Annotated in this window: 208 protein-coding genes, 5 tRNA genes and 1 riboswitch (2 of these 214 only partly in view); of the genes, 119 read left to right on the top strand and 94 right to left on the bottom strand. The window is 66.0% G+C overall.

Annotated features, from left to right (window positions below; genetic code table 11):
• The 5 genes from HV793_RS20600 to HV793_RS20580 all read left to right on the top strand — a co-directional run.
• A protein-coding gene (locus tag HV793_RS20600) for a DUF4118 domain-containing protein (RefSeq protein WP_175213865.1) crosses the window boundary here: on the top strand, positions 1–32 show its final stretch. 2,755 nt of this gene lie to the left of the window's left edge; the window shows 32 of its 2,787 coding nt (coding positions 2,756–2,787); its start codon lies off the left edge, out of view; it ends in the stop codon at positions 30–32.
• Positions 33–44: 12 nt separating this feature from the next.
• Positions 45–737, top strand: a complete 693-nt coding sequence (gene kdpE, locus HV793_RS20595) for a two-component system response regulator KdpE (RefSeq protein WP_175213864.1) — start codon at positions 45–47, stop codon at positions 735–737.
• 117 nt (positions 738–854) lie between these two features.
• Positions 855–1,631 carry a TorF family putative porin gene (locus tag HV793_RS20590; protein WP_175213863.1) on the top strand — a complete coding sequence of 259 codons (777 nt, stop codon included), beginning with the start codon at positions 855–857 and terminating at the stop codon, positions 1,629–1,631.
• A gap of 177 nt (positions 1,632–1,808) precedes the next feature.
• Positions 1,809–2,099 (top strand): hypothetical protein, encoded by a 291-nt coding sequence (locus tag HV793_RS20585; RefSeq protein WP_054450069.1) that lies wholly within the window; start codon positions 1,809–1,811, stop codon positions 2,097–2,099.
• 3 nt (positions 2,100–2,102) lie between these two features.
• Complete coding sequence (locus HV793_RS20580) at positions 2,103–3,002, top strand: 4-hydroxy-tetrahydrodipicolinate synthase family protein (protein ID WP_119450769.1); 900 nt, start codon at positions 2,103–2,105, stop codon at positions 3,000–3,002.
• Here HV793_RS20580 and HV793_RS20575 read toward each other — a convergent pair.
• From HV793_RS20575 to icd, 3 genes are all read right to left on the bottom strand, one after another.
• Positions 2,980–4,521 (bottom strand): methyl-accepting chemotaxis protein, encoded by a 1,542-nt coding sequence (locus tag HV793_RS20575; RefSeq protein ID WP_175213862.1) that lies wholly within the window; start codon positions 4,519–4,521, stop codon positions 2,980–2,982. The two genes, HV793_RS20580 and HV793_RS20575, sit on opposite strands and share 23 nt — an antisense overlap.
• A 219-nt stretch (positions 4,522–4,740) precedes the next feature.
• Positions 4,741–6,000, bottom strand: coding sequence for an O-antigen ligase family protein (locus HV793_RS20570; RefSeq protein ID WP_125472147.1), 1,260 nt, complete (start codon positions 5,998–6,000; stop codon positions 4,741–4,743).
• 123 nt (positions 6,001–6,123) lie between these two features.
• Complete coding sequence (gene icd / locus HV793_RS20565; protein ID WP_125472148.1) at positions 6,124–7,380, bottom strand: NADP-dependent isocitrate dehydrogenase; 1,257 nt, start codon at positions 7,378–7,380, stop codon at positions 6,124–6,126.
• A 203-nt stretch (positions 7,381–7,583) separates the two neighbouring features.
• Here icd and HV793_RS20560 point away from each other — a divergent pair, with 203 nt between their 5' ends.
• Positions 7,584–8,009, top strand: coding sequence for a DUF1841 family protein (locus HV793_RS20560; RefSeq protein ID WP_054450061.1), 426 nt, complete (start codon positions 7,584–7,586; stop codon positions 8,007–8,009).
• 284 nt (positions 8,010–8,293) lie between these two features.
• Here the strand turns inward: HV793_RS20560 and HV793_RS20555 are convergent, their stop codons facing one another.
• Together HV793_RS20555 and HV793_RS20550 are read right to left on the bottom strand one after the other, a co-directional pair.
• Positions 8,294–8,656: a c-type cytochrome gene (locus HV793_RS20555; protein ID WP_054450058.1), complete on the bottom strand. Its 363-nt coding sequence runs from the start codon at positions 8,654–8,656 to the stop codon at positions 8,294–8,296.
• 12 nt (positions 8,657–8,668) lie between these two features.
• Complete coding sequence (locus HV793_RS20550) at positions 8,669–9,022, bottom strand: c-type cytochrome (RefSeq protein ID WP_013391872.1); 354 nt, start codon at positions 9,020–9,022, stop codon at positions 8,669–8,671.
• A gap of 176 nt (positions 9,023–9,198) precedes the next feature.
• Between HV793_RS20550 and HV793_RS20545 the strand changes: the two genes are divergently transcribed.
• Complete coding sequence (locus HV793_RS20545) at positions 9,199–10,080, top strand: AAA family ATPase (protein ID WP_042796600.1); 882 nt, start codon at positions 9,199–9,201, stop codon at positions 10,078–10,080.
• A 42-nt stretch (positions 10,081–10,122) separates the two neighbouring features.
• Positions 10,123–11,295 (top strand): vWA domain-containing protein, encoded by a 1,173-nt coding sequence (locus tag HV793_RS20540; RefSeq protein WP_054450056.1) that lies wholly within the window; start codon positions 10,123–10,125, stop codon positions 11,293–11,295.
• A gap of 9 nt (positions 11,296–11,304) precedes the next feature.
• On the opposite strand, the gene HV793_RS20535 is transcribed toward HV793_RS20540, so the two are convergent.
• From HV793_RS20535 to HV793_RS20525, 3 genes are all read right to left on the bottom strand, one after another.
• Complete coding sequence (locus HV793_RS20535) at positions 11,305–11,862, bottom strand: GNAT family N-acetyltransferase (RefSeq protein WP_119450767.1); 558 nt, start codon at positions 11,860–11,862, stop codon at positions 11,305–11,307.
• A 115-nt stretch (positions 11,863–11,977) separates the two neighbouring features.
• The gene (locus tag HV793_RS20530; protein WP_054450052.1) at positions 11,978–12,355 is read right to left on the bottom strand and encodes a hypothetical protein; all 378 of its coding nucleotides are present in this window, start codon (positions 12,353–12,355) and stop codon (positions 11,978–11,980) included.
• 251 nt (positions 12,356–12,606) lie between these two features.
• Entirely contained in the window at positions 12,607–13,206 is a 600-nt protein-coding gene (locus HV793_RS20525; RefSeq protein WP_125472152.1) for a GNAT family N-acetyltransferase, read from the bottom strand.
• Positions 13,207–13,327: 121 nt separating this feature from the next.
• Between HV793_RS20525 and HV793_RS20520 the strand changes: the two genes are divergently transcribed.
• The gene (locus HV793_RS20520; protein WP_175214061.1) at positions 13,328–16,084 is read left to right on the top strand and encodes a M16 family metallopeptidase; all 2,757 of its coding nucleotides are present in this window, start codon (positions 13,328–13,330) and stop codon (positions 16,082–16,084) included.
• Positions 16,085–16,367: 283 nt separating this feature from the next.
• Entirely contained in the window at positions 16,368–16,757 is a 390-nt protein-coding gene (locus HV793_RS20515) for a DUF4148 domain-containing protein (protein ID WP_119450764.1), read from the top strand.
• 301 nt (positions 16,758–17,058) lie between these two features.
• Here HV793_RS20515 and dnaJ read toward each other — a convergent pair whose 3' ends face one another.
• The 7 genes from dnaJ to hrcA all read right to left on the bottom strand — a co-directional run bounded on the left by dnaJ (position 17,059) and on the right by hrcA (position 23,897).
• Positions 17,059–18,186: a molecular chaperone DnaJ gene (gene dnaJ / locus HV793_RS20510; protein WP_059373782.1), complete on the bottom strand. Its 1,128-nt coding sequence runs from the start codon at positions 18,184–18,186 to the stop codon at positions 17,059–17,061.
• A 109-nt stretch (positions 18,187–18,295) separates the two neighbouring features.
• Positions 18,296–20,221 carry a molecular chaperone DnaK gene (dnaK, locus tag HV793_RS20505; protein WP_054450039.1) on the bottom strand — a complete coding sequence of 642 codons (1,926 nt, stop codon included), beginning with the start codon at positions 20,219–20,221 and terminating at the stop codon, positions 18,296–18,298.
• 80 nt (positions 20,222–20,301) lie between these two features.
• Positions 20,302–20,706 (bottom strand): thioredoxin family protein, encoded by a 405-nt coding sequence (locus HV793_RS20500; RefSeq protein ID WP_054450037.1) that lies wholly within the window; start codon positions 20,704–20,706, stop codon positions 20,302–20,304.
• A 14-nt stretch (positions 20,707–20,720) separates the two neighbouring features.
• The gene (gene grpE, locus HV793_RS20495; RefSeq protein WP_054450035.1) at positions 20,721–21,278 is read right to left on the bottom strand and encodes a nucleotide exchange factor GrpE; all 558 of its coding nucleotides are present in this window, start codon (positions 21,276–21,278) and stop codon (positions 20,721–20,723) included.
• A 230-nt stretch (positions 21,279–21,508) separates the two neighbouring features.
• On the bottom strand, positions 21,509–21,742 hold the full coding sequence (locus HV793_RS20490; RefSeq protein ID WP_013391860.1) for a hypothetical protein: 234 nt from the start codon (positions 21,740–21,742) through the stop codon (positions 21,509–21,511).
• A complete protein-coding gene (hemH, locus tag HV793_RS20485) occupies positions 21,732–22,847 on the bottom strand; it encodes a ferrochelatase (RefSeq protein WP_175214060.1) in 1,116 nt (371 codons plus the stop codon). Before hemH ends, HV793_RS20490 begins: the two co-directional genes overlap by 11 nt.
• Before the next feature lie 45 nt (positions 22,848–22,892).
• Positions 22,893–23,897: a heat-inducible transcriptional repressor HrcA gene (hrcA, locus tag HV793_RS20480; protein WP_054450033.1), complete on the bottom strand. Its 1,005-nt coding sequence runs from the start codon at positions 23,895–23,897 to the stop codon at positions 22,893–22,895.
• 141 nt (positions 23,898–24,038) lie between these two features.
• Here hrcA and HV793_RS20475 point away from each other — a divergent pair, with 141 nt between their 5' ends.
• The gene (locus HV793_RS20475) at positions 24,039–24,938 is read left to right on the top strand and encodes an NAD kinase (protein WP_054450031.1); all 900 of its coding nucleotides are present in this window, start codon (positions 24,039–24,041) and stop codon (positions 24,936–24,938) included.
• A gap of 13 nt (positions 24,939–24,951) precedes the next feature.
• Complete coding sequence (recN, locus tag HV793_RS20470; RefSeq protein WP_119450762.1) at positions 24,952–26,607, top strand: DNA repair protein RecN; 1,656 nt, start codon at positions 24,952–24,954, stop codon at positions 26,605–26,607.
• 141 nt (positions 26,608–26,748) lie between these two features.
• Here the strand turns inward: recN and fur are convergent, their stop codons facing one another.
• Positions 26,749–27,168: a ferric iron uptake transcriptional regulator gene (gene fur / locus HV793_RS20465; RefSeq protein WP_043543731.1), complete on the bottom strand. Its 420-nt coding sequence runs from the start codon at positions 27,166–27,168 to the stop codon at positions 26,749–26,751.
• A gap of 152 nt (positions 27,169–27,320) precedes the next feature.
• Between fur and HV793_RS20460 the strand changes: the two genes are divergently transcribed.
• The gene (locus HV793_RS20460; RefSeq protein WP_054450027.1) at positions 27,321–27,857 is read left to right on the top strand and encodes an outer membrane protein assembly factor BamE; all 537 of its coding nucleotides are present in this window, start codon (positions 27,321–27,323) and stop codon (positions 27,855–27,857) included.
• A gap of 15 nt (positions 27,858–27,872) precedes the next feature.
• A complete protein-coding gene (gene dapB / locus HV793_RS20455) occupies positions 27,873–28,664 on the top strand; it encodes a 4-hydroxy-tetrahydrodipicolinate reductase (RefSeq protein ID WP_054450025.1) in 792 nt (263 codons plus the stop codon).
• Between the two features lie 61 nt (positions 28,665–28,725).
• Here the strand turns inward: dapB and murB are convergent, their stop codons facing one another.
• The gene (gene murB / locus HV793_RS20450; RefSeq protein ID WP_119452063.1) at positions 28,726–29,772 is read right to left on the bottom strand and encodes a UDP-N-acetylmuramate dehydrogenase; all 1,047 of its coding nucleotides are present in this window, start codon (positions 29,770–29,772) and stop codon (positions 28,726–28,728) included.
• Positions 29,773–30,001: 229 nt separating this feature from the next.
• Between murB and HV793_RS20445 the strand changes: the two genes are divergently transcribed.
• The 6 genes from HV793_RS20445 to HV793_RS20420 all read left to right on the top strand — a co-directional run bounded on the left by HV793_RS20445 (position 30,002) and on the right by HV793_RS20420 (position 35,084).
• Positions 30,002–30,077: transfer RNA gene (locus tag HV793_RS20445), tRNA-Gly, on the top strand.
• A 270-nt stretch (positions 30,078–30,347) separates the two neighbouring features.
• Positions 30,348–30,421, top strand: a tRNA-Cys gene (locus HV793_RS20440).
• A 78-nt stretch (positions 30,422–30,499) separates the two neighbouring features.
• Positions 30,500–30,733 (top strand): hypothetical protein, encoded by a 234-nt coding sequence (locus HV793_RS20435; protein ID WP_054450019.1) that lies wholly within the window; start codon positions 30,500–30,502, stop codon positions 30,731–30,733.
• A gap of 84 nt (positions 30,734–30,817) precedes the next feature.
• Entirely contained in the window at positions 30,818–32,275 is a 1,458-nt protein-coding gene (locus tag HV793_RS20430) for a catalase (protein WP_175213861.1), read from the top strand.
• A gap of 113 nt (positions 32,276–32,388) precedes the next feature.
• Complete coding sequence (locus tag HV793_RS20425; protein WP_175213860.1) at positions 32,389–34,020, top strand: thiamine pyrophosphate-binding protein; 1,632 nt, start codon at positions 32,389–32,391, stop codon at positions 34,018–34,020.
• 62 nt (positions 34,021–34,082) lie between these two features.
• Positions 34,083–35,084 carry a Bug family tripartite tricarboxylate transporter substrate binding protein gene (locus HV793_RS20420; protein WP_175159445.1) on the top strand — a complete coding sequence of 334 codons (1,002 nt, stop codon included), beginning with the start codon at positions 34,083–34,085 and terminating at the stop codon, positions 35,082–35,084.
• Here the strand turns inward: HV793_RS20420 and HV793_RS20415 are convergent.
• Positions 35,081–36,046: a LysR family transcriptional regulator gene (locus HV793_RS20415; protein ID WP_119452072.1), complete on the bottom strand. Its 966-nt coding sequence runs from the start codon at positions 36,044–36,046 to the stop codon at positions 35,081–35,083. The two genes, HV793_RS20420 and HV793_RS20415, sit on opposite strands and share 4 nt — an antisense overlap.
• 119 nt (positions 36,047–36,165) lie before the next feature.
• Between HV793_RS20415 and HV793_RS20410 the strand changes: the two genes are divergently transcribed.
• Positions 36,166–37,695: a CoA-acylating methylmalonate-semialdehyde dehydrogenase gene (locus HV793_RS20410; protein WP_119452066.1), complete on the top strand. Its 1,530-nt coding sequence runs from the start codon at positions 36,166–36,168 to the stop codon at positions 37,693–37,695.
• A 12-nt stretch (positions 37,696–37,707) separates the two neighbouring features.
• Here HV793_RS20410 and HV793_RS20405 read toward each other — a convergent pair whose 3' ends face one another.
• The 10 genes from HV793_RS20405 to HV793_RS20360 all read right to left on the bottom strand — a co-directional run bounded on the left by HV793_RS20405 (position 37,708) and on the right by HV793_RS20360 (position 46,225).
• Positions 37,708–38,463 (bottom strand): sulfite exporter TauE/SafE family protein, encoded by a 756-nt coding sequence (locus HV793_RS20405; protein ID WP_313387485.1) that lies wholly within the window; start codon positions 38,461–38,463, stop codon positions 37,708–37,710.
• Positions 38,464–38,469: 6 nt separating this feature from the next.
• Positions 38,470–39,471, bottom strand: a complete 1,002-nt coding sequence (locus HV793_RS20400) for a Bug family tripartite tricarboxylate transporter substrate binding protein (protein WP_119452067.1) — start codon at positions 39,469–39,471, stop codon at positions 38,470–38,472.
• A 170-nt stretch (positions 39,472–39,641) separates the two neighbouring features.
• Positions 39,642–40,514: a LysR family transcriptional regulator gene (locus tag HV793_RS20395; protein WP_175213859.1), complete on the bottom strand. Its 873-nt coding sequence runs from the start codon at positions 40,512–40,514 to the stop codon at positions 39,642–39,644.
• A 52-nt stretch (positions 40,515–40,566) separates the two neighbouring features.
• Complete coding sequence (locus HV793_RS20390) at positions 40,567–41,400, bottom strand: amidohydrolase family protein (RefSeq protein WP_175213858.1); 834 nt, start codon at positions 41,398–41,400, stop codon at positions 40,567–40,569.
• A 49-nt stretch (positions 41,401–41,449) separates the two neighbouring features.
• Entirely contained in the window at positions 41,450–42,130 is a 681-nt protein-coding gene (locus HV793_RS20385; RefSeq protein WP_054450001.1) for a fumarate hydratase C-terminal domain-containing protein, read from the bottom strand.
• A complete protein-coding gene (locus tag HV793_RS20380) occupies positions 42,124–43,059 on the bottom strand; it encodes a fumarate hydratase (RefSeq protein ID WP_175213857.1) in 936 nt (311 codons plus the stop codon). The genes HV793_RS20385 and HV793_RS20380 overlap by 7 nt, the downstream gene beginning before the upstream one ends.
• A gap of 12 nt (positions 43,060–43,071) precedes the next feature.
• Positions 43,072–44,811 (bottom strand): L-aspartate oxidase, encoded by a 1,740-nt coding sequence (locus HV793_RS20375; RefSeq protein ID WP_175213856.1) that lies wholly within the window; start codon positions 44,809–44,811, stop codon positions 43,072–43,074.
• Position 44,812: 1 nt separating this feature from the next.
• A complete protein-coding gene (locus HV793_RS20370) occupies positions 44,813–45,157 on the bottom strand; it encodes a succinate dehydrogenase/fumarate reductase transmembrane subunit (protein WP_054449994.1) in 345 nt (114 codons plus the stop codon).
• Positions 45,154–45,489 (bottom strand): succinate dehydrogenase, encoded by a 336-nt coding sequence (locus tag HV793_RS20365; protein WP_054449992.1) that lies wholly within the window; start codon positions 45,487–45,489, stop codon positions 45,154–45,156. The genes HV793_RS20370 and HV793_RS20365 overlap by 4 nt, the downstream gene beginning before the upstream one ends.
• 1 nt (position 45,490) lies before the next feature.
• Entirely contained in the window at positions 45,491–46,225 is a 735-nt protein-coding gene (locus HV793_RS20360; RefSeq protein ID WP_054449990.1) for a succinate dehydrogenase/fumarate reductase iron-sulfur subunit, read from the bottom strand.
• Positions 46,226–46,546: 321 nt separating this feature from the next.
• Between HV793_RS20360 and HV793_RS20355 the strand changes: the two genes are divergently transcribed.
• Positions 46,547–46,622, top strand: a tRNA-Gly gene (locus tag HV793_RS20355).
• A gap of 112 nt (positions 46,623–46,734) precedes the next feature.
• On the top strand, positions 46,735–47,349 hold the full coding sequence (locus HV793_RS20350; protein ID WP_054449988.1) for a hypothetical protein: 615 nt from the start codon (positions 46,735–46,737) through the stop codon (positions 47,347–47,349).
• 172 nt (positions 47,350–47,521) lie between these two features.
• Here the strand turns inward: HV793_RS20350 and HV793_RS20345 are convergent, their stop codons facing one another.
• Entirely contained in the window at positions 47,522–50,476 is a 2,955-nt protein-coding gene (locus HV793_RS20345; RefSeq protein ID WP_175213855.1) for an autotransporter family protein, read from the bottom strand.
• A 458-nt stretch (positions 50,477–50,934) separates the two neighbouring features.
• Between HV793_RS20345 and HV793_RS20340 the strand changes: the two genes are divergently transcribed.
• From HV793_RS20340 to HV793_RS20275, 14 genes are all read left to right on the top strand, one after another.
• The gene (locus HV793_RS20340) at positions 50,935–53,766 is read left to right on the top strand and encodes an ATP-binding protein (protein ID WP_244958683.1); all 2,832 of its coding nucleotides are present in this window, start codon (positions 50,935–50,937) and stop codon (positions 53,764–53,766) included.
• 4 nt (positions 53,767–53,770) lie between these two features.
• Positions 53,771–55,003 (top strand): EAL domain-containing response regulator, encoded by a 1,233-nt coding sequence (locus tag HV793_RS20335; protein WP_175213854.1) that lies wholly within the window; start codon positions 53,771–53,773, stop codon positions 55,001–55,003.
• Positions 55,004–55,032: 29 nt separating this feature from the next.
• Positions 55,033–57,474 carry a hybrid sensor histidine kinase/response regulator gene (locus HV793_RS20330; protein WP_175213853.1) on the top strand — a complete coding sequence of 814 codons (2,442 nt, stop codon included), beginning with the start codon at positions 55,033–55,035 and terminating at the stop codon, positions 57,472–57,474.
• 113 nt (positions 57,475–57,587) lie between these two features.
• A complete protein-coding gene (locus HV793_RS20325; protein WP_175213852.1) occupies positions 57,588–58,409 on the top strand; it encodes a hypothetical protein in 822 nt (273 codons plus the stop codon).
• A gap of 171 nt (positions 58,410–58,580) precedes the next feature.
• Positions 58,581–59,093, top strand: a complete 513-nt coding sequence (locus HV793_RS20320) for a CS1 type fimbrial major subunit (RefSeq protein WP_175213851.1) — start codon at positions 58,581–58,583, stop codon at positions 59,091–59,093.
• Between the two features lie 65 nt (positions 59,094–59,158).
• Positions 59,159–61,420 (top strand): TcfC E-set like domain-containing protein, encoded by a 2,262-nt coding sequence (locus HV793_RS20315; protein WP_175213850.1) that lies wholly within the window; start codon positions 59,159–59,161, stop codon positions 61,418–61,420.
• 27 nt (positions 61,421–61,447) lie between these two features.
• Positions 61,448–62,131 (top strand): pilus assembly protein, encoded by a 684-nt coding sequence (locus HV793_RS20310; RefSeq protein WP_175213849.1) that lies wholly within the window; start codon positions 61,448–61,450, stop codon positions 62,129–62,131.
• Positions 62,128–63,294 carry a hypothetical protein gene (locus tag HV793_RS20305; RefSeq protein WP_175213848.1) on the top strand — a complete coding sequence of 389 codons (1,167 nt, stop codon included), beginning with the start codon at positions 62,128–62,130 and terminating at the stop codon, positions 63,292–63,294. Before HV793_RS20310 ends, HV793_RS20305 begins: the two co-directional genes overlap by 4 nt.
• A gap of 8 nt (positions 63,295–63,302) precedes the next feature.
• Positions 63,303–63,806, top strand: coding sequence for a hypothetical protein (locus tag HV793_RS20300; protein WP_175213847.1), 504 nt, complete (start codon positions 63,303–63,305; stop codon positions 63,804–63,806).
• Positions 63,807–63,825: 19 nt separating this feature from the next.
• Positions 63,826–64,377, top strand: coding sequence for a hypothetical protein (locus HV793_RS20295; protein ID WP_175213846.1), 552 nt, complete (start codon positions 63,826–63,828; stop codon positions 64,375–64,377).
• A 35-nt stretch (positions 64,378–64,412) separates the two neighbouring features.
• A complete protein-coding gene (locus tag HV793_RS20290; protein WP_175213845.1) occupies positions 64,413–65,063 on the top strand; it encodes a hypothetical protein in 651 nt (216 codons plus the stop codon).
• Between the two features lie 134 nt (positions 65,064–65,197).
• Positions 65,198–65,836 (top strand): ProQ/FinO family protein, encoded by a 639-nt coding sequence (locus HV793_RS20285; RefSeq protein WP_175213844.1) that lies wholly within the window; start codon positions 65,198–65,200, stop codon positions 65,834–65,836.
• A 150-nt stretch (positions 65,837–65,986) separates the two neighbouring features.
• A tRNA-Gly gene (locus HV793_RS20280) sits at positions 65,987–66,062 on the top strand.
• 55 nt (positions 66,063–66,117) lie between these two features.
• Positions 66,118–66,191, top strand: a tRNA-Cys gene (locus HV793_RS20275).
• Between the two features lie 100 nt (positions 66,192–66,291).
• Here HV793_RS20275 and HV793_RS20270 read toward each other — a convergent pair.
• Positions 66,292–66,750: a hypothetical protein gene (locus HV793_RS20270; protein ID WP_175213843.1), complete on the bottom strand. Its 459-nt coding sequence runs from the start codon at positions 66,748–66,750 to the stop codon at positions 66,292–66,294.
• Positions 66,747–67,721, bottom strand: coding sequence for a D-2-hydroxyacid dehydrogenase family protein (locus HV793_RS20265; protein ID WP_175213842.1), 975 nt, complete (start codon positions 67,719–67,721; stop codon positions 66,747–66,749). Before HV793_RS20265 ends, HV793_RS20270 begins: the two co-directional genes overlap by 4 nt.
• Before the next feature lie 98 nt (positions 67,722–67,819).
• Between HV793_RS20265 and HV793_RS20260 the strand changes: the two genes are divergently transcribed.
• The 3 genes from HV793_RS20260 to HV793_RS20250 all read left to right on the top strand — a co-directional run bounded on the left by HV793_RS20260 (position 67,820) and on the right by HV793_RS20250 (position 69,761).
• Positions 67,820–68,731, top strand: coding sequence for a LysR family transcriptional regulator (locus HV793_RS20260; protein ID WP_054449977.1), 912 nt, complete (start codon positions 67,820–67,822; stop codon positions 68,729–68,731).
• A 113-nt stretch (positions 68,732–68,844) separates the two neighbouring features.
• A complete protein-coding gene (locus tag HV793_RS20255) occupies positions 68,845–69,168 on the top strand; it encodes a hypothetical protein (protein WP_054451291.1) in 324 nt (107 codons plus the stop codon).
• Between the two features lie 2 nt (positions 69,169–69,170).
• Positions 69,171–69,761 carry a DUF2946 family protein gene (locus HV793_RS20250; RefSeq protein ID WP_054449975.1) on the top strand — a complete coding sequence of 197 codons (591 nt, stop codon included), beginning with the start codon at positions 69,171–69,173 and terminating at the stop codon, positions 69,759–69,761.
• A 9-nt stretch (positions 69,762–69,770) separates the two neighbouring features.
• On the opposite strand, the gene HV793_RS20245 is transcribed toward HV793_RS20250, so the two are convergent.
• Positions 69,771–70,235 carry a nuclear transport factor 2 family protein gene (locus HV793_RS20245; protein ID WP_156337299.1) on the bottom strand — a complete coding sequence of 155 codons (465 nt, stop codon included), beginning with the start codon at positions 70,233–70,235 and terminating at the stop codon, positions 69,771–69,773.
• A 97-nt stretch (positions 70,236–70,332) separates the two neighbouring features.
• Positions 70,333–70,734 carry a DoxX family protein gene (locus HV793_RS20240; protein ID WP_125471643.1) on the bottom strand — a complete coding sequence of 134 codons (402 nt, stop codon included), beginning with the start codon at positions 70,732–70,734 and terminating at the stop codon, positions 70,333–70,335.
• 130 nt (positions 70,735–70,864) lie between these two features.
• Between HV793_RS20240 and HV793_RS20235 the strand changes: the two genes are divergently transcribed.
• The 5 genes from HV793_RS20235 to HV793_RS20215 all read left to right on the top strand — a co-directional run bounded on the left by HV793_RS20235 (position 70,865) and on the right by HV793_RS20215 (position 75,047).
• Complete coding sequence (locus tag HV793_RS20235; protein WP_175213841.1) at positions 70,865–71,797, top strand: LysR family transcriptional regulator; 933 nt, start codon at positions 70,865–70,867, stop codon at positions 71,795–71,797.
• Between the two features lie 10 nt (positions 71,798–71,807).
• Positions 71,808–72,389 carry an NUDIX hydrolase gene (locus HV793_RS20230; RefSeq protein ID WP_175181135.1) on the top strand — a complete coding sequence of 194 codons (582 nt, stop codon included), beginning with the start codon at positions 71,808–71,810 and terminating at the stop codon, positions 72,387–72,389.
• Positions 72,386–73,159 (top strand): leucyl/phenylalanyl-tRNA--protein transferase, encoded by a 774-nt coding sequence (gene aat / locus HV793_RS20225; protein ID WP_175213840.1) that lies wholly within the window; start codon positions 72,386–72,388, stop codon positions 73,157–73,159. Before HV793_RS20230 ends, aat begins: the two co-directional genes overlap by 4 nt.
• Positions 73,160–73,201: 42 nt before the next feature.
• On the top strand, positions 73,202–73,939 hold the full coding sequence (locus HV793_RS20220; RefSeq protein ID WP_054449966.1) for an arginyltransferase: 738 nt from the start codon (positions 73,202–73,204) through the stop codon (positions 73,937–73,939).
• A gap of 67 nt (positions 73,940–74,006) precedes the next feature.
• Complete coding sequence (locus HV793_RS20215; protein ID WP_119449687.1) at positions 74,007–75,047, top strand: quinone-dependent dihydroorotate dehydrogenase; 1,041 nt, start codon at positions 74,007–74,009, stop codon at positions 75,045–75,047.
• Between the two features lie 149 nt (positions 75,048–75,196).
• Here the strand turns inward: HV793_RS20215 and phaP are convergent, their stop codons facing one another.
• Entirely contained in the window at positions 75,197–75,775 is a 579-nt protein-coding gene (gene phaP / locus HV793_RS20210) for a TIGR01841 family phasin (RefSeq protein ID WP_054449962.1), read from the bottom strand.
• A 376-nt stretch (positions 75,776–76,151) separates the two neighbouring features.
• Between phaP and HV793_RS20205 the strand changes: the two genes are divergently transcribed.
• Positions 76,152–77,129 (top strand): tripartite tricarboxylate transporter substrate binding protein BugD, encoded by a 978-nt coding sequence (locus HV793_RS20205; protein ID WP_054449960.1) that lies wholly within the window; start codon positions 76,152–76,154, stop codon positions 77,127–77,129.
• Between the two features lie 80 nt (positions 77,130–77,209).
• On the opposite strand, the gene HV793_RS20200 is transcribed toward HV793_RS20205, so the two are convergent.
• The 3 genes from HV793_RS20200 to HV793_RS20190 all read right to left on the bottom strand — a co-directional run bounded on the left by HV793_RS20200 (position 77,210) and on the right by HV793_RS20190 (position 79,901).
• Positions 77,210–78,073 carry an IclR family transcriptional regulator gene (locus HV793_RS20200; protein ID WP_054449958.1) on the bottom strand — a complete coding sequence of 288 codons (864 nt, stop codon included), beginning with the start codon at positions 78,071–78,073 and terminating at the stop codon, positions 77,210–77,212.
• Between the two features lie 168 nt (positions 78,074–78,241).
• Positions 78,242–79,057 (bottom strand): competence/damage-inducible protein A, encoded by an 816-nt coding sequence (locus HV793_RS20195; protein ID WP_125471645.1) that lies wholly within the window; start codon positions 79,055–79,057, stop codon positions 78,242–78,244.
• A gap of 34 nt (positions 79,058–79,091) precedes the next feature.
• Positions 79,092–79,901 (bottom strand): EI24 domain-containing protein, encoded by an 810-nt coding sequence (locus HV793_RS20190; protein ID WP_054449954.1) that lies wholly within the window; start codon positions 79,899–79,901, stop codon positions 79,092–79,094.
• 63 nt (positions 79,902–79,964) lie between these two features.
• Between HV793_RS20190 and HV793_RS20185 the strand changes: the two genes are divergently transcribed.
• A complete protein-coding gene (locus tag HV793_RS20185) occupies positions 79,965–80,348 on the top strand; it encodes a thioredoxin family protein (RefSeq protein WP_175213839.1) in 384 nt (127 codons plus the stop codon).
• 81 nt (positions 80,349–80,429) lie between these two features.
• Here the strand turns inward: HV793_RS20185 and HV793_RS20180 are convergent, their stop codons facing one another.
• The 3 genes from HV793_RS20180 to HV793_RS20170 form a co-directional block, all read right to left on the bottom strand.
• A complete protein-coding gene (locus tag HV793_RS20180; RefSeq protein WP_156337298.1) occupies positions 80,430–81,905 on the bottom strand; it encodes a DEAD/DEAH box helicase in 1,476 nt (491 codons plus the stop codon).
• A gap of 323 nt (positions 81,906–82,228) precedes the next feature.
• The gene (locus HV793_RS20175) at positions 82,229–82,564 is read right to left on the bottom strand and encodes an AzlD domain-containing protein (RefSeq protein ID WP_054449947.1); all 336 of its coding nucleotides are present in this window, start codon (positions 82,562–82,564) and stop codon (positions 82,229–82,231) included.
• A complete protein-coding gene (locus tag HV793_RS20170; RefSeq protein ID WP_175181131.1) occupies positions 82,561–83,310 on the bottom strand; it encodes an AzlC family ABC transporter permease in 750 nt (249 codons plus the stop codon). The genes HV793_RS20175 and HV793_RS20170 overlap by 4 nt, the downstream gene beginning before the upstream one ends.
• Positions 83,311–83,506: 196 nt before the next feature.
• Between HV793_RS20170 and HV793_RS20165 the strand changes: the two genes are divergently transcribed.
• From HV793_RS20165 to HV793_RS20150, 4 genes are all read left to right on the top strand, one after another.
• Positions 83,507–84,427, top strand: a complete 921-nt coding sequence (locus HV793_RS20165; protein ID WP_054449943.1) for a branched-chain amino acid transaminase — start codon at positions 83,507–83,509, stop codon at positions 84,425–84,427.
• Between the two features lie 77 nt (positions 84,428–84,504).
• Positions 84,505–84,726 (top strand): zinc-finger domain-containing protein, encoded by a 222-nt coding sequence (locus HV793_RS20160; protein ID WP_059371641.1) that lies wholly within the window; start codon positions 84,505–84,507, stop codon positions 84,724–84,726.
• Between the two features lie 37 nt (positions 84,727–84,763).
• Positions 84,764–85,186, top strand: coding sequence for a YybH family protein (locus HV793_RS20155; RefSeq protein WP_054449940.1), 423 nt, complete (start codon positions 84,764–84,766; stop codon positions 85,184–85,186).
• Positions 85,187–85,203: 17 nt separating this feature from the next.
• The gene (locus HV793_RS20150; protein WP_054449938.1) at positions 85,204–86,304 is read left to right on the top strand and encodes a YheT family hydrolase; all 1,101 of its coding nucleotides are present in this window, start codon (positions 85,204–85,206) and stop codon (positions 86,302–86,304) included.
• Between the two features lie 36 nt (positions 86,305–86,340).
• On the opposite strand, the gene HV793_RS20145 is transcribed toward HV793_RS20150, so the two are convergent.
• Positions 86,341–87,867, bottom strand: coding sequence for a M48 family metalloprotease (locus tag HV793_RS20145; protein WP_054449936.1), 1,527 nt, complete (start codon positions 87,865–87,867; stop codon positions 86,341–86,343).
• A gap of 57 nt (positions 87,868–87,924) precedes the next feature.
• Here HV793_RS20145 and galU point away from each other — a divergent pair, with 57 nt between their 5' ends.
• Positions 87,925–88,776 (top strand): UTP--glucose-1-phosphate uridylyltransferase GalU, encoded by an 852-nt coding sequence (gene galU, locus HV793_RS20140; protein WP_119449691.1) that lies wholly within the window; start codon positions 87,925–87,927, stop codon positions 88,774–88,776.
• 28 nt (positions 88,777–88,804) lie between these two features.
• On the opposite strand, the gene HV793_RS20135 is transcribed toward galU, so the two are convergent.
• The gene (locus tag HV793_RS20135) at positions 88,805–90,250 is read right to left on the bottom strand and encodes an amino acid permease (protein ID WP_175213838.1); all 1,446 of its coding nucleotides are present in this window, start codon (positions 90,248–90,250) and stop codon (positions 88,805–88,807) included.
• Between the two features lie 85 nt (positions 90,251–90,335).
• Entirely contained in the window at positions 90,336–91,673 is a 1,338-nt protein-coding gene (locus tag HV793_RS20130; RefSeq protein ID WP_225591415.1) for an NAD(P)/FAD-dependent oxidoreductase, read from the bottom strand.
• 300 nt (positions 91,674–91,973) lie between these two features.
• Between HV793_RS20130 and HV793_RS20125 the strand changes: the two genes are divergently transcribed.
• Positions 91,974–92,822 (top strand): MerR family transcriptional regulator, encoded by an 849-nt coding sequence (locus tag HV793_RS20125; protein WP_125471652.1) that lies wholly within the window; start codon positions 91,974–91,976, stop codon positions 92,820–92,822.
• A gap of 30 nt (positions 92,823–92,852) precedes the next feature.
• On the opposite strand, the gene HV793_RS20120 is transcribed toward HV793_RS20125, so the two are convergent.
• From HV793_RS20120 to HV793_RS20100, 5 genes are all read right to left on the bottom strand, one after another.
• A complete protein-coding gene (locus tag HV793_RS20120) occupies positions 92,853–93,728 on the bottom strand; it encodes a cytochrome c oxidase assembly protein (RefSeq protein WP_156337297.1) in 876 nt (291 codons plus the stop codon).
• Between the two features lie 87 nt (positions 93,729–93,815).
• On the bottom strand, positions 93,816–94,919 hold the full coding sequence (locus HV793_RS20115) for a porin (RefSeq protein WP_175213836.1): 1,104 nt from the start codon (positions 94,917–94,919) through the stop codon (positions 93,816–93,818).
• A 52-nt stretch (positions 94,920–94,971) separates the two neighbouring features.
• Positions 94,972–97,770 carry a magnesium-translocating P-type ATPase gene (gene mgtA / locus HV793_RS20110; protein ID WP_119449694.1) on the bottom strand — a complete coding sequence of 933 codons (2,799 nt, stop codon included), beginning with the start codon at positions 97,768–97,770 and terminating at the stop codon, positions 94,972–94,974.
• 421 nt (positions 97,771–98,191) lie between these two features.
• Complete coding sequence (locus HV793_RS20105; RefSeq protein WP_054449923.1) at positions 98,192–98,545, bottom strand: hypothetical protein; 354 nt, start codon at positions 98,543–98,545, stop codon at positions 98,192–98,194.
• 441 nt (positions 98,546–98,986) lie between these two features.
• Positions 98,987–99,991: a sodium:calcium antiporter gene (locus HV793_RS20100; RefSeq protein ID WP_119449695.1), complete on the bottom strand. Its 1,005-nt coding sequence runs from the start codon at positions 99,989–99,991 to the stop codon at positions 98,987–98,989.
• Positions 99,992–100,043: 52 nt separating this feature from the next.
• A riboswitch (yybP-ykoY riboswitch) is annotated at positions 100,044–100,232 on the bottom strand.
• 128 nt (positions 100,233–100,360) lie between these two features.
• On the opposite strand from HV793_RS20100, the gene HV793_RS20095 reads away from it, so the two are divergent.
• Positions 100,361–101,704 (top strand): aminopeptidase P N-terminal domain-containing protein, encoded by a 1,344-nt coding sequence (locus HV793_RS20095; protein WP_175214057.1) that lies wholly within the window; start codon positions 100,361–100,363, stop codon positions 101,702–101,704.
• 23 nt (positions 101,705–101,727) lie between these two features.
• On the opposite strand, the gene HV793_RS20090 is transcribed toward HV793_RS20095, so the two are convergent.
• On the bottom strand, positions 101,728–102,192 hold the full coding sequence (locus tag HV793_RS20090) for a TM2 domain-containing protein (protein ID WP_054457327.1): 465 nt from the start codon (positions 102,190–102,192) through the stop codon (positions 101,728–101,730).
• Between the two features lie 79 nt (positions 102,193–102,271).
• Here HV793_RS20090 and HV793_RS20085 point away from each other — a divergent pair, with 79 nt between their 5' ends.
• The 6 genes from HV793_RS20085 (at position 102,272) to ruvA (ending at position 107,793) form a co-directional block, all read left to right on the top strand.
• Positions 102,272–103,441 (top strand): UbiH/UbiF/VisC/COQ6 family ubiquinone biosynthesis hydroxylase, encoded by a 1,170-nt coding sequence (locus tag HV793_RS20085; protein ID WP_175213835.1) that lies wholly within the window; start codon positions 102,272–102,274, stop codon positions 103,439–103,441.
• A gap of 113 nt (positions 103,442–103,554) precedes the next feature.
• A complete protein-coding gene (gene dusB / locus HV793_RS20080) occupies positions 103,555–104,580 on the top strand; it encodes a tRNA dihydrouridine synthase DusB (protein WP_054457331.1) in 1,026 nt (341 codons plus the stop codon).
• A gap of 36 nt (positions 104,581–104,616) precedes the next feature.
• Complete coding sequence (locus HV793_RS20075; protein ID WP_006217670.1) at positions 104,617–104,856, top strand: helix-turn-helix domain-containing protein; 240 nt, start codon at positions 104,617–104,619, stop codon at positions 104,854–104,856.
• Between the two features lie 101 nt (positions 104,857–104,957).
• Positions 104,958–106,547 (top strand): bifunctional phosphoribosylaminoimidazolecarboxamide formyltransferase/IMP cyclohydrolase, encoded by a 1,590-nt coding sequence (gene purH / locus HV793_RS20070; RefSeq protein ID WP_054457334.1) that lies wholly within the window; start codon positions 104,958–104,960, stop codon positions 106,545–106,547.
• Positions 106,547–107,095, top strand: a complete 549-nt coding sequence (gene ruvC / locus HV793_RS20065; RefSeq protein ID WP_054457336.1) for a crossover junction endodeoxyribonuclease RuvC — start codon at positions 106,547–106,549, stop codon at positions 107,093–107,095. The genes purH and ruvC overlap by 1 nt, the downstream gene beginning before the upstream one ends.
• A 125-nt stretch (positions 107,096–107,220) precedes the next feature.
• Positions 107,221–107,793, top strand: coding sequence for a Holliday junction branch migration protein RuvA (ruvA, locus tag HV793_RS20060; RefSeq protein WP_013391723.1), 573 nt, complete (start codon positions 107,221–107,223; stop codon positions 107,791–107,793).
• A gap of 7 nt (positions 107,794–107,800) precedes the next feature.
• Here the strand turns inward: ruvA and HV793_RS20055 are convergent, their stop codons facing one another.
• From HV793_RS20055 to HV793_RS20035, 5 genes are all read right to left on the bottom strand, one after another.
• The gene (locus HV793_RS20055; RefSeq protein WP_175181127.1) at positions 107,801–108,709 is read right to left on the bottom strand and encodes a complex I NDUFA9 subunit family protein; all 909 of its coding nucleotides are present in this window, start codon (positions 108,707–108,709) and stop codon (positions 107,801–107,803) included.
• A gap of 102 nt (positions 108,710–108,811) precedes the next feature.
• Complete coding sequence (locus tag HV793_RS20050) at positions 108,812–109,777, bottom strand: threo-3-hydroxy-L-aspartate ammonia-lyase (RefSeq protein ID WP_054457340.1); 966 nt, start codon at positions 109,775–109,777, stop codon at positions 108,812–108,814.
• Between the two features lie 109 nt (positions 109,778–109,886).
• Positions 109,887–110,960 (bottom strand): Holliday junction branch migration DNA helicase RuvB, encoded by a 1,074-nt coding sequence (gene ruvB / locus HV793_RS20045; protein WP_054457342.1) that lies wholly within the window; start codon positions 110,958–110,960, stop codon positions 109,887–109,889.
• Between the two features lie 88 nt (positions 110,961–111,048).
• Entirely contained in the window at positions 111,049–112,611 is a 1,563-nt protein-coding gene (locus tag HV793_RS20040; protein WP_054457343.1) for a sensor histidine kinase, read from the bottom strand.
• Positions 112,611–113,312 (bottom strand): response regulator, encoded by a 702-nt coding sequence (locus HV793_RS20035; protein ID WP_054457345.1) that lies wholly within the window; start codon positions 113,310–113,312, stop codon positions 112,611–112,613. Before HV793_RS20035 ends, HV793_RS20040 begins: the two co-directional genes overlap by 1 nt.
• Positions 113,313–113,565: 253 nt before the next feature.
• Between HV793_RS20035 and HV793_RS20030 the strand changes: the two genes are divergently transcribed.
• Positions 113,566–114,834, top strand: a complete 1,269-nt coding sequence (locus HV793_RS20030; protein ID WP_425321812.1) for a fimbria/pilus outer membrane usher protein — start codon at positions 113,566–113,568, stop codon at positions 114,832–114,834.
• Positions 114,835–114,928: 94 nt separating this feature from the next.
• On the top strand, positions 114,929–116,758 hold the full coding sequence (recQ, locus tag HV793_RS20025; RefSeq protein ID WP_054457350.1) for a DNA helicase RecQ: 1,830 nt from the start codon (positions 114,929–114,931) through the stop codon (positions 116,756–116,758).
• 30 nt (positions 116,759–116,788) lie between these two features.
• On the opposite strand, the gene HV793_RS20020 is transcribed toward recQ, so the two are convergent.
• Together HV793_RS20020 and HV793_RS20015 are read right to left on the bottom strand one after the other, a co-directional pair.
• Positions 116,789–117,841 carry a cytochrome d ubiquinol oxidase subunit II gene (locus tag HV793_RS20020; protein WP_054457351.1) on the bottom strand — a complete coding sequence of 351 codons (1,053 nt, stop codon included), beginning with the start codon at positions 117,839–117,841 and terminating at the stop codon, positions 116,789–116,791.
• The gene (locus HV793_RS20015) at positions 117,838–119,181 is read right to left on the bottom strand and encodes a cytochrome ubiquinol oxidase subunit I (RefSeq protein WP_054457356.1); all 1,344 of its coding nucleotides are present in this window, start codon (positions 119,179–119,181) and stop codon (positions 117,838–117,840) included. Before HV793_RS20015 ends, HV793_RS20020 begins: the two co-directional genes overlap by 4 nt.
• Positions 119,182–119,317: 136 nt before the next feature.
• On the opposite strand from HV793_RS20015, the gene HV793_RS20010 reads away from it, so the two are divergent.
• From HV793_RS20010 to minE, 4 genes are all read left to right on the top strand, one after another.
• Positions 119,318–121,084 carry a glutamine--tRNA ligase/YqeY domain fusion protein gene (locus tag HV793_RS20010; protein WP_054457358.1) on the top strand — a complete coding sequence of 589 codons (1,767 nt, stop codon included), beginning with the start codon at positions 119,318–119,320 and terminating at the stop codon, positions 121,082–121,084.
• Between the two features lie 160 nt (positions 121,085–121,244).
• Positions 121,245–122,111 carry a septum site-determining protein MinC gene (gene minC / locus HV793_RS20005; protein ID WP_054457360.1) on the top strand — a complete coding sequence of 289 codons (867 nt, stop codon included), beginning with the start codon at positions 121,245–121,247 and terminating at the stop codon, positions 122,109–122,111.
• 141 nt (positions 122,112–122,252) lie between these two features.
• Positions 122,253–123,068 (top strand): septum site-determining protein MinD, encoded by an 816-nt coding sequence (gene minD, locus HV793_RS20000; protein WP_041652327.1) that lies wholly within the window; start codon positions 122,253–122,255, stop codon positions 123,066–123,068.
• A gap of 3 nt (positions 123,069–123,071) precedes the next feature.
• The gene (gene minE, locus HV793_RS19995; RefSeq protein WP_006217654.1) at positions 123,072–123,329 is read left to right on the top strand and encodes a cell division topological specificity factor MinE; all 258 of its coding nucleotides are present in this window, start codon (positions 123,072–123,074) and stop codon (positions 123,327–123,329) included.
• 85 nt (positions 123,330–123,414) lie between these two features.
• On the opposite strand, the gene HV793_RS19990 is transcribed toward minE, so the two are convergent.
• From HV793_RS19990 to HV793_RS19975, 4 genes are all read right to left on the bottom strand, one after another.
• Positions 123,415–123,639 carry a YMGG-like glycine zipper-containing protein gene (locus HV793_RS19990; RefSeq protein WP_042796532.1) on the bottom strand — a complete coding sequence of 75 codons (225 nt, stop codon included), beginning with the start codon at positions 123,637–123,639 and terminating at the stop codon, positions 123,415–123,417.
• Positions 123,640–123,830: 191 nt separating this feature from the next.
• Positions 123,831–124,364, bottom strand: a complete 534-nt coding sequence (locus tag HV793_RS19985; protein ID WP_119449698.1) for an isochorismatase family protein — start codon at positions 124,362–124,364, stop codon at positions 123,831–123,833.
• A gap of 124 nt (positions 124,365–124,488) precedes the next feature.
• Positions 124,489–126,162, bottom strand: a complete 1,674-nt coding sequence (gene ettA / locus HV793_RS19980) for an energy-dependent translational throttle protein EttA (protein ID WP_054457363.1) — start codon at positions 126,160–126,162, stop codon at positions 124,489–124,491.
• Between the two features lie 106 nt (positions 126,163–126,268).
• The gene (locus tag HV793_RS19975) at positions 126,269–127,189 is read right to left on the bottom strand and encodes a DMT family transporter (RefSeq protein ID WP_119449699.1); all 921 of its coding nucleotides are present in this window, start codon (positions 127,187–127,189) and stop codon (positions 126,269–126,271) included.
• A gap of 100 nt (positions 127,190–127,289) precedes the next feature.
• Between HV793_RS19975 and HV793_RS19970 the strand changes: the two genes are divergently transcribed.
• Both HV793_RS19970 and HV793_RS19965 read left to right on the top strand, forming a co-directional pair.
• Positions 127,290–128,087, top strand: a complete 798-nt coding sequence (locus HV793_RS19970; RefSeq protein ID WP_175159425.1) for an AraC family transcriptional regulator — start codon at positions 127,290–127,292, stop codon at positions 128,085–128,087.
• 137 nt (positions 128,088–128,224) lie between these two features.
• On the top strand, positions 128,225–128,758 hold the full coding sequence (locus HV793_RS19965; RefSeq protein ID WP_175213833.1) for a hypothetical protein: 534 nt from the start codon (positions 128,225–128,227) through the stop codon (positions 128,756–128,758).
• A 58-nt stretch (positions 128,759–128,816) separates the two neighbouring features.
• Here the strand turns inward: HV793_RS19965 and HV793_RS19960 are convergent, their stop codons facing one another.
• The 7 genes from HV793_RS19960 to HV793_RS19930 form a co-directional block, all read right to left on the bottom strand.
• Entirely contained in the window at positions 128,817–129,812 is a 996-nt protein-coding gene (locus HV793_RS19960) for an ABC transporter ATP-binding protein (protein ID WP_054457369.1), read from the bottom strand.
• Positions 129,809–130,789 carry an ABC transporter ATP-binding protein gene (locus tag HV793_RS19955; RefSeq protein WP_054457372.1) on the bottom strand — a complete coding sequence of 327 codons (981 nt, stop codon included), beginning with the start codon at positions 130,787–130,789 and terminating at the stop codon, positions 129,809–129,811. Before HV793_RS19955 ends, HV793_RS19960 begins: the two co-directional genes overlap by 4 nt.
• Before the next feature lie 7 nt (positions 130,790–130,796).
• A complete protein-coding gene (locus HV793_RS19950; RefSeq protein WP_054457374.1) occupies positions 130,797–131,711 on the bottom strand; it encodes an ABC transporter permease in 915 nt (304 codons plus the stop codon).
• A complete protein-coding gene (locus HV793_RS19945; protein ID WP_175213832.1) occupies positions 131,711–132,700 on the bottom strand; it encodes an ABC transporter permease in 990 nt (329 codons plus the stop codon). Before HV793_RS19945 ends, HV793_RS19950 begins: the two co-directional genes overlap by 1 nt.
• Before the next feature lie 84 nt (positions 132,701–132,784).
• The gene (locus tag HV793_RS19940; protein WP_054457379.1) at positions 132,785–134,356 is read right to left on the bottom strand and encodes an ABC transporter substrate-binding protein; all 1,572 of its coding nucleotides are present in this window, start codon (positions 134,354–134,356) and stop codon (positions 132,785–132,787) included.
• 188 nt (positions 134,357–134,544) lie between these two features.
• The gene (locus HV793_RS19935; protein WP_054457381.1) at positions 134,545–135,042 is read right to left on the bottom strand and encodes a MarR family winged helix-turn-helix transcriptional regulator; all 498 of its coding nucleotides are present in this window, start codon (positions 135,040–135,042) and stop codon (positions 134,545–134,547) included.
• Between the two features lie 201 nt (positions 135,043–135,243).
• Positions 135,244–135,432, bottom strand: a complete 189-nt coding sequence (locus HV793_RS19930; protein ID WP_125472485.1) for a hypothetical protein — start codon at positions 135,430–135,432, stop codon at positions 135,244–135,246.
• Here HV793_RS19930 and HV793_RS19925 point away from each other — a divergent pair.
• The 14 genes from HV793_RS19925 to HV793_RS19860 all read left to right on the top strand — a co-directional run bounded on the left by HV793_RS19925 (position 135,413) and on the right by HV793_RS19860 (position 152,842).
• Positions 135,413–137,635: a ferredoxin family protein gene (locus HV793_RS19925; RefSeq protein ID WP_175213831.1), complete on the top strand. Its 2,223-nt coding sequence runs from the start codon at positions 135,413–135,415 to the stop codon at positions 137,633–137,635. The genes HV793_RS19930 and HV793_RS19925 overlap by 20 nt on opposite strands.
• Before the next feature lie 13 nt (positions 137,636–137,648).
• Positions 137,649–139,193: an indolepyruvate oxidoreductase subunit beta family protein gene (locus HV793_RS19920; RefSeq protein ID WP_175213830.1), complete on the top strand. Its 1,545-nt coding sequence runs from the start codon at positions 137,649–137,651 to the stop codon at positions 139,191–139,193.
• Between the two features lie 26 nt (positions 139,194–139,219).
• Entirely contained in the window at positions 139,220–140,197 is a 978-nt protein-coding gene (locus HV793_RS19915; protein ID WP_175159420.1) for a PDR/VanB family oxidoreductase, read from the top strand.
• Positions 140,198–140,220: 23 nt separating this feature from the next.
• A complete protein-coding gene (locus tag HV793_RS19910; RefSeq protein WP_054457389.1) occupies positions 140,221–141,540 on the top strand; it encodes an aromatic ring-hydroxylating dioxygenase subunit alpha in 1,320 nt (439 codons plus the stop codon).
• Positions 141,537–142,028, top strand: a complete 492-nt coding sequence (locus tag HV793_RS19905; protein ID WP_054457391.1) for an aromatic-ring-hydroxylating dioxygenase subunit beta — start codon at positions 141,537–141,539, stop codon at positions 142,026–142,028. Before HV793_RS19910 ends, HV793_RS19905 begins: the two co-directional genes overlap by 4 nt.
• Before the next feature lie 9 nt (positions 142,029–142,037).
• On the top strand, positions 142,038–143,672 hold the full coding sequence (locus HV793_RS19900; RefSeq protein ID WP_175213829.1) for an AMP-binding protein: 1,635 nt from the start codon (positions 142,038–142,040) through the stop codon (positions 143,670–143,672).
• Positions 143,669–144,835 carry a thiolase family protein gene (locus HV793_RS19895; RefSeq protein ID WP_125472489.1) on the top strand — a complete coding sequence of 389 codons (1,167 nt, stop codon included), beginning with the start codon at positions 143,669–143,671 and terminating at the stop codon, positions 144,833–144,835. The genes HV793_RS19900 and HV793_RS19895 overlap by 4 nt, the downstream gene beginning before the upstream one ends.
• Positions 144,832–146,073: an SDR family NAD(P)-dependent oxidoreductase gene (locus HV793_RS19890; RefSeq protein WP_175213828.1), complete on the top strand. Its 1,242-nt coding sequence runs from the start codon at positions 144,832–144,834 to the stop codon at positions 146,071–146,073. Before HV793_RS19895 ends, HV793_RS19890 begins: the two co-directional genes overlap by 4 nt.
• 43 nt (positions 146,074–146,116) lie before the next feature.
• The gene (locus tag HV793_RS19885; protein ID WP_054457398.1) at positions 146,117–146,902 is read left to right on the top strand and encodes a cyclase family protein; all 786 of its coding nucleotides are present in this window, start codon (positions 146,117–146,119) and stop codon (positions 146,900–146,902) included.
• Positions 146,903–146,952: 50 nt separating this feature from the next.
• Positions 146,953–147,681 carry an SDR family NAD(P)-dependent oxidoreductase gene (locus HV793_RS19880; RefSeq protein WP_059371593.1) on the top strand — a complete coding sequence of 243 codons (729 nt, stop codon included), beginning with the start codon at positions 146,953–146,955 and terminating at the stop codon, positions 147,679–147,681.
• A 190-nt stretch (positions 147,682–147,871) separates the two neighbouring features.
• Positions 147,872–149,023, top strand: coding sequence for an ABC transporter substrate-binding protein (locus tag HV793_RS19875; RefSeq protein ID WP_054457402.1), 1,152 nt, complete (start codon positions 147,872–147,874; stop codon positions 149,021–149,023).
• Between the two features lie 239 nt (positions 149,024–149,262).
• Complete coding sequence (locus HV793_RS19870) at positions 149,263–150,303, top strand: branched-chain amino acid ABC transporter permease (RefSeq protein ID WP_119449705.1); 1,041 nt, start codon at positions 149,263–149,265, stop codon at positions 150,301–150,303.
• A complete protein-coding gene (locus tag HV793_RS19865) occupies positions 150,300–152,093 on the top strand; it encodes a branched-chain amino acid ABC transporter ATP-binding protein/permease (RefSeq protein WP_175213827.1) in 1,794 nt (597 codons plus the stop codon). The genes HV793_RS19870 and HV793_RS19865 overlap by 4 nt, the downstream gene beginning before the upstream one ends.
• The gene (locus HV793_RS19860; protein ID WP_054457408.1) at positions 152,093–152,842 is read left to right on the top strand and encodes an ABC transporter ATP-binding protein; all 750 of its coding nucleotides are present in this window, start codon (positions 152,093–152,095) and stop codon (positions 152,840–152,842) included. The genes HV793_RS19865 and HV793_RS19860 overlap by 1 nt, the downstream gene beginning before the upstream one ends.
• A 44-nt stretch (positions 152,843–152,886) precedes the next feature.
• Here the strand turns inward: HV793_RS19860 and HV793_RS19855 are convergent, their stop codons facing one another.
• On the bottom strand, positions 152,887–153,822 hold the full coding sequence (locus HV793_RS19855) for a glycosyltransferase family 2 protein (protein ID WP_054457409.1): 936 nt from the start codon (positions 153,820–153,822) through the stop codon (positions 152,887–152,889).
• Between the two features lie 224 nt (positions 153,823–154,046).
• Between HV793_RS19855 and HV793_RS19850 the strand changes: the two genes are divergently transcribed.
• The gene (locus HV793_RS19850; protein WP_119449706.1) at positions 154,047–155,015 is read left to right on the top strand and encodes a LysR family transcriptional regulator; all 969 of its coding nucleotides are present in this window, start codon (positions 154,047–154,049) and stop codon (positions 155,013–155,015) included.
• An 89-nt stretch (positions 155,016–155,104) separates the two neighbouring features.
• Here HV793_RS19850 and HV793_RS31250 read toward each other — a convergent pair whose 3' ends face one another.
• From HV793_RS31250 to HV793_RS19835, 4 genes are all read right to left on the bottom strand, one after another.
• The gene (locus HV793_RS31250; protein ID WP_255423380.1) at positions 155,105–155,233 is read right to left on the bottom strand and encodes a hypothetical protein; all 129 of its coding nucleotides are present in this window, start codon (positions 155,231–155,233) and stop codon (positions 155,105–155,107) included.
• Positions 155,234–155,461: 228 nt separating this feature from the next.
• Complete coding sequence (locus tag HV793_RS19845; RefSeq protein WP_175181117.1) at positions 155,462–156,394, bottom strand: sugar kinase; 933 nt, start codon at positions 156,392–156,394, stop codon at positions 155,462–155,464.
• Positions 156,387–157,037, bottom strand: coding sequence for a bifunctional 4-hydroxy-2-oxoglutarate aldolase/2-dehydro-3-deoxy-phosphogluconate aldolase (locus tag HV793_RS19840; protein WP_175181116.1), 651 nt, complete (start codon positions 157,035–157,037; stop codon positions 156,387–156,389). Before HV793_RS19840 ends, HV793_RS19845 begins: the two co-directional genes overlap by 8 nt.
• Positions 157,038–157,059: 22 nt before the next feature.
• A complete protein-coding gene (locus tag HV793_RS19835; RefSeq protein WP_175213826.1) occupies positions 157,060–157,845 on the bottom strand; it encodes an IclR family transcriptional regulator in 786 nt (261 codons plus the stop codon).
• Between the two features lie 242 nt (positions 157,846–158,087).
• Between HV793_RS19835 and uvrA the strand changes: the two genes are divergently transcribed.
• From uvrA to HV793_RS19820, 3 genes are all read left to right on the top strand, one after another.
• Complete coding sequence (gene uvrA / locus HV793_RS19830; RefSeq protein WP_054457418.1) at positions 158,088–163,850, top strand: excinuclease ABC subunit UvrA; 5,763 nt, start codon at positions 158,088–158,090, stop codon at positions 163,848–163,850.
• A gap of 5 nt (positions 163,851–163,855) precedes the next feature.
• Positions 163,856–164,992 carry an aminodeoxychorismate synthase component I gene (locus tag HV793_RS19825; RefSeq protein WP_175213825.1) on the top strand — a complete coding sequence of 379 codons (1,137 nt, stop codon included), beginning with the start codon at positions 163,856–163,858 and terminating at the stop codon, positions 164,990–164,992.
• A 96-nt stretch (positions 164,993–165,088) separates the two neighbouring features.
• Positions 165,089–165,721, top strand: a complete 633-nt coding sequence (locus tag HV793_RS19820) for an aminotransferase class IV family protein (RefSeq protein WP_054457422.1) — start codon at positions 165,089–165,091, stop codon at positions 165,719–165,721.
• Here HV793_RS19820 and HV793_RS19815 read toward each other — a convergent pair.
• On the bottom strand, positions 165,718–166,620 hold the full coding sequence (locus HV793_RS19815; RefSeq protein ID WP_054457424.1) for a LysR family transcriptional regulator: 903 nt from the start codon (positions 166,618–166,620) through the stop codon (positions 165,718–165,720). The two genes, HV793_RS19820 and HV793_RS19815, sit on opposite strands and share 4 nt — an antisense overlap.
• Before the next feature lie 210 nt (positions 166,621–166,830).
• Between HV793_RS19815 and HV793_RS19810 the strand changes: the two genes are divergently transcribed.
• From HV793_RS19810 to HV793_RS19800, 3 genes are read left to right on the top strand one after another with little or no spacing between them, the layout of a single operon-like run.
• Positions 166,831–168,090 carry an aromatic ring-hydroxylating dioxygenase subunit alpha gene (locus HV793_RS19810; protein ID WP_054457613.1) on the top strand — a complete coding sequence of 420 codons (1,260 nt, stop codon included), beginning with the start codon at positions 166,831–166,833 and terminating at the stop codon, positions 168,088–168,090.
• 2 nt (positions 168,091–168,092) lie between these two features.
• The gene (locus tag HV793_RS19805; RefSeq protein ID WP_054457426.1) at positions 168,093–168,566 is read left to right on the top strand and encodes an aromatic-ring-hydroxylating dioxygenase subunit beta; all 474 of its coding nucleotides are present in this window, start codon (positions 168,093–168,095) and stop codon (positions 168,564–168,566) included.
• 17 nt (positions 168,567–168,583) lie between these two features.
• Entirely contained in the window at positions 168,584–168,895 is a 312-nt protein-coding gene (locus HV793_RS19800; protein ID WP_175213824.1) for a non-heme iron oxygenase ferredoxin subunit, read from the top strand.
• A gap of 8 nt (positions 168,896–168,903) precedes the next feature.
• On the opposite strand, the gene HV793_RS19795 is transcribed toward HV793_RS19800, so the two are convergent.
• From HV793_RS19795 to HV793_RS19780, 4 genes are all read right to left on the bottom strand, one after another.
• Positions 168,904–169,734, bottom strand: coding sequence for a tRNA threonylcarbamoyladenosine dehydratase (locus HV793_RS19795; RefSeq protein ID WP_175213823.1), 831 nt, complete (start codon positions 169,732–169,734; stop codon positions 168,904–168,906).
• Between the two features lie 784 nt (positions 169,735–170,518).
• Positions 170,519–171,958, bottom strand: a complete 1,440-nt coding sequence (locus HV793_RS19790; protein WP_175159402.1) for an efflux transporter outer membrane subunit — start codon at positions 171,956–171,958, stop codon at positions 170,519–170,521.
• 5 nt (positions 171,959–171,963) lie between these two features.
• Positions 171,964–173,922 carry a MacB family efflux pump subunit gene (locus tag HV793_RS19785; protein ID WP_054457614.1) on the bottom strand — a complete coding sequence of 653 codons (1,959 nt, stop codon included), beginning with the start codon at positions 173,920–173,922 and terminating at the stop codon, positions 171,964–171,966.
• 1 nt (position 173,923) lies between these two features.
• Entirely contained in the window at positions 173,924–175,111 is a 1,188-nt protein-coding gene (locus HV793_RS19780; RefSeq protein ID WP_175181113.1) for an efflux RND transporter periplasmic adaptor subunit, read from the bottom strand.
• Positions 175,112–175,522: 411 nt separating this feature from the next.
• Here HV793_RS19780 and HV793_RS19775 point away from each other — a divergent pair, with 411 nt between their 5' ends.
• The 6 genes from HV793_RS19775 (at position 175,523) to purU (ending at position 180,734) form a co-directional block, all read left to right on the top strand.
• Complete coding sequence (locus HV793_RS19775; RefSeq protein ID WP_119452129.1) at positions 175,523–176,731, top strand: MFS transporter; 1,209 nt, start codon at positions 175,523–175,525, stop codon at positions 176,729–176,731.
• Between the two features lie 2 nt (positions 176,732–176,733).
• A complete protein-coding gene (locus HV793_RS19770; protein WP_054457436.1) occupies positions 176,734–177,396 on the top strand; it encodes a gamma-glutamylcyclotransferase in 663 nt (220 codons plus the stop codon).
• 105 nt (positions 177,397–177,501) lie between these two features.
• On the top strand, positions 177,502–178,131 hold the full coding sequence (pdxH, locus tag HV793_RS19765) for a pyridoxamine 5'-phosphate oxidase (protein ID WP_054457438.1): 630 nt from the start codon (positions 177,502–177,504) through the stop codon (positions 178,129–178,131).
• A gap of 38 nt (positions 178,132–178,169) precedes the next feature.
• A complete protein-coding gene (locus HV793_RS19760) occupies positions 178,170–178,694 on the top strand; it encodes a flavin reductase family protein (protein ID WP_059371570.1) in 525 nt (174 codons plus the stop codon).
• Positions 178,691–179,800 carry an NAD(P)/FAD-dependent oxidoreductase gene (locus HV793_RS19755; protein ID WP_175213822.1) on the top strand — a complete coding sequence of 370 codons (1,110 nt, stop codon included), beginning with the start codon at positions 178,691–178,693 and terminating at the stop codon, positions 179,798–179,800. Before HV793_RS19760 ends, HV793_RS19755 begins: the two co-directional genes overlap by 4 nt.
• Before the next feature lie 79 nt (positions 179,801–179,879).
• On the top strand, positions 179,880–180,734 hold the full coding sequence (purU, locus tag HV793_RS19750) for a formyltetrahydrofolate deformylase (RefSeq protein ID WP_119452128.1): 855 nt from the start codon (positions 179,880–179,882) through the stop codon (positions 180,732–180,734).
• Between the two features lie 3 nt (positions 180,735–180,737).
• On the opposite strand, the gene HV793_RS19745 is transcribed toward purU, so the two are convergent.
• Positions 180,738–181,685, bottom strand: a complete 948-nt coding sequence (locus HV793_RS19745; RefSeq protein WP_054457446.1) for a LysR family transcriptional regulator — start codon at positions 181,683–181,685, stop codon at positions 180,738–180,740.
• 125 nt (positions 181,686–181,810) lie between these two features.
• Between HV793_RS19745 and HV793_RS19740 the strand changes: the two genes are divergently transcribed.
• The 3 genes from HV793_RS19740 to HV793_RS19730 are packed head-to-tail and all read left to right on the top strand — an operon-like array spanning position 181,811 to position 185,681.
• Positions 181,811–183,511, top strand: a complete 1,701-nt coding sequence (locus tag HV793_RS19740; RefSeq protein ID WP_175159394.1) for an acyl-CoA dehydrogenase family protein — start codon at positions 181,811–181,813, stop codon at positions 183,509–183,511.
• Positions 183,512–183,558: 47 nt separating this feature from the next.
• A complete protein-coding gene (locus HV793_RS19735; protein WP_054457449.1) occupies positions 183,559–184,542 on the top strand; it encodes a Bug family tripartite tricarboxylate transporter substrate binding protein in 984 nt (327 codons plus the stop codon).
• Positions 184,543–184,553: 11 nt separating this feature from the next.
• Positions 184,554–185,681: a CaiB/BaiF CoA transferase family protein gene (locus HV793_RS19730; protein WP_175213821.1), complete on the top strand. Its 1,128-nt coding sequence runs from the start codon at positions 184,554–184,556 to the stop codon at positions 185,679–185,681.
• A 12-nt stretch (positions 185,682–185,693) separates the two neighbouring features.
• Here the strand turns inward: HV793_RS19730 and ggt are convergent, their stop codons facing one another.
• The gene (gene ggt / locus HV793_RS19725) at positions 185,694–187,451 is read right to left on the bottom strand and encodes a gamma-glutamyltransferase (RefSeq protein WP_175213820.1); all 1,758 of its coding nucleotides are present in this window, start codon (positions 187,449–187,451) and stop codon (positions 185,694–185,696) included.
• A gap of 125 nt (positions 187,452–187,576) precedes the next feature.
• Between ggt and HV793_RS19720 the strand changes: the two genes are divergently transcribed.
• Positions 187,577–188,482, top strand: a complete 906-nt coding sequence (locus HV793_RS19720; protein ID WP_054457455.1) for a LysR family transcriptional regulator — start codon at positions 187,577–187,579, stop codon at positions 188,480–188,482.
• An 87-nt stretch (positions 188,483–188,569) separates the two neighbouring features.
• Here the strand turns inward: HV793_RS19720 and HV793_RS19715 are convergent, their stop codons facing one another.
• Complete coding sequence (locus HV793_RS19715) at positions 188,570–189,562, bottom strand: tripartite tricarboxylate transporter substrate binding protein BugE (protein ID WP_054457457.1); 993 nt, start codon at positions 189,560–189,562, stop codon at positions 188,570–188,572.
• Positions 189,563–189,803: 241 nt separating this feature from the next.
• Between HV793_RS19715 and HV793_RS19710 the strand changes: the two genes are divergently transcribed.
• Positions 189,804–190,703 carry an AEC family transporter gene (locus HV793_RS19710; protein ID WP_175213819.1) on the top strand — a complete coding sequence of 300 codons (900 nt, stop codon included), beginning with the start codon at positions 189,804–189,806 and terminating at the stop codon, positions 190,701–190,703.
• Positions 190,704–190,772: 69 nt separating this feature from the next.
• Here the strand turns inward: HV793_RS19710 and fumC are convergent, their stop codons facing one another.
• Positions 190,773–192,167 carry a class II fumarate hydratase gene (fumC, locus tag HV793_RS19705; protein WP_054457461.1) on the bottom strand — a complete coding sequence of 465 codons (1,395 nt, stop codon included), beginning with the start codon at positions 192,165–192,167 and terminating at the stop codon, positions 190,773–190,775.
• Between the two features lie 163 nt (positions 192,168–192,330).
• On the opposite strand from fumC, the gene tsaE reads away from it, so the two are divergent.
• Both tsaE and HV793_RS19695 read left to right on the top strand, forming a co-directional pair.
• Positions 192,331–192,870, top strand: a complete 540-nt coding sequence (gene tsaE, locus HV793_RS19700; protein ID WP_054457463.1) for a tRNA (adenosine(37)-N6)-threonylcarbamoyltransferase complex ATPase subunit type 1 TsaE — start codon at positions 192,331–192,333, stop codon at positions 192,868–192,870.
• A complete protein-coding gene (locus HV793_RS19695; protein ID WP_054457465.1) occupies positions 192,798–194,183 on the top strand; it encodes an N-acetylmuramoyl-L-alanine amidase in 1,386 nt (461 codons plus the stop codon). The genes tsaE and HV793_RS19695 overlap by 73 nt, the downstream gene beginning before the upstream one ends.
• Before the next feature lie 97 nt (positions 194,184–194,280).
• Here HV793_RS19695 and HV793_RS19690 read toward each other — a convergent pair whose 3' ends face one another.
• Complete coding sequence (locus HV793_RS19690) at positions 194,281–194,919, bottom strand: VTT domain-containing protein (RefSeq protein ID WP_082401223.1); 639 nt, start codon at positions 194,917–194,919, stop codon at positions 194,281–194,283.
• Positions 194,920–195,021: 102 nt separating this feature from the next.
• Between HV793_RS19690 and mutL the strand changes: the two genes are divergently transcribed.
• Together mutL and miaA are read left to right on the top strand one after the other, a co-directional pair.
• Complete coding sequence (gene mutL / locus HV793_RS19685; RefSeq protein ID WP_175213818.1) at positions 195,022–196,986, top strand: DNA mismatch repair endonuclease MutL; 1,965 nt, start codon at positions 195,022–195,024, stop codon at positions 196,984–196,986.
• A gap of 2 nt (positions 196,987–196,988) precedes the next feature.
• A complete protein-coding gene (gene miaA / locus HV793_RS19680; protein WP_175213817.1) occupies positions 196,989–197,957 on the top strand; it encodes a tRNA (adenosine(37)-N6)-dimethylallyltransferase MiaA in 969 nt (322 codons plus the stop codon).
• Positions 197,958–198,018: 61 nt separating this feature from the next.
• Here miaA and purM read toward each other — a convergent pair whose 3' ends face one another.
• Positions 198,019–199,068: a phosphoribosylformylglycinamidine cyclo-ligase gene (purM, locus tag HV793_RS19675; RefSeq protein WP_054457472.1), complete on the bottom strand. Its 1,050-nt coding sequence runs from the start codon at positions 199,066–199,068 to the stop codon at positions 198,019–198,021.
• 368 nt (positions 199,069–199,436) lie between these two features.
• On the opposite strand from purM, the gene hda reads away from it, so the two are divergent.
• The 4 genes from hda to HV793_RS19655 are packed head-to-tail and all read left to right on the top strand — an operon-like array spanning position 199,437 to position 202,687.
• Positions 199,437–200,138 carry a DnaA regulatory inactivator Hda gene (gene hda, locus HV793_RS19670; RefSeq protein ID WP_054457473.1) on the top strand — a complete coding sequence of 234 codons (702 nt, stop codon included), beginning with the start codon at positions 199,437–199,439 and terminating at the stop codon, positions 200,136–200,138.
• Positions 200,135–200,833, top strand: a complete 699-nt coding sequence (locus HV793_RS19665) for an HAD family hydrolase (protein ID WP_013391641.1) — start codon at positions 200,135–200,137, stop codon at positions 200,831–200,833. The genes hda and HV793_RS19665 overlap by 4 nt, the downstream gene beginning before the upstream one ends.
• Entirely contained in the window at positions 200,834–202,198 is a 1,365-nt protein-coding gene (gene pcnB / locus HV793_RS19660; RefSeq protein ID WP_054457475.1) for a polynucleotide adenylyltransferase PcnB, read from the top strand. It begins immediately after the preceding gene.
• 3 nt (positions 202,199–202,201) lie between these two features.
• Positions 202,202–202,687, top strand: coding sequence for a 2-amino-4-hydroxy-6-hydroxymethyldihydropteridine diphosphokinase (locus HV793_RS19655; RefSeq protein WP_054457477.1), 486 nt, complete (start codon positions 202,202–202,204; stop codon positions 202,685–202,687).
• 23 nt (positions 202,688–202,710) lie between these two features.
• On the opposite strand, the gene HV793_RS19650 is transcribed toward HV793_RS19655, so the two are convergent.
• From HV793_RS19650 to HV793_RS19635, 4 genes are read right to left on the bottom strand one after another with little or no spacing between them, the layout of a single operon-like run.
• Positions 202,711–203,607 (bottom strand): sugar kinase, encoded by an 897-nt coding sequence (locus HV793_RS19650; RefSeq protein WP_175213816.1) that lies wholly within the window; start codon positions 203,605–203,607, stop codon positions 202,711–202,713.
• A gap of 32 nt (positions 203,608–203,639) precedes the next feature.
• Complete coding sequence (locus tag HV793_RS19645) at positions 203,640–204,473, bottom strand: HpcH/HpaI aldolase/citrate lyase family protein (protein ID WP_175213815.1); 834 nt, start codon at positions 204,471–204,473, stop codon at positions 203,640–203,642.
• Positions 204,470–205,663 carry a CaiB/BaiF CoA transferase family protein gene (locus tag HV793_RS19640; protein ID WP_054457482.1) on the bottom strand — a complete coding sequence of 398 codons (1,194 nt, stop codon included), beginning with the start codon at positions 205,661–205,663 and terminating at the stop codon, positions 204,470–204,472. Before HV793_RS19640 ends, HV793_RS19645 begins: the two co-directional genes overlap by 4 nt.
• On the bottom strand, positions 205,660–206,490 hold the full coding sequence (locus HV793_RS19635) for an HTD2 family dehydratase (RefSeq protein ID WP_054457484.1): 831 nt from the start codon (positions 206,488–206,490) through the stop codon (positions 205,660–205,662). The genes HV793_RS19640 and HV793_RS19635 overlap by 4 nt, the downstream gene beginning before the upstream one ends.
• Positions 206,491–206,640: 150 nt before the next feature.
• On the opposite strand from HV793_RS19635, the gene HV793_RS19630 reads away from it, so the two are divergent.
• Entirely contained in the window at positions 206,641–207,534 is an 894-nt protein-coding gene (locus HV793_RS19630; RefSeq protein WP_125473195.1) for a LysR family transcriptional regulator, read from the top strand.
• 16 nt (positions 207,535–207,550) lie between these two features.
• Here HV793_RS19630 and paaG read toward each other — a convergent pair whose 3' ends face one another.
• The 3 genes from paaG to HV793_RS19615 are packed head-to-tail and all read right to left on the bottom strand — an operon-like array spanning position 207,551 to position 210,707.
• Entirely contained in the window at positions 207,551–208,372 is an 822-nt protein-coding gene (gene paaG / locus HV793_RS19625) for a 2-(1,2-epoxy-1,2-dihydrophenyl)acetyl-CoA isomerase PaaG (RefSeq protein WP_175213814.1), read from the bottom strand.
• The gene (locus tag HV793_RS19620) at positions 208,369–209,481 is read right to left on the bottom strand and encodes an acyl-CoA dehydrogenase family protein (protein WP_175213813.1); all 1,113 of its coding nucleotides are present in this window, start codon (positions 209,479–209,481) and stop codon (positions 208,369–208,371) included. Before HV793_RS19620 ends, paaG begins: the two co-directional genes overlap by 4 nt.
• Before the next feature lie 35 nt (positions 209,482–209,516).
• Positions 209,517–210,707, bottom strand: a complete 1,191-nt coding sequence (locus tag HV793_RS19615; RefSeq protein ID WP_125473198.1) for an acyl-CoA dehydrogenase family protein — start codon at positions 210,705–210,707, stop codon at positions 209,517–209,519.
• A gap of 196 nt (positions 210,708–210,903) precedes the next feature.
• Here HV793_RS19615 and HV793_RS19610 point away from each other — a divergent pair, with 196 nt between their 5' ends.
• From HV793_RS19610 to HV793_RS19590, 5 genes are read left to right on the top strand one after another with little or no spacing between them, the layout of a single operon-like run.
• Positions 210,904–211,308, top strand: a complete 405-nt coding sequence (locus HV793_RS19610; RefSeq protein WP_175213812.1) for a Zn-ribbon domain-containing OB-fold protein — start codon at positions 210,904–210,906, stop codon at positions 211,306–211,308.
• A complete protein-coding gene (locus HV793_RS19605) occupies positions 211,305–212,477 on the top strand; it encodes a thiolase family protein (protein WP_054457495.1) in 1,173 nt (390 codons plus the stop codon). Before HV793_RS19610 ends, HV793_RS19605 begins: the two co-directional genes overlap by 4 nt.
• Before the next feature lie 11 nt (positions 212,478–212,488).
• Positions 212,489–214,009 (top strand): class I adenylate-forming enzyme family protein, encoded by a 1,521-nt coding sequence (locus HV793_RS19600; RefSeq protein WP_175213811.1) that lies wholly within the window; start codon positions 212,489–212,491, stop codon positions 214,007–214,009.
• Positions 214,010–214,065: 56 nt separating this feature from the next.
• Positions 214,066–215,040 (top strand): Bug family tripartite tricarboxylate transporter substrate binding protein, encoded by a 975-nt coding sequence (locus tag HV793_RS19595; RefSeq protein ID WP_175181103.1) that lies wholly within the window; start codon positions 214,066–214,068, stop codon positions 215,038–215,040.
• A gap of 19 nt (positions 215,041–215,059) precedes the next feature.
• Complete coding sequence (locus HV793_RS19590) at positions 215,060–216,022, top strand: NAD(P)H-dependent flavin oxidoreductase (protein WP_175213810.1); 963 nt, start codon at positions 215,060–215,062, stop codon at positions 216,020–216,022.
• Here HV793_RS19590 and HV793_RS19585 read toward each other — a convergent pair.
• Positions 216,019–217,014, bottom strand: a complete 996-nt coding sequence (locus HV793_RS19585; protein WP_054457501.1) for a tripartite tricarboxylate transporter substrate binding protein — start codon at positions 217,012–217,014, stop codon at positions 216,019–216,021. The genes HV793_RS19590 and HV793_RS19585 overlap by 4 nt on opposite strands.
• Positions 217,015–217,142: 128 nt before the next feature.
• Positions 217,143–218,042, bottom strand: a complete 900-nt coding sequence (locus tag HV793_RS19580) for a LysR family transcriptional regulator (RefSeq protein ID WP_054457503.1) — start codon at positions 218,040–218,042, stop codon at positions 217,143–217,145.
• 149 nt (positions 218,043–218,191) lie between these two features.
• Between HV793_RS19580 and HV793_RS19575 the strand changes: the two genes are divergently transcribed.
• The 3 genes from HV793_RS19575 to HV793_RS19565 are packed head-to-tail and all read left to right on the top strand — an operon-like array spanning position 218,192 to position 221,206.
• Complete coding sequence (locus tag HV793_RS19575; RefSeq protein ID WP_054457509.1) at positions 218,192–219,106, top strand: SDR family NAD(P)-dependent oxidoreductase; 915 nt, start codon at positions 218,192–218,194, stop codon at positions 219,104–219,106.
• A 7-nt stretch (positions 219,107–219,113) separates the two neighbouring features.
• Positions 219,114–219,974 (top strand): MaoC family dehydratase, encoded by an 861-nt coding sequence (locus tag HV793_RS19570; protein ID WP_125473203.1) that lies wholly within the window; start codon positions 219,114–219,116, stop codon positions 219,972–219,974.
• A complete protein-coding gene (locus tag HV793_RS19565) occupies positions 219,971–221,206 on the top strand; it encodes a CaiB/BaiF CoA transferase family protein (RefSeq protein ID WP_054457513.1) in 1,236 nt (411 codons plus the stop codon). Before HV793_RS19570 ends, HV793_RS19565 begins: the two co-directional genes overlap by 4 nt.
• Before the next feature lie 452 nt (positions 221,207–221,658).
• Here the strand turns inward: HV793_RS19565 and HV793_RS19560 are convergent, their stop codons facing one another.
• Together HV793_RS19560 and HV793_RS19555 are read right to left on the bottom strand one after the other, a co-directional pair.
• Positions 221,659–223,182, bottom strand: a complete 1,524-nt coding sequence (locus HV793_RS19560; protein WP_054457515.1) for a fumarate hydratase — start codon at positions 223,180–223,182, stop codon at positions 221,659–221,661.
• Positions 223,183–223,341: 159 nt separating this feature from the next.
• Positions 223,342–224,109, bottom strand: a complete 768-nt coding sequence (locus HV793_RS19555) for a crotonase/enoyl-CoA hydratase family protein (protein WP_054457517.1) — start codon at positions 224,107–224,109, stop codon at positions 223,342–223,344.
• Between the two features lie 276 nt (positions 224,110–224,385).
• Here HV793_RS19555 and glyQ point away from each other — a divergent pair, with 276 nt between their 5' ends.
• Entirely contained in the window at positions 224,386–225,297 is a 912-nt protein-coding gene (gene glyQ / locus HV793_RS19550) for a glycine--tRNA ligase subunit alpha (protein WP_025136700.1), read from the top strand.
• Positions 225,298–225,917, top strand: the 5' end (the start) of a protein-coding gene (gene glyS, locus HV793_RS19545) for a glycine--tRNA ligase subunit beta (RefSeq protein ID WP_175163783.1). The gene runs 1,519 nt beyond the window's last position; only the first 620 of its 2,139 coding nucleotides appear in the window; the start codon lies at positions 225,298–225,300; its stop codon lies beyond the right edge, outside the window.

Genomic DNA, 225,917 nt, shown 5'->3' with positions numbered 1-225,917 from the left:
CGCCGCCCCCGATCCAATCCGAAACCCCTTGAACGCCGCAACGCATGTTCGATTACCAGCCTACCGTCCTGATCATTGAAGACGACGCCAACATCCGGCGCTTCGTGCGCCAGGCCCTGGAAAGCGAGGGCTGCGTCGTCCACGAAGCCGAAACCGTCAAGCGCGGCCTGATCGAAGCCGGCACCCGGCAGCCCGACGCGGTGGTGCTGGACCTGGGCCTGCCCGACGAAGACGGCATGGTCCTGATCCGAGAACTGCGCGGCTGGACCGAGGTGCCGGTGCTGGTGCTGTCCGCCCGCAGCGCCGAGACCGACAAGGTCGCCGCGCTGGACGCCGGGGCCGATGACTACCTCACCAAGCCGTTCGGCGTCAGCGAACTGCTGGCGCGCCTGCGCGTGCTGCTGCGGCGGCACGCAAGAGGCGGCGCGGGCAATGCTTCCGAGATCAGCTTCGGCGACGTGCGCGTGGACTTCGCCAAACGCGTGGTGGAGCGCAGCGGCCAGCACGTGCACCTGACTGCGATGGAATACCGCCTGCTGGCGGCGCTGCTGGCGCATCGCGGCAAGGTCATGACGCACCGCGAACTGCTGCGCGAGGTGTGGGGTCCGTCGCACGTGGAAAGCAACCACTACCTGCGCATCTACATGGGCCATCTGCGCCAGAAGCTGGAAGCGGATCCCGCCCAGCCCGTTTACCTGCTCACCGAGATCGGCGTGGGCTACCGCTTCGCCGGCTGAGGCACGCGCCCCGGACGCGCATTGACGCCGCGTTTACGCGCAACCCGCAAGTCTTGTCTCGGCCTTTACGCGCTTGCTCCTATTGTTGCGGTCCCATCCAACAGTAGGAGCAATTCCATGCCCCGCCACACCTTGGCCGCGCTCGCGCTGCTGACCCTGGCCGCCTCGCAAGCCGGCAACGCACTGGCCGCCGACGCGCCCGCCGAAGCGGCGCCTGCCGCGTCCGACCTCACGTTGACGGCCAACGTCACCCTGGCCAGCCAATACCGCTATCGCGGCCTGATGCAAAGCAATAACAAGCCGGCCATCCAGGGCGGATTCGACCTGGCCCACTCCAGCGGCTTTTACCTGGGCAACTGGAACTCCAGCATCAGCTGGCTCGACGACAGCAACAGCGACGTGTCCGCGCCCGTGGAAATGGACTTCTACGGCGGCTACAAGGGCAATCTCGCGCAGGACGTGCCCGTCGACCTGGGCGTCCTGCAGTACTACTACCCTGGCGACTATCCGTCCGGCTACACCAGTCCCGACACCACCGAGCTGTATGCCGGCATCGGCTTTGGACCTCTGATGTTCAAGTACTCCCTCTCCCTGACCAACCTGTTCGGCTTCGCCGACAGCAAGCACAGCCAGTACTTCGACCTGTCCGGCAACTTCGATACGGGCGTCTGGGGCCTGACCGTCAACGCGCACGTCGGCCGGCAACTGGTGCGCAACGTCGACAACGGCAACTACACGGACTGGAAGCTGGGGCTGACGAAGGACTTCGGCCGGGGCCTGTCGGTCTCGCTGGCCTATCTGGACACCAACGCGGACCGCGCCGTCTACACCAATACGCGCGGCCGCGACATGGGCCGCGCAACGGGCTTGCTGTCGCTGACCAAGACGTTCTGAGCGCCCCGGACGTTGACGCGCTTTTTACGCGCTGCGTCCGCTTTTATCGGCAGGATTTACGGCGCGCTTCCTATAGTGGAACCGTCATTAACCAACCGGATCCCCGGAACGCCGCAAGCGACGCCTCCGGTCCCGCTACCCGCCATGATCCCCCGACTTCAAGCCTGCCTCGCCCCCATGTCCGACATCCTGCCCGCGCAGCGTACGCACGCCCGCGTCGAACGAGTCGCGCTGACCATCAGGATAGACACGCTGGACGCACTGAACGTGCGGCTGGCGCTGCATCGCGCATTGGGCGAACGCATCGGCGTCTACGTGCTGTCGGTGGATCACGTCCATGCGCAAAGCGTGCTGCAACTGCAGTGCGAACGCGGGCAGCTGGATGCGCTGATGCACGCGGTGATGTCGGGCCTGCCCCGCGCCGAGTTCGGTCCGGTGCTTCCCGCATACGCGATGACGGGGCAGTAAGCCATGGACACGCCACGCAAGACCGCGTTTGAAGGCATCTGGCTGCCCATGGTCACGCCGATGCGCGGCGGCTATGTGGACCTGGACGCCGCGCAGGCGCTGGCCCGCTATTACCGCAACGCGGGTATCGCCGGCCTGGTGCTGTTTGGCTCCACCGGCGAGGGCAATCTGCTGAGCGTGCCGGAAAAGGTCGACATGATAGAAGCCATATCGAGCGATCCGCACGCGCTGCCGCTGGTGTTCGGCGCGGGCGGCGTGGACACGCGCGGCGTCGCAACCGCCATCCGGCGCCTGGACAAGTACCAGCCGGCCGGCTACCTGGTGCCGCCGCCTTACTACCTGGGCCCTTCGCAGGCCGGCATCCTGTGGCACTACCGCCAGATTGCCTGGGCCACGCAGCGGCCCATCATCCTGTACAACATCCCCAAGCGCACCGGCGTCACCATGACGGTCGAAACCATGGAAGCGCTGGCCGCGCTGCCCAACTTCAGCGCCGTCAAGGAATGCAATCCTGCGGTACTGGCGGCCTTGAACCGGCGCGGCACGCTGACGCCGCTATGCGGGGAGGATATGGCCCTGCTGGACCACTTCCTGGCCGGCGGCCTCGGCGCCATTCCGGCCGCCGCGCATGTCTATCCCGAGCGCTATGTCGAGGTCATGCAGCTGGCCCGCGACGGCCACGCGGAGGCCGCGCGCGAACTCTTCGAGCCCCTGCGCGGCCTGATCCGCCTGCTGTTTACCGAACCCAACCCTGCTCCGATCAAGCGCGCCCTCTCGATGCAGGGCCTGATCACCGATGAGCTGCGCATGCCCATGACCAGCGCCAGCCGAGAGCTTGGACAGCGCCTGCAGCGGGCCATGAACGTGGTGCAGGGCTCGCCTAGGCGGCTGCAGACAGCCTGAAGACGGACACCGCATTCGCCAGCTCGGCCGCCTGGTCGCGCAGCGCGCCAGCCGACGCGGCGAACTCTTCCACCAGCGCGGCGTTCTGCTGCGTCACGCCGTCCAGATGCGTCACGGCCTGATTGATCTGTTCGATGCCCACGCTCTGCTCGGCCGAGGCCGTGGCAATCTCCCCCATCAGCGGCGCGCTGGTGGCGGCGGACTCCAGCACGTTGCCCATCGTCGCGCTGGCCTGCTCGACGCGCTGGCTGCCACGAGCCACCGAATCCGCCGACGCTTCGATCAGCGTCTTGATCTCCTTGGCGGCGGTGGCCGAGCGCTGAGCCAGCGCGCGCACCTCGCCCGCCACCACGGCAAAGCCCCGGCCCTGTTCTCCGGCCCGCGCCGCTTCCACCGCGGCGTTCAGCGCCAGGATGTTGGTCTGGAACGCGATCTCGTCTATCAGCCGGATGATCTCGTCGATGCGCTGCGAGCTATGCGAAATCTCGCGCATGGCGTCGATGGCGTGCTGCGTTTCATCGCTGCCCTGCCTGGCCAGTTGCGCTGCCTGACCGGCCAGCGCGCTGACCTCACGCACATGTTGCGCGCTCTGCTGCGCGGTCGCGGTGATCTGCTCCACGCTGGCGGCGGTCTGCTCCAGCGCGGCGGCCTGCTTCTCGGTGCGGTCCGACAGGTCCATGCTGCCCGCCGCGATCTGCCGCGAGGCCGCGGCAATGGAAGCCGTGGAATGCACGATGCTGCGCACCGCCCCGTCCAGGCGTTGCTGCATCCGCGCCAGGGCGTCGAACAGGCGGCCGATCTCGCCGCGCTGATTGCGCGGCACGCTGCCCGACAAGTCGCCATTGGCCACGCGCTCGCACACCACCACCGCCTGGTCCAGCGGACCGAGGATATGCGTGCGGAAAAAGCGCAGCGCCGCCGCCAATAGCAACACCAGAAGGCCCAGCGTCACACCGCCTTGCCGCCACAAAGTGCCGTAGAACGCCTGATCGACGTCATCCACGTACAGGCCCGTGAACAACAGCCAGCCCCAGTCGGCGTCGTAGGTGGCATAGCTGATCTTGGGCAGCGCCCGATCCGTTCCCGGCCGCGGGAACTTGTAGCGCGTATAGCCGCCGCCCGCCTTGCCTTGGGCATAGAGGTTTTCGAAGATCGGCTGTCCGGCGCTGTCCTTGACGGCCCGGACGTTGGTGCCGACCAGCTTGGGATCGGGATGCACCAGCAGGTCGTAGCCGTCGCCGAAGGCGCCCACATAGCCGTCCTCGCCATAACGCAGTTGCGCCAATCGGCGCGCCACATTGCGCTTGGCCTCGTCCAGGGGCATGCCCTCGCGCACGCTTTGCTTGCCATTGCGCACGATGCCGGACGCCAGATCAAGGACGTGGCGCAGCTCGGTCCTGCGCTCGGCCACCATCTCGGCGCGGCGCTCCCAGGCGTCCCAGGCGCCCAGGGCCAGCACGACGGCGCCGACCGCGAACACAAACCACAACAGTTCCCTGCGCAAACTGGAATTCTTCATAGTCCTCTCATCCTTCTTCACCCAGCCAATGAAACCAATCAAGGCAGAATGTGACGGTTTATGTATGCATTCCGTCAGAATAAGGGACAGCACCAGGGTTTTCACCAAGACTGCACGGGGTGCTTGATCTAACGCAAGGCCCATAAAAAAAACGCAAGGCGCGCTTGCCTTGCGTTTTTTCGTCGTGGCGGCTCATTCCGCCTTTTGTACAGCCCTTTCCTAGGCCGGCGCCCGTGCGGCGCCTGCGGAGCGCGGCGTGGTCAACGCGATCAGCGCCACTACGATCAAGGAATACGTCGGTACGCTGCGCATATTGCGGAACATCATTTCAGTCAGACTGAATGCGCAATAGCCCAGGCAGAACAGCAAGCCCAACTGCGCGCCGACACGTATGACACGGTCATTGCTGGCCAGCCGGCGCAGGAAAATGTAGGCCGGCACCAGATATAGCGCGAGTATGCTCAACAAGCCTAGCAGCCCGTATCCGGACAGGGCGGCGAGCAGGTCGTTGTGGGGTTCGCCGTAGCCTTCGACGACTTCGCGCGACACTACCCCGCGCTTCTCGAGCTCGGCCAGTTCCTTGCGGAAGTTGCTGGGCCCCACGCCCACGACAGGGCTCTTCTTGAACATCTCGATGGATGCCCGCCACAGTTGCAACCGGATGCCGAGCGAAGAGTCCCGGTCGGCTGATGTGGTGAAATCCTGTAGATCCGTCTTGACCGCCTGCATGCGGCTGCTGAAATGCCATAGCCCAGCCGCGCTGACGACCAGAGCCGCGCTGACCGCCAGCGCACAGTAGGCCTTGTGCCGACGGCTCCAGCCTCGCAACCCCAACAGGAACACCAGCGCCAGTATGGGGAGCAGCATCCAGCTGCTGCGAGTTTGGGAAACCCACGTCGCCCACACGCTCAGCCCGAAAGCCAGCACCTTGAGGCCGGTTGCAAAATGCGGCCAGGGCTTGCTCGGCCCCCACCTGATCGACAACAACGACATCATGCCGAACAGCAGAGTCATGTTCGCGAAGGAAACGGCGTTGTAGCGCCCTCCGATCTCGACGACCGCCTCGCGGCCCCACAACTTCATGGTGACGATCAGCATCGCCGATCCCGCCAGCGCGCCGGTTAAGATGCTCCACTGGATTTGCTTGAGCCAATCTTGCGGCGCTCTCAGCAACAGCCAGAGCACAGGCAGCGCCAGCGCGAACCGGAGCAGCTTTTCCAATTCGGAATCGCTCCATACGCCTCGCACGGCGGCCGTGATGAACATGCACAACAGCGGCAGCAGTAGCGCCAGCGCCATGGGCCACAAGGCCCGAAAATCCATCGGTTCGTAGCGTTTGATCGCGTTGGCGGCTAGCGCGGTCAATGCGATCAAACCGGTCAAATAGGCAATGGCGGGCCCGCCCACCGGGCTGGTCAACGCCAGCGCGGGAACCAACACCACCAGCGACGCGGCCAAGAAAACGTACAGTCGGGGCACTACACTCAACCTAGTAAAAACGAAACAAGCGCGACGCGCGCCATGCAGTTTGGTTAATCAGACAAAACCCGCCCGCCATGACGGCGGGCGGGTTTTGTGGACACGCGGGCGGCAAGCCGCCAGTTACATATTATCGATCATCACCTGGCCAAAGCCCGAGCACGACACCTGGGTCGCGCCTTCCAGCAGACGCGCGAAGTCGTACGTGACCTTCTTGGACAGGATGGATTTTTCCATGCTGGAGATGATCAGGTCCGCGGCTTCGGTCCAGCCCATGTGGCGCAGCATCATTTCGGCCGACAGAATTTCGGAACCGGGGTTCACGTAGTCCTTGCCTGCGTACTTCGGCGCAGTGCCGTGGGTAGCTTCGAACATGGCCACCGAATCAGACAGGTTGGCGCCCGGGGCGATGCCGATGCCGCCCACTTGCGCGGCCAGCGCGTCCGAGATGTAGTCGCCGTTCAGGTTCAGGGTGGCGATCACGTCGTATTCGGCCGGGCGCAGCAGGATCTGCTGCAGGAACGCGTCAGCAATCACGTCCTTGACGATGACCTCGCGGCCCGTCTTCGGATTCTTGAACTTGCACCACGGGCCGCCGTCGATCAGCGTCGCGCCGAATTCCTTCTGCAGCAGCGCGTAGCCCCAGTCGCGGAAGCCGCCTTCCGTGAACTTCATGATGTTGCCCTTGTGCACCAGGGTCAGCGACGTACGGTCATTGTCGATGACGTACTGCGCGGCCTTGCGCACCAGGCGCTCGGTGCCTTCGCGCGACACCGGCTTGATGCCGATGGACGAAGTGTTCGGGAAACGGATCTTCTTCACGCCGAGCTTGGTCTGCAGGAACTGGATCAGCTCCTTGGCCTGCTCGCTTTCGGCCATGTATTCGATGCCGGCGTAGATGTCTTCCGAGTTCTCGCGGAAGATCACCATGTTGGTCTTTTCGGGTTCGCGCACCGGCGAGGGCACGCCCTTGAAGTACGCCACCGGGCGCAGGCAGACGTACAGGTCCAGCTGCTGGCGCAGGGCCACGTTCAGCGAACGGATGCCGCCACCCACCGGCGTGGTCAGCGGGCCCTTGATCGACACCACGTAGTCCTTGACGACGTCCAGGGTCTCGTCGGGCAGCCACACGTCGGGGCCGTAGACCTTGGTGGCCTTCTCGCCGGCATAGACTTCCATCCAGTGGATCTTGCGCTTGCCGCCATAGGCCTTCTGCACCGCCGCGTCGACGACCTTGATCATCACCGGGGTGATGTCGGCGCCCGTGCCGTCGCCCTCGATGTAGGGGACGATGGGCTGATCGGGCACATTCAGCGAGAAATCAGCGTTGACCGTGATCTTCTGGCCGCCAGCGGGAACCTTGATATGTTGGTAGGACATGAATGCTCCATTTGCTCCGAGTGGTTTTTCTGCACGCGCCGGCATCGGGAAGCGTCCGTTCCGGCGGGGAAGATCGCCCACGGGAACCGCGCACTGGATGGCCGATAGCAACCAATTCTATATCGCAAAGGGGCCAGCGGGCCTGACGGCCCGCGCGCGGCGGTAAAATAATGCATCACCAGCCCGCTTTTCAGCCCCATCAGATGTTCAATCCCTCACGCGACCAAGTCCGCGAATTCTTCATCGAAACCTGGCGCAAGCATCGCGCCTCCGAAGTGCTGACACCGCTCGAGGCCATCGCGCTGGACTGGATCATCGAACATCCCGAATACCACGGCGACCTGGAAAACCCCGAGGCCATGACGGCCGAATACTCGGTGGAAAAGGGGCGCACCAATCCCTTTCTGCACCTGTCCATGCATCTGGCCATTGCAGAGCAGCTGTCCATCGACCATCCGCCGGGAATCCGGCAGGCCTACCAGCAGCTGGTGTCGCGCGGCGACGCGCACCAGGCCGCGCATGAAATCATGGAATGCCTGGGGCAGGTGGTGTGGGAAGCGCAGCGCCTGGGCACGCCGCTGGACAGCGACACCTATATCGACCTGATCCGCCAGCGCGCCAGCCGCTGAGCACCGCCCCCACGCTGCGCCTTCGGCTTGCTGCCCCCCGAGGGGCTTTTTTTCCTTGGGACGGCCCGGCGGAAAAAGAAATGCCCCCACGCTGCGCCTTCGGCTTGCTGCCCCCCGAGGGGGCTTTTTTTCCTTGGGACGGCCCGGCGGAAAAAGAAAAGCCCCCACGCTGCGCCTTCGGCTTGCTGCCCCCCGAGGGGGCTATTTTTCCTTGGGACGGCCCGGCGGAAAAAGAAAAGCCCTCGACCGAGGGCTTTCTTGTTTACGGAACGGATCCGGACGGCTTACCTGCGCACGCCCAGGTCGCTCGGCTGCGCCGACAGCCATGCCGCCACGTTGGAGATGTCCTGGTCGGACAGCTGCGTCGCGAAAGCGCCCATGATGGGGTTCTTGCGCACGTTGGCCGTGGCCGCGCTGCCGGACGCGCCGCGCTTGTAGGCCTTCAGGGCGTGAACCAGGTAGTCCGCGTGCTGGCCAGCCAGCGTCGGATAGGCCGGATCCACGGCCGTCTTGGCGTCGGCGCCGTGGCAGGAAGCGCAGTTGAATTTGTCGAAGACGGCCTTGCCGGCCGCCAGGTCCTGCGCCTGGGCGGCAACGCCCGTCATGGCCAGGGTCGCGCCCGCAAGGGCAAGCATGTAGCGATTCATGTGTTTGCCCCCTTACTTGAGATTCGAGTAGTACGCGGCCAGATCGGCGATGTCCTGGTCGGACAGGCTGCCGGCAATGGCGTCCATCGTGGGATGGCTGCGCGCGCCTTTCTTGTACTCGTTGAGGGCGGTTTCGATGTACTTGGCGTTCTGCCCAGCGATCATCGGCACGTGGTACAGCTCGGGAAACGTTGCCTTGTAGCCTTCGATGCCGTGGCAACCGATGCACATGGAAACCTTGTCGCGGGCGTTCTGGACATTACCGACCACTGCTGCGTCTGCAGCAACAGACTGGCCGGCGATCGCACAGGATGCCATCGCGGCCAACACGGATACCGTGTACTTCAGAGAGGTTCGCAACTTCATTGGAATGGCTCTTCTTGGTATGGCTAAGGACTAGGGCCTGCTCACACGAAAAGGCCCTCGGCAAACACGTTGCGGGTCGAACCCAAAGCAAAACCGCCTGATTGTACGATAATTGCTCAGGATTAATACCTTTACCATGGTATTGATCACCGTCAAATCTCAGAAGCCATCAGACCATGTCCGCAGCCCAGTCCGCTACTTCCGCCTCGCCAGACCGCTTCGACGGGACCGACAACTATGTCGCCACCGATGACCTGAAACTCGCCGTCAATGCCGCCCTCACCTTGCAGCGTCCGCTGCTGATCAAGGGCGAACCCGGCACCGGCAAGACCATGCTGGCCGAGGAAGTGGCGCGTGCGCTGGGACGGCCGCTGTTGCAGTGGCACATCAAGTCGACCACCAAGGCCCATCAGGGCCTGTATGAATACGACGCGGTGTCGCGCCTGCGCGACTCGCAGCTGGGCGACGAAAAGGTCCGCGACATTCGCAACTACATCGTGCAGGGCACGCTGTGGCAGGCCTTCCAGTCGCCTGAGCCGGTGGTGCTGCTGATCGACGAGATCGACAAGGCCGACATCGAATTCCCCAACGATCTGCTGCGCGAACTGGACCGCATGGAATTCCACGTGTACGAAACGCGCGAAACCATCTCCGCGCGGCACCGTCCGCTGGTCATCATCACGTCCAACAACGAAAAGGACCTGCCCGACGCTTTCCTGCGCCGCTGCTTCTTCCACTACATCCGTTTCCCCGACCGCGAAACCATGCGCGACATCGTGGCCGTGCACTACCCGCACCTGAAGCAGGACGTGCTGCGCGCGGCGCTGGACACCTTCTTCGCACTGCGCGACGCGCCGGGCCTGAAGAAAAAGCCGTCCACCTCCGAACTGCTGGATTGGTTGCGCCTGTTGCTGGCCGAGGGTTCGACCGCCGCCGAGATCGACGCGCACACGGCCACGGCCGTACCGCTGATGGCCGGCGCGCTGCTCAAGAACGAGCAGGACGTGCACCTGCTGGAACGCCTGGCGGCCATGACGCGCGGCGGCCAGCGCCGCTGATCCGCCAGCAACGATCCGCCAGCAACTACCGGCAGCCCGCAAATGCTGATCGACTTCTTCTATCACCTCCGGGCGCATAAGCTGCCCGTCTCGGTCAAGGAATACCTGACCCTGGTGGACGCCCTGCGCCAGGATCTCATGGCGCCCACGCTGGACGAGTTCTACTTCCTGGCGCGCGCCACGCTGGTCAAGGACGAGGCGCTCTACGACCGCTACGACAAGGCTTTCGGCGCCTACTACAAGGGCATCGCGGCCGCCCTGCCCCCAGGCAAGGAAATCCCGCTGGACTGGCTCATCAAGCAGTTCGAAAAAAGCCTGAGCCCGGAAGAAAAAGCCGCAATCGAAAAGCACGGCTGGGACAAGCTGATGGAGCTCTTCAAGGAGCGCCTGGAAGAGCAGAAGGAACGCCACGCCGGCGGCAGCAAATGGATCGGCACCGGCGGCACCTCGCCTTTCGGCAATGGCGGCTACCACCCCGAAGGCATACGCGTGGGCGGCGACTCTGCCGGCAACCGCAGCGCGGTCAAGGTCTGGGACATGCGCCAGTTCAAGGACTACGACGATCAGGTCGAGCTGGGCACGCGCAACTTCAAGGTGGCGCTGCGCCGCCTGCGGCGCTTCGCAAGGCAAGGCGCCGAAATGGAACTGGACCTGGACGACACCATCGCCAGCACCGCGCGCAATGCCGGCCATCTGGACCTGCGCATGGTCCCCGAACGCCACAACACCGTGAAGGTGCTGATGCTGCTGGACGTGGGCGGCAGCATGGACGACCACATCGGACGCGTCGAGGAATTGTTCTCGGCGGCGCGCAGCGAATTCCGCAACCTGGAGGTCTACTACTTCCACAACTGCCCGTACGAAAGCCTGTGGCAAAGCAACCGCCGGCGCCAGAACGAACGCTTCGACACCTGGGACGTGCTGCGCAAGTACAACCCGGATTGGCGCCTGATCATCGTCGGCGACGCCACCATGAGCCCCTACGAAATCCTGCAGCCGGGCGGCTCCGTCGAGCACTACAACAAGGAGCCCGGCGCCGAATGGATGCGCCGCCTGCTGGACGCCTGGCCCAAATCGGTCTGGCTCAATCCCGAGCCCACCGCGTCCTGGCAATACCGCCAGTCCATCGCGCTGATGCGCGACATCATGCAGGGCCGCATGTACCCGGTGACGGTCGCCGGCCTGGAACAGGCCATGCGTGTGCTATCGAAGTAGGACTGCCGGTCACCCGTCGACCGGCTTTTCAGGCGTATCCAGCGTCAGCTGATAGAACGCCAGATCCAGCCAGCGTCCGAACTTGAAGCCTGCCTCGCGGATGGTGCCTGCATGCGTGAAGCCCAGCTTCTCGTGCAGGCGGATGCTGCCCTGATTGCTCGCGTCGATGCCGCCGACCAGCACGTGCACTTGATTGGCGCGCGCCCGCTGGATCAGCTCGCGCATCAGCGCCTCGCCCAAGCCCAGTCCGCGAAAACGTCCGTCCACGTACACGGAATGCTCCACCGAGTACTTGAAGGCCGGCCAGGCGCGGAAGGTGCCGTAGCTGGCGAAGGCCATCAGTTCGCCGTCGGCATTCTCGTACCCAAGCACCGGAAAACCGCCCTGCTGCTTGGTCTGGAACCAGCCCAGCATCGCCTCGCGCGGCCGCGGCTTGTAGTCGTACAGCGCGGTGGAATTGACGATGGCGTCGTTGAATATGGCCAGTATCTGGTCGGCATGGCGCTCATGCGTGCAATCGACCAGGGTTGCGCCATCCGGCGCGCGGGTTTCGGCGTGCGTAGTCATGGCGCAAATTGTAGCGACCCGCAAGGCCTTGCGGCGATTCGGCTTTCGGCCGCTACAGGCAAAAAAAACCGGCGGAGCCGCCGGTTCAATTGGATCTTGCCGCTTCTGGCCACTCTCAGGCGGCGCGGCTCTCAGCAGATCGGGCGGCGGGCGGCTCGCCACGCAAGCCAGGGCAGTTGCGCCATGCAAGCTCATCCGCATCCATGTCCAGGTCGAACAGATCGTTGGCGGCGGGCCAGGGATGGCTGCGCGCCGCCGCGCCTTCCATTTCCAGCACGTGCCCGGCGAAGCCCCGTGGCGAGCCGCCGCACTCCGCGAAATATCGTTGTGTGCTCAAGTCCACCACATAGGTGGTCATGTCATGGGTCAATATGGCCACGAATTGGCCGTCATCACTGGCATAGGCGTACTGAAACTGTCCTTTGATCCCGTCGCCGCTCAATGGGCTGCCGGTCAATTGGGACAAGGCACGCGTGACGATCTCGGTCAGCATGGGTCGTTCCTCCGGTAAGTGCGCCGGCACAATGCCGGCGGCGAAGGCGCGAACGACAAGCACCGGCGCCGGGCAGAAAACGGCGTCTGGCGTTGGACGGGAAACCTGTGGGCGGGCTGTCGCGCATCCCGTCTGCAACTGGGTACTGCGTCTTGAAAAGCTTACACCCGCGGGCCGGGACAGCTCAAATCAGCCCCGTCATTTCGTCATATTGCGCCGCAACATCACAGCCGGACGCCCCTCCTGGACCCTTATGCCGCCGCAACTGGCACGGCTGCTTCACCTGTGTCACCAATTTGCCGCAATCGCCAGTCCTCACGCCCAATGCGGTACAGCACATGTCGACACAGCGGATGCCCCTGTGGAACGGCGGGATGGTCGAAACCTTCCGGATCCTCCCTCATGCCCAAGCGGTCCATCACCGCGCGCGAACGCTGGTTGCCCGTGGCCGTGAAGGCCACGATCTCATCCAGTCCCACCTGCTCGAACCCCGCGCGCAAGGCCGCCTCGGCGGCTTCGCTGGCGTAGCCCTTGCCCCAGTGCCGCTGCGCCAGGCGCCAGCCTATCTCCACGCCTGGCGCGAACGGCAGGGTGGGCGCCAGCGGCTTGATGCCGACAAAACCGATGAAGGGCGCCACGCCTGGCGCCTCCACGGCCCAGAAGCCCCAGCCGTGCTCGTCGATGCCGGCGGCCAGCCGGTCGGCAAGCGCATCGCTTTCCTGTGCATTCAGCGGCAGCAGGTACTCGGCGACGCGGGGGTCCTGGTTCAGCGCCGCGAAAGGTTCACGGTCGGCGGCGCGCCATTGGCGCAGCACCAGGCGTGGCGTTTCGACTTCCAGGGATAGAGACATGACGGACTTCCTTGCTTGCGGTCCCGGGCCGCGCGCCGTGGACAACGCCGCGCCGCGCCCCTGAACCATTGCCAACGTATACACTCCAACGGATTCTGCCATGCCAAAGGAATTGTCTGCCATGCGCCTGTCCCTGTCGAAGCTGCCGCGCCCGCTGAGCGTGCTGCTGTTTTCCTCCTTCCTGGCCTTTCAGGCCGGCGCCGCCAGCCTGCCGGTGGGCGTCTCGGAGGCCGCCTCGATCGAAGGCATCACCGAATACCGCCTGGCCAACGGCCTGAGGGTGCTGCTGGTTCCCGATGAATCCAAGCCGTCCACTACCGTCAACATGACCTACCTGGTCGGCTCGCGCAACGAGAACTACGGCCAGACAGGCATGGCTCACCTGCTGGAGCACATGCTGTTCAAGGGCACCTCGACCACCCGCAACGCCATGGGCGAGTTCTCGCGCCGCGGCTTGCAGGCCAATGGTTCGACCTCCAGCGACCGCACCAACTACTTCGCCAGCTTCGCCGCCAACCCCGACACGCTCAAGTGGTACCTGGGCTGGCAGGCCGACGCCATGGTCAATTCCCTGATCGCCAAGGAAGACCTGGACTCGGAAATGACCGTAGTCCGCAACGAAATGGAAAGCGGCGAAAACAGCCCCTTCCGCATCCTGATGCAGAAGATGCAGGCCGCGGCCTTCCAGTGGCACAGCTACGGCAAGAACACCATCGGCGCCCGTTCCGACGTCGAGAACGTGGACATCGGCCAGTTGCGCGCCTTCTATCACGAGTACTACCAGCCCGATAACGCCGTGCTGATCGTGGCGGGCAAGTTCGACCCGCAGGCGACCCTGGCCGACATCGAGGAAACGCTGGGCAAGCTGCCCAAGCCCGAACGCAAGCTCCCGCCCGAATACACGGTGGAACCAGTGCAGGATGGTGAACGTTCCGTAACCCTGCGCCGCACGGGCGGCACGCCGCTGGTCGCGGCCATGTACCACATTCCTGCCGCCGGCAGCGCCGACTTCGTGCCGCTGGACCTGGCCGCCACCATCCTGGCCGACACGCCCTCCGGCCGTCTCTACCATGCCTTGGTCCCGACCAAGCTGGCCTCGGGCGTGTTCGGCTTCACCATGGAAAACCTGGATCCGGGCCTGGCGATGTTCGCCGCCCAGTTGACGCCGGGCAAGAGCCTGGACGCCGCCATGAAGGCGCTGACCGGCACGCTGGAGACCCTGGACAAGAAGCCCTTCACACAGCAGGAGCTGGACCGCGCCCGCAGCAAATGGCTGACTGCCTGGGAACAGACCTATAGCGATCCCGAACAGGTCGGCGTGGCGCTGTCCGAGGCCATCGCCGCCGGCGACTGGCGCCTGTTCTTCCTGCAGCGCGACCGCGCCCGCAAGGCCACGCTGGCCGAAGTGCAGCGCGCCGCGACCACCTACCTGGTCCAAAGCAACAGCATCGAAGGCCGCTACATCCCCACCGAGAAGCCCGTGCGCGCGCCGCAAGAACAACGGGTGGACCTGACGGCCGTCTTCAAGGACTACAAGGGCGATCCGGACTTCAAGGCCGCATCGGCCTTCGACCCCACGCCCGAGAACATCGACAAGCTGACGCAGCGCAAGAAGCTGGATCTGCCCAACGGCTCCGTGCAGTTGGCGCTGCTGCCCAAGGCCACGCGCGGCAACCGGGTGCAGGCGCAGATGCTGATCCAGTTCGGCAACGAAAAAGACCTGCTCGGCCAACGCGTGAATTCCAGCGCCGTGGCCGACCTGCTGACCCGCGGCACGGCCAAGCTGTCGCGCCAGGACATCCAGGACCGCCTGGACAAGCTGCAGGCCGAACTCGGCTTCAGCGGCGGCGGCACCACGCTCAAGATCGCCATGTCGACCAAGGGCGAAAACCTGCCCGAACTCACCGCGCTGGCATTGGACATCGTCCGCAACGCCAACTTCCCCAAGGAGCAACTGGAGGAATATCAGCGCCAGCTCGAAACCTCGATCCAGAACGCCATGACCGAACCGTCGGCACTGGCCGGACGCGCGCTGGCCCGCCAGGACAATCCGTGGCCCGCCAATGACCTGCGCTACGTGCCGACCTTCGAGGAATCGCTGGCCGGCGTGCGCGCCCTGAACCGCGACGCCCTGGTCAAGTTCCATTCCAAGTTCTACGGCGCCGGCAACATCGAGTACTCGGCGGTGGGCGATTTCGAGCCCGCAGCCGTGGAAAAGGCGCTCAAGACCGGTTTGGCCGGCTGGAAAAAGGCTCCTGGCTACACGCGCGTGCCCAATCCGTACCGCGACATTCCCGCCAAGCAGTTCGACATCGACACGCCCGACAAGGCCAATGCGTTCTACATTTCGCGCATGCCGCTGAAGCTGCAGGACACGGACGCGGACTACGCCGCGCTGTACCTGGCCAACTACCTGTTCGGCGCCTCCGAAACCTCGCGCCTGTGGAACCGCGTACGCGAAACCGACGGCCTCTCGTACAACGTGCGCAGCTCGCTGTCGGTCTCGTCGTTCGAGCCCTCCGCCAGCTGGACCATGTACGCCATCTACGCGCCGCAAAACCGCGAGCGCCTGGAAAAGGCCATCGGCGAAGAACTGGCGCGCGTGCTGAAGGACGGCTTCACGGACAAGGAAATCTCGGACGGCATCACGGCCCTGCTGAACTACCGCAATCTGGCCCGCGCCCAGGACGACGTCCTGGCCAGCACCTGGCTGGATTACATGCAGCGCGGCCGCACCTTCGCCTGGTCGGCCGACATGGACAAGAAGATCTCCGCGCTGACGGCCGATTCGGTCAATGCGGCTTTGCGCAAGTATCTGCGCGCGGACGGTTTCAGCACCGCGGTTGCCGGCGACTTCAAGAAGAAGCCGGCGCCCTGACCAGGCCCGCCTCGCTCAAGCCCCGCTGCGGCGGGGCTTTTTTTGGCTTTCCGGCGCTGGTCAGCTCACCAAAATTCACCAGAACGCCCCCCGACTATGCCAAAAATGGATGAAATCATAAAAGCGAACGTGATTACTCGATTATTTGGAAAGATGTTTTCAAGGAATACGGGTTTATCCCAGGTGGGATAACGAGCACAATTCAGTCATCGGGAACACACAACGAACCACGACGGAGGGCCGCCGGATTCGGTCCCCAACCAAGACGAATTGGAGGTCTACCATGAAAACCCTAACCACCACCCTGCTGCTATCCCTGGCCCTGGTTGGCGTTGGCGCCCAAGCCGCCGGCGTTGAACAAGCCAAGAGCAGCGCCCAGGTCGCCACTGAACTGCAGCAAGCCAAGATCAGCGGCCAGTACACCTTCGGCGAGCTGGACTATCCGCCCGCCCTGCCCCAGACCACCAGCCTGAGCTCGCAGGAAGTGCAAGCCCAGCTGCAACAAGCCAAGGTCAGCGGCCAGTACACCTTCGGTGAACTGGAATACCCGGCGGCTGTATCCGCCCCCGCCAGCGCCAAGACCAGCGCTGAAGTCCAGCAGGAACTGGCGCAAGCCAAGGCCAGCGGCCAATACACGTTCGGCGAACTCGAGTACCCGCCGATCACCCGGTGAGCTGCTTGCTGTGGCCCGGCCGGCCTCGGACGGCATCATGGTTTGAGGCCGGTTTTTATCGGCGACAGCGGCGGTCGAAGTAGCAGTAGAAGTAGAAGTAGCAGTAGCTGTGAAAGTAGCAGTAGAAGCTGAAGTTGAAGTTGCAGTCGATACAGCAGTTGCAGTACTCGCAGTAGCAGTAGCACTGGACCGCGGCGCAAGCCGCGGTCTTTTCATATGCGCGCTGCCCCCGCCCCCACGCCCTCGCCGGGCAAAAAAAAGCCGCGATCATGATCGCGGCTTTTTGCATGCCTCAGCCAATTCAGCTGAAGAATTCCTTCACCCGGTCGGTCCAGGACTTGCTTTGCGGCGAATGGCGGTCGCCGCCATCGTTCAGCGAAGCCTCGAACTGGCGCAGGATGTTCTTCTGGTCGTCGCTCAGGCGCACGGGCGTTTCCACCACTACATGGCAGTACAGATCGCCCGGGTAGCTGCCGCGCACGCCGCGGATGCCCTTGCCGCGCAAGCGGAAGGTCTTGCCCGACTGCGTGCCTTCGGGGATCGAGATTTCGGCCTTGCCGCCCAGCGTCGGTACCTGAAGCTCGCCGCCCAGCGCCGCCGACGTGAACGGAATGGTCAGTTCGCAATGCAGGTCGTCGCCGTCGCGCTGGAAGATCTTGTGCTGCTTGATGTGGATTTCCACATACAGATCGCCCGGAGGACCGCCGTTGATGCCCGGTTCGCCGTTGCCGCTGGAGCGGATGCGCATGCCGTCATCGATGCCGGCCGGAATCTTGACCTGCAGCGTCTTGTTGCGGCGGATGCGGCCCACGCCGTCGCAGGCGGGGCAGGGATCGGTGATTTCCTTGCCGTTGCCGTGGCAGGTCGGGCAGGTCTGCTGCACGCTGAAGAAACCCTGCTGCATGCGCACGGCGCCCGAGCCGCCGCAGGTGCGGCAGGTCTTGGGCGAGGTGCCGGCCTTGGCGCCGGAACCGTGGCAGGTGTCGCAGTTTTCCCAGCTGGGCACGCGGATCTCGGTGTCGAAACCGGCCGCGGCCTGCTCCAGCGTGATTTCCAGCGCGTACTTCAGGTCGGCGCCGCGGTAAACCTGCGGGCCGCCGCCACGGCGGCCACCGCCGCCGCCGCCGAAGATTTCGCCGAAGATGTCGCCGAACGCATCGGCGAAACCGCCGCCCATGCCGCCGCCCATGCCGGCGGAGTTGGGGTCCACGCCCGCGTGGCCGTAGCGGTCGTAGGCGGCGCGCTTCTGATCGTCACCCAGGACCTCGTAGGCTTCCTTGGCTTCCTTGAACTTCTCTTCGGCTTCTTTGCTGTCCGGATTGCGGTCCGGATGGTACTTCATGGCCAGCTTTCGATAGGCCTTCTTGAGGTCGTCGTCCGAGGCGTTCTTCGCGACGCCCAAGACTTCGTAATAGTCACGTTTTGCCATGATCCGTGGGCTCGAAAACGAGCCTTCTTTTCAGTGCTACAGAATGAGTACGCCCGGTAGGCGGATTTCTCCGGCTACCGGGCGGCAGAGGCTGGTCAGCGCCCGGCCATTATTGGTCGCGCTTGACTTCCTTGAAGTCGGCGTCGACGACATTGTCGTCCACCGGCTTCGCGTTGTCGGCCGCTTGCTGCTGGCCGGCGGCTTGCTGCGCCTGCATGTCGGCGTACATCTTTTCGCCCAGCTTCTGCGAAACCGTCGACAGGGCTTCCACCTTGGCGTCGATCGCGGCCTTGTCGCCGTCCTTCAGCGTGTCTTCCAGTTCCTTGATGGCGGCTTCGATGCCTTCCTTTTCGGAAGCCTCGAGCTTGTCGCCATATTCGGTCAGCGACTTGCGGGTGGCATGCACCAGCGCATCGGCCTGGTTGCGCGACTGGGCCAGTTCGGCAACGCGGTGATCTTCCTCGGCATTGGCCTCGGCATCCTTGACCATGCGCTGGATCTCGTCTTCCGACAGACCCGAGTTGGCCTTGATGGTGATCTTGTTTTCCTTGCCGGTGCCCTTGTCCTTGGCGGACACGTGCAGGATGCCGTTGGCGTCGATGTCGAAGGTGACTTCGATCTGCGGCATGCCGCGGGGCGACGGCGGGATCCCTTCGAGGTTGAACTCGCCCAGGGCCTTGTTGCCCGCAGCGATTTCGCGCTCGCCCTGGAACACCTTGATCGTCACGGCCGGCTGGTTGTCGTCAGCGGTCGAGAAGGTCTGCGAGAACCGGGTCGGAATGGTCGTGTTCTTCTGGATCATCTTGGTCATCACGCCGCCCAGGGTTTCGATGCCCAGGGACAGGGGGGTGACGTCCAGCAGCAGCACGTCCTTGCGGTCGCCCGACAGCACGGAACCTTGAATGGCGGCGCCAGCGGCGACGGCTTCATCGGGGTTCACGTCCTTGCGCGGATCCTTGCCGAAGAATTCCTTCACCTTTTCCTGGACCTTGGGCATGCGGGTCATGCCGCCGACCAGGATCACGTCGTCGATGTCGGAAACCTTCACGCCGGCGTCCTTGATGGCCACGCGGCAGGGCTCGATCGTGCGTTCGATCAGTTCTTCGACCAGCGCTTCCAGCTTGGCGCGCGTGATCTTCAGGTTCAAGTGCTTCGGGCCCGAGGCATCCGCCGTGATGTACGGCAGGTTGATTTCGGTCTGTTGCGCCGAGGACAGCTCGATCTTGGCCTTTTCGGCCGCTTCCTTCAGGCGTTGCAGGGCCAGCACGTCCTTGGACAGATCAACGCCTTGTTCCTTCTTGAACTCGGCAATGATGTAGTCGATGATGCGCTGGTCGAAGTCTTCGCCGCCCAGGAAGGTGTCGCCGTTGGTCGACAGCACTTCGAACTGCTTTTCGCCGTCCACATCGGCGATTTCGATGATGGACACGTCGAACGTGCCGCCGCCCAGGTCATAGACGGCGATCTTGCGGTCGCCCTTTTCGGTCTTGTCCAGGCCGAACGCCAGCGCGGCTGCGGTGGGTTCGTTGATGATGCGCTTGACTTCCAGACCGGCGATGCGGCCAGCGTCCTTGGTGGCCTGGCGTTGGCTGTCGTTGAAGTAGGCGGGCACGGTGATGACGGCCTCGGTCACTTCTTCGCCCAGGTAGTCCTCGGCGGTCTTCTTCATCTTGCGCAGCACGTCGGCCGACACTTGGGGAGGCGCCATCTTCTTGCCGCGCACTTCCACCCAGGCGTCGCCGTTGTCGGCCTTGACGATGGCATAGGGCATCAGGTTGATGTCCTTCTGCACCGCCTTCTCTTCGAACTTGCGGCCGATCAGGCGCTTCACCGCATACAGGGTGTTGCGCGGGTTGGTCACGGCCTGGCGCTTGGCCGGCGCGCCGACCAGGGTTTCGCCATCGTCCATGTAGGCGACGATGGAGGGGGTGGTGCGAGCGCCTTCCGCGTTTTCAATGATTTTGACCTGCCCGCCGTCCATGACAGCCACGCAGCTGTTGGTCGTGCCCAGGTCAATGCCAATAATCTTGCTCATGGTCGGTTACCTTGATTGAATCTATGAAAATAGGGAGAAACTTCTTGTCCCCACATAACTGGGGCTGCCCGCAGGGTTTTTCAAGACGCCTGGCCGGAATTTTCTACAGCCGTTTCCTGCAGGCGGCGCATGGCCGCGGTGAACTGCGGCAGGCCGGGCCAGCCGGTGACGCGGCCCAGCCGCTTGCCAGCGCGGTACAGCACAAAAGTGGGGACACCATGCAGCGAGAAGCGCCTTCCCAGCGCTTCGTCCGCGTAGACGTCGGCTTCGAACCAGGTCAGCCCCAGCTCCAGCAGCGCGTCCCGGTGCAGCAAGGCGGTCTGCTTGAAAATATTGCAGTTATAGCAATCCTGTCCCCAGAGGAACACGCAGCGCAGATCCGTCCCCGGCGCCTGCACCACCGCCGCGTCGAATCCCTCGGTGTCGACGTGCCGCATGCCGAACACCTGGAATATCTGGGCGGGGTCGAACCGGGGATCCGTCATGGCGCGCCGCCTGCTCAGCCCTGGCCGGCGGACACCACGACCAGCGCTGGGCGCAAGGTCCGGTCGGCGATGGCGTAGCCCTTTTGCAGCAGCTGGACCACGGTATTGGCGGGCTGCTCGGCGGGGATGGACGAAATGGCCTGGTGCAGGTGCGGGTCGAACTTGTCGCCCTGTGCCGGCGCGATTTCCTTGAGCAGATTGCGCTCGAAGGCGGCCGTCAGCTGCTTGAGGGTCACTTGGACGCCTTCGCTCAGGGTTTCAACGGTTTGCTCAGGCTGGGCCAGCGCTGCTTCCAGGCTGTCCTTGACCGGGACCAGGCTTTCCGCGAACGACTCGATGCCGAACTTGCGCGCCTTGGACACGTCTTCCTGTGCACGGCGGCGCACGTTCTCGGCTTCGGCCCGGATGCGCAAAAGCTGGTCCTGCTGCTCATTGACGGTAGCCTGGGCGGCGTCCAGCTGGGCGCGCAACTCGTTCAGCTCGGCCTGCACGGCGTCCTCGGCGGCGGAGGCCGCATCGGCGTTCTGGCCGACTTCGGGCGTCTGATCTACAGGCTCGTTGGGTGCCGTCATGGGGAATCCTCCAAAAAGTATGGCTTTCGCAGACATGAATGGGGGCCAATACCCCTATTTCAAGCCCGGGAAAGCAAATATTCCCTGACGGCGCCAGCCAGCAGAGGCAGGCGGAATGTAATCAGAAATCCGCCCAATTTCTGCCAAATGCCGTCAAATCTCAGACTGCAAGCATAGATTCAGCGCTTTTCGACGCCATCCGGCAAATGGCGGACGCCCTCTGCGCCAGGCTATTTCTTGTGCGGCTGTGCGGGCGCCACCGGGTCGCTGGCGGGAAAACTGTCCTTCAGGGCGCGGTCCACGGCGCGGTCCTCGTCCGGCTCGGGGCTGATCGCGATGGGGTCGCTGGCGGGGAAGGTCTCGGCAAGCGCCTCGTCCAGTTCGTGTTCCACCTGATCTTCGTCCACCGGGGTACTGACCTGCCCCTTTTTGACGATCTTTCCAGTCTTGGGATCATGGTGCATGCGCCTTCTCCTTCAAGTCCGTGATTTGCGTGGGCCACCCCTGCAAGTGGCGTGCCACCAGGTCGGCCAGCCCTGCGATCCAGGCCGGATCGTCGTTGATCGCCGGGATGTAGCGGAAACGCTTGCCGCCGGCCCCGATAAAGGCGTCGCGGCACTCCAGGCTGATCTCTTCCAGGGTTTCCAGACAGTCTGCCACAAAACCCGGGCACACCACATCGACCTCGGTAACCCCGGCGGCGGCCAGCGCCTTCAGGGTCGGTTCGGTATAGGGCTCCAGCCAGCGGGCCGTACCGAAACGGCTCTGGAAGGTCACCTCGGCCTGTTCGCGCGGCAGCGACAGGCGTTGGCCCAGCAGGCGCGCCGTTTCCATGCAGTCGCGGTAGTACGGGTCGCCCAGTTCGATCGAATAGCGCGGCAGGCCGTGAAAGCTCATGACCAGCTTCTGCGGTTTGCCGTGCTCTTGCCAATAGCGTTCGATGCGACCGGCCAGCGCGTCCAGATAGGCCGGCTCTTCGTGGAAACGCTTGATGAAGCGCAGCTCGGGCTGGTCGCGCAGGCGGCCGGCATGGCGGGTGACCGCATCCACCACCGTGGCGGTGGTGCTGGCGGCGTACTGCGGATAGAGCGGGACGGTCAGTATGCGTTCGCAGCCCTGCCGGCGCAGCCGGGAAATGGCGTCCGGGATCGAGGGGTTGCCGTAACGCATGCCCAGCTCCACCACGGCGTCGATTCCGGCCTCGGCCAGGGCCGCGCGCACACCATCGGCCTGTCGCTGGCTGTACACCATCAGGGGCGAGCCTTCCTTCATCCAGACGCCGGCGTAGCGCGGCTCCAGCTTCTTGGGCCGCATCGTCAGCACCAGGCAATGCAGGATGGGCTTCCACAGATAGCGCGGGATCTCGATCACGCGCGGGTCGGACAGGAACTCGCCCAGGTATTTGCGTATGTCTTGCTTACCCGGGGTGTCCGGGGTGCCCAGGTTCACCAGCAGCACGCCGACCTTGGCCGGCCCGCGAGGCGCGGGGTCTTCGTTGAAGGGGTCCTCCTGCTCGGGTTCCGGCAGATAGCGCTCAGGCCACAGGTACTTGAACAGGCGAAGAAACACAAACACTCCCCTTCCTCCGCAAGGAGGACGTAGCTTCGGATGGACCTACTGGTTGTGGCTGAGGGCGTTGGACAGCAAGCGCGCCGTGATATCCACGATGGGAATGACGCGTTCGTAGGCCATGCGCGTGGGACCGATCACGCCCAGCGTGCCCACGACCTTGCCGTCCACGCCGTAAGGCGCGGTGATGACCGAGACCTCTTCCATCGGCACCAGCTGCGAATCGCCGCCGATGTAGATCTGCACGCCCTGGGCGCGGGTGGACACGTCCAGGAGCTGCAGCAGGTCGGTCTTTTTCTCGAACAGCGAGAACATCTTGCGCAGGCGGTCCATGTCGGAGGCGATGTCGGTCACGTCCAGCAACTTGCGCTCGCCGGAAATGACCATGGCATCGCCGTCCTCGGCGGCTTCCGCGCTGGCTTCGACCGCGGCCTGCATCAGGCGCGAGATGTCCTCGCGCAATTGCGCCAGTTCGGTCGACAGGGTTTGCCGCACGACATTGAAGGACTTGCCGGCGAAATGCATGTTGAAGAAATTGCCGGCTTCCAGCAGTTCCGCTTCGGCATAGTCGCGCTGAACGAAAAGGATGCGATTTTGAACATCGCCGTCGGGCGTGACGATGATGAGCAGCACGCGCTTATCGGACAGGCGGATGAATTCGATCTGGCGGAACACCTGGGCGCGCTTGGGCGTGAGCACCACTCCCGCGAACTGGGTCAGGTTGGACAGCAGGGCCGCGGCGGCATTGACGGCGCGCGTGGGTTCGGCGGCCGCCAGCATCTCGCCCATGTTGTGCGGTTCGAGCTGGTAGGACTGCACCGCCAGCAGCGAATCGACGAACATGCGGTAGCCCCGCGGCGTGGGCACGCGGCCGGCGGAGGTGTGCGGGCTGTGGATCAGTCCCAGTTCTTCGAGATCCGCCATCACATTGCGGATCGTGGCCGGGGACAAGTCGAATACTTTCGATAGCGTCCGCGAGCCGACTGGCTGCCCATCGGCGATATAGCGTTCGATCAACGCTTTCAGTAGTGCGCGTGCGCGGTCATCCATAACAAGTATTTTAGGGAATCTTTTTCAATTGAGGCGATTTTTGTCCCGCAAGCACATATGCGGCCCCATATAATCGGCTAAACCGCCCATTCCGGGCAGGTTTCGGCTTCTGGTCCGGCCTTTTTTGATACGCAAGCAGCCATGCATTTTCCTACCGTAGCCCTGATCGGCAGATACCAGGACACCGGCCTGGACACACCGCTGAGAGCACTCGCCCACGCGCTGACGCAAGCGGGCCGGCAGGTGCTCATCGATGCGGACACGGCGCGCAACACCGGGCTGACCGAATACCCCGTCGCCACGCTCGAGGAAATCGGCAAGACCGCGTCGCTGGCCGTCGTCATGGGCGGCGACGGCACCGTGCTGGGCGCCAGCCGCCACCTTGCTCCCTATGGCATGCCGCTGGTCGGCATCAACCACGGACGCCTGGGCTTCATCACCGACATCGCGTTGCAGGACGCGCATGGCGCGCTGGCGCGCGTGCTCGAAGGCAGCTTCCAGATCGAGGAACGCATGCTGCTGGAAGGCAGCGTGTGGCGCGGCGATCAGAAAATGTATTCCGCGTCGGCCCTGAACGACGTGGTGCTGAACCGCGCGGGACGCGGCGGCATGATCGAAGTGCGGGTGGAGCTGGACGGCGCCTTCATGTACACGCAGCGCGCCGACGGCCTGATCATCGCCACGCCCACGGGCTCCACCGCGTATGCGCTGTCGGCCAACGGTCCCATCCTGCATCCGGGCATGAACGCCATGGTGCTGGTGCCGGTGGCGCCGCAAACCCTGTCCAACCGCCCCATCGTCATTCCCGACTCCGGCGTGCTGAACATGACGCTCACGGCCATGGGCCGCGTGGAAGTCGGCGCCAGCGTGCATTTCGACATGCAGACCTGGTCCGACCTGCAGCCGGGCGACCGCATCGTCGTGCAGCGCGCGCCCTATACCATCCGCTTCGTGCATCCCGAAGGCTACAGTTTCTTCTCCACCCTGCGCCGCAAGCTGCACTGGAACCTGATGCCCGAAGCCTCCGACAACGTAGAGTAGTAAGCGCCCCGACATGCTGCGCACCCTGCATATCCGCGACTTCGTCATCGTCGAACAGACCGAGATCCATTTCGGCCCCGGCTTTACCGTCTTTTCCGGTGAGACCGGCGCAGGCAAATCCATACTGGTGGACGCGCTGGCGCTCACGCTGGGCGAACGCGGCGACGCCAGCATGCTGCGCGAGGGCGCGCCGCGCGCCGACATCACCGCGGTCTTCGATACCCCCAAGGGCCTGATCGCCTGGCTGCAAGAGCGCGAGATCGACGCCGACACGGAACTGTCCCTGCGCCGCGTCATCGACGCCCAGGGCCGCAGCCGCGCCTACATCAATGGCACGCCGGCCACCGTGGCGCAATTGCGCGAACTGGGCGACAGCCTGGTCGACATCCACGGCCAGCATGCGCACCAGAGCCTGATGCGCGCCGACGCCCAGCGCGACCTGCTGGATGCCCACGGCGGCCATGGCGAACTGCGCAACTCGGTCGGCCAGGCCTGGAAGCAATGGCGCGCGTTGGCGCGCCAGCTGGAATCCGCCGAAAAGGACGCCGCAAGCCTGGCTACCGAACGCGACCGCCTGCAATGGCAGGTCGACGAACTCGATCAGCTGAATCTCGGTCCCGACGAATGGGATGCGCTGCAGTCCGAGCACACCCGCCTGTCGCATTCGCAATCCCTGCTGGATGGCGCCAACCAGATCCTCGAAGGGCTGGACGGCGAAGGCGATTCCGCGCACCACCGGCTCACCGCGGCCAACCACCGCATCCAGCAGATGCTGCGCCACGATCCCGGCTTGCAGGGCGTCTACGATGAACTGGAATCGGCCCGCATCGCGATCAGCGAGGCCGTATCGGACCTGAACAACTACGTCAGCCGAGTCGATCTCGATCCTCAGCGGCTCGTAGCGGTCGAGGCGCGCCTGGGCCTGGTATTCGAAACCGCTCGCAAATTCCGCGTCGAGCCCGACGCGCTTTGCGAGCTGCGCGACACGCTGCATGCGCAGCTCAAGGCGCTGCAAGCCGCGGGCGACATCGATGCCCTGCGCGCCCAGACGCAAGCTGCGCAGGCGCAGTACGACGCCACGGCCGCCAAGCTGACGACGGCGCGCCGCAAGGTCGCCAAGGACCTGGGCAAGCAGGTCACGCAAGCCATGCAGACGCTGGCCATGCAGGGCGGCAAGTTCGAACCCACGCTGGCCGAATCGGCGCCGTCCGCGCACGGCAACGAGCAGGTTGAATTCCTGGTGGCCGGCCATGCCGGCACCACGCCGCGGCCGCTGGCCAAGGTGGCTTCGGGCGGCGAACTGTCGCGGATTTCGCTGGCGCTGTCGGTCATCGCCAGTCGCGCTGCGCGCGTGCCGACGCTGATCTTCGATGAAGTCGACAGCGGGGTGGGCGGCGCGGTGGCCGAGGCCGTCGGCAAGCTGCTGCGCGAGCTCGGCGAACGCCATCAGGTGCTGTGCGTGACCCACCTGCCCCAGGTCGCGGCCTGCGCCAACAACCAATTCCTGGTCAGCAAGGCGGAATCGCGCGGCGCCACCCGCTCCAGCATCGAGGAACTGGACGCTTCCTCCCGCGTGGAGGAAATCGCGCGCATGCTGGGCGGCATCAAGCTCACGGCGACCACCCGCGAACACGCCCGCGAAATGCTGGAAGGTTTCGGGCAGAACTGAAGCGCTGGCCCGCCGCTTTACGGCGGGACGCCGGCAAAAACAGGGCCGATTCGCGCCATAAAAAATCCCCTTCACATTGAAGGGGATTTGGATCTCACGGACCCGCTGCGAGCGTAGCCGCGGGCCGTAGGCAGGGCCGGATCAGCGGCCCTTCATGCAGCTGCCGCAGATGCCATACAACACCATGGCGTGGCTTTCCAGCGCGAAGGAGTTGTCCTTGGCAATCTTTTGCTGACGCTTTTCGATTTCGGGGTCCGAAAACTCGACCACCTTGCCGCAATTCGTGCAGATCAGGTGATCGTGGTGATCGCCGTCGTTGAGCTCGAACACCGCCTTGCCGCTGTCGAACTGGCTGCGGGCAAGGATGCCGGCCTGTTCGAACTGGGTCAGGACGCGATAGACGGTGGCCAGCCCGATTTCGACGTTTTCGCCGATCAGGGCGCGATAGACGTCTTCGGCGCTCAGGTGCCGTTGATCCGATTTCCGGAAAATATCAAGAATTTTCAGGCGGGGAAACGTCGCCTTCAAACCCATGTTCTTCAGTTCGCTTTGGTCGCTCATGGTGTAATCGCTCTCCGTCCGCGTTGGCATGGGCAGGATAGGTTCACCGCGAGCCGGCTCACCGAAATCATGCCGCCACGCGGAACTATCCTTATGAAACCTTTATGATAACGGTTTTGTCTGCTTCCAAATAATAGGGGCGCGTAGTGTCCATGATTGCACGAATTCCCTCCCGCTCGCTGAAGACCGGCCTGGCGGTGGCCGCTCTGGCCGTCGCCCTGGCTGGATGCTCGGGGGACAAGTGGGGCTTCCCCTACAAGGCCGGCGTCCAGCAAGGAAACTGGATCACCCAGGAGCAGGTCGCCCTGCTGCAGCCCGGCATGACGCGCGAGCAGGTGCGCTTCGCCCTCGGCAGCCCCACGCTGACCAGCGTGCTGCACGCCAACCGCTGGGACTACCCCTACTACTACAAGCCTGGCTACGGCGACGCCCAGGAACGCAAATTCACCGTCTGGTTCGAAAACGACCGCCTGACCCGCTGGGAAGGCGACAAGCAGCCAGAACTGCAGCCTTACCAGATCAATACGCCCAACGCCGTCGCCGACGAAAAGGCAGACAAGCGCCTCATCGAAGAAGAAACCCGCCAGAAGGAAGAGGAAGACCAGCGCAAGCGCGACTCCGCCGCCCCGGTCAGCCCCCTCAACCAGTACCCTGGCCAGCCCGGCAACGCCCCAGAGCCGCTCAAGTAACACCAAGGACTATCTATGCGTATCGCAATTGCCGGCGCCAGCGGCCGTATGGGCCAGATGCTGATCGAAGCCGTGCTGAACGCCTCCGGCCTGCAGCTCGCCGTGGCGCTGGACCGCCAGGGCTCGGCCGCGCTGGGCCAGGACGCCGGCGCACCGCTGGGCAAGCAGACGGGCGTGGCCATCACCGATGACCTCGACGCCCTGGCCCAGGCCGACTGCCTGATCGACTTCACCCGCCCCGAAGGCACGCTTGAACACTTGCAGGCCTGCGTCAAGCACGGCGTGAACGCCGTCATCGGCACCACCGGTTTCGACGACAACGGCCGCGCCGCGATCGAAGTCGCCGCCCAGAAGATCGGCATCGTCTTCGCGCCCAACATGAGCGTGGGCGTGAACGCCACGCTCAAGCTGCTGGACATGGCCGCTCGCATCCTGAACTCCGGCTACGACGTCGAAGTCTTCGAAGCGCACCACCGCAACAAGGTCGACGCGCCTTCGGGCACCGCGCTGAAAATGGGCGAAACCATTGCTTCGGCCTGGAACGTGGCCCTGCCGGACGTCGCCACCTGGAGCCGCCACGGCGATACCGGCGTGCGCAAGCCGGGCACCATCGGCTTCTCGGTGCTGCGCGGCGGCGACATTGTCGGCGACCACACCGTGTCCTTCTGCGGCACCGGCGAACGCATCGAAATCACGCACCGCTCGGCCAGCCGCGCCACCTACGCGGAAGGCGCCCTGCGCGCCGCCCGCTTCCTGGAAGGCAAGCACAACGGCCTGTACGACATGCAATCGGTGCTGGGCCTCTGAAGCCCTACCCTGCAAAAAAGGACCCTACGGGGTCCTTTTTTCTTGCCCGGCCCAAACGGCCTCACACCACCACGGGTTCCGGTTCGAGCCGCACGCCGTAGCGCTCGGACACCGCGGCCTGGATGGCATGCGCCAAGCCCATGATGTCGGCCGCCGTGGCCCCGCCGCGATTGACCAGTACCAGAGCCTGGCGCTCATGCACGCCCGCGGCCCCCAGCGAGCGGCCCTTCCAGCCGCATTGGTCTATCAGCCAGCCGGCCGCCAGCTTGTAGCCGCCGTCGGGCTGGACGTAGGACACCAGACCGGGAAAACGGTCCAGCAGCCTGTCCCGCACTTGCGCCGACACGATAGGGTTCTTGAAAAAACTGCCTGCGTTGCCCGTCACCGCCGGATCGGGCAGCTTGGCGCGGCGGATCTCGCACACCGCGTCGAAGATATCGCGGGCGCTCGGCTGTCCCGCCGCCAGCCGCGCGTGGCGCTGCAAATCAGGGTAGCCCAGCACAGGCCGCCAGGGCCGGGGCAAGGCGAAACGCACACTCACGATGACCCAGCGTCCGGGCTCGTCGTGCTTGAACACGCTGTCGCGGTAGGAAAAGCGGCAATCGGCCGCGCTCATTTCGACCAGGCGCCCTGCGCGCACGTCCCAGGCGGTCAGGCTGTGGAAACGCTCCTGCAGTTCAACGCCGTAAGCGCCGATGTTCTGCACCGGTGCCGCGCCCACCGTACCCGGGATCAGCGCCAGGTTTTCCAGCCCGTCCCAGCCCTGGTTCACGCAGGTTTCGACAAAGCCGTGCCAGGTCTCGCCGCCCGCCGCCTCGATCAGCCAGGCATCCGGACGAGCTTCCAGCAAGCGCACGCCCTTGAACGCGACGCGAGCCACCAATCCCTGCACCTGGCTCGGCAATACCAGATTGCTGCCTCCCCCCAGCACCAGCAGGGAAGACGTCTCGTGCGCCAGCTGCGACAACGCCGGCAACTGCGCCGCATCTTCCAGGGTCACAAAGGCCCCGGCCCGCGACGCCAGGCCCAACGTATTCAGCCGGGTGAGATCCTGGCTGACGGGCGACAAGGCTGGGGACGGAAGAACTTTGGCGGGAGAATTTGACATGGATGCTGCGGATTGCTATAGTTTCTGTCTTCGCTCATATTACTTGATTGAGTGCTTGCCCTGAATTTCAGGCTTTGTTCGCAAACTGCTTGCAGTGAACAGACCCAAATAAGTCCAGGCCAAGACAAGCTCAAAAAAATCATGTAAAATGCGCGCCTTCTGATCGATAACCAAGTTGATCAGAGTGAATAAGAAAACAGGTTCTGGCTGTTTCAAGTGCAGAACCCATGCGGGAGTAGCTCAGTTGGTAGAGCGCAACCTTGCCAAGGTTGAGGTCGCGAGTTCGAGACTCGTCTCCCGCTCCAAATTCTGATTTCCAGATTCTTTCTGGAAATCCTTGAGAAAGGGCCTTCGGGCCCTTTTTTCATTTCTGCTCGCAACGCGGGCATCTCCCCACGCTGCCTGCGGCCATATTGCGCCGCCCTCTCCGTCCCCCACTGTCACACGCCCTATGACATACGCGGCCTTGGCCTGCGTCATTCATGCTGGACGCCAGGACAATTTTCGTGGATTCGAGGAAGCCCGCGCCCTGCCCGGCTTCCGTACCATTCATTACGTCCTAGGACAAACAAAACGGCGCGGTGGCAGAGTGGTCATGCGGCAGATTGCAAATCTCCTGAGGTTGGTTCGATTCCAGCCCGCGCCTCCAAGACCAGCCTGGCATGTCGGCCCATGAGGCACGGGTGCCGGGACGCAGCCGCCCTGGCGGCACGCCAAGGAGATCGCCTTGATTCAAGTCACCCTGTTCCACGACGGCTGCAATCTCTGCCTGGGCATAGACCGCAGCATGGCCGCGGCCTTCGCGACGCCTCAGCATCGCTACGAATCATTCGATCTCGCGCGGCAGCCCGGGTCCGCCGCCCAGGCCCGGGCGCTTGGCATCACCCGCCTGCCGTCCCTCGTCATCGATGGTCGTGTGCTGCGCCTGGAAGACCATTCCCCCATCGAGCACTACGTCTGAGATTGGCGCGGCCGGATCCGAGCCCGTTGCGATGCTCCCGCTCTTGAAGGCCGCTGCCCCGTTGAACCACGCAAGGAGCCCATCATGAGCAAACTCACCACCGCGTTCGGCGCCCCCGTGCCCGACGACGACAACACGATGACCGCCGGCCGGCGCGGGCCGGCGCTGTTGCAGGACGTCTGGTTCCTGGAAAAGATGGCGCACTTCGACCGCGAAGTGATCCCCGAGCGGCGCATGCACGCCAAGGGAGCCGGCGCCTTCGGCACGTTCACCGTCACCCATGACATCACGCGCTACACCAAGGCCAGGATCTTCAGCCAGGTAGGCAAGCAGACCGAAATGTTCGCCCGCTTCTCGACCGTGGCGGGCGAGCGCGGCGCGGCCGACGCGGAACGCGACATCCGCGGATTCGCGCTCAAGTTCTATACCGAGGAGGGCAACTGGGACCTGGTCGGCAACAACACGCCGGTCTTCTTCGTGCGCGATCCGCTGAAATTCTCCGACCTGAACCGGGCCGTCAAACGCGATCCTCGCACCGGCATGCGCAGCCCGCAGAACAACTGGGACTACTGGACGCTGCTGCCCGAGACCCTGCACCAGGTGACGCTCATCATGGGCGACCGCGGCATTCCGAAGAGCTATCGCCACATGCATGGCTTCGGCAGCCATACCTATAGCTTCATCAACGCCGCCCGCGAGCGCTTCTGGGTCAAGTTCACCTTCAAGACCCAGCAGGGCATCCGGAACCTGACGGACGCCGAGGCCGGTCAGGTCATCGCGGCGGACCGCGAAAGCAATCAGCGTGACCTGTACGAAGCGATCGAACGCGGCGAGTTTCCGCGCTGGACCCTGTATGTACAGATCATGCCCGACGCCGAAGCCCATACCTATCATCTCAACCCCTTCGACCTGACCAAGATCTGGCCGCACAAGGACTATCCGCTGATCGAAGTCGGCGTCCTGGAGCTCAATCGAAACCCCGAGAATTTCTTCGCCGAGGTCGAACAAGCCGCGTTCAGTCCCGCGGCAATCGTTCCCGGCATTGGCTTCTCTCCAGACAAGATGCTGCAGGGCCGCCTGTTCTCGTATGGCGACACGCAGCGCTATCGGCTGGGCGTGAACTACCCGCAGATCCCGGTGAACGCGCCTCGCTGCCCATTTCACAGTTATCACCGCGACGGAGCGATGCGCGTGGATGGCAACGGCGGCAGCACGCCCGCGTACACGCCCAACAGCCATGGCGTCCTGCAGGCGCAGCCGGACTATTCCGAACCGCCGCTGGAGATCAGCGGCGCTGCGGCCCGCTGGGATCACAGGGAAGATACCGACTACTACTCCCAGCCCGGCAACCTGTTCCGGTTGATGGCGGCGGACGAAAAACAGAGACTGTTCCAGAACACCGCGCGCGCGATCCGCGGCGCCTCCAGGGAAGTCATCGAACGCCATATCGCCAACTGCACGCGGGCAGACCCGGCCTATGGGCAAGGCGTGCGCGACGCGATCGCGCAGACGGAACAAGACCGCCCGCGGGCCGCCCCCTAGGTTCAAAAAACATCAACCAACCCGCCACGGATAGCCGATACACTGAACTCTCCCATAGCCGGTAAAAAACAGGCGCGCGGCGCACAGCCGACGCAGCCCCAGCGGAGAGACAGGTGCTTGGATCCCAGTTGATTATCCGTACGCTGCATCGCCTGGGCGTCAAGACCATCTTCAGCCTGTCCGGCAATCAGATCATGCCGCTCTACGATGCCTGTATCGACGCAGGCATCCGCATCATCCATGTGCGGCATGAGGCGGCCGCCGTCTTCATGGCGGACGCCTGGTCCCAGATCACCGGCGAGCTTGGCGTCGCGATGCTGACCGCCGCGCCCGGCATCACCAATGGCCTGGCGCCGCTTTACTCGGCGTCGCAGGCGGAAAGCCCCGTGCTCCTCATCTCCGGCGACTCCTCGGTAGGAGAAGACGGCATGGGCGCGTTCCAGGAACTGGACCAGGTTTCCATCACCCGTTCCTTGACCAAGCTATCGCTGCGTCCGCGGACCGGGCAGGAGCTTTATCCCGCGCTCGACCGCGCGGTCGCGCAAGCGCTTGCCCCACGGCGCGGACCGGTTCATCTGGCCCTGCCCTTCGACCTGATGACCGCGGAGACGGGCTTGGCAGAACTGCCCGCCACTACACCGAAGCGCGAGCCCGCTGCAGTGGACGCAGCCGGCCTGGAACAGCTCGCCGCGCTGCTTGACTCGGCACAGCGCCCCCTGTTGCTGGCAGGCCCCACCGGAGCGCGTCCGCACATGCGCGCGGTTCGCGAGAAGCTGGAAGCAACGCTAGGCGTGCACCTCATCCCCATGGAAAGCCCGCGCGGCCTGAAGGACCCTTCCCTGGGCTCCCTGGCCGAAATCATTCCGCAGGCGGACCTCATCGTGCTGGCCGGCAAGTGCCTGGACTTCACGCTGGGCTTCGGCGGCACGGGCGCGCTGGGCAAGACGGCCCGGGTCGTGGCGATAGACCCCGACCCCGCGATGCTGGAACGCGCGGCCCGCCTGCTGGGCGACCGCCTGGCTCTGGCCCTGCAGGGCGATCCCTACACCGTGCTGCCGGCATTGCCAGCGGCGCCAGCCCCGGCCGCGCGCGCCTCGTGGCGCGCGCGCGTGGACGAAGCGCTGCGCAACCGGAACACTCTGGGCGCCGCGGCTTGCGCCGATGGAGCATTGGGGCCGCGCGCGCTATGTGAAGCGGTCCAAGCGTTTCTCACGTCCGCCCCCAATCCCATCCTGGTCTGCGACGGCGGCGAATTCGGCCAGTGGGCGCAGGCATACTGCCAGGCGCCGGTGCGCATCATCAACGGCATGTCGGGCGCGATCGGCGCAGGCATCTGCTACGCCATCGCCGCCAAGATCGCACAACCAGGGGCCACCGTGGCCGTGCTCATGGGCGACGGCACGGCGGGCTTTCACCTGATGGAGCTGGACACGGCCGTGCGCGAGCGCGCCGCGATCGTCGCCGTGATCGGCAACGACCTGCGCTGGAACGCGGAACACTTGATCCAGATGCGCACCTACGGTCCGCAAAGGCTGATCGGATGCGAACTCGCTCCGACCGCGCGCTACCACGAAGTCGCCGCGGCGCTTGGCGGAGCCGGCTACGCCGCCCGGGACCGCGACAGCCTCGCCACCGCGCTGCGCGCGGCGGCGGAGAGCGGGCTGCCCGCATGTATCAACGTATCCCTGGCGGGCGAACCCGCTCCGGTTTTCAGCGCATCAACGCAGTCCGCGACCGGTCATTGACCTCGAAGCATCGAGCCCAGCTGCAGTCCGGTTTCGTCCCTTAGCACGACAGGAGACTTCTCATGATGAGACCTACCGGCCTCTGGCCGGGCGCGTTCGCTCGCGCCGCGATTTGCATGCTGGCCGCGCTTCCGGGCCTGGCAACCGCCCAAGCCTATCCCGCCAAACCCGTCCAGCTCATCGTGCCGTTCAGCGCGGGCGGCGACGCCGACATGGCGGCCCGCAACTTGTCCGCCGCCGCGCAAGGCCTGCTTGGCCAGCCGCTGGTCGTCGTCAACAAGGCCGGGGCGAACGGCGCGATCGGCTCGGCCGCCGTGAAGAACGCCGCTCCCGACGGCTACACCCTGCTCGTCGGCCGGATAGGCTCCCAGGTCCTGCTACCCGCGCTACAACCCAAGACCACGCCCTATACCGCCCGGGACTTCACGTACATCGGACTGCTGGAGCTGAACCCCGTGGTCTGTGTGGTGCATCCGGACAGCCCTTACAAGACAATCGGCGATCTGGCACAGGCTTTGAAGGCCCATCCCGGCAAGCTCAACTACAGCCATTCCGGTCCGGCCACGGTGCAGAATCTTGCGCCGCAGCTGCTGCTCAGCAGTCTCGGCCTGAAATCCGAGGCCGTGGTCAACGTCCCCTACAAGGGCGGCAACGAAGTCGCGCTGGCGGTGCTCAGCAAGGATGCGGACTTCGCCTGCAATAACCTGAGTTCGATGACGGGCATACTTGCCAGCGGCAAGCTGCGCGCCCTGCTGACGACCACGCCCGACCGCCTGGCGCAGTTCCCCGACATCCCGACCGCGCGCGAGCTGGGGCTGCCTCAACTCGAAGCTGTCGTAGGCTGGAGCGGACTGTTCGGGCCGCCGGGCATGAGTCCCGAAGCGGTGGCCAAATGGGCCGACGTGCTCAAGCAGATCGCACAGGATCCGAAGTGGATCGCCGGCAACGCCAACTTCGGCGGCATCCCCCACGTCCTGTCCCCCGCGGAAACGGAAAAATACGTCAGCCAGGGAGCCGCGATCTATGCCGACCTTGTGGCCAAGGCCGGGTTGCAAGTCAATTAACCCGCCTCATTGCCCGCTCCAGGCGGTCCGCCAAGTCCGGCGGACGCCGGGATCGCCTCGCGCAGGTAACCGACGAATGAGGATACGGTCAGCGGCACGCGCGGCGTGTAGGGCCTGACTGCGTACAGCCGTTCTGCATATTCGCCCACCACGCGCCACCCGCGCAGGACCTCGACCAACTCTCCGCTGCGCAGGGCCTGGTTGGCGCTGAAATCCGGCACCAGCGCGATCCCCAGGGATCCGGCAGCCACCTCCCGCAGCACTTCGCTGTTGTTCGCGGTGAAGCTGCCGCGCACCGGAACCGCCACGCGCTTGTCTCCGTCACGCGACTCGAACGACCAGGTAGCGCTGCCGCTGCGCCGCAGGTAGTGCAGGCAATTGTGGGCGGCCAGATCCATCGGCGTCTTCGGCGTGCCGTGCTGCGCCAGGTACTCCGGGGCCGCAACCAGCACGGAGCGCGTCTCGCAGATGACCGACGCGACGTGCGTGTCCGGCACGCCGGCCACATGCCGGATAGCCAGGTCGAAGCCTTCGGTAGCCAGGGACGCCAGATGGTCGCTGAGTTCCAGCTGGATCCGCACGTCGGGAAAATTCTTCAGGAATCCGGGTATCAGCGGCGCAATGACCTGACGTCCCAGGGCTACGGGTGCGGTCACGGACAGCACGCCGCGCGGCCCCTCGGACAGGTCCCGCACGGCCGAGAAGCCCTCTTCGATGCGCAGAAAGGCCGCCGCGGTCTGGTCGACCAGGCTCTGCCCCGCCTCGGTCAGGCCGACGCTGCGGGTGGTGCGGCGCACGAGGGGGACGCCAGCCGCCTGCTCCAGTTCCACGATGCGCTGGCTCACCGACGCCTTGCTGATCTGCAGGCGGCGCGCGGCCGCCGTATAGCTGCCGGTATCGGCCAGCACCCCAAGGCAATGGATATGCGACCACAGATCTTCCAGACGCCTGGTTTTCGTCATGCCTTGCTCCATTGTTCGAAACATCAAACACTGATTCCAGCCCTGCGGTCTCGACGTCCGGGCGGCAATGCGCGACATTGCCAGCTCCAGAACACCATGCATGAGCCCAGGAGCCAGCCATGACCGCAAGCAATGCCAGCGCCCAATCCCGCGATGCCGGACACTATATCGGCGGCAGCCTCGTCGACGGGACAGGCAGCCGCCAGCCCGTCTACAACCCGGCCACGGGCGCCGTCGCCAAGCAGGTGGCGCTGGCCACGCCCGACGAGGTGAACCGCGCCGTGGCCAGCGCCCGGGCGGCATTTCCGCAATGGGCGGACACCCCTCCCATCCGCCGCGCCCGCGTGCTGTTCAGGTTTCTTGAACTGATGAACAAGCATCGCGACGAACTTGCCCACCTGATCACCGCCGAGCATGGCAAGGTTTTCAGCGATGCGCAAGGCGAAGTCACTCGCGGCATCGACATCGTCGAGTTCGCCTGCGGCGTTCCCCAGTTGCTGAAGGGCGCCCACACCGAGCAGGTTTCCACCGGCATCGACAACTGGACGCTGCGCCAACCGCTGGGCGTGGTGGCGGGCATCACGCCGTTCAACTTTCCGGTGATGGTACCCATGTGGATGTTCCCGGTGGCGATCGCGGCGGGCAACACCTTCGTGCTCAAGCCCAGCCCCACCGACCCCAGCGCATCGCTGCGCATCGCCGAACTGCTGCGCGAAGCGGGGCTGCCCGACGGCGTGTTCAACGTGGTGCAGGGCGACAAGGTGGCGGTTGATGCGCTGCTGGAACACCCGGACGTGAAAGCCATCAGCTTCGTCGGATCCACGCCCATCGCCAACTACATCTACGAGACCGGCGCACGCCATGGCAAGCGCGTGCAGGCCCTGGGCGGCGCCAAGAACCACATGGTCGTGATGCCGGACGCCGACATCGACCAGGCGGTCGACGCCCTGATCGGCGCCGGCTACGGCTCGGCCGGCGAGCGCTGCATGGCGATCAGCGTGGCGGTGCTGGTGGGCGACGTGGCCGACCGGCTGCTGCCCAGACTGATCGAGCGCACCAGGACGCTGAAGGTGCTGGACGGCGAGAACCCCGCGGCCGAGATGGGCCCCATCGTGACCCGCGCCGCGCATGAGCGCATCAGCGGCTATATCGATCTGGGCGTGCAGGAAGGCGCGCAACTGCTGGTGGACGGCCGCGGCTTCCAGGGTTCTCAGGCAGGCGCAGGCTGCGGCGACGGTTTCTGGATGGGCGGCACGCTGTTCGACCACGTCACGCCGGACATGCGCATCTACAAGGAAGAGATCTTCGGCCCGGTGCTGGGCTGCGTGCGCGTGAAGGATCTGAAAGAAGCCGTGGATCTCATCAATGCCCACGAATTCGGCAACGGCGTGGCCTGCTTCACCCGCGACGGCAACGTCGCGCGCGAGTTCGGCCGCCGCATCGAGGTTGGCATGGTGGGCATCAACGTACCCATCCCCGTGCCCATGGCCTGGCATGGATTCGGCGGCTGGAAGCGCAGCCTGTTCGGCGACATGCACGCTTATGGCGAAGAAGGCGTGCGCTTCTACACGCGGCAGAAGTCGATCATGCAGCGCTGGCCCGAAAGCATTGGCAAGGGCGCCGAGTTCGCCATGCCGACGGCCAAGTAACGGCAGCCTGTCTCACGCAGGCGAGACCCATCCGCGATAGATGGCGCCTGCGCCCGCTATCGCGAGCAGAACGAAGATGGCCCGCTTCAGCAGTTCCGGGGACACCCGAACCCTGAGGCGGGATCCGCCGTACAGGCCGATGAGGGCCACGGGCAGCAGCACGGCGGCCGCGAGCAGGATTTCCGGCTGCGCATACAGTCCGGCGGCGCCGAAGGCCGCCGCCCGGATGAGGCCGCTGGCCAGGATGACCACCGAGATCGTGGCGCGGAATTGGTCCAGCGCATCCAGCCGGCGCGACAGATAGATGGTGTAGATCGGCCCGCCGGTCCCGAACAGCGCACTGAAGATGCCGCCGAACACGCCGAACGGCAAGGCCCAGAAAGTATTCAGCGGCGCCGACGGCTTGGCCCCGCGCGCGCCCCGCAGGCCCTTGATGCACACCGCCAGCACGAAGCTGCCCAGCAGGATCAAAGGCCAGCGAGCGCCGGCGTTGTGCAGCAACGTCACCCCCAGCCCTATCCCCAGCAGCAGCCAGGGAAACAGGCGCTTGAGTTCGACCAGGGAAACGCGCCGCCAGTTGCTGCCGCCCACCAGCGCGGTGCAGGCCAGGTCGAACAGCACCACCAGCGGAACCGCGAACTGCAAGGGCATGAACTGGACCAGCAGCGGCACGGCCACCATGGCCGCGCCGAATCCCGTCATCCCGAAGACGACATAGGCGGCAAGGACGACGGGTGCGGCAAAGGCGAGCGTATCGGGCGGCATCATGCGGATTCAGCTTGCGGTGATCTTCTTCTTTTCCACCAGCGCCTTCCACTTGGCGGACTCCCTGGCAATCTCCTCCCTGAGCGCGGCGGCAGGCACGATGGTCGCCGACATCCCCTGGTCAGCCAGATAGCGCTGCATGTTGGGCTGCGCCACCGCCGTCCTGGCATCGGCCAGCAGCCGGTCGACCGAAGCCTGGGGCGTGCCCGCCGGCGCCAGCAGGGCGAACCACCCCGTGAACTCGAACCCCGGCACTCCATCCTCGGCCGTGGTCGGCACGTCCGGCAGCAACGCGGAACGTTCCTTGCCCGTCACCGACAGCGCCCGCAGGCGTCCTCCCTTGAGCAACGGCACGATGGCATTGATATTGCCCACGGCGACTTCGATCACGCCCGCCATGAGGTCGGTGTAGGCCGGCCCCTCGCCCTTGTACGGGACGTGCATGAGTTCGATCCCGGCCGCATCGCTGAAAGCTTCGCCCGCCATGTGCGTCTGGCTGCCCACGCCCGCGGACGAGAAGCTGAGTTTGCCAGGCCTGGCGCGGGCGTACTCGATCAGCTCGCGCGTGTTCTTGACCGGCAGGTTGGCATTGACGGTGATGACCATGGGGCCGTTTGCCACCTTGCCGATGGGACTGAAATCCGTCAGCGAATAAGGCAGCTTGCTGTAGATGAACTGGTTGACCGTGAACATGCTGCCCGACGCAAGCAACAGCGTATAGCCGTCCGCCGGCGCGCTGGCGACAGCCTGCGCGCCCACGCTGCCGCCAGCGCCCGCGCGATTCTCGACGATTACGCTCTGCTTCAGGCCCTTGCCCAATTCGGCCGCCAACGCGCGGCCCAGCAGGTCGGTGGCCCCGCCCGCCGAAAACGGGACGATCATGCGTATGACCTTGTCCGCCGGCCAGTCGGCTCGCGCCGGAAGGGCGATAAACGGCGTAAGCGCGAGGCCACAGCCCAGCGTCTTGACGATGCGGCGGCGCGCAATATTGGGTTGAGTTTGGTTCTTCATGGCTTTGTCTCCTTCAGTTCGCGGGACGGCGTAGCGGGTCGGCGTTCGGCCGGCTGACGATTCGCCAGGCAGCAACTGACCCTCGGGCCGATGGCTCGATTTTTCGGGACGTTGCGGTGTTTTTCTGCGGACTACTAGGCTGCTGAACTACAGAACTACCGGACTAAGAACTACTGGCCGGCACAGACTGACTTCAATGCGTCGAGCAACAACTGCGTAAGATGGGCCCGCGGGTTCTCCTTCGGCGCCAGGATGCCCAGGCGACGAGTGACCGTGGGCGAGCCGAACGGAATGACGCGGATGCCCGGGGGAAACTCGTTCCTGCCGCGGCAGGCCGGTACCACCGATGCACCCAGGCCATTGGCCACCATGGCGATCACGCCTTCCAGGTTGTCGATCTCCATGGTCGAACGCACGGTGATGCGCCTGCGCACCATCTCTTCCTGCACCAGATGCCCCACGCGCGCCGAACGATTGAAACGGACATAGGGATTCTGCTCCAGGATCTCCTGATCGCTGGCGCCCTTGACCGAGCGGTGGGCGATGACGACCAGTTGTTCCTCGACGAACGGCAGGAAATCCAGGCCCGAGCGCGGCGCATCGGGCTCGGTCACGATCGCCACGTCCACCTGGCGGTGATAGATGGCGCGCTCCAGGTCGTGCGTGAGTCCCGTGGTGACATGGACCTCCAGGCCGTGGCCCTGCTTCTGCAGGTGCCGCAGCGCCAGCGGCAGCACGCCCGACACACAGGTATGGACGCTGCCGAGCCTGAGCAATCCCGACGAAGTACCCTTCTTCAAGGCGGCGCTCATGCTTTCCCAATGCGCGATCAGGTCGCGCGCCCGGTGCACCAGCGCCAACCCCGTGTCCGTGAGGATGGGCGGACGCCGGCTGCGGTCGAAGATCGTGATGCCCAGCTCGTCCTCGAGCGCGCGAACCTGCATGCTCACCGCCGACAGCGACAGGCCGATGGTATTGCCGGCCTCGGCGAAACTGCCGTGGTCTGCAATCGCGATCAGCGTGTAGAGCGTGCGGATATCCATGCAAGAAGGTTCCTGGTGTTGACGGCATTGCGGAAAGGAGGAGTATGCCGCGTCAGATGCCAAGCAGCCGCCGCGCGTTCCCTCCCATGACTTTCCCAAGATTATCTTCCCGGATCGGCAAGGTCTCGAACCACTCTTTGTACCCTTGCACCGGGCAGAACGGGAACGAGCTGGCGTAAAGCATCCTGTCCGAGAGAAAACCGTCTGCCGCCTTCACGTATTCCTCCCAGCCTGGCATGCGGGAAAAATACATATCGGGCGACAGCCAAAGGTTCTGGCGCCGGAACGCCAGGTGCAGGATCTCAGTGACCCAGGGCCACCCGCCATGGGCGACCACCACGTTCAGGGCGGGAAATTCCGCCAGCACCCGGTCGGTCCGTATCGGATCCGAATAGCTCAAGTCCGGCCCCGCCGTGCCTCCGACCATCATGATCACCGGCAGGCCCAGGTCCTCGCAGTGGCCGTAGATCGGATACAGGCGTCTGTCGTCGGCGTACATGGGAACCGGGTAGGAGCCCGGCTCGATATTGATCAGCTTGAAGCCGTCCTCCAGCGCCTGGCTGATGGTCTGGCACGCGCGGCGCCGGTCGGTGGGGTCGATGGAGGCGGCGCCGATGAATCGGCCCGGATGCTCGGCCACGATGCCTCGCACGTCCTCGTTGGACACGCTGCCCAGCACGCCGGCCAGGCGTCCCACGACCACGCCGCGGTCTATCCGCGCGGCATCCATCTCTTTCAGCAGCAGCGCCATCGATTGCTGCTGCGCCGCGGCCGAGGGCTCGAAGCCCACCGTCCGCGTAAAGCCATCGCGACGTTCTCCCGCCGAGTACATCAGCGTATCCAGGAAGCCGCCTACCGGCGGCCGCAGCCTAAAGTCGATGATCATTGCAGTCTCTTTGTCAGGGGGTGGAATTACCCGGGCCGCGCTTGCACGCCTACATCACTTCGTCCTTGCGATCGTCCGTCTCGCCGTAGCGGTGCAACGCGGGCGGCTTCAGCCCGGCGTAGAGTTTCTCGATGCCTGCATTGATGGTCTCGGCGTGCTGGGCGAAAAGCGAATTTCCTTCGAGGTCGCTCTCGACGATGAAGGGCCCGAAATTTTCGACCTCGAACAGCCACATGGCTTGGGCTATGCCCAGTTCGTCCAGCCAATGCACTTCGCGCACGCGCTTGATGCCCCGGCCCAGAAGTGCGCCCGTGCCGTAGCCCACGGTCGTCAGGTAGATCGCGCCGCCCGGCGCCAATACCTGCTTGTAATCGTCGGCGGGCATCCCGCCCTTGCCGATCAGGATGCGGCAGCCGGTCTCTTTCAGCCAACGCGGTATCCACTTGGAGAATCGGAACGAGGCGGTGGCGGTGACGGCGCCCACGTTGTAGCCGCCGCGACCGTCCGGCGCCGCCGCCGGCGAGCAATGGAAGTTGACATTGCTGATGGCGCGCAAGTCCACGGGCAGCGGCAGGCCCTGGTCCAGCACCTTCTTGTATACGCCTTCGCGGGCCGTGTAGACCACGCCGTTCAAGTACACGGCCGAGCCGAGTTCCAGCTTGGCGATGTCTTCGCGCCTGGCGGGCAGGTCCAGATGAAAGACCTTGATGTCGTCGTCATTGCTTACCATTCGACCGTCTCCCGGCGCATGTAGGGCGTGAACCATTGGGGATCGGTGCGGTACTCGATCTCCCCGTTGGCATGGATCCGCGCAGTGGCGCGGCGCGAAGACAGGCAGAAAGTGTGCAGGCTGATGGGCATGCCCCCGGTGTGGGTGTAGCCGCACTCGATATGGCAGTCCACCACCATGCCGGAGCCGACGAAACCCATGGCGCCCATGCCGATGGAATTGCCCAGCTGCATCAGCTCCAATTCAAGCTCCGCCACCTTGGGGTCCGGATTACGGTCCCCGACCGTGCGCAGACAGGCGGCCTGCTTGCCCAGCTGCATGCAGGTGTCCTTGGAGCCGCCCAGCCCGATGCCGACGATGGCCGGCTGACAGGCCAGCCCGCGCTTGCCGAAGGCGATCAGCGTGTCCAGCACGAAGCGTTTGATGCCGTCTATGCCGTCGCCTGGAAACAGCATGCGGTAGTCGGTGCCGAACAACCCGCCCTTGTGCACGGTGGTGATGTCTATCCAGTCGCAGTCCGGCTCGAAGGACCATTCGACCTCTGGCGCATTGATGCCGACGTTGTTGTTATGGTCGGTACGCCAGAGCGGATGCACGCGGTTGGGCCGCAGCGGCACGCTGACCGTGGCCTCGGCCGTGGCGTGGCGCAGCGCGCGTTCCACGGCGACGAAGCCGCTGTCGACCGAGGCGTTGTTGCCCACCTTGACGTAGTAGCGCGGCAGGCCGGTGTCGGCGCACATTGGGCGCCGGTCCTGATCGGCGGCTTCCCAGTTGTCCACCATGGCGTGGATGACAAAACGCGGCAGCTTGCCGGTTTCCTTCTTCTGCAGCTCCTGGACGCCGCGCTTGTAGTCGGCCGGAATCTCGATGGCCGCGCGGCGCATGATCTCCAGCGCCGCCTCTTCAACTTTCTGGACAGGAATGCTCATGGTTGGAGTGCCTCAGCTCTGGGGAATGCCCGCCTCGCCCTCGATGAGCGATTCGCCGGGTTTTACGATGTCGAAGGAAACCGGAACCATCTCCAGCGCCACCTCGCCGTCCTGCGCGCTCACGCGCGTGTAGCAGCTGGTGTGCAGGTCGCCAGCTTCGGGAAAATCTTCGCGGTAGTGCGCGCCGCGGCTGTTCTCTCGCGCCAGCGCCGAAACCGTGATGACCTTGGAAATGTCGACCAGGCTTTCCAGGTTGAGCCAGTCGTGCCAGGTCAGGTTGTAGCGGCGGTCGCCGTCCGCCACGCCGATATCGCGCAAGGCGGCGCGGTGGCCGGCAATGGCATCAAGGCCATGCGCCATGGCCTCTTGGCGGCGCAGCACGCCTACGTCGTCCCACATGGTTTGCGAGAGCGCGTCGCGCAGCTCGTGGATGCGGCCCGCGGGCCGGGAAAACGGGAACTCGGCGCGTTCGATGCCGCGCGCGATGACGCCCTGGTCGGGGTCGCGCCACTGGCCGGACTTCGCAACGTAGGCCGCCATCGCATCGCCCGCGATGCCGCCGAACACCGTGGAATTGGCGACGCCGTTGCCACCCAGGCGGTTGGCGCCGTGCACGCCGCCGCAATCCTCGCCGGCCGCATACAGGCCCGGCGACGCGGTTGAACCGTCCACATTGAATTCGACCCCACCCATCAGGTAGTGCGCCGTCGGCACCACCTCCACCTTGCCGCCCGCCAGATCGAAGCCGCAGTCCTTGCATCGGTTGACCATGCCGGGAAAAGTCTTGGCCACCTTGTCCGGGCCCAGATGGCTCATCTGGATGTAGACCCCGCCCATCGGCCCCGTGCGTCCTGCGCGCATTTCGGCGTAGATGCCGCGGCTGACCACGTCGCGCGTGGCGCGTTCGCCGCGCTTGTCGTAATTGGCCATGAAGCGCTCGCCGTCGCCATTGAGCAGGTAGCCGCCCGCTCCGCGCAGGCCCTCCTCCAGCACCGTGCCGGTCATGCGCGTGTCCGGCCCGCCCAGCAGGCCGGTGGGATGGAACTGCACCATCTCCATGTCGCGCAGCTTCAAGCCGTAGCGCAGCGCCATGGCCAGGCCGTCGCAGGTCTTGTCGCCCGAAGGCGTGTGGTAGCGGTACATGGTCGGCCCCGCCCCCGTTGCCAGCAGCACGGCCTTGGCCTGGATGTAGCGGTAAAGGCCTGTCCGCATGTCGATGAACAGCACGCCGGAAATACCAGAGCCGTCGGCGGCGGGAATCAGTTCGATGGCGCGATGCTCTTCCAGTTCATCGACGTCCAGCGCCCGCACCTGCTCCATGAGCCGGTTGATGATCTCGATGCCCGTCAGGTCTGCCTTGTGCACAGTGCGGTCGAAGCTCTGGCCAGCAAACGCCTTGGAATGCAGGGTGCCGTCGGGATTGCGGTCGAAGAAGCAGCCGATCTCGTTTTCCAGTTCGCGCACGCGCTCGACGGCGCCTTCGACCAGCCGCCACGCCAGGTCCTGGCGCGGCAGCCATTTGCCGCCCTCGATGGTGTCCATGAAATGGCGTTCCACCGAGTCGCCGGCGGCCAACGCGACGTTGTAGCCGCCCTGGACCATGCGGGTACAGCCGCACTTGCCCAACAGGCCCTTCACCGTCACCGTCACGCGCAGCGACGGATTCGCCTTCTTGGCGTGCAGCGCCGCGAACAGGCCCGCGCCGCCGGTGCCCAGCACAAGGATGTCCGTCTTGATGTTCTCGATCCGCATCTCAGATCACTCCCGCGATGAAAACCAGGCCCGTCGCCATGGAGACCGCAAAGCCCCAGCCGATCCACGCGACGCGCGCGTCCCGCGGCGAACGCCAAGGCAGCAGCTCCAGTGCGAGCAGGCGCAGCCCGAAGAACATGTGCAGGGTCAGCAGCAGCACCAGCCCCCACTCGCCGACCTTCATCGCCGGCATGTCGGCGAGCTTCAGGAATCCGTCCAGCCGCGCTTCGTCCAGCGCCATCGCCAGCACATAGAAATGCGCCGGCAGGAACAGGGCCAGCGCCAGGCCGGAAATGCGATGCCCCAGGAAAGCCCAGTACGCCTGATGGTTGCGCGCGGATCTCATGGCATCAGGCCTCCCACCGCCGCGACGGCGCGAACGCCCAGGATGAGCAGTCCCAGGCCGAACGCCAGTCCGACCGCGGACGCCGCGCCGCGGCCCAACTGCAGCCACTCGATCAGGATGTTGCGCACGCCGATCGGCACGTGGACCGAGACGCTCACGACGAACAGGCCGTAGAAGACTATCCAGAACCAGTTGCCCTCGGTACGCGAGAGGATCTCGCCCGCGGTCAGGCCGCCGCGCACGGCATAGATGACCAGGCCCACATGTACCAGGACAAAGGGCGCCATCACCATCGCCGTCAGACGCTGGAGCGCGAAAAGACGAGCTTCCATGTCAGCCTCCCTTGAGCAGGCTGAAGATGGCGCTGCGCTTCAATCCGGCAATGCTGCCGGTGGGGCTGAGGCTTACCGGACAGTGCTTCATGCAGCTGCCCTGGGAGTGGCAGGAATTGCAGCCGCTGCCGGAGGTGGCCTTGCGCAGCACGTCCTTGGGGTCGGCGTGTCGTTCGTCGTTGTACAGCGTCCATGCGCGGTTCAGGGCGGCCGGGCCAAGATAGTCCTTGTCCCAGGACACCACGTCACAGGCCGCGTAGCACACGCCGCAATTGATGCATTCGATGGCCGCGTCGGCCTGCTTGCGCTTCTTGCTCTGCGGCGACACCAACGCCGGCGGATCGTTGCGTGTGGCTGTGCCGACGAAGGTGTTCCCGGCGCGCGCCCACTTCTGGAAGAACTCGCTCATATCGACGACGAGATCCTTGATCCGCGGCATATTGCGCATTGGCTCGATCACGATCACGCCGCCTTCCTCGACGCGGCTCACATGCGTGCGACAGGTCCAGCGCGGCTTGCCATTGACCGTCATGGCACAGGACCCGCACACGCCGACGCGACAGGCGTAGCGATACGAGAGGCTGGGCTCCTGCGTGCGCTGGACTTCGGTCACCACATCCAGGACCGTCTGGTTTTCGCGCCAGGGGACCGAGTACGTGGAGTAGGCCCCGTCCTCGGTTCCCCGGGAAATGCGGACCGTGAGTTGTCTCTGATTCGTGGAGTTCTTGGTATCCATTTTCCGCCCTCGGGCGACAGGCTGCGCCCATGAACAGAATTCTGAATCTCGCGTATGAGTGAAGCAATATGGATTTGGTTGATATTTTTTGAAGATAATTTGCCCGTTTTCATAGCGCCGGACTGGCGATCCGGCGCATGCCGCGCCGCCGCATGTTCAATCAATGGCGACCACCGGGGCGCCGAAGCAGCGCCAGCGCGCCGCTTCGAAGGCCCGCATCGCGGCATTCCGCGGCCAGCGTGCATCTTTGGAAAAATTGGGTATACTTCCGCCTCGCTTGTCAGGAACCGCCCAGTTGGGGCTGGCTCCAGGCAAGAAATTGCGGGAGTAGCTCAGTTGGTAGAGCGCAACCTTGCCAAGGTTGAGGTCGCGAGTTCGAGACTCGTCTCCCGCTCCAAATTTTGATTTCCAGCTTCCTTCTCGGAATTCTGAAAATCCTTGAGAAAGGGCCTACGGGCCCTTTTTTTCATTGCGGTTTGCGCCGCTTGAAAAATGAAGGAACACGGGCAATGGATACCGCATTGATCCTGCTGGTGCTTGTCGCTGCATGGCAGGTGCTGCGCGTGCGCTACCAGCGCGCCCGCATCGCGCTGCTGGGCCGTCATCTGGGCGGTTTGCAGCTTGAGCGCCACATGGAAACCCTGACGCAAGGCTACACACGCGCCATCCGCGAAGACGCCGAAACACGCCAGCTACAGGTGCTGGAAACCTTCGCTCAGACCGAACGCGCCGTGGCGGCACAAGTACGGTCGCTGGCCGACGCCATGCAAAAGGAAAGTCCGCAGGCTACCCGTGTGAGCACGCTCTCGTTCTGCGTGCCATACATCGAGCGCTTTCTTCCTGCAAGGACACGGGATTTTCGTGAACTGCTGTACATCCATGCATCCGGCTTGCGCCATGTCGTGGACAACGAGAGCCACTGGGACGCAAGAGAACGCGCGTACCACCTCTCGGCAGAGCTGTATCTGCTGCAGCACAGTTGCCATTGGTTCTGCAAATCCCGCGCCGTGGCCGATGCACGGCTGATGCTGCGGCATCAGGTCGATCACCGGAAAGTCCTGGATTCAGTGTCTGCTGTTACCCGCTCGGCTTATCTGCGATGGCAAGGGGCCGATAAGCGCTAGGACCAACTGCGTCTCGTCCGCCCTGGCCCCGCTCAGCGCACATTCTTGAGCAAGTCCTGGAAAAAGGGGCGAATCTTTCGATTCGCCCCTTTTCATTTGGCCTGGATTCCAACCCGCACAGGCACAACGGGCGCCGCAATCGCGATGCCTGTTGTGCCTGTGCGGCGTCCAATCAGAAGCGCACAGCCAGCTTGAGTACGCCCGATTGCTGGCGGTTGCCGCCGCCGAACTGCGCATCATACGCAATGCCGGCCGTCGTGTTGCGCGTGATCGCCATTTCTGCGCCCAGGCCCAACACCGCGGCGTCGCGCGCGATCGGCACGCCCGTCACCGAGAACGTGCTGCCGCCTTCGAAGGCCAGCTGTTGCTTGGGCTTGACATCGCCCATGGCATGGCGCCAGCCCAGCGACGCGGTCAGACGGCCCGGCGTGCGGTCAGAGCCGAACTCCCAGCCGCCGCGCAGTCCCAGCGTGGTGCTGGTCACGTCATCGGAATTGCTGGACCCGTGCAGGGCCGCCGTGCCGCCCGATTCCTCGAAGCCGCGCGTGCGCAGTTGGTTCCATGCCAGCCCGGCAAAGGGTTCGATGGTGTAGGCATCGCCCAGCGGCAGGTTGTAGCCGAGTTCGGTGAACACCTGCGTCGACGAGGCGTGGTAGGACGACTCGAGGCGCTGGTTCAGGCTGCCGGCTGCCACGTCGCGCTTTGCGTCGATGTCATGCCAGGTGTAGGCCGCGCCGGCCATGAACCGGACGTGACCTGGGCCGGCCTGGAAGTTCCGTCCGCCGAACAAGGTGGCCGTGTAGCTGTCCACATTGGTACGCGAGGACGCGTCGTCGATCGAGTTGTGGCTGCCGATGTAGCCAATCGCAGCGCCCAGGCGCCAGCCGCCGCCGACCGCGCCATCGCCGCCGACGAAGAGGCCGCCCGACGATTGGCTCACGCTGGACGCGTTGCCGTCGCTGCCGAACTTGCTCCAGTTGCCGAACGCTTGCGCCCAAACCGGCGAGGCGCCGCCTTGCGGCATGGCGTCGGACGACGGCGCGCCCAGTTGGGCCGTGGGCCGTCCGGCAAGCACCGGCGCGTCGAGATTGCCGCGCAGATGCGACAGCGGCAGCGTGCGCACGGTGTCGCCCTGGCTCAGCAGCACGCTGGCGGTGCTGGCGTAGGCTTCGCCCGACAGCATCTTCAGGGCCGAACGCGCTTCGTTCGGCGTCATGGCGAGCACGGCCGCCGCCACCTGGCTGGCGCCGGTGTTCTTGCCCGCGGCGACGCCGCTGTCGACCAGGGAGGACCCGCTACCGGCGGGGGGCGTTTCGTTGCCGGCTGTGGACGAACCGTTGCCGGTCGATGTCGAGCCGTTGCCGGTCGAAGACGAACCATTCCCCGTCGACGTCGAACCGTTGCCAGCCGAAGACGAACCGTTGCCCGTCGACGTCGAACCATTGCCGGCAGAAGACGAGCCATTGCCCGTCGACGTCGAGCCGTTGCCGTTCGAGGACGAACCGTTGCCCGTCGCGGGCGGCTCTTCCTGGTCCAGCGCGCCACCCACGTTGCTCTCGTTGCCCGAGCCGCCGATGCTGCCGATCGGCACGTCGTTGCGCGTCAGGGTCATGTACGCATTCTTCGGGTCGTAGCTGAGCGTGGGCGTCAGGAACGCGTATCCGCTCGAAGCGCCGGTGAACTGGCCCTGGATGCCTCCATCGGCCGTCAGGATGTTGTAGGTCGTGCGCGGCGCGTAGTTGCCGTCTGGCCCCACATGCGCCACGGTGCCGTCGAGGTAGGCGACGCCGGTGACGTGGATGCGGTCGCTGAGGCTGCTGGCCGGATCGGCATGCACGCGGTAGATGGTGTTCTGGCCAAAGGTCAGGTTGCCGTTGACGGTGAGCGTGCCCATGGGCGTGCCGTCATTGCCCGGAGAAATGACCGCGGTGGGATAGAGGTTGGTGGTGCCTACCTGGCCCACGCCCGCCAGCACGACTTCGCGGCCGATGTCCATCGGGCCGTTCAGCTTGCCGTCGATTTCCAGGGCGCCGTCGGCGATCAGGATGGGGCCCGTGAGGCCGCTGCTGTCCGCGGTCAGGATCACCGATCCCGGGCCGGTCTTGACGAAGCCCTGCGTGCCTTGCAGCGGGTTGTCGATGGTGTCGACGAATTGGCCCGAAGCATAGGTGCCGTCGCCCACCACGATCGCGGGCGGGTTGCCGCCGCTTCCGACCAGGGTGATGGGAGCGCCTTGCAGGCGATAGCGGTCGGTGGCGAACTGGATGCCCGACACGCGCACCGGCCCGGCGCTGCCGTCCACGGTCACCGTGCCGGCCGCGCCCGTGAAAATCGCATAGCCGCCGTCGGGCAGAGCGCCCGTGGCATTGCTCGGACTGTTCCAGTTGGTGCTGGCCGCGCTCCAGGTGCCGTTGCCGCCGCCCGAGCGGGTTGCAGATGCCGCGCCGTTGCCGTTCCACAGATTGGTCGTGCTCGGCCCCAGGATGAGGTTGATCTGCTTGTCGCCAGTCAGGTTCTGGATGGTCGCGGCAGGGGCGGAATCACCCGAGACCGACCCCAGCGTCAGGCCGTTGCCGCTCAGATTGCCGCCGTAGGACAGGATCCGGTAGTAGCCGGCATTGACGCCCAGGGTGTTGACCGTGACGTTCAGCGTGGTGTTGTTGATGGCGGCATCGCCGCGCACGGTGATGTTGTCGCCGGTGCCGGGTTGCGTAATCGGCAGCCCCGCGTAGCCGGTCTCGAAATTGAACACGGCATTGTTCATCGACAGGTTGCCGTTGACGACCAGATTGCCGTTGGAGACGCCAGTGGGCGTGCCGACTTCATAGCCGGGCGCCACGCGCGCGCCGGACACGTTGAGGTCGCCATTGATCGAGCCAAAGCCCGCGACGGTGCCGTTCGAGTTCGCATTGACGTTACCGCCCAACGTAACGCCCGAGCCGCCGCCATTGCCGCCGATCACCAGCGTGCCGCCGTTGACATCCACCCCGCCGGGGAAATTGGCCGAGCCGTCGAACACCTGCGTATTGCCCGACGTAACCGTCAGGTCCGCAGCCGTAACGCCACCGCAGTAGGACGCGCTCAGCGCGAGCGTCGCCGTCAGCCATTTCTTCGTGTCGTGTATCAACGTAAATCCTCCATATGTCGATTAATAAATCTGATATCCAAGGCATTACCGGATCGCTATAAAAGTATTATTAAGTAACCGGGTAAACCTAATGGCCGAAACAAGTTTTCGCGAAAAAAGGAGGCAATTTATACCCCTTTTCTTTCAATATCGAAAATTAATGAATAGATACCATCTTTATTAATTAATTCAGTATCTTGGATACCATCCAAAATCGCAGAATTTGAATATGGATACCATCCGCACGTAGAAAATAAATAAAATGACCAATATCCGATTTATTTAAATTTTCTTGTCGGATACCATCCACGCCGACACAACTGGCGCACTATTTCCCGATTTCCGAGGCAATCGGGAAACAAATTGACATAGCCGTATGGGAACGAGGCCTCCGGCGCCATCGCGCTTCCAGAATTTTCTTATCCGTGAAGCCCGGCCCGCCCCATACCATCGCTGGCATGATGGCCGCCCCCAGCCTCCCCGACGGATACACGCCGGCAACCGCCAGATTGCCGATGATCCTGCTGCATCTGCTCGCCATGGCACTGCAGGCATGCATACTCATCGGCACGATGCTGTCGATGTACTGGTCGTTCAGTGACGAGGTCTCCAGCTACCGCCGCCGCATGAATGCCGCCGCTGACCGCGCGCAGATATTCTTCGATCAGCGCGAAACGCTGCTCCGGGCAGTGGCCGCCTCGTCAGTGCGCAACACCGACCGCATGCCAGCCCAGCACACGCCCAGGACCTTCGGCCAGACCGGACAGGTCAACGTCATCCCGCTGATGAACGGAGCGGACTCCTACGATTGGGCGCTGATTCTTACCCGCCGCAACCGGGCGGACGTAGCCGCCGCCAACGCGCGCATCGTCTACACGACGCTGGCAGGCCCCGGCTCGACGCGCCTGGCGGTGGACGACACGCGGCTAGGCGGACACCACATTTCCAGGGAAGCGGAAAAATGGCTCCGCGACACCCTGGCCTCGCACCACGCCACGCCTGATCCGGACGACGGACGCGCACCGGTCGTCTGGATCAGACCCCTGACGGACGCCACCGATCATCTGTTTCTGTATACGCCGCTCGAAGGGGCTGGCAACGAGCAGACCTGGGTAGGGCTCGAAGTCGACGACATCGCCTCCGTCATCACAGCGGAACACGCCAGCGACGGCGCAAGCTATGCGCTTTACGACAATGACAGCCGGGTCGCCTTGCACGGCGGCCCCTCTCCTTCCGCAACCGGCTCGATCTCGGCAAGGTTGGCCCGCGACTCCTTCAGCTTCCAAGGCGCCAGCTGGCTTCCCCACAGCCTTGCTCTGAGCAAGGCTGTCGGCGAAGCCGGCTGGCGACTGATCTACTACGTGCCGACGCTGGACGTGCTGAATCATGGCGCATCCGCCTTCTGGACCGTAGGCACGATCGCGGCCTGCCTGAGCACGGTAGTCCTGCTGGGCGTACGCCACATCAGGGAAACGCTGGTTTCGCCCGCAATGCGGCATCAGACAGCGCTCATCGACAGCCTCGCGCTGAACCGCAAGATCATCGACGTCGCGCCTATCGGACTCAGCCTGGTCCGGCCCGCCGACGGCACCCAGGTCCTATCCAACGAGACGGCCCGCCATCTGCTGGGCGCGCACGACAGGTGGCGCGAAGACACTCTCACCGCTGGCGACCAGGCAGGCCGGCACGAGTACCAGCTTGGCGACGGACGCACCGTCTGCCTGACGTACGCCGCAACCAGCTATCAATCCGAGAACGTCGTGATATGCGCCATCAGCGATATTTCCGCGCAGAAGGAGATCGAACACACCCTGCGCAACGCAAAGCTCGCTGCCGACCAGGCGAATGACGCCAAGACCCTGTTCTTCGCCACGATCAGCCACGAAATACGCACCCCGCTGTACGGCATACTCGGCACGCTGGAGCTGCTTGCGCTCACGCCCCTGACGAGCCAGCAGCAGCAATACCTGCAAACCGTCCAGCAATCCTCCTCGACTTTGCTGCGCACCATCAACGACACACTGGACCTGTCCCGCATGGAGGCCGGCCACGAAGACCTGGTTCTTTCGGAGTTTTCGCCCGCGGAGATGCTGGAGAGAGTCGCGGCCAACTATGCCGCGCGCGCACAGGGCAAGGGGTTGCAGATTTTTTCCCTATCCAACACCGGCATGCCGGCGATGGTGAAAGGGGATCCGGTCCGGCTACAGCAGATCCTCAACAATCTGGTGAGCAACTCGGTCAAGTTCACCGAGGCGGGCCACGTCGCGCTGCGTGCAACCGCGAGCGCTGTCGGTCCCGGCAAGGCGACGCTGCGCTTCCAGGTCGCGGATACCGGCGTCGGCATACACGCGGAATCGCAAGCCCAGTTGTTTGAGCCCTACTTCCGAGCGCATTCCGGACTGGACCAGGATGCGGCCGGCACCGGACTTGGCCTGGCCATCAGCCGCCGTCTGGTCGACCTGATGGGAGGCAGCATGTCCGTGGTCAGCGAGGTCGGCCTGGGTACCAGCATCACGTTCACCGTCACGCTGGAGGTGACCGAAATGGAACCAGCATCGCCCATTGCGCTACGGCGCAGCGCCGTCTACGTCAGCGGCGCCATTCCGGAGGTTGTGGCGAACGCGTGCGCGTGGCTGAACAACTGGGGCGCCATCGCCATACCCTATCGCGGGCAAACCCATGGAAAAGATGCCGACAACGCGATCTTGCTGCAGACCTGGCCGCCCGGACTGGCTGAAGCATCCTGGGTCGGACGCAAGGTGCGCGTGCTCGCCCCGGGCGCCGATCATGCTTCGATCGCATCGCGTAGCGGCCGCCTAGGCGTCACGAGCCAGGACAATCCATTCAGCATCGGGGCTGCGGTGAGTATGGCCCAACTTGGCCGCGAACACGCCCCACTACCCTTGCCCAGCACGCAACGGCCGTCGCTGGGGCGACGGATCCTGGTGGTCGAGGACAACGCGATCAACCAGATCATCCTGCGAGAACAGCTCGAGCACCTGGGGTGCTCGGCCACCATAACGTCCAACGGCGGCGAAGCGCTGCAACGCTGGGATCCCGACAAGTACGACGCCGTCATCACGGACATCAATATGCCGATCCTGGACGGCTACGAACTCGCCAGGGCGCTGCGCAAACTCGGCTACCAGGGAGCCATACTGGGCGTAACCGCCTGCGCGGCGCCCGAAACCATATCCAAGGGGCTGGAAGCCGGGATGAATCAGGTGCTGCTCAAGCCCCTGCCCCTCCCGGCCCTGACCGCAACCCTGCACGCATACCCAGAAGGCTAAAAAAATGCTGTCCAAACTCAAAGTCCTGGTGCTGGATGATCACGCCTACCAGTGCGCCCTGTTGAAAGACATGCTCGAAGAAGCGGGCTTCGCGCACGTCGACACGACGCTGGACGCGCACGAAGCCCTGGATTTGATCCGCAAAGAGGGGCATCAACTGGTGCTGATGGACGTGGACATGCCCGGCATGGACGGCGCGCAGTTCATTCATGAACTCGCCTGTCGCGGCCTGAATCCGATATTGGCCATCGTCACAGGATGCTCCCGCAGGATGAGCAACAGCATCGGGCTCATGGCGAAAGAACGCGGATTCGCTGTCCTGGGAACCTTCATCAAGCCAGTTTCCGCGGACCAGATCGCCGGCCTGGCAATAGGTCTGCTGAGAAAGCAGCCCGCTCCGACGCCAGCGCTGTCTCCTGTCTGCACCGATCAGACCCGGCCTCTGCTCGACCGGCACATGATCGAAAATGCGCTGCGCGACGGCAGTATCCAGGCCTGGTTCCAGCCGAAGAAATCACTTGCGTCCGGCAACATCGTCGGGGCCGAAGCCCTGGTCCGCTGGCAGCATAAGGAACTGGGCCTGATGCTGCCGTCCTCGTTCCTTGCGGCGCTGCGGGCCTACGGCCTGGACCACGCGCTGCTACTGCGCATGCTGGACGATGGCCTGAGAGCTTATTCCATATGGCGCGCTCAGGGACACCGGGTTCCCATTTCGGTCAATCTTTCGGCCAGCCTGCTGGATCACCCGCAACTTCCCGACGAACTGTATGCCATGGTCACCAGGCTGGGCATACCCGCATCGGACGTGACCTTCGAACTGCTCGAAGATGCAATGCCGGTACTCGCGGGCCAGTTCCACATGGGCGCAAGCCGCCTGCGCCTCAAAGGCTTCGGTCTGTCGCAGGATGATTTTGGCAAGGGCTACAGCACCATGCATAGCCTCATCTCCACACCCTTTACCGAGGTGAAAATCGATCGGGCCTTCGTCAACGGCGCCGCAGCCGACGAGGTACTGGCAGCGGCCCTGGTGGCGTCGGTTCAGCTGGGACGGCAACTGGGCCTCCAAGTGACGGCCGAAGGCGTGGAGACACTGGAGGACCTGGAATTCCTGCGGCGGATCGGTTGCGATGTCGCCCAGGGATTTCTGATTTCCGCCGCCGTCAACGTCGCAACGTTCTGCGAACTGCTGGCCTATGAACCGAATTCCTACTTCGACCCGCTGCCGCCTCTCCACTAGGGTACGCCGACATCACTCCGACACCGGATATGCCGCCAAATAGCAAAGTCCGCAGCCTGCGCCGCCTGAGTGCCGTCTGCCTCTGCGTCCTTCCCCCCGCTCTGCTTTGCGCCGCCGCTCTCTACTGCGGGCGCCAACAAATTCAGCGGCGGCACGCGGACCTGCTGCGGCTCGACTTTCTGACAATCCTCCACACCAATAGCTGGCTGGTCGCCTGCGCTTTGCTGCTGCTGGCCGCCGGACTCTATGCCTGCGCGCTGCTCTGGTTGTGGTGCCGCCGCCGCATCATCCAGCCGGCGAACGCGGCGCGACTGGCGTTGGCCGACTGCGAAGCGCTCAACCGCACAATGCTCGCCACAGCGCCTAGCGCGTTGTGCGTGCTCTCGTGTGCCAGCGGCCGGCTGGTCTTCGGCAATGCGCTTGCACTGCAATGGCTGGGGGCTGGCACCGGCCAAGCCTTGCCGGACACGGTAGACGTCAGGAACCTCCTACGACAAGCGATCAATGCGCGGGGGCCAGGCAACATCGAAGCATTCACCGCCCATGACGGCCGCAAGCTGACGGTGGCCTATGCCCCAACGCGCTACCGCAGGCAGGACGTGGTGCTGTGCGCCTTCTCCGACATCAGCGCTCGCGCCGAAATGGAAGGTCTCCTGAAACGCGCCAAGACTCAGGCCGACGAGGTCTATGAGTCCGCAGCAGGCATCCTGTCCTGCATCAACCGCGGGATCCGCACGCCGCTGCATGGCATGCTGGGCACCCTCGAAGTGCTGGGCATGACCGCGCTGAACGAGGAGCAGCGGCAGCATGTCGACCGCATCCAGAACGCGTCCCTCGCGCTTCAGCAGCTCGTGAACGACCTGATCGACACGGCCTGGATCGAATCAGGCCAGTTCGTCCTGGAGAGTGACGCGTTCGACCCGCGCGAGCTGGTCGAAAGCACGGTCTCGGCGCATGCCCCAATGGCCGAACGGAAAGGACTGATCATCTATGGCTGCCTGGACACATCAGTGCCGGATTGCGTCACAGGCGATGCCGAACGCATCCGGCAGATACTGAGCAATCTGCTGAGCAACGCCATCAAGTTCACCGATTCCGGCCACGTCGTCGCCAGGCTGCGCGCGCAGGCCACGCCGGACTCCAGAGTCCGCCTTGACCTGCAGGTTGCCGATAGCGGCATCGGCATCGCCGCCGCCGAGCGGGCCAGGCTGTTCGAACCCTTTCATCAAGCCGGAACCGGACAGCAGGCCGCGCGCGGCGCGGGCCTGGGGCTGGGGCTGGGCCTGTTCCTTTGCGCACGTCTGGCGGCGCTCATGGGGACTCGCATCCAGGTCATCAGCGAACCGGGGCTGGGCAGCAGCTTCTCCGTTTCCTTCCTGGTGGATCAGGCGGACACGTCGGCCCATCCACCGCCGCAGTTGCAGGGCCTGAGCGTGCTGGTTCGCAGCGCCCGCAAGGAAGCGGGCGAGAACGTGGCGCAGTGGCTGCGGCATTGGGGCGCCCAGTCCAGAACCATTCCCGCAGGCATCGTCGCCAACGGCAACGACGACAGCATATTGGTCGACCTGGCCTTGCACAGGAACGCCGAACCTGCGCCCTGGAGGGGCCCGCGCATTGTGGCGGGAAGCGCAAGAAGCGGCAGCGGCGCGGTCCAGGTGGACCGCCATTCCGCGCGCCAGATCGGCTACGCGGTACAACACCTGACGCAAGGCGGAACAGGTTCGCAGCCGCATGCGCCGCTGCCTGCCCACCGCCTTCTTAACCTGCGCGTCCTGGTCGTGGAAGGCAACCTCATCAACCAGGCCACCCTACAAGACCAGCTCGCGCGCCTGGGTTGCCAAGCCACGCTCGCATCGGACGGATCCGAAGGACTGGCATTGTGGGACATACAGCCCTACGACCTGGTCATGGCGGATGCCGAGATGCCCGGCCTGAACGGCTACGCGCTCGCCGCGGCCCTGCGCGCCCGGGGCGCCACGATTCCCATCATCGCCCTGGTCACGAGCGCGCCCCGCGCGGACGAGCAGCGATGCGCAGCGGCCTGCACGAACGGCTGGCTCGCAAAACCGATAGACCTGCGCACGCTCAGGCAGCAGCTCCAGGCGTACGCCGCCGCGCCTCCCCGCAAGCCGGACCTGCCGGCCGACCCGCTCCAGATTGCCACCGAACCGCCGCGCCCTGGAAAACCCACGGTTCCCGCGAAATACAAGGCTGTTTTTCTCGAAACCATGGACAAGGATCTGGTTCGGCTGGAAGCCTTGATGAAGAGCGGCGACAGCGCGGAGATCCGTGCCTTGCTGCACCGGCTGCGTGGAGGCCTGGCCGCAGTGCACATGATCCCTCTGCTGACCCAGGCCGATGACCTTGCCGCCCTGCACCGCAAGGATGGCCTGGGCGGCGAGATGCCCCAGCAGGTCGCCGCCTTCATCGCGCAGTTGCGCGGCAAGATGCTCGAGATCGCAGCAGAATAATTGAGAATATTCCCATGGCTCATGTTTCCAGTGATTTCTAGAATCACATCCTGCAAACGAATGCATGCCATGCGCGCAAGCGCCGTCGCCATCCTGGCCGACAACGCGCAGGCATGCGCCACCTCCAAAAAATGGACTATCTCTCTTGCGGCGGCGCCGATTTTCGCCCCGCGCTTCAGCCGTCGGCGCTGGTCGGATATCAACCCGTCTTCTCCGCCGATGGCCGGGTATGCGAATATGCATTGCCCGAACTCCCCCCGGCCGAGGCGACCCGGCATCTCATCGACGATTCCGCCGCGCACAGACTGCACGACGCGGTGTATCTCTTCCGACAGGGGTATCTGGGTATTCCCCTGTCATTCCGATATGCGCGCGATGCGCCGCACGTCGAGTGGTCGGCGCGAGGCGTGTGCGCCGAACTGAACCTCTCGCTGGACCGAAGCCTCCTGCGCCTGGGCATGCCCACCGCCGAAGGCCACGAGGTGGATCCGAGCTATCCCGCACCGCTGTTCACCTTGAACATACCCATGGTCTGGGATCTGCTGCCGGATGCGGACCTCCACAAGAACCGCCGCGATTTCAATGTCGGCCTGAGAGTGAGGCTCGGCCCCACGCTTGTGGAGGGCCGGCCGCACCCGCACGGCGTGCTGCGCGTCGTGGGTCTGCACCTGAAGATCCCGGAGCGCCTCTCAGAGCAGCCTATGCTGAATCGCAAGTTCCTTTCGCTGCTGCAAAGCGCCCAAGCCCTCAAGCTGCCGGTGTTGGCCACGGACATCAACCATGCCATCGATTTTCATTGGCTGCGGTCGCTTCCGAACCTGATGTTCCAGGGAGATCTGCTATCCCCGCGCATCGGAGCGGACAGCCTGGACTTGTTGCTGACGATGGGCGGCGACAGATGGCGGGACTTCAAGGTGGGAGGCCCGACGCGATAGTCGCGCGGCATCCCGCTGCCATCGGAATCAGAACAAGAAATTTCTCAGACCTGGATTTGCGTTGAACAAGGATGATGCATGGGGTCGGACGCACACGAAGCGTCCGCTACACACCCCCGCCTTCAACGACCCTACGAAGGCATTCGTTCAACTTCAACACCAGGTTTTTATATGAAACTAAGCAAGGTCCTGATCGCGATTGGATTGGCTGGCGCGTTTGCCGGCGTGGCGCATGCGGCCAACGTCACCAAGAGCATCACGCTGAAAGCCCAGATCCACGACGCGATTTTCGTTTCCAAACCCGACGGTTCCACGTGGTACGGCACGGAGGAACTCAACGCGAAGGACTACAAACAAACAGAGTTCACCAAGACCCTGCCGATCCGCGTCTGGACCAAGAACGTCAACTTCAATGTTCAGTTGGATAAGCCCCTGCAGCTGTCCAACGGCATATTCCAGATGACCGATGCCACCGTTTCCATCTCCCACTCCGGTGGCACGGCGGATGTGAAGTACGGCACGCCAGCAACGGTCACCCAGGTCGCGCAAACCAGCGACGGCTACGACGAAGTGCACGACCTGAAAATCTCCGTCAAGGCACCCGTCAAGGCCGCCAATAGCAAGGCCGACACGAACGGAAGCTACAGCGGCGATCTGGTCCTGCTGTTCGAACCCAAACCGTAATTCCGCATCACCCTCTTCATCCTGAGCCCCTGCAGGGGCTCGTTCTCCCCATTGGATTTCCGGGCATGCACGCTCATCGGGCCCCTCGTCGCCTAAAAAAACTGCTGTTCTGCATGCTTTCCGCTGCCACTGCCCAGGTCTTGGCGCAGACGAAGATTTCCTACGGCATTCCCGAAGGTTTCAGCGCGATTGAAATGGACAACAGCGCGAGCTATGTCTCCACGTTCAACGGCAAGACGCTGCCGGGATTGATTGTCTATTCCGCGCAGCAGAATCAACTCACGTTCGATCCAGTGAGATATGCAGAAAACGGGGTGACGCTGGAGGAAGTTGACATCATCCGCAAAGTCGTTTCCGCAATCGACTACAAGCGGTGCGTCAACGGCTGCGACCTGCGCCTGGCAGAGCACTACGTAGCCATCGACAAGGTCCGCCGAACGCTGCAGATCAGAAGTTCGCGCGATGATTACCTGTCCCCCGCAACCACCTGGGGGTTGATCAACAATCAGTCGCTGGACCTGCGCGGGTCGTCCGACAGCTATCGCTCCGCGAATATCAGCGGCTCGACCTGGCTGGGGCTGCCCCTGCGCAGCTTCGGCTACATGAGCTGGTACGGCAGCCGCAATCGCATGCGCGGTCAGAGCAGCCGGAATCAGGGCATCTCGTCCTACTTCCTGCAGAAGAACTTTCATAACACCTATGTACGGGCAGGCAAGCAGAACAGCCTCGACTATGCCTCGGGCTCGGTTAGCACCCTGCTATCTCCCAGCTTCGATCAGTTCGTCACCATAGGCAGTCAGGACCATTTGCGGGCCGAGCAAGACACGGGCTCGCTGGTGCTGTATTCCACCGCGGAGGGTAACTATGAGTTCTACCGCAACGGACGCCTAGTCCTGAAGCGCCCCGCCATACTTGGCCGCAACGAAATCAGCTACATCGACCTGCCCGGGGGCTACTACCCGGTGGAAATCCGGCTGGTGGACCGCAACGGCAATCTGATCAATCGCGAAACGCGCGACATCAACAATCTGAATTTCAGCGGCGGCGGCCGCAATTCCTGGCATATGACGGCAGGCAAGGAAATGGGTGTGGGCGGACAGCTGTACCAGGCCGCATTCAGCCGCAACCTCAGCCAGTTCTACCTGAACGCTTCTTTCATCAGCGGCGATCAATCTCGTTGGGCGGGCGAAATCAACGCCACTCGCCCCGGCCGGATAGGTACGGCGGATCTCACTCCTACGGTCGGCTTGCTGGGCGGCGAACGCGGCGCCGGCGGCTACTTCAACCTGTCGATGAACGATCCCGTACTGGGCAGCGCGACGCTCAGTCGCTACCAAAACAACAACGTATCGCGTTTCTATTGGGGTGCGCCCAGCACCAGCTTTTCATACAGCAGAAGCTTGGGAAAAGTCGTGGCGAACTACAACTACAACAAGCACAGCCGCGGTGAAGTACAACAAGCCGAGGTGCGCTGGAGCTACCGCCCCAACGGCCTTTGGTCGACTTTCTCGCTGGGCGTGCAAAAAAACGGCTACGGCCAAGGCGCCGGCGGCTACGCCGTCTACTTCAACATGAGCTGGACCCTGGACAAGACGCAGGCCAGCTTCCGCGCCGCACGCCAGGGCGACGATACGCAACTCAGCGGCGATTACCGCAAGGATTTTCAGGACAGCTACGGCAGCTCGACGGCTGGCGTGACGGTCAACCGAAGTCGCGCAAGCAATAGCGTGAACATCTATGGCAACCGCTCTGGCACGCGCGGCGATACATCGCTTAGCCTGGGCCACAGCGACTACGGCAGCAACGCGGATTTCAGTTACCGCGGCATGCTGGCGGCCAGCGCGGAAGGCGTCGCGCTTGGCCGCTATAGCAACGGAGGCAGCGCCATGATGCTCGAGACGCCCAATATCGAGGGAACGGCATACGGTTTCAGCGTCGAAGGCCACCCGGTCGCCGGCGGCAGCACCTACGCCGTGCCGTTGAACAACTATCGCGACCTGCCGTTTGCCCAGGTTTTGAGCAACAACGAGCATATGGACATGAACATCGAAGTGCCGGCCAACGTGGTCCGCGCCCATCCCGGCCAGGTCTATGCGGCACAGGCCAAGGTGGCGATCAATATGATCTATAGCGGCATTCTGCTTGACGCATCAGGCAAGCCAGTGGGCGGAAAAATCCTCGAGACCGGCGACACCGCATTCCCGAACGGCCTGTTCTCGGTCGCCAGCAAATCCGTGCTGCGTGCGATCACGGTAGAGCAGTCCGGCCAGCGCCATAACTGCGACCTGACAAACACTTTCAACGGCAGCTACTACCGCTGCCGGTAATCGGATAAGGAACAGGAAAACACAACCATGCGACGCATTACCTTGCCATTGCTATTCGGATTGACACTGCTGGCGGCAGCCCAGGCGCGAGCCGAAGGCGAGCTGATGGTCATGCCGGCCCGCCTGAAGGTCTTCAATGGCCACGAGTACGGCGTAACGCTTAGGAACCTGGGGGACGCACCGCTCTATTTATCAATATCGCTGATGAAGGTGAAGAACCCCGGCATCACCCCCGAAGACAAGGTGCCCTTGAGCGAGATCGAACATCCCGGCATGCTGGCCAGCGCGGACAAGCTGACGCTAGGACCCGGTCAAAGCCGTTCGGTCAATCTCAAGTCATTGTCCGTGCCCGCGGCGGAGGAGTTGTATCGCCTGTACGTGGTTCCGGTGAAGGCCATGCAGGTGGACGCCGCGCCCCAGGACAAGATCACGGCCCCCATGTCCGTATCGGTGGGGTATGGCGTCCTGATTCACCACATGCCCCCACCTGCCCAACAGCTGTCGGGCTGGTCGTACCGCTGCGAGGGTACGGGCGTGACATTGGAGAACACCGGCAATGTGCATCTGTCCTTCTCGGACATCGCGACGCCTGACCGCAAGCGACAGTTGGGCAAAACGGCGCTGTTTCCCGGCACGCCTCAGCATTTCACGGAAAGCCGCCTAACCGTGCAGATCGAAGACACCGAACACACCATTGATTGCCGCTCATGAACTCGATATCCAAGACCAAGCTGCACATCGTGGAGCTACGACTCATCGCCGAACGAATGTGGATCCGGTTGGTGTCCGTGCTTCTGGCGGCAGGCGCAATCATTGCTAGCGGCAGCGCTTCAGCAATTCCCGTGAGTGACATTAAGCGTACGACAATCAGCGACCTGACTAGTGGCTATAGCAATTGCTACTTCGAGTCTACCGGCTCATCCTACCTGGTGACGATGCAATTCAAACAGATCACAGATCATCTGGGTTCGCTGTTTCCGGAGCGCTTCAATAGCCGAGGAATAGTCTTATATTTCTATGACGAGGACGGAAATATCATTCCTAACCAAAGCTTCTCGAAATCGGGTGTGCCGGGTCCTGGGCTATATGAGACCGCAGTCCTAGGAGAGATCCGCAGCGTTAATGCCATGGCAGTGCCGCCACTTGGCTGGCTGCATTATCACGGAGGCCACGACAGTTTTTATATACCCAATTTGATCTGGCAGAGAGGAATCGCATTCTTGGAGCCACTATCTGTCAAATTTAGAGGGATCCCGGACCTCTCCAAAATACCGCCTGCCATAGCCATACGCGCCGCGAATATCACCGCGATGGTCGATGTAGCGCGGTCGGATCTGTGGCACACCAACGTCTCAGGCGAACTTATCCTTGACAACAAAATGGTCTACATCAGGCGAGGCGACCCGCCCGGCGTTTGCCACATCATCCCAGACCCCACCCATCCGCCGCTTCTGGAAGCGCGGATCGAGATGACCGCGCCGGACTGGAACCTGGGTGAATTGCCGCAAGGAGAAAGATTGATCAAGCCATTTTCCGCACCCGCCAACCAACTTTGCTTCACCTACGACGGTCCGAAATTGGCAGGCTTACCTTATGCCATCAATGCCACCAATCAAAATGGTTTTGCGAGCAACGGCTGGTATCAGCTCAAGCACCATTCTTCGCCTGCCGACGCGGTGCCCTACCAGCTTGTCCTGCAAAACACGGTGACCAGTGCGCAAGTCTCACTGCCCAACAACGGCAACGTGGGCTCTGCCCTGGCAAACAGTGGCCGTGAGTGCTTCATCCCCACATTCACGGCCGACACACCGAAAGCAGCGAAAGAAGGCGATTACAGCGACGTGCTCAGTTTCACGGTAGTCGCCAAACCCTAGCTCATGCCATGAGCCTCGGTGCCCACCTCCGGCGGATCGCCCGCAGCGCCGCCTTTCTCCTTGCAGCGCTCGCGCTGCCCTGGCCCCAGCACGGCCTGGCGGCCGGCATCTTGTATCTCCCACGAGCCGAGCTGCGGCTAGAGCCTGGCCACGCGCCGCCCGAACTGTTGGCGGAAAACCGCGGCGACAGCCCTCTCTACCTGGACGTGGAGCAGCAATTGCTGCTCAATCCTGGATCGATGCCGGAAGTGTTGACGCCGGTTGGCGAGACGGGGCAACCCAGCCTGCTGGTCACCCCCAACCGCCTGATCCTGGCACCTGGACAAAAGTACCGAATGAATCTGCGTATTTTGAATCGGCCTGCCCGCACGCAGGTCTGGCGCATCACATTCCGCCCCCGGGAGCGGGTGATCCTGAATCCCGGCCCGGCTGATGACAGTGCAGCCCCCCTTGTCATCAACGTGGCATATGGCGTGCTGATCTATCAGTTCGCCGAAAGCGCTCAGCCTTGAACGCCATAAGGACCCATACATGAACGGAATCGCAACCCGCGCTTGCCTGTTGCTGGCCCTGGCAATGCTGCCTGTGACGGCGCCCGCCGTAGACATCTTCGTGACCGGTACAACCACAAGCAGGATCACCGCCATCGTCAAGGCCGCCAACAGGCTGATGGTCACGGACGACAAAGGCGGCTGGTTCGATCAAGGTCTGACCATGCAGCAGCTACGCGGCTGGGAATCGCCTTATGAGACGCAAGCGCGCTTGCGCATCGTGTCCTCGAGCGGCGCGTTTCAAGTACGCATGGACCGGCCGCTGGAAATCCGCAACACGGCCAACGCGGCCCAGATGTTCCGCGAGCCCAAGGTCTCTTTGGCCTTGGAAGGCGGAGAGCGGAAAACCCTGGCTGTCGGCCAGAACACCAGATTCCAGAGTCTGCAGGTTCCAGGTGCGGGTGAAGACTTCATCGACTACTACGGCCTGGCGATTTCGGCCCTCCCTCCAGCCGGCACTTTCAAGGAGACCGCGGGCAGCTATGTCGGCGAGTTGTCGCTGGTCTTTGAACCGGTAGCCCGCGTCCCCTGAAGCGCAACGTGCGATCGGATTGCGAGTAGAAGCGAATGAAACCCTCCCACTTTCTGTTGTTGTTGGCTTGCGCGGCTGCGGCGCCAGCGTCTGCTCACGTCGACGTCACGCCCAAGCTCGCAGTCGTGCAAGGCAAGCCCGCCTCGGTTCGTATCGTCAACCAGGGCGATCGCGCCGAGTACGTGTCCATCGCCCTGTCGCGCCTACTCAACCCTGGCGTCGAGACCGAACAGGAACGCCTTGAGCCTGTCGCGCAAACGGCGCAGCCCGCGCTCTACGTTTCCCCATTCAAACTCTCGCTCGCCCCCGGACAGAGCAAGACCATCACGCTCAAGCCGCTGGCCGACGTGGAACAGGAACAGGTGTACCGGCTGGACATCAAACCTGTCGTCAACTTGCTGGATCGCGGCGAGGCAGGCACCTCCGGCAATGTGGTCGTTACCCTGGCTTTCAGCACCCTGGTCAGGCTGCTGCCGCAAAACGAAATCTCGGTGCTGTCGCTGCGCTGCGCGCCGGAAGGCGCCTGGCTGGCCGCGTCGGGCAACGTGCGCTATCAGGTCAAGGATGCGGTCGCCGATGGCCGGCCCGTGGAACCATTCAACGTCTATCCAGGCACGCCCATCCTGCTGAAAGGCCGCGCAATACAGGTGCCCGGCCAGCCATCCTGCCCGCCCTCCGGACGCTGATTCCCCGGCAAATCCACGCCCGGCCACGCCGGCGGCCATGGCGTGGCCGCCACACATGCCCCCCTCGACAGTGCTGCATTCGCGCACATGCGGTAACCTTCAGCCTGAACAAATCTGAGGTCTTGGAAATAACAATGGGTTTTGAAAAACTTGCCGACCTGCGCGAGCAGCTGCGGGCACAGGCTCAAAAGGCGGTGCCGGTCCAACCGAAGGCGGCAGGCCGGACAAAGAAGCGGGAGCCTGATCAAGCGAAGCCTACGGCGCGGCCGCAGCAAAAGCGCGAGTCGGGTCAAGCGAAGGCTGCCGCCCGCGCGCAGCAAAAACGCGAGCCCGTCGACCCCGCGGTCGAGGCCATCTGGCGCCTGCAAAAGCACTTTCCGCAGGCTTTCCCCAAGAATCCCGCGCCCAAGCTGCCGCTCAAGCAAGGCATCCTGGCCGACGCGGCCCAGCATCTCGAGAAGCTGGGCATGACGGAAGAACAGCTCAAACAAGCCATCGCCACCTGGTGCAAGGGCAGCCGCTACTGGAGCAGCATGGTCGCGGACGCCACTCGCGTCGACCTGCAAGGCCAGCCCGCAGGCACGGTAACGGCGGAACAAGCCGCGTACGCGCGCCGCCAGGCTTCGCGCCGGCCGGCCGGCAAGGCTCGTCCCGCGAAAAAGGCCGCCGCGCCGGCTGCCGTATCCGCTGACGCCCCGGCTGACGCCCCCGCGCCTGAAGCCGCCCCCGAAGCCGCGACCCTCACAACGCCGGCATCGAGCGATACGCCCTGAGGACATTGTTTGGCCCGGCGGGCGGGGATTTTTCACTTCCCCGCCCCGCCAGGCTACACAAGCCCAAAATTCTGTGTATAATCGCTGTCTTTGGTGGACACGGCCTTTCTGAAAACCAAGTCAGAAAACACACCAAATTGCAGTACCCCCGCGGGAGTAGCTCAGTTGGTAGAGCGCAACCTTGCCAAGGTTGAGGTCGCGAGTTCGAGACTCGTCTCCCGCTCCAAATACAAAAAGGAAGCAACGGCCAACACCGCGCTTCCTTTTTTCTTGCAAGTGCTGGCGCAATGGCAGAGTGGTTATGCAGCGGATTGCAAATCCGTGTACGTCGGTTCGATTCCGGCTTGCGCCTCCAGCGATTTTCCGAAACCCGCAGATGAAAATCTGCGGGTTTTTTGTTTTCCGAGATGCCGGGCTCCGCACGACAAGGCGCCGTTCCACAGCATCGATACGGACTATTCAACCCTACCGGCAGCCAAGGACTCCAGACATTTCGTCTGCCAGGCGAACTCCACCCTGAACGCTTCGGGATCAGACACGGCGCCGTAACCACCCTGTCCGTAAACCGCCGCGTAAGCCGCGTATTCGGCTGCGCGCAGCGCCTTGCCGGCCAGGGCGCTGGCAACCGCATAGGTCGCGGACACCGCGGCATGGCCGCAGCCGTCCAACGATTTCGATCCCTGGTGCTGGTTCGCCAGGCGCGCAGCCCGCCTGGAAATCTGCTCCAGCTGTTCGTGGTCGATCGCGCCGTCCAGAAAACGGCCCAGGCTCGCCAGGCAATCCACGACCTCCTGTTCTTCGAGCAGATACTCGACCCGCTGCGCACAGGCGAGGCCGAAAGCCAGTCGCAGGCGTTCCTGGTTCGCGGCAGCCAGATCCAGCTGCTTCGCCAGGCGTTCCAAGGACAGGTTCATGACGATGCCACCTGCGGATTCACCATGTTCACGGGCTTGCCTGCCGCAAAGCCGAGAATCTGGTTGAACACATCCTTGAACTGCAGATCCCATTCCTCATAGGTCACATATCCGATGTGAGGCGTGCACAGGACATTGGGCATCTGCAGTAACGGATTCGCGGTATCGGTCAATGGCTCCTGCTCGAAGACATCCAGCGCCGCCATACCCGGACGGCCTGCCCGCAGCGCCCGCTCCAATGCGCCAGGTTCGACAAGTCCGGCACGGCTGCTGTTCACGAACAACGATCCTTCCTTCATGGCCGCGAGGTCCGCCGCGTTGACGATGCCCTTGGTGGCGGCTACCAGGCGCATATGCAGCGACAGCACGTCACAGGACGCGAAGAACTCCTGCTTGGAGGCCGCGACTTCGTGCCCGTCCTCGCGTGCGCGCTGCAGCGACTCGGGCCGCGCCCAGACCAGCACCCGCATGCCGAACGCCCGCGCGTAGCCCGCAACCACTCGACCGATGCGCCCATAGCCAAAGATGCCCATGGTCTTGCCCCGCACGGTGTGGCCCACCCCACACTGCCAACGCCCCTGGCGCATGGACTCCACCTGCTGCGGCAATTGGCGCATGGCGGCCAGCACCAGCGCCCAGGTCAGCTCCGCCGCGGCATAAGAGGGCGTATCGGCGTGCAGGTCCGAGCAAACGAGGACGCCATGGTCGCTGCATGCGGCGACGTCGATATGCGGATAGACGCTGCGCTGGCTAATCAGGCGCAGCTTGGGCAACTTTTCGATCAACTCGCGGCGTATGGTGGTGCGCTCGCGGATCAAGACCAACGCTTCCGTATCGGCGAGGCGCTGCGCGAGCACATCGGTATCTTCGGCGTGATCCGTCCAGACGGTGACCTCGTGATCTCGCAAGAGGGCATAGCAAGGAAGGCAACGGAGAGTGTCGAACCAGTCGTCCAGAATAGCGATCTTCATTTGCGGTACCCCGCTGGGTGAGAGTGAGTGCTCAATTTTTACGCTGCCCGGGGCCCCTCGTAAAATGAAATGATTTCGTTCATTGATGCAAAAAATCTATGAAACTGGACGTCCTGGGTGTTCAAGCATTTGTGGCATTGGCTGAACGGGAAAGTTTCGGCAAGGCCGCCGAGTCGCTGTTCCTCTCGCAGGCGGCGCTGAGCCGCCGCATCCGGAACCTGGAAATCCACCTGGGCGTACGCCTGGTCGATCGCACCACCCGCACGCTCTCGCTGAGCACCGTGGGCCGCAGCTTCCTGCCGCAGGCGCGGCGCCTGCTGGGTGAACTGGAAAGCGCTCTGCAGCAGATCCGGGAACAACGGCAGGCGCTCGCGGGTAACGTGACCATGGCCTGCGTGCCGACGGTGGGCGTCCGCTTTCTGCCACGCGTGCTGCAAGCCTATGCCTCGGCATTTCCGGACAACCGGGTCAGCGTGCTGGACCACTCTTCCGCTGCCGTGCAGCAGGCCGTTCTGGACCGCGCCGCCGAGTTCGGCATAGGGATCGCGGACAGACTCGTACCCGAAATCGAATACGAGGAACTCCTGCACGACCGTTTCGTGCTGGTTTGCGGAAATGAACACCGCCTGGCCCGGCGCAAGGCGGTTCCCTGGTCCGAGCTGGAGAACGAAGCGCTGATCCTGCCTGGCGCGGGCAGCAGCAACCGCCCCCTGCTCGATGATCAACTGCCCGCGGGCATCGCCTTGCAGGCCCGCTTCGAGGTCCAGAGAAGCACGACCGCGGTGGGCATGGTGGCGGCGGGAGTGGGCGTGGCCATCGTTCCCGATCTCGCCCTGCAACCTGGGGCCTATCCGATGCTGGCGGCGGTGCCCTTGGTGCGCCCCGCTGTGTCGCGGGCATTCGTGCTGATGCAACGCCGCGGCAGCAGCCTTTCACCCGCTGCCGAAGCGCTCTTGGGATTCATAAGGCGCGAAAGACGCTCGCAGCGGCGCCCTGCCGCGCCGCAGTAAACCGCGGCTCAGGTACGATTGCGGCTTTCTGCCAGCATCTGGTTACGCATCCCTACGCGCCGTCAATCAAATGATTGCTATGGTGACGCCGTTTGCAACTGATGACGGACCCTATGCGTACCATTCCGAACTCTCGAGCCCGCCCCTCCTCCGCGTTGTTGACGCTGTCCACGGCGGCATTGCTCACGCTCGCCCCGCTTGCGGCGCAGGCCGATTCGGACAAGCACCGCCATCGCCACGGGCGCGAGTATAAAGAGCAGTATTGGGACGGCGCCTGTAAGGTCGAGCGCAAATGGAAGCGCAATGGCGACTACCAGGAAAAGCGCAAGTGCCGGGACGACTACCGCCACGGCTATGTGCAGGTGCCGCAGCCGGTGGCCGTGATGCCGGCGCCCGCCATTGTCATCAACCCGCCCCCCATCATCATCCGCCCCTGAACATGGATCAATCGGTGAAGGACGCGCTAGCCCGCTGGCCCGACGTGCCAGCGGTATACGGCTGGCTGTCGCTGGACGCGCGCGGCCGCTGGCGCCTGCATCCGCAAGGGCAATCAGCCGAAGGCGGCCCGGGCGAGTCCATCACCAATACCCAGATCCTGGAATTCATCAACCGCAATTACGAACACGATGAAGCGGGCCGCTGGTTCTTCCAGAATGGTCCGCAGCGCGTGTTCCTGCGGCTGGACGCCGCGCCCTATGTGCTGCGGCTGAGCGACGACAGCCGCCGACTGCTCACGCACACGAACGTCGCGGTCGATTCGGTCGATACGTGGAAGCTGGACGACGCGGGACAGCTGTATGCGATGACGCCCCTGGGCGCCGGCATCGTGCTGGACCGCGATCTGCAGCCGCTGTTGGAGAAGATGGCCACGGCGGACGGCGCCCCGCTGCTGGATGCGCTGGCGGATCTTGCGCCCGGTGGCGCAGTCCAGGCCGTCCTGCCCGGAACCTATGCGGCCGCGCCGCTGGCGCTGATAGCGCAAAAGGATGTGGCGCGGGAATTGGGCTTCGAAGCGAATCCCCGCGCCTGAACGGCGCGTTCAGAACATGCCGTTGGGATTGGCGGACTGCTCGGGAATGGGCTGCACCGCGTCCCAATGTTCCACGATCTTGCCCTGCTCCAGGCGGAAAATATCGATGATGGCGCTGCCACGATCGCCGGGCTGGCGCACCGCATGCACGTGCAGGATCACGTAGTCGCCATCGGTGAAGACTCGCTTGATCTCGCTGCGCGACTGCGGAAACTTGTCGCGCAGGAAGGCGATGAACTTGCGGAAGCCTTCGGGGCCGTCCGCCGCATTCGGGTTGTGCTGCACATAGCGGTCGCCGACGTACTTCAAGGCGGCATCCGCGTCCTTCTGGTTCAGGCCCTTTTCGTAGAAGGCCAGCACGGCCGCCTTGTTGGCGGCTTCCTGTTCGGCGGACGCATGGACGGCGGGAGACAGGGCCAGGGCCAGCATGGCTGCGGCAGCGGCGCGCTTGAAGTAAGGCTTGGAGAAGAACATGGAGAACTCCGGAATGGAAAAACGGCCGGGCCATTCTATGGTCCGGCCGTCCTGTCGGCCACGTCCGTGGCAGTAGACAGTCTGGTGCGCGCAGCGATCAGCCGCGGCCGCTCTTTACCAGCGCGTACTTGCCGTCGCCCAGCAACGCTAGTACGGCCGCAGCCACGGTCAGGAAGATCGGATACTCCCAGCCTCCGCCCGCATTGCCAAAGCCCCAGCCATTGGGAAAATGCACCGTCGACGCCACGAACAGCTGCACCACGGCAATGACGGCGACCCAACGCGGCACGACGCCCAGGATCAACAGCACGCCGGCGCCGACCTCGAAAAACGTCACCGGGTATGCCAGCCAGCCGGCGAAGCCGATCTTGGCAAAGAACTGCGCGGTGCCGGGCAGCGTGAACACCAGCAGCTTGGTCAGGCCATGGGCCAGGAACATGACGCCGAGCGCCACGCGCAGCAGCAGCGCGGCATAGGGCGCGGTACGGGTATCAACCATTGCACTCTCCTAGAGCGGTAGGGGAATCGCCCAGGATGGGAAGATTCTTGATGAGCGCTATTCTTGCGATTCCAAAAACAAAGATAAACATGCAGAATTGCAAATTATTGTTCCCCGATAGGAAACAATCTTGGACACGCACACCGCCATGCAGACCTATGCCAAGGTCGTGGAACTGGGCTCATTCGCGGCCGCGGCCGACAAGATGGGCCAGGCCCGTTCCGTGGTCACGCGCCAGATCGCCTATCTGGAACAGAAGTACGGCGTGCGCCTCCTGAACCGCACCACGCGCAAACTGAGCATGACCGACGCCGGACGCGCCTTCTATGAACGCGTGCGGCCCATCCTGGCCGAGGTGGCGGACCTGGAGCTGTCGCTGCAGGCCGAGGGCCAACGGCCCAGCGGCCGGCTGCGGGTGAGCGCGCCGGTGTCGTTCGGCATCCTGCACCTGGGGCCTGCCATAGCCGAGTACCTGCAACGCTACCCGGACGTGATCATCGACCTGGACCTGAACGACCGCGTGGTGGACCTGGTGGAGGACGGCTACGACGTGGCGGTGCGCATCGGGCCGCTGCAGGATTCCTCGCTGGTCGCGCGGCCGCTGGCGCCGCAGCAGTTGCTGGTCTGCGCCGCGCCCGACTACCTGCAACGCCATGGCACGCCGCAGACGCCCGAGGAACTGAAGCAGCACCGCTGCCTGCATTACGCCTATGCCAGCACCGGCAACGAATGGCATTTCGAGAAAGACGGCGTGACCCATCTGGTGCGCGTGAACGCGGCCCTGCGGGCCAATAACGGCGATGTGCTGCGGACCGCGGCCCTGGCCGGGCACGGCGTCATCCTGCAGCCCGATTTCCTGGTGGGCGACGACGTCCGCGCCGGGCGCCTGATTGCGCTGCTGACCGACTACGCCCACACCCCGATCTCCATGTACGCCGTCTACCCCCACCGGCGCTTCCTGTCGCCCAAGGTACGATCCTTCGTGGAGCATCTGGAAGGCCGCTTCGGCGCCTCCTCCCCAGCCGTTCCGGGCCGGCGCGCCAGCCCCCGCCGCAGCCGTTAGAATCGTACCCATGACCGCAAAATCGCCCCTCGAATACTTCCCCGCGCCGCGCCGTTCACATTTCTGCAGCCAATGCGGCTCGCCCATCAGCCGCCGGGTTCCCGAAGGCGACAACCGCGAACGCGACATCTGCGATCACTGCGGTGCGATCCACTACCAGAATCCAAGGCTGGTGGTCGGCACGGTGCCGGTCTGGGAGAACCGCGTCCTGCTATGCCGGCGCGCGATCGAGCCGCGCTACAACACCTGGACCCTGCCCGCCGGCTTCATGGAGCTGGGCGAGAGCACGGCGCAGGGCGCCGCCCGCGAAACACTGGAAGAATCCGGCGCGCGCATCAAGCTGGGCGAGCTCTACACCATCATCGACCTGCCGCAGATCGATCAGGTGCACGTGTTCTACCTGGCCGATGCGCTGTCGGACGCGCTGGACCCCGGCCCCGAAAGCCTGGAGGCCCGTTTTTTCGACGAATCCGAGATCCCCTGGGACGACCTGGCGTTCCGCACCGTGGCGACCACGCTGCGCCACTACTTCGACGACCGCAAGCAGGGCGTGTATCCCCCCCATCACTACACCCTAGAATCGCACCGTTGAAACTGCCCTGGCTCGCCGTCGACACCCCTTTTCCGCCCGCGGAGTTTGCGCTTGCGGATCCCGACGGCCTGCTCGCGGCGGGCGCGGACTTATCCACGCCCCGGCTGATCGAGGCGTATTCCAACGGCATATTCCCGTGGTACTCCGAGGGCGAGCCCATCCTGTGGTGGAGCCCAGATCCGCGCATGGTGCTCGCCGTGAAGGACTTCGCGCCCTCGCATTCGCTGCGCAAGCTGTTGCGGCAGATCGCCAGCCAGGAGCAAGGCGCCGCGCCGCGCGTGCAGGTACGCGTGGACACCGCTTTCGCCGAGGTGATGGCGCAATGCGCCGCGCCGCGTGACGGCCAGCCCGGCACCTGGATCACCGCAGCCATGCAGCAGGCCTATCGCGCCTGGCATGAGACCGGCTACGTGCACAGCATCGAAACCTGGATTGACGGCGAACTGGCCGGCGGCCTCTACGGCATCAGCCTGGGCCGCATGTTCTTCGGTGAATCCATGTTCACCCGCGCGCCCAACGCCTCGAAGATCGCGCTGGCCTATCTGGTGCGCTATCTGGCCGCGCAAGGCGTGCAACGCATCGACTGCCAGCAGCAGACGCGCCACCTGGCCAGCCTGGGCGCGCGCCCCATCCCGCGCGCCGCTTTCCTGCAGCATGTGCGCACCGCCACTGCGCTACCTGCCGTCGCGTGGGCGCGGGGCACGCTGGACAGCGCTGGCCGCTTGCATCCCGACACAGCATCGGGCCCGGGGTTCGGCGTTAATATGTAGCCACTCCCCTTGCGGGCCTGCTGCCGCATTGCGGGACCTCCGATGAGCCAGCTCAAAGAACTCCCTTTCTCCACCCTGCAGTTCTACGCCACCGCTCCCTACCCTTGCAGCTATCTGCCGGGTCGCCAGGCACGGTCGCAGGTTGCCGCGCCCGGCCATCTGATCAACGCAGGGACGTATTCGCAACTGGTGGAGCAAGGTTTTCGGCGCAGCGGGCTGTTCACCTACCGGCCCCATTGCGACAACTGCCACGCCTGTATCCCGGTGCGCGTGGATACGGCAGGCTTCGCGCCCAATCGCAGCCAGCGCCGCGCCTGGCGCGATCACCAGGGTTTGCAGTCATTCGTGGCGGAGCTGGCCTGGTCGCCCGAGCACTACCGGCTCTACACGCGCTACCAGCAGGGCCGCCATCCGGGCGGCGGCATGGACGAGGACAGCCGCACGCAGTATGCGCAATTCCTGCTCACCAGCCGCGTCAACACCCGCCTGGTCGAGTTCCGCGACGAGACCGGCGAGCTGGTCATGGTGTCCATCATCGACGTGCTGGACGACGGCCTGTCGTCCGTCTACACGTTTTACGATCCCGACATTGCCGGCAGCCTGGGCACCTACAGCATCCTGTGGCAGATCGAACAATGCCGCACGCTGAACCTGCCCTGGCTGTACCTGGGCTACTGGATCGCCGACAGCCGCAAGATGTCCTACAAATCCAGCTTCCATCCGGCCCAGTTCCTGGTCGACGGCGTGTGGGGCGACCAACCCGCGTTGCCGCCCGCCTGATCCGCCCCTTCTTTGGAGCGCCTGGGGCGGCGCAGGGCCGGCAAAATTCGCTCTACAATTCCGCCCCATGTCTATCCTCTTCCACGCCTATCCCCTGGCCCGCCCGGCGCTGTTCGCCATGGACGCGGAAACCGCCCACGAAGTCACCTTGTCGGGCCTGCAACGCGCCTATGAATGCGGCGCCACCCGCAAGCTCATGCACGCGCAGCCGAAGGCGCCAAGCACGCTGATGGGCTTGCAGCTGGCCAACCCGATCGGGCTGGCCGCGGGCCTGGACAAGAACGGCGCCTATATCGACGCACTGGGCAACCTGGGATTCGGCTTCATCGAGGTGGGGACCGTGACCCCGCGCGCGCAGCCCGGCAACCCCAAGCCGCGCATGTTCCGGCTGCCGCGCGCCAATGCACTGATCAACCGGCTGGGCTTCAACAACCAGGGCCTGGAAGCCTTCCTGGCCAATGTGCAGCGCAGCACCTGGCGCAAGCAAGGCGGCATTCTGGGGCTGAACATCGGCAAGAACGCGGACACGCCCATCGAGCGCGCCGCGGATGACTACCTGATCGGGCTGGAAGGCGTGTATCCGCATGCCGACTACGTGACGGTGAACATTTCATCGCCCAACACCAAGAACCTGCGCGCGCTGCAAGGCGGCGACGAACTGTCGGCCCTGCTAGCGCAACTGGCGGACAAGCGCCGCGCGCTGGAAGACCAGCACCAGCGGCGCGTGCCCATGGCGGTGAAGATCGCTCCGGACCTGACGCACGAACAGATCGATTCCATCGCGGAAACGCTGCCGCGCCACGGCATCGACGGCGTCATCGCCACCAACACCACCCTCTCGCGCGACGCCGTCACCGGCCAACCGCATGCCGAGGAAGCGGGCGGCCTGTCGGGCGCCCCGGTGCATGAATTGTCTCTGGCCGTCATCCGCCGCCTGAAGGAAAAGCTGGGCGGCAGCCTGGCGATCATCGGCGTGGGCGGCGTGATGTCGGGCCGCCAGGCCCGCGAAAAGATGGATGCGGGCGCCGACGCCGTGCAGCTCTATACCGGCCTGATCTACCGCGGCCCGGCCCTGGTGGGCGAGTGCGTGCGCGCCGTGGCGCGCTGAGCCCGGACGCGGCCGGCATCCGCCGGCCGTACAGCGAAAAAAGCAGGCAAAAAAAGGGGCCACCCGGTGGGTGGCCCTAATTCCAGCTCTGCTCTGTCACTCAACAGTACTACATAACTGCGGTTTGCGCAGCACTGCGCGCCAAAAACTTAGGCGCTGCGGCGGCTGCGGCTGGCAACCTTGGTGGCGGCGTCGGCGGCATCCGAGGCAGCCTTGAAGGTCGCGTTGGCGGCGGCATTCAGGTTCGACTCGGCGACTTCGGCGGCCTGCTTGGCGGCCTTGGTCATCGAATCGTAGGCGCTGGTCGCGGTGGCCAGCGAGGACTTGATCAGGGCAACGGCGCTTTCGGAGCCGGTCGGGGCGTTCTTGGAGAACTGGTCGACGGCTTCGCTCAGCTGCTGCTGGCCTTCGGCGATCTGTTCCTCGGTCAGCTTGACCAGGCTGGTCTGCACGCCGGCAACGATGTCGTACACGTGCTTGGTGTAGGCCATGGCCTTTTCGGCGCCCGGCTGCAGCAGGCCCGAGGCGAAAGCGGCGGCTTCCTGCGGATCCTTGACTTCAGCGGCTTGCTGCGACTTCTGGGCGACTTCGTCCAGGGTGGCCTTGACGACCTTCAGGTTCAGCTCGACCAGCTTTTCGAAGCCGGCGAACACGGCCGACTGGGCGGCCACGATGGTGTTGATGCTGGCCTTTTGACGGTCCAGGACTTGTTGCGGGATAGCGCTCATAGAATGCTCCTTCAGGGTAGCCGGAGGCTGTCCGGCAAATAAGGAATGGTTGTCTGCGACGAACTATAGAAACGTGCGCGGAAACTGGTACTACAAGCTACCGCCGGCCCGTTTGATGCACTGCACAATTGACATTCTAGGCTGAGAAAAATCCTTGTCAAGGAGTTTTTGTGCGACGCAACAAAGAATTGCACTTTGACGGTGCATGCCTTGTCCGGGTTTGATCCAGCACAAAGGTTTCCCAGGATTCAGGAAATACCCGAAGTGACGTCGTATCAATTGTTTTCTAAACTGCTTTCACGCTGATGACAGACAAATAAACCCACAAGTCAGCGCGCAACAGCAAATCGCAGCAAACCCTGCAATTGGAGACTCCATGACCCTCATCCCCCGCACGCTTTCGGCCTTGCTCGCGGCCAGCGCCATGCTCGCAGCCGGCGCCGCCCAAGCCGAATATCCGGATCGCCCCATCAACATGGTGGTGCCGTTCGCCGCTGGCGGCCCGACGGACAACGTCGCGCGTTCGCTCGCGGAAGCCATGCGGCCGAGCCTGGGCCAGACGGTCGTGGTCGAGAACAAGGGCGGCGCCGGCGGCACCATCGGCACGACCCAGGTAGCGCGCGCCCAGCCTGACGGCTACTCCGTCCTGCTGATGCACGCCGGCTTCTCGACGGCGCCCTCGCTGTACAAGAATCCGGGGTACGACCCCTACAAGAGCTTCGAGCCCATCGGCCTGGTGGTCGACGTGCCGATGACCATCATCGCGCGTTCGGACTTCCCGCCCAACAACATCAAGGAACTGGCCGAGTACGTCAAACAGAACAAGGACAAGGTGTCCCTGGCCAACGCCGGCATCGGCGCCGCCAGCCATCTGTGCGGCACCATGCTGGTCGAGGCGCTGGGCGTACAGCTGCTGACCATCCCCTACAAGGGTACGGCGCCCGCCATGAACGACCTGCTGGGCAAGCAGGTGGACCTGCTCTGCGACCAGACCACCAACACCACCCAGCAGATCGACAGCGGCAAGGTGAAGGCCTACGCAGTCACCAGCCTGAAGCGCGTCCCCACGCTGCCGAACCTGCCGACCATGGACGAATCCGGCTACAAGGGCTTCGAAGTGGGCATCTGGCATGGCATGTGGGTGCCGAAGGGCACGCCCAAGCCCGTCGTCGACAAGCTGGTCAAGAGCCTGCAGGCTGGCCTGGCCGATCCCAAGTTCCAGGAACGCATGAAGCAGCTGGGCGCGACGGTGCTGACGTCCGAAGCGAACCCGCAAGCCCTGGAAGCCAAGGTCAAGCAGCAAGTCCCGCAGTGGGGCGAGCTGTTCAAGAAGGCTGGCGTCGAACAGCAGTAACCCAAACCATGCGCCCTGGCGGCGCATGCAAAAAGAAAAGCCCCGTCCGGGGCTTTTCTTTTTTGCAGGCCGGCCCTGGATTACGAGCGCAGAGCCTCTGCGGCCATGCCCAGACCGTTGAAGCCGGTGGAAACGGAGGGCTCGTAGCCCAGCGCTTCCGAGATGCTGGCGGCGGTGTCGACCAGCGCCTTGATCCAGTCGTCCTGCAGGCGCTCGGCGGGGGCCGAAATGGACAGGCCGGCGACCAACTTGCCGGTATCGTCGAAAATGCCGGCGGCGATGCAGCGCACGCCGAGTTCCAGTTCTTCGTTGTCGCGCGCATAACCGTGGCGCCGCACTAACGCCAGTTCGCGCTCCAGGCGGTCCAGGTCGGTCAGGCTGTTGCGCGTGTGGCCGGCCAGGCCGGTGCGCAGCGCGTAGGCCCGGACCTGGCGCGCATCGGCGGTGGACAGGAACAGCTTGCCGGTGGAGGTCAGGTGCAGCGGCGCGCGGCCGCCGATGGCGCGGACCACCTGCATGCCGGAACGCTCGCTCCAGGCGCGGTCGATGTAGACGATCTCGTCGCCCTGCTGGACCGACAGGTTGATGGTCTGCCCGGTCAGCTTGTGCAGCGAGCGCATGGCGGAAATGGCCGCCTCGCGCACGTTCAGGCGCCCCTTTACCAGCGAACCCAGCTCCAGCAGGCGCATGCCCAGCTGATACAGGCCGTTGTCGACGCGTTCGACATAGCGGCCCACGACCAGGTCGTTAAGGATGCGATGCGCGGTGGACGCATGCAGGCCCGTGGTCGCGGACAGTTCTTTCAGCGTAACCGGATCCGGCTGCGCGGCCAGGGCATCGAGCAGACGCATGGCGCGTTCGATCACCTGGATGGCGATGGGATGGGCGGAGGCGCCTTCGGTCTCGGCGTCCAGGGCGTTGCGGGTAGTGGGGAGACGGGACATGGAAAGGGGGGCGTGGACAGCCGCGCCGCCTGTAGGGCCCCACCTTAGGGAACCGGACTTGCGGCATTGCAGCAAACAGTTCTTTCCCGTATTGTGAAATTTACTGGCGCGTTTGGCAACCGCTTTTTGTATCAAAAAAAGGGCCGCACATCGGGTGCGGCCCCGACTTCAGGCTGCTGGCGGGGGCGCCAGCCTGCCTCCCAGGCGCAGCACCTCGGCCCGCAAATACTCCAGCGCTTCGGCTGCCGCGGCCGGTTCGCCCTTCACGCCCAGGTCGATATGGGGGGTGCCGCCGGCCTCGCCCACGCTGGGCAGGCTGAACGCGCGCACGCCGGGCCAGCGCGTTTCCACGGCCTGCATGGCCGGCGTAATGCGCGACTCCGGCATGCTGAATACCAGGAAGGAGTGCTCCGCGTGGGCGCGCACATGCTGCAGCGCACGATAGCGCGTGTCCAGCGTCCATTCCAGCATGGGCCACGCCATGACGGGAAAGCCCGGCACGAAGGTGTGGTCCTTGATGAAGAAGCCGGGAATGCGGTTGTAGGGATTCGGGACGATCTCGCAGCCTTCCGGAAACACGCCCATCTGCAGGCGCTGCTGGTTTTCCGGCGCGCTCATGTCGGCTGTGCCCTGCCCCTTGGCAGCCATCTCGGCCGTGCGCAGCGCGATGGCCTCTTCGGCCTCCGGGTGCAGCGCCAGCGGCAGGCCGAGCGCGGCCGCGGCGGCCTGGCGCGTGTGGTCATCGGGCGTGCCGCCGATGCCGCCACAGGAAAACACCACATCGCCGGTGGCAAAGCTGCGCTTGTAGGTGGCGATGAGCGTGTCGCGGTCGTCGGGCACGATTTCAGCCCAGCCCAACTGCATGCCGCGCGCGCCCAGAAGCTCGACGACCTTGGAAAAATGCTTGTCCTGACGGCGGCCCGAGAGGATTTCGTCCCCTACGATGATGAGGCCAATGCGGCGGGCGGCGGATTCTGCGGCCATGTCCGATTCCAGAAGTTGAGAAGAATGACGCGATTCAGACGTCGATGACCCGGTCCTCGCGCAAGCGCTTGAGCGCTTCCAGACCGTAGTGGGCGTAGACCAGGGCCGAGAACACCGGCAGGATGACCCACGCGGGCGGCAACAGGTTCAACAGCGAGCAGATCAGGCCTATGGTCCAGAAGCCGCCGTTGTTGCGTTCCAGGATCAGCTTGCGCTCGGCGGGGCTGGCGTGTTCGACGATGGCGTCCACGCGCATCATGCGCGAAAACGCGAACGCCCACCAGAAGATCGACAAGGCGATAGCCATGGGCGGCACCAGCCACAGCGGCAGCGTCAGCAGCCAGCCCGCGGCAAAGGCCAGCGATACCCAGATCGCGTTCCATACGCTGACCGCCGTCGCATGCTTGCCTTGCCGCGTGACGCTCACATACTCACGCTTGCCGACGTGGTTCAGCACCAGCGGCATCACGAACACGGCGGCAATCGCCAGGCCGAGGATGCCCGATACCGGCAACAGGATGGCCACCGCGATCACGGGGATCATGTAGACCTTGAGCGAGAACAGCCCCATCGCCAGCATCCAGTCCTCGGCCCGGTTGACGAAGTCCCAGCGCGCCGCCTCGGCAGCCAGCCATTCGTTGAGCGGCGTCCAGAACAGGTACAGCAGCAACAGGGCCCCCACCAGCGCGATCAGGAACGGCAGCAGCACCGCGAACAGCATGGAGGGATGGCATTGGGACACCAGGGCGCGCTTGAACGCCTGGCCCACGCTGACGGCGCCGGCCCCGGCAGCGGAAAATCGGCCGTTGTCGGGCGTGGCGGAATCAGTGCGCAAAGCAGTCATGGACGAGGAATGAGGGGGTAGACATCCCGGGTATGATAGTCAAACACGCCTTCATCTGCCCACATGTCCCTACTTGTACCCGATACCGACCTGGCCGCGCTGCGCGCGCGGCTGGGCTCATCGCCCGACGCCTGGCTGGTGGCCTGCTTCTGCGCGGCCTGGTGCGACACCTGCGAGCAATACAAGCCCAAGCTGCAAGCGCTGGCCGCCGCCATGCCGCAGCACGTCTTCGCCTGGATCGACATCGAGGACCACGCCGAACTCTTGGGCGACGAAGACGTGGAGAACTTCCCCACGCTGCTGGTGCAGATCGGATCGAAGGTGGTGTTCTACGGCCCCATGCTGCCGCACATCGGCCACCTGGAACGCCTGCTCGAAAGCCTGAATGAAAACAGCCCTGCGGTCGCCACCGCGCTGCCGGACCTGCCGCGCATGCTGGCCACCTGAGCCGCAGCGGGCGTCACGCGGGCCAGCCATAAAAAAACCCGCAAACCTAAGGGCTTGCGGGTTTTTTCATGCCGGCGCCTTTCAGGGCTTGCGGCTGCCGCCCAGCAGGACGGCGATCTGGCGCTTCGGCCCCGAGGATGCGCCGTTGCTCCTGGGCGCCGGTTCTTCGGCGGGCGCGGACGGCGCCGAGGGCTCGTAGGGCTTCAGGAAGAAATCGTCCACGGGCTGGCGCGGCGCGCCGGACGAATAGCCGGAGCGGCGGTCGGACGAACGGCCGCGGTCGCCGCGGCTGTCACGGCTTTCACGACCCTCGCGCCCTTCGCGCGACGACGAACCGCGGCGCTCGTCGCTGCGGCGGTGGCTGCGCGCGACCAGGTCGGCAGGAACATCCAGGGTGCCGCGCGGCACTTCGCGCTTGATGAGTTTTTCGATGTCGAGCAGGAAGCGTTCTTCGTCGGGCGTGAACAAGGCGATGGCCTCGCCCGATGCGCCCGCGCGGCCCGTGCGGCCAATACGGTGCACGTAGTCTTCCGCGTTGTACGGCAGGTCGTAGTTGATGACGCAAGGCACGCCAGCCACGTCCAGGCCGCGCGCGGCCACGTCGGTAGCCACCAGCACTTCCAGTTCGCCGGCCTTGAAGGCTTCCAGCGCCTTCATGCGGTCGGCCTGGGTCTTGTCGCCGTGAATGGATTCAGCCTTGACGCCGTCTCGTTCCAGGTCGCGGGCCAAGCGCGCCGTGCCGATCTTGGTGTTGGAAAACACGATGACCTGGTTCAGGCCGCGCGACTTCACCAGATGCACGACCGCGGCGCGCTTGGCGTCGCTGGGCATCTTGTAGGCGATCTGGGTGATCGTGTTGGCGGTGGCGTTGCGCGCCGCGACTTCGATTTCGACCGGTTGATTCAGGTACGAGCGGCCCAGCTTGCGGATTTCATTGCTGAACGTGGCGGAGAACAGCAGGCCCTGGCGCTGCGCGGGCAGCAGGCGGATGATGCGCTCCAGGTCGGGCAGAAAGCCCATGTCCAGCATGCGGTCGGCTTCGTCCAATACCAGGATGCCGACCTGGCTCAGGTTCACGTTCTTTTGCTCGACGTGGTCGAGCAGGCGGCCGGGCGTGGCCACCAGCACTTCGCAGCCGCGGCGCAGGGCTTCCTTCTGCGGACCGATATCCACGCCGCCGAACACCACCGCCGAACGCAGGGGCGTCTGCTTGCTGTAGCGCTTGACGCTTTCGTAGACCTGGTCGGCCAGTTCGCGCGTGGGCGTCAGGATCAGCGCGCGCACCGGATGGCGCGCGGGCGATGCGCTGGTATTGGCCAGCGGCATGAGGCGATGCAGGATGGGCAGCGTAAAGGCGGCCGTCTTGCCGGTGCCGGTCTGGGCTGCGCCCATGACGTCGCGCCCTTCCACCACGACGGGGATGGCCTGCGCCTGGATCGGCGTGGGCGTGGTGTAGCCGGTTTCGGCGATGGACTGCAGAAGCAGAGGGTGCAGCCCGAAATCGGTGAACGTCGGCGCGGGCGCGGCAGGTGCTACGGATTGAGTGGATTCAGTCATCAGGGTTAGGCAGATACCGGGACCAGTGAAAAAGAACAAAACGAGAGTGCTACGCGCACTGCACTACATATGCATCGGAACAACCTGAACACGCGCAATCTGCATCCTGCCTTGCTGGCCAGGCGGCGCATTCTGGATTCGATACTTATGAGGGCAGTACCAGGCCCGGATTGCTGTGGATAACATGATTTTAGCGCAGCCGCATTACCACACGGTCCAGCCGCCTTCTGAAAGGCATTGCAAACGCCTTCCGCCCGCTGTCAGCAAGCGCCCGCCGGGCATACCAGTCGCGTCCACTGGATGGACGTTTTGGGTAATGACTCTTAGCCGGCCAGCCAGCGCAGGCCCCAGAGCGCCAGCATGCCGACGATGATGACCAGCACCGCGCTGCGGGTGCGCAGGAATACCAGGATGGCGAGTACGCCCGCGACCAGCTTGTAGTCGAACACCGGCCCCAGGCCGGCCTTCCAGGGCAGCAGGTCGGGCACGATGATGGCGGTCAGGGCGGCGGCGGGCGCGTAGCGCAAGGCGCGGCGCACGCCTTCCGGCAGGGGGATGTAGTCGCCGAACAGCATGAAGCCGGCGCGCGTCAGCACACTGCACAGCGCCAGCAGCAGGATGGCGGAATAGACGTAGATTTCAGCAGGCCAGAGGGTCATGCGCGGGCCTTGAAGTAGCGTTCGGCCCAAATGCCGGCGACCACGCCCGCCACCACGGCGGCGGCCAGGCCCAGGCGCAGCGGCAGGACCTGCCCGGTCCAGGCGACCACGCCGGCTGCCAGCATGGAAATCAGCATGGGCTTGGTGCTGGCCAGCGGCACCGTGATGGCCAGCAGCGCCAGCACCGCGGCAAAGTCCAGCGACCAGTCCGTGGGCACCATGGAGCCCAGATAGATGCCGACGATGGACGAGGTCTGCCACACGAACCAGCCCGGCGCGATGGCGCCCAGGAAGAACCAGAGCTGCTCGCGGGTGCCGCGCACGGCCGCATCGCCAAAGCGCGGCATGAACAGCACGAAGCCCATGTCGGTCGTGAAATACCCCAGCCCCAGCCGCTTGGGCCAGGACAGGTGGCGGAAATAGGGATGCAGCGCCGCGCCGAAAATGAGAAAGCGCAGGTTCACCACGCAGCCGGCGGCGAAAATCAGCCAAAGCGGCGCGCCAGTAGCGATGAGCGGCAGGGACGTCAGTTGGGCCGAGCCCGCGTACAGCAACAGGGTCATGGCCAGCGCCATGGTTTCGGTCAAGCCCGACTTGACCATGGCCACGCCGGTGACCAGCCCCCAAGTGGCGGTGGCGATCAGGGCGGGCACGATGGCGTGCACGCCAGCCCGGAATGCAGCGATACGCTCCTGGCGGACCGCGACGGGGTCTTCGGATTCAGGAAGCGCGGATTCAGAGGACAACTGCTGGCCCCTGGCGATTCGGACAGGACGACATGGAAACTCTAAGGAAAAGGAACGCACGACAACCCGTTCGCCCGCCGGGATCACTACGCGCGGGCCTGGCGGCGCCGCGCCGGGGCGCGAATAGGGGCGTATTGTAACCTCGCTGCTTGATACAATACGGGCCTCGGGATTCTTGGGCGCTTGGGAGTAGACCATGTCGATGGCAGACCGCGACGGCTTCATCTGGTATGACGGCAAGCTCGTACCGTGGCGAGACGCGACCACGCACGTCCTGACGCACTCCCTGCATTACGGCCTGTCGGTATTCGAAGGCGTGCGCGCCTACCGCTCCGAGATCGGCACCGCCATCTTCCGCCTCGAAGACCACACCAACCGCCTCTTCAATTCGGCTCACATCTACCAGATCCCGATGCCCTTCGATCGCGACACGATCAACGAGGCGCAGCGGACGGTCGTGCGCGAAAACCAGCTGGAAGCCGGCTACCTGCGCCCCCTGGTGTTCTACGGCCCCGAAAAAATGGGCGTGTCGCCCAAGGGCGCCCGGGTGCACGTGGCTATCGCCGCCTGGCCCTGGGGCGCCTATCTGGGCGAAGAGGCGCTGTCCGCAGGCATCCGCGTCAAGGTGTCGTCATTCGCGCGCCAGCACGTGAACGTCACGATGCCGCGCGCCAAGGTGGCCACCACCTACGCCAATTCGATCCTGGCCAATACCGAGGCCCTGCAGGACGGCTACGACGAAGCCCTGCTGCTGGACACGGAAGGCTTCGTGGCCGAGGGTTCCGGCGAAAACCTCTTCATCGTCAAGGACGGCGTGCTCTGCGAGCCTGAGATCGCATCCGCCCTGACCGGCATTACCCGCTCCACCATCCATGCGCTGGCCGCCGACCTGGGCTTGCGCGTGGTGACCAAGCGCCTGACACGCGATGACGTCTACATCGCCGACGAGGCATTCTTCACCGGCACGGCCGCCGAAGTGACCCCCATCCGCGAAGTGGACAACCGCCAGATCGGCTCCGGCCGGCGCGGCCCGATCACGGAGCGGCTGCAGAAAGCTTTTTTTGACGTGGTGAATGGCCGCAACCCGAAGTACCATCACTGGCTGAGTAAAGTCTGATCCGCGCGGCCCGGTCCATGACCAGGCCGCATCATTGCCCCAACCTGCCGATTACCGGTTTTTTTTCAGGAATATCCATGACCGCTGCTGCTCCGGCCGCCGTCCCCCACCCCCACGAAGTCATCGAGGTCGGCGCTGACGACCTGCCCGTGTTCTGTCCGGGCCCCAAGGCGCCGCTCTGGAGCATGCATCCGCGCGTGTTCCTGGACGTGGCCCGCACCGGCTCCGCCAGTTGCGCCTACTGCGGCGCCGAATACCGCCTGAAGCCCGGCACCGTATTGCACGGCCACGGGCACTGAGTCACCCGCTCTATAACGTCCACCCGTTTCCGCCGCCATGTTCGCCACGCCCGAAGAAGCAGAGCACGCGTTCTACGAAGCCCTCGACCAGGCGGACGTCGTACGCCTGATGCAAGTCTGGGCGGACGACGAGGAAGTCGTCTGCATCCATCCGGGGGGCCTGCGCATCGTCGGCCACTCGGCGGTGCACGATTCCTGGCAGCAGGTGCTGGCCAACGGCCCGCTGCACGTGCGCCCATTGCGCCCGCTGGTCATGCTCAGCATGATGTGCGCGGTGCACGTGCTGGTGGAACAGGTGGCGGTGCAGACGCGGGAAGGCACGCAATTCGCCAATTGCTACGCCACCAACATCTACCACAAGGGGCCCACCGGCTGGCGCATGGTCATGCACCATGCCTCGCCGGCGCCCACCGAAGCCGGGGTGCTCGACTTGCACGACGTACCCGACATGCTGCACTGAATCGGGTGGATTTTTAGTTGGCCGCTGCTCGTCTTGATACAACGCCCTGTCCCGTCCCCTCCTGGTTGCCCGGAGGCGACAGCCAGACGGTTTATGCCGCCCTGTTCGCGCAGTATCACCGCATCGCATTCGTACGCGAACGGGTGGACACGCCCGACACCGACTTCGTCGATTTCGATTGGACCGGTCCGGGCCTGTTCCCACACAAGTCCGCCGACGGTGCGCCCGTCAGCGGCCAGCGTCCGGTTGCCAATGGCAAGACCGCCGCGGCCCGGTGGATGACGGATGCGGACTGGAAGTCCCTGCCGCATACGCCCGATACCCCAGCCCTGATCCTGTTCCACGGCCTGGAAGGCGGCAGCAACAGCCGCTATGCGCAGTCCATCGCGCATCACTTCCGCGCGCGCGGCTGGATCGTGGTGATCGCGCATTTCCGCGGCTGCTCGGGCGTGCCCAACCGCCTGGCCCGCGCCTACTACTCGGGTGATTCGGCCGAGGTCGGCTTCATGCTGAATACCGTGCGCCAGCGCATCCCGCATGCTCGATGGCATGCGGTCGGCGTATCGCTGGGGGGCAACGCCCTGCTCAAATACCTGGGCGAACACCAGGAGGATACCGGCTGGCTGACGGCCTGCGCGGGCGTGTCCGTGCCGCTGGACCTGGTGGCCTGCGGCAAGACGCTGTCCACCGGCATATTCAACCGCAGGGTCTACACCGCCCATTTCCTGAAGACGCTCAAGCACAAGGTGCTGGAGAAGGCGCACCGCTATCCCGGCGCCGTGGACGTCATGCGCATCGCCCATGCGCATGATCTGCGCGAATTCGACGACACGTACACCGCGCCCATGCACGGTTTTCGCAATGCGCTGGATTACTGGACGCGGGCGTCCAGCAAGCCCTGGCTGCCGAAGATATCCGTGCCGACGCTGGTGCTCAATGCCCGCAACGATCCGTTCGTGCCGGCCGCGTCGCTGCCGACGCCCGAGGAATGCTCGTCCACCATCCTGCTGCATCAGCCTACCGATGGCGGCCATGCCGGTTTTCCGACCGGCAGCTTCCCCGCCCACCTGAACTGGCTGCCCCAGCGGCTGGGACGCTTCTTCGAAACCGGCCTGTAGGGCGCGTCCTGCGCCCTGCCCGGCTCGGCCGGGCGCTCAGCCCGACTTGAAGCGTTCCAGCAACTGGCGCTCTTCGGCCAGCTTGTCCTTCACTTCCTTGATCTGCACGTCGATCTGAGACTGCTCGTAGAAGTCGGTGGACATGTTGCGCGCCTGCTGCAGCTGCGATTCCGCGGCGGCGTATGCGCCCGTCATGACGTAAAAGCGCGCCTGGTCGCGGCGCGCGGCCACGGGCTTGCCGTTGCGGTCTTCGCTCTGCGCCAGCATCTGGTAGAGGCTGGGCTCGTCGCTGCCCCATTGCTTGATCTTGGCCCGCAGGTATTCCTGCGCGTCCGTGTGGCGGCCGACGCTTTGCAGCGCCTGGGCGTAGGCGATGCCCAGGGCCCGGTGGGCGGGCCAGCGCTTGGTGCCAGCCTGGGCGAGCTCCAGCGCCCGGGGGTACTCCTTGCGGGCCAGGGCGATATCCACACTGAGCTTGGCCAGCTGGGCCGAGCTTCGACCGTCCGCCGACGCCAGGTTCCAGTTGCGCTCGGCCTCGGCCAGGTTGTTGCGCTGGAACGCCTGCAGCGCCAGGCCGTAGTAGGCGGCCGACTTGCGCACGCCCGACAGGGCCTGGGCCTCGTCCTGCAATTGCTGGCCGGCGGTGCGCAGGCTGACCGCGTCGCGGCCCTGCACCACGCGCATCTTGGCGCGTATGTACCAGAAATCGTCGCTATCCACGTGGCGCGCCACCGGAGACTGGTTGCGCACCCGATTCTGCACGTCCGACATACGCTCGATGGACAGCGGGTGGGTGCTGGCCCATGAGCCGCCGCCCGCGCCTTCATTCAGGCGCGACGCATTCATCAGGCGCCCGAACATCTGCGCCATGCCTTCGGCGTCGTAGCCCGCCTTGGTCAGCATCTGCAGCCCGGCCCGGTCGGCTTCGCGTTCCGCATCGCGTGAAAAACCCAGCTGCCGGTTGATGGCCGCGGCCTGGCCGAATGCCGCCACGCCCACCGCCAGGTTGCCGCCGCCCCCGGCCAGGGCCGCCAGCAGCGCCCCCGCCAGGCTCGCCAGCATCACCATGCTGTTCTGGTTCTGCTGGGTCATGCCGCGGGCGATGTGGCGCTGCACGACGTGGCCGATTTCGTGCGCCAGCACCGCCGCCAGTTCGGACTCGCTGGCGGAAGCCACGATCAGTCCCGTATTGACGCCGATGAAGCCGCCGGGCATGGCGAAAGCGTTGATTTCGGGGTCGCGCACGCCGAACATCTCGACCTCGGGCACCGCGCCGGGCGCGAAGGCAGCCAGTTTGCGCCCCATGGTGGTGAGGTACTGGCTGAGTTCGGAATCGTCCACATAGGTCGGGTCGCGCCGCCCCTGGGCCATGATGGCCTCGCCCAGGCTGCGCTCCAGCGCAGGGGACAGTTCAGCGGCAGAGGCCGCACCCATCGAGGGCAGGCCTACGGGCTGCGCCCAGGCGGCGATGGGGAGGGCTGGGACGGCCAGGGCCACGGACAGCCCGACGATTGCACCCCGTTTCGCAATCGAGCAAATGGATGGCATTTTCCTGCGGTTCATAAGCCTATGATAGCGATGCGCTTAAAATGTTTCATCGATAGCCCCAACGAGGTCTCAATGCGTCCTGTCCGTAAAGCCGTTTTCCCCGTCGCCGGCATGGGTACGCGCTTCCTGCCCGCCACCAAGGCGATGCCCAAGGAAATGCTGCCCGTGGTCGACAAGCCGCTGATCCAATACGCCGTGGAAGAAGCCGTGGCCGCCGGGATCACCGATCTCATCTTCGTGACGGGGCGCAACAAGCGCGCCATCGAAGACCACTTCGACTCCGCGCCGGAACTCGAATCGGACCTGGAAAGCAAGGGCAAGCACGAGCTTTTGGCCATGGTGCGGGGCATTCTACCTGCGCATGTGAATTGCCTCTACATCCGCCAGTCGGCCCCGCTGGGACTGGGCCACGCGGTGCTGTCGGCCGCACCGGCCGTGGGCGACGAACCGTTTGCCGTGCTGCTCGCCGATGACCTGATCGACTCCGACCAGCCCGCGCTGAAGCAGCTGATCGACGTGGCCGTGGCGCAGAACGCCAGTGTGCTCGGCGTACAGGACGTGCCGCGCGCGGATACCCGCAAGTACGGCATCGTGGCCACCCGCCAGGGAGAGGCCAGCGCCAACGGCCGCACGGAACGCGTCACCCATATCGTCGAAAAGCCCGACCCCGAAGCCGCGCCGTCGACGCTCGCCGTGGTGGGCCGCTACGTGCTGGAAGCCGCGATCTTCGACCACCTGCGCTCGACCAAGATGGGCGCCGGCAACGAGATCCAGCTGACCGACGGCATCGCCTCGCTGATGCGCGAGCGCGCCGTGTATGCGCACCGCTATGAAGGCGTGCGCTACGACTGTGGCAGCAAGGCCGGCATGTTCCAGGCCACCGTGGCGCTGGGCAAGAAGTACCACGGCCTGCTGCCGGAATAGCCGCAAGCCTGCGGCTATTCGTGCCGCGTCAAGGCTTGAGCGCCGCGGCCTCGCGCCGGCCGTTGAAGCCTTGTTCCAGAATCTTCCGCGCCGAGGGCTCATGGGCCTTCGGCCCGCCGATGCCAAAGCGCTGTGCCGCCACGCCCATCAGGACGATCACGGCGCCCAGTGCGGACGTGTACAGCACCTCCTGGCGGTACGTACCCTCCAGCACCATCGTCAGCAAGGCTGCGCAGATGAACAGGATGACCGCCCAGGTCAGCCAGGGAAACAACCACATCTTGAACTTCAGTTCGGCTCCCTGAGCCTGCAGGCGCTGCCGCATGCGCAGTTGGCAGCATGCGATGGTCAGGTAGACGAACAGCGCCACGCAGCCCGTGGTTTGCATGAGGACGTCGTACAGGTCCATCGAGGACGTCGCCATCATGTAGACGGCAACAAATGCGAACACGCTGGATATGACCACGCCCACGTACGGCGCACCGGACGAAGCGCCAGTAACGGCCATGATGCGATGCGCGTCGCCGCGACGGGCCAATGAATAGAGCATGCGCGACGAGACGTAAAGCGCCGAGTTGAAGCAGCTGCAGACCGAAGTCAGCACGATGGCGTTGACGATCAATTGTGCGTAGGGAATGCCCATCGCGTCCAGCACCACGTTGTAGCTGCCACGCGTCGGGTCGACCAGGGCGGGCGTGTCGTAGGGCACCAGGCAAACCACCAGAAAGATGGACCCTACATAGAACAGGCAGATCCGCCAGACTACCGATCGGATGGCTTTCACGATTTGGCCACCGGGCTCGGAGGTCTCTCCCGCCGCCACCGTGACGACTTCCGCGCCCATCATTGCGAACATGATGCCCAGCAATGCGGTGACCACGGCGCCAGGCCCATTAGGCATGAAACCCCGATCGGCGAGATTGGACATGCCGCCGGCATCGCCAAAGGGCCACAGGTGCACAACCGCCAGCGTTCCGACCACCAGGAACAAGACGATGGCCACCACTTTGATCAGGCCGAACCAAAACTCGAATTCCCCGTAGTTCCTGACGTTCATGAAGTTGACGCCTATCAACCCAAGCGTCAGGAGCAGCGCGTAGACCCAATTGGGCGCCACGGGGAACCAGCCATGCAGAATCTGTCCCGCGACATAGGCTTCCCACCCCATCAGCAGCGCCCAGAAGTACCAATACAGCCAACCGATGGTGAAACCCGCCCAGCGCCCGATAGCGCGATCCGCGTAAGTCGAAAAGGAACCGGTATCGGGCTGGGCCACGGCCATCTCGCCCAGCATGCGCATGACTAGAAACACCAGGATCCCGCCGCCCAGATAAGCCAGGATCACTGCGGGTCCGGCCAGCGCGATCTGCTTGCCGGACCCCACAAACAAGGCCGCGCCGATGACCCCGGCAATGGAAATCATCGTCATGTGGCGCGATTGCAGCCCACCCTTGAGTCCCTCACCCTTAGACATGCTTTCTCCTTTGACCGCGCCCCCGGTATGGAACGCGCTTGTTTTGTTTTTTTCCGCACAGGCCTGATGCAAGGCGCGCCTGACCCTAATCTTCAAGTCCCGCGGGCGCGAACCCGGCCAGGAGCGCGTCCAGCCAGCGCGGCGCAAGATCCCGCGCTTCGCGCGCTTCCTTTCTGCGTACGGCGTTGCGGACCAGCGAACCGCCGAAGTACTTGATGGGTTCGGGCGGAAACCGCTTGGGCTTGCGGCCAACCAGGGCGCAGCGGCGCCAAGAATCGTTGCGATCCAGGGCCAGGCTCGCCAGAATCCTGCCGCCCAACAGGCTGGGAGCGACGCCGTTGCCGCTCCAACCCACTCCGTAGTGGATGTGCCCCGTACCGGACAAGGTGCCGAAAACGGGCAGGCTGTCGTAAGTCCGATCAATCGGGCCCGACCACGCATGCGAGACGCGCACATCGGCAAGCATCGGGTAGGCGCGGCGGAAATCCTGTTCCGCCATCCGGCAGCTTTCTTCGTGGCGGCTGAAGGTGGCGTCGATGACGCCTCCCCGGGAAAGCGCCCCCGTACCCTTGCCGTACGCGATCCGCCCGTCTCTTGTGGTCCGGTAATACCCGACCATCAACTGCGAATCGGTGATGGCTTCGCCTCCGGTCCAGCCCAGGGAAGCCAGGCGCTCGGGGATCGCCTGCGTCACGACGATGGAACTGTTGACGGGCACGATCAGCCTTGAGATTTCAGGAATGGCCGCGGCCCATGCATTCGTCGCCAGCACGACGCTTTTGGCCAGCATGGTGCCCAAGGCGCTGCGGATCACCGCCGGATAGCCGTCGCTCAACTCCAGCACCGGCGTGTTCTCGTGGATCACGATGCCGCGCTCCAGGGCCACCCTGCGCATACCGCGCACCAACCGTGCCGGCTGCACCGTGGCATTGCCGCGCTCGAACACGCCCGCCCTGTGCATACGAGACCCGGTTCGACGTGCAACATCCTCCGGGAGTACGTACTCGAAGGGACGCGCGCCGACCCGGGCGCAGGCCTGGAGCGTGCCGTCCCATGACTCCTGTTGCGCCTCGGAAGTGGCAGTCCAGAGCCATCCCCCGCGGCGGATGTGCGCATCGATGCGATGGCGGCCGCAGAACTGTTCGATTTCATCGATGGCGCGTTCCGAGGCCTGGGCCAGGAACAGCGCCTCGTCGGCATCCGCGAAAGCAAGCAACGAAGCGATTTTCGGCCACCAGGACATGACCATGCCGCCGTTGCGCCCTGAAGCGCCCCCGCCGCAAACGTCGCGTTCCAGGACCACGACCTTGGACCAAGGACTGAGCTCCTTGATGCTCAACGCCGTCCACAGGCCTACATAGCCTCCACCGATAATCACGATGTCGGCGGCCTGGCTACCGGTCATGGGCGCACTTGCCTGCATGGCGGGCTCCGCCTCCTGCATCCAGAAGCTGCGTTGCAGGAAAGGTTCGGCTTGGCTTGTATGGCGTGAAATGATCATGAGCAAAGCGGCTTTAATCCAGCCGCGCCTCGAATTGAATATATCTACATAATTTCTGTAGGTTGTGATCCTATCGAAGCTGATTTTTGCAAAAAATAGGGGCTTTCCCCGATATGTCCGGTCCTATCATGAAGGATCGGATTTATATAATTTATCTATATATATTCTGTACGAACTGCCACACTGGTCCATCCACCGCACCAGCACAGGAACTTCACTCGCATGTCTGAGTATCGAATCGGCGACGTCGCGCGCCTCACGGGCACGAACATTTCGACGCTGCGGCTATGGGAGCAACACGGCCTCCTCGTTCCGGCGCGCACCGAAACGGGACAGCGCATCTATTCAGATGCAGATCTGGCTCGGGTATCCCATATCGTTCGTCTGCGGCAGATCAACGGCCTGAACATGCCTGCGATCCGTCGCGTACTGGAGGAGTCGCAGGCCGGATCAGCGTCCGCGGCGCCACCCTCGACCGCCTCAGGCGCCACGGCATCCCAGGCCCGTGAAATGGCTGACGCCGCCGCGCTTGGACTGCGTTTTCGCACCGCGCGCCGCAGCGCCGACTTGTCGCTGAAAGAAGCGTCAGATGAAACCAGCCTGCCCGTGTCCTTCATTTCCACCTTTGAACGGACAGGCCGCGGGGCCACCGTCGCCAGCCTGAAGCTGCTTGCCACCTGTTATGGCACGTCGCTGACGGCCCTGTCGGAGGTGTCGCCCAAGCCGTCACGCAACGCGGCCGAGGTGGTGCGCAAGGGCCAGGAAAGACATGCCCCGTCGTTCGGCGCGGGCATCCAGATCCTGCAGCTCGCGACGAGCCTGCCTTCGCTCGACTGCCAGAAATGGGTCCTGGCGCCGGGCGCCCGCAGTGAAGGCGCCTATACGCACCATGGAGAGGAGTGCATACACGTCATCGCCGGCGAATTCAGCATTACGGTCGATCTGGCGGCGCCCGTGACCTTGCGCGCCGGAGACAGCATTTCGTTCCTGAGCGGACGGCCTCATTCGTGGAAAGTCGTCGGCGAGCAAACCGTGGAACTGTTCTGGGTCAATACGCCGAAGAGCTTCTAAGCTGACGACGTATGCCACCCGCCGCGGTTTTCAGGCCGAAGCGGCGCGGGCACGGGCCTTGGAACGGGCCAGCGCATCGCGATCCGCCTTGCGCAAGCGCCCCTTGGCCGACAGGCGCATCAGGGTTCCCAGGGCCACCATCAGGCCGATCACCTCGACCAGCGCGGCCGGAATCCACATGGTCAGGCCGCCTATGGTCTGATCGGTCTGGGCCGACATGGCGATGGCGCGGCCGCATAGTTCGAACAGCGGATAGATGTCGCTTTCAGTGAAGGCAATGACCGCGCCGGCCACCATTTGCGGCAGCATCGTCAGCACGGGAGAAATGACCCGGCCGCCCGGCGTCATGGCCGCGGGCGGCGCGGGCCTGCGGTCCAGGATCAGGTTCCAGTACATGAAGCCGCTGATGACCACCGACCAGTTCATCAGGCGGTAGAGGCGCCAGTCCAGCATGGAATAGAACTGCACCGACGGGATCAGCCAGACCAGCACCAGGAAAACAAACAGCGTCGGCACGAAGATCTTGTGGGTCAGCACCGCCACCGTGGCACGGCCGGCGCCGGTGCGCAGGAAGTCGCGCAGGCGGATGCGCCAGCGCATGGGCAGGCCCGCGCGCATCACCTGCCCCGGGAATGCCGCCATCACCAGCAGCGGCCCCAGATGGTGCAACACCAGATGCTGGATGCGGTGGATGAAGAACATGCGCTCGGCGTAGTAGTCCAGCCGGGTATGCATGGACAGGTACAGCAGCACCATGCCGGTCCAGAACAGGATGCTGCGGGCGGCGGTCACGCGATGGACCTTTTGGCCGCGCACGAACAGCACGATGGCCACCAGGAAGGAGGCCACCAGCGTGGGAGAGAACTCCCAGGGTATGAGCCATTCGAGACTATCCATGCAAACCATCCGGAAAACGTCGGGGCTGTACGAGGACGGGCGCCATGCGCCGCACCCGCCGATTGTAGTTGACCCCGGCCCGCCCTGCCCCGGCGCTCAGAAACGGTGCGAAATGCCCGTGCCTACCCGCGTGGTGTGGGAATGGGCAGGATCGAACTGGTCGTCCAGCGTGTAGTTCGACGCATAGCCGGCGAAGGCATAGAGCGTCGTGCGCGGGGACAGGCTGTAGGTATAGCCCAGCGTCATCACCTGCGCATTGCGCGCCGTCATGCCGTTGTCCCAATGCCAGTCCGGATGGGCCAGCGACCATTGCACCAGCACGGCGCCAGGCCCGACCGGCACGCTGACCCCGACCAGCCAGGCATCGACCGTGCCGCCGCGCACGAAGGCAGCCGGTCCCAGGCCCATGCCCAGTCCGTCGGGATCGCCCCCGTCCAGCCCGACATCGCCGTTGCGCTGGCGCGACCAGGCCAGGGACAGCTTCAGCACCTCGAAGTCATAGGAAGCGCCCAGCTGGACCGCTTGCGGCCGTCCGTTGCTGCCCGGCGGCGCGTCGGCCAGGCGCAGCTGGTCCCAGGTGGCGACCGCCAGCAAGGGTCCATCCTCATATTTCAGGCCGAGACTGAGCGCGCGGTTGTTGTTGGCCGTTTTGAACTGGCTGCGGTCGTCGGCGTCGAAGGAATAGCCGATGCCTGCCTGGAAGCCCTGCCATACCGGCGTGTAGTAATTGACCAGGTTGCTGAGCTGGTAGTTGTCGGACGCCTTGAAGGTGGCACCCATGCCCATTTCCTTCCAGGACGCGATTTCCAGGGAATTGCCGTAGACCTGGCCTATGGTGTGCTGGCGCCCCAACCGCAGGTCGCCGAAGCTGTCATGCCCCAGGCCGACCCAGGCGGCGTAATTGAAGTAGCGGTCGTCGTCGGCCCGCTTGCCCGACGAGGGATCGAAGCCGCTTTCCAGCTGGAACCTGGCGCTCCAGCCCCCGCCCATGTCTTCCGCCCCCGTCATGCCCCACAGGGTATCGGTCAATCCGCCGTTGAGCAGCCCGCTGTGGCTGCCCTGCCCCGAGACCGAGGTGACGGCCAGCCCCGCGTCCACCACCCCGTACAGCGTCAGCCCCTGCCCGGTCTCGGCGCAGCGCCCCGCCAAGGGAAGGGCCAGGCCCACTGCCATCAGCGCGGCAAAAGTAGCGATTCTCATGTGTTTCTCCTGATCGCGCGGCGGGCTTGCGCCCGCCGCGGGCCTCATCTACTTATTGCCAGCCGTAGCGGCGGACCCAGATTCCCTTCAGGAACTGCGTCAGCGTGCAATAAGCCAACAGGATGCCGACCAGCCAGGGGAAGTAGCTCAACGGCAGCGGCTGCAGCTGGAGGTACTCGGCCAAGGGCGAAAACGGCAGCAGCAACCCCATCGTCACCACCAGCAGGGTCATGCCCATCAGCGGCCACGCGGCGCGGCTTTGCAGGAACGGGATCTTGCGTGTGCGGATCATATGGACGATGAGCGTCTGCGACAACAATCCTTCGACGAACCAGCCCGACTGGAATAGCGTCTGGTGTTCCGGCGTATTGGCCTGGAAAACGTACCACATGAGCGCATAGGTGGCGATGTCGAACAGGGAACTGATCGGACCGAAAAACACCATGAAGCGACCCAGGCCGTCAGGGTCCCACTGTTGCGGCTTCTTCAACAATTCTTCGTCGACATTGTCGAACGGGATTGCGGTCTGGGAAATGTCGTACATCAAGTTCTGCACCAGCAGGTGGATGGGCAGCATCGGCAGAAACGGCAGAAAGGCGCTGGCGACCAGGACCGAGAAGACATTGCCGAAGTTCGAGCTGGCCGTCATCTTCAGGTACTTGAGCATGTTGCAGAAGGTCTTGCGACCTTCGATGACGCCGTCCTCCAGCACCATCAGGCTCTTTTCCAGCAGGATGATGTCCGCAGCCTCTTTGGAAATATCGACCGCCGAATCCACCGAGATGCCCACGTCGGCCGCCCGCAGGGCTGGCGCGTCGTTGATGCCGTCGCCCATGAAGCCCACGGTGTTTCCCTGGGCCCTGAGGCTGCGCACAATGCGCTCCTTGTGGGCCGGCGTGAGCCGCGCGAACACATTGGCCTCGCGCACGGCGGCGGCCAGTTGCGCCTCGTCCATTGCCTCGATATCGGCGCCCAGATAGACCTTGCGCACCTCGAAATCGACCTCGCGGCAGACCTTCTGCGTCACCAGCTCCACATCGCCGGTCAGCACCTTCACTTCGATGCCGGAATCCTTGAGCGCCTTGAGCGCGGGGGCGGTGGATTCCTTGGGAGGATCCAGGAAGGCCATGTATCCGACCAGCACCAGATCGGACTCGTCGGCCACGCCGTAGGTTTGCTGGGTGGGCGGCATTTCCTTGACGCCCACCGCGATGACACGCAGACCGTCGCGATTCAAGTCCGCCGTCACCCGGCGGATGTCGGCCCGGCGGGCATCGGTCAGCAGATGCTCTTCGTGGCCCACGCGCAGGCGGGTGCAGACCGCCAGCATCTCCTCCAGCGCGCCCTTGCAGATCAATTCGTGATGCTCGCGGCCATTCTCGGTTTCGTTGACCACGACCGACATGCGGCGCCGGGAAAAATCGAAGGGGATCTCGTCGACCTTGCGGTACTTTGCCGCCAGATCCAGCTTGCGCTCGACTTCGGCGTGCTGCAGCACCGCCACATCCAGCAGGTTCTTCAAACCGGTCTGGTAGTAGCTGTTGAGATAGGCGTAGGCCAGCACGTCGTCGCTGCTGGCGCCGTAGACGTCGGTGTGGCGCTCCAGCACGATGCGGTCCTGGGTCAGGGTGCCGGTCTTGTCCGTGCACAGCACGTTCATCGCGCCCAGGTTCTGGATCGCGTCCAGCCGCTTGACCACGACCTTGCGGCGCGACATGCGCACGGCGCCCTTGGCCAGGGTGGCCGTGACGATCATGGGCAGCATTTCGGGCGTCAGGCCCACGGCGATGGCCAGCGCGAACAGCAGCGCCTCCATCCAGTCGCCCTTGGTAAAGCCGTTGATCAGCATGACGATGGGCGCCATGACCAGCATGAAACGGATCAGCACCCAACTCACGCGGTTGATGCCCTGCTGGAACTGGGTCGGCGCACGGCTGGTCTGCGTGACGCGCCCGGCCAATTGGCCGAAGTAGCTGCGCGAGCCCGTGGCGACCACCAGGGCGCTGCCCGAGCCGCTGACCACGTTGGTACCCATGAACGCCATGTTCTCAAGTTCCAGCGCGTTGGCGGTCTCGCTGCGCTGCGTGGCGTACTTTTCGACAGGCAGCGATTCGCCCGTCAGCGCGGCCTGCGCGATGAACAGGTCCTTGGCATTCAGGATGCGGCAGTCGGCGGGAATCATGTCGCCCGCGGACAGCAGCACCACGTCGCCCGGCACCAGCTCCGCCAGCGGCACCTCGATCTGGCGCGAGCCGCTGACATGCAGCGCCACGCCGAAATAGCGGCGGGCATCGCCCTCGGCCTGGGTCGCCGGGTCGCTGCGCAGCACGGTGGCGGTGTTCTGCACCATGGCCTTGAGCGCCTCGGCGGCGCGGCTGGAGCGCTGTTCCTGCGCAAACCGCAGCACGGTGGAGATGAGCACCATGGCGCCGATGATGAATACCGCTGTCCAGGACTGGTCGTCAGGCACGGCCATGCGCACGTCGGTGAGCCAGGACAGCGCCGCCAGCGCGGTCAGAAGCAGGTTGAACGGATTCCGATAGGACAGCCACAGATGCGTGTACCAGGAGAGCGGCTTTTCGTGGTCGACCTCGTTGGCGCCGTAGCGTTCGCGCGCGGTCTGCGCCTGGGCCTCGGACAGCCCGCCGCGGCTGCTGCCGAACAGGGCGAACAGGGCGCCGAAGCCCATGCGCGACAGGTCCAGCATCTGGCGGTTGGCATGGCGCGCGGTGTCGGAAGACGCCGCGGCGGTCGCGACGCCGCGTTCCGGCATGGGCGAACGGCGGAAGTGTCTGGCGCTATGGCGCAGGCCCGCCGCCGACGTAAAGAAGGACTTGAGAAACTTGAACATCGGAGTGCTCCGGTTGTACGTGTAGTTGTTGGAGACACGGACGACCCTGCCCTCTGCTGGCTGCGCGCGGGCAGCAGTGGTCCGCGGCTTTCGCGCAGAAAGCCGTCAAACCGCCGCGTACAGGCGTGCGCAGGCGCCGGGGCAATGTTGCCGGTATCCGGATCGCATGAAATGCGCCGGGTGCGGAAAACGGATGGGAGCTAGCGGAGGAATCGGCGCCGGCGGCAGAGGCGCACGCGACGTGGGCCAGGCCGGTGATTCTTGGCTGCGGACTCCGTACGGGCCAGGATGACTATCCTGCCTGTCGGCTCGCAGCGAGGAGACAGGTCAGACAGGCATGCCGGCGCCGCGCACTGGGCGCAATCGAGGCTCGGGGTCTAAGGCACTGGGCATGATCTCTCCTGTGGAAGAAAGGATGGCTTCAGGCCAGCGCGGCCTGCGCGGCCGGCGTCGTGGTCTGGGTGCCGAAATGCACGTGGCGCACGGCGGGATTGGCGCTCAGGCGGCGCGCCTGCGACATCAGTTCGCCCCGCAGCTCCGGGGGGCAATTGACGGTGATGCAGGCGGATGCCATGCCAGGATCCCGGCCCTGGTCGATCTGCACTTGCGAGACGTCCAGGCCGGCGGCGCTGAAGTCCAGGCAGATCTGCTTGCGCAAGGCGCCCAGTTCGTCGCGCGGACAGATGACCGTCAGGCGCGAAGTGCCGCGGCGGCGGCCCAGGGCGGTGGCGCGGTCCACGCCGGCGCGGCGTAGGAACAAGTCGAAGAAACGCATAACGACCTCCATTGCAAGAATGGGGAGCGTGATCGCGAATACGCGCGCATGCGCGCTGCGCGTGGCGGACAGGCACGAGAAAAACGTGCGCGAACGCTGACGCTGCGGCTGAAGCGGCGGTTCTGGCGGTTTATGTTGGGGAGTTTCCCGGCAAGCCGCTGGCTTGCGCGATTGCCCGGGCTTGCGCCTGGAGCTTGGGATACAACCGCAACCTGTTCAACAGGCTGCGGCAGACGGAGTTCTGCGTGGACCTGTTAAACAGCGACGTCGATGCAAGATCGACAACTTTCGCCGGAATCGGTATTCACGAAGACTGCTCCTGGGATGGATAACGGGCAAGATTTTACGCGGGTTTCCACTTATGGACAAGGCTTTTGGCGCTAAATCGAGCCTGAATGCGGAAAAAAACGCGGGGCCCCAAGCCCCGCGCACTAAACGCCGTCAGACGTAGAAATGCCAGCCCAGATAGGCTGCGAACACGGCATACAGGCCCCCCACGGCCGACAACGCCGGCACGCTCATGGCCGAGCGGCGGAAACGGAGCCACAGCAGGCCGATCGACAGCATCGTGAACAGGCCTGCCGCGAGCAGGGGACCGTCCAGCAGCCAGGGCGTCATGAAGATACCCAGCGCGCTTGGGATGGTCGCCTGAATCATCATGGCGCCCGAAATATTGGCCAGCGCCAGCCGTTCCTTGCCCTGGCGCACCCAGATCAGCGCGTTCATGATTTCCGGCAGCTCGGTCGCCACCGGCGCCAGCAACAGCGCGGCCACATGAGGCGATGCGCCCATCGCCACGCCCAGCAACTCGATCTGGTTCACGAACACATGCGATGCCCCGGCGATCACGACCAGGGCCAGCACCGTCTGCGTGACTGCCCAGAACATGCTCGGATCCTCGTCGCGCGGGCGCAGCTTCAGCGGTTCGAGGTCCTCGCTGTCCAGGCTCTCCTCGTCGTTGCTGAGCTCGCGCTTGACGTAAAGGCCGTAGGTGGCCAGGAACAGGATGCCCAACCAGGGCTTCCAGGCAAAGGCCAGCAGGCCCAGGCCCACCTTGAAGATGAAGATGCCCATGAACCAGGCCTGGTCGCGGGCCAGCCTGCGCTGGTCCGCGTTGATACAGTCCGCCTGCGTGGCCCGCCCGCGGCGCGAGCGCCACAGAGCCAGGCCAACCACCGCATACGCCAGCGTCGCCAGCACCAGCGGGCCGCCCATGGCGGCACCGACGCCTATGTCTTTTTGCTCGGGGGTCTCGCCAAACACGACAGCCATGAAGGTCACGGCACTTTCCGGCAAGGCCGTACCGAACGCGGCCAGCACGGTGCCGGTGGCGGTGGCGCCAAGCTGGAAGCGATGGCCGACCCATTCGACGCCGTTCACGAAGAACTCGCAGGCGAAGTAGATCACTGCCGCTGACAGGAAAAACAGGAACAGGGTGAGAAACATATGGGCGAGCCGGACGAGCAGAAACCAATTGGCGCGACGTCGCGGCTCGCCCGGCTGGGGTGAACGCAACGCGGCCAAAGGTCTCGCCTGGCTGATCCATGCGGCGGGTGCCGCCGTGCATGGATACCGCTACTAGCGCCATGGAGTTCTAGCGGCTGCTGCGCGGCGCTGAACCACCAAGTCTGTTGACGCTAGCTCCTTTGTGGGGACAAAGGATGGCTACTCCCCAATGACAGAGCGGCGATTGTAGCAGCTTGGCCTGCGCGGTCCAGCGAATTCAGTGCGCCCCTTGCGGGCTGTCGCAAGCAGGGGATGGCAGGTAAAGTAAACGGCATCCTCACCCTGCCGGGGTTCGCGCCCCAGTCCGCCATGAGCCTGCCTCCCGACGACATCGCCCCTTACGCCGCGCGGCGCCAACGCCTGATGGCGCAGATGCGCGCGGAGGGCGGCGGCATCGCCATACTGGCGACCGCCCCGGAAGCCACGCGCAACCGCGACGCGGAATATCCATACCGGCACGACAGCGACTTCTTCTACCTGACCGGCTTCACCGAACCCGGCGCCTGGCTGGTGCTGACCGCCGGTGCGACCGACCGCGCCCTGCTCTTCTGCCGCCCCCGCCACATCGAACATGAAATATGGGAGGGCAAGCGCTTCGGCCCCGAGGCGGCTGCCGCGCATTTCGGCTTCGACGACGCCCATCCGCTCGATGCGCTGGACGAACTGATGCCTGCGCTGCTGCAGGACCATGCCACCTTGTACGCTCCACTGGCGGGCGACAAGCGCAGCGACGGGCGCCTGCACCGCTGGCTGGCCGCGGCGCGCGAGGCTGGCCGCGGCGGCCATGCGCCGCCCTCGCGCCAACAGGACATCCGGCCGCTGCTGGCCGAGATGCGGCTGATCAAGGACGCCACGGAAATCGCGGCCATGCGGCGCGCGGCCAAGATCTCCGCCGGCGCCCACGTGCGCGCCATGCGCGTCGCCCGCGCCGGCATGCGGGAATACGAGATCGAGGCCGAACTGCTGTACGAGTTCCGCCGCCACGGCGCGCAATCGGTGGCCTACAACAGCATCGTGGCCACCGGCGCCAATGCCTGCGTGCTGCACTACCCGGCCGGCGAAGCCGTGTTGCGCGACGGCGACCTGGTGCTGATCGACGCAGGCTGCGAGGTCGACAGCTACGCCAGCGACATCACCCGGACATTCCCGGTGAACGGCCGCTACAGCGGTCCGCAGCGCGCGCTGTACGACCTGACGGTGGCCGCGCAGGATGCCGCCGCCCAGGCCACGGCGCCCGGCCGCAGCTTCAACGACGGCCATCAGGCCGCCCTGCGCGTGCTGGCGCAGGGCATGCTGGACCTGAAACTCTTGAAAGGCTCGCTGGACGGGGTGCTGGAATCCGGCGACTACAGCCGCTTCTACATGCACCGCACCGGCCACTGGCTGGGCTTGGACGTGCACGACGTGGGCGACTACCGCCAGCCCGGCCCGGCCCACGGCGCCGAACGCCCCTGGCGCAAGCTGGAACCGGGAATGATGCTGACGATCGAGCCCGGCATCTACGTGCGGCCCGCTGACGACGTGCCCGAGGCCTACTGGAACATCGGCATCCGCACCGAAGACGACGCGCTGGTCACGGACGAAGGCTGTGAACTCATCACCCGCGGCGTGCCGGTGCAGGCCGGCGAGATCGAAGCGCTGATGCGCGAGTAGGCTGGCGGCGCGCCAGAGCCGCGCTAAAAGACGTAGCCGTCGAGCCAGCCCATGGCGATCCAGGTGTAGACCACCACCATGGCGATGGCGAACATGGACACGATGGCGCCGACCAGGCAGGCCAGGATCGCAACCAGCACCGGCCCCCAGCCGGTCTGGGTCGGCCGGCCCAATCCGTCGTTGTAGAGGCGGTCGAATTTCTCGTCCGGCATCAACGAGAACACCGCGCTCTCGATGAACCCGTCGACCATGGGTATGAACACCAGGAAGAAGGCGGGGTTGTCGTACCAGACAGGGTAGAAGCTGACGGCACAGAACAGGCTGATCAGCGTGTACGCGGTCACCAGCCAGGCGTGGCGGCGCCCCAGATACCACCAATGCGCCCCCACCGCCCCGAACAGGCAGGCCAGCAGCCCGACCGCGACCTTGCCGCGCGGGCGGCGGGCGGAAGCTGCGGACAACGGGGATGAGGCCTGTAGCTGCGTCATGTCGATCGACCGGAAAGAGGACCACGGCGCCAAGACGCGCCGGCTGCTGCGGATTGTAGTGGACGGTTAAAATCCGGGCATGACTTCATCCGCCTTCGACATAGCGATTCTAGGCGCGGGCCCGGTGGGCCGCGTGCTGGCCCTGATGCTGGCGCGCGTGGCGCCCGACCCCGCGCGCATCGCGCTGCTTGCCGCCAGCGCGCCCGCCCCGGTCGCGCCGTCGGCGGCGGCGCCCGCCACGGATCCCCGCGTGCTGGCCATGAACCACGGCAGCCGGGTGCTGCTGGAGTCGCTGCATGCCTGGCCCGAACGCTCGGCCGACATCCGCAACATCCATGTGTCGCAACGCGGCCGGCTGGGCCGGACGCTGATCCAGAACACCGATTTCGGCGTGCCGCAGCTGGGCAGCGTGGTCGCCTATTCCGGCCTGCATGCCAAGCTGGACGAATGCGTGGCCGCCTGCGGCGTCACCGTGCTGCCGGGCCCGCCCGCCCGGATCGGCATGCAGGACGCGGACGGCGTGCGCATCGAACAAGGCGACACGACGCTGCTGTGCCGGGTGGCGGTGCAATCCGACGGCGCGGGCGCGGTCGACGTGCGCCGCGACTACGACCAGCACGCGGTGCTGACCACGGCGCACGCCACCCTGCCCCGCCGCGGCTGGGCCTGGGAGCGCTTCACCGCCGAGGGCCCGCTGGCGCTGCTGCCGCATCCGCAGACCCCGGACGCCTATTCGGTGGTCTGGTGCAGCGCGCCCGAGCGCGCGGCCGAACTGGCGGCGCTGGATAATGCCGCGTTTTCGCGGGCGCTGTCCGTCGCCTTCGGCGACCGCCTGGGACGGCTTTCCAGCCAGGCGCCCCGGCATGTCTTTCCGCTGGCGCTCAGCGCCCGCCGCGCCCAGGTGCACGGCCGCCTGGCGGCCATCGGCAATGCCGCGCAAACCCTGCATCCGGTCGCAGGCCAGGGCCTGAACCTGGGCCTGCGCGACGCAGCCCGCCTGGCCCAGACGCTGGCCGGCTGGCTGGCTCACCCGGAGGTCAATCCCGGCTCCGCCCTGGCGGAATTCGCCGGAGCGCGCCACGTGGACCGCTTCATCACCGCCGGCCTGACCGATCTGATGCCCCGCATCTTCTCGACCGGCCTGGCGCCGGTGGAGCACGCCTGTGGTCTGGCCTTATTGGGGATGGATCTGGCCTCTCCGCTGCGCGCGCCGCTGGCGCAGCATCTGCTGCAAGGTTTCCGCGCCTGAACTCTTCCTATCCGCCCCCGATAATGGGGCGGTTGTCTGCTTTCGCCTTCCTTTGTTACGAATTGTTCTCCAGGTGACAAAGAGGGCGCGAACGAGCCGGTTAAAATGTGAGCATGCGCATAGGTCAATGGACCCTTCCCAACAACGTGCTGGTCGCGCCCATGGCGGGCGTGACGGACCGTCCTTTCCGCCAGCTTTGCAAGAAGCTGGGGGCGGGCTATGCCGTCTCGGAAATGGCCGCGAGCAACCCCAAGCTGTGGGATAGCGTCAAAACCTCCCGCCGCCTGAACCATGACGGCGAGATCGCCCCCATTTCGGTGCAGATCGCCGGCGCCGACCCTGCCATGATGGCGGAGGCGGCGGTGTTCAACGCCAGCAAGGGCGCCCGGATCATCGACATCAACATGGGCTGCCCGGTCAAGAAGGTCTGCAACGTGGCCTCCGGGTCGGCGCTCTTGCGCCATGAAGACCAGATCGCCCGCATCCTGGACGCGGTGGTATCCGCCTGCGCGCCGCTGGACGTGCCGGTGACCCTGAAGACCCGCACGGGCTGGGACCGCGAAAGCCGCAATGCCCTGCGGGTGGCGAAAATGGCCGAAAACGCCGGCATCGCCGCCCTGACCCTGCATGGCCGCACCCGCGCCGACCTCTATACGGGCGAGGCGGAATATGACACTATCCGCGCCGTCAAGGCCGAGCTGAAAATCCCCGTTGTCGCCAACGGAGATATCACTACGCCCGAAAAAGCCCGGCACGTCCTGGATTACACTGGCGCCGACGCGGTCATGATCGGCCGGGCGGCCCAAGGCCGTCCCTGGATTTTCCGCGAAATCGACCACTACCTGCGCACGGGCGAAACACTGGCCCCTCCCTCCTATGGGGAAATGCGCGAGCTGCTGCTCGAACATCTCGACGACCATTACCGGTTTTACGGCGAGCACACCGGCGTACGCACGGCGCGCAAGCACATAGGCTGGTATCTGGACGGCCTGCCGGGGGCGGATTCGTTCTGCGCCCGCATGAATCTGATCGACAACACCCGCGACCAGTGGCGGGCCGTGTCGGACTGGTTCGACCTCATCTCGCGCGACGGCGGATCCCATCCGGCGCCGGTCGCAGAAGCCCTGCTGGCGGCATAACCGCCTCAACACCAACATAAAAATATCTGTACTCAAATGAGCAAGAAAGATGTCCTGGAAGAATGCGTGCGCGCCAGCCTGGAGCGCTATTTCGAAGACTTGGGCGAATCCGAACCCCACGACATGTGGGACATGGTGATGCGCTGCGTGGAGCGCCCGGTGCTTGAAGTGGCGTTGGAAAGGTCGGGCGGCAACCAGTCGCGGGCATCCGAAATGCTGGGCATCACCCGCAACACCCTGCGCAAGAAGTTGCTGGCGCACAATATCCAGGTATAGCTTTCGCGCGCGGGCGGCAGGCGCATCGCGCCGCCCGCTCCCCCAGATTTCCCATCCGACCTGAACGAGAAAGGCGCTCCCGCCCCACTCCGTCCCTCACCATGAAAATCGAAACCGCCCTGCTTTCGGTGTCCGACAAGACCGGCATCGTTGAATTTGCCCGCGCCCTGGCTGCGCGCGGCGTGCGCCTGCTGTCCACCGGCGGCACCGCCAAGCTGCTGGCCGACTCCGGCCTGACCGTCACCGAAGTGGCGGCCCACACGGGTTCGCCCGAAATTCTCGATGGCCGCGTCAAGACGCTGCACCCGAAAATCCACGGCGGCCTGCTGGCGCGCCGCGACAGCGCCGAGCACATGGACACCATCAAGGCGGCGGGCATCGACCGCATCGACATGCTGGTGGTCAACCTGTACCCGTTCCGCGAAACCGTTGCCAAGCCGGACTGCACCTTCGCCGACGCCGTCGAGAACATCGACATCGGCGGCCCGGCCATGCTGCGCGCGGCGGCCAAGAACCACGGCACCGAAGCCGGCGGCGTGACGGTGGTGATCGACCCCGTCGACTATTCGCGCGTGCTGGCCGAAATGGACAAGGGCGGCAACACCTCCTATGGCCTGCGCCTGGCGCTGGCCTCCAAGGTCTACGCCCACACCGCCGCCTACGACGGCGCCATCGCCGCCTACCTGACCAGCCTGGCCGAAGCCGAGCCCAAGCAGGAAGCCGTGCCGGCCCGCAACGAATGGCCCGGCACCCTGACCCTGCAGGTCAAGCAGGAACAGGCCCTGCGTTATGGCGAGAACCCGCACCAGACCGCCGCCTTCTACGTGGACGCGCAGCGTCCGGCTGGCCTGCTGGGCAACTACCGCCAGCTGCAGGGCAAGGAACTGTCCTACAACAACATTGCGGACGCGGACGCCGCCTGGGAATGCGCACGCAGCTTCGAAGCGCCCGCCTGCGTCATCGTCAAGCACGCCAACCCCTGCGGCGTGGCCGTCGCGGCCGACACGCTGGGCGCCTACCAGCAAGCCTTCAAGACCGACCCGACCTCGGCCTTCGGCGGCATCATCGCCTTCAACCGCCCGGTCGACGCCGCCACGGCCGAAGCCGTGAGCGCGCAGTTCCTGGAAGTGCTGCTGGCTCCCGCCTATGACGGCGCCGCGCTGGCCATCCTGGCCGCCAAGAAGAACGTGCGCGTGCTGGAAGTGCCGATGGGCACGGGCCAGAACGCCTTCGACATCAAGCGCGTGGGCGGCGGCTGGCTGGTGCAGAGCCCGGACGCCTACAACGTGCCGCGCGACGCGCTCAAGGTGGTCAGCAAGCGCCAGCCCACCGAAGCCGAAATGAACGACCTGGCATTCGCCTGGAAGGTCGCCAAGTACGTCAAGTCCAACGCCATCGTGTTCGTGGGCGGCGGCATGACCCTGGGCGTGGGCGCCGGCCAGATGAGCCGCATCGACTCGGCCCGCATCGCCTCGATCAAGGCGGAAAACGCCGGCCTGACCCTGAAGGGCTCGGCCGTGGCGTCGGACGCCTTCTTCCCGTTCCGCGACGGCCTGGACGTGGTGGTGGCCGCGGGCGCAACCTGCGTGATCCAGCCGGGCGGCAGCGTGCGCGACGACGAAGTGATTGCCGCAGCCGACGAGCACGGCATCGCCATGGTGCTGACCGGCACCCGCCACTTCCGCCACTGATGCGCGTCCTCGGCATCGATCCCGGCCTGCGCCGCACCGGCTTCGGTGTGATCGATGCCGACGGCCCGCGGCTGCGCTATGTGGCCAGCGGGACCATCGTGGTCCCGCCGGCGCTGGCGCTGTCCGAACGCCTCAAGGTCATCCTGGACAATCTGCGCCAGGTGGCTCGCGACACGCAACCCGACGTGGCCGCGCTGGAAATCATCTTCCTGAACACCAACCCCGCTTCCACCCTGCTGCTGGGCCAGGCGCGCGGCGCCGCGCTGTGCGCGCTGGCCGACAGTTCGCTGCCCGTGCACGAGTACACCGCGCTGCAGATCAAGAAAGCCGTGGTCGGCACCGGCCGCGCCGCCAAGGAGCAGGTGCAGATGATGGTGCAGCACCTGCTGTCGCTGGACGGCGCGCCCGCGCCCGACTCGGCAGACGCGCTGGCCTGTGCCATCTGCCATGCCCATGCCGGCCCGCTGCAGGACAAGCTCGAACGCCTGGGCGCCTCGCTGCGCATGAGCGGCAAGACCCGCATCCGCAACGGCCGCCTGATCGGCTGAACGCCTGGCACGCCGCGATTTGCCGCGAAGCGGGACCCGTTCCCGCCGCATGCGCGCCCGCGCGTATAGAATCCCCGCATCCGCCGCGCATTCAGCGGCCTCACCATTGCCAGGCCACCATCACCATGATCGGACGCATCACCGGAACCCTGATCGAGAAACTCCCGCCCACCATCTGCGTGGACGTGGGCGGTCTGGGCTATGACATCGACGTGCCCATGAGCACGCTGTACTCGCTGCCCGACACGGGCGCGCGCGTCACGCTCTACACGCACCTGACGGTGCGCGAAGACGCCCACATCCTGTACGGCTTCGCTTCGGCAGGCGAACGCAGCGCTTTCCGCGAACTGATCAAGGTCAGCGGCATCGGCGCGCGCACCGCGCTGTCGGTGCTGTCGGGGTTGTCGGTGGCTGACCTGGCGCAGGCCATTACACTGCAGGAATCGGGCCGCCTGACGCGCGTGCCCGGCATCGGCAAGAAGACCGCCGAACGCCTGCTGCTGGAAATGCGGGGCAAACTGGGCGCGGACATCGGCGCCTCGCCGCATGCAGCGCCGGACAACCAGTCGGACATCCTGAACGCGCTGCTGGCGCTGGGCTATTCAGAAAAGGAATCGCTGTCGGCGCTGAAGACGCTGCCCGAAGGCGTGGGCGTGTCCGACGGCATCAAGCAGGCATTGAAAGCACTGGTGCGCTGAAACCGGCTTACAGGTAGCGCGGCGCCACGGCTTCCAGGCCCGTCGGCACCACGTGCAGTTCGGGCGCGATCGGCCCGCTGCAGATGTTGTCGCGGCGCAAGGAATCCAGATTGTCGCGCGACATCAAAGGCGTGCCCGGCATGCATTCGAACAGCCGGGCCTGCATGCGGCCCACGCCCATTGGCATGCTGACCACCGGCCGCGGATGGCCGCTCCAGGCGGCGCACAGGCGCGCGATCTCGCCCAGGCTGTAGACCTGGGGTCCGCCCAGTTCATAGGTCTTGCCGCAGGTGTGCGTATTGCCCAGGGCCGAGACGATGGCAGCGACCACGTCGCCCACGTAGACCGGCTGCATGCGCACATGCGCGCCGGCCAGCGGCAGCACCGGCAGCCACCGCGCCAGCCCGGCGAACATATTGGTGAACTTGTCGTCCGGACCGAAGACCACCGAGGGCCGGAAGATGGTCCAGCCGCCGTCCTGATTTCCCTGGAATTCCTGCTTGATGGCGGCTTCGCCGTCGCCCTTGGAGCGCTGGTACATGCTGTCGCCGTTGGAATCGGCGCCCAGCGCGCTGATGTGGATGAGCCTGCGCACGCCCTGCCGGCGACAAGCTTGCGCGATGCGCTGCGGCAGCAGCACGTGGGCCCGCGCGAATTCCGAGCCATAAGGCCGGCCGGCGTTGCCGTGCAGAATGCCCACCAGGTTGATGACCGCGTCGCAGCCCTGCGCCAGGCCGTCCAGCGTGGCGTCGTCGTGCACGTCGGCTTCGAGCAAGGTCACGGTGGGAAGAATCTGCAGGTCGCGCCCGCGGCTGTGGAGCCGGGTGGGCACGACGATCTGATGCTGATCCGCGGATAGCCGCGCTACCAGATGACGGCCTATGAAACCGGTGCCGCCGATGACAAGGATACGCATGTCGCAGCCCCTGTTCGTCAGGATTCAGTCCCGATTCTGCCTTGCACACGCGACAACCGCAAGCGCGCGGCGGCGGCCCGCAAGGGGGCCGCCAGAAGGGGGTCAGCCCGCCAGCAGCTTGGCGTAGGCCGGAAGGTCGACGTTGCCGCCGCTGATGATGACGCCGACCCGCGCACCGCGCACCGGCACCACGTTCTGCATGACGGCGGCCGCGCCCAGGCAGCCGGTGGGCTCCACCACCATCTTCATGCGTTCGGCGAAGAACCGCATGGTGGTGACCAGCTGTTCGTCCGTCACCGTGACGATGTCGCGCACATGCTTCTGGATGAGCGGGAAGGTCAGGTTGCCCAGGTGCGTCGTGGCGGCGCCATCGGCCAGGGTCTTGGGCGCCGGGATGCGGACGATTTCGCCTTTGCGCAAGGACTGCTGGCCGTCGTTGCCAGCCTCGGGCTCGACGCCGTAGACCAGGCAGCGCGGGCTCAGCGCGTAGGCGGAAAGGGCCGATCCCGACAGCAGGCCGCCGCCGCCCAGGCAGACGAACAGGTAGTCCAGCTCGCCCACTTCCTCGAACAGTTCCTTGGCGGCGGTGCCCTGGCCGGCGATCACGTCTTCGTGATCGTAGGGAGGGATCAGGGTGGCGCCGGTTTCCGCATGGATGCGGCGGGCGATCGCCTCGCGGTCCTCGGTGTAGCGGTCATAGGTGACGATCTTGCCGCCATAGCCCTCGGTGGCGGCGCGCTTGGCGGCCGGGGCGTCCAACGGCATGATGATGGTGGCCTGCACCCCTTGCAGCTTGGAGGCCAGTGCGATGGCCTGCGCGTGGTTGCCCGACGAAAACGTGACCACGCCGGCGGCGCGCTGTTCCGGGGTCAGGCGGGCGATGGCGTTGTAGCCGCCGCGGAACTTGAAAGCGCCCATGCGCTGGAAGTTCTCGCACTTGAAGAAGACCGACGCGCCGCTGATCGCATCGGCGGTAGCCGAGGTCAGTACGGGCGTGCGGTGCGCGTTGCCGGCCAGGCGCTCGCTGGCGCGCACGACGTCGTCATAGGTGGGCAATTCGGGCTGCATGGGCTTGGGTCCTTTGATCGCGGAGAATAATCAAAACCTCCGGATGATAAACCCGCGGCCGGCTTCGGGCGCCCTCCGGCGCCCGGGCACGGTCCGGTTTGCCCGCAGCCTACTTCCCGAAAAGATCGCCGGAGCCCGCCGTGGCGCCGGCGGGCGGGGTCAGCCCCAGGTGGCGCCAGGTGGTCAGCGTGGCGGTGCGGCCGCGCGGCGTGCGCTGCAGGTAGCCATGCTGGATCAGATAGGGCTCGATCACGTCCTCGATGGTGTCGCGCTCTTCGCCGATGGCGGCGGCCAGGCTGTCCACGCCGACGGGACCGCCGTCGAACTTATGGATGATGGCCTCGAGCAGCTTGCGGTCCATCAGGTCCAGGCCTTGCGGGTCCACCTCCAGCATGGCCAGCGCGCGGCCCGCGACGTCCGCATCGATGGTGCCGCCCGCCTTGACCTCGGCATAATCGCGCACCCGGCGCAACAGCCGGTTGGCGATGCGGGGCGTGCCGCGGGCGCGGCGCGCGACTTCCGCCGCGCCGTCCGGCGTGATGCCGGCGTTCAAGAGGCCGGCGCTGCGCGTGACGATGTGGCCGAGATCGGCGGCGTTGTAGAACTCCAGCCGCGACACGATGCCGAAGCGGTCGCGCAGGGGGTTGGTCAGCATGCCGGCGCGGGTGGTGGCGCCGACCAGGGTGAAGGGCTGCAGGTCCAGCTTCACGCTGCGCGCGGCCGGGCCTTCGCCGATCAGGATGTCGATCTGGAAGTCCTCCAGCGCCGGATAGAGGATTTCCTCGACCACGGGCGACAAGCGGTGGATTTCGTCGATGAACAGGACGTCGTTCTTTTCCAGGTTGGTCAAGAGCGCCGCCAGGTCGCCCGGGCGTTCCAGCACCGGACCGGAGGTCTGGCGCAGCTGCACCCCCATTTCATGCGCAATGATGTGGGCCAGCGTGGTTTTGCCCAGGCCCGGGGGACCGAACAGCAGCACGTGATCCAGGGCCTCGCCGCGCTTCCTGGCTGCGGCGATGAAGATCTCCAGCTGTTCCCGGGCGCGCTGCTGGCCGACGTACTCGTCCAGCGCCTTGGGCCGCAGGGCGCGTTCGATCGACTCCTCGTTGGGCGAGACCGGCTGCGGCGCCACGATACGGGGGGCGTCGGGACGGGAGGAAAGCGAATCGGACTGGATGGCCATGGTGCGGAAACGACAAAATGCTGAGCAGGATGCATCGTACCGTAGCGCGACCCGCCCAGGGGGGAAGCGAGCGCCCTTGCGGGCGCCCCTAGGGCGTCTCGGACAGCGGCAGCTTGACCCGCACGCACAGCCCGCCAGACTCCGCCTCAAGCAGCTCCAGCGAGCCGCCATGGGCCCGTGCGATGGCCTCGGCCAGCGCCAGCCCCAGGCCCACGCTGCCGGTGCGCGTGCGCGCGTCGTCCAGGCGGCTGAACGGGCGCAGCGCTTCCTGGCGCCGTTCCGGCACGATGCCGGAGCCATGGTCGGCCACGTCCAGCACCGCGTGGCGTCCCTCATGCCTCAGACTGACCTGGACCGGCGGCGCGCCGTGGTTCAGCGCATTGCCGATCAGGTTGTCCAGCAGGCGGCCCAGCGCCACGGCGTCCGCCTGCACCACCAGGGTCGCGACGTCGTCGCCGGCCCGCAGGCTGATATCGGTGCCGGCGCCCTGCCAGGCGCCCACGCGCTCGGTCAGCCAGTCGGACAGCAGCATCGAGGCGTAGCGGTAGGCGGCCGGGTCGGTGCCGCGCACGAAGCCGATGAACTGGTCGACCATGTGCTGCATGTCCTGCAGGTCCGCGCGCAGCCCCTCCTTCAGCTTGGAGTCGTCGGCCAGCTCGATGCGCAGCCACATCCGCGACAAGGGACCCTTCAGGTCATGCGGCAGGCCCGACAGCAGCGTGCGGCGCACCGAATCGGATTCGGACAGCGCATCCAGCATGGCGTTGAAGCGTTCTCCCAATACCCGAGTTTCGTGAGGGCCCGAGGGCTCGACCCGTTGCGGCTGCCCTGCCGCCAACCGGTCGGCCGCGTCGGCCAGCCGGGTGATAGGACGCGTGATGTGCCAGGAAAAACCCACCGCCAGCAACAGCAGCAGCCCCAGGCCGCCCAGCCAGGCGGCGATGAACGGCGTCGCGACCGGCGGATCCAGGCGGTCCAGCGGGATGACCAGCCATTCGCGCAGGCGCGGCGCGTCCTCGCTGGCGGGGTTGGGCGCCAGCGAAATGAAGATCTCCGGCGTGGGTCCGCGCGACAGCGCCACGCGCGTGCCGTCGTTCAAACGTTCATTGAGCTGCTGCACCAGCACCCGCAGGTCGCGGCGGATGTCATCCGGTTCAGGCTGATAGCGGCGGCTGTGTTCTTCGCGGTCGCGATCGCGCGCGCGCTCGCCTTCCCTGGCGCTGGCGCGTTCATCGCCATGCTCCTCGTCGCGCACTTCCGGGGGGGGCGGCGCCGGCGGGCCGTGTATCTGCATGTCCGCGGGCGGCGGAGGCGGCGGCTTCGGGGCGGCCTTCGGCGGCGGGCGGCGGCCATTGAAGCGTTGCAGCTTGGCCTCGGCGGGCAGCACCCGCGACCACAGGCGCCACTGGTTCTGCGAGGCGGCGCGCACGAAGTCGGCGCGTTCCTCCGCCGGCACCTGCGACACCGCGGCGCGCAAGGTGCGGATGGTGGTGACGATGTAGCCGATGGCCACGTCTTCCATGAACTTGTGCCGGAAGTACGACACCGTCACCAGCGTGGCCGCCTGCGTCAGCAGGACCGAGCCCAGGATCAGCAGGATGAGCCTTGCCCGCAGCGAACGCGGCACCAGGAAGCCAGGAGAAAAGCGCATCAGGGCGAAAACCGGTAGCCAATGCCCCAGACGGTCTGGATCCAGCGCGGCTGCTTGGGATCGTCTTCGATGACCCGGCGCAGGCGCAGGATGGCGATGTCGATGGCGCGGTCATTGCGTTCGCCCGCGTCGTCGTCGCGCGCCAGCGCCAGCAGGCGTTCGCGCGACAGCGGCTTGCCCGCGTTGCGCACCAGCGCCTCCAGCAGATTGATTTCGCCGCCGGTCAGCTTGACCACCGTGCCTTCGCGCGACAGCTGGCGGGTGGAGGGATCGAACACGAAGGGACCGAACGAGACCGGCGCGTCCTTGGTCAGCGCGGACGGACCGCGCTTGCGGCGCAGCACGGCTTCGATGCGGGCCAGCAGCTCGCGCGGATCGAACGGCTTGCCGACGTAGTCGTCGGCGCCGGCCTCCAGGCCGATGATGCGGTCCACCGCCTCGTCACGCGCGGTCAGCAGGATGACGGGAATGTCCTCGCCCTGCTCGCGCAGGCGGCGGCAGGCGTCTGCGCCGTCGCCGCCGGGCAGCATGCGGTCCAGCACCAGCAGGTCGGGCGCGTAGCGGGTGATGCGGGACGACAGGTCGGTGGCGTCCGGCGCCAGCAGGGTGTCGTAGCCGTGCCGGTTCAGGTAGTCGGCCAGCAATTGCCGTAGGGCCGGATCGTCGTCGACGACCAGCAGCTTGGTGTGTGGATTGTCCATGGATGCCATAGTGCGGCCCGCCGCTACAAGCCGCAAGAGGCGGGAAATCAACTGAAATATACCTGTTGCACGATGTTGAGCGCGTTTACCAGCGCTTTCCCGCCACGGCGCAGCGCCCGATGCGGACTGGCCCTAAAATGGAACCCGGCCCGCCTTCTGTCCGCTTTGCTAAAAAACGTTTACAGGCAAGGCAGCGCTCCCTTTCTACACTGTGCCTATGGTCGCCCCTGCATTCCTCTGGCGAAAACCCTTGTTGCGCGCCGCGCTGGTCGCGGCCTCTGCCTGCCCGATCGCCCCGGCCCTGGGCGATCCGCTTGCGGCGTCCCCCTATATGCCCGCTCCGCCCTCTGCGCGCGGCATCGGCATACTGTCCCCGGTTCAACCCATGCCCGTGCGCCCCGCAGCCTCGATGGCGTCGCGCGCGGTGCCGCTGGATCCGTCCCCTTGCGACATGCAGACCATGGAGCCGGCGCTGGACACCAGCGTACACAGCACGGGCGACACGGACCTGATCCCCGGCACCGGACTGGGACTGTCCGGCGATGCCCAGCCCGCGCCGGTTCCGCAGGATTGCACCGTGCTCGCGACGCCCGAAGACCCTGCGCCGGACTACTCGCTCACCCTCCAGGATGGCGACCTGCCCCGCATACCCGTGGTCATGATCTCTGGCGTGTCGCGCGCTTCCCGGCCCTGGTTCGCCTCCGCCAGCAGCCAGGATGGCCTGCGCTACGGCGGCAACCGCAACTGGGTCTACCGCAATACCTCGGGCCCCTCCGTCGCCGTCGGCAACATCGACGCCAGGGCGCCCGCCTGGGGCAGCGGCGCGCCGGTGGGCGGGCTGCAGATCTCGAACTGGGCCGGATCCGGCGCCACGGCCCCGGAAGGCAGCTTCGGCTATTCCTCGTCGCTGGGCCGCCTGAACCGCATGGACCCGGCCGCCAGTTCCGGGGCCGTGGACTACGGCGACCCGGTAGGCAGCGGCAGCGTGCGCTACGGCCTTACGTCGGCGCTGACCGTGGAGGGCCAGATGCAAAGCGCGCCGTCGCTGACGACGCGCGGCATGGGTACCACCTACGCCGCGGGCGACTATGGAACCTTCCGCGCCGGGGCCACGCAAAGCACCTTCGACGCGGCCAGCGCGTGGCGTTATCGCTTCGACTACAACGTGGCCGTGGCCGACGCCGTCAACCTGGGCTATTCCAACGAGCAGGTCGGCGCGGGCTACGGCGACCTGTCCAGCTACTCGGGCGGCGGGGTTTCGGCGGCGCACACCCGCAACACGCTTTCCGCCGGCGTCCCCATCACCGGCTGGGGCGTGCTCAGCGGCACCTATTCGGGGCTGCGGGAAGGCTCCGAGCTGGCCGAACAGCGCGTGGGCCTGTCGCACAGCATGTTCGTCGCGCCCAAGGTCAAGCTGGCGGTGGGCGCGGACCGCGACATCATTTCCGGCAACTACGAATGGCGCGCCAACCTCAGCATGCCCGTCGATACCTTCATGCGCGGCACCTGGCTGAGCTGGTAGGCAGACCGCGGTCAGGACAGAAATCTCCCTGCCGGAAAAGGTCCGGCGGAATTGCGGCTTAAAATCCCTGCCATGATGCTCCCGGCCTACCCCCATGTCTGACGCGCGCGCCCTCGGCGTGTTGCAGCGCGTTTTCGGTTACGAATCCTTCCGCGGCGACCAGCAAGCCATTGTCGAACAGGTGATCGACGGCGGCGACGCGCTGGTCCTCATGCCCACGGGCGGCGGCAAGTCGCTCTGTTACCAGATTCCGTCCCTGGTCCGCGAAGGCACCGGCATCGTCGTGTCGCCCCTGATCGCGCTGATGCAGGACCAGGTCGACGCCCTGACCGAACTGGGCGTGCGCGCGGCCTTCCTCAACTCCACGCAGGAGTGGCGGGTGGCCCGCGACGTCGAGCAGGCCTTCCTGGCCGGCGAGCTGGACCTGCTGTACGTGGCGCCCGAACGCCTGCTGACCGATCGCTGCCTGCAATTGCTGGAACGCGGCCGCATCGCGCTGTTCGCCATCGACGAGGCCCACTGCGTGTCCCAGTGGGGCCACGACTTCCGCCCTGAATACCTGGGCCTGTCGATGCTGCACGAGCGCTGGCCCGACGTGCCGCGCATCGCGCTCACCGCGACCGCCACCGCCGACACCCGCCGCGAAATCGCCCAGCGCCTGTCGCTGGACGATGCGCGCCACTTCGTTTCCAGCTTCGACCGCCCCAACATCCGCTACCGCATCATCGAAAAGAATGAGGTGCGCAAGCAATTGCTGGAAATGATCCAGACCGATCATGAAGGCGAATCGGGCGTGGTCTATTGCCTGTCGCGCGCCCGCGTGGAAGAGACCGCGGAGTTCCTGTGCAACCAGGGCATCGACGCCATGCCCTATCACGCCGGCCTCAGCGCGCAGGTGCGCGCCGCCAACCAGGCGCGCTTCCTGCGCGAGGACGCCGTGGTCATGGTGGCCACCATCGCCTTCGGCATGGGCATCGACAAGCCCGACGTGCGCTTCGTGGCGCACATCGACCTGCCCAAGTCCGTGGAAGGCTATTACCAGGAAACCGGCCGTGCCGGCCGCGACGGCCTGCCTGCCACGGCCTGGCTGGCCTATGGCCTGCAGGACGTGGTGCAGCAGCGCCGCATGATCGACGAATCGCCGGGCGAAGAGTCCTACCGCCGCCGCCTGGGCCAGCAGCTGGACGCCATGCTGGGGCTGTGCGAAACGGTGGAATGCCGGCGCGTGCGTCTGCTGGCCTACTTCGGCCAGCAGATCACGGCCTGCGGCAATTGCGACGTCTGCCTGGAACCGCCGCAGGCCTGGGACGGCACGGTCGCGGCGCAGAAGGTGCTGTCTGCCGTCTACCGCCTGTGGAAGGAGCGCGGCCAGCGCTATGGCGCCGGCCACATCATCGACATCCTGCGCGGCAAGGTCACCGACCGCACCAAGCAGCACGGCCACGAAACGCTGAGCGTATTCGGCGTGGGCGCGGACCTGAGCGACACCGCCTGGCGCGGCGTGCTGCGCCAATTGCTGGCGCAAGGCCTGCTGACGGTGGACCACGAAGGCTACGGCACGCTGGCCCTGACCGAAGGCAGCCGCGCCGTGCTCAAGGGCGAACGCCAATTGATGCTGCGCCGGGAATCCGAAAAGAAACCGCGCTCGGGCAAGAGCGGCAGCGGCCGGCCCAAGGCGGCAGCCATCGACTTGCCGGCCGAACTGCAACCTGTATTCGAGGCCCTGCGCGCCTGGCGCGGCGAAGTCGCCAAGAGCCACGGGGTGCCGGCCTACGTCATCTTCCACGACGCGACTCTGCGCGAAATCGCCCTGGCCCAGCCCGAATCCATGGACGAGCTGAGCCACATCAGCGGCGTGGGCGCCCGCAAGCTGGAAGCCTACGGCGAAGAAATCCTGCAGCGGGTAGCGAAGCCGGTCTTGTGACGACGGCTCCGGCCGGACTTCCCGGCCGGATCAGCTCGGCGGCGGCAGCAGCGGCACCGGGGCGCGTTCCTTGCCGAACACCGAGCGGTACGCCAGGATATTGAACACCAGCACCACCGGTATGCCCACCACCGCTCCGGCCAGCACCAGACGCATCGAACCCAGCGCGCCCGCGCCGTCCCACAGCGTCATGTCGTCCAGGATCAGGTAGGGGAACAGGCTGTAGGCCAGGCCGCTGAGCATCAGCAGGAACAGCGCCACGCACAGCACGAACGGCAGCCAGCTGAAACGGTCGGCCTTGCCCGGCAACCGCGCCAGCAGCATTTCGGCTGCGACGAAACCCGCCAGCATCAGCACCCAGACCGTCGCCGCCAGGCTCAGGTGGGCGATGTTGCTCCATTTGTAGAAGATACCCGCGTTGGCCAGACCCAGCGTGACCGCGATGGCCACCATGCCCACCGCCGTCCAGCGGATGGCGTGGCGGGCCCAGTTGGCGGCGCGGCGCTGCAGATCGCCGTCCACCCGCATGACCAGCCAGGACGCGCCCAGCAGCACATAGGCCGCCACCGCGCACAGGCCGACGAACATGGAGAACCAGCCGTAGCCGGCATCGGACTGGTAGCCGGTGGCGATGCGGCCCAGCAGCATGCCCTGGCCGAAAGCGGTGATCAGCGACCCCGCCCAGAAGCCGAAGATCCAGCGCGGCTTCATTTCGTTGCGCGCGCGGATGCGGAACTCGAACGAGACGCTGCGCAGCACCACGCCCAGCACCATGCAGGTGAGCGGTCCGTAGAGCTTGCCCAGCACCGCGCCCCAGGCGAACGGGAACGCCGCCGCGAACAGGCCCATGCCCAGCAGCAGCCAGAATTCATTGGCGTCGCGCCACGGGCTCAGCAGGCTCATCATGCGGCCGCGCTCGTGTTCCGGCGCCAGTTGCAGCAGGATGCCCACGCCCAGGTCGAAACCGTCCAGCACCATGCCCGCGGCAATCACCACGAACAGCAGCGCCATGAAGGCCAGCGGCATCCAGAAAGAGGGATCGTCGGGGTTGAGGCCCTGGGAGGCGGCCAGCATGGCGATCATGGCGTACCTCCAGCCAGTTTGCGCACGGGCACGACGCCATAGCGCGCCGCGTGGAACAGCATGCCGACGAACGCCGCAAGCAGCAACAGGTACAGCACGCCATAGCCGATCAACCCGTACAGCACGGTGCTGGACGCCACGATGCCCAGCACCTCGGACTGCGTGACGGTGCCATTCACCGCGAACGGCTGCAAGCCCAGGATGGATACCCACCACCCGGCCACGACGGCGATGGCGCCGGAGAACATCATGCCGCACAGCACCCGCTGCCACCACGGCGGCAGCGTGGACGGGTCCAGCCCGCGCCGGAACGTCCACAGGAAGGTCACGCAGGCCACGGCCAGCATCAGCAAGCCCAGCCCTGCCGCCACGCGCAACGACCAGAAGGTCAGCGCCACCGGCGGCAACATGCCCGAATACTTGTCCAGGCCGCGGTAGGTGCCGTCCTGGTTGCGGTGCAGCCACATCCCACCCATGTTGCGCAGGGTCACGTCGGCAACGTTGGTATGGGCGCGTGCATCGGGCCAGGCGAACAGCACCAGTTGCGGCTCTGCACCGCTTTCCCAATAGCCCGCGGCGGCAGCGGCCTTGGCGGGCTGCAGCTTGGCAATCATCTGCCCGGCGCCGGTCGCGACCGGCAACTGCATGAAAGCCCCCACCACGGCGACCACCAGCGCGGTCTTGAACGCGTTGCGCTCGCCGTCGCCCAGCGGACGCCGCAGGGCCTGCAGCGCCGTCACGCCCATCATCAGGAACGCGGCGGCCAGCGCCGCGCCCACCATCACCACCGCCATGCGCCAGCCCACGGAGGGATTCAGCACCACGGCCATCCAGTCATAGACCTGATAGCGTCCATCGACCAGCAGCGCGCCGTCCGGCGTCTGCATCCAGGATTGCAGCGCTAGCACCCAGAACACCGCCACCAGTTGCCCCACCGCCACCATCAGCACGGCCAGCGTGTGGGCGCCGTCCGACACACGGCGTTGGCCGAACAGCATGACGCCCAGGAAACAGGATTTGAGGATGAAGACCGAGAGAATGGCGTAGCCAAGCAAGGGGCCTGCCACGTTGCCGATCTTGTCCATCAGGCCGGCCCACAGGCTGCCCAGCTGGATCAGCACCGGCACGCTGGCCGCCAGCGTCAACACGAAGGCCAGGGCGAATATCCGCACCCAGAAGCGGTACGCGGCGGTCCAGCCGCCCTGGCCGGACCAGCGCGCCCTGATCTTGAAGAACAGCAGTACCCAGGCGAGCGCCAGGGAGAAGGCCAGGAAAAACGCCAGAAAGCTCAGGCTGGCCACGAACTGCGTGCGGGCCAGGGATAACGTGGATATGTCCATGATGGCCCGTAGTGTAGAGCCAGTTACATGACTGTGGGGACAGTTTGAAACCGGTTGCACCGGCAGCAAAAAGGCCCCGCCTGCGGAACGTGGCAAAATTGACTCTTTGTCGCTGCTTTTTCCTATTCTTTCAAGAATGACCTCCGCCACGACGCCGACCCCTGCCGCATCAAATTTCCTGCTCAACATCGTTCAAGACGACCTCGAAGCCCAGCGCTTCGCAGGCAAGCGTTGGGCGGGCAAGCCTGGCCCGGCGGCCTTGCAACAACAAGGCGGACTGGATTCGGCCCGCATCCGCACGCGCTTCCCGCCGGAGCCCAACGGCTACCTGCACCTCGGCCACGCCAAGAGCATCTGCGTGAACTTCGGGCTGGCCCGCGATTTCGGCGGCGTCTGCCATCTGCGCTTTGACGACACCAATCCGGAAAAGGAAGACCAGGAATACGTCGACGCCATCATCGAGGCCGTGCACTGGCTGGGCTTCGACTGGAAGGCCGACGGCAATGACAACCTGTACTTCGCCAGCGACTACTTCGGCTACATGTACGAGTTCGCCGAGGCCTTGGTCGAGGCCGGCCACGCCTACGTCGACGAGCAAAGCCCCGAAGAGATCCGCGCCAACCGCGGCACGCTGACCGAACCCGGCACCGACTCGCCCTGGCGCAACCGCCCGGCCGCCGAGTCGCTGACGCTGCTGCGCGAAATGCGCGACGGCAAGCATCCGGACGGCAGCCTGGTGCTGCGCGCGAAGATCAACATGGCTTCGCCCAACATCAACCTGCGCGACCCGGTCATGTACCGCGTGCGCCACGCCCACCATCACCGCACCGGCGACCAGTGGTGCATCTACCCGATGTACAGCTGGGCGCACCCGGTCGAAGACGCGCTGGAAGGCATCACGCATAGCGTCTGCACGCTGGAATTCGAAGACCAGCGTCCGTTCTACGATTGGATCCTGGCGCGCCTGGCCGAACTCGGCAAGCTGGCGCAGCCGCTGCCCCACCAGTACGAATTCGCACGCCTGAACGTGAGCTACGTCGTCACCAGCAAGCGCAAGCTGCTGCAACTGGTGCGCGAAGGCCACGTGGACGGCTGGGACGATCCCCGCATGCCGACCATCTTCGGCCTGCGCCGGCGCGGCTACACGCCCTCCTCGATCCGACTGTTCTGCGACCGCACCGCCGTGTCCAAGTCCGACTCGCGCATCGACTACAGCCTGCTGGAGCAGGCAGTGCGCGACGACCTGGACCCGGTCGCCCCGCGCTCGGTGGCCGTGCTGGACCCGCTCAAGCTGGTCATCACTAACTACCCGGAAGGCCAGACCGAGATCTGCACCGCGCCGCGCAACCCGCACGATCCCGAAGCCGGCGTGCGCGAGTTCCCGCTGTCGCGCGAACTCTGGATCGAACGCGACGACTTCCGCGAAGAAGCGCCCAAGAAGTACTTCCGCCTGTTCCCGGGCAATACCGTGCGCCTGAAATACGGCTACGTGGTGCGCTGCACCGGCTTCACCAAGAACGAAGCCGGCGAGGTCATCGAGGTCCAGGCCGAATACCTGCCGGAAACCAAGAGCGGCACGCCGGGCGCCGACAGCGTCAAGGTCAAGGGCAACATCACCTGGGTCAGCGCGGCCCATGCGGTGCCCGCCCAGATCCACCTGTACGACCGCCTGTTCGCCGACGCGCGTCCGGACGGCGGCGACAAGGATTTCCTGGCCTGCCTGAACCCGAACTCCAAGCTGACCGTCACGGCCTGGCTGGAGCCGGGCACCGTCGCCACGCCGGGCGCCACCTGGCAGTTCGAACGCCTGGGCTACTTCACGGCCGACCTGAAGGAATCCAGCCCCGAAGCGCCGGTGCTCAACCGCATCGTGACCCTGCGCGACTCCTGGGCGCAAGGCTGACGCGCCGCGCGCGCATTGCCGGAAATAGGCGCCGAAAGGCGCCTTTTTCTTTGGGTCCGCCCCCTGCGCATGCGGCCCCTGGGCGGGTTATCATCCCCCGAACCCCGCAGCCGGTCGAGCCCGCCGTTTCCCGGCCCCAAGACCGCCAGCCACAATCAAGATGAACACTGAATCCCTAGCCCTGGACTTCAAAAGCGCCACCCTCTATGCCATCCGGGTGGTCCTGCACAGCGCCGACCCCGAACGCCTGAACGCCGCCCTGGCCAAGCGCATGGCCGATGCCGGCAGCTTCTTCGAAAACGAACCCGTGGTCGTCGACGCCAGCCGCGTCGAGGAAAAAATCGATTGGACCGCCCTGGTGGCGGCATTGCGCGGCCATAACCTGCCTCCCATCGGCGTGGTCGCCGAAGGCGCCAATCTGGAATCCGCGCGCGCGGCGGGCCTCACTCCGGTTGAACTGTCCACGCCCGCGGCCCGGCCCGCGCCAGTGATCGACACCGCGCCGCCCAACGACGTCTCCACGCCGGTGCCTTCTGTGCCGGCCGCCGCGATCGAAACCGCGGCAGCTCCCACCGAAGCAGCCGCCGAACCGGAAGCGCCCGCCGACAAACCCGCGGGCGAACCGCTGCCCGCGCGCGCAGCCAGCAACACCACCTCGGCCTCCAGTCCCACGCCCGCCGCGCCGCACTCGTCATCGGCGCTGGTCATTACCAAGCCGCTGCGTTCCGGCCAGCGCGTCTACGCGCGCCACACGGACCTGGTGGTGATCGGCATGGTGAGCCAGGGCGCCGAAGTCATTGCCGACGGCAACATCCACGTCTACGGCCCGTTGCGCGGCAAGGCCATGGCCGGCGCACGCGGCGATACCTCCGCGCGCATTTTCACGACCCACCTGGACGCCGAGCTGCTGGCCGTGGCCGGCGTGTACCGCGTGGTCGAGGACAAGCTGGACCGCACGCTGCAGAACCAGCCCGCGCTGGTCCGCCTGGACGGCGACACGCTGCGCATCGAAGCCCTCAAGGCTTGATATCCGGAATCTGGCCGCCAGCGGCGGCCAATGCGCACGCGCAGACACCCGCGCAAATTTCAACACATCCTGTAAGAAGCCTTACAAGGGCTTTTTGCTTTACGATAACGCGATTTATTCGAACATAAGGGTTTGATCGTCATGACACGCATTGTTGTGGTGACTTCCGGCAAAGGCGGCGTGGGCAAAACCACGACCAGCGCCAGTTTTTCTGCGGGACTCGCGATGCGGGGCCACAAGACCGCTGTCATCGACTTCGATGTCGGCCTGCGCAACCTCGACCTGATCATGGGCTGCGAACGTCGCGTCGTGTACGACTTCGTCAACGTGATCCAGGGCGAAGCCACGCTCAACCAGGCTCTCATCAAGGACAAGCAGCTCGAAAACCTGTTCATCCTGCCCGCCTCGCAGACGCGCGACAAAGACGCGCTGACGCAGGAAGGCGTGGAAAAGGTCATCAATGACCTCAAGGGCATGGGCTTTGACTACATCGTCTGCGACTCGCCCGCCGGCATCGAAACGGGCGCGCTGATGGCCGCCTATTTCGCCGACGACGCGCTGGTCGTGACCAACCCGGAAGTCTCGTCGGTGCGCGACTCCGACCGCATCCTGGGCATCCTCGCCGCCAAGTCCAAGCGCGCCGTGGAAGGCGATGAACCGGTCAAGGAATACCTGCTGCTGACGCGCTACAGCCCCAAGCGCGTGGTCGACGGCGAAATGCTGTCGCTGGGCGACATCGAGGACATCCTGCGCATCAAGCTGATCGGCGTGATCCCCGAATCCGAAGCGGTGCTGCAAGCGTCGAACCAGGGCCTGCCGGCCATCCACCTCAGAGACACCGACGTTTCCGAAGCCTACAAGGACGTCGTGGCCCGTTACCTTGGCGAAGACAAGGCCCTGCGCTTTACCGACTATGAAAAGCCCGGTTTCCTGAAACGCCTGTTCGGAGGCAAGTAAGCAATGTCCTTCCTGTCGTTTCTGCTTGGTCAAAAGAAGACCTCCGCATCCGTCGCCAAGGAACGGTTGCAGATCATCCTGGCCCACGAGCGGGGCCGCGGCGACTCGCCCGATTACCTGCCGCAGTTGCAGCAGGAGCTTATCGCCGTCATTTCGAAATACGTGAAGATCAACCCCGAGGACATCAAGGTGCACCTGGAACGCCAGGACACCCTGGAGGTCCTGGAGGTCAAGATCGAAATGCCGCAGAACGAGACCTGATGCGGCTGTGTGCGCGCCCCTGGCGCGCATCACAATCAAAAAAATGCCCGGCGATGCCGGGCATTTGCTTTGGGGCGACGGACGCTTAGCGCTTGCCGACCTGATCGCCGATGACGCCGCCGATCGCCGCTCCGCCCACCGTTCCGAGGATGCCGCCGTTGGTGATCACAGCGCCTGCCACGCCGCCCAGCGCAGCGCCGCCGACGGCGCTCTTCTGGCGATGGCTCATGCCGTCCCACGAAGAGCACCCAGCCATGGCGGCGGTCATCGCCAGCGCGACACAGATTTTGGAGAGAGATGCGATTTTCATATTTGTGGTTCCTATTCTCGTACCCGGGAGCCGCGCATGAAACTGGATGCGAGCGCGCGGCGCCCATAAGGGCCTGGAACCTTCAGGATCGCAAAATATTCTTGCCCTGGCTGTGAAGTTTGCCCATGAATTGTGTCAAAGGGCGAGTTAATCTTTGCGCGCCCCAGGGACATTGTTGCAGCGCGCGGCCGCTATTTGACCAGACGTAACACCTCGCGGAAGCGCGGGTGTTCACAAGTGCGCATCCACTCGAATATCGCCATCTCGGACGTGACGATTTCAGCGCCATGCGCACGCGCGCGGCGCAACGCCGCGTGATGATCGGCCGGCTTGCGCGAGCCCGCCGCATCCGCCACCAGCACCGCGTGGTAGCCCAGGTCAATCAAGCCGATCACGGTTTGCAGCACGCAGATGTGCGCCTCGCAGCCCGCCACCAGGATGGTCTTGCGCGCGGCCGGCAACCAGGCCTCAAAGCCCGGCTCCAGCGCCGAAGAGAAGTGCATTTTCTGGAAGGCGCTCTGGACTTGCTCGCGCAGCGGCTCCACGGTGGTCCCCAGCATCTTGGCGTGGTGCTCGGTAGCCACCACCGGCACGTCCAGCAGTCGCGCAGCCTGCGCGAGCTTGTGCGCGGCGTGAAGCACCGCCTCGTTGTCATGGATGACGGGCATCAGGCGCCCCTGCATGTCGACGATCAGCAGGGTGGAATCGGTAGCGGACAACAACATTGCGCGGTGCTCCTGGAAGATGTCCTCAAGGCAGGCTCACGCAGAACGAAGCCTTGAACAGCCCTTAGCATACCTCCGGCAAAAAAAATCCCGGCGCGAGGCCGGGATCGTTTTCAGGCGCCGATTACTTCAGGGCCTTGTAGCGCAGGCGCTTGGGCTTGGCGCCCTCTTCGCCCAGGCGGCGCTTCTTGTCGGCTTCATATTCCTGGTAGTTGCCATCGAAGAACACGACTTGCGAGTCGCCTTCGAAGGCCAGGATGTGCGTGGCGATCCGGTCCAGGAACCAGCGATCGTGGCTGATGACCATGACGCTGCCGGGGAACTCCAGCAATGCATCTTCCAGCGCGCGCAGCGTTTCGACGTCGAGGTCGTTGGACGGTTCGTCCAGCAGCAGCACGTTGCCGCCGGCGATCAGCGTCTTGGCCATGTGCAGGCGGCCGCGTTCACCGCCGGACAGCTGGCCCACGACCTTGTTCTGGTCGCCGCCCTTGAAGTTGAAGCGGCCCAGATAGGCGCGCGACGACATTTCGAACTTGCCCACCGTGAGCAGGTCGGCGCCGTCGGCCACCGCGTCGAACACGGTCTTCTTGTCTTCCAGCGCATCGCGCGACTGGTCGACATAGGCCAGCTTGACGGTCTGGCCGATGTTGACCTCGCCCGAATCCGGCTGCTCGCGGCCCGCGATCATGCGGAACAGCGTGGACTTACCGGCGCCGTTGGCGCCGATGATGCCGACGATGGCGCCGGGCGGCACCTTGAAGCTGAGGTTGTCGATCAGCAGGCGGTCGCCATAGGCCTTGCTGACGTTGTTGAATTCGATGACCTCGTTGCCCAGGCGCTCGCCCACGGGAATGAAGATTTCCTGGGTTTCATTGCGCTTCTGGTATTCGTAGGACGACAGTTCCTCGAAGCGGGCCAGACGCGCCTTGGCCTTGGCCTGGCGGCCCTTCGGGTTCTGGCGCACCCACTCCAGTTCCTTCTTGATGGTCTTCTGGCGGGCGGACTCCGACGCCTCTTCCTGCTTCAGGCGATCTTCCTTCTGCTCCAGCCACGAGCTGTAGTTGCCCTTCCAGGGAATGCCATAACCGCGGTCCAGTTCCAGGATCCATTCGGCCGCGTTGTCCAGGAAGTAGCGATCGTGGGTCACGCCCACCACGGTGCCGGGGAACTTGTGCAGGAACTGCTCCAGCCACTCCACGCTTTCGGCGTCCAGGTGGTTGGTGGGTTCGTCCAGCAGCAGCATGTCGGGTTTGGACAGCAACAGGCGGCACAGCGCCACCCGGCGCTTTTCACCGCCGGACAGCTTGCCGACGATGGCGTCCCAGGGCGGCAGGCGCAGCGCGTCGGCAGCGATTTCCATCTGGTGTTCGATGTCGTCGGCGCCGCTGGAGGCGGCGGCGGCGATGATGGCCTCAAGCTCGGCCTGCTCGGCGGCCAGCGCGTCGAAATCCGCATCCGGCTCGGCGTAGGCGGCATAGACCTCGTCCAGGCGCTTCTTGGCCGAGACGACGGCGCCCAGGCCCTCTTCCACCGACTGGCGCACCGTGTGCTCGGGGTTGAGTTGCGGTTCCTGCGGCAGGTAGCCGATGTTCAGGCCCGGCATGGGGATGGCTTCGCCTTCGATTTCCTTATCGACGCCGGCCATGATCTTCAGCAGCGTCGACTTGCCCGAGCCGTTCAGGCCCAGCACGCCGATCTTGGCGCCAGGAAAAAACGAAAGCGAAATGTCGCGCAGGATCTGCCGCTTGGGCGGCACGATCTTGCCGACGCGGTTCATGGTGTAGACGTATTGGGCCATGGGCTCGTATAGGAGATATAGCTGATGAACCGTCGATTGTAGGCCGGAACCCTGACCCGCGTATGTCCGCCGCCAAATGGCCGGCCCTTGCGGCGTACCCGGCCCTTCAGGCGGCCTTGGGCCGCGTCGCCCGGCCGCCGGCGCGCATTTGCGCCAGCATCACGCCAGCCAGCGCCATCGCCCCGCCGACGATGTGGAACAGATGGGGCTTTTCGTCCAGGAACACGGCCGCGATCGCCACCGTGGCCACCGGCATGAGGTTGAGGAAAATGCTGGCGCGGTTGGGGCCCAGGTGCTTGACGCCCTGCATCCACAGGAAGGGCGCGAACAACGACGGGAATACCGCCGCATACAGCACCAGGGGCAGGTTGTCGCCGTTGAGCGGTGAAGGCGGCGCCATCAGGAAAGCGGGCAGCTGGAACAGCACGCCGAAAGCGACCTGCACATACAGCGACTGCCACGGCCCCACCGGCAATGCCCAGCGGCGCAGCAGCACGCCGTACAGCGCATAGGCCAGCGCGCCCACGCCCATCAGCAGATCGCCGCGGTTGGCGCCCACTTCAAGCAGGCGGGCGGGATCGCCCTCGCCGATCAGCAGCGCCAGGCCCGCCAGCGACAGCAGCCCGCCCAGCATGGCCATGACCGAGGGCAGTTCGCGCAGCAGCAGCGCCACCACGGCGATGGTCATCAGCGGAATCATCGCCGTGATGATGCCCATATTGGTCGCCGTGGTGCTGGCGGCCGCCACATAGGCCAGGCCCTGGTACAGGGCCATGCCCAAGCCGCCCAGCACCGCCAGTTTGGGCAGGTGGGGCAGGATCTGGCGGCGCTGCGCCCAGACGCCCGGCAGCACGAACGGCGTCAGCACCACACCGGCCAGGGCCCAGCGGTAGAAGCCGATGGCGGCCGGCGCGATGGCGCTGGCCGCCATCTTGGTGACGATCATGTTGACCGACCAGATCAAGGCTGCCAGCAACGGATAAAGCAGATAACGGGCGGGAACATGCGGAGAGGAAGCGCGGGTCATGAGGGGCAATGCACAGGCGTAAAGGAGACAGGGCCAGTGTAGGATCTGTCCGACCTGATGTATATAATGAAAAACAGACAAAACCAGACGAAGTTCCGACATGTCCGCCATCGATTCCGCGCCCGCGCTGGCCAGCCACCTGCCCTACCCGCTGGCTTGCCGCATCCTGCATTTCACGCCGCGTTCCGGCATGAAGCGCCACAGCTCGCCCTGGGCGGAACTGAACTTCGCCATCTCCGGCATCATGGAAATCGGCATACGCGGCGTCACCTACCTGTCGCCGCCGCAGTACGCCATCTGGATACCGCCGCATGTCGAGCATTGCTGCCAGAACGAAGGCGAAGTGCACTACGCCTGCATCGACATCCCCGCCGCGGCCTGCGCCGGCCTGCCCACGGAACCGTGCACGCTCGAGATCAGCCCGGTCATGCGCGCGATCCTGGGCGACTTCGAGCAGCGCGGCATCAGCTATCCGGATACGCCGGAAGACCGGCGCATGGCGCAGATCGTCATCGACCAGGTCCGCCAGGCTCGGGCTTACGCCAGCTACCTGCCCTCCACCTCCGACCCGTTGCTGGCACCCATCCTGTCGGCGCTGCAGCACAGTCCAGGCGATAAGCGCGGCGCCGCGCACTGGGCCGCCACGGCCGGCATCACCGAGCGCACGCTGCTGCGCCACTGCCAGCAGCGCCTGGGCATGTCGTTCAATGAATGGCGCCTGCGGCTGCGCGTGGTCAGCGCCCTGGGCATGCTGGACGCGGGCCGGCCGGTCCAATCTGTGGCGCGCGAGCTTGGTTACAGCACGCCGTCGGCCTTCATCGCCATGTTCCAGCGGCTTACAGGTCAATCGCCCGACAACGCGCGCAGGCGCAGCCAGGGCGGCGCACCCGCGCCCTGACCCCGGAAAACCGCGTCATCCAAGCGCCTGATGCAAGGCGCGGCCGATCGCGAGACAATACGGCTGTAGCCAGGGCCTGCCAGCGGGCCCGAATCTTGCCGTGCCGTCGCGGCTTCATCGCGCCCAGGAACCCCTTCATGTCTGCCTCCGCCACTCCCCCCGCCTCCTTGACCCATTTCAGCACCGCCGAGCTGGACATGCTGGCCAAGACCGCCGACGCCTTGAGCGCCTATCTGGGCAAGCCCGTGCTGGCCGAAGTGGTGCTGGGCGATGATGGCACCGAATGGGTGACCTATGGCGTGCCCATGGACGAAAACGCCAAGCCCGACGAAGACCAGACCCACGTGCAGCTGGGCGGCGCCGGCGCCCGCCTGCTGGGCAATCGCGGCGGCCTGCCCCAGTCCGACGACGACACCTACGACTGTCTCTACCTCTGGGCCATCGAGATCTCGCTGAACGAAGGCGAGCGCTTCATCAAGCTGGACCACGACGGCGAAGAGTCCGCATGGTCCGACAATCTGGAAGACGTGCTGCCGTTTGCCCTGACGGAAGAACCCGTGCCGGAGGACCCGGACGCGGAGGACGACGAGGACGAAGCGGATGAGGACGATGAGGATGATGCGGATGGCCACGGCCACGATCATCCTCACGACCACAGCCACCGCCACTGAAGCGCGGCCGGGCGGCGGGTTGCGGCCGGCATGGCCGCGCAACCGCGCCGTCCGCGGATCAGACCGAGATCCGCCCTTCCTGCACCGCGTGGCAGGCCACCACCGACACTCCCGCGGCCATTGCCACTGGCGCCTCTGACTTACAACGCTCGTTCGCATGCGGACAGCGCGGATGAAAGGTGCAGCCCGACGGCGGATTCAGCGGATTGGGCACCTCGCCCGCCACCGCGGTGCGCGGCTTGCCCGCGCCGTTGATGTCGGGAATGGCCTCCAGCAGCATGCGCGTGTACGGATGGCGCGGCCGCGCGAACAGCTCGTCGCGCGGCGCCACCTCCACCATGCGGCCCAGGTACATCACCCCCACCCGGTCGGCCACATGGTGCACCACCGCCAGGTTGTGGGAAATGAACAGATAGGTCAGCCCCAGGTTGCGCTGCAGATCCTTCATCAGGTTCAGCACCTGCGCCTGCACCGACACATCCAGCGCCGAGGTCGGCTCGTCGCACACCAGGAATTCCGGATTCACCGCCAACGCCCGCGCGATCGAAATGCGCTGGCGCTGGCCGCCGGAAAACTGGTGTGGATAGCGGCCCTGGTCGGCCGGGTCCAGGCCCACCTGCTTGAGCAGTTCGCCCACGCGCGCGCTGCGCTCGTCAGGCGTCATCGTGGTGTGGGTCAGCATGGGTTCGGCGATGATGCGGCCCACGCGCCAGCGCGGATTCAGGCTGGCATAGGGATCCTGGAAGATCATCTGCAGGCGCTTGCGCAAGGCTCGGCCGCCTGGCTCGGACATGCGCGACAACGGCTGGCCGTCGAAACGGATGTCGCCGCGGGTCAGGCCATACAACCCCACCAGCATGCGCGCCACGGTCGATTTGCCGCAGCCCGATTCGCCCACCAGCGCCAGCGTTTCGCCGCGCGCGATCTCGAACGACACCCCGTCCACGGCGCGCAGCATCACGCGCGGCTTGCCCGCGAGCTTGCGTTCCAGCCACGGCGGTGACACATCGAACCAGCGCGCGGCGTCCTTTACTTCCACCAAGGGCGTCGTCATGCGGCCACCTTATCGTTGTTGTCGTGCAGCCAACAGGCCGCGCGGGACGTCCCGGCCGCCATCAGCTCCGGACGCTCGACGCCGCAACGCGGCAGGCGCTGGCCGCAGCGCGGATTGAAGGCGCAGCCCGGCGGAATGGCGTTCAGGCGCGGCATGCTGCCGTCGATCTGCACCAGCCGTTCGGAGTGTCCTTCCAGCGATGGAATCGATCCCATCAGTCCCTTCGTGTAGGGATGGCGGGGCTTGTGGATCACGTCGGCCACCGGGCCGATCTCGGCCACGCGGCCCGCGTACATCACCGCAACGCGGTCGGCGGTTTCGGCGATCACACCCATGTCGTGCGTGATCAGCATCACCGCCGTGCCGTTTTCGCGGCACAGGCGCTTGAGCAGTTCGATGATCTGCGCCTGGATCGACACGTCCAGCGCGGTCGTGGGCTCGTCCGCCACCACCAGCTTGGGTTCGGCCGCCAGGGCCAGCGCAATCACCACGCGCTGGCGCATGCCGCCGGAGAACTGGTGAGGATAGTGGTCGATGCGCTCGCGCGCGGCCGGAATGCCGGTCGATGCCAGCAGCTCCACCGCCCGTTCGCGCGCCTGGGACCAGCTCAGGTCCAGGTGCGTCACGATGGTTTCCGCCAATTGCCGGCCCACCGTGTACAGCGGGTTCAACGAGGTCAGCGGGTCCTGGAACACGGCCCCGATCTCGCGGCCGCGCACGCGGCGCATCTGCTCGTCGGGCAGATTGTCGATGCGGCGGCCCGCCAGCAGGATCTCGCCCGCGGCGATACGTCCCGGCGGTTCCAAGAGGCCAATGATGGATGCGCCGGTCAGGGACTTGCCTGCGCCGGATTCGCCCACTACGCCCAGGACTTCGCCAGCCTGGATGGAAAAGGACACGTCGTCCAGCGCGCGCAGCGTGCCGCGGCGCGTGGGGAATTCCACGCGCAGGTTGCGGACTTCTAGTAATGCGCTCATGTAAACCTCAATTCAGACGCGGGTTGAGCGCATCGCGCAGCCAGTCGCCAAGCAAGTTGACCGACAGCACCAGCAGCACCAGCGCCGCACCCGGGAAGATGGTGATCCACCACTCCCCTGAAAACAGGAAGTCGTTGCCGATGCGGATCAGCGTGCCGAGCGACGGCGCGGTCGGCGGTACGCCTACGCCCAGGAACGACAGCGTGGCCTCCGTGATGATGGCCGTGGCCAGGTGCACCGTGGCCAGCACCAGCACCGGACCCAGCACATTGGGCAGCACGTGGCGGAACATGATGACCGGCGAGGCCACGCCGATCACGCGCGCCGCCTGCACGTATTCGCGGTTCTTCTCCACCAGGGTGGAGCCGCGCACCGTGCGCGCATACTGCGGCCAGCCCGCCAGCGCGATCGCGCCGATCAGCACCGGGAACGCGATCAGCTCATGCAGCTCGCGCGGCACCGCCGCCCGCGCCACACCGTCGATCAGCAGCGCGATCAGGATGGCGGGGAACGACAGCTGCACGTCGGCGATGCGCATGATGAACGCATCGATGCGCCCGCCCGCGTAGCCCGAGATCAGCCCCAGCACGATGCCGATCAGCATCGACAGCAGCACCGAGGCCAGGCCGATCAAGAGCGACACGCGGGTGCCGTACAGGATGGCCGAGTACAGGTCGCGGCCCTGGCTGTCGGTGCCCAGCAGGTAGGTCGGCAGGCCATTGGCCTCCCAGGCGGGCGGCAGCAAGGCGTCCAGCAGTTCCACCTTGGTCAGGTCGAACGGGTTGTGCGGCGCCACCCAACCGGCCCCGAAGGAGCCGATCAGCAGGAGCGCCAGCATCACGGTGGCGATGATCGCCACGGGCGCCCGGCGCCAGGCCCAGGCAATGTCGCTGTCCCACCAGCGTTTGAGTACGGCGCGCATCAGTGAGCCCCCCCGCCGCGGGTCAGCCCGGAACGCAGGCGCGGGTCCACGACAAAATACAAAAGATCGACGATCAGGTTGATCACCACGAACACCAGCGCAATCAGGCACAGGTAGGCCGCCATGACGGGCACGTCGGCGAATTGCACCGCCTGGATGAACAACAGGCCCATGCCCGGCCACTGGAACACGGTTTCCGTGACGATGGCGAAGGCGATGATGCCGCCCAGTTGCAGGCCGGTGATGGTGATGACCGGCACCATGGTGTTCTTCAGCGCGTGGCCGAAGTGGATGGCGCGACGCTTCAGGCCGCGGGCGCGGGCAAACTTGATGTAGTCCGAACGCAGCACCTCCAGCATTTCCGAACGCACCAGGCGCAGCACCAGGGTCATCTGGAACAGCGACAAGGTGATGGACGGCAGGATGAGATGCTTCCAGCCCGTGACGGTGAACAACCCCGATGACCACCAGCCCACACTGACGGTGTCGCCCCGCCCGTAGCTGGGCAGCCAGCCCAGTTGCACGGAAAACACCAGGATCAGCAGGATGCCGATCAGGAAGGTGGGCAGCGACACGCCCAGCAGCGACCCGGCCAGCAGCAGCTGGGACAGCAAACTGTTGCGCTTGAGCGCGGTATACACGCCCAGCGGCACGCCCACCAGCAGCGCCAGCAAGGCCGCCACCATGGACAGCTCCAGCGTGGCCGGCAGGCGGGATTTCAGCAAGGAAGATACGGGTTCGCTCTGGCGCAGGGAGATGCCGAAATTGCCCTGCACGGCGTTGGCCACGAAATGGCCGAATTGGACGATGGCGGGCTCGTTCAGCCCCAGGCGCTCACGCAGTTCGATGCGTTCGGCATCGGTGGCGTCCTGTCCCAGCATGATGGTGACAGGGTCGCCGACATATTGAAAAAGCACAAAGGCCAGTAGCGCGACGGTGAGCATCACCGCTACGGCCTGCAACAGGCGACGCAGTATGAAAGCAAACATAGGCGGAAAAGGCGAAACAGCGAAAGCCCGTCAGCCTGTTCATCATGAACAGGCTGACGGGCCCCGCCGTTTGATTAGCCTGGATCAGTCAACCTTGACCCAATCGGCAACGAGGCGATTGTCGGCACGGTGGATGACCGTGACGTTCTTGCGCATGGCCCAGGGAATGACCTGGTCGTGCAGCGGGATGTGGCCGAAGTCCTTGGCGTGCCCTTGCAGCACGGTGATGATGTCGGCGTCACGCTTGGCCGGATCGGTTTCCGTCTTGATCCGGTCGATGATGACGTCCAGTTCCTTGTTGCTGTAGTTGCCCAGGTTGTACATGCCGTCCGCGCCCTCGCCCTTGGTGCGAATCAGGTTCTGCAGCGTGTACATGGCGTCGAACGTGGGCACGCCCCAGCCGAACAGGTAGGCGCTGGTGTCGAACGACTGCACCTTGGGGAAATAGGTGGAGCGCGGCATGGCGTTCATGGTGGCCTTGACGCCGACCTTGGCCCACATGCCGACCACCGCCTGACAGATGGCTTCGTCGTTGATGTAGCGGTTGTTCGGGCAATCCAGCGTGAAGTTAAGCGTGCCGTCGTAGCCGGCTTCCTTCAGCAGGGCGCGGGACTTTTCCGGATCATAGGGCACGCGCGCCTGCAGCTGCTGGGCCCAGCCGTGCACCTGCGGCGCGATCATCGTGCCGGTGGGCGCGGACAGGCCGCGCATCACGGCGCGCTTGATGGCGTCCACGTCGATCGCGCGATACAGCGCCTCGCGCACGCGGATGTCCTGGAACGGGTTCTTGCCCTTGATGTTGGAATACTGGAGTTCCGGACGCTTCTGGTCCAGGCCCAGGTAGATGGTGCGGTATTCGTTGCCTTCCACGACCTTGGCCGACTGGCGCAGGCGATCCAGGTCCTGGGCCGCCGGATCCAGCACGAAGTCGATTTCACCCGACAGCAGCGCCGCGGTACGCGTGGCGTTCTGCTTGATCGGCGTGAACACGACTTCGGTCACGTTGCCGACCTTGCCGCCCTTGTTCCACCAGTCCTTGTTTTCCTCGAACACCGTGCGCACGTCCACTTCGCGCGACTTCAGCTTGTAGGGGCCGGTGCCGTTGGTGTTGCGCGCGGCGTAGGTCTCTTCCTTGTTGACGAAGTCCTGCGGCTTGGCGACGTTGTTCTTTTCCGACCAGGCCTTGTTCATGATGAACACGTTGGTCAGCTGGCGCAGCAGCACCGGGTTAGGCGCCGAGGTCTCGATCTCGACCGTCAGGTCGTCGATCTTGCGGGCTTCCTTGATGCCGGTGGTGTAGGCCTTGTAGTTCGAGGTGGGCGCCATGGCGCGGTGGATCGAGAACACCACGTCGTCGGCGGTGAAGGCGGCGCCGTCATGGAACTTCACGCCGGGGCGCAGCTTGAAGCGGTACAGCGTGGGTGAAACCTGCTCCCACTCCGTCGCCAGGCGCGGGTTGACCTTGAAGGACTTGTCGTAGTCCACCAGCGGTTCGTAGACGTAGCTGTTGGCGGCGATCGTCATGCCTTCGTTCTGCGAGTGCGGATCGAAGGTGAGGATGTCGCCCTGGGCGGCCCAGCGGAAGGTCTTGGCCTGCCCGATCGTGGGCACGGCAACGGCGGCGGCGATCGCGATAGCAATCAAAGTGCGGCGCATAGGTTCAACTCCTGACTGTAGTCTGAATACCGGCGCGATATTGCCTAGCCGCAGGACCTCCGTCAATTGAGGGTTTATGCGTACCGTAGACGGTTTTCACAGAGGGAGAACCAATTGGGGACACATAAGCTTGTAACAAAATAATCGAAGTAAACAGTGTTGGGCATGCGGCCCGCCCCCGCCCCCGCCTATTCCTCGTCCGGCGCCGACAATTCCAGCGGCACGTGCTCGGTCATCAGCACCTCCAGCATGTCGATCAGCATCGCGGCCTTTTCCTCGCCGAACGGGGCCAGCACGGCCTTCTGGTGCTGCAAGGCCTGCTCGCACAGCGCGGCGATCAGATTCGTGCCCTTGGTGGTGATGCAGACGCGCGTCTGCCGCCGGTCCGCCCGCACGCCCGTGCGCGCCACCAGCCCTTCGGCCTCCATGCGCTGCACCACCTTGCTCAAGGTGGGCTGCTTGGTGATCGCCAGCACCGCCAGCGTGCCTATGGTTTCACCGGGACTGCCCTCCAAGCTGGCCAGTACCCGCCACTCGGTCACCGACAGGCCGGCCGCCTTCACCTGCAGATGGAATTCCGCCGAAATGCGCTGGCTGGCCTGCGCCAGCAGATAGGCCAGATAGCCATCGACGAAGCGGCCTTTGTGCGCCGCCGCGTCCGTGTCCCGCTGCTTGTCCAACCGCATGTTGCTTTGCTCCCACGCACCGGAAACCAGGGCCGACGCCGGCCCGACGAAATGCGCATTGCACCACGCCGGCGCATGCGCGCGCCATGATGTGCCGCAATGCTGTTGCGCAGCACAGGGTATACCCGGAATCGCAACCCGTTTTTGCACCATCGCAGCGCCGGAACAGCACTGCGGCCTAGAGAACAACGAGTATATACGTCATTGTTTTAGCGTGATATTTTTTGTTTTCCATGAAATTTCATCTTTTTTGTTGACAGCTAAAACGTTGACTCCTAAAGTATTTTTAAGACGAGAATTTCCTGACGTGACGATGCTGCGCAGCAGCAACCATTGAGACCCGCAGGCCGGGCCGCGAAGGAGTGCCAGAATGGCTGAAAGGTCTTTCAAAAAAGAAGTCCAGCAGTTGCGCATCGGCGCGGGCGAAGAGTTCCGCGGAGAAGGCATTCTTGCGGTCACCAAGGCCTTGCTGCAGTCCGGCGTGGGCTACGTCGCGGGCTACCAGGGTTCGCCGATCTCGCATTTGATGGACGTGCTGGCCGACGCCAACGACATCCTCCAGGAACTGGGTGTGCATTTCGAGGCCAGCGCCTCCGAGGCCACCGCGGCGGCCACGCTGGCCGCCTCGGTCATGTACCCCATCCGCGGCGCCGTCACCTGGAAGTCCACCGTGGGCACCAACGTCGCATCCGACGCGCTGGCCAACCTGGCTTCCGGCGGCGTCACCGGCGGTTCGCTGGTCATCGTGGGCGAAGACTACGGCGAAGGCTCGTCCATCATGCAGGAACGCTCGCACGCGTTCGCCATGAAGTCGCAGATCTGGCTGCTGGATCCGCGTCCCAACCTGGAAAGCATGGTCAAGGCGGTGGAAGACGGCTTCGAGCTGTCCGAGGCCAGCAAGACGCCCGTGATGCTGCAACTGCGCATCCGCGGCTGCCACGTGCACGGCCGCTTCATCGCCAAGGAAAACAAGCGCCCCGCCTTCTCGCTGGCGCAGGCGCTGGAAAGCCCGGCGCGCGACACCAGCCGCATCGTGCTGCCGCCAGCCTCCTTCCTGCACGAACAGGAAAAGATCAAGGAGCGCTGGCCCGCCGCCATCCGCTACATCAAGGAACACAAGCTCAACGAACACTTTGACGGCGACCAGGACGATATCGGACTGATCCTGCAAGGCGGCCTCTACAACGGCGTGATCCGCGCCTTGCAGCTGCTGGGCCTGGCCGACAACTTCGGCAACAGCCGCATCCCGCTGTACGTCATGAACGTGACCTACCCCGTCATCGAGGACGAGGTCATCGATTTCTGCCGCGGCAAGCGCGCCGTGCTGCTGCTGGAAGAAGGCCAGCCGGACTACATCGAACAGAACCTGCACGCCGTGCTGCGCCGCGCCGGCATCGACACCAAGCTGTCCGGCAAGGACGTGCTGCCGATGGCGGGCGAATACACCACCCAGGTCATGCGCGACGGCCTGCGCGAATTCCTCAAGCGGCAACGCCCGGAATCGCTGCAGACGCATCCCGCCGCCCTGGCCGATGCCCAGGCCGCGGAACGCCAGCTCCAGATCACCGAGGTGGCGCGGCCCAAGCCGGCGCGTCCGGCCGAGCAGCCCATCACCTTCCACAAGCACGTCGAAGGCCTGGCGGCGGTCGTGCCGCCGCGGCCCGCCGGCTTCTGTACGGGCTGTCCGGAAAGGCCTATCTTCTCGGCCCTGACCCTGGCGCAGGAAACGCTGGGCAAGCACCATATTTCCTGCGACATCGGCTGCCACCTGTTCTCGATCCTGCCGCCGTTCAACCTGGGCGCCACCACCATGGGCTACGGCCTGGGCGCCTCCAGCGCGGCGGCCTTCAACGTGCCGGCCGCCAAGCGCCCCATCTCCATCATGGGCGACGGCGGCTTCTGGCACAACGGCCTGTCCTCGGGCATCGGCAACGCGGTCTTCAACAAGTACGACGGCGTCATCGTCATCGTCGACAACTTCTACGCCTCGGCCACCGGCGGACAGGACATCCTGTCCTCGCGCGCCGAAAACCCGGACCGCTCCACCAACAATCCCATCGACCAGGCCGTGCGCGGCGTGGGCGTGAAGTGGGTGCGCACGCTGGACCGCACCTATGACGTGGCCAAGGTGCGCGCCACCATCGAAGAGGCGCTGACCACCGACGTCAAAGGCCCCAAGGTCATCATCGCGCAATCGGAATGCATGCTGAACAAGCAGCGCCGCATCAAGCCGCTGTTCAACAAGGCAGTCAAGGAAGGCAAGCGCGTGGTCAAGGAACGCTTCGGCGTGGACCCTGACGTCTGCACCGGCGACCATGCCTGCATCCGCCTGTCGGGCTGCCCGTCGCTGACGGTCAAGGACAGCGGCGACCCCTTGAAGGAAGATCCGGTGGCGCACGTGGAAAGCAGTTGCGTAGGCTGCGGCAACTGCGGCGAAGTCGCCCATGCCGCGGTGCTCTGCCCGTCCTTCTACCGCGCCGATATCGTCCACAACCCGACCGGCCGCGACCGCTTCATGGCGCGCATGCGCACCGCCGTCATCGGCTTCCTGCAACGCCGCCGCGCCGCGCGCCTGGCCCACCACGCCCTCTGAGGATTCCCGTTCCATGAACCCGGCCGCTATGCAACAAGCCAATCCGATCAAGATCGCCATCCTGGCCATGGGCGGCCAAGGCGGCGGCGTGCTGGCCGACTGGATCGTCGACATGGCCGAGCACGCCGGCTGGTGGGCCCAGACCACCTCGGTGCCAGGCGTGGCCCAGCGCACCGGCGCCACCATCTATTACCTGGAACTGCTGCCCGAAGCCGAAGTGCAACGCGCCGGCCGCCAGCCCGCGCTGGCGCTGATGCCCACCCCGGGCGACGTGGACCTGGTGGTCGCCGCCGAATTGATGGAAGGCGGGCGCGCCATCCAGCGCGGACTGGTCACGCCGGAACGCACGGTGCTGCTCACTTCGTCGCACCGCAGCTATGCGGTCAGCGAAAAATCCGCGCCCGGCAACGGCATCGCCGATCCCAACAAGGTGCTGGAAGCGGGCCGCGCCGCGGCCAAGCGCTTCCTCTGCTTCGACCTGCAAGACCTGGCCGACCGCGCCGGCAGCGTCATCAGCGCCAGCCTGTTCGGCGCGGTAGCCGGCAGCGGCGCCCTGCCGTTCTCGCGCGACGATTTCGAAGCCACGGTGCGGCGCGCCGGCCTGGGCGTGGAAGCCAGCCTGCGCGCCTTCGCGCTGGGCTACGAATCCGCCGACCAGGCGCCCGCGCAACCCGCACCCATCGACCTGGCCCGGCCGGTGCCCGCCGTGCCGGAACGCGCCGCCAGCGCCAAGGCCCAAGCCCTGCTGGATATGATCAAACGCGACTTTCCCGCCTGTGCCCAGCCCATGCTGGCCGCGGGCACGCGCCGCCAGATCGAATTCCAGGATCTGGCCTACGCCACCGAATACCTGCGCCACATGAAGGCCATCCGCGACCTGGACGCCGCCCATGGCGGCGAGGCCCGGCAATGGGCGCTGACCTGTGCCGCCGCGCGCTACGTGGCCACGGCCATGGCCTACGACGACGTGATCCGCGTCGCCGACCTGAAGACCCGCGCCACGCGTTTCGACCGCGTGCGCCAGGAAGTGGGCGCGCGCCCGGACCAGCTGGTCTACACCACCGAATTCATGCATCCGCGCCTGGAGGAGATCTGCGGCACCTTGCCCGCCGGGCTGGGCCGCTGGCTCGAAAACTCCAAGTCGTTCGGCGGCTTCGTCGAACGCCGCCTGGGCCACGGCCGCCGCATGCAGAGCGGCACGCTGGGCGGTTTCCTGTTGCTGTACACGCTGGCCGGCATGCGACGCTTCCGCCGCAGCACGCTGCGCCATCAGGCCGAGGCCGCCGGCCTCGCGCAATGGCTGGACCTGATCGCCCGGCTGGTCCCGCGCGACTACGCGCTGGCCGTCGAAACCGTCAATTGCCGCCGCCTGGTCAAAGGCTATAGCGACACCCACGTGCGCGGCGGCGGCAAGTACCGCCAGCTGATCGCGGCGGCAGAGCAACTGGCCGGCCGGCCCGACGCCGCCGAAACGCTGCGCTCGCTGCGAGAAACCGCGCTGGCCAACGAGAAATGCGGCCCCATGGAACGCCAGCTGGCTGAAAAGCTGGCGGCCTGAGACAAGCAAAGATAGGGACAAACGCCGTGCAGACACTGAAACTCATCGTCCGGGAAGTCCGGCAGGAATCGCCGCTGATCCGTTCGTTCCGGCTGACGCGCGAGGACGCCGGCCCCCTGCCCGCCTTCGGACCGGGCGCGCACCTGAAGGTGACGGTGCCGGGCCTGCGCGAGCCGCGCTGCTACTCGCTGGTGCAGTTGGCGCCGGAAGCCGGCAAGTTCGCCCAGCCCGCGGAGTACCGGCTTGGCGTGCGCCTGGAGGAAACCAGCCAGGGCGGCTCGCGCCACATGCATGCGCTGGCCGAGGGCGACACGCTCGATGTCGAAGGCCCGAAGAATGATTTCCCGCTGCACGAATCGCCTGCCGGCGACGAACCCGTCGTGCTGATCGCGGGCGGCATCGGCATCACGCCGGTGGCATCCATGGCCGCGGCGCTCAAGGCCGCGGGACGCGCCTTCCATCTGCATTACTGCGGCCGCAGCAAGGACCAGCTGGCCTTCCTGCCCGAACTGCAGGCCCTGGCCGGCGACGACCTGAGCCTGCACGCGGACGACGATCCGTCCTGCCGCTTCGACCTGCAGGCGCTGCTGGACGCATCCTCGCCGCGCCAGCACCTGTATGTCTGCGGCCCCAAGGGCCTGATCGACGCAGTCATCCAGGGCGCGCACGCACGCCACTGGCCCGACGCCCACATCCATTTCGAACTTTTCGCCACCGCTGCACCGCAGGCCGGCGACCAGCCCTTCGAGGTCGAGCTGCGCCAGTCGGGCCGGGTGCTGACCATCCCCGCTGACAAGACCATCATCGACGTGATGGAAGAGGAAGGCTGCGACCCGATGTACGACTGCAAGCGCGGCGAATGCGGCGTCTGCCAGGCCACCGTGCTGGAAGGCGAACCCGACCACCGCGACTACTACCTCTCGGACACCGAGAAGGCCAGCGGCAAGATCATCCAGATCTGCATCTCGCGCGCGAAATCGGCGCGCCTGGTGCTGGACCTGTAGCCCCGACGCAAGGAAGCGCCCTCATGGCCAAATACCGCGACAACCCCGACGCCATCCGCGCCCTGCTGCGCGACACCGAGGTGCACAAGGATCTGTTCATCGACCAGGAGCTGTTCGAGCTGGAGATGGAACGCCTGTACGCCAACACCTGGGTCTACGTCGGCCACGACAGCCAGGTCCCCAACCCGGGCGACTACATCACCACCACAGTGGGCAACCAGCCCGTGGTGATGGTGCGCCACAGCGACCGCTCGGTGCGGGTGCTGCACAACCGCTGCCCGCACAAGGGCACCATGGTGGCGGGTGAAGCCTGCGGCAACACCGGCAAGTTCTTCCGTTGCCCCTATCACGCCTGGACCTTCAAGACCGACGGCAGCCTGCTGTCCATCCCGCTGAAAAAGGGCTACGAGAACACCGGCCTGGAAAACTGCGAAGCCAGCCAGGGCATGGCTGCCGTGAAGGACGTGAAGAACCATCGCGGCTTCGTGTTCTGCCGCCTGAACCCCGAGGGCCAGTCCTTCGAGGATTTCTTCGGCGAATCGCTGTCCACCCTGGACAACATGGTCGACCGCTCGCCCGAGGGCCGGCTGGAAGTCGCCGGCGGCGTGCTGCGTTACATGCACCGCTGCAACTGGAAGATGCTGGTCGACAACCAGACCGACACCTGCCACCCGATGGTGGCGCATGAGTCCTCCGCAGGCACCGCCGTGAAGGTCTGGGAACAGGCGCCGGAAGGCACGCCCAAGCCCATGGCCGTCGAGTTGTTCGCCCCCTTCATCTCGCCTTACGAGTTCTTCGAGAACATGGGCATCCGCGTATGGGAGAACGGCCACGGCCATACCGGCGTGTCGGACTCCATCCATGCCTCGTACTCGGGCATTCCGGGCTACTGGGACTCCATGGTCGCGGCCTACGGCGAGGAACGCGCCAAGCAGATCCTGGGCGACGTGCGCCACAACACCGTGTACTTCCCCAACATCATGGTCAAGGGCCCGATCCAGACGCTGCGCGTCTTCAAGCCCATCGCAGCCGACCGCACGCTGGTGGAATCCTGGACCTTCCGCCTGGTGGGCGCGCCCGACCTGCTGCTGGAACGCACGCTCATGTACAACCGCCTCATCAACGCGCCGACCTCGGTGGTCGGGCACGACGACCTGGAAATGTACGAGCGCGCCCAGGACGGCCTGCAATCGCGGGCGCGGGACTGGGTCAACGTGGGCCGGCTGTACTCGCCCGACGAGGTCGGGCAGAAGAACGTCGCCACCAATGGCACCAATGAATGGCAGATGCGCAACCAGTACCGCGCATGGGGCCGCTACATGACCGGACCGGAGTCGGTATGAGCGCAAGCGACCGCGAGTTGATCGATTTTGTCTACGCCGAGGCGCGCATGCTGGACGAGCTGCGCTTCGAGGACTGGCTGAACCTGTACACCGAAGACGGCTACTACTGGATGCCGCTGGCCCATGGCCAGACCGATCCCAAGCTGCACGCCTCGCTCATGTACGAAGACAAGCTGCTGCTGCGCGTGCGCGTGGAGCGGCTGGCCGGCCAGCGCACGTTTTCGCAACAGCCCAAGAGCCGCTGCCACCACTTGCTGCAGGCGCCCACGGTGGAGCACGGCCATCCCGATGCCGCCCCCGCCGAAGGCCGCCACGTGGTACGCACCGCCTTCCATTACGTCGAGACGCGGCAGGACGCGCAGACGCTGTATGCAGGCTGGACCACCCACCACCTGGTGGAGCAGGACGGCGTCTTGCGCATCCGTCTCAAGCGCGTGGACCTCGTCAACTGCGACGCGGCCTTCGGCAATATCCAATTGTTCATGTAGGAGCGGCTTGTGAGCACCACGGTCCATCAGGCATTCCGCGACACCGCGGCCCGCTACGGCGCCCAGCCCTTCCTGTGCATCCTGCCGGAAACGGCCCAGGCCTATGGCATCGCCGCAGGCGAACTAAGCTACGCCCAGGCCGCCGAGTCCATCGAGGCCCTGCGCGCGGCCTATGCGCGCGCCGGCTACGGCCACGGCCACCGCGCCGGCCTGCTGCTGGAGAACCGCCCCTCGTTCTTCCTGCACTGGTTCGCGCTGAACGCGCTGGGCGTGTCGGTGGTGCCCATCAACCCCGATCTGCGCGCAGCGGAACTGGAATACCTGACGGGGCATTCCGAGATCGCTTTGGCCGTTGCCCTGCCGGAACGCCATGCCGACCTGCTGGCCGCGGCAGAACGCGCCGGCCGCGAACTGCGTGTGATGGGACCGGACGACACGCCGCCCGCCGCGCCCTTTGCGGCGCCGCTGGCGGGCAGCGAGCCCGATATCCTGACCGAATGCGCCCTGCTCTATACCTCCGGCACCACCGGACGGCCCAAGGGCTGCATCCTGCCCAACCGCTATTTCCTGCATGCCGGCGGCTGGTACGCGCGCATCGGCGGCTTGTGCGAACTGCGCCCTGGCCAGGAACGCATGCTGACGCCGCTGCCCCTGGTCCACATGAACGCCATGGCGTACTCGGCCATGGCCATGCTCCTGACCGGCGGCTGCCTGATTCCGCTTGACCGCTTCCATCCCAAGACCTGGTGGGACAGCGTGCGCGATTCCGGCGCGACGGTGCTGCACTACCTGGGCGTCATGCCCGCCATCCTGATGAAGGCCGAACCGTCCGCACGGGATAAGCAGCCCGCCATCCGCTTCGGCTTCGGCGCGGGCGTGGACCGCAAGCTGCACCAGCCCTTTGAAGAACGCTTCGGCTTTCCGCTGCTGGAAGCCTGGGCCATGACCGAAACTGGCGCGGGCGCCGTCATCATCGCCAACCATGAGCCGCGCCACATCGGCAGCAGCTGCTTCGGCCGCGAGGAAGAAGACGTGCTGGTGCGCATCGTCGCTGATTCCGGCTTGGAAGCCGCCGCCGGCGAACCGGGCGAATTGCTGGTGCGCCACGCCGGCGATGACCCGCGCTACGGATTCTTCGCCGGCTACCTCAAGGACCAGGACGCGACCTCCCAGGCCTGGGAGGACGGCTGGTTCCATACCGGCGACATCGTGCGCCGCGACGCCGACGGCGCGCTGCGCTTCGTGGACCGCAAGAAGAACGTCATCCGCCGCAGCGGCGAGAACATCTCCGCAGTGGAAGTCGAAAGCGTGCTGCTGCAGCACCCGCTGGTGAAGGCCGTGGCGGTCGCCGCCGTGCCCGACGCCGTGCGCGGCGACGAAGTGCTGGCCTGCGTGGTGCCCGAAAGCCTGCCGGCCGAGGGCGTCGCAATGGCCGAGGCCGCCCGCAGCATCGTGCAATGGAGCCTGGAGCAGCTGGCCTATTACAAGGCCCCCGGCTACGTCGCCTTCGTCGACAGCCTGCCGCTGACCACCACCAACAAGATCCAGCGCGGCGAAATGAAAGCCCTGGCGCCCACGCTGCCCGGCACGGCCCGCTGCGTGGACACCGGCCACATGAAGAAGCGCCAGGAGCCCGCGCGATGAACCGCCTGGGCTATGACGGCGTGGTGGCGGCCCTGCCCGTCACGATTCCGTATGAACGCTATTCCACCCATGCGGCCCACTGGTGGCTGGGACGGGCGCTGGGCGCGCTGATCCGCCAGGCCGGTATCGCCAAGACCGAGGTGGACGGCCTCTGCGTGTCCAGCTTCACCCTGGCGCCCGACACCGCCGTCGGCCTGGTGCAGCACCTGGGCATGAGCCCGCGCTGGCTGGACCATATCCCCATGGGCGGCGCCAGCGGCGTGGCCGCCTTGCGCCGCGCGGCCCGCGCCGTGCAGGCCGGCGACGCCAGCATCGTGGCCTGCATCGCAGGGGACACCAACCACGTGGACTCGTTCCGCAACACGGTCAGCCAGTTCTCGCGCTTCGCGCAGGACGCGGTCTATCCCTATGGCGCAGGCGGCCCCAACGCCAGCTTCGCGCTGCTGACCGCCAACTACATGCGCGCGACCGGCGCCACCCGCGAGGACTTCGGCAAGCTTTGCGTGGCACAGCGCGACAACGCCCTGCGCTATCCGCACGCGCTGATGAAGAAGCCGTTGACGCTCGCCCAGTACCTGGACGCCCGCGTCATCACCGACCCGATACACCTGTTCGATTGCGTGATGCCCTGCGCCGGCGCCGACGGCTTCCTGGTCATGAGCGAAGACCGGGCGCGCGCGCTGAGCCTGCCCTACGCCCGCATCCTCTCCACCATCGAACGCCACAACGCCTGGATCGAGGACCCGATCCAGACCCGCGGCGGCTGGACCGTGGACCTGGACGAACTCTACGGCCAGGCCGGCGTCCAGCCCGGCGACATGGATTTCCTGCAGGCCTACGACGACTATCCCGTCATCAACCTGATGCAGATCGAAGACCTGGGCTTCTGCCCGAAGGGCGCGGCCCCCGACTTCGTGCGCAACAACAGCTTCACCGTGGACGGCAGCTTTCCCTTCAACACCAATGGCGGCCAATTGTCCGTGGGCCAGGCCGGCGCCGCCGGCGGCTATCTGGGCATGGTCGAGGCGCTGCGCCAGTTGAGCGGCACGGCCGGCGGCACGCAGGTGGCCGACGCCCGCCTCGGCATGGTGAGCGGCTTCGGCATGATCAATTACGACCGCGGGCTGTGCACGGCCGCGGCCATCCTGGGGAGCCACGCATGACCGAACCCTTGGCCAAGCCGCCCCGCAAGAACCCGATCGCCCGCACCCGCCAGCCGACGCTGCCGCCGGGCTGGCGCAGCCGCAGCGCGCTTGGGCTGACCGCCGCCGCAGCCGAGGGCCGCTTCGACCTGCAGACCTGCGCCGATTGCGGCGCGGTCCAGTATCCGCCCCGCGAAGTCTGCGGCCATTGCCTGTCCGAGCATCTGCCCTGGCGGCCTGCCGATCCCAGCGGCGTGCTGCTGGTCAGCACCACCCTGCATCACAGCAACGACCTGTATTTCCGCGAACGCCTGCCCTGGCGCGTGGGCACGGTGCGCATGACTGCCGGCCCATCCGTGGTGGCGCATGTGCACCAGGACTGCGCCGACGGCGACCGCGTGCGCCTGGCGCTGAAGCTGGACCGCAGCGGCCAGGCCGTGATGATCGCCCTGCCTGAAAGGAATACGCCCAACATGGAAGACGACAAGACCCTGCGCGAAACCTCTTGCGATCCGAAGTTCCGCCGCGCGCTCGTCACCGACGGCAAGTCGGCGGTGGGCCAGGCCGTGGCGCGCGCCCTGCTGGACGCCGGCTGCCCGACCGTGTTCCTGGGCGACCCGCAAGCCTGGAAGCGCGACGCCGCCTACGCGGCCCTGGCGGCAGACCCGCGGGTGCAGGCGGTGGTGCTGGACGTGACCGATACCGATTCAGTCGAGCGCGCCGCCGCCTCCATCGGCGGCAAGGTCGAGATCCTGGTCAACACCGCCGACCTGGAACGCGAAGGCGGGCTGCTGAACCGCAAGGACGTGAACACGGCGCGCGACGCCATGGACGTGAACGTGCTGGGGCTGATGCGCCTGGCGCAGAGCTTCGGCCCGGCCCTGTGCGGACGCGCGGCGGACGGCGTGAACAGCGCCACGGCCTGGGTCAACGTGCTGTCCATCTACGCCCACATGAACCTGCCGTCGCGCGGCATGTGGTCGGCGTCCAAGGCGGCTGCGCTGTCCCTGGCGCAATGCCTGCGCGCCGAGATGCGCGGCGCGGGCGTGCGGGTGGTGAACGTGTTCCCCGGGCCGGTGGATCACGAATGGGAGCAGCGCACGCCGCCCCCGCGCGTGGCGCCTGCCGCGATCGCGGCCGCCATCGTGCGCGCACTCAAGGACGGCATCGAGGACGTCTACGTCGGCGATGTCGCGCAGGAATTCCGCGCCCGGCTGGCGGACAACCCCAAGGGACTGGAACGGGAGCTGGGAGCCTGACGGCCCGCCGCCCCGACAACGTACGAACCTAGAGGAACAGCACATGAGCCAAAACATTCTTGCCCAATTCATGGCCGAACTGATGTCCGGCCGCATCCGCGTGGTGGACCTGACCGAAACGCTGACGCCGGAATTCCCGACCATCGTGCTGCCGCCGGAATTCGGCCAGGCCTGGCCGTTCCGCATCGAGGAGATCTCGCGCTACGACGAGCGCGGCCCCGCCTGGTACTGGAACAACTTCTCGTGCTCCGAACACACCGGCACCCACTTTGACGCGCCGGCCCACTGGGTCACGGGCAAGGACCAGCCGGACAACACCGTCGACACCATTCCGGTGGAAGCCTTCATCGCCAGCGCCTGCGTCATCGACTGCTCGGCCGAGTCGCGCGACAACCCCGATTTCCTGCTGACCATCGACTTCGTGAAGAAATGGGAAGAGCAACATGGCCGCATTCCCGCGCGTTCCTGGGTGCTGATGCGCACCGACTGGTCCAAGCGCGCCAAGCCCGCCGATTACCTGAACCAGCAGGAAGACGGCGCGCACTCGCCCGGCCCGGACGCTGAAGTGGTGCCCTGGCTGATCAAGGAGCGCGACGTGCACGGTTTCGGCACCGAGTCGGTCGGCACCGACGCGGGCCAGGCGCAGCACCTGGATCCCCCCTATCCTTGCCACTACTACATGCATGGCAACAACCGCTACGGCCTGCAATGCATGACCAACCTGGACCAGCTGCCGCCCACCGGCGCGGTGATCTTCTCGGCGCCGCTCAAGATCCGCAGCGGCTCGGGCAGCCCGCTGCGCGTGCTGGCGCTGGCGCCCAAGGCCTGAGCAGGCCGTCCCAGAGCCGGCCTCACGACAACGACAACAGGGGGATACCCATGACGCACACCAACGTCGCCATCGTCACCGGCGGCAGCGCCGGCATCGGCGCCGAAATCTGCCGCAGCATGCTGGACGCGGGCTACGAAGTGATTTCCATGGCACGCCGCGCCGCCGACTTCAGCCACCCGCGCCTGCACAACGTGCAGGTGGACCTGCTGGACGCCGAGGCCACCGCGCAAGCGGGCGCCGAAGCCGCTGCCAGGTTCCCCATCAGCCACGTCATTCACAACGCCGGCGTCATCTGGCCCAACCTGCTGCCGCAGGTCACGCAGGAAGAACTGCACGGCCTGACCCAGATCCACCTGGGCGCGGCCATCAGCCTGGTGCAGGCCGCCCTGCCCGGCATGCAGGAGCGCAAGTTCGGCCGCATCGTGATGATGTCCTCGCGCGGCGCACTGGGCCTGCCGACCCGCACTGCCTATTCGGCCACCAAGGCCGGCATGGTGGGCATGGCGCGCACCTGGTCGCTGGAGCTGGCGCCTTATGGCATCACGGTCAACGTGGTGGCTCCCGGTCCGATCCAGACCGACATGTTCTACGAGGTGATCGAGCCCGGCAGCGAGCGCGAAAAGCAGCTGGCGGCCGGCATACCGGTCAAGCGTCTGGGGCGTTCCGACGACGTGGCGCGCGCCGTCATGTTCTTCTCGGATCCCGCCAACAGCTTCGTCACCGGCCAGACGCTGTTCGTCTGCGGCGGCGCCAGCGTCAGCTCCATCACCATCTGAACACGCGTCGCGCGAGCCCGCTTCGGGTTTTGACGGATAGGTAAGCACTGCGGACCAGGTCTACAGTGCGAGCCTGCGCACAGAAAGTTTAAGCAACAAGTATTAAAGCAAACCAAGCAAGCACAGAAGTACCCGTTTTCTCCGTTTTCCAGCCGCACCCCCACCCTGCTCCCTATCCGGAGGTTTTGCCATGCTGTCGAAGAAACTCCCCCTGGCCGCTGCCGCCGCGGTAGCCGCGCTGTTCGCCCTGCCCGCCCTGGCCCAAGTCAAGGTCGGCGTCGTCACTTCATCCACCGGCCCGACGGCCCTGGTGGGGATTCCCCAGAAGAACACCGTGCCGCTGCTGCCGAAGAAAATCGGCGACCTGACCGTGGAATACATCTCGCTGGATGACGCCAGCGATTCCACCAACTCGGTGACGGCCTTCAAGAAGCTGATCTCGGAGCAGAACGTGGACGCGCTGATCGGCCCGTCGGGCTCGCCCAACGCCATGGGCGTGATCCAGTTCGCGGCGGAAGCCGGCGTGCCGATGCTGGCGCCCGTGGGCACCGCCGCCGTCGTGCTGCCCATGAACGACCAGAAGAAGTGGGTCTTCAAGACCACGCAGAACGACGACATCATTGCGCGCGCGCTGGTCGACCACATGGCCAAGACCGGCATCAAGACTGTCGGCTTCATCGGCCTGAACGATCCCTACGGCGAGAACTGGTACAAGGTCTTCTCGGGCATGGCCGCCGAAAAGGGCATCAAGATCGCCGCCAACGAACGCTACCTGCGCTTTGACAGCTCGGTCACGGGCCAGGCGCTGAAGATCCTGGCCGCCAAGCCGGACGCCGTGCTGGTGGCCGCCCCCGGCGCCGCCAGCGTGCTGCCCCAGACCACCCTGTTCGACCAGGGCTACAAGGGCAAGTTCTACCAGACCCACGGCGCGGCCCTGCCCGACTTCCTGAAGCTGGGCGGCAAGAAGGTCGAAGGCACGGTGCTGGCCGCCAGCCTGATGCTGGTGCTGCCGGAAATGCCGGACAGCAACCCGTCCAAGAAGGTCGCTTCGGACTACATCGCCGCCTACGAAAAACTCAACGGCTCGAAGCCCGCCACCTTCGGCGCCAACGTCTATGACGCCGGCCTGCTGCTGGAGAAGGCCGTGCCGCTGGCGGAAAAGGCCGGCAAGCCGGGCACCAAGGAGTTCCGCAACGCGCTGCGCGATGCGCTGGAACAGACCAAGGAGCTGGTTGGCACGCAAGGCGTCTACAACATGACGGCCGCCGACCACAGCGGCTTTGACGACCGCGGCCGCGAGCTCATCACCGTCAAGGACGGCGCCTGGACATTGGTGAAATAGTCCCCCCCCCGAAGCGCTGCGCGCTTCCCCCCCAGGGGGGCATGCCTGCGGACCGGCAGAGCCCGGCTCCGCAAGGTGGACTCCCCCCGAAGCGCTCCGCGCTTCCCCCCAGGGGGCATGCCTGCGGACCGGCAAAGCCGGCTCCGCGGCATCCCGAGGATGCGCAGAGTTTGCTCCGTGGGCGCGCGGATGGGGAATGAGGTGCCTGGCGTGCTTGTCTGTCTTACCCGGAATTTCGCATGAATGCTCAGATTGCCCTGATACTCGGGCAGGACGGCATCACCAACGGCGCCATCTATGCGCTGCTGGCCTTGTCCATCCTGCTGGTCTTTACCGTCACCCGCGTGCTGTTCATCCCGCAAGGCGAGTTCGTCGCGTTCGGCGCGCTCACCATGGCCGCGTTGCAGGCCGGCAAGCCGGTGCTGCTGGTGTGGCTGCTGTTTGCCTTCGCGCTGGCCGAGGTCGGCGCCGATCTGCTGGCGCGGCGCAAGCGCCCCGGGCGCAACCGCGGCGTCTGGCGCATGGCGGTCAAGGTGGCCTATCCGCTGGTGCTGGCCGCGCTGTTCTACAACCTGCCGCTGGCCCAGCTGCCGATGGCGGCGCAGGCGCTGCTGACGCTGCTGCTGCTGGTGCCGATGGGACCGCAGCTGTACCGCTTGTTCTATCAGCCCATCGCGTCGGCCTCGACGCTGGTGCTGCTGATCGTCTCCATTGCCGTGCACCTGGCGCTGGTGGGCCTGGGGCTGCTGGCCTTCGGCGCGGAAGGCGCGCGCACGGCGCCCTTCAGCGACGCCAGCCTGGCGCTGGGGCCGTTGAACGTCAACAGCCAGGCGCTATGGGTGGTGGCGGTGTCGGCCTTGCTCATCGTCGTGCTCTACCAGTTCTTTGAACGCTCGATGTACGGCAAGGCCCTGCGCGCAGCCGCCTTCAACCGGCTGGGCGCGCGGCTGATGGGCATTTCGCCGATCTTCGCCGGCAAGGCCACGTTCTTCCTGGCCGCGCTGATCGGCACGGTGTCGGGCATCCTGATTGCGCCCATCACCACCATGTACTTCGACTCCGGCTTCATGGTCAGCCTGAAGGGCTTCGTGGGCGCCATCATCGGCGGCCTGGTGAGCTATCCGCTGGCAGCGGCCGGCGCCATCCTGGTCGGCCTGATCGAAGCCTTCTCCTCGTTCTGGGCCAGCGCCTACAAAGAAATCATTGTGTTCACGCTGATCATCCCCGTGCTGCTCTGGCGTTCACTGAAAAGCCATCACGTCGAGGAAGAAGACGAATGAACCCGCGCCACATCCTCTTCGCATTCCTGGCGCTGCTGGCCCTGGCGCCGCTGGCGCTGCCGCCGTTCTACGTCACCTTGCTGAACTACATCGGCCTGTACGCCATGGTGGCGCTGGGCCTGGTGCTGCTGACCGGCGTCGGCGGACTGACGAGTTTCGGGCAGGCCGCGTTCGTGGGCGTGGGCGCCTACACCACGGCGTTGCTGACCACCCGCGCGGACACGCTGCCGTCCTGGCTGGCATGGCTGGGCGCATCGCCCTGGCTGACCCTGCTGGCGGGGCTGTTGCTCACGCTGGTCATCGCTTACCTGCTGGGCGCGATCACGCTGAAGCTGTCGGGGCATTTCCTGCCGCTGGGCACCATCGCCTGGGGCCTGTCGCTGTACTTCGTGTTCGGCTCGGTGGAGGGCCTGGGCGGCCACACCGGCATCCCGGACATTCCCGCCATCAACCTGTTCGGCTGGACGCTGAACCAGGGCGACAACATCTACTACCTGATCTGGGCCTTCCTGCTGGTGGCCGTATGGTCCACGCAGAACCTGCTGGATTCGCGCGAGGGCCGCGCCATCCGGGCGCTCAAGGGCGGCCGCGTGATGGCCGAATCGATGGGCGTGGATACTGCGCGCTCGCGCATGGTGATCTTCATCATCGCCGCGCTGCAGGCCTGCGCCTCGGGCTGGCTGTACGCGCACATGCAGCGCTTCGTGAACCCCAACCCCTTCGGCCTGCAGATGGGCATCGAGTACCTGTTCATGACCGTCATCGGCGGCGCGGGACAGGTCTGGGGCGCGCTGGTCGGCGCGGGCGTCTTCACCGTGCTCAAGCAATGGCTGCAGGACTGGATGCCCAAACTGCTGGGCCAGACCGGCAACTTCGAGGTGATCGTATTCGGCTTCGGCATGGTGCTGCTGCTGCACCGCGCCCGCAGCGGCCTGTGGCCGGTGCTGACGCGCTGCGTGCCGGTGAAGAAGCAGCAGCGCAAGCTGGACATGAACGCCGAGCCGCTGCCGCGCAAGCCCATGCCGCCGCGCGGCGAGGTGGTGCTCAAGGCCGTGGACGTGACCCGCAAGTTCGGCGGCCTGGTCGCCAACAACGCCATGAACCTGGAAATCCACGCCGGCGAAATCCTGGCGCTGATCGGGCCCAACGGCGCGGGCAAGAGCACCATGTTCAACCAGATCTCGGGCGTGGACACGCCGACTTCCGGCACGGTGACGCTGCTGGGCCATTCCGTGGCCGGCGTCGGCGCGCGCCGCATCGCGCGGCTGGGCCTGTCGCGCACCTTCCAGCACGTGCGCCTGCTGGGCCGCATGAGCGTGCTGGAGAACGTGGCCATCGGCGCGCATCTGCGCGGCCATCGCGGCGTGCTGCCTGCCGCCTGGCGGCTGGACCGCGCCGAGGAAGCGCGCCTGCTGGCCGAAGCCGCCCGCCAGGTCGAGCGCGTGGGCCTGGGCAAGCATCTGCACGACGAGGCCGGCTCGCTGGCCCTGGGACAGCAGCGCATCCTGGAAATCGCCCGCGCGCTGGCGTCCGACCCCTGCATCCTGCTGCTGGACGAGCCCGCCGCCGGCCTGCGCTACCAGGAAAAATGCGAGCTGGCCGAATTGCTGAAGAAGCTGCGCGCCGAAGGCATGGCCATCCTGCTGGTGGAGCACGACATGGACTTCGTGATGGGCTTGGTGGACCGCGTGGTGGTCATGGACTTCGGCGAAAAGATCGCCGAAGGCCTCCCCGCCGAGATCCAGAACAACCCCGCGGTGCTTGAAGCCTATCTGGGCGGAGTGGAATGATGAGCGCGAAACTGCTGGAAGTGCGCGACCTGCGCGTGGCCTACGACAAGGTCGAGGCCGTCTCGGGCGTCAGCCTGGAAGTAGGCGAAGGCCAGATCGTGACCGTGATCGGCCCCAACGGCGCCGGCAAGACCACCTTGCTGTCTGCCATCATGGGCGTGCTGCCGTCCAGCGGCCGGATCGTCTTTGGCGGCAAGGTCCAGGAGCATGCCGAGATCGAGGAAATGGTGGCGGCCGGCATGAACCTGGTGCCTGAGAAGCGCGAGCTGTTTGCCGAGATGACGGTGGAAGACAATCTGATGCTGGGCGCGTTCCACCGCTTCCGCAGCGGCCTGCGCGACCAGGACCAGACGCTGGCCGAGGTCTATGAACTGTTTCCGCGCTTGAAGGAGCGCCGCGCCCAGCTGTCCGGCACGCTATCCGGCGGCGAACGCCAGATGCTGGCGGTGGGCCGCGCGCTGATGGCCAAGCCCAAGCTCCTGATGCTGGACGAGCCCAGCCTGGGCCTGGCGCCGCGCATCGTGCGCGAAGTGTTCCGCATCGTCACGCGCTTGCGCGAGATGGGCGTGTCCATCCTGCTGATCGAACAGAACGCCCGCGCCGCGCTGCAGGTGGCGGACTATGCCTATGTGCTGGAAACAGGCGCCGTCACGCTGGAAGGCCCGGCCGCCCAGGTGGCGGAAGACCCGCGCGTGGTCGAGGTGTATCTGGGACTGGGGCACGGAGCCCCTGCCTCAACGCCCGCCTGAAACGCCGGCAGAAGCCTGCCAAGGGCCTGCCAGCTTGGCAGGCTTCAGGCCACGCCGCGGCGTCTGTCGCGGCGGTACATGGCATAGCCCAGCGGCCACAGGGCCGCGACCATGAACTTCGCCATGGGATTGGTCAGCTTGTAGGCTTGCACCGCCGTCGGCACGCCGGAATGCTTCAGATGCAGCCGAAAGCGCGTGTAGCGGATCGCGGCCATGATGAATTCGCGCGGCCGGTAGCGGAAGAATTCCAGGTGATGCTGCAACACGTCCCAGGCCAGCAGGTACAGGCCTTGGGCATTGTTGCCCACGGAAACCGCGCCCTGGCTCAGGCCGCCGGGCGTGTCGTGGTAAGTCCGCACCACGCGGTTGATGAAGCGGCTGAGATACCCCGCCCGCGCAATCGCCCACCACACCAGGCTTTCGGGCACAAAGCCCGCGACATCCTCGGGGAAGGGGTACTTCCTGAGAATGTCGGTGCGCATACAGCCGAATTTCTCGCCTTTGATGCGATAGCGGAAATAGACATCCACCGCCGTGCTGTCGAACACGTCCTGCGGATAGCGGTCGCCGACGATGCTGCCATCGGGACGCGCACACAGGCCCGTCACGGCCACGTAGGATTCGCGCCGCGCCGGCGGAATGCTGTCCCAGGCCTCCTTGAATGTGGCCAGGGCATCGGGCGGCATTTCGTCGTCGCTGTCCAGCGCGACGATGAGTTCGCCGCGCGCCTCGCGCACGCCACGGTTGAAGGCGGTTTTCTTGTGGCGGTTGTTCTGCCAGAAATAACGGATGGGAAAATCGGCGCGCGCCTGCCAGTCCAGGATCGATTCGTGGGTGTTGTCGGTGGAACCGTCGTCCACCACGACCCATTCGAAATCCCGGAAAGTCTGCCGGGAAAGGGATTCATATACCCGGTGCAGCGTGCCCGCCCGATTGTAGGTGGGCGTTAAAACAGTGAATAAAGTTGGTGTGTCGGTCATGCCCACTGAGCCCCTTTGCGATGCGTCGAGCAAGCGCTGCGGTCTTGGTTTTGGTGTTTTCGCCTGAAGTTTAGGGGATATGCTCGCGCGTACCGGCCCCGTCGGCCTCAAATTTGCAATCAAATCTGACAAAAACTGCAATTCGCGGGACTTCGCGAAGCCGTAGTTGCCTTGGGACGCACTCCGTAGTGGCGTACACTCGGGCGGCCAAAACCGGAATGCCTATGGAAGCTTCGACCGTCCAGCTCAATGACATCGCCTTGTTCGTGGAGGTTGCCAAGCGCAAGAGCTTCAGCCTGGCGGCGCGCGCGCTGAACATGCCGACCTCGACTTTATCGCGCCGCATCAACGAGTTGGAGCGCGCCATCGGCCTGCGGTTGATCAACCGCAACACGCGCCGCCTCGACCTCACCGAAGCCGGCGCGGCCTATATGCGGCGCTGCCAGGGCCTGATCGACGAAGCCAGGTTGGCGCACGAGCAGCTGCAATCCCTGTCCGGCGGCCCGTCCGGCAACCTCCGGGTATCCATGCCCTACAGCCTGGCGATCTGGCTGTTGCCAGAAACCATCAATGATTTCACCGACCGCTATCCGGAAGTGGAATGCGAGTTCGACCTGAGCATGATGACGGCCTCCGACGCGCAAGGCACGCCGTTCGACATCGTGCTGCGCTTTGGCAGCAATGCGGATTACCCGCTGGCGTCGGCCAGCGCCGCCGATCTGAATGGCAACCGGGGCATGCACAGCGGGGCGGTCGTGCAGGAGCTGGTCTCCCTGAACAACTACCTGTATGCCTCCGACCGCTACCTGGAACGCTACGGCGAGCCCAAGACGCCGGCGGATCTCACCCAGCACCAGTGCCTGCGCACCACCATCGACGAGGCGCATTCGCACTGGACGCTGCGCCGCGGCGCGGTCAGCGAACGCGTGCCGGTCAGCGGCCACCTGGCGGCCAACAACATGAGCATCGCGGGCACCCTGGCGGGCCTGGATCTGGCGATCACGCGCATGCCGCATTGCCTGGCGCTGGAGCCCATCATCAAGCGCAATTCGCTCAAGCGGGTGCTGCCAGGTTGGTCGGTGGATCCGATCTCGATCTACGTGGTGTATCCGTCCAGCATCCAGCCGGCCAAGACCCGGGCCTTCATGGACTTCATCCGGCCCAAGCTCGGTCCGCCCCAAGACAAGAAATAGGCTGGCCCCCGCAGGACAAAAAAAACCGCTCGGCGCACCGAGCGGTTTTTTTGATCTGGCCGAGCCTGGGCTGCGGCCGGACGCGTCACTTAGACGCGCTTGATCTTTTCCAGCATCTTGAAAACGCCCTTGGGCGACGTGACGAACAAGCGCTTGAAAGCCTTGCCCAGGCAACGACGTTCCAGGGTGTTGCGACGCACGCGTTTGCGTTCAGCCATGTTGATTCTCCTGTTGAATTTGCGGAAATGTTGCCCGCACAACCGGAAACTGGGCTGGCGGAAAATTCGGGTAACTTGGCATTTTAGCCTGAAATGCCCTGACGGCGCCAGCGACGCAAAAATGCGGTGTTTCCGCCACGTTCGCGCCTGAAGCACTCAAATGCGGGACGGAACGCCGCCCGGTCAGCCGGAATAGGCGCCCGCACCCGTCCAGGCCCCCTCCTGCAATCAGCCGGAAAGGCTCTTCAGCCGCTCCAGCACCTGTTCCTTGCGCGGCAGCGGATCCACCGCGCCATAGCCCAGCGTGGACAAGGCCGCCGCGGCATTGGCGTAACGCACGGCGTCTTCCCAGGAGTCTCCCAGGCAACGGCGCGCCAACAGGCTGCCGGCGAAGCAGTCGCCCGCGCCGGTCGCGTCCACCGCATCCACGCGCAAGGCGGCCACGGGTACGCGGCGCTGGCCGTCGTCAATGATGGAGCCGTCCTTGCCCAGCTTCAGCACCACCACGCCGGTGGCGCCGGCATCGCGGATCCAGTCCAGCGTGCGTTCCGGATCGTCGTTGCCAGTGAGATGCTGCATATCGTCCATGCTGGGCAGGAACAGGTCGGCCGTGCGCATGGTTTCGCGCAGCACGGCGCGGGCGCGGTCCACCGGCCACAGGCGCAGCCGCAAGTTCGAATCCAGGCTGACCTGGACGCCGGCCGCGTGCGCGCGCTCGATGGCAGCGAACACGGTGTCGCAGGCGCTGGTGCTGATCGCCAGGCTGATGCCCGACACGTGCAGGTAGCGGGCGCGTTCGATCAGGCCCGAGTCCAGGCTGGCCGGCGTCATCAGGCTGGCGGCCGAGCCGCGGCGCAGGTAACTGAAGGCATGGCCGTCGGGGCCGTGCTGAACGAAGTACAAGCCGGTGTGAGCCTGCTCATCCACCTGCACGCCTGACGTATCCACGCCCTCGGTCTGCCACAAGTCCAGGAACTGCTGGCCAAAGGCGTCGTTGCCGACACGCGTCAGATAGGCGCAGCTTGCGCCCTGCCGCGCGGCTGCGATGACGGCGTTGGAGGTGTCGCCGCCAAAGCCCTGCAGATACTGGCGCTGGTCCTGATGCGTCTGGTTCAGTTCGACCAGCGGCTCGCCCAACGCGACGATATCGAAATCAGCCATGGGCGGCCTCCCGGGTGCGAACGATCTGCGCCACCAGCGCGGCGGTGTCGCGGGCAGCGAAGGCCGCCTTGTCATAGAGATTGCTGCCGATGCCGACGATGGCGGCGCCGGCAGCGAAGTACGAGCCCATGTTGTCCTGGGTGACGCCGCCCGTGGGGCAGAAAATGGTATCCGGATACACCGACTTGAGCGCGGCCAGGTGCTTGGGGCCGCCGGTGTCTGCGGGGAATATCTTCACCACGTCCACGCCCGCGCGGCGCGCCGCCAGCACTTCGGTGGGGGTAAAGGCGCCCAGCAGGCAGAGCGCGTCGGCCGCATGCGCCAGGTCGACGATGTCGGTGGCCAGCGCTGGCGACACTAGGAAGTCCGCGCCCGCGACCAAGGCCTCGCGCGCGTGGTGCTCGTCCAGCACCGTGCCCACGCCCAGCAGCAGCGCGCTGCCGTGCTTGTCTCGCAGCGCCCGCAGCAGGTCGGTGACGCCGGGGATGGTCCAGGTCAGTTCCAGCGTGGTGCAGCCGGCGGCCACCGCGACTTCGGCCGCATAGGCGGCGGTGGCGGCGTCCGTGTAGCGCAGCACGGGGACGACCCGGGAGGCCAGGAGGGTGGAGAGCTTGGAGGCAAGAGGGGCAGCGGTTGCGGTCATGGCATTCCTTGGGGGCAGACGGTCAGGCGCCGCCGGGCGATACCGGCAGGACGGCGAGTTTGGCCGCGGCGGCATCGCGCAGCCGCAGCAAGGGTTCGATATAGGCGGCTTGCGGGTCTTCGCGCCGCCGGAACAGCAGGGTACTGACGCTGACGCCCGCGATGGGCCGTCCGGCCGCGTCGCACAAGGCTACGCCGTAGCAGACGATGCCAGCTTCGTTTTCCTCGTCGTCCGTGGCGTAGCCGCGGGCGGCGGCCGCGTCCAGCACGGCGCGCAGTTCGGGCAGGCTGGTCACGGTGCCGGGCATGCGGGCAGTCAGCGGCAATTCGCGCAAGAGGCGTTCCCGCGAGGCTGGATCCAGCGCCGCCAGGTAAGCCTTGCCGACCGCGCTGGAATGCAGCGCCACGCTGGCCCCGACGCGCGAGGCCATGCGCACCGGACCGGGGCTTTCCAGCTTGTCGATATAGGTCATCTCGTGTCCGGCAGGCACGGCCAGGTGCACGGTTTCGCCGGTTTCATCGCGCAAGGCCTGCAGGTCGGGCGCCAGCGCCGCGCGCAGGTCGAACTGCGACCAGGCCCGGCTGGCCAGCGACATCAGGCGCGGCCCCAGGCGGTAGGCGCCGCCGGTTTCGGCCACCATGCCTTGTTCGGCCAGCGCCGCGACGATGCGGTAGACGGTGGGCCGGGGATAGCCGCAGCTGCGCGCCAACGACGCGGCCGTGGGCGGCTGGGGCGCATCCGCCACCGCCTGCAGCACCGTCATGAATTTGGCGAACGCCGCGGCGCCCGGGACCTTGGTTTCCAGCAAGTTTGTCTCCAGCTAATGGCCATATGCCTTTAGCAGTGAATCTGCAGAACGTGCAACGCCGACAGCGCGAATTTCAGACGAATCTGCGATACTGTTTATTTGTACAGCTAGTGAGCTCTTGTTTTGTCCATATATTGGACTCATGACTCACAATATAGTCAATTATTCCATATCGCCGCGCTCGGAACCAGCGATGGGTTGTCGCTCGGGCAGGCCTCTCCCCTCAGGCTACGATACCGTCCATGAGCTCCCAAATTCGCATCGTTGGCGCCCGCCAGAACAATCTCAAGAACCTGGACCTGACCATCGCCACCGGCGAACTCGTCGTCGTGACCGGCGTGTCGGGGTCCGGCAAAAGTTCGCTGGCCTTTGACACCCTGTACGCCGAGGGGCAGCGGCGTTATGTGGAAACTTTCTCGCCCTATGCGCGCCAGTTCCTGGACCGCATGGACAAGCCGCAGGTGGACCGCATCGAAGGCATCCTGCCCGCCATCGCCATCGACCAGACCAATCCGGTGCGCAGCTCGCGCAGCACGGTCGGCACGATGACGGAACTGAACGACCACCTGAAGCTGTTGTTCGCGCGCGGCGCCAAACTGTATTGCCGCGGGTGCGGCAAGGTGGTGCGGCGCGACACGCCGGATTCCGTGTACCACTCGCTGGCCGAACGCGCCGCCGCCGCCGGCGATCCGCGGCTGGTGGTGACTTTTCCCATTGCCGTTCCCGCCAACTTCACCGAAGAGGAAGTGCGCGGCTTCCTGGAGCAGCAGGGCTACACCCGCGTGCACGCCGAGGAAAACGCCGCGCCGCGCGCAGCCGCCCCGGCCAAGGGCGCCAAGAAGGCCAAGGCCGCAAAAGGCAGCACTGAATCACGCCGCATCCTGCACGTGGTGCAGGACCGCTTCCGCTTCGCCGGCACCGAACGCGAACGCGTCATGGAAGCGCTGGACACGGCGCTACGCATGGGCGCCGGCCACCTGGCCGTGTACGTCATGGACGCCGAGGGCGGCAACGCCCACATCTGGAAGTACAGCGACCGCCTGCATTGCGCCGACTGCGACATCGAATACACCGATCCCCTGCCCAGCAGCTTCTCGTTCAACTCGCCCCTGGGCGCATGCGAGGCCTGCCGCGGCTTCGGCCGCGTGATCGGCATCGATTTCGGCCTGGTCATTCCGGACGAAAACAAGACCCTGCTGGAAGGCGCCATCAAGCCCTGGACCACGCCGTCGTACAAGGAATGCCAGGACGAACTTCAGAAATACGCGCCCAAGGCCGGCGTGCCGCTGGGCGTGCCCTGGAAAAAGATGAGCGAAGAGCACAAGCGCTGGGTGCTCTATGGCACTCCCGACTGGAAGGGCGGCAACGACGCCTGGAAGCACCAGTGGTATGGCGTGCAGCGCTTCTTCGACTGGCTGGAAACCAAGGCCTACAAGATGCACGTGCGCGTGCTGCTGTCCAAGTACCGCAGCTACACGCCCTGCCCCACCTGCAATGGCGCGCGCCTCAAGCCCGACGCGCTGCTCTGGCGCCTGGGCACCAAGGAAGAAGCCGACACCGTGCTGCCGCCGGAAGACGGCCGCTACAAGCGCTTCATGCCGGTGAGCGCCAACTGGAGCCGCGAGCAGCTCGACAACCTGGGCGGCCTGTCCATCCATGACGTGATGCTGCTGCCCATCGAACGGGTGCGGACCTTCTTCGACACGCTGTCGTTCTCAGGCGCGCTGGACGCCGCCACCGACTTGCTCATGACCGAGGTGCGCGCGCGCCTCAAGTTCCTGTGCGACGTGGGCCTGGGCTACCTGACGCTGGACCGCCAGAGCCGAACGCTTTCTGGCGGCGAAGTGCAGCGCATCAACCTGACCACGGCGCTGGGCACCTCGCTGGTAAACACCCTGTTCGTGCTGGACGAACCCTCCATCGGCCTGCACCCGCGCGACATGCACCGCGTCGTCGAAGTCATGCACCGGCTACGCAACGCCGGCAACACGCTGGTGGTGGTGGAGCACGATCCGCAGGTCATGGTCGCCGCGGACCGCATCATCGACATCGGCCCCGGCCCCGGCGAACGCGGCGGCCAGATCGTCTTCGACGGTACGCCGGCCCAGCTGCGCTCGGCGCGCACGCTGACGGGCGACTACCTGGGCGGCCGCCAGCGCGTGGAAGCGCCGCGCCCCATGCCGGTGGCGGCGAACACGCCGCGCCTGCTGCTGGAAGGCGTCAGCGCGCACAACCTGAAGAACGTCTCCGTCGAGCTGCCGCTGGGCCGCCTGGTCTGCGTGACCGGCGTGTCCGGCTCGGGCAAGTCCACGCTGGTGCAGGACGTGCTCTACCCCGCCCTGCTCAAGCAGAAGGGCAAGCCATCGGAAGCGCCGGGCGCCTTCGAGCGCCTGCTGGGCGCCGAACAGATCGCCGATGTGGTCATGGTGGACCAGACCCCTATCGGCAAGACCGCGCGCTCCAACCCGGCCAGCTACGTGGGCGCGTTCGACGCGATCCGCAAGCTGTTCGCCCAGGCACCGCTGGCGCGCGAGCGCGCCTACACGGCCGGCACGTTCAGCTTCAACGGCGGCGACGGCCGCTGCCCCACCTGCGGCGGCACCGGCTTCGAACACGTGGAAATGCAGTTCCTGTCGGACGTGTACCTGCGCTGCCCGGACTGCGACGGCAAGCGTTTCCGCCCGGAAGTGCTGGAAGTGCGCGTCGAGCATCTGGGCAAGAGCGCGTCCATCGATGAAGTGCTGGAGATGACGGTCAGCGAGGCGCTGGACTTCTTCAAGGGCCTGCGCGACGTGCAGACGGGCCTGGCGCCGCTGGCCGACGTGGGCCTGGAATACGTGCGGCTGGGCCAGCCCGTGCCCACCCTGTCGGGCGGCGAGGCTCAGCGCCTGAAGCTGGCCGGCCACCTGGCCGAAGCCGCGCGCAGCGGCATCTCCACCGCCAAGGTCGCCAAGAAGGGCAGCCTGTTCCTGTTCGACGAGCCCACCACCGGCCTGCACTTCGACGATGTGGCGCGGCTGATGCGCGCGTTCCGCAAGTTGCTGGCCGCCGGCCACACGCTGCTGGTGATCGAGCACAACCTGGACGTGATCCGCGCGGCGGACTGGCTGATCGACCTGGGCCCCGAAGGCGGCGACGCCGGCGGCCTGGTCATCGGCACCGGCACGCCACAGGACCTGATGGACAACCCCAAGTCGCATACGGGCGCCGCCCTGCGCGACTACGAAGTCAGCATCCTGCCGGCCGACGTGGTGGTAAGCACCGACGCCGACGCGCAGGAAGTCGAGCAGGCCGGCCTGACGGCCCGCATCGCCGAGCCCGGCGAAACCTACAACGCGGACGTCGGCCGCCCATTGCAGTCCCTGATGCGCGAGCGCCGCCAGGCCAATATGGCGATCGAAATCCGCAATGCGCGCGAACACAACCTGAAGAACGTAAGCGTGGAAATCCCGCGCGACAAGTTCACCGTCATCACCGGCGTGTCCGGTTCGGGCAAGTCCACGCTGGCCTTCGACATCCTGTTCAACGAAGGGCAGCGCCGCTACCTGGAATCGCTCAACGCCTACGCCCGCGCCATCGTGCAGCCGGCCGGCAAGCCGGACGTGGACGCCATCTTCGGCATCCCGCCCACGGTCGCCATCGAGCAGCGCACCAGCCGCGGCGGACGCAAGTCCACCGTGGCAACGATGACTGAAATCCATCACTTCCTGCGCCTCTTGTACGTCAAGCTGGGCACGCAATACTGCCCCGACTGCAACGTGGCGGTGGAGCCGCAGAACACCGACCAGATCGTGGCGCGGCTGCTGCGCGAGCACAAGGGCGTGCACATCGGCCTGCTGGCGCCGCTGGTCACGGCCCGCAAGGGTTACTACACGGACCTGGCCAAATGGGCCGGATCCAAGGGCCACTCGCACCTGCGCGTGGACGGCGAGTTCATTCCCGTGGCCCCGTGGCCGCGCCTGGACCGCTACAAGGAACACACCATCGAACTGCCGATCGCGGACGTGGTCGTGGATCCGGCCAACGAGGCCGAGCTGCGCGCGGCGGTCAAGAACGCGCTGGAAAACGGCCAGGGCGTGATGTCCGTGGTCTGGCCTGTGAACAAGCTGCACGAGGCACTGGACAGCGACCTGCAGCAGCAGCACTTCTCGGTCAAGCGCGCCTGCCCGTCCTGCGGCACGAGCTTCCCCGAACCGGATCCGCGCCTGTTCTCGTACAACTCCAAGCATGGCTGGTGCACGGGCTGCTACGGCACCGGCCTGCAGCTGCAAGGCTTCGATGAAGAGCAGACCGGCGAGGAAACCGCCTGGAACGCGTGGTACGAAGGAGAGGCCAAGGTCTGCACCCAGTGCGATGGCGACCGCCTGAATCGCGTGGCCCGCGCCGTGCGCTGGCGCGACAAGTCCATCGCCGAACTCGCCTCGCTGCCGGTGTCGGACGCGCATACCTTCTTCACCGGACTGGTGGCGCGCGGCCGCGAAGGCGAGATCGCCCGCGACATTCTCACGGAAATCCGCGGACGCCTGAACTTCATGCAGGAAGTGGGCCTGAACTACCTGGCGCTGGACCGGGCCGCGCCGACGCTGTCCGGCGGCGAAGCGCAGCGCATCCGCCTGGCGGCGCAGCTGGGCTCCAACCTGCAGGGCGTCTGCTACGTGCTGGACGAGCCGACCATCGGCCTGCATCCGCGCGACAACCGCATCCTGCTGGACGCGCTGGCGCGCCTGGAAGGCAACGGCAACACGCTGGTGGTGGTGGAGCACGACGACGACACCATCCGCCGCGCCTCGCACATCATCGACATCGGTCCGGGCGCGGGCATCCGCGGCGGCCGCGTGGTGGCCCAGGGCAGCGCGCAGGACCTGATCGAAGCGCCCGAATCGGTCACTGGCCGCTACCTGGCCAAGCCCTTGCAGCATCCTCTGCAAGGCCGCCGGCCGGTCGAGGCCGACACGCCCATGATCGAGATCAAGGGTGCGCGCCTGCACAACCTGCGCAGCGTGGACGCGAAGATCCCGGTCGGCCGCCTGAGCGTGGTGACCGGCGTGTCGGGCTCGGGCAAGTCCACGCTGGCGCGCGAAGTGCTGCTGGACAACCTGATGCAGGCCGTGTCGCAAGGCAAGGCGCCGGGCTGGGCCGGCTGCGACAGCATCAAGGGCTGGGAAGCCATCGACCGCGTGCTGGAAGTGGACCAGACCCCTATCGGCAAAACGCCGCGCTCCTGCCCGGCCACCTACGTGGGTTTCTGGGACGACGTGCGCAAGCAGTTCGCCGACACCCGGGAATCGCGCATGCGCGGCTGGACCGCGGCGCGCTTCTCGTTCAACACCGGCGACGGCCGCTGCCCGATCTGCGAAGGCCAGGGCATGCGCACCATCGAGATGAACTTCCTGCCGGACGTGAAGGTGCCTTGCGACGCCTGCAACGGCGCGCGCTTCAACAACGACACCCTCAGCGTGCAGATGCGCGGCAAGAACGCCGGCGAACTGCTGGCCATGGAAGTGGACGACGCCATCGGCTACTTCGCCGCGCATCCCAAGATCCATCGTCCCCTGCAGCTGATGCAGGACGTGGGTCTGGGCTACCTGACGCTGGGGCAGCCCTCCCCCACGCTGTCAGGCGGCGAAGCACAGCGCATCAAGCTGGTGACCGAGCTGTCCAAGGCCCGTCTCACCGACGGTCTGATCAAGACTGGCCGCGCCTCGCGCATCCCGCATACGCTGTACGTGCTGGACGAGCCCACCGTCGGCCTGTCGATGGCCGATGTGGAAAAGCTGATCCACGTGCTGCACCGGCTGGTGGAAGCCGGCAATACTGTGGTGGTGATCGAGCACAACCTGGACGTGATCGCCGAAGCCGACTGGCTGCTGGACCTGGGCCCCGAAGGCGGCACGGGCGGCGGCAAGCTGGTGGGCGAAGGCTCGCCCGAACACGTCATGACCCTGAGCGACCATTCCCATACCGGGCGGGTCCTGAAGGAATTCCTGGCACATCAACAGCAGTAAGAAGCATGGAATGTCGCTTTGAAGACCGGCTGGCGGGCCGCGCGCTGCGATTCGAGGGCTTGTGCTCGCGGATCGAGGCGCGCTGCGCCACCGAGGTCGCCCCGGCCCTGGCCGCCATCGAGGCGCAGCGGCAGCAGGGGCGCTGGATCGCCCTGTTGCTGGACTACGAACTGGGCGAATGGCTGTTGCCCGAAGCCGCATTGGCGCCGCCCGCCGGCCCCTGGACGCCGCCGCGCGACGACGCCAGGCCACGCCTGACGGCGCTTGCATTCGAAAGCAAGCACGACGAAGCGCCCTGGGACGCGCCGGATGCAGGCAGCGCGCCAGCCGCCATCAGCCTGCCCGCGCCGCGCATGACCGAGGTCGACTACGTGCGCCAGATTGAAGCCATCCGCGGCCTGATCGGCGACGGCGAGCTGTATCAGGTGAACTACACCCAGCCGCTGGACCTGCAATTCCAGGGCGACGCGGCCACCCTGTACCGGCGCATCGCCGCCCGCAACCCGGTGGCGCACGGCGCGTTCATCCAGGACGGCGAACGCACGGTGCTGTCGTTTTCGCCCGAACTGTTCGTGCGCCGCGACGGCCCGCGCCTGACCACGCGCCCGATGAAGGGCACGGCCCCGCGCGCCCCCGATCCGGCCGAGGACGAACGGCTGGGCCAGGCGCTGCTGGCCAGCGAAAAAAACCGCGCCGAAAACCTGATGATCGTGGACCTGCTGCGCAACGATCTGGGCCGGCTGGCCGAGCCGGGCTCGGTGCGGGTCGACGCGCTGTTCTCGCTGGAGCGCTATCCCACCGTCTGGACCATGACGTCCACAGTGTCGGCGCTGGCGCCGCACGCCTCGCTGGAAGAGGTGCTGCGCGCGCTGTTTCCCTGCGGCTCCATTACCGGCGCCCCCAAGGTCGCGGCCATGCGCCGCATCCGCCAGATGGAAACAGCGCCGCGCGGCCTGTATTGTGGCAGCATCGGCTGGCTGGCGCCGGACGGCGACTTCTCGCTGAACGTCGCCATCCGCACCCTGGTCCTGGACCACGCCGGCCACGGCATCTATAGCGTGGGCGGCGGCATCGTGCACGATTCCGACCCGGCCGAGGAATGGCAGGAATGCCATTGGAAGGCCCGGATCTTGCGGGCCTGAGGCCACAGTCCGGATGTCCGGCGCCCCTGCGCGCCGGCCGCCATCGGTAGTAGGATAGAGCGCGGCCGCAGCGCGCCTTTACGCCAGGAGAGTCCCATGCAACCCGAACTGATCGAGACCATCCTGGTCGATGCCGAACGACGCGTGCCGCTGCTGGGGCGCCACCTCAAGCGTCTGGAAGCGTCCTGCAAGGCCCTGGGCTACGGCTGGGGAGGCCGGGCCGTCGAAGCCGACATCATGATCACCGCCCTGGGCCTAGCCACGCCGGGGCCGCACAGGCTGCGCCTGCTGGTGGCGCGCGACGGCAGCCGCAACATCCAGACCGCGCCGCTGCCACCCCTGCAACCCGCACAGGAAGCCATGCTGGCGCCCGAAGCGCTGCGTTCATCCGAACCGCTGCTGCGCTACAAGACCACCTACCGCCCCTGGTACACCAAGACCATCGAATGGCTGCCGTCGCATCCGCACATCTTCGATCTGCTCTACCTGAATGAGCGCGGCGAACTCTGCGAAGGCAGCCGCAGCAACGTTTATCTGCGCCTGGATGGCGACTGGTACACGCCGCCCGTGGACAGCGGCTGCCTGCCCGGCGTGCAGCGCGCCGAACTGCTCGAAACGGGCAAGGTGGAAGAACGCGTCCTGACCCTGGCCGACCTGCATGCCGCCGAGGAAATCCGCCTGTCCAATGCGCTGCGCGGCTGGTTTCCGGTAACGCTGCGCGACACTTAATCCGCAAACTCGTCGACCACCACCTGCCGCAGCCACTGGTTGGCGGGCTCTCGGTGGTTGCGGGCGTGCCAGAACACGTTGATGACGGACTCCGGGATCTTCACCGGACAGGGCGCAGTTGCCAGGCCGAACGGACCGCAGGCGCAGTCGGCAAAGCGCTGCGGCACCACGGCAATCATGTCGGTGGCGGCCAGCACCGGCCCCACCGCAATGAAGTGCGGCACCGTCAGGCGCAGGCGCCGCCGGATGCCGGCCTGCCCTATCACCTGGTCGACCACGCCGTGGCCCGTGCCTTCCGAGGCGATGGCCACGTGCTCGGCCGCGCGGAACTGCCGCGCCGAGACCCCGGTGCGCGCCAGCGGATGGTCGCGGCGGAAGATGCACACATAGGGCTGGCGGAACAGCAGCCGCTGGAAGAAGCCGCTCTTCAAATCGGGCAGGAAGCCCATGGCCAGATCGATGCGGCCCCGCTCCATCTCGTCCTTCACGTCGATCGAGGTGGTGCGCACGGTGCGCACCGTGACGCCGGGCGCGGCGCGGTCCAGCGCGCGCATCAGCCGCGGCAGGAAATAGGTCTCGCCCACATCGTTCACGCCGATCACGAAGGCACGACCGCTATGCGCGGGGTCGAACGCGGCGCGCGCGTTCAGGGTGCTGTGCAGCGCCTCCAGCGCGGCGGCGATGGGCTGCGCCAGATCCTGCGCGTAGGGCGTGGGCACCATGCCGCGCGAGGTCCGCAGGAACAGCTCGTCGCCCAACAGCTTGCGCAACCGGCCCAGCGCATTGCTGACGCCCGGCTGCGAGATGCCCAGGCTCTCGGCCACGGCCGACACCCGGCCGTGCTTGCGCAGTTCGTTGAAGACGACCAGCAGGTTCAGGTCCACGTCTTGCAGGTTCATGGGCTGTCTCCACCAATATTGATTCTGGTGATTTATCTCATCAAGCAGATTCTATTTATTTATTTCACCTTCTGCCCGATGATGCAAAAAACGCCAGCGCCCATGCCGCGCCGGCTCTGCTGGATCGCGCCCGCGGTCCGCCGAACCAAGGAGACACGCCATGCGTACCTGTACGCTGTCCGCCGCCGCGCCCTGTCGCCGGAGCGGATCATGAACGCCCCCGAGCAGCCCATCCAATTCGCCCCGCGCTGGCAGGACGACGGATCCCACCGCATCCCCTTCGGCGTCTACACCGACGCCGCCCTGCATCAGCGCGAAATGGAGCGGTTCTTCTACCGCGCGCACTGGAGCTACGTGGGCCTGGAAGCCGAGATCCCGAACCCGGGCGACTTCAAGCGCACTGCGGTGGGCGAACGCTCTGTCATCTTGCTGCGCGACAACGACGGCCAGGTGCGCGTGGTGGAAAACGTGTGCGCCCACCGCGGCGTGCAGTTCTGCCGCGAACGTTCGGGCAACCGCAGCGAATTCGTCTGTCCGTACCACCAGTGGAACTACGACCTGCAGGGCAATCTGATCGGCGTGCCGTTCCGCCGCGGCGTCAAGCAGGACGGCAAGGTCAACGGCGGCATGCCGCCCGACTTCAACCCGCAAGAGCACGGCCTGACCAAGCTGGCCGTGGCCTGCCGCAACGGTGTGGTGTTCGCCTCGTTCGACCACGACGTCGAGCCGCTGGAGGATTATCTGGGGCCGGACATCCTGCATTATTTCGACCGCGTCTTCGACGGCCGCGAACTGGTGATCCACGGCTACAGCCGCCAGCGCATCCCCGGCAACTGGAAGCTGATGCAGGAAAACATCAAGGATCCGTATCATCCGGGCCTGCTGCACACCTGGTTCGTCACCTTCGGCCTGTGGCGGGCCGACAACCGCTCCGAGCTGAAGATGGACCGGCACTTGCGCCACGCCGCCATGATCTCGACGCGCGGCCAGGGCGGCAAGGGCAGCGTGACCAGCGGCGTGTCCAGCTTCAAGGAGCAGATGTCGCTGAACGACGACCGCTTTCTCGACATCGTGCCGGAGCCCTGGTGGAACGGCCCCACCGCCGTGCTGATGACGCTGTTTCCCAGCGTCATCATCCAGCAGCAGGTGAACTCGCTGTCCACGCGCCACATCCAGCCGGTGGGCCACGACGCCTTCGACTTCGTCTGGACGCACTTCGGTTTCGCCGACGATACGCCCGAGATGACGCGCCGCCGGCTGCGCCAGGCCAATCTGTTCGGCCCGGCGGGCTTCGTGTCGGCGGACGACGGCGAGGTCATCGAGTTCTCGCAATCCGGCTTCGAACAGAAGCCCTGGCACCGCAGCGTGGCGGAACTGGGCGGCAAGACCGCCGAAAACACCGACCACATGGTCACGGAAACGCTGATCCGCGGCATGTACGCGTATTGGCGTCGGGTCATGGAGGCCTGACGATGCTGGACTTTCCCCTCTACTACCAACTGACCTGCCTGTACAACGACTACGCCGCCGCGCTGGACGCGGAACAATGGGAAAAGTGGCCCGAGTTTTTCCTGGAAGACTGCGTGTACAAGGTGCTGCCGCGCGAGAACCACGAGCGCGGCTATCCGCTGGCAACCATGTCCTTCGAAAGCCGCGGCATGCTGAAGGACCGCATCTACGGCGCCACCGACACCATCTTCCACGATCCCTACTACCAGCGCCACGTGGTGGGCGCGCCGCGAGTGCTGTCGGTACAGGGCGACCGCATCGAGTCCGAGGCCAACTACGCCGTGTTCCGCACCAAGCCCAGCCAACTGACCACGGTGTTCAACGTGGGCCGTTATCTGGACGTGGTCCGGCGCGGCCCCGACGGGCTCAAGTTCGAATCGCGGCTCTGCATCTTCGACAGCGAGCTGGTGCCGAATTCGCTTATCTACCCCATCTGAGAAAGGACACGACAGCAATGAGCACGCAATGGATCAAGGCCATCGCGCGGGACGAGGTGCCTGAAGACGACGTCATCGCCGTGCAGGCCGGCGGCCGCGAGATCGCGCTGTATGGCGTGGACGGCGAGGTCTACGCCACCGCCAATCTCTGTACGCACGGCAATGCGCGGCTATGCGACGGTTTTCTGGAGGGGCATGAGATCGAATGTCCGCTGCATCAGGGGCGCTTCGACGTGCGCGACGGGCGCGCGCTCTGTTCGCCGCTGCGCGAGAACATTGCCGCCTATCCGGTCAGGATCGAGGACGGCATGGTGTTCGTGGCGTTGTAGCGTCTTTGTCAGACCGCGAGGCGCAGCGCCTCGTTGGCGGCCGCCATGCCCATGGCGGCCGTGACGGTCACGACCGAGCCATAGCCGGCGCAGGACAGGCCTTGCGGCGCCAGGGTCTGGCCCGAAGCGCCCATGTCGTCCTCGCCTTCCGTGGGGCGAGTCCAGGCGTCGGGCAGGATGGCGGGCTGGTCGAACCATAGGGCATGGATGCCCATCTTCGGCACGCGCTTCAGTGCTTTGCCGTTCTGATCGGAAGCTCGCGGAAAGCCGTGTTCGCGGCGCAGCTTGTTGCGCAGCTTGGACAACAGTGCATCGTTGACCGCAGCCGACAGGTCGCCGGCGCGCAGGGCCAGCGGATCGGTCTTGCCTCCAGCGCCGCCGCACAACAGCATGGGCACGCCGATTTCGCGCGCATGCAGGATCATCGCGATCTTCGCCGCGGCCTGGTCGGTGCAGTCGATGATGACCGAATACGGGCCGGGCAGGACCTGGGCGACGTTCTCGGGCGAAACGAAGTCATCCACCCGCGTCAGCCGGCATTCCGGATTGATCGCCAGCACGCGCTCGGCCATGGCATCGACCTTGGATTGGCCCAGCGTCTCGGTCAAAGCGTGGATCTGCCGATTGACGTTGGATTCGGCGATGTGGTCCAGGTCGATGAGCGTCAACGCGCCGACCCCGCAGCGCGCCAGAGCTTCGACGGTCCAGGAACCCACGCCGCCCAGGCCTGCTATTGCCACATGGGCGTTGCGCAGGCGGGTCGGGGCTTCGAGGCCGTAGAGGCGGGAAAGACTGCCGAAGCGGCGGTCGAGGTCGGCTTGGGGTTCTGGGGTGTTCATGAGGGCGTATTTTATTGCAGGCGGGTGTTGGGGGACGGGTGCTGGTTCTTGAGACGCCTGGCACGGCGGCGCCCGGGGTGGCGCGGGGCAACGATTGCGGTCCGGAGCGTTCGCTCCGGACTTCCCCTGCGTCATCCTCGTCACCGCCTCCGGCGGTTCCTTCGGATTCCCTCGGGCTTATCGACGCCCCGCGCCACCCCAGGCGCCGCCGCGCCAGGCTCTGCTGATTGAATCTTGCCGGTCGCTGGGACGGGTGGTGTGCTTGGCGTTCTTCTCCCCGACGAGGAAGAGAGAAAGATCTTGCGGGGACGCCAAAGACGGCCGCGCGGGCGGCCTTCTTTGGCATATGGTTGCAGTCAGTTGTACGGATGGCGCTGCGCGCGGGTGCAGGCATGCACTCATATGCAATCCGTCGCCCAGCAACGATTCCTGCTCAAGCGCAGATCATCATCAGCGCACAGCGGCATCACCAATCGCAAGACGCCGCGTAAGCCCCAAAAGGCCGCCCGGGCGGCCGGCCTGGGGCGGGCCCCGCAAGACCATCGCCCAACCCCCACCGTCGGCGAGAATCCTACGAAGACCAGTCACCCCAGCTGACGCCAAGTTTCAAAAGCGGAGTCTGGCGCGTCGGTGCGCTGGGGCGCGCGGGGCGTCGATAAGCCCGAGGGAATCGGAAGGGAAGGCCGAAGGCCTGGACGACGATGACGACGGGGAAGTCCGGAGCGAACGCTCCGGACCGCAATCGTTGCCCCGCGCGCCCCAGCGCACCGACGCGCCAGACGGATTAAGAACCCGCCGCTGCGCCAGCAGCAGACTCAGCAGCACCACCGCCAACAACATCATCCCCCCCGAGCGCCTGATAAACCGTCACCTGATTCACCAACCGATTCAACATATTCTCATCCCGAGAAACCTCAGCCACCCGCCGCTTCTCCTGCGCGTCCAGCCAGTCCTTCAACGGCACCGCCCCCGCCCGGTAGCGCACTTCGTACAGACGCTCGGCCTCGCGCGCCGCGCGCAGAGACGCGTCCAGCTGCTCTGCTTGCAAGCGCAGTTGCGTGCGATTGGACAGCGCGTTCTCCACGTCCGCCATCGCCTGGTACAGCGCCTGCCGGAAATTCACCACCCGCTCTTCGTAGTCGGCCTTGGAGATCTTGATGTTGAGCTGCATCTGGTTCCATTGCAGGAACGGCAGCGTCAGCGCCGCCCCCAGCGAGCCCACCGGGTTCTTCAGTACATCGGACAACGTGGGGCTCGAGCTTCCCAAGGCGCCGGTCAGCGTCAACGGCGGGTAGAAGCTGGCGCGGGTTGCGTCGACGGTGGACAGGGACTGGCGCAGGCGCAGCTCGGCGGCGCGCAAGTCGGGACGGCGGCCCAGCAGGTCGGCCGGCACGCCGGCGCGCGCTTGCGGCAAGGGATAGCCCGGCAATCGCGCCGGGTCGGCCATCATGCGGTCCGGCGGGCCGTCGAACAGGATGGTCAGGGCGTTGGCGTATTCCACCCGTTGCTGCACCAGCAGCGTATGAGCGGCTTCCTGGCTGGCCACGGTCTGTTCAGCCTCGGCCATTTCCAGCGCCGACGCGCCGCCCGCCGCGTATTGGGCGCGCACCAGGTCCTGCGTCCTGCGTGCGTACGCGATGCTCTCGGCGCTGCTGGCGATGCGCTGGTTGATGAAGGCGGTCTGCCAGTACAGCGTGGCCGTGGTGCCCACCAGGGACAGCGCGGCACTCTGGCGGTCCTGCTCGGTCGCCAGCGCATCCCACTGCGCCGCGTCGCGCTGGCTGGACAGCTTGCCCCACAGGTCCACTTCGTAGCTGACAGTCAACTCCGCCGCGTTGGTCCGAGAGATCGCGCGATCGCCGTACAGATTGCGGTTGCGCGTCACATTGGCGTTGCCGCCCAGTTGCGGCAGCAGCTTGTCCTCGGTGATTCCAGCCTGGTACTGCGCCCGGCGCACGCGGATCGCGGCGGCGGCCAGGTTGTTGTTGCGCGCCAGCGCGGCGTCGACCAGGCCGTTGAGCGTCGGGTCGTTAAAATTGCGCCACCACTGGCCGCCATCGGCCAGCGGCCCGGCCTGGAAGTCGCCTGCGGGCGCATGGGTCCAGGCGGCTGGAATGGACGTCAGCGGCGGCTCGTAGTCGGTGTGCAGCAGGCTGCCGCAGCCGGCCAGGGCCAGCAGCAGCGCCAGGGCGGCAGGTTTGCAGATCAGGGAAACCGCTTTCATCTTCCTCATTCCCGGGCCAGGGCCTCAACGGGATCCAGGCGCGCGGCATTGCGCGCCGGCAAATAGCCAAAAAGCACACCGATCAGCGTCGAGCAGCTGAACGCCGCCACCATCGATGTCGTGGAATAGATCATCTGGAACGACCCGCCCGTGGCCTTGGACACCAGCACGCCCAGCCCCAGGGACAGCACGATGCCGATGGCGCCGCCTATCAGGCACACCAGCACCGCTTCGATCAGGAACTGCTGCATGATGTCGCTGCGCCGCGCCCCCACCGCCATGCGCACGCCGATCTCGCGGGTGCGCTCGGTCACCGACACCAGCATGATGTTCATGACGCCGATGCCGCCGACCATCAGCGAGATCAGGGCAATCATGGACACCAGCAGCGTCATGGTGGCGGTGGTGCGTTCGATGGTCTTGCGGATCGCGTCCGTGTTGAACACGAAGAAATCCTTGGTCACGTGGCGCCGCGTCAGCACGCGCACGATGGCCTGCTCCGCCGCGGCGGGCGGCGAGGCGTCATTGACGCGCACCGTGATGCTTTTCAGATGCTGCTGGCCCAGCACGCGCGACAGCGCCGTGGTGTAGGGGACCCACACGTTCAACGAATCATTGCTGCCGAAGACGGTTTCCTTCTTTTGCGTCACCCCGATCACGCGCGCCGGCATCGACCCCAGGAATACCACCTGCCCGATAGGCTCGGTATGCGAGCCGAACAGCTTACGCCGGGTGGCGTCATCGATCACCACTTCCTGCGCACGCCGCAGCACGCTGGTCTCGTCGAAGAACTTGCCCTGGGCCAGCTTGATGGCGCGCACGCGGAAATATTGCTCGCCCACGCCCTGGATCACGCCGGTCACCGACACGTTGCGATAGCGCAGCGTGTTGCTGGTGGAGACTTCCGGCGTGACGCTGTCCACATAGGATTCGCGCGCCAGGGCGTCGGCGTCGGCCGGCACCAGGGTGCGGATATTGACGGCCTTCTCGTCGCCGAAGTCCTTGCCCGGAAAGATCTCCACCGTGTTGGTGCCGATCTCGCTGATGTCGTCCAGGATCTTGCGGCGCGAGCCTTCGCCCAGCGCCACCACCGACACCACGGCCGCGATGCCGATGATGATGCCCAGCATCGTCAGCGAGGTGCGCAACCGGTGCGCATTCATCGCCAGCAACGCCATGCGCAAAGCCTCGCGGCAACGGTCCAGGTAGGCCTGCCACACAGGCCGCGCGGCCAGCGCCGGCGCATCTTCCTTGACGCGTTCGCGCCGCGGCGCGTCGGGATTGCGCTTGTCGGCGACGATCTCGCCGTCGCTGATCTCGATGATGCGCTGGGCGTGGCGCGCCACATTCATATCGTGCGTGACGATGATGATGGTGTGGCCGGCCGCGTTCAGTTCTTCCAGGATGCGCAGCACTTCCTGGCCGGTGTGCGTATCCAGCGCGCCGGTCGGCTCGTCGGCCAGGATGATGTCGCCGCCGTTCATCAGCGCCCGCGCGATGCTGACGCGCTGCTGCTGGCCGCCGGACAGTTGGCCGGGCCGGTGCCCGGACCTGTCGCCCAATCCCAGCCGCTTGAGCAGTTCATCGGCGCGTTCCAGGCGCGCCTCGCGCCGCTTGCCGGCGTAGACGGCCGGCACCTCGACGTTGCCCTGCGCGGTCAGATCGGACAGCAGGTGGTAGCGCTGGAAGATGAAGCCGAAGTGCTCGCGGCGCAGCTCGGCCAGTTCGTCCGGGTCCAGCTCGCCCGTGCTGCGCCCGTCGACCCGGTACTCGCCGCGGGTGGGGCGATCCAGGCAACCCAGGATGTTCATGAGCGTGGACTTGCCCGACCCGGACGCACCCACGATCGCCACCATCTCGCCGGCCTCGATAGCCAGGTTGACGTCCTTCAGCACCGCGATGGTCTGTTCGCCCGCGGGAAACTCGCGGCGCACGCCCGTGAGCGATATCAAAGGCCCGCTCATGTCAGGCCCCCGGCGCAGCCGCGGCCGGCGCGGCATCCGCCGACACGACGCGCTCGCCCACCTCCAGCCCTTCCAGCACCTGCGCCTGGACGTTGTTGTTCATGCCTATCCTGACCTGGCGCGTTTCGGTCTTGTTGTCCTTCAGGACCACGCGCACGGCGTAGCGGCCGTCCTCGCCGCGCTTGCCCAGCGCCGAGGCCGGCACCACGACCGTGTTCTTGGCCTCGCCCAGCACGATGAAGACCTGGGCGGTCATGGAGATGCGCAGCTTCTCGTCCGGATTGGGCACGTCGAACAGGCCGTTGTAGTAGACGGCGGCGGTGGTGGAGCTGCCGCTGGTCGATCCGGTAAGCGAAGACGCCGCGTCGTCCTTCTGCACGGAATCCGGCGCCGGCTCCACGGCGCGCAGGGCGGCGCGGTAACGCTCGTCGGGTTCGCCCAGGATGGTGAAGTACACCGGCAGGCCGGGCTTCACGCGGGTCACGTCGGCTTCCGAGATCTGCGCCTTGATGGTCATGGTGTCCACCTGGGCCACCTTGATGATGGTGGGCGCGCTCTGGATCGAGTTGACGGTCTGGCCTTCCTTGGTCACCACCGCGACCACCATGCCGTCGATGGGCGAGACGATGCGCGTATAGCCCAGGTTGACCCGGGCGGTGTCGACCTGGATCTCGGCCTGCGCGATCTGCGCCTCCAGCGAGGCGATTTCGGCGCGGGTCACGCCCAGCGTAGCCTCGGCGCTCTCGTAGGCCTCGCGCGAACTGGCGTCGGCCGCCAGCATCTGCCGCTGACGGCGGAAGGCCAGCTCGGCCTGCTTCAGCGTGGCGACCTTGGCGGCCCGCTCGGCGCGCCGGGTCTGCAAGGCGGCCTCGGCGTTGCGCAGCTCGTTCTGCTGGGTCATGTCGTCGATCTCGGCGACCAACTGGCCCTTTTTGACGCGGTCGCCCAGCGCCACCTTCAGGGATTTGAGCTGGCCGGTAGCCTGGGCGCCGACGCTGACGCGTTCGATGGCGTCGATGGTGCCGCTGGCCAGCACGCTGTCTTCAAGGTCGGCCCGGGTGACCTCGGCCACCGCGAAAGTGGGCGGCGGCGGCGCGGAAAAGAATGCGGCGCGCACGCCGAACCCGGCTAAAAGCAGAAAAACGGCGATCAGGGCGTAGCGCTTGAACTTGCTGCGAGACTTTTTCATTGAACCTGTCGGATGTGGCGCTGGAAATCGAGCCAGCGCCGGTATTGCGAATTGCGGACCGGACAAGGGGAGGCTTGCCCACGCTGCCTGCACATCCTAAACGTCTAGTGCGTCCGAACCATCGACGATCTGTGGCGAAACGGTGAAAAACAGTAAAGCGGAACGGAACGTCAAGGTTCGCGTGATTGTTCCGTTGCATGAACGATACAACGCTTTGTCCGTCCCCCACGCAAGCCCTCGCACGCAGATGCGGCGAACGTGCCGCCATCTTGCGCCATAAGCATGCGACTTCGCCCCTAGATAGCCGCCATCATGCGATTGGCGCCAAAATACGTTTGCGGCGCTGCAAAACAGCAGCGCCTCGACATAGGGCGACGATATGGCCAGAATGAACGCAGTTACGCCGTATCCGTGTCCACTTCTCATAGATCCCCCTCTTCGTCACCCAGTTCCCCAGAATTTTCCGGGGCGGTGCTTTTGTGCCTGCTGGCCATGATGAATCACGTGGCGCTCACTGGGGGACGGATCACGGTTTCCCTCACCGCGCTGCAGATGGGGCTGTCGACCTTCAAGGTGGGCACGCTGGTCGCGGTGTTCGCGGTGCTGCCCATGCTGTTCTCCGTGCGCGCCGGCCGCTGGGTCGACCGGGTCGGCATTGTGCGGCCGCTGGTCATCGGCACGGCCCTGGTCGCCTCGGGCACCGCGCTGCCATTCATCTCACAGACCCAGTTCGCCCTGCTGATAGCCTCCTGTTGCATCGGCATCGGCTTCATGTTGCATCAGGTCGCCACGCAAGACCTGCTGGGCCACGCGGAACCGGCTCAACGGCTGCGCAATTTCTCCTTTATGTCGCTGGCGCTGGCGGGGTCCGGATTCTCGGGCCCGCTGATCGCCGGGCTGGCGATCGACCATCTGGGCACGCGTCTGGCCTTCGGCCTGCTGACCTTGGGTCCGTTGCTTTCGGCGGGCGGCCTTTATGTCTTGCGTCACCAATTGAAGGCGGTGGATTCGCAGCTGTCAGGTAAAAAAGAGGCTGAAAAGCGGCGCGTTACTGAATTGCTGGAAGTGCCGGCATTGCGCCGCATCCTGATGGTCAACACGATTTTGTCCGGCGCGTGGGACACCCATTTGTTCGTCGTGCCCATTTTCGGCGTCGCCATCGGCCTGTCGGCCACCACCATTGGCGTCATTCTTGCGTCCTTCGCGGCGGCTACTTTCGTTATCCGCCTGATATTGCCCTTCATCCAGCGCCGTGTGCGGTCCTGGACGCTGGTGCGGGTAGCGATGGCGACAGCCGCCATTGATTTCATGCTTTACCCGCTGTTCACCGACGTTAACGTCCTGATCGTGCTGTCTTTCATCCTTGGTCTGGCCCTGGGCTGCTGTCAGCCGAGTATGCTTTCCCTGCTGCACCAGCATTCGCCGCCGGGCCGCGCCGCCGAGGCCGTGGGCCTGCGGATGGCCCTGATCAACGGCTCGCAGGTGTCCCTGCCGTTGACCTTCGGCGCGCTCGGTGCGGTAATTGGCGTTGCCCCCCTCTTCTGGGCGTACTCCGTGGCCCTGATGGCCGGAGGCTGGGCCAACCGCAATCCCCCGATCGAATCTGAACGCAAAGCGTAGCCGTGAACATGCAGTCCTCTCCTCCCGCCGCCGGCAATTCCGGCGCCAGCCTGCCCTTTCGTCTTTGGACTGCGCAAGAGCGGCAGGAATCACTGGACGAGGCGCTGCGCCACTGGCAATCGGGCGAAGACGTGTGGGTCTACGGCTACGGCTCCCTGATCTGGCGGCCCGACTTCGACTTCGTGGAGCGCCGGCTGGCAACGCTGCGCGGCCACCACCGGGCGCTGTGCCTGTGGTCGCGGGTCAACCGCGGCACCCCGGAATGCCCGGGTCTGGTATTCGGCCTGGACCGGGGAGGCTCCTGCCGCGGGGTGGTCTACCGCCTGGCGGGCGACCAGGTGCCAACCTATTTCCCCGCGCTCTGGGAGCGCGAGATGTCCACTGGCGCCTATCTGCCCCGCTGGATCAACTGCGCCACCGATACCGGCACCGTGCGGGCGCTGGTCTTCATCATGAACCGGGACAATCCGGCCTACATCCGCGCCCTGCCCGAACCCGAGCTGCTGGCCATCGTGCGCCGCGCCGCCGGACGCTATGGCCCCTGCACCGAATACGTGGTGCAGACCGCCCAGGCGCTGCGCGCCGCCGGCATCCATGACGCCCGCCTGGACGCCATCGCGCGCCGGCTGGAGCTGGACGGGCACACCCTGCCGGAAGGCGCCTGAGGCCCGGCCTCGGGAAATCTTGCCTGCGCCCTGAGCGGGGTCAATGAGGGTACCGCCTCCCAGGCGGTATAAACTCCTTGTTATCAACGCTGAACTACTAGCCCCATGTCCGTCTCTGATCTGCGTCAAAGCTACGACAAGAACGTGCTGCTCGAAGGCCAGGCCGCCGCCTCCCCGTTCGAGCAGTTCACCCGCTGGTTCGACGAGGCCCTGGCCGCCAAGGTCCCCGAACCCAACGCCATGACCCTGGCCACGGTGGACGCCAGCGGCCAGCCCAGCGCGCGCATCGTCCTGATCAAGGGCTTCGATGAGCGCGGGTTCACGTTCTTCACCAATTACGAATCCCGCAAGGGCCTGGACCTGCAGGCCGAGCCGCGCGCCAGCCTGCTGTTCTTCTGGCAGCCACTGGAGCGCCAGGTCCGCATCGAAGGCGTGGTCGAAAAAGTGGCCGGCGACGAGTCGGACGCCTACTACCACAGCCGCCCCGCCGGTTCGCGCATCGGCGCCTGGGCCTCGCGCCAGAGCCAGCCCATCACCCGTGAAGAGCTGGAAGCCCGCGAACGGGAATTCCGCGAGCGTTTCGGCGAACAGCCGCCGCGCCCGCCGCACTGGGGCGGCTACCGCCTGAAGCCCACCGCCTTCGAATTCTGGCAAGGCCGGCCTTCGCGCCTGCATGACCGCCTGCGCTATGTCGCCGACGGCCAGGCCTGGAAGATCGAACGCCTGTCGCCTTGATGCCGGGCGCCGCGCGCCCGCCCCCAATTAACGATTGCATGACCGCCTCCTCCCCTGATTTTGACGCCGCCTTTTTCCGCACCGCGCTGGGCCGTTACGCCACGGGCGTGACCGTCGTGACGACCGCCGACCCCGATGGCGCGCCCATCGGCCTGACGGTCAGCTCCTTCAACTCCGTGTCGCTGAACCCGCCACTGGTGCTGTGGAGCCTGTCGCGCAGTTCGTCGTCGCTGGCCGCCTTCGAGCAGTGCGAGCGCTACGTCGTCAACGTATTGGGCGCGGAGCAGATCGCGCTGGCGCGCCGCTTCGCCACCGGCAAGACGCCGGACCGCTACGCAGGCCTCACGGTGCATCACGCGCCGGGCGGCACGCCCATGCTGGACGGCCACTGCGCCGCCTGGTTCGAATGCCACAACCGCAGCCGCTACGTCGAGGGCGACCATGTCATCATGGTGGGCGAAGTGGAGCGCTGCGGCCATAGCGGCGAGCCGCCGCTGGTCTTCCATGCCGGCGGTTTCGACCTGACCCCGGCTGGCGCCCGTTCGGAAAGGAAAACGCCATGAGCGTGGATGTGGATTGCGTCGTCATCGGCGCGGGCGTGGTGGGCCTGGCGATCGCGCGCGCGCTGGCCCAGTCCGGACGCGAGGTGCTGGTGGCGGAAGCCACCGAGGCGATCGGCACCGGCACCAGTTCGCGCAACTCCGAAGTCATACACGCCGGCATCTACTACCCGGCGGGCAGCCTCAAGGCCCGGCTCTGCGTGCGCGGCAAGCACCTGCTTTACTCCTATTGCGCCGAGCGCGGCGTGCCCTACAAGCGGCTCGGCAAGCTCATCGTCGCCACCACGACGGAACAGGCCGCGCAGCTGGAGGGCATTGCCCAGCGCGCCCGCGCCAACGGCGTGGACGACCTGCAGTTCATTTCCGGCGAGGACGCCATGCGCCTGGAGCCCGCGCTGCGCTGCACCGCGGCGCTGTCCTCGCCGTCCACCGGCATCGTCGACAGCCATGCGCTGATGCTCTCGTTCCAGGGCGACGCCGAAAACGCCGGCGCCCAGTGCGTCTTCCACACGCCGCTGGTGTCCGGCCGGGTCCGCCCCGAAGGCGGCTTCGAGCTGCAATTCGGCGGCGACGACGCCATGACCCTGAGCTGCAACGTGCTGATCAATTCAGCCGGCCTGCACGCGCCGGCGCTGGCGCGCCGCATCGACGGTCTGCCCGCGTCCAGCATCCCCAAGGATTACCTGTGCAAGGGCAGCTATTTCACGCTGTCCGGCCGCGCGCCGTTCTCGCGCCTGATCTACCCTGTGCCGCAGCATGCCGGCCTGGGCGTGCATCTGACGCTGGATCTGGGCGGCCAGGCCAAGTTCGGCCCCGACACCGAATGGGTCGAAATCGAGGACTACACGCTGGACCCGGCCCGCGCCGACGTCTTCTACGAGGCCGTGCGCAGCTATTGGCCGGCCCTGCCCGATGACGCGCTAGCGCCCGGCTACACCGGCATCCGCCCCAAGATCTCCGGCCCCCACGAGCCCGCGGCCGATTTCGTCATCGCCGGCCCGGCCGCGCATGGCGTGCCCGGCCTGGTGAACCTGTTCGGCATAGAATCCCCGGGGCTGACCTCCAGCCTGGCCCTGGCCGAAGAGACCCTGGCCCGTCTGAACGGATGATCCCCACGCCGCGCATGCCGCGCGTGGCGCCATCAACAAATACTGTCACCTCTTCTCCTTTTTCTCCTCTCCCTGAACCATGCAGCACAACGACTACATCCTGACCCTGTCCTGCCCCGACCGCACGGGCATCGTGTACCGCGTCAGCGGCCTGTTGTTCGAATTGGGCTGCAACATCCTGGATTCGCAGCAGTTCGGCGACGAAGAGACCGGGCGCTTCTTCCTGCGGGTGCACTTCGACGTCCCGGCGGGCGTAGCCGCCAGCGACCTGCGGGCGCGGCTGGACGGGATGTCGGCGGAATACGGCATGGAGCTGAAGCTGCATGACGCCCGCCGCAAGGAACGCCTGCTGATCATGGTCAGCAAGCAGGGCCACTGCCTGAACGACCTGCTGTTCCGCGTGCACAGCGGCCATCTGCACGCCGAAGTTGCCGCCATCGTCTCGAACCACAACGACTACGCCAGCCTGGCGGCGTCCTACGGCATCCCGTTCCACCACCTGCCGGTCACCGCCGACACCAAGGCGGAACAGGAAAAGCAGGTGCTGGCCCTGGTCGATCAGGAAGGCATCGACCTTGTGGTGCTGGCCCGCTATATGCAGATCCTGTCGGAAGACATGTGCCGCGCGCTGAACGGCCGCGCCATCAACATCCACCACAGCTTCCTGCCCAGCTTCAAGGGCGCCCGCCCCTACCACCAGGCGCATGCGCGCGGCGTCAAGATCATCGGCGCCACCGCCCACTACGTGACCTCGGACCTGGACGAAGGCCCCATCATCGACCAGGACATCGAACGCGTGGACCACACGATGACCGCCCAGGACCTGACCCAGGTCGGCAGCGACATCGAATCCCTGGTGCTGTCGCGCGCCGTGCGCAGCCACGTCGAGCACCGCATCCTGCTCAACCGCAACAAGACCGTCGTCTTCCGCTGATCCTCAGCTTGCGGATCGCCGTCCGGCGGATTCGCCTGGCGGCGGATCCTCGGGCGCGCCTGCCCCCAGCGGGAACTGGCGCGCCGCCATTTCCACCGCCTTTTCCTGCAGCGGCGAACGCGCAGCCTCGGGCCAGATCATCTGGCTGACCGAGCGGGCCGCGTGCTCGAAGGCAATGAAGCGCGTCCCCGCCAGCCCGCTGCGCGACAGGCAGGCCGGCACGATGGACACGCCCAGCCCCTGCGACACCAGCGACGCCACGCTCAGCCAGTGCCTGACCTCGTGCCGGATCACGGGCATGAAGCCCGCCGACACGCACATGGACAGCACCGTCTCGTAATAACTGGGCGAAGCGGCCCGGGCGAAGAACACGAAGTCGTCCGCGGCCAATTCCGCCAACCGCAGGGACTCCCGGCCGGCCAGGGGATGCGCCTGCGGCAGGCACACCACGAAAGGCTCGGCCATCAAGTCGCGCGCCAGCACGCCTGGCGGCACCGGATTGGCATGGATGAAGCCCAGATCCTGCTCGCCGCGGCGCACGGCCTCGATCTGGTCATGGGAATTCAATTCGGTCAGCACATGTTCCACGTCGGGCAGCTCGGCGCGCATGGCGTTGAGCAGCGCCGGCAGGCCGCGGTACAGCATGGAACCGACGAAGCCGATGCGCAGCCGGCCGCGCAGGCCCGCGTCCACGCGCTGCACCAGTGTGCGCACCTCTTCCGCCTGGCGCAGCAACGTCAGGGCTTCCCGGTACAGCACCTGGCCGGCGTCGGTCAGCTCGACGTGGCGGCTGGTGCGGGTCAGCAGGCGCGCGCCGACGTTGTCCTCCAGTTGGCGGATGGCGTAGCTGAGCGGCGGCTGGGAAATGTGCAGCCGCGTGGCCGCGCGGCTGAAGTGGCGTTCTTCGGCCACGGCGATGAAATAGCGCAACAGGCGCGGATCCAGGTCCATTTGTCTCCCCTGGGACTGCAATCCATACTTTTTTTGGATTGTTCTACACACAAACAGTATTTGTATAGATTAATCCATGCAAGCACCATCACAGGCATCGTTCCCGTCTTCAGCAGGATGCCGCCATGGATACCCCCGTCAAGACCGCGCCCACCGCCGCCACGCCCGTTCCGGATTCGCGCGGACAAAACCTGTTCAGCGCGGACCCTTACGCCGAGGCGCTCAGCCGGCGCTACCTGCCGCCCGCGCTGCACGCCCACCTGCTGCCCCACCTGGAACGGCTGGGCGCGCTGGCAGGCGGCGTCATGGACGAACTGGCCGCCACCGCCGACAAGCACCCGCCCACGCTGTCCGTGCGCAGCCGCGCCGGCGCCGACGAGTCCCGCATCGACAAGCATCCGGCCTACGTCGAACTGGAGCGCCTGGCCTACAGCGAATTCGGCCTGGCGGCGCTGTCGCACCGCGGCGGCGTCCTGGGTTGGCCCGAACCCATGCCCGCGGCCGCCAAGTACGCGCTCAGCCACCTGTTCGTGCAGGCGGAGTTCGGCCTGTGCTGCCCGGTCAGCATGACCGACTCGCTGGCTCGCACCCTGCGCAAGTTCGGCGACCCGGAACTGGTCGAGCGAGTCCTGCCCGAAGTGACCTCGCAGGATTTCGATGCGCTGCGCCAGGGCGCCATGTTCATGACCGAACAGGGCGCCGGGTCCGACGTCAGCGCCACCGAAGTGACCGCCACGGCGCAGGACGACGGCACCTGGCTCATCCACGGCGACAAATGGTTCTGCTCCAATCCGGACGCAGGCTACGCCATGGTGCTGGCGCGCAGCGAATCCCAGCCCGGCCTGAAGGGCGTATCGCTGTTCCTGCTGCCGCGCGACCTGGCCGACGGCACGCACAACCACTACCGCATCCTGCGCCTGAAGGACAAGCTGGGCACGCGCTCGATGGCCAGCGGCGAGATCCGCCTGGAAGGCGCGGTGGCCTGGCTGGTGGGCGAGCGCGGCCGCGGCTTCAAGCACATGGCCGACATGATCAATAATTCGCGCCTGTCCAACGGCATGCGAGCCGCCGGCCTGATGCGCCGCGCCGTGACCGAGGCGGTCTATGTCTCGCAGCACCGGCGCGCCTTCGGCAAACGCCTGATCGACATGCCGCTGATGCAGCGCCAGTTGGTCAAGATGACGGTCTGGGCCGAACAGGCCCGCAGCGTGATGTTCCAGACGGCGCGTGCGCTGGCCGACGCGGACCAGGGCGCGGCCGATCCGGCGCTGGCGCGCATCCTCACGCCGCTGATCAAGTTCCGCGCCTGCCGCGATGCGCGCAAAGTGACCGGCGACGCCATGGAAGTGCGCGGCGGCTGCGGCTACATCGAGGAATGGACCGAACCGCGTCTGGTGCGCGACGCCCACCTGGGCTCCATCTGGGAAGGCACCAGCAACATCGTGGCGCTGGACGTGCTGCGCGCCATCACCCGGGAAAACTCGCTGCCGGCGCTGCGCAGCCATATCGACGGCCTGCTGGCCGCAGGCCGCCCCTGCCCGCCCGAACTGGCCGACATGCAGGCGCGCGCGCTGGAGCAGACCTATGCCCTGGCCGAACACGCCGCGCAGGCCGACCGCCCCGAGCTGGCGCGCCAGGCGGCTTCGCTGCTGTACCACGCGGTTTCCATGGCCGCCCTGCGCTGGGAAGCCACCGAACCCGGCCTGGAAAGCCGCGCGCTGCTGGCCGACCAGGTGCTGCAGCATCGCCTGGGCCCGCGCGATCCCTATGCCATTGCGGCCGACGAAAGCACGGCGTGCCGCGCCATCCTGCAATACGCGCTGTAAGAACCGACGCCGGCGGCACAGCCGGCGCGCAACCACTGGAGACAAGCATGAACCGAACCTTCGCCCCTTTGCTGCTGGCGGCTGCCGCCGCCATCGCCCCCGCCGCACCCGCGCTGGCCGCGGACGCCTATCCCTCGGCCCGGCCCGTGACGCTGATCGTGCCCTTCCCGCCGGGCGGTCCCACCGACGCCCTGGCGCGCAGGCTGGCCGACAAGCTGCGGCAACCGCTCAACCAGAACGTCATCGTCGAAAACCGCGCAGGCGCCGGCGGCAACATCGGCTCCGAGTACGTGGCGACCGCCAAGCCGGACGGCTACACCCTGCTGTTCGGCACCTCGGGGCCGCTGGCGATCAACGTCAGCCTGTACAAGAAGCAGGGCTACAACCCCGAGACCAGCTTCGCGCCCATCATCCGCATCGGCCACCTGCCCAACATCCTGGTGGTGAACCCGTCGGTGCCCGCCAACAATGCGCAGGAACTGATCGCCTACGCCAAGAAGAATCCGGAAAAGCTGAGCTACGCCTCGTCGGGCAACGGCGCCTCGTCGCACCTGGCCGGCATTCTCTTCAACAATATGGCCGGCACCCAGATCATGCACATCCCCTACAAAGGCACGGGACCGGCCCTCAATGACCTGCTGGGCGGGCAGGTGTCGATGTCGTTCACCGACATCCTCACCGCGCTGCCCTACATCAAGGCGGGCAAGCTGCGCGCCATCGGCCTGGCCAGCGCCCAGCGCTCGGATGCGCTGCCCGACCTGCCGACGCTTTCCGAGCAGGGACTCAAGGGCTACGACGTCAGCGTCTTCTTCGGCATCGTCGCGCCCAAGGGCACGCCGGCTGACGTAGTGGACACGCTGAACCGCGCCTTCAAGACCGCGCTGTCCGATCCCGAGGTCGCGCAGACGCTGCGCAGCCAGGGCATCGTCGAAGCCCAGGACCAGACGCCGCAGGGCCTGGCGACCTTCATCTCGGCCGAAGTGCCCAAATGGCGCGACCTCATCAAGAGCGCCCACGTTTCCATCGACTGAACGGACCCCACATGGCTGCAACCCTGCCCAACGCCGGCGCGCTCGCCGGCTGCAAAGTGATAGACCTGTCGCGCGTGCTGGGCGGCCCCTATTGCACGCAGATCCTGGCCGACCACGGCGCCGACGTGCTGAAGATCGAGCCGCCCGGCGGCGACGAGACGCGCGGCTGGGGCCCCCCCTTCCTGGGCGATACGGCGTCCTACTTCATCGGCGTGAACCGCAACAAGGACGGCATGACGCTGGACCTATCGCAGCCCGCTGGGCAGGAATTGCTGCGCCATCTGCTGGCCGACGCCGATGTGCTGGTGGAGAACTTCAAGCCCGGCACGCTGGAGAAATGGGGCCTGGGATACGAAACGCTGAGCCGCGACTTCCCCGCTTTGATCCATTGCCGGGTCAGCGGCTTCGGCGCGGACGGTCCGCTGGGCGGCCTGCCCGGCTACGACGCCTGCGCCCAGGCCATGTGCGGCCTGATGAGCGTGAACGGCGATGCGGACGGCGAAGCCACCCGGGTCGGACTGCCGGTGGTGGACATGGTGACCGGCCTGAACGCGGCCGTGGCCATCCTGCTGGCGCTCAATGAGCGTACGCGCAGCGGACTGGGGCAATTCCTGGACATCACGCTGTACGACTGCGCCCTGTCGCTGCTGCATCCGCACGCGCCCAATTACTTCTACAGCGGCAAGGTGCCCGCGCGCAGCGGCAACGCGCACCCGAACATCGCGCCCTACGAAACGCTGCCCACGGCCAGCGGCCCGATCTTTCTCGCGGTCGGCAACAACCGCCAGTTCGCGCAGCTGGCTCAGGCTTTGGAAGCGCCAGGATTGGCGGACGATGCGCGCTACGCCACCAACGCCGACCGCCTGCGCAACCGCTCATCCTTGCGCGACGATCTGTCCGCGCTGCTGGCGGGCCACGACGCCGCTACGCTGGCCGACCGTCTGCTGCGTGGAGGCGTCCCCGCCGCCGCCGTACAGACCGTGGACCAGGCCTTGGCGCATCCGCATACCCGCCATCGCGGCATGGTGCTGGAGCAAGGCGACTATCGCGGCGTGGGTTCGCCGATCAAGCTGTCGCGCACGCCAGCCACGCTGCGCAAGCTGCCGCCGACGCTGCGTCCCGCCGACGCCGGCGAATAGGCCCGCGCGGCCTCAGCCGCCCTGGGCCACGCCTTCGCGGCGCGGATCGGCGCCGCCCTGCAGGCCGCCAGCATCGATCACGATGCCGTGGATGCCGCTGGGGAATTCGGTGATGCGCACCGGATGCCCCATGCGCTCAAGCTCTGGCGCCAGCGCCTCCAGCGCGGTGCCCTTCTCCAGCTCGGTCTCCTTGTTGCGGCTGCCCATGTTCGGCAGGTCGATGGCCGCCTGGATGTCCAGGCCCCAGTCCAGCACGCCCACAATGGTCTTGGCCACATAGTTGATGATGGCGCTACCGCCCGGCGACCCCACCAGCAGATAGGGCTTGCCATCGCGCAGCACGATCATCGGCGCCATCGAGCTGCGCGGGCGCTTGCCCGGTTCGATGCGGTTGGCGACGAGGCGGCCCTCGGGATCCTTGTAGGACGAGGAAAAATCCGTCATCTCGTTGTTCAGCAGGAAGCCGCGCACGAAGATCTTGCTGCCGAACTCGTTTTCGATGGTGGTCGTCATGCTCAAGGCATTGCCCTGGGCGTCCACCGCCACGAGATGGCTGGTCGAGGGCAGCGCCCACGCGTCGTCCTTGCCCAGCGACAGCAGCTTGCCTTCCGGATCGCCGGGCAGCGCCACCTTCATGCTGCGGTCCGGCTGGATCAGCGCGCCGCGCGCGCGCAGGTAGGCGGGGTCCAGCATGGCGCGCACCGGCACCCGCACGAAGTCCGGATCGGCCACGTAGAAATCGCGGTCGGCGAACGCCAGCCGGCCAGCTTCCGAAAAGTAATGCACCGCCTCCAGGCTGCCCGGCTTGTAGCGGGCGAGGGGGAACTGCTCCAGTTCGCCCAACATCTGCAGCACCGCGATCGGGCCGCTGCTGGGCGGCCCCATGCCGCACAGCTGGTAGCCGCGATAGGCGCCACAGACGGGATCGCGCGTCTTGGCGCGATAGCCCGCCAGGTCGGCCAGGGTCAGGTCGCCGGGTACGGCGTGGCTGCGCACGGCGGCGACGATATCCCGGGCGATGTCGCCCTGGTAGAACGCGTCCGCGCCTTGCTCCGCCACGGCGCGCAGCGTGCGCGCGAATTCCGGGTTCTTCAGCACGTGGCCCACCGGCCAGGGAGCGACGTCCGGCGCGTAGAAGTAGGCCGCGGCCGCGGCTTGCGTGCGCAGTTCCTTGTTGCCGGCCAAAAGCTTATGCAAGCGCGGCGACACGGCAAAACCTTGTTCGGCCAGCCGGATCGCGGGCTGGAACAAGTCGGCCCAGGGCAGCGCGCCCTGCTCCTTGTGCGCCAGCTCCAAGCCTCGCAGCAAGCCCGGCACGCCCACCGCCAGGCCGCTGTTCACCGCGCGGGCGAATGGCACCGGCTTGCCGTCCGCATCCAGGAAACGTTGCGGCTGGGCCGCGGCGGGCGCGGTCTCGCGGCTGTCGTAGGTCTGGATACGGCCGCTCTTGGCCGAATACACCACCATGAAGGCGCCGCCGCCGATGCCCGACGATTGCGGCTCCACCAGGTTCAGGACCAGTTGGGCGGCGATGGCGGCGTCCACCGCGCTGCCGCCCCGGCGCAGCATCTCGTCGCCCGCCTGCGTCGCCAGCGGATTGGCCGATGCCATCATGAAATGCGGCGCCCGCACCAGTTGGCGCGTCTGTATGCCGCTGGCGGCCTCGGGGTTCAGGTCCTCGGCGGCCTGCGGCGTGCGGGCCCAGGCCGCGGGCATGGCGGCAAGCGCGGCGGCAAGCATGAGGGCGGCGGCGTGGCGGGGTGCGCGCATGGGAAGCTCCAGTGTGCGCCGGCTTTCCGGCAGGGGTTCATGATAGTCAAGGCGCCCGCGGCTGTCGCGACGCCAGCCGCATCCGGCTTAGAATCGCGGTTTCCGCCCACCGTCCCCACCGTGCCATGCGTTTGCGCCACATCGAGATTTTCGAAGCGATCCGCCGTACCGGATCCCTGACCGAGGCCGCGGCCGCGCTGCATATCTCGCAGCCCGCGGCCAGCAAGCTCCTGGCGCACGCCGAGGCGCAGCTGGGCTTCAAGCTGTTCGAGCGCGTCAAGGGCCGGCTCGTCGCCACGCGCGAAGCCGAGATCCTCACGCCCGAAGTCGCGCGCCTGAACCAGGACCTCAACAGCGTGCGCAGGCTGGCCGCCAGCCTGCGCGACCATCCCAACGGCCACCTGCGACTGGGCTGCGCGCCAGCGCTGGGCCTGGGGCTGCTGCCCGGCGTGGTGCGCGACAGCCGCGAGGCGCAGCCCGGCATCACCTTCGACATCCACACGCATCACAGCACCGAACTCGTACAGGGGCTGCTGACGCGCGAACTGGACCTGGCCATCACCTTCGACACCAACGACTATCCGGGCCTGACCCGCATGGGGCTGGGCCACACGGAGCTGGTGCACCTGAGCCGCAAGGAAGGCACGGGACCGCTGCCGCTGGCGGAGCTGACGGCCATGGCGGGCGACACGCTGATCGTGCTGGACGCGGCCGACGCCTCCGGCGCCCTGCTGCAGATGGCATTGGACGCGCAGGGCCTGGATCCGCAAGTCGCCATCCAGGTGCAAACGCACTACGTGGCCTGCGCGCTGGTGGACGCAGGCTGCGGCGACGCCATCGTGGACGCCATCACCGCGCAGGCGATGCTGCGTCCCGGCATGAACCTGCGCCGGCTGGACCCCGCGCTGCGCGTGCCGATCAGCATCATGGTGCGCAACCAGGATCCGCTGTCGGCGCTGCACCGTGACTTCATCGAACGCTTGCGCGCCGCCTGCGAAGCGCTGCAGGCCGGACTCGACGCCGCGGCCTGAAGCGGCCGGCGCACAAAAAAAAACGGGCGCCCGAAGGCGCCCGTCATTGCGTGCAGACAGGGCAGGCAGCGCCCGCCCCGAGCGGCGTCAATCCAGCTTGATGTTCTGCTTCTTCACGACGTCCTTCGCCCAGTCATACTGCTCTTTGATTTCCTTGGCGAATTCTTCCGGCGTGTTGCCCGACGGCGCCGAACCCTGGTCGTCCAGCGCCTTGATGACCTTGGGGTCCTTCAGGGCCACCACGGCAGCGTCGCGCAGCTTGTTCACGACTTCCATCGGCGTGCCCTTGGGCGCCAGCAGACCGTACCAGACCGGCTGGTTCAGCACCGGGAAGCCGGCGTCCTTGAAGGTCGGCACGTCCTTGATCGAATCGATGCGGGTCGGCCACGCGATGGCCATGGCGCGCAGCTTGCCCGCCTGGATCTGCGGCATCGACGACGGCAGGTTGTCGAACAGGATTTCGATCTGGCCGCCGACGGCGTCAGCCACGGCCGGGCCCGAACCCTTGTACGGCACGTGCACGATGTCCGTGCCGGTGGCCATCTTGAACGATTCGCCCATCAGGTGCAGCACGCCGCAAGTGCCCGAGCTGCCGTAGGAGTACTTGCCCGGGTTCTTCTTCAGCTCTTCCAGGAAGCCCTTGAAGTCCTTGGCGGGGAACTTCGGGTTCACGGCCACCACGTTGGCGGTGTTGGCGAAGTTGGTGACCGGCTGGAAGTCCTTGATCGGATCGTAGGGCAGGTCATTGGGGCGGCAAGCGGGGTTCACGGCCATCGTCGACACGGTGGCGATCGACAGCGTGTAGCCGTCAGCATCGGCGCGCGCGGCTTCGGATGCGCCGATGGCGCCACCGGCGCCGCCCTTGTTTTCCACAACCATGGGCTGGCCCAGTTCCTGGCTCATGCGCTGCGTCACCAGGCGCGCGATGATGTCGGTCGAGCCGCCAGGCGCGAACGGAACGATGACGCGGATAGGCTTGCTCGGGTACTTGTCGGCAGCGAAGGCGGCGGAGGCGCCAAAGGTGCCGGCAACGCCGGAGGCCAGGGCAATGGCCACGGCCAGGGAGCGGACTTTATTCATAGGTGTGTTTCCTCCAATATGCGAGCCCGTGTGTGTACGGACCGTTGTGTGATGCGCCTGCCTGTAGACAGGTCAGCAATGAACGGCGGGAGGGCGCAAGTTCTGTGCGCAGGGAGAGCACTGCTTTTATAGGTTGCTTGTGGCACATGCGCCCGCCAGAATGACGGAGAATAGCAGCAAATGCTTACAGACGCATAGCGCCGGGATCCCCTTCTGACGCGCATCAAATACCTGCTCTCACATGTCCGTTGCCCTTCTGGTTTTCCCTGATTTCATGCTGGTCGCGCTGGGTTGGGCGCTGCGTCACAAACTGAATTTCTCGCGCGAATTCTTCGCCGGCACCGAGCGTCTGGTTTACTTCGTCCTGCTCCCCGCACTGCTGTTCCAGTCCATCCTACGCACCCCCATCACCGCCGGCAACGCCGCCATGCTGCTGCAGGCCTGCGCAGCCGTCATCGCGACCGGCGTCGCGCTGACCTGGCTGGCGCGCTGGGCGCTGCGGCCGTCGCCGCTCAGCCTGGCCTCGTCCGCGCAATGCGGCTACCGCTTCAACACCTATCTCGGCCTGGCCTTGTCGGCCAGCCTGGGCGGCGCCCAGGGCCAGACGGTCATGGCGCTGATCGTCGGGTTCGCCGTGCCGATGGCCAACATGGCGGCGGTCTACGGCCTGGCGCGCCACAGCGGCGGCAACCTGCTGCGCGAACTGGCACGCAACCCGCTGGTCATTTCCACGCTGGCCGGCCTGGCCTGCAATCTGGCCGGCGTGCATCTGCCCGGCCCGCTGGACACGGCGCTGGGACGCCTGGGCGCTGCCGCGCTCGCGCTGGGCATCATGTGCGTGGGCGCCAGCCTTTCATGGGAAGGCGGCAAGGGCCATGGCGCGCTGATCGCCTGGATGCTCGGGGTCAAGCTGCTGGCGCTGCCCGCGGTGGCCCTGCTGATCGCGCATCTGCTGGCGCTGCCGCCGCTGGAATCGCAGATGCTGCTATTGTTCGCGGCCCTGCCCACCGCGTCCGCGGCCTATGTGCTGGCCATGCGCATGGGCGGCGACGGCCGCATGGTGGCCGTGCTGATATCGCTGGGCACGCTGCTTTCGGCGTTGACGATTCCGCTGTGGCTGATGCTCACCGGCGCAGGTTGAGCGGCAAGGCCCGACAACGAAAAAAGACCGCCGCGGCGGTCTTTTTTCATACACGCACAGGCCCGCTTACTAGGACTTGTGCGCGTTGGTCATGGAAGCCGGCACCACCCATTCGGCGAACTGCGCTTCGGTCACGTAGCCCAGCGCCAACGCCGACTCCTTCAGCGACAGGCCTTCCTTGTGCGCCTTCTTGGCGATCTGCGCGGCCTTGTCGTAGCCGATATGCGGATTCAATGCCGTCACCAGCATCAGCGAACGGTCGACCAGTTCGGCGATGCGCTCGCGATTGGGTTCGATGCCGGCGGCGCAATGCTCGTTGAAGCTGGCCATGCCGTCGGTCAGCAGGCGCACCGATTGCAGGAAGTTGTGAATCACCAGCGGCTTGAACACGTTGAGTTCGAAGTTGCCGCTGGCGCCGCCGATATTGATGGCCACGTCGTTGCCCAGCACCTGCGCCGCCAGCATCGTGATGGCTTCGCATTGCGTCGGGTTGACCTTGCCCGGCATGATCGAGCTGCCCGGCTCGTTCTCGGGAATGCTGATTTCACCCAGGCCCGAACGCGGACCGCTGGACAGCCAGCGCACGTCGTTGGCGATCTTCATCAGGCCGGCTGCCAGCGACTTCAGCGCGCCGTGCGCGAACAGCAGCGCTTCGTGCGAAGCCAGGCCCTGGAACTTGTTGGGCGCCGACACGAAGGCAGTGCCGGTGGCATGCGCCAGTTCGGCGGAAACCTTGGCGCTGAACTGCGGGTGCGCGTTCAGGCCCGTGCCCACGGCCGTGCCGCCGATGGCCAGCTGGTGCAGGCCAGGCAGGGTGGCGCGGATCTGCTGCTCGGCCAGGTCCAGCTGGGCCACGTAGCCCGACAGCTCCTGACCCAGCGTCAACGGCGTGGCGTCCTGCAGGTGGGTGCGGCCGATCTTGACGATGTCGTAGAACTCGGCGCTCTTGGCCGCCAGCGTGGCGCGCAGCGCCTTCAGCGAGGGCAGCAGATGATGCTCGACCTGCACCGCCGCCGCCACGTGCATGGCGGTCGGGAAGGTATCGTTGGACGACTGCCCGCGGTTGACGTGGTCGTTGGGGTGGACCTTGCGTTCTTCGCCGCGCACGCCGCCCATCAGTTCCGAAGCGCGGTTGGCCAGCACCTCGTTCATGTTCATGTTGCTTTGCGTGCCCGAGCCGGTCTGCCAGACCGACAGCGGGAACTCGTTGGGCCATTTACCGGCAATGACTTCATCGGCGGCGCGGACGATGCCATCGGCGATCTTCGGATCCAGTTCGCCCAGATCGGCATTGACCTTGGCCGCCGCGCGCTTGAGCCGCGCCATCGCTTCGACCAGGGGGACCGGCATCTTCTCGGTGGAAATCGCGAAAAAATGCAGCGAACGCTGGGTCTGGGCGCCCCAGAGGTGATCCTCAGGGACTTCGATGGGACCAAACGTGTCTTTTTCAATGCGGGTCTTCATGGCGCGTGCTACTCCGTGGCGACGTCGATTACGGCTGACGGCAGCGCGCCAGCCGCGAGAATGTTGAGAATGACAATCAGTTATAGGTTAGCAGAAACCCGCATTCCTATAATTGCGCAAACATCCGTGCTCCCTCCACCGTTTTTACCACTCGCCCCGCGCCATGTCCGCCCCTCTTTGCAGCCTGACCTTGCACCTGCCCGACGAAGCCGCCACGGAATCGCTGGCACGTCAGCTCGCCCCCCTGGTTTCCGGCGGCCAGGCCGGTCCGGCTGGGGGACATATCCACCTCCAGGGGGACCTGGGCGCGGGGAAAACGGCCTTCACACGGGCCCTGTTGCGGGAAAGCGGCATCACGGGACGGATCAAAAGTCCCAGCTACGCGCTGCTTGAATCCTATAAAGTTTCTAACTTATACTTCTATCACCTTGATTTTTATAGATTTAGTGATACGCGAGAATGGTTGGACGCAGGATTCCGGGATTTACTGCGTGACGACGCAGTCGTTTTGATCGAATGGCCGGAGCGGGCCGGGGGCCTTTTGCCCCCTCCCGACCTGCTGATTTCCCTAGCCTATGCAGGCGACGGACGCGACGCCACCCTGACCGCGTACACCGCTCGAGGACAAACATGGTTGAACGCGATTGTCCCCCCGCCCCAGTCGGCGCCCTCCCCTCGGCAGGCGCCACCCGGCGCCGCCTGATCAGCGTCGCCGCCACCCTGCTCGTCCTGCCGGTCCTGCCGCGCTTGGCGCAGGCGGCGACCATCCTGGCTGTGCGCACCTGGCCGGCCGACGAATACACCCGCGTCACGCTGGAGCTCGACAGCGAGCTCAAGGCTGAGCAGTTCACGCTTGAAAACCCCCACCGCCTGGTGGTGGACATTGAGGGACTGACCATCAGCGCGGCCCTGAACGACCTGGTTTCCAAGGTCCGGCCTGACGACCCCTACATCCAGAGCCTGCGGGTGGCGCAAAACCGCCCCAACGTGGTGCGCCTGGTGTTCGACCTGAAGCAGCCCGTGGCGCCCCAGGTGTTCACGCTCAAGCCCGTGGCCGACTACCAGTACCGTCTGGTGCTGGACCTGTATCCGAAGATCGCCCAGGATCCGCTGGTCGCGATCCTGAACAAGCAGACCGGCCCCGACGTGGACGACCCGCTGGCGCGCATCCTGGAAGACATCCAGCGCAACCCGGTGACCCGCGCCGATCCGCCCGAGCCGCCGCGCGTGCGCGGCCAGCAGCCGGCGCCCCCGCTGCCCACCGCGCCCAAGCCTCCGCCCGCCACCGCCAGCCGCGGCAAGCAGCGCATGGTCACCATCGCGCTGGATCCCGGCCACGGCGGCGAGGACCCGGGCGCCATCGGCAGCAGCGGCCTGCGCGAGAAAGACGTGGTGCTGCGCATCGCCCGGCGCCTGAAGGCGCTGATCGACAGCCAGCCCTACATGCGCGCCTATCTCACGCGCGACGACGACTACTTCGTGCCCCTGCACGTGCGCGTGCAGAAGGCGCGCCGCGTGCACGCGGATCTGTTCATCTCGATCCACGCGGACGCCTGGATCAAGCCTTCGGCCAATGGCTCGTCGGTGTTCGCGCTGTCGCAGCGCGGCGCCACCAGCGCCCAGGCGCGCTGGATGGCGGACAAGGAAAACGCGGCCGACCTGATCGGCGGCGTCAACCTTGGCAGCCACGACCGCCAGGTGGCCAAGGTACTGCTGGACCTGTCCACCACCGCGCAGATCAACGATTCGCTGAAGGTGGGCAGCGCCTTCCTGGACGAAATCAAGAAGATCAACCGCCTGCACAAAAACAGCGTCGAACAGGCCGGCTTCGCGGTCCTGAAAGCGCCGGACATTCCTTCGGTGCTGGTCGAAACCGCCTTCATCAGCAACCCGCAGGAAGAAGCCCTGCTGCGCAGCACCTCGCATCAGGACAAGCTGGCGCAGGCCATGATGACGGGCATCCAGCGTTACTTCACCGCCAACCCGCCGCTGGCGCGGCTGGGCGATGTGAGCTGACGGCGACGTCTGCCGCCGCATGAAAAAGGGCGTTGCGCTTCACGGCGCAACGCCCTTTTCAATGTGACGCGTGTGCCGCAGCATGCGCTGCGGCGCTTCACGCGCCGCGTTTGGCCTTGATCAGCTTGAACAGGCCCGCCCCGATCACCGGCACGATGGCGGCGGCCAGCCCCAGCAGCACGATGGTATTCAAGTGTTCGCGCACCAGCGGGATGTTGCCGAAGAAGTAGCCCGCGGCCACCAGGCTCACCACCCACAGCAGCGCGCCCAGGATGTTGAACAGCTGGAAGCGCGACTGCGGCATGTCGGCCACGCCCGCGACAAAGGGCGCGAAAGTGCGCACGACCGGGATGAAGCGCGACATGACGATGGTCTTGCCGCCGTGCTTTTCATAGAACGCGTGCGTGCGCATCAACGCGCCGCGGTCCAGAAAGCGCAGGTTCATCGAAAACACGCGCGGCCCGATATAGCGTCCGATGAAGTAGTTCACCGTATTGCCGGTGATGGCGGCGACGATCAGCAGCCCGCCCATCAGGAACGGATCGATGTGTCCGGTCGCGCCGAACGCGCCCGCGATGAACAGCAGCGAATCCCCCGGCAGAAAGGGCAGCACGACCAGCCCCGTCTCCGCAAAAACGATCAGGAACAGCACCAGGTACACCCACACGCCATACTGCGCGACCCAGACGCCGAGCGTCTTGTCGATGTGGAGCACCATATTGAAGAATTCGAGCATTGAAGCAACCCTGCCAGCGGAATGGGATATCAGTCCGCGACTATAGCCCACCCGCCCATGACGCTAAAATCGTCCACATAGCCATACCTGAACGCCAGCCACATGACCGAACGCCGCTCCATTCTTGCGCTTCCCGACCTGCTGATCAGTCAGATCGCCGCCGGCGAGGTGATCGAGCGGCCGGCATCCGTGCTCAAGGAAATCCTCGAAAACGCCATCGACGCGGGCGGACGCGCCATTGAAGTGCGCCTGGAAGGCGGCGGCATACGCCGCATTGCCGTGACCGACGACGGCGGCGGCATTCCGCCCGAAGAGCTGCCGCTGGCGCTGGCGCGCCACGCCACCAGCAAGATCCGCTCCTTGAACGAACTGGAATCTGTGGCATCCATGGGATTCCGCGGCGAAGCGCTGGCCTCGATCGCGTCCGTGGCCCAGGTCACCATCATTTCCCGCACCCGCGATGGCGAGCACGCCTGGCAGATCGATGCAGGCAGCATGCAGGTCAGCCCCGCCTCGGGTCCTCCGGGCACCACGGTGGACGTGCGCCAGTTGTTCGACGCCGTGCCGGCCCGCCGCAAATTCCTGCGCTCCGAGGCCACCGAGTTCGGCCATTGCGTCGACGCCATGGAGCGCATCGCGCTGGCGCATCCGCAGATCGCCTTCCGCCTGTTCCATCACGACCGCGCGCAGCGCCAATGGCTGCCCGCCGAACCGCCGCAGCGCATCCGCGACGTGCTGGGCGCGGAATTCGCCGAACACGGCCTGCTGCTGTCGCACTCGGTCGGCACGGTCAGCCTGGCGGGCATGATCACCCGTCCCACCGCAGCCCGCGCCCGCGCGGACCGCCAGTATCTCTACGTGAACGGCCGCTACGTGCGCGACCGCACCGTCAGCCACGCCCTGCGCGCCGCCTACGCGGACGTACTGCATGGCGACCGCCAGCCCGCCTACGTGCTGTTCCTGGACATCGACCCGGCCGCCGTGGACGTGAACGTGCACCCGGCCAAGCATGAGGTCCGTTTCCGCGACAGCGGCGCGGTGCATCGCTTCGTGTCCCATGCGGTCGGCCAGACCCTGGCGCAGACGGGCGGCGCGTCCGCCGCAGCCCCCGCGGCGCAAAACGACGACGCGGACGACGCCGGGTTCGAAACCGTGGCCCGGCCCGCCACCGCCGCGGCGACCGACGCCGCGCCGCAAGCCTCGCCTTACGCGCCCGCCAGCAGCCCCCGGCCCATGACGGACGCGCCTCGGCCCGCCTACGCCGGCGGCAACGCATCATCATCGTCTTACGGCTTGCGCCCATCGCCCGCGCCGCAGCGCCCGCACACCCAGGTGCCGTTCCGCCTGCACGCCGAACCCGCCGGCATTCCGGCCGCGGACTGGCAATCGCTCTACCGCCCGCTGGATGACGACTCGGCCGCCAAAACCGCGCCGCTGCGCGAACCCGCACCCGCGCCTGTCGCGGCTCTGCCCGCGGACGAAGAACATCCGCTGGGCATGGCGCTGGCGCAGCTGCATGGCATCTACATCCTGGCGCAGACCCGCCGCGGCATCGTGCTGGTGGATATGCATGCCGCGCACGAGCGGGTGGTCTACGAACAGCTCAAGCAAGCCCTGGACGCGCGCAGCCTGCCGCGCCAGGATCTGCTGGTGCCCGTGGTGTTCCATGCCCAGGAAAAGGACGTGGCGCTGGTCGAGGAATACGAAGAGCAGCTGAACGAACTCGGCTTCGAAATGCGCCCGTCCGGCCCCACCTCGATCGCCGTGCGCTCGGTGCCGGCCATCCTGGCCCGCGGCGACATCGAAACGCTGGCCCGCGCCGTGCTGCGCGACCTGGGCGCCGTGGGCGTGTCGCGCCTGCTGACGGAACAGCGCAACGAGCTGCTGTCCACCATGGCCTGCCATGGTTCCGTGCGCGCCAACCGCAAGCTCACCATCGAAGAAATGAACGGCCTGCTGCGCCAGATGGAAGCAACCGAACGCGCCGACCAGTGCAACCACGGCCGCCCCACCTGGATCCAGTGGTCGGTGTCCGACCTGGACAAGCTCTTCCTGCGCGGACAATAAGCTTGTCGCCGTCCTCCTCCCCCAACGCGACGCCGCTGGTCATCTGCCTGGCCGGCCCCACCGCGGCCGGCAAGAGCGCCTCCACCCTGGCGCTGGCCGAGCGCTGGCCGCTGGAAATCGTCAACGTCGATTCCGCCACGATCTATCGCGGCATGGACATCGGCACGGCCAAGCCCTCGCCCGAGGAACAGGCGCAGGTGCCGCAGCATCTGCTGGACATCCTCGACCCCATCCAGTCGTACTCCGCAGCCGACTTCGTCGCCGATGCGCTGCGCCTGATAGACGAGATCCGCGCACGCGGACGCATCCCGCTGCTGGCGGGCGGCACCATGATGTACTACAAGGCGCTGCGCGACGGCCTGGACGATCTGCCGCAGGCCGATCCGGCGCTGCGCGCCGAGCTGGAAGCGCGCGCCGCCGTCCAGGGCTGGCCCGCGCTGCACGCCGAACTGGCGCAGCTGGATCCCGTCACTGCCGCACGCCTGGCCCCCAACGACAGCCAGCGCATCCAGCGCGCGCTGGAGATCTGCATGCTGTCCGGCCAGCCCATGTCGGCCCTGCTGCTGCGCAGCCAGCGTCCGCGCGACGCGACGGGCAACCGGTACCTCACCATCAGCCTGGAGCCTTCCGACCGCGCCGCGCTGCATGCCCGCATCGAGCAACGCTTCGACGCCATGCTGAACCGCGGCCTGCTCGACGAAGTCCGCGCCCTGCGCGCCAGGGGCGACCTGCATACCGGCCTGCCCTCGGTCCGTTGCGTGGGCTACCGGCAGATGTGGGCGCACCTGGACGGCGAGGTCGACCTCGCCACCGCCCGCGAACAAGGCATCGCCGCCACGCGCCAGCTGGCCAAGCGCCAGATCACCTGGCTGCGCGCGCAGCCCGAGCGCGTCATCGTCGACTGCCTGGCGGCGGATGCCGTGGCGCAAACCATAGACGCGATGGCCGTCGCGCTGGCGGGACGCGCCTAGCCAGGCGCCAGACACAAAAAAACCGCGCCGTGGCGCGGTTCTTCGTTGCGGACAGCGTGGCTTACACCACGAAGGTTTGCGCCATGCCTTCCTTCTGCTCGACGATCTCGCCCAGCGTGCTGACGGTCTCGCCCTGCTCGCGCAGCGTGGCGGCGATGGCTTCGGCCTGCGCCGGATCCACCACCAGCACCATGCCGATGCCGCAGTTGAAAACGCGGTACATCTCGGTGTCTTCGACCTGGCCCTGCTCTTGCAGCCACTGGAACAGCTTGGGCATTTCCCAGTTGGCGCGGTGCAGCTTGGCCGACAGGCCGGGCTGCAGGATGCGCGGCACGTTGTCCAGCAAGCCGCCGCCCGTGATGTGGGCCAGGCCCTTGATGCTGGTGCCGTGCTTGGCCAGGGCGGCCAGCACCTGCTTCACGTAGATGCGCGTCGGCGCCATGACCACGTCGACCATCGGCTGGCCGTGGAAATCGTCGTCGGGCTTGGCGTTGGCGCGTTCCAGGATCTTGCGCAGCAGCGAATAGCCGTTGGAGTGCGCACCGCTGGAAGCCAGGCCCAGCACCACGTCGCCGGTCTTGATCGACTGGCCGGTGATGATGGCGGACTTTTCCACCGCTCCCACCGCGAAGCCGGCCAGGTCGTACTCGCCGTCCGGATACATGCCCGGCATTTCGGCGGTTTCACCGCCGATCAGCGCGCAGCCCGACAGCTCGCAACCCTTGGCGATGCCGCCCACCACGGCCGCCGCCGTATCCACCGAAAGCTTGCCGCAGCCGAAATAGTCCAGGAAGAACAGCGGCTCCGCGCCCTGCACCAGGATGTCGTTGACGCTCATGGCGACCAGGTCGATACCCACGGTGTCGTGGCGGTTCCAGTCGAACGCCAGGCGCAGCTTGGTGCCCACGCCGTCGGTGCCCGAGACCAGCACGGGTTCCTTGTACGACTTCGGCACTTCAAACAGGCCGCCAAAGCCGCCGATACCGGCCAGCACCCCGGGACGCATGGTGCGCGCCGCAAGCGGTTTGATACGGTCGACCAGGGCGTCGCCTGCGTCGATGTCGACACCGGCATCGCGGTAGGTCATAGGGGCGGTAGGTTGATTCGTCATGAGAAATGCCGTGGGGTATGTAACAATTGCTGGGATTTTGGTGGAACGCCCTGCATTTTACGATGTTGCGGGGACTAGCAGGGATCGGCGCCGCCAAAGCGGTCCGGACGGCGACCGCGCCGGCTCGCCCGGCCAGGGCGGGCAAGAGGGGCCGGATCGGCGCAAACCCAAGCCAGCCCAGGCCCATCGACGCGACACCCTGGCCCCAGGTGGTTTAAAGTGTAGGGTTGGCCGGTATTGATTTTGTCGGTTCCGTGGTGCAAACCCCGGAGTTTCGCGCCCGGCCAGCGACGTTTTGACCCGTTGTACTGACCTGTAGCCGTATTGACCCGTACTACCCGCCTCGTTTCGGCACCCTGTAAGCTCCCATGAACCGCCAGCTGCTGCTTGACGTTCTTCCCGCGCCAGCGCCATCGCTGAACAACTATATCGCCGGCCCCAACGGGGAAGCGCTGGCGGCAGTGCGCGCGCTGCTTCCTGGCCGCGCCCTGTACATCTGGGGCGCCGCGGGCTGCGGCCGCAGCCATCTGCTGCGCGCGCTGACCGCCCGCCCCGACGCCGTCTATATCGACGCCGAGACTGGCGAAAACATGCTGCGCCGCCTGGCCGAAGCCGATTCCAAGTCGCCCATGCCCAAGTTCGTGGCGGTCGACGACGTGCACCGCATGAACGACAGCCGCCAGGCCGCCCTGTTCGCGCTCTACAACCGCTGGCGCGAATCCGCCGCCACCGGCCGCGCCTTCGCGCTGGCGCTGGCGGGCGACCGCGCTCCGCTGTCGATGCCGCTGCGCGAGGACTTGCGCACGCGCCTGGGCTGGGACCTGGTTTTCCGCCTTGACCCGCTGTCCGACGCCGACAAGCTGGCCGCCCTGTCGGCCCAGGCGGCTGCCCGCGGCATGCACCTGGCGCCCGAAATCATCAATTGGATGCTCACGCACCACGAGCGCGACATCCGCAAGCTGGCGGAGCTGATCGACGCGCTGGACCGCTATTCCCTGGCCACCGGCCGTCCCATCACCCTACCTCTGCTGCGGGCCATGCTCGCAGATCCTGATTCACAACGCACATGACCTCCCGACGTCTCGCCCTGTTCGACCTGGATCACACCCTGTTGCCGCTGGATAGCGACTACCAATGGGCCGACTATCTGGCACGCACGGGCCGCGCCGGGGATCCCGCCGAAGCCCGCCGCCAGAACGACGATCTGATGGATCGCTACAACCGCGGCGAGCTCACCGCCGAGCAGGCGGCCGAGTTCATGCTCGGCCTGCTGGCCGCGCACACGCCTTACGACCTGGCGGCCTGGCATGAAGCCTTCATGGAAGAAGTGATCCGCCCGTCCATGACGCCCGCCGCGCGCGACCTGGTGCAATCGCACCTGGAAGCCGGCGACCTGTGCGCGGTGGTCACGGCCACCAACAGCTTCGTCACCGCTCCCATCGCGCGCGCCTTCGGCGTGCCCCACCTCGTGGCCACCGACGCGGAATACCTGCGCGGGCGCTACACCGGCCGCATCCTGGGCACGCCCAGTTTCAAGGAAGGCAAGGTGGTGCGCGTCAACGACTGGCTGGCCGGCATGGGTTTGGGACTTGCGGATTTTTCGGAATCGTTTTTCTATAGCGATTCGGTCAACGATGTACCCCTGCTGGAGAAAGTGACCCGTCCGATCGCAGCCAACCCCAGCCCCACCCTGCGCGGCATCGCCCAGGAGCGCGGCTGGCAGGTGATCGACTTGTTCGACCACATGGAAGATTCGAAGTCCTAAATGATCACTGAAACCATAAAAAAATTCGTCGGCCGACTATTCGCGCCGGCAGCCCGGGGGCCGTTGCGCATCGCGCGCGACAAGCACGGCATCGACCGCCGCAACGTCTCGCGCCACGCGATCAAGGTCTGCGAGGTGCTGCGCCAGCACGGCTATGACGCCTACATCGTCGGCGGCGCCGTGCGCGACCTGATCGTGGGCCTGGAGCCCAAGGACTTCGACGTGGCCACCAACGCCACGCCCGAGCAGATCCGTCCGCTGTTCCGCCGCGCCCGCATCATCGGCCGCCGCTTCCAGCTGGTGCACGTGGTCTTCGGCCAGGAAATCATCGAAACCTCCACCTTCCGCGCCCCCGCCTCGGAAGACCAGGAGACCGACGAACACGGTCGCATCCTGCGCGACAACGTATTCGGTTCGCACGAAGAAGACGCGGCGCGCCGCGACTTCACCATGAACGCGCTCTACTACGACCCGCACAATGAGGAAGTCATTGACTTCCACAACGGCGTGGCCGACCTGAAAAAGCGCCAGGTCCGCATCATCGGCGACCCGACCAAGCGCTACCGCGAAGACCCCGTCCGCATGCTGCGCGCCGTGCGCTTCGCCGCCAAGCTGAACGGCACCATCGACCCGGCCACGCGCCAGCCCATCAGCACCATGGCCGAGCTCATCGAGAACGTGCCGGCCTCGCGCCTGTTCGACGAAATGCTCAAGCTGCTGACCTGCGGCCATGCCATGGACTGCCTGCGCCAGCTGCGCGCCGACGGCCTGCACAAGGGCCTCTTGCCCCTGCTGGACGTGGTGCTGGAGCAACCCGGCGGCGAGCATTTCGTGGAGCTTGCGCTGGAACGCACCGACGCGCGCGTGCGCTCGGGCAAGACCATCAGCCCCAGCTTCCTGTTCGCCGCGCTGCTGTGGCAACAGGTGGAAGCGCGCTGGAAGCAGCTGCGCGCGCAGGGCGAGCACACCATCCCCGCCCTGTCGCAAGCCGCCGATTCGGTGCTGGACGAACAGACCGAAAAGCTCGCCATCCAGCGCCGCTTCTCGTCCGACATGCGCGAGATCTGGTTCATGCAGCCACGTTTCGAGCGCCGCATGGGCAAGACCATCTACCGCATGATCGAACAGCCGCGCTTCCGCGCCGCCTGCGACTTCCTGCAACTGCGCGCCGCCGCCGGCGAGTTCGACAGCGTGCTGGCGCAATGGTGGATGGACCTGGCCAACGCCGACGACGTCACCCGCAGCGAGATGATCGAAGAGGTGTCCCGCCAACCGCGCGATGCCGGCGACGCCCCCTCCGCCCCGCGCAAGCGCCGCCGTCCGCGCCGTTCGCCCTCGCGTGGCACGCCGCCCGCAGCGGGTTAAGTCATGACCGCTCCTGTGCGCGCCTACGTCGCGCTGGGCGCCAACCTGGGCGACGGCGCAGCCACGCTGCGCAGTGTCCTGGCTGAATTGCAGGAAACCGGCGGCATCGCCGCGGTGGCGGCATCGCCGTTCTACCGCAGCGCGCCGGTCGAAGCCACCGGCCCCGACTTCGTCAACGCAGTGGCGGCGCTGGACACGCATCTGACCCCGCTGGCCCTGCTGGATGCGCTGCAGGCGCTGGAAAACCGGCACGGCCGCGAGCGCCCCTACAAGAATGCGCCGCGCACGCTGGATCTGGACCTGCTGCTGTACGGCGACACCGTGCTGGACCATGAGCGGCTGACGCTGCCCCACCCTCGTATGCACCTGCGCGCCTTCGTGCTGCTGCCCCTGCGCGACCTGGCTCCCGGCCTGGCGCTGCAAGGCAAGCCCATCGGCGACTGGATCGCCGCGATCCACGACCAGCCGATAACGCGCATCGCGGACTGAACGCCGGCGGCCAAGCCCGCCCGCTATTCCTTCGGCGCGTAGGCCATCAGCACGCGCTCCACGTCCTCGACCTGCGGCAGGCCCGCTTCATTGCCCAGATGCTGGATCTTGTGGGCCGAAGCCGCGCGCGCAAAGGTGAAGTGCTCCGCCCACGGCAGTTCCGGCCGGTTCAGATAGGACCAGACGTAGGCGCCGTGGAACACGTCCCCGGCCCCCGAGGTATCGACAATGCTGGCGGCCGGCACGTCCAGCGCGGGCAGGACATCCACCGTTCCCGTCTCGTCGTACCAGAGCATGCCGCGCTCGCCCATGGTGACCGCGCCGATGCGGCAGCCGCGCGCCTTCAGCAGTTCCAGCAGGCCTGACGGCGCAAGCCCCAATTGTTCGCACATGCGCTCCGCGCAGACCGCCACGTCGACGTGGCGCAGCAGCTCGTCGGTGTTCTCGCGCACGCCGCCGCCATCGAGCGAGGTCAGCACGCCCGCCTGCCGACACGCCTGCGCGTAATGCAGGGCGGCGTCGGGCTGATGCCCGTCCAGGTGCAAGGCACGGTAGCCGCCGATGTCCAGCCGCGGAAAGTCGTTCAGGTAGTCCACGTCGCGCGCACGCACGATGGCGCGCTTGCCGTGATTGGGCATGATGAAGGACAGGGACGAACGGCTCACTTTGCGCGCATGCAGCGACACCCCGTGCGCCGCAGCCATGTCCGTGTACATGTGGCCCAGCCAGTCCGATGCCAGCGAGCAGATCAGGTCCGGCGGCGTGCCCAGCCGCGCGCAGGCGAACGCGGCCGTCACCGCGTTGCCGCCGAAGGACACCGCGTAGTCGCGCGCCACGCTTTTTTCATCGCCCGTAGGCCATACGTCCGCCAGCACGGTGACGTCGATATAAGTGTGTCCGATGAAGAGCGCTTCGCCCATGGAGCTGCCGGAAAGAAGTGATCGGAACCGGCCTAGATGCCGGTGGTTTCGCCCGCCTGCGCCAGCACCAGTCGCGCGCGTGCGATGACTGGGGCGTCGACCATCTTGCCGTCCAGCATGAAGGTGCCGGCCGAAGTGTCGCGATGCGTGGCGATGACGCGGCGCGCCCAGGCCAGTTCCTGCGCCGCGGGCACGAAGGCCGCGTGGATCACCGGCACTTGCGTGGGGTGGATGCACAGCATGCCGCCAAAGCCCATTTGCTGCGCGCGGCCGGCGGCATGCGCCAGCCCGGCCTGGTCCTGGATGCCCGGAAACACGCCATCCAGCGCGGGCGCCAGTCCGGCTGCGCGGCTGTGCAGCAGCACCTGCACGCGCGCCTGGTCCAGCACGGTTTGCGCCCCCGGCGTATCGGGCGTCAGTCCCAGGTCCAGGCCGTAGTCCAGACTGCCGAAGGCCAGGCGCTCCACGCCGGGCGTGGCGGCGACTTCCGCAACGTTGAGGATGCCCTGGGCGCTTTCCAGGATGGGAATCACCCGCAGGCCCGCCTGGACCACATGGCGCACCTGCGCCAGGCTCTCGGCCTTGGGCAGCAGCACGCCGGCCACCCCGGGCTTGCCGCGGCAGGCCTTGAGATCGTCGTCGTGCCAGGAAGTGGAGGCGTCGTTGATCCGCACCCACAGCCGGACGCGCGGATTCGTCCCCAGGAAATCGCACAGCGCTTCCCGGGCGGCCGCCTTGGCCAGATGCTCCACCGCGTCTTCCAGATCGACGATGACGGCGTCGGCGCCGGCGGCCAGCGCCTTGGGGATGCGCTCGGGGCGCGACGCCGGCACGAACAGCGCGCTACGGACAACGGGATGCGTCACACGACCTCCGATGCATGGAACTGCGCCACCTGATCGGGCGCGTATCCCAATGATGCTAGCACCGCATCGGTGTTTTGGCCCACCGCGGGCACCGCGGCCATGCGCGGCGCGAAGGCGTTGCTGCTGGCCGGAGGCAGCAGCGCGGGCAGCTCGCCGGCGGGGCTGTCCACCTGGCTCCAGCGGCCTCGGGCCTGCAATTGCGGATGGGCCCAGACGCCGGCCATGTCGTTGACGCGCGCATTGGCGATCTGCGCGTCCTCCAGCCGCTGCGTCACCTGTTCGATGGACAGGTCGGCGAAGGCGGCCACGATCAGCGCGCGCAGGTCGTCGCGGTTGGCGGTGCGCAGCGAATTGGAGATGAAGCGCGGGTCTTCCGCGAGTTCCGCCTGGCGCAGCACCTGGGCGCAGAACACGCGCCATTCGCGCTCGTTCTGCAGGCCCAGCATGATGGTGGCGCCGTCGCCCACGGGGAACGGCCCGTAGGGATAGATGGAGGCGTGGGCCGCGCCCGCGCGCACGGGCGGCGTGGCGCCGTCGAAGGCGTAGTACATGGGAAACCCCATCCACTCCACCATGCTCTCCAGCATGGAGACGTCCAGGCGGCTGCCCAGGCCCGTTTTCTGCCGCAGCAGCAATGCGTTCAGGATCGCGGAATAGGCGTACATGCCGGCCGCGATGTCGGCGATGGAGCAACCGGCCTTGACCGGATCGTCCCTGGTACCCGTCACGGACAGGAAACCGCTTTCGCTCTGGATCAGCAGGTCGTAGGCCTTCTTGTCCTGATAGGGCCCGCCTTCGCCATAGCCCGAGATATCGCAGACGATCAGGCGCGGATACTTCTTGTGCAGGGCGTCAAAAGACAGTCCCAGACGCGCGGCGGCGCCGGGCGCCAGGTTCTGCACCAGCACGTCGGCGGTCTCCAGCAGGCGTTCCATGACGCCACCCGCCTCTTCGCGCTTGAGGTCCAGCGTCAGGCTTTCCTTGGACCGGTTGGTCCAGACGAAATGCGAGGACAGGCCGCGCACGCGCTCGTCGTAGCCGCGGGCGAAGTCCCCGCCGCCGGGACGTTCGATCTTGATGACGCGCGCGCCCATGTCCGCGAGCTGGCGGGTGCAGAACGGCGCGGCGATCGCGTGCTCCAGGCTGACGACGGTGATGCCGTCCAGGGGACGGGGGGCCTCTATGCTCATTCTGTAAACCTCAGTTCAGCTTGGTGGGCCAGCGTGCCGTCCTGCTCAGCCCAGAGCTGGGCCACGCCCGGCTCGGTCAAGCGGCCGGCCACCTGGAAGGGTGCGGGCGCAATCAGCGGACGCAGGCCGCGATACGACAGGTGGGTCAGGCGCGCCTGCGGATGGGCGCGGGAGAAGGCGGCAACCATCTCGGTGGCGATGAGCGGGCCGTGCACCACCAGCCCGGGATAGCCCTCGGTGCCCGTCACGTAGGGATGGTCGTAGTGAATGCGATGGCCGTTGAAGGTCACCGCCGAGTAGCGGAACAGCAGCACCGGCGACGGCTCAACGGTATCGCGCCACTGCGCCTGCGGCGCGGGCTCGCTGCCCGTGAGCTTGGGCGGCGTCGGCTGCCGATAGACGATGTCCTGCTCCTCGTGGATGGCGACCTCGCCTTCCTGGCGGAACTCGTGGCGCACGGTCACGAACAGCAGTGCGCCAGTGCGCCCTGCCTTTTCCTTGACATCGATCACCGTGGATTCGCGCTCCGCGGGCACGCCGACCAACAGCGGCCGGCGGAACTCGACCCGGCCGCCCGCCCACATGCGGTTGCGGTCCTGGGCCGGCGGCAAAAAGCCGCCGCGCGCCGGATGGCCATCCGTCCCCAGCCCGCCCATGTCCACCGTGGAAATGAAGAACGCCCATTGCCACAGCGGCGGCAAGGCATCGCCCTGGACCGGCGCCGGACCTCCCAGGGTTGCCGCAATGCGCGCGGCGTGGCCAGGATCCATGGCGTCCGCCCTGCGTTCGCCGCTGCCGATCCAGGCGGCCGGATCTGTAGATGTCATGCCGATATCCTCTGCTGGGGTTTTTACAGACTGAAGCATGCCCGCAAGCCGTCCCGCTTGTGAATTCGTTTTTGCTCAAGGCGGGGTTTGCGCTGCCTGAATCGCACCCCTGCCTCCCGGCCCGACGCCTCGCGCCGTAATATATGGCCCATGCACTTCGACCTCGCCGACCTACGCCTGTTCATCCACATCGCCGAATCCCCCAGCCTGACCCAGGCTGCCAAGCGGGCGCACCTGTCCCTGGCAGCCGTCAGCGTGCGCATCAAGGCGCTGGAGAACCAGCTCAATACCCGCCTCCTGTACCGCGACAGCCGCGGAGTGGAGATCACGCCCGCGGGCCAGAAGCTGCTGCAGCACGCGCGCGTCATCATGCGCCAGGTGGACCACCTGAAACATGACTTCCAGGAGCAGGCCGACGGCGACGCCGGCCACATCCGCATCTTCGCCAACACCACGGCGGTCACGGAATTCATGCCGGACATCCTGGCGCAATTCCTGTCCGGCCACCCTGGCGTCACCGTGGACCTGCAGGAACGCCTGACCCGCGACATCGTGCGCGGCGTGCTGGACGGCACCACCGACCTGGGCATCGTGGCCGGCCCGGTGGATGCGCCCGAATTGCAGACCATCCACTTCAGCACCGACAAGCTGGTGCTGGTGGTGCCCAATGGCCACCCGCTGCAGGATCAGGAAAAGATCAAGCTGGCCGAGGCGGTGCGCTACCCCTTCATCACCATGCACGAAGGTTCCACCCTGGTCGCCTTCCTGCGCGACCAGCTGGAACAGGTGGGCCAGCGCCTGCCCCAGCGCATCCAGCTCTACAGCTTCGATTCCATCTGCCGGATGGTGCAGGCGGGCGTGGGCATCGGCGTCATCCCCGACTCCGCCGCGCGGCGCTATGGCGCCGACATGAAGCTGCGCGTGGTCGAATTGGACGAGCCCTGGGTGGTGCGCGAACGCAAGCTACTGGTGCGCGACATCGACGCTCTGCCGGGTTGCGCGCGCGAACTCATAGAACAGATCCAGGTGGCGCGGACGCCCTGACGGCCGTCTGCAAAGCTCAGGTGCCGGTGAACGCCGGCGGGCGCTTGTGCGCGAACGCCCGCATGCCTTCCAGGTAGTCGTCGGTGTAGCCCAGTTCGCGCTGCAAGCGGCATTCCAGATCGAACTGCTGCGCCAGCGTGTTGCCGCTGGACGCGTGCAGCGCCGCCTTGGTAGCCGCATAGGCGCGCGTAGGTCCGGCCGCCAGCGTATCGGCGACTTCGGCCAGCGTGTCCGCCAGCGCGGCGTCTGGCACCACACGCCAGATCAGGCCCCAGGCTTCCGCCTGCCTGGCGCTGAGCGCTTCGCCGAACAGCGCGGCGCCCATGGCCCGCGCAGAGCCCACCAAACGCGGCAGGAACCAGGTGCCGCCGGCATCCGGCAGCAGGCCGATCTTGCTGAAGGCCTGAATGAAGCGCGCCGACTCCACTGCGAACACCACGTCGCAAGCCAGCGCCAGGCTGGCGCCTGCGCCGGCCGCGACGCCGTTTATCACGCACACCACCGGCACCGGCAAGTTACGCAGCCGGGTGATCAGCGGTCGGTAGCACTGCTCAAGAATCAGGCTCAGGTCGCGACGCGCTCCGTCCTCAGCCGGCTTGCGCTCGCCCAGGTCCTGCCCAGCGCAAAAGCCCCGGCCCGCGCCCGTGATGATCAGTCCGCGCAGGCCGCTGTCCGCCTCCATGGCATCCAGCGCCCGCGCCAGCTCGGCATGCATGACTTCCGTGAAACTGTTCAACCGGTCGGGCCGGTTCAGTGTGATGACGCCCACGCCCCGCTCCAGCGTGAAGCGGATCTGGGTGTAGCCGCCTTCGACCTGTGTCGTCGCCGCTGCGCTCATGCCAGTTCCTCCAGCACCGCCAGTTGCTCGGCCGTATCGCCCAGCAGCTGGTCCACGACGGTCAGCCGTTTGAAGTAATCGCCCACGTCCAGCTCGTCGGTCATGCCCATGCCGCCATGCAGCTGCACCGCCAGTTGCGCCACCAGGCGTCCGGCGCGCGCGGCTTCCAACTTCGCGGAGGCGATCATGCGGCGGCGCTGCGCTGCGTCGGTTTCGGTCAGCGCCGCCACTGCCACATAAGCCATGGACAAAGCCAGTTCCTTGGCCACCAGCATTTCCGCCAGGCGATGCTGCAAGGCCTGGAACGAGGCCAGCGGTTGGCCGAACTGCTTGCGCGCCTTCAGGTAGTCGACGGTGATTTCCAGCAGCCGCTCCATTGCGCCCCCGGCGTGCGCGCATAGCGCGGCCGTGCCCCATTGCAAGGACTGCGCCAGCGCCTGGTCGGCGGCGGTCCCTTGCGCCAGCAAGGCCTCGGGCGCCAGATTGACCGCGTTCAGATCCAGCCGGGCGCAGCGCGCGCCGTCCAGCGTGGGTGTATCGGTGATCCTCACGCCTGCCGTATCCGCCGGCACCGCCAGCAACAGGGTCTCGCCCCCGTCGCCGCGCGCGCTGACCAACCACGCGGTGGCTGCCGCGCCGTGCCAGACCAGATGCTTGGCGCCGTCCAGCCGCCAGCCATCGGCAGTCTTGCTGGCGCGGCAATCGCGCGGATCGGTGTCGTAGCGGCGGCCGGGCTCCTGGTACGCCACGCTGACCACGGCGTCGCCCGAGGCGATGGTCGGCAGCCACAAGCCGCGCGCTTCGCCGCCGCAGGCTTCGATCAGCGCCGCGCCCATGACCGCGCTGGGAATGACCGGCTCAGACACCAATCCGCGTCCCAGTTCCACGTGCACGGGCAGCAGGCTGGCGGGCACTTCGCCGAAGCCGCCGAAATCCTGCGGGATGGTCAGGCCCAGAACGCCCAGTTCAGCCAGCGCGGCCCAGGCGTCGGCATCCAGCTTGCCCGCCGCCTGCCGGGCCCGGCGGCGCGCGTGCGCCCATTCCTGGTCCACCAGTCGCCGCAGGCTGTCGGCCAGCATGCGTTGTTCTTCGGTATAGATGAAATCCATGCGTCGTCTTCCTGTCGGGTTGCGCGAGGCCGGGCCTACAGGCCCAGCACCAGGCGGGCGATGATGCCCTTCTGCACTTCGGTGGTGCCGCCGTAGATCGAGGTCTTGCGCATGTCGGCATAGCCGGCGCCCGCCGCAGCCGCCAGTTCCGGCCCAGGACCGCTGTATCCATGGTCTGCCTGCAGCCAATCGGGGTCATAGGGCCAGGCGTCCGGCCCCGCCACCTCCATCTGCAGCATGGCCAGGTCCTGCTGGATCTCGGAGCCGCGGATCTTCAGCACCGACGCTTCCGGCCCCGGCGTGCCGTCGTTGCTGGAGGCCACGCGCAGCAGCAGCATTTCCAGCGCCATGATGTCCACCTCGATGCGCGAGATGCGGTCGCGGAACCGGCCGTCGGCCAACAGGGGCTTGCCCCGGGACTGCGCCTGCACCGCCATGTGCTTGAGCACGCCCAGTTCGCGGTGGCAATGGCCCAGGCCTGCGATGCCGGTGCGCTCGTGGCCCAGCAGGTACTTGGCATAGGTCCAGCCCTGGTTCTCCACGCCCACCAGGTTGGCCACGGGCACGCGCACGTTCTCCAGCCAGACCTCGTTCACGTCGTGCCCCCCATCCAGCGTGCGGATGGGGCGCACGGTCACGCCCGGCGTACGCATGTCCAGCAGCAGCATGGAGATGCCGCGCTGCGCGCGGGCCTCGGGGTCGGTGCGGACCAGGCAGAACATCCAATCGGCGTACTGAGCCAGGGTGGTCCAGGTCTTCTGGCCGTTGACGACGTATTCGTCGCCGTCGCGCACGGCGCGGGTCGAGAGCGAGGCCAGATCGGACCCCGACCCCGGTTCGGAATAGCCCTGGCACCACCAGTCCTCCACGCGGATGATGCGAGGCAAGAGGCGCGCCTGCTGCTCGGCGCTGCCGTACTTCATCAGGACCGGGCCGATCATGGACAGGCCGAATGGCAACAGGCGCGGCGCGCCGGCCTTGAAACATTCGACCTCGAAGATCAGCCGCTGCAATGCATTCCAGCCGGTGCCGCCATGCTCGACCGGCCAGTTCGGCGCGCCCCAGCCCTGGTCGGCCAGGATGTTATGCCAGCGTACGTAGTCCTCGCGCTCCAGCCGCTGGTGGCGCAGCACCTTGTCGCGTATGTCCTGCGGCAGCTTGTCCGTGGCGAAGGCGCGCACTTCTTCGCGGAATAGCCGCTCCTGCGGCGTCCAGGTCAGATTCATGGTCGGGCTCCTTTTCCGATATCTAGCCACGCGGGGGCACGCCGGACAATCTGCCTCTTCCGAAGACGGGCTTCGCGCAGGACATAGGGCGCCCCACTACGGGCCGGCAGAAGGCCAGCTTCAGCAATGAAGAATGGCCGAACCCGCCGCCAGTGCCGACACTTGCAAGCGTCATCCACTGGAACCCGTAGGCATCATGACCGTTCCCGATCAGCAGGCCGTCGCGCCGCAAGGCGTCGAGGCGCAATACCGCCAGGCGCTGGACCAAGGCCGCTTCCTCATCCAGCATTGCGCGGGCTGCGACCGCGCCGTGTTCTACCCCCGCATGATCTGCCCGCATTGCGGCGCGGACAAACTCGCCTGGACCGAGCCCAACGGGCGCGGCGAGGTCTATTCCACCACCGTGGTGCGCCGCAAGCCCGAGGCGGGCGGCGACTACAACGTGGCGCTGATAGACCTGCGGGAAGGCGTCAGGCTGATGAGCCGCGTCGAAGGCGTGGCGCCGGACGCCGTGCATATCGGCATGGCGGTGCGCGCGCAGGTGGCGCAGCAGGACGGCCGCGGCCTCCTGATCTTCCGACCCAACCAGGAGGCGCAATGACGCTGAACGATCTGCGCGGCGCCGTAGCGGTGGCCGGTGTGGGCCACGCGGGCCTGGGCCAGGCCGCGGGCTACACCGAAATGGAAATCCTGGTGCAGGCCGCGCAGCGCGCGGTGGCAGACGCCGGCCTCACCATGCGCGACATTGACGGCATCTGCACCGCCAGCGTGGCCGCGCCCATGTGGGCCATGCCGGTCATCGAACACCTGGGCATCCGCCCCAGCTTCATCGACAGCACCATGCTGGGCGGCTCCAGTTTCGTCGCGCACCTGCTGCCCGCGCTGCACGCGCTGGCATCCGGCCAGTGCAACGCGGTGCTGGTCTGCTATGGCAGCACGCAGCGCACTTCCACCTTGAGCCGCGCCGAGATCGGCCGGGTCCGCAAGCAGTTCGATCCACAGCCGTACGAAACGCCCTACGAGCCGCTGAGTCCCCTGTCCTCCTACGCACTGGCGGCCGCGCGCCACATGCATCAATACGGTACGCGTCGCGAGCACCTGGCGCAGGTGGCGCTGGCCGCCAACCAATGGGCCCAGCTGAATCCCGAAGCGCAATTGCGCGAACCCGCCACGCTGGACCAGATCCTCTCGGCCCGCATGGTGTCCGATCCCTTGAGCGTGCGCGATTGCTGCCTGGTCACCGACGGCGCCGGCGCCTACGTGCTGGTGCGCGCCGAGCGCGCCCGCGACCTGCCGCGTCCACCGGTCTACGTGCTGGGCAACGCCACCGCGGTCTGGAACCGCCAGATCTCGTCCATGGAAGACCTGACCGTGACCGCCGCGGCCGAGTCCGGCAAGCGGGCCTTCGAGATGGCAGGCGTTGCGCCCCGGGACATCGACGTGGTGGAACTGTACGACGCCTTCACCATCAATACCCTGCTGTTCCTGGAAGACCTGGGCTTCTGCGCCAAGGGCGAAAGCAAGGACTTCATCGCGGGCGGCGCCATCGCCCCAGGCGGCGCGCTGCCGGTCAACACCAACGGCGGCGGGCTGTGCTGCGTGCATCCCGGCATGTACGGCGTCTTCATCATGATCGAGGCCGTCCGCCAGCTGCGCCGCGAATGCGGCGCGCGCCAGGTCGCCGATGCGCATCTGGCCTTGGTGCACGGCAACGGCGGCACCCTGTCCAGCCAATCCACCGCCATCCTGGGCACCCAGGCCACGCTTTGAGCGACGCAACCATGTCCCCGGCAGCCCCTCTTACCCGCATCCATCAATTGCTGGCGCAGCAAGCCGGCCAGCGGCCCGACGCCACCTTTCTGTACGAGGAAGGCGGCGGCAAACTGAGCTACGCGCAGTTCTGGCGGCGCGTGCAGGCCGCGGCCGCATGGCTCGAAGAACAGGGCGTACGTCCCGGGCACCGCGTGCTGATCGCCGGTGAAAACTGCGCGGCCATGGTCGCCGCGTTGTTTGCCTGCAGCGTGGCGGGCGCCTGGCCGGTGGGCGTGAACGCGCGCCTGTCCGCGCGCGAGATCGACGCCATCCGCGTTCACGCGCAGCCCGAACTGCTGCTCTACACCAGCGGCGTCTCGCCCGCCGCCGCAGCCCATGCCGAGCACGCCGGCGCCGCCGACGCCGACCCGGACGTCTGGGGCCCAGGCATGCAGACCGCAAGAGCGGATGCGCCCACGCAGGCCGAAACTGGCGACACGGCCGCGGAAGTGGCCACGGTGATCTACACGTCCGGCACCACGGGCGCGCCCAAGGGCGTCCTCGTGCCGCACCGCGGCCTGCTGCATTTCGCCCGCGTGTCCGCCGCCTCGCGCCGCCTGACGCCGCAGGACATCGGCTACGCCGCACTGCCCATGTCGCACATCTTCGGCATCGCCACCGTGCTGATGGCCACGGTGCACGCCGGCTCCAGCCTGGTGCTGCGCAGCCGCTTCGACGCCGCCGACGCCTTCAAGGCCCTGGCCCATCCCGGCGTCAGCATCCTGCAGGGCGTGCCCACCATGTTCAGCCGCATGATGGCCGTGGCGCCGCCGCGCGCGGAGCTGCGCGCCCCTGCCCTGCGCTACCTGTACACGGGCGGCGCCGCGCTGGATCCCACGCTAAAGCGCGACGCCGAGCGCTATTTCGGCGTCGCCATGCACCACGGCTACGGCATCACCGAATACGCGGGCTCCATGTTTGTCACCCGCATCGATGCGCCGCGCAGCGACTGCTCGGCCGGCCATGCGGTCGAAGGCGTGGAAATGCGGATCGGCAACCCCGACAACGGCGCGCCCGCACCCGGAGAGCGCGGCGACATCCTGATCCGCGGCCCGGGCGTCATGCTGGGCTACTACCGCAATCCCGAACAAACCGCGCAGGCGCTGCTGCCCGGCGGCTGGCTCAACACCGGCGACATCGGCTACGTCGACGAACAGGGCGCGCTGTACATCGCAGGACGCTCCAAGGACTTGATCATCCGCTCCGGCTTCAATGTCTATCCGCTGGAAGTCGAATCCGTCATCAACGCGTTCCCCGGCGTGCGCCTGTCGGCCGTAGTCGGGCGCCCCACCGCCGACCAGAACGAAGAAGTCATCGCCTTCGTCGAGCCCTTGCCCGGCGCCACCGTGGACACCAACCTGCTGATGCTGCATCTGCGCGCACAGCTGGCGCCGTACAAGCGGCCCGCCCGCATCATCCCCATCGACACCATTCCCACCACCGTCAGCGGCAAGATCCTCAAGCAGCCGCTGAAAGAAAGGCTGGCGTAGCCGCGGCTAGCTGTTCCGCTGCACGACCCGCCACTTACCCACAAGGAGACTACAGCGTGAACATCAAGACCCTGCTCGCCGCGGCCGCCGCCACGGCGGCGCTGGCCACGGCCTCAAACGCCTGGGCCGACGCCTATCCCGAACGCCCCATCCGGCTGCTGGTGGGCTATGCCCCCGGCGGCCCTGTGGACACCACCGCCCGCGTCTTCGCCAAGTACCTGGGCGACAAGCTGGGCCAGTCCGTGGTGGTGGAAAACCGCGCCGGCGCCAGCGGCATGATCGCCTCCGACGCCACCGCCAAGGCCGCGCCCGACGGCTACATGCTGGGCTTCGCCGCCAGCCCCACCCTCACCATGTCGCCGCTGGTACAGCGCAGCACGCTGTTCGATCCGCGCAAGGACTTCTCGTTGATCGGGCTGGTGGTGGACTACGCCAACGTTCTGCTGATCGGCCCGCAGATCCCAGCCAAGAACGTCAGCGAATTGGTCACCTACGCCCGCGCCCATCCGGATGCCGTGTCGTTCGGTTCCGCCGGCATCGGCGCGTCCAACCACCTGTCGGCCGAGCTGCTGAAGAAGCAGGCGGGCGCGCCCATGCTGCACGTGCCCTACCGCGGCAACTCGCCTGCCATGGTCGATGTGATCAGCGGCAAGATCACCTTCATGTTCGACATCACCAGCACCGCCATCCCCTTCGTCAAGAGCGGCAAAGCGCGCGCCCTGGCGGTCACGTCCAAGACCCGCAACCCCGAACTGCCCGACGTGCCCACCATGGTCGAAGCCGGCATGAAGGACTACGAAGTGGTCGGCTGGTACGCGCTGGTTGGGCCGAAGAAACTGCCCGACGCCGTCGCGGCCCGCCTGACCCGCGCGCTGAACGAAGTCTCCAGCGATCCGGCCTTCCGCCAGGCCATGACCGATGGCGGCTACACCATCAACACCGGCGACTCCAAGGCGCTGCAATCGCGCATCGACCGTGAATACGCCTTGTGGTCCGACGTCATCCAAAGCGCCAACATCCAGGCCAATTGAGTACCACCGGAGCATCCAGATGAATCCCCCGCTCGCGCTGCACGCCCACACCCGCCTCCCCGTCATCGGCGCCCCCATGTTCCTGGTCTCCGGACCGGACCTGGTGGTGGCGCAATGCGCGGCGGGGATCATCGGCACCTTTCCGTCGCTCAACGCCCGTCCGCAGGAGCAGCTGCACGACTGGCTCACGCGCATCGAGAACGGCCTGGCCGCGAAGCGCCAGGCCGCACCCGACGCGCAAATCGCGCCCTATGGCGTCAACCTGATCGTCCACCCCAGCAATCAGCGTTGGCAGGGCGATCTGGCCATCTGCGCCGAGCGCCGCGTGCCGCTCATCATCACCTCGCTGCATGCCCCCGAAGCCGTGGTGGCCGCCGCGCACGGCTATGGCGGGCTGGTATTCCATGACGTCACCAATGTGCGGCACGCCAAGCGCGCGCTGGACGCCGGGGTCGACGGCCTGATCCTGGTGGCGGCGGGCGCAGGCGGCCATGCAGGGCAGATCAGCCCATTCGCGCTGGTCAACGAGATCCGCGCCTTCTACGACGGCCCGCTGGCGCTGTCCGGCTGCATCAGCCACGGCAAGGACATTTTGGCCGCGCAGGTGCTGGGCTGCGACTTCGCCTACATGGGTACACGCTTCATCGCGACGCAGGAATCGCTGGCCGGCGACGCCTATCGCGAAATGGTGCTGCAGGCGCAGGCGGCAGACGTGACCTACACGCCCTACTTCTCGGGCGTGCCCGCGAACTACCTGTCGGCCAGCATCCGGGCAGCCGGCCTGGATCCCCTGGAGCTTGCCAGGAACGGCGTAGCCCCGCCCGCGAACATGGACAAGAGTTCGCGGCCCAAGGCCTGGAAGGATGTGTGGAGCGCGGGCCAGGGCGTGGGCGCGGCGCAGGAAATCCTGCCTGCCGCGATGCTGGTGGATCAGCTGGAATCCGAATATCTCGCCGCGCGCGAAGCCCTGCGCCGGCTTTAGTCCAGCTTGATGTTGGCGGTCTTGATGACGTCGCGCCATTTCGCGATTTCATCGCGGACGAACTCGCCGAACTGTTCTGGGGTGCCGGGCTTGGGCTCGGCGCCTGCGGCGATCATGCCCTGCGCGGTGGCTTGGTCAGACAGAACCTTCACGAGATCCGCATTCACGCGTTTCACGATGTCGGGCGGGGTGCCTTTGGGCGCCATCACGCCGCTCCACGAGTATGCCTCGTAGCCTGGCAGACCGGACTCGGCGATGGTAGGCACGTCGGGCAGCATGCTGGAACGCGTGGGATTGCCTACCCCCAGCGCACGCACCTTGCCGCCCTTCAGATGCGGCACGGCGGATGGACCGTCGGCGAACATCACCTGCACCTGTCCGCCCAGCAGGTCTTGCATGGCGGGCGCGCTGCCGCGGTAGGGCACGTGCTGGATGCGCACGCCGGCCATGGCGTTGAACAACTCGCCGGCCAGGTGCGTGCCGCCGCCCGTGCCTGACGAGCTGAACGAGAGCTTGCCCGGATTGGCCTTGGCATAGGCGATCAGCTCGCTGACCGAATTCACGGGCAGCGTCGCGTTCACCACCAGCACGATGGGAAACACCGCCGCCATGCCGACCGGCACGAAGTCCCGCGTAATGTCGTAGCTCAGATTGCCGCGCAGGCTGGGCAGCACCGCATGGTGGATGGAGGCAAAAAAATAGTTGTAGCCGTCGGGCTCGGACTTGGCCGCGAACTGCGCGCCCACGATGCCGCCAGCGCCCGACTTGTTGTCGACCACCGTGGGCACCGACCACAGCTGCCCCAGCGGCTGCGTGGTGAAGCGCGCGGTCGTGTCCACGGGGCCGCCCGCAGGAAACGGCACGATGAAGTTCACGGCATGCGCCGGCCAGGCGGCGGCGCGGGCCATCTTGGGGAACAGCGCGGGCAGCGCGGCGGCGGCGCACGCGGCGCCCAGCCGCGCAACGGCGCGGCGGCGTAGTAGATCGGTCACGGCAGTCTCCTGGTTCTCGGTTTTATGGGCGGCCAAGCTCTAGGACTGCTGCCTGACGCCTTTTTTATTATTTGCCGAACCTGCGGAGCTACCGCTACATATTTGCAAAAGCCCCTCTTCGGAACGCGCTACAGGCCGCGGGCCGCACGCTGCACATGTTCGATGAAGCATTCCGCGAAACTGGGCAGGTCGCGGCCGCGCTGGCGGCACAGCAGACGGTCGCGCAACGCCCAGGGGTCATCCAGCTTGAGCACGTGCAGCGCATCCGGACGGCTGTAGCGCGCCGCGCAGGCGCGCGGCACCACCGCGATCCCCGCGCCCGCCTCCACCATGCGGCACACGGCCTCGAAGCTACCCACGTGCACGCGCTGGCAGATGCGCTTGCCCAGGCCGCTGGCGATATCTTCCAGGAAGGTCTGGATGGCGCTGTCGGGATGGATGCCGACGAACTGGTAGGCATCGACCAAGTCGGCGAAATGCGCGGACTCCGTGGCCGCCAGCGGGTGGTCCAGCGACGTGACCACGGTGAGCTCATCGCGGAACAGCGGCGTGACGTCCAGGCCCGACACGTCGATATTGCCCGCCACCAGCCCCAGGTCTCCCTGGCCTGCGCGTATGGCGATGACGATATCGCCAGATATTTTTTCTTCCAGTTCCACGTCCACGTCAGGGTTTTCCGCAAGAAACGTGGACAAGGCGTCGGCCAGGAACGAATTGGTGGCCGTGGTGTTGGCCAGCAGGCGCAGGCGTCCCTTCAGGCCGCTGGCATAGGGCTGCAGGTCCGCGTTCAGGCATTCCAGCTGGCGGAACACGGCGTTCGCATGCTTGAGCAGCACCTCGCCCGCCGGCGTCAGCGCCACGCCCGTGGCCATGCGCACCAGTAGCCGGGCTTTGAAGGCCTCTTCCATGTTCTTCACCCGCGCGCTTGCCGCCGGCAGGGACAGGAAGGTGCGTTCCGCAGCCCGGGTCAGATTGAGTGTTTCCCCCACGTTCAGAAACAAACGCAGGTCCGTCAGATCGTGTCTCATGTTCCACCACGCAGAAGGGGGGCATATCTAATTTTGAATTCTTCGCATGCCTCGTCGAATCTACCATGGTGCATCCCCTCGAACCAGAGCGTTCGATGCGGAACTGTTTTCCACACGGCGCGCGCGCCGCAGCACAGGAGTCAGCTTCAATGAGCGGCATAGTTTCCGGAAAAGTGGTGATCGTGACTGGCGCGGGCGGCGGCATCGGCCGCAGCATTGCACTGGCCATGGCGCAGGCCGGCGCCAAGGTGGTGGTGAACGACATCGGCGTATCGCTCACCGGCGAAGGCGGCGCGGATGGCCCCGCGCAAGCGGTCGTCAAGGAGATCGTCGCGGCGGGCGGCCAGGCCGTCGCCAACACCGACAGCGTGGCCGCGTACGACAGCGCCAGCCGCTGCGTGCAGACGGCAATCGACGCCTTCGGCCGCATCGATGCCGTGGTCAACAATGCCGGCAATCTGCGCGACCGGGTTTTCCACAAGATGAGCGAAGAGGAATGGAGTCAGGTGCTGGGCGTGCACCTGAACGGCTCCTTCTTCATGAGTCGCGCGGCGGCGCCCTACTTTCGCGAACAGGAGTCCGGCGCGTTCGTGCACATGACCTCCACGTCCGGACTGATCGGAAACTTTGGCCAGGCCAACTACGCGGCGGCCAAGCTGGGCATCGTGGCCCTGTCGAAATCCATCGCGCTGGACATGGCGCGCTACAACGTGCGCTCCAACTGCATCGCGCCGTTCGCATGGAGCCGCATGACCAGCTCCATTCCCGCCGAAACCGACGAAGAAAAAGCCCGCGTCGAAAAGCTGAAGAAGATGGAAGCCGGCAAGGTCGCGCCCATGGCCGTCTATCTGGCCAGCGACGCGGCCAGCGAGGTCACCGCGCAGATCTTCGCGGTGCGCGCCAACGAGATCATGCTGATGAGCCAGCCGCGCCCGCTGCGCACCGTGCACCACGGCGAAGGCTGGACGCCCGAGCGCATCGCCGAGATCGCCGTGCCCGCCATGCGCAAGCACTTCTACGCGTTGGAGCGTTCGCCTGACGTCATCGACTGGGATCCCATCTGAGGCCGCCATGCCCCTGGACTACGCAACCGTGAAGAACTGGCGCTTCGACGAAGTCCGCCAGCGCTACGACGAAAAAGACACCATGCTGTACGCCCTGGGCATAGGCCTGGGGCAAGACCCCGAAGACGCCGGCCAGTTGCGCTACGTGTACGAAAAAGGCTTGCAATCCTTCCCCACCATGAGCGTGGTGCTGGGCTATCCGGGCTTCTGGGTCCAGGATCCGCGCGCCGGCATCGACTGGGTACGCGTGGTCCACGGAGAACAACGGCTGACCATGCATGCGCCCCTGCCGGCGGCGGGCGTGGTCACCGGCAGAAGCCGCAACACGCACGTGATCGACAAGGGCGCCGACAAGGGCGCCATCATCATCACCGAACGCACCTTGCACGGCGAAGACGGCGCCTGCCTCGCCACCCTGCGCCAAAGCACCTTCTGCCGCGGCGACGGCGGCTTCGGACAGGGAGACGACAGCCCCGCCGCCCTGCCCGCAGCGCCCGACGGCGCCCCTGACCTGAGCTGCGAAATCCGCATCCCCGCCAGCGCCGCCCTGCTGTACCGGCTGAACGCCGACCGCAATCCGCTGCACGCAGACCCCGAGGTCGCACGCGCGGCCGGCTACCCCAAACCCATCCTGCACGGACTGTGCTCCTACGGCGTAGTCGCGCACGCCATCGTCAAAAGCTGCTGCGGCTACGACGCCTCGCGCCTGGTCAGCCTGAACACGCGCTTCTCGGCGCCGGTGTATCCCGGCGAAACCCTGCAGTGCGACATCTGGCGCCTGCCCGACGGCCAGCTCCGCTTCCAGGCCCGCGCGCTGGAACGCGGCGTGGTTGTCATGAGCCACGGCACCGCGGAGCTGAAGCCATGAACCGCCCGCCCGCATTGACCGGCATCCGCGTACTGGACCTGTCGCGCATCCTGGCCGGCCCCTGGTGCACGCAGAACCTCGCCGACCTGGGCGCCGACGTCATCAAGATCGAACGCCCGCGCGTCGGCGACGACACCCGCGCCTGGGGCCCGCCGTTCCTCAAGGACGGCGCGGGCCAAGACACCGAGGAATCCGCCTACTACCTCAGCGCCAACCGCAACAAGCGTTCCGTCGAAGCCGACATGGCCACGCCCGCAGGCGCCGCGCTGATCCGCGAACTGGCGGCCGCCAGCGACATCCTGGTCGAAAACTTCAAGGTGGGCGGCCTCGCCAAGTACGGCCTGGACTACGACAGCCTGAAGCAGATCAACCCGCGCCTGATCTATTGCTCCGTCACAGGCTTCGGCCAGGACGGCCCCTACGCGCAGCGCCCCGGCTACGACTTCATGATCCAGGGCATGGGCGGCCTGATGAGCATCACCGGCGAACGCGACGACCTGCCCGGCGGCGGTCCGCAAAAAGCCGGCGTGGCGGTCACCGACATCGTCACCGGCATGTACGCCACCGTGGCCATCCTGGCCGCCCTGCAGGAACGCCACAACAGCGGCCTGGGCCAGCACCTGGACATCGCCCTGCTGGACAGCCACGTCGCCCTGCTGGCCAACCAGAACTCGAACTACTTCAACTCCGGCGTGGCGCCCCAGCGCGCCGGCAACGCCCACCAGAACGTCGTGCCCTACCAGGTGTTCGCCGCCAGCGACGGCCACCTGATCGTGGCCACAGGCAATGAATCGCAGTACCGCGCATACTGCCGCGCCATCGGCGCACCCGAACTGGGCGACGACCCGCGCTTCGCCACCAACCGCATGCGCCTGGCCAACCGCGAGCTGCTGGTCGGCCTGCTGACCGAGATCATGCGCCAGGGCCAGCGCGACGACTGGATCGCCAAGCTCGAGGCCGTGGGCGTGCCCTGCGGGCCGATCAACGATATCGCCCAGGCCCAGGCGCATCCGCAAGCGCTGGCGCGTCAGCTGCGCCGCGATATGCCGCATCCGGCGGGCGGCATGGCGGCGGTGACAGCCAGCCCGTTGCGGCTATCGGCCTCGCCGGTGGAATACCGTCGCGCGCCGCCGCTGCTGGGGGAACATACGGAGGAAGTGCTGCGGGAGGTGCTGGGGAAGACGCAAGAAGAGATCGCCGTGTTTCGCGAGGGATTAAAGACGACGAACTGACGAGGGCCGCGCCTACAGCGAAGACTCCAGTCACAGGACGACGATGAGCCCCACACGCCACTCACCGCATGCGCGCTAGCGGCCACCACAGCAATCAAATAAATCACGTATGTCATTATTGGCCGCCCGGGCGGCCAATAATGACGGGCAAATCAAGCCTCTCCCCCGACCACGGCTCCAGTAGCGCACCAGTCCAAGACACTCGTAGCCCGTCGGCGCGGGCGTCTGGGTGGCGAGCAACCTCGATGCGCCCGAGGGAATCCGTAGGAGTCGCCGAAGGCGAGGACGAGGATGACAACGGGGCAGTCCGGAGCGAACGCTCCGGACCGCAATCGTGGGCGCTCGCCACCCAGGCGCCCGCGCCGACGGGCGACCTACGAAGCACTAGGCACTAAAGCCAAAAAAAACGGCCACCAGTCCCCTGGCAGCCGTTTTTCTCGCAGCCTACGGAATCAAGCCACAGCGACAGGAATCTTCCCGATCTTGGCCTGCCATTCCTTGGGCCCCGTGGTATGGACAGAGGTACCCTGAGCGTCAACCGCCACAGTCACCGGCATGTCCTTCACGTCGAACTCGTAGATGGCTTCCATGCCCAGGTCCGCAAAACCCAGCACCTTCGCGCCACGGATAGCCTTCGACACCAGGTAAGCCGCGCCACCCACCGCCATCAGATAAGCCGAGTTGTGCTTCTTGATGGATTCGATAGCCACCGGACCGCGCTCCGACTTGCCGATCATCGCGATCAGGCCCGTCTGCTCCAGCATCATGTCCGTGAACTTATCCATGCGCGTAGCGGTAGTGGGACCCGCCGGGCCGACCACTTCGTCGCGCACCGGATCCACCGGACCCACGTAGTAAATGACGCGATTCTTGAAATCCACCGGCAGCGGCTCGCCCTTGGCCAGCATGTCCTGGATACGCTTGTGCGCCGCATCGCGGCCCGTCAACATCTTGCCCGACAGCAGCAGCGTCTGGCCCGGCTTCCAGCTGGCCACTTCTTCCTTGGTCAGCGTATTCAGGTCCACCTGCTTGGACTTGTTGTAGTCCGGCGCCCAGTGCACTTCCGGCCACTCCGACAGCGACGGCGGATCCAGGCGAGCGGGGCCCGAGCCGTCCAGTTCGAAGTGCGCGTGGCGCGTCGCCGCACAGTTCGGGATCATCGCCACCGGCTTGGACGCCGCGTGCGTCGGGAACGTGCTGATCTTGACGTCCAGCACCGTCGTCAAACCACCCAGGCCCTGCGCGCCGATACCCAGCGCGTTGACCTTCTCATACAGCTCGATACGCAGCTCTTCCAGCTTGTTCTGCGGACCGCGGGCCAGCAGCTCGTACATGTCGATGTCTTCCATCAACGACTGCTTCGCCATCAGCATGGCCTTCTCGGCCGTGCCGCCGACGCCGATGCCCAGCATGCCCGGCGGGCACCAGCCCGCGCCCATCGTCGGCACCGTCTTCAGCACCCAGTCCACCAGCGAATCGCTCGGATTCAGCATCGCGAACTTCGACTTGTTTTCCGAACCGCCGCCCTTCGAAGCGACTTGCACGTCGACCTTGTCGCCCGGGACAAGCTCGACGTGCAGGATACAGGGCGTGTTGTCGCGCGTGTTCTTGCGCGCAAACAGCGGATCGTCCAGCACCGAGGCGCGCAAAGGATTGTCCGGGTTCAGATAGCCGCGGCGCACGCCTTCGTCACAGAGTTCCTGCAGCGTGCGCTTGGTCTCGAAACGCACGCCCATGCCGACCTTCAGGAACACATTGACGATGCCCGTGTCCTGGCACAGCGGACGCTTGCCCTCGGCGCACATGCGCGAGTTGGTCAGGATCTGGGCCATCGCGTCGCGCGCGGCGGGGCTTTCCTCGCGCTCGTAGGCGCGGGCCAGGTGACGGATGTAGTCGACCGGGTGGTAGTAGCTGATGAACTGGATGCCATCGGCTATCGACTGGATGAAGTCTTCTTCTTTGATGATGACTGACATGGCGATATCGGGTCTAGATGAAAAACGTGAAAACGCGGCCGGCGTGACTAGCCCGCCGCGATGGAGAAAGAACTATTTTTGCCGCCGGGCCGCCCCAAGGCAAACAGCGCCCCCTCGGGGGGCAGCTAGCCCCGCAGGGGCGCGGCGTGGGGGCATTTCCTATTTGCCTTGCCAGACCGGTTTGCGCTTCTCGGCGAAGGCGGTCGCGCCTTCCTTGGCGTCGGCGGACGAAAAGATGTGCGCAATCAGCGGACGCTGCTGGTCGAACATGCTGGCCTGGTCCCAGTCGCCCGACTGCGCCACGATGCTCTTGGCGGTCTGCACCGCCAGCGGGCCGTTCTCGACGATGGCGCGGGCCAGTTCCAGAGCGCCCGCCAGGGCGGCGCCCGGCTCGGTGATGCGGTTGACCAGCCCGAAGGAATGGGCGCGCTCGGCCGTCAACATTTCGCCGGTCAGGATCACTTCCATGGCGATGTGGTACGGCAGGCGGCGCGGCAGGCGCAGCATGCCGCCAGCGCCCGCCACCAGGCCGCGCTTGACTTCAGGCAGGCCGAACTTGGCGTTGCTGGCGGCCACGATCAGGTCGGAAGCCAGCGCCATTTCGCAGCCGCCGGCCAGCGCATAGCCTTCCACCGCCGCGATCAGCGGCTTCTTGGGCGGCCGCTCGTTCAGGCCCGCGAAGCCGCGGCCTTCCACGTAGGGACGCTGCCCCGACTTGGCGAAAGCCTTCAGGTCCATGCCCGACGAGAACGTGCCGCCGCCGCCCGTCAGGATGCCGATGCGGATGTCGTCGCGGCTGTCCAACTGGTCCAGCGCCGCGGCCATGGCCTGCGCGGTCTCCAGGTTGATGGCGTTCTTGGCCTCGGGACGGTTGATCGTGATGATCTGGATGCCGTCGGTGACTTCTACCTTGATCAGGTCTGACATGGGACTGCTCCTTCCGGGAATTCTCGGAATCAGGTTCCGGGTTTTATATAAGACTTGGTACGCAACCTGGAATCATACGATCATTGGTTTCCAGGCGCAGCGACAGGCCCGCGGGGCGTCCACCAGCGGCACACTGTCCCCCTGCGGACCGCCCCGAAGGCCCAGATGTAACCGTCCGCCCGGCATTCGGGAACCGGACCGCCCCAGGCCAGTTAAAATGTCGGGTTTCCCACGCCCAGGGCAAGCCTTGCCCGGCGGCCGAATTCCAAGAATCCTATGCTCACCTTTCAGCAAATCATCCTTACGCTCCAGGAATACTGGGACAAGCAGGGTTGCGCCCTGCTGCAACCCTACGACATGGAAGTCGGCGCCGGCACCTCGCATACCGCCACGTTCCTGCGCGCGATCGGCCCGGAGCCCTGGCGCGCCGCCTACGTGCAGCCCTCGCGCCGCCCCAAGGACGGCCGCTACGGCGAAAACCCCAACCGCCTGCAACACTATTATCAGTACCAGGTCGTGTTGAAGCCCGCGCCTCCGGAAATCCTGGACCTGTACATCGGTTCGCTCAAGGCGCTGGGCATCGATCCCACCCAGCACGACATCCGCTTCGTAGAGGATGACTGGGAGAACCCCACCCTCGGCGCCTGGGGCCTGGGCTGGGAAGTCTGGCTGAACGGCATGGAAGTCACCCAGTTCACCTACTTCCAGCAAGTGGGCGGCCTGGACTGCACGCCGACCACCGGCGAAATCACCTACGGCCTGGAACGCCTGGCCATGTACCTGCAGGACGTGCAAAGCGTGTACGACCTGGTCTGGACCGAAGGCGCCAACGGCAACCGCGTGCTGTATCGCGACGTGTTCCACCAGAACGAAGTGGAACAGTCCACCTACAACTTCGAGCATTCGTCGGCCGAGATGCTGTTCTCGCACTTCAATGACTACGAAGCCGAGGCCAAGCGCCTGATGGACGTGCCGCTGGCGCTGCCCGCCTACGAGGCCGCGCTGAAGGCCGCGCACACGTTCAACATGCTGGACGCGCGCGGCGCGATCAGCGTCACCGAGCGCGCCGCCTACATCGGCCGCATCCGCAACCTGTCGCGCGCCGTCGCGCAGGCCTACTACGATTCCCGCGAACGACTGGGCTTTCCCATGCTGGGCCGCGACAAGGCCGCCGGGGAGGCTGCATAAATGACGACGAACATCCGCCCGCTGCTGGTCGAACTGCTGACCGAAGAACTCCCGCCCAAGGCCCTGCAGAGGCTGGGCCAGGCCTTTGCCGAAGGCGTGCGCGCCACGCTGGAGCGCCACGGCCTGCTGGCCGCCGGCTGCGCCGCCACCGCGTATTCCACGCCGCGCCGACTGGCCGTGCACCTGTCCGCCGTGCTGGCTCAGGCGCCCGACCAGCCCTATGCCGAAAAGCTGATGCCGGTGAAGATCGGCCTGACCGAAGACGGCCAGGCCACGCCCGCGCTGCAGAAGAAGCTGGCCGCCAAGGGCCTTGAGAACATCGACCTGTCGACCCTGGAACGTGAATCCGACGGCAAGCAGGACTACCTGGTCGCGCGCGGCACCGCTCCCGGCGCCCAGCTGGCCGCCGGCCTGCAGGAAGGCATCGACGCCGCCATCAACGGCCTGCCCATTCCCAAGGTCATGCGCTACCAATTGGCCGACGGCGTCACCACCGTCAAGTTCGTGCGTCCGGCGCACGGCCTGGTCGCGCTGTTCGGCGCCGACGTGGTGCCGGTGTCCGCGCTGGGCCTGGCCGCCGGCCGCGACACGCTCGGCCACCGCTTCATGAGCGCGGGCCC

The organism is Achromobacter aegrifaciens (genome assembly GCF_902859965.1).
Lineage (GTDB): Bacteria > Pseudomonadota > Gammaproteobacteria > Burkholderiales > Burkholderiaceae_B > Achromobacter > Achromobacter aegrifaciens.
The sequence above is the reverse complement of the archived record's forward strand: the minus strand, read 5'-3'. Positions and strand labels throughout refer to the sequence as shown.

What these genes read in the sequence shown, in the direction of transcription:
- HV793_RS20360 (WP_054449990.1), bottom strand. Translation starts at nt 46,225, where the DNA reads ATGGATACCAAGAACTCCACGAATCAGAGACAACTCACGGTCCGCATT.
- HV793_RS20405 (WP_313387485.1), bottom strand. Translation starts at nt 38,463, where the DNA reads ATGATGCCGCCCGATACGCTCGCCTTTGCCGCACCCGTCGTCCTTGCC.
- HV793_RS20385 (WP_054450001.1), bottom strand. Translation starts at nt 42,130, where the DNA reads ATGGTAAGCAATGACGACGACATCAAGGTCTTTCATCTGGACCTGCCC.
- HV793_RS19575 (WP_054457509.1), top strand. Translation starts at nt 218,192, where the DNA reads ATGAGCGGCATAGTTTCCGGAAAAGTGGTGATCGTGACTGGCGCGGGC.
- ruvC (WP_054457336.1), top strand. Translation starts at nt 106,547, where the DNA reads ATGCGCGTCCTCGGCATCGATCCCGGCCTGCGCCGCACCGGCTTCGGT.
- HV793_RS19590 (WP_175213810.1), top strand. Translation starts at nt 215,060, where the DNA reads ATGAATCCCCCGCTCGCGCTGCACGCCCACACCCGCCTCCCCGTCATC.
- HV793_RS19600 (WP_175213811.1), top strand. Translation starts at nt 212,489, where the DNA reads ATGTCCCCGGCAGCCCCTCTTACCCGCATCCATCAATTGCTGGCGCAG.
- HV793_RS19740 (WP_175159394.1), top strand. Translation starts at nt 181,811, where the DNA reads ATGGATACCCCCGTCAAGACCGCGCCCACCGCCGCCACGCCCGTTCCG.
- hda (WP_054457473.1), top strand. Translation starts at nt 199,437, where the DNA reads ATGAACCGCCAGCTGCTGCTTGACGTTCTTCCCGCGCCAGCGCCATCG.
- HV793_RS20370 (WP_054449994.1), bottom strand. Translation starts at nt 45,157, where the DNA reads ATGAGATCCGCGCGCAACCATCAGGCGTACTGGGCTTTCCTGGGGCAT.
- dusB (WP_054457331.1), top strand. Translation starts at nt 103,555, where the DNA reads ATGCGCATAGGTCAATGGACCCTTCCCAACAACGTGCTGGTCGCGCCC.
- HV793_RS31250 (WP_255423380.1), bottom strand. Translation starts at nt 155,233, where the DNA reads ATGGCTGAACGCAAACGCGTGCGTCGCAACACCCTGGAACGTCGTTGC.
- purU (WP_119452128.1), top strand. Translation starts at nt 179,880, where the DNA reads ATGCAGCACAACGACTACATCCTGACCCTGTCCTGCCCCGACCGCACG.
- HV793_RS19935 (WP_054457381.1), bottom strand. Translation starts at nt 135,042, where the DNA reads ATGCGGTTGGACAAGCAGCGGGACACGGACGCGGCGGCGCACAAAGGC.
- HV793_RS20075 (WP_006217670.1), top strand. Translation starts at nt 104,617, where the DNA reads ATGAGCAAGAAAGATGTCCTGGAAGAATGCGTGCGCGCCAGCCTGGAG.
- HV793_RS20095 (WP_175214057.1), top strand. Translation starts at nt 100,361, where the DNA reads ATGAGCCTGCCTCCCGACGACATCGCCCCTTACGCCGCGCGGCGCCAA.
- HV793_RS19635 (WP_054457484.1), bottom strand. Translation starts at nt 206,490, where the DNA reads ATGACATCTACAGATCCGGCCGCCTGGATCGGCAGCGGCGAACGCAGG.
- HV793_RS20285 (WP_175213844.1), top strand. Translation starts at nt 65,198, where the DNA reads ATGGGTTTTGAAAAACTTGCCGACCTGCGCGAGCAGCTGCGGGCACAG.
- HV793_RS19895 (WP_125472489.1), top strand. Translation starts at nt 143,669, where the DNA reads ATGAACCGCCTGGGCTATGACGGCGTGGTGGCGGCCCTGCCCGTCACG.
- HV793_RS20270 (WP_175213843.1), bottom strand. Translation starts at nt 66,750, where the DNA reads ATGAACCTGTCCTTGGAACGCCTGGCGAAGCAGCTGGATCTGGCTGCC.
- HV793_RS20100 (WP_119449695.1), bottom strand. Translation starts at nt 99,991, where the DNA reads ATGTTTCTCACCCTGTTCCTGTTTTTCCTGTCAGCGGCAGTGATCTAC.
- HV793_RS20560 (WP_054450061.1), top strand. Translation starts at nt 7,584, where the DNA reads ATGTTCAATCCCTCACGCGACCAAGTCCGCGAATTCTTCATCGAAACC.
- HV793_RS19570 (WP_125473203.1), top strand. Translation starts at nt 219,114, where the DNA reads ATGCCCCTGGACTACGCAACCGTGAAGAACTGGCGCTTCGACGAAGTC.
- HV793_RS19735 (WP_054457449.1), top strand. Translation starts at nt 183,559, where the DNA reads ATGAACCGAACCTTCGCCCCTTTGCTGCTGGCGGCTGCCGCCGCCATC.
- ettA (WP_054457363.1), bottom strand. Translation starts at nt 126,162, where the DNA reads ATGGCCCAATACGTCTACACCATGAACCGCGTCGGCAAGATCGTGCCG.
- HV793_RS19985 (WP_119449698.1), bottom strand. Translation starts at nt 124,364, where the DNA reads ATGTTGTTGTCCGCTACCGATTCCACCCTGCTGATCGTCGACATGCAG.
- HV793_RS20295 (WP_175213846.1), top strand. Translation starts at nt 63,826, where the DNA reads ATGAACGGAATCGCAACCCGCGCTTGCCTGTTGCTGGCCCTGGCAATG.
- HV793_RS19730 (WP_175213821.1), top strand. Translation starts at nt 184,554, where the DNA reads ATGGCTGCAACCCTGCCCAACGCCGGCGCGCTCGCCGGCTGCAAAGTG.
- murB (WP_119452063.1), bottom strand. Translation starts at nt 29,772, where the DNA reads ATGTCAAATTCTCCCGCCAAAGTTCTTCCGTCCCCAGCCTTGTCGCCC.
- HV793_RS20530 (WP_054450052.1), bottom strand. Translation starts at nt 12,355, where the DNA reads ATGCTGACCGAGATCGTCACGCGTGCCTTGTCCCAATTGACCGGCAGC.
- HV793_RS20165 (WP_054449943.1), top strand. Translation starts at nt 83,507, where the DNA reads ATGTCGATGGCAGACCGCGACGGCTTCATCTGGTATGACGGCAAGCTC.
- HV793_RS20205 (WP_054449960.1), top strand. Translation starts at nt 76,152, where the DNA reads ATGACCCTCATCCCCCGCACGCTTTCGGCCTTGCTCGCGGCCAGCGCC.
- HV793_RS20320 (WP_175213851.1), top strand. Translation starts at nt 58,581, where the DNA reads ATGAAACTAAGCAAGGTCCTGATCGCGATTGGATTGGCTGGCGCGTTT.
- HV793_RS20325 (WP_175213852.1), top strand. Translation starts at nt 57,588, where the DNA reads ATGCGCCACCTCCAAAAAATGGACTATCTCTCTTGCGGCGGCGCCGAT.
- HV793_RS19970 (WP_175159425.1), top strand. Translation starts at nt 127,290, where the DNA reads ATGTCCGCCATCGATTCCGCGCCCGCGCTGGCCAGCCACCTGCCCTAC.
- HV793_RS20315 (WP_175213850.1), top strand. Translation starts at nt 59,159, where the DNA reads ATGCACGCTCATCGGGCCCCTCGTCGCCTAAAAAAACTGCTGTTCTGC.
- HV793_RS19945 (WP_175213832.1), bottom strand. Translation starts at nt 132,700, where the DNA reads ATGTTTGCTTTCATACTGCGTCGCCTGTTGCAGGCCGTAGCGGTGATG.
- HV793_RS20305 (WP_175213848.1), top strand. Translation starts at nt 62,128, where the DNA reads ATGAACTCGATATCCAAGACCAAGCTGCACATCGTGGAGCTACGACTC.
- HV793_RS19665 (WP_013391641.1), top strand. Translation starts at nt 200,135, where the DNA reads ATGACCTCCCGACGTCTCGCCCTGTTCGACCTGGATCACACCCTGTTG.
- HV793_RS20520 (WP_175214061.1), top strand. Translation starts at nt 13,328, where the DNA reads ATGCGCCTGTCCCTGTCGAAGCTGCCGCGCCCGCTGAGCGTGCTGCTG.
- HV793_RS20240 (WP_125471643.1), bottom strand. Translation starts at nt 70,734, where the DNA reads ATGGTTGATACCCGTACCGCGCCCTATGCCGCGCTGCTGCTGCGCGTG.
- HV793_RS19855 (WP_054457409.1), bottom strand. Translation starts at nt 153,822, where the DNA reads ATGACCGACACACCAACTTTATTCACTGTTTTAACGCCCACCTACAAT.
- galU (WP_119449691.1), top strand. Translation starts at nt 87,925, where the DNA reads ATGCGTCCTGTCCGTAAAGCCGTTTTCCCCGTCGCCGGCATGGGTACG.
- HV793_RS20175 (WP_054449947.1), bottom strand. Translation starts at nt 82,564, where the DNA reads ATGACCCTCTGGCCTGCTGAAATCTACGTCTATTCCGCCATCCTGCTG.
- HV793_RS19840 (WP_175181116.1), bottom strand. Translation starts at nt 157,037, where the DNA reads ATGACCGCAACCGCTGCCCCTCTTGCCTCCAAGCTCTCCACCCTCCTG.
- HV793_RS20330 (WP_175213853.1), top strand. Translation starts at nt 55,033, where the DNA reads ATGCCGCCAAATAGCAAAGTCCGCAGCCTGCGCCGCCTGAGTGCCGTC.
- HV793_RS19960 (WP_054457369.1), bottom strand. Translation starts at nt 129,812, where the DNA reads ATGACGACGCCCTTGGTGGAAGTAAAGGACGCCGCGCGCTGGTTCGAT.
- HV793_RS19875 (WP_054457402.1), top strand. Translation starts at nt 147,872, where the DNA reads ATGCTGTCGAAGAAACTCCCCCTGGCCGCTGCCGCCGCGGTAGCCGCG.
- ruvB (WP_054457342.1), bottom strand. Translation starts at nt 110,960, where the DNA reads ATGGCCATCCAGTCCGATTCGCTTTCCTCCCGTCCCGACGCCCCCCGT.
- HV793_RS19650 (WP_175213816.1), bottom strand. Translation starts at nt 203,607, where the DNA reads ATGGGCGAAGCGCTCTTCATCGGACACACTTATATCGACGTCACCGTG.
- HV793_RS19780 (WP_175181113.1), bottom strand. Translation starts at nt 175,111, where the DNA reads ATGAAAAAGTCTCGCAGCAAGTTCAAGCGCTACGCCCTGATCGCCGTT.
- mgtA (WP_119449694.1), bottom strand. Translation starts at nt 97,770, where the DNA reads ATGTTCAAGTTTCTCAAGTCCTTCTTTACGTCGGCGGCGGGCCTGCGC.
- HV793_RS19870 (WP_119449705.1), top strand. Translation starts at nt 149,263, where the DNA reads ATGAATGCTCAGATTGCCCTGATACTCGGGCAGGACGGCATCACCAAC.
- purH (WP_054457334.1), top strand. Translation starts at nt 104,958, where the DNA reads ATGAAAATCGAAACCGCCCTGCTTTCGGTGTCCGACAAGACCGGCATC.
- HV793_RS20575 (WP_175213862.1), bottom strand. Translation starts at nt 4,521, where the DNA reads ATGAAGAATTCCAGTTTGCGCAGGGAACTGTTGTGGTTTGTGTTCGCG.
- HV793_RS20250 (WP_054449975.1), top strand. Translation starts at nt 69,171, where the DNA reads ATGGATCAATCGGTGAAGGACGCGCTAGCCCGCTGGCCCGACGTGCCA.
- HV793_RS19890 (WP_175213828.1), top strand. Translation starts at nt 144,832, where the DNA reads ATGACCGAACCCTTGGCCAAGCCGCCCCGCAAGAACCCGATCGCCCGC.
- HV793_RS20525 (WP_125472152.1), bottom strand. Translation starts at nt 13,206, where the DNA reads ATGTCTCTATCCCTGGAAGTCGAAACGCCACGCCTGGTGCTGCGCCAA.
- HV793_RS19690 (WP_082401223.1), bottom strand. Translation starts at nt 194,919, where the DNA reads ATGCTCGAATTCTTCAATATGGTGCTCCACATCGACAAGACGCTCGGC.
- phaP (WP_054449962.1), bottom strand. Translation starts at nt 75,775, where the DNA reads ATGAGCGCTATCCCGCAACAAGTCCTGGACCGTCAAAAGGCCAGCATC.
- HV793_RS20460 (WP_054450027.1), top strand. Translation starts at nt 27,321, where the DNA reads ATGATTGCACGAATTCCCTCCCGCTCGCTGAAGACCGGCCTGGCGGTG.
- HV793_RS20040 (WP_054457343.1), bottom strand. Translation starts at nt 112,611, where the DNA reads ATGCGCTTTTCTCCTGGCTTCCTGGTGCCGCGTTCGCTGCGGGCAAGG.
- HV793_RS19955 (WP_054457372.1), bottom strand. Translation starts at nt 130,789, where the DNA reads ATGAGCGCATTACTAGAAGTCCGCAACCTGCGCGTGGAATTCCCCACG.
- HV793_RS20490 (WP_013391860.1), bottom strand. Translation starts at nt 21,742, where the DNA reads ATGCACCATGATCCCAAGACTGGAAAGATCGTCAAAAAGGGGCAGGTC.
- HV793_RS20015 (WP_054457356.1), bottom strand. Translation starts at nt 119,181, where the DNA reads ATGGACATATCCACGTTATCCCTGGCCCGCACGCAGTTCGTGGCCAGC.
- HV793_RS20230 (WP_175181135.1), top strand. Translation starts at nt 71,808, where the DNA reads ATGACCGCAAAATCGCCCCTCGAATACTTCCCCGCGCCGCGCCGTTCA.
- HV793_RS19715 (WP_054457457.1), bottom strand. Translation starts at nt 189,562, where the DNA reads ATGAATAAAGTCCGCTCCCTGGCCGTGGCCATTGCCCTGGCCTCCGGC.
- HV793_RS20310 (WP_175213849.1), top strand. Translation starts at nt 61,448, where the DNA reads ATGCGACGCATTACCTTGCCATTGCTATTCGGATTGACACTGCTGGCG.
- HV793_RS19925 (WP_175213831.1), top strand. Translation starts at nt 135,413, where the DNA reads ATGGCTGAAAGGTCTTTCAAAAAAGAAGTCCAGCAGTTGCGCATCGGC.
- hrcA (WP_054450033.1), bottom strand. Translation starts at nt 23,897, where the DNA reads ATGGATGACCGCGCACGCGCACTACTGAAAGCGTTGATCGAACGCTAT.
- HV793_RS20185 (WP_175213839.1), top strand. Translation starts at nt 79,965, where the DNA reads ATGTCCCTACTTGTACCCGATACCGACCTGGCCGCGCTGCGCGCGCGG.
- HV793_RS20535 (WP_119450767.1), bottom strand. Translation starts at nt 11,862, where the DNA reads ATGACTACGCACGCCGAAACCCGCGCGCCGGATGGCGCAACCCTGGTC.
- HV793_RS19965 (WP_175213833.1), top strand. Translation starts at nt 128,225, where the DNA reads ATGTCTGCCTCCGCCACTCCCCCCGCCTCCTTGACCCATTTCAGCACC.
- recQ (WP_054457350.1), top strand. Translation starts at nt 114,929, where the DNA reads ATGTCTGACGCGCGCGCCCTCGGCGTGTTGCAGCGCGTTTTCGGTTAC.
- HV793_RS19605 (WP_054457495.1), top strand. Translation starts at nt 211,305, where the DNA reads ATGACGCTGAACGATCTGCGCGGCGCCGTAGCGGTGGCCGGTGTGGGC.
- HV793_RS19865 (WP_175213827.1), top strand. Translation starts at nt 150,300, where the DNA reads ATGAACCCGCGCCACATCCTCTTCGCATTCCTGGCGCTGCTGGCCCTG.
- HV793_RS20550 (WP_013391872.1), bottom strand. Translation starts at nt 9,022, where the DNA reads ATGAAGTTGCGAACCTCTCTGAAGTACACGGTATCCGTGTTGGCCGCG.
- HV793_RS19795 (WP_175213823.1), bottom strand. Translation starts at nt 169,734, where the DNA reads ATGAACACCCCAGAACCCCAAGCCGACCTCGACCGCCGCTTCGGCAGT.
- HV793_RS19560 (WP_054457515.1), bottom strand. Translation starts at nt 223,182, where the DNA reads ATGTCAGTCATCATCAAAGAAGAAGACTTCATCCAGTCGATAGCCGAT.
- HV793_RS20190 (WP_054449954.1), bottom strand. Translation starts at nt 79,901, where the DNA reads ATGACTGCTTTGCGCACTGATTCCGCCACGCCCGACAACGGCCGATTT.
- HV793_RS20010 (WP_054457358.1), top strand. Translation starts at nt 119,318, where the DNA reads ATGACCTCCGCCACGACGCCGACCCCTGCCGCATCAAATTTCCTGCTC.
- HV793_RS19805 (WP_054457426.1), top strand. Translation starts at nt 168,093, where the DNA reads ATGCTGGACTTTCCCCTCTACTACCAACTGACCTGCCTGTACAACGAC.
- HV793_RS20125 (WP_125471652.1), top strand. Translation starts at nt 91,974, where the DNA reads ATGTCTGAGTATCGAATCGGCGACGTCGCGCGCCTCACGGGCACGAAC.
- HV793_RS20430 (WP_175213861.1), top strand. Translation starts at nt 30,818, where the DNA reads ATGAGCAAACTCACCACCGCGTTCGGCGCCCCCGTGCCCGACGACGAC.
- HV793_RS19825 (WP_175213825.1), top strand. Translation starts at nt 163,856, where the DNA reads ATGGAATGTCGCTTTGAAGACCGGCTGGCGGGCCGCGCGCTGCGATTC.
- HV793_RS20050 (WP_054457340.1), bottom strand. Translation starts at nt 109,777, where the DNA reads ATGCAGCCCGAATTGCCCACCTATGACGACGTCGTGCGCGCCAGCGAG.
- purM (WP_054457472.1), bottom strand. Translation starts at nt 199,068, where the DNA reads ATGACGAATCAACCTACCGCCCCTATGACCTACCGCGATGCCGGTGTC.
- HV793_RS20400 (WP_119452067.1), bottom strand. Translation starts at nt 39,471, where the DNA reads ATGAAGAACCAAACTCAACCCAATATTGCGCGCCGCCGCATCGTCAAG.
- pdxH (WP_054457438.1), top strand. Translation starts at nt 177,502, where the DNA reads ATGTCCGTCTCTGATCTGCGTCAAAGCTACGACAAGAACGTGCTGCTC.
- HV793_RS19975 (WP_119449699.1), bottom strand. Translation starts at nt 127,189, where the DNA reads ATGACCCGCGCTTCCTCTCCGCATGTTCCCGCCCGTTATCTGCTTTAT.
- icd (WP_125472148.1), bottom strand. Translation starts at nt 7,380, where the DNA reads ATGTCCTACCAACATATCAAGGTTCCCGCTGGCGGCCAGAAGATCACG.
- HV793_RS20335 (WP_175213854.1), top strand. Translation starts at nt 53,771, where the DNA reads ATGCTGTCCAAACTCAAAGTCCTGGTGCTGGATGATCACGCCTACCAG.
- HV793_RS20195 (WP_125471645.1), bottom strand. Translation starts at nt 79,057, where the DNA reads ATGGCCGCAGAATCCGCCGCCCGCCGCATTGGCCTCATCATCGTAGGG.
- pcnB (WP_054457475.1), top strand. Translation starts at nt 200,834, where the DNA reads ATGATCACTGAAACCATAAAAAAATTCGTCGGCCGACTATTCGCGCCG.
- HV793_RS19655 (WP_054457477.1), top strand. Translation starts at nt 202,202, where the DNA reads ATGACCGCTCCTGTGCGCGCCTACGTCGCGCTGGGCGCCAACCTGGGC.
- HV793_RS19580 (WP_054457503.1), bottom strand. Translation starts at nt 218,042, where the DNA reads ATGAGACACGATCTGACGGACCTGCGTTTGTTTCTGAACGTGGGGGAA.
- HV793_RS20130 (WP_225591415.1), bottom strand. Translation starts at nt 91,673, where the DNA reads ATGCAGGCAAGTGCGCCCATGACCGGTAGCCAGGCCGCCGACATCGTG.
- HV793_RS20155 (WP_054449940.1), top strand. Translation starts at nt 84,764, where the DNA reads ATGTTCGCCACGCCCGAAGAAGCAGAGCACGCGTTCTACGAAGCCCTC.
- minE (WP_006217654.1), top strand. Translation starts at nt 123,072, where the DNA reads ATGTCCTTCCTGTCGTTTCTGCTTGGTCAAAAGAAGACCTCCGCATCC.
- glyQ (WP_025136700.1), top strand. Translation starts at nt 224,386, where the DNA reads ATGCTCACCTTTCAGCAAATCATCCTTACGCTCCAGGAATACTGGGAC.
- HV793_RS20145 (WP_054449936.1), bottom strand. Translation starts at nt 87,867, where the DNA reads ATGAACCGCAGGAAAATGCCATCCATTTGCTCGATTGCGAAACGGGGT.
- HV793_RS20410 (WP_119452066.1), top strand. Translation starts at nt 36,166, where the DNA reads ATGACCGCAAGCAATGCCAGCGCCCAATCCCGCGATGCCGGACACTAT.
- recN (WP_119450762.1), top strand. Translation starts at nt 24,952, where the DNA reads ATGCTGCGCACCCTGCATATCCGCGACTTCGTCATCGTCGAACAGACC.
- HV793_RS20340 (WP_244958683.1), top strand. Translation starts at nt 50,935, where the DNA reads ATGATGGCCGCCCCCAGCCTCCCCGACGGATACACGCCGGCAACCGCC.
- HV793_RS20475 (WP_054450031.1), top strand. Translation starts at nt 24,039, where the DNA reads ATGCATTTTCCTACCGTAGCCCTGATCGGCAGATACCAGGACACCGGC.
- HV793_RS20585 (WP_054450069.1), top strand. Translation starts at nt 1,809, where the DNA reads ATGTCCGACATCCTGCCCGCGCAGCGTACGCACGCCCGCGTCGAACGA.
- HV793_RS20135 (WP_175213838.1), bottom strand. Translation starts at nt 90,250, where the DNA reads ATGTCTAAGGGTGAGGGACTCAAGGGTGGGCTGCAATCGCGCCACATG.
- HV793_RS20215 (WP_119449687.1), top strand. Translation starts at nt 74,007, where the DNA reads ATGTCTATCCTCTTCCACGCCTATCCCCTGGCCCGCCCGGCGCTGTTC.
- dnaJ (WP_059373782.1), bottom strand. Translation starts at nt 18,186, where the DNA reads ATGGCAAAACGTGACTATTACGAAGTCTTGGGCGTCGCGAAGAACGCC.
- HV793_RS20085 (WP_175213835.1), top strand. Translation starts at nt 102,272, where the DNA reads ATGACTTCATCCGCCTTCGACATAGCGATTCTAGGCGCGGGCCCGGTG.
- HV793_RS19695 (WP_054457465.1), top strand. Translation starts at nt 192,798, where the DNA reads ATGGTTGAACGCGATTGTCCCCCCGCCCCAGTCGGCGCCCTCCCCTCG.
- HV793_RS20375 (WP_175213856.1), bottom strand. Translation starts at nt 44,811, where the DNA reads ATGCGGATCGAGAACATCAAGACGGACATCCTTGTGCTGGGCACCGGC.
- HV793_RS19860 (WP_054457408.1), top strand. Translation starts at nt 152,093, where the DNA reads ATGAGCGCGAAACTGCTGGAAGTGCGCGACCTGCGCGTGGCCTACGAC.
- HV793_RS20090 (WP_054457327.1), bottom strand. Translation starts at nt 102,192, where the DNA reads ATGACGCAGCTACAGGCCTCATCCCCGTTGTCCGCAGCTTCCGCCCGC.
- HV793_RS20590 (WP_175213863.1), top strand. Translation starts at nt 855, where the DNA reads ATGCCCCGCCACACCTTGGCCGCGCTCGCGCTGCTGACCCTGGCCGCC.
- paaG (WP_175213814.1), bottom strand. Translation starts at nt 208,372, where the DNA reads ATGAGCGCAGCGGCGACGACACAGGTCGAAGGCGGCTACACCCAGATC.
- HV793_RS20220 (WP_054449966.1), top strand. Translation starts at nt 73,202, where the DNA reads ATGAGCCAGCTCAAAGAACTCCCTTTCTCCACCCTGCAGTTCTACGCC.
- HV793_RS19790 (WP_175159402.1), bottom strand. Translation starts at nt 171,958, where the DNA reads ATGAAAGCGGTTTCCCTGATCTGCAAACCTGCCGCCCTGGCGCTGCTG.
- uvrA (WP_054457418.1), top strand. Translation starts at nt 158,088, where the DNA reads ATGAGCTCCCAAATTCGCATCGTTGGCGCCCGCCAGAACAATCTCAAG.
- HV793_RS19950 (WP_054457374.1), bottom strand. Translation starts at nt 131,711, where the DNA reads ATGCGCGCCGTACTCAAACGCTGGTGGGACAGCGACATTGCCTGGGCC.
- HV793_RS19800 (WP_175213824.1), top strand. Translation starts at nt 168,584, where the DNA reads ATGAGCACGCAATGGATCAAGGCCATCGCGCGGGACGAGGTGCCTGAA.
- HV793_RS19615 (WP_125473198.1), bottom strand. Translation starts at nt 210,707, where the DNA reads ATGAATCTGACCTGGACGCCGCAGGAGCGGCTATTCCGCGAAGAAGTG.
- HV793_RS19610 (WP_175213812.1), top strand. Translation starts at nt 210,904, where the DNA reads ATGACCGTTCCCGATCAGCAGGCCGTCGCGCCGCAAGGCGTCGAGGCG.
- HV793_RS20415 (WP_119452072.1), bottom strand. Translation starts at nt 36,046, where the DNA reads ATGACGAAAACCAGGCGTCTGGAAGATCTGTGGTCGCATATCCATTGC.
- HV793_RS20200 (WP_054449958.1), bottom strand. Translation starts at nt 78,073, where the DNA reads ATGTCCCGTCTCCCCACTACCCGCAACGCCCTGGACGCCGAGACCGAA.
- HV793_RS19940 (WP_054457379.1), bottom strand. Translation starts at nt 134,356, where the DNA reads ATGCGCCGCACTTTGATTGCTATCGCGATCGCCGCCGCCGTTGCCGTG.
- HV793_RS19555 (WP_054457517.1), bottom strand. Translation starts at nt 224,109, where the DNA reads ATGTCAGACCTGATCAAGGTAGAAGTCACCGACGGCATCCAGATCATC.
- minC (WP_054457360.1), top strand. Translation starts at nt 121,245, where the DNA reads ATGAACACTGAATCCCTAGCCCTGGACTTCAAAAGCGCCACCCTCTAT.
- HV793_RS20545 (WP_042796600.1), top strand. Translation starts at nt 9,199, where the DNA reads ATGTCCGCAGCCCAGTCCGCTACTTCCGCCTCGCCAGACCGCTTCGAC.
- HV793_RS19905 (WP_054457391.1), top strand. Translation starts at nt 141,537, where the DNA reads ATGAGCGCAAGCGACCGCGAGTTGATCGATTTTGTCTACGCCGAGGCG.
- HV793_RS20500 (WP_054450037.1), bottom strand. Translation starts at nt 20,706, where the DNA reads ATGACGGATCCCCGGTTCGACCCCGCCCAGATATTCCAGGTGTTCGGC.
- HV793_RS20120 (WP_156337297.1), bottom strand. Translation starts at nt 93,728, where the DNA reads ATGGTTTGCATGGATAGTCTCGAATGGCTCATACCCTGGGAGTTCTCT.
- HV793_RS20035 (WP_054457345.1), bottom strand. Translation starts at nt 113,312, where the DNA reads ATGGACAATCCACACACCAAGCTGCTGGTCGTCGACGACGATCCGGCC.
- HV793_RS20055 (WP_175181127.1), bottom strand. Translation starts at nt 108,709, where the DNA reads ATGCGTATCCTTGTCATCGGCGGCACCGGTTTCATAGGCCGTCATCTG.
- HV793_RS20115 (WP_175213836.1), bottom strand. Translation starts at nt 94,919, where the DNA reads ATGAGAATCGCTACTTTTGCCGCGCTGATGGCAGTGGGCCTGGCCCTT.
- HV793_RS19710 (WP_175213819.1), top strand. Translation starts at nt 189,804, where the DNA reads ATGTCCGTTGCCCTTCTGGTTTTCCCTGATTTCATGCTGGTCGCGCTG.
- HV793_RS20515 (WP_119450764.1), top strand. Translation starts at nt 16,368, where the DNA reads ATGAAAACCCTAACCACCACCCTGCTGCTATCCCTGGCCCTGGTTGGC.
- HV793_RS20350 (WP_054449988.1), top strand. Translation starts at nt 46,735, where the DNA reads ATGGATACCGCATTGATCCTGCTGGTGCTTGTCGCTGCATGGCAGGTG.
- dapB (WP_054450025.1), top strand. Translation starts at nt 27,873, where the DNA reads ATGCGTATCGCAATTGCCGGCGCCAGCGGCCGTATGGGCCAGATGCTG.
- mutL (WP_175213818.1), top strand. Translation starts at nt 195,022, where the DNA reads ATGACCGAACGCCGCTCCATTCTTGCGCTTCCCGACCTGCTGATCAGT.
- HV793_RS19815 (WP_054457424.1), bottom strand. Translation starts at nt 166,620, where the DNA reads ATGAACCTGCAAGACGTGGACCTGAACCTGCTGGTCGTCTTCAACGAA.
- HV793_RS20260 (WP_054449977.1), top strand. Translation starts at nt 67,820, where the DNA reads ATGAAACTGGACGTCCTGGGTGTTCAAGCATTTGTGGCATTGGCTGAA.
- HV793_RS20245 (WP_156337299.1), bottom strand. Translation starts at nt 70,235, where the DNA reads ATGTTCTTCTCCAAGCCTTACTTCAAGCGCGCCGCTGCCGCAGCCATG.
- HV793_RS20380 (WP_175213857.1), bottom strand. Translation starts at nt 43,059, where the DNA reads ATGAGCATTCCTGTCCAGAAAGTTGAAGAGGCGGCGCTGGAGATCATG.
- grpE (WP_054450035.1), bottom strand. Translation starts at nt 21,278, where the DNA reads ATGACGGCACCCAACGAGCCTGTAGATCAGACGCCCGAAGTCGGCCAG.
- HV793_RS19745 (WP_054457446.1), bottom strand. Translation starts at nt 181,685, where the DNA reads ATGGACCTGGATCCGCGCCTGTTGCGCTATTTCATCGCCGTGGCCGAA.
- HV793_RS20420 (WP_175159445.1), top strand. Translation starts at nt 34,083, where the DNA reads ATGATGAGACCTACCGGCCTCTGGCCGGGCGCGTTCGCTCGCGCCGCG.
- HV793_RS20160 (WP_059371641.1), top strand. Translation starts at nt 84,505, where the DNA reads ATGACCGCTGCTGCTCCGGCCGCCGTCCCCCACCCCCACGAAGTCATC.
- HV793_RS20540 (WP_054450056.1), top strand. Translation starts at nt 10,123, where the DNA reads ATGCTGATCGACTTCTTCTATCACCTCCGGGCGCATAAGCTGCCCGTC.
- HV793_RS20105 (WP_054449923.1), bottom strand. Translation starts at nt 98,545, where the DNA reads ATGCGTTTCTTCGACTTGTTCCTACGCCGCGCCGGCGTGGACCGCGCC.
- HV793_RS19620 (WP_175213813.1), bottom strand. Translation starts at nt 209,481, where the DNA reads ATGGATTTCATCTATACCGAAGAACAACGCATGCTGGCCGACAGCCTG.
- HV793_RS19820 (WP_054457422.1), top strand. Translation starts at nt 165,089, where the DNA reads ATGCAACCCGAACTGATCGAGACCATCCTGGTCGATGCCGAACGACGC.
- HV793_RS19990 (WP_042796532.1), bottom strand. Translation starts at nt 123,639, where the DNA reads ATGAAAATCGCATCTCTCTCCAAAATCTGTGTCGCGCTGGCGATGACC.
- HV793_RS20020 (WP_054457351.1), bottom strand. Translation starts at nt 117,841, where the DNA reads ATGATCGCCATGCTGGCCGCCTCCCAGGGCCTCAACCCCGACGATCCC.
- HV793_RS20365 (WP_054449992.1), bottom strand. Translation starts at nt 45,489, where the DNA reads ATGGAAGCTCGTCTTTTCGCGCTCCAGCGTCTGACGGCGATGGTGATG.
- HV793_RS19880 (WP_059371593.1), top strand. Translation starts at nt 146,953, where the DNA reads ATGACGCACACCAACGTCGCCATCGTCACCGGCGGCAGCGCCGGCATC.
- HV793_RS20290 (WP_175213845.1), top strand. Translation starts at nt 64,413, where the DNA reads ATGAAACCCTCCCACTTTCTGTTGTTGTTGGCTTGCGCGGCTGCGGCG.
- HV793_RS19845 (WP_175181117.1), bottom strand. Translation starts at nt 156,394, where the DNA reads ATGGCTGATTTCGATATCGTCGCGTTGGGCGAGCCGCTGGTCGAACTG.
- HV793_RS20265 (WP_175213842.1), bottom strand. Translation starts at nt 67,721, where the DNA reads ATGAAGATCGCTATTCTGGACGACTGGTTCGACACTCTCCGTTGCCTT.
- HV793_RS20580 (WP_119450769.1), top strand. Translation starts at nt 2,103, where the DNA reads ATGGACACGCCACGCAAGACCGCGTTTGAAGGCATCTGGCTGCCCATG.
- HV793_RS20555 (WP_054450058.1), bottom strand. Translation starts at nt 8,656, where the DNA reads ATGAATCGCTACATGCTTGCCCTTGCGGGCGCGACCCTGGCCATGACG.
- HV793_RS20395 (WP_175213859.1), bottom strand. Translation starts at nt 40,514, where the DNA reads ATGGATATCCGCACGCTCTACACGCTGATCGCGATTGCAGACCACGGC.
- dnaK (WP_054450039.1), bottom strand. Translation starts at nt 20,221, where the DNA reads ATGAGCAAGATTATTGGCATTGACCTGGGCACGACCAACAGCTGCGTG.
- HV793_RS19920 (WP_175213830.1), top strand. Translation starts at nt 137,649, where the DNA reads ATGAACCCGGCCGCTATGCAACAAGCCAATCCGATCAAGATCGCCATC.
- HV793_RS19810 (WP_054457613.1), top strand. Translation starts at nt 166,831, where the DNA reads ATGAACGCCCCCGAGCAGCCCATCCAATTCGCCCCGCGCTGGCAGGAC.
- kdpE (WP_175213864.1), top strand. Translation starts at nt 45, where the DNA reads ATGTTCGATTACCAGCCTACCGTCCTGATCATTGAAGACGACGCCAAC.
- ggt (WP_175213820.1), bottom strand. Translation starts at nt 187,451, where the DNA reads ATGCGCGCACCCCGCCACGCCGCCGCCCTCATGCTTGCCGCCGCGCTT.
- HV793_RS19640 (WP_054457482.1), bottom strand. Translation starts at nt 205,663, where the DNA reads ATGAGCATAGAGGCCCCCCGTCCCCTGGACGGCATCACCGTCGTCAGC.
- HV793_RS19630 (WP_125473195.1), top strand. Translation starts at nt 206,641, where the DNA reads ATGCACTTCGACCTCGCCGACCTACGCCTGTTCATCCACATCGCCGAA.
- HV793_RS20300 (WP_175213847.1), top strand. Translation starts at nt 63,303, where the DNA reads ATGAGCCTCGGTGCCCACCTCCGGCGGATCGCCCGCAGCGCCGCCTTT.
- tsaE (WP_054457463.1), top strand. Translation starts at nt 192,331, where the DNA reads ATGTCCGCCCCTCTTTGCAGCCTGACCTTGCACCTGCCCGACGAAGCC.
- minD (WP_041652327.1), top strand. Translation starts at nt 122,253, where the DNA reads ATGACACGCATTGTTGTGGTGACTTCCGGCAAAGGCGGCGTGGGCAAA.
- HV793_RS19565 (WP_054457513.1), top strand. Translation starts at nt 219,971, where the DNA reads ATGAACCGCCCGCCCGCATTGACCGGCATCCGCGTACTGGACCTGTCG.
- HV793_RS19885 (WP_054457398.1), top strand. Translation starts at nt 146,117, where the DNA reads ATGAGCCAAAACATTCTTGCCCAATTCATGGCCGAACTGATGTCCGGC.
- HV793_RS20180 (WP_156337298.1), bottom strand. Translation starts at nt 81,905, where the DNA reads ATGACTGAATCCACTCAATCCGTAGCACCTGCCGCGCCCGCGCCGACG.
- HV793_RS19850 (WP_119449706.1), top strand. Translation starts at nt 154,047, where the DNA reads ATGGAAGCTTCGACCGTCCAGCTCAATGACATCGCCTTGTTCGTGGAG.
- HV793_RS19760 (WP_059371570.1), top strand. Translation starts at nt 178,170, where the DNA reads ATGACCGCCTCCTCCCCTGATTTTGACGCCGCCTTTTTCCGCACCGCG.
- ruvA (WP_013391723.1), top strand. Translation starts at nt 107,221, where the DNA reads ATGATCGGACGCATCACCGGAACCCTGATCGAGAAACTCCCGCCCACC.
- HV793_RS20390 (WP_175213858.1), bottom strand. Translation starts at nt 41,400, where the DNA reads ATGATCATCGACTTTAGGCTGCGGCCGCCGGTAGGCGGCTTCCTGGAT.
- fur (WP_043543731.1), bottom strand. Translation starts at nt 27,168, where the DNA reads ATGAGCGACCAAAGCGAACTGAAGAACATGGGTTTGAAGGCGACGTTT.
- HV793_RS19910 (WP_054457389.1), top strand. Translation starts at nt 140,221, where the DNA reads ATGGCCAAATACCGCGACAACCCCGACGCCATCCGCGCCCTGCTGCGC.
- HV793_RS20255 (WP_054451291.1), top strand. Translation starts at nt 68,845, where the DNA reads ATGCGTACCATTCCGAACTCTCGAGCCCGCCCCTCCTCCGCGTTGTTG.
- HV793_RS19785 (WP_054457614.1), bottom strand. Translation starts at nt 173,922, where the DNA reads ATGAGCGGGCCTTTGATATCGCTCACGGGCGTGCGCCGCGAGTTTCCC.
- HV793_RS19720 (WP_054457455.1), top strand. Translation starts at nt 187,577, where the DNA reads ATGCGTTTGCGCCACATCGAGATTTTCGAAGCGATCCGCCGTACCGGA.
- HV793_RS19755 (WP_175213822.1), top strand. Translation starts at nt 178,691, where the DNA reads ATGAGCGTGGATGTGGATTGCGTCGTCATCGGCGCGGGCGTGGTGGGC.
- fumC (WP_054457461.1), bottom strand. Translation starts at nt 192,167, where the DNA reads ATGAAGACCCGCATTGAAAAAGACACGTTTGGTCCCATCGAAGTCCCT.